Annotated in this window: 196 protein-coding genes, 23 tRNA genes, 3 rRNA genes and 14 pseudogenes (1 of these 236 running past the window's edge); 152 read left to right on the forward strand and 84 right to left on the reverse strand. The window is 39.1% G+C overall.

The window, feature by feature from the left end; all coding sequences use genetic code 11:
- The 7 genes from AAFX60_001945 to AAFX60_001975 form a co-directional block, all read right to left on the reverse strand.
- A protein-coding gene (locus tag AAFX60_001945; protein XDF77998.1) for an RNA polymerase factor sigma-54 crosses the window boundary here: on the reverse strand, positions 1-1,055 show its 5' portion. The gene continues 415 nt to the left of window position 1, outside the view; the window shows 1,055 of its 1,470 coding nt (coding positions 1-1,055); it begins with the start codon at positions 1,053-1,055; its stop codon lies off the left edge, out of view.
- Between the two features lie 23 nt (positions 1,056-1,078).
- On the reverse strand, positions 1,079-1,804 hold the full coding sequence (lptB, locus tag AAFX60_001950; protein ID XDF77999.1) for an LPS export ABC transporter ATP-binding protein: 726 nt from the start codon (positions 1,802-1,804) through the stop codon (positions 1,079-1,081).
- 2 nt (positions 1,805-1,806) lie between these two features.
- On the reverse strand, positions 1,807-2,304 hold the full coding sequence (gene lptA, locus AAFX60_001955; protein XDF78000.1) for a lipopolysaccharide transport periplasmic protein LptA: 498 nt from the start codon (positions 2,302-2,304) through the stop codon (positions 1,807-1,809).
- Entirely contained in the window at positions 2,285-2,848 is a 564-nt protein-coding gene (gene lptC / locus AAFX60_001960) for an LPS export ABC transporter periplasmic protein LptC (protein ID XDF78001.1), read from the reverse strand. The genes lptA and lptC overlap by 20 nt, the downstream gene beginning before the upstream one ends.
- On the reverse strand, positions 2,845-3,405 hold the full coding sequence (gene kdsC / locus AAFX60_001965) for a 3-deoxy-manno-octulosonate-8-phosphatase KdsC (protein XDF78002.1): 561 nt from the start codon (positions 3,403-3,405) through the stop codon (positions 2,845-2,847). The genes lptC and kdsC overlap by 4 nt, the downstream gene beginning before the upstream one ends.
- On the reverse strand, positions 3,405-4,379 hold the full coding sequence (gene kdsD / locus AAFX60_001970) for an arabinose-5-phosphate isomerase KdsD (protein XDF78003.1): 975 nt from the start codon (positions 4,377-4,379) through the stop codon (positions 3,405-3,407). The genes kdsC and kdsD overlap by 1 nt, the downstream gene beginning before the upstream one ends.
- A gap of 185 nt (positions 4,380-4,564) precedes the next feature.
- A complete protein-coding gene (locus AAFX60_001975; GenBank protein XDF78004.1) occupies positions 4,565-5,536 on the reverse strand; it encodes a calcium/sodium antiporter in 972 nt (323 codons plus the stop codon).
- Between the two features lie 201 nt (positions 5,537-5,737).
- Between AAFX60_001975 and mlaF the strand changes: the two are divergent.
- The 9 genes and pseudogenes from mlaF to idi all read left to right on the forward strand — a co-directional run bounded on the left by mlaF (position 5,738) and on the right by idi (position 11,819).
- A pseudogene (mlaF, locus tag AAFX60_001980) lies at positions 5,738-6,543 on the forward strand (phospholipid ABC transporter ATP-binding protein MlaF).
- A complete protein-coding gene (mlaE, locus tag AAFX60_001985; protein XDF78005.1) occupies positions 6,536-7,330 on the forward strand; it encodes a lipid asymmetry maintenance ABC transporter permease subunit MlaE in 795 nt (264 codons plus the stop codon). Before mlaF ends, mlaE begins: the two are co-directional and overlap by 8 nt.
- Before the next feature lie 3 nt (positions 7,331-7,333).
- Positions 7,334-7,828, forward strand: a complete 495-nt coding sequence (mlaD, locus tag AAFX60_001990) for an outer membrane lipid asymmetry maintenance protein MlaD (GenBank protein XDF78006.1) — start codon at positions 7,334-7,336, stop codon at positions 7,826-7,828.
- Positions 7,828-8,469 (forward strand): phospholipid-binding protein MlaC, encoded by a 642-nt coding sequence (gene mlaC, locus AAFX60_001995; GenBank protein XDF78007.1) that lies wholly within the window; start codon positions 7,828-7,830, stop codon positions 8,467-8,469. The genes mlaD and mlaC overlap by 1 nt, the downstream gene beginning before the upstream one ends.
- Complete coding sequence (locus tag AAFX60_002000; protein XDF78008.1) at positions 8,469-8,789, forward strand: STAS domain-containing protein; 321 nt, start codon at positions 8,469-8,471, stop codon at positions 8,787-8,789. Before mlaC ends, AAFX60_002000 begins: the two co-directional genes overlap by 1 nt.
- Entirely contained in the window at positions 8,789-9,046 is a 258-nt protein-coding gene (gene ibaG, locus AAFX60_002005; GenBank protein XDF78009.1) for a BolA family iron metabolism protein IbaG, read from the forward strand. The genes AAFX60_002000 and ibaG overlap by 1 nt, the downstream gene beginning before the upstream one ends.
- An 11-nt stretch (positions 9,047-9,057) precedes the next feature.
- Positions 9,058-10,326 carry a UDP-N-acetylglucosamine 1-carboxyvinyltransferase gene (gene murA / locus AAFX60_002010; GenBank protein ID XDF78010.1) on the forward strand — a complete coding sequence of 423 codons (1,269 nt, stop codon included), beginning with the start codon at positions 9,058-9,060 and terminating at the stop codon, positions 10,324-10,326.
- A gap of 147 nt (positions 10,327-10,473) precedes the next feature.
- Complete coding sequence (locus AAFX60_002015; protein ID XDF78011.1) at positions 10,474-11,202, forward strand: 1-acylglycerol-3-phosphate O-acyltransferase; 729 nt, start codon at positions 10,474-10,476, stop codon at positions 11,200-11,202.
- 71 nt (positions 11,203-11,273) lie between these two features.
- Entirely contained in the window at positions 11,274-11,819 is a 546-nt protein-coding gene (idi, locus tag AAFX60_002020; GenBank protein XDF78012.1) for an isopentenyl-diphosphate Delta-isomerase, read from the forward strand.
- A gap of 73 nt (positions 11,820-11,892) precedes the next feature.
- On the opposite strand, the gene AAFX60_002025 is transcribed toward idi, so the two are convergent.
- From AAFX60_002025 to arcA, 5 genes are all read right to left on the reverse strand, one after another.
- Positions 11,893-12,282, reverse strand: coding sequence for a RidA family protein (locus AAFX60_002025; GenBank protein ID XDF78013.1), 390 nt, complete (start codon positions 12,280-12,282; stop codon positions 11,893-11,895).
- A gap of 138 nt (positions 12,283-12,420) precedes the next feature.
- Complete coding sequence (pyrI, locus tag AAFX60_002030; protein XDF78014.1) at positions 12,421-12,885, reverse strand: aspartate carbamoyltransferase regulatory subunit; 465 nt, start codon at positions 12,883-12,885, stop codon at positions 12,421-12,423.
- Positions 12,886-12,898: 13 nt separating this feature from the next.
- Complete coding sequence (gene pyrB, locus AAFX60_002035; GenBank protein XDF78015.1) at positions 12,899-13,828, reverse strand: aspartate carbamoyltransferase; 930 nt, start codon at positions 13,826-13,828, stop codon at positions 12,899-12,901.
- A 245-nt stretch (positions 13,829-14,073) separates the two neighbouring features.
- A complete protein-coding gene (gene argF, locus AAFX60_002040) occupies positions 14,074-15,078 on the reverse strand; it encodes an ornithine carbamoyltransferase (GenBank protein XDF78873.1) in 1,005 nt (334 codons plus the stop codon).
- Between the two features lie 112 nt (positions 15,079-15,190).
- Positions 15,191-16,411 carry an arginine deiminase gene (gene arcA, locus AAFX60_002045; GenBank protein XDF78016.1) on the reverse strand — a complete coding sequence of 407 codons (1,221 nt, stop codon included), beginning with the start codon at positions 16,409-16,411 and terminating at the stop codon, positions 15,191-15,193.
- Between the two features lie 153 nt (positions 16,412-16,564).
- Between arcA and rraB the strand changes: the two genes are divergently transcribed.
- Both rraB and AAFX60_002055 read left to right on the forward strand, forming a co-directional pair.
- Complete coding sequence (rraB, locus tag AAFX60_002050; GenBank protein XDF78017.1) at positions 16,565-16,981, forward strand: ribonuclease E inhibitor RraB; 417 nt, start codon at positions 16,565-16,567, stop codon at positions 16,979-16,981.
- Between the two features lie 70 nt (positions 16,982-17,051).
- On the forward strand, positions 17,052-17,894 hold the full coding sequence (locus AAFX60_002055) for a sugar-binding domain-containing protein (protein XDF78018.1): 843 nt from the start codon (positions 17,052-17,054) through the stop codon (positions 17,892-17,894).
- A gap of 120 nt (positions 17,895-18,014) precedes the next feature.
- On the opposite strand, the gene AAFX60_002060 is transcribed toward AAFX60_002055, so the two are convergent.
- The 3 genes from AAFX60_002060 to pepA form a co-directional block, all read right to left on the reverse strand.
- Positions 18,015-20,888, reverse strand: coding sequence for a valine--tRNA ligase (locus AAFX60_002060; GenBank protein ID XDF78874.1), 2,874 nt, complete (start codon positions 20,886-20,888; stop codon positions 18,015-18,017).
- A 110-nt stretch (positions 20,889-20,998) separates the two neighbouring features.
- Positions 20,999-21,442, reverse strand: a complete 444-nt coding sequence (locus AAFX60_002065) for a DNA polymerase III subunit chi (GenBank protein XDF78019.1) — start codon at positions 21,440-21,442, stop codon at positions 20,999-21,001.
- Between the two features lie 79 nt (positions 21,443-21,521).
- The gene (pepA, locus tag AAFX60_002070) at positions 21,522-23,030 is read right to left on the reverse strand and encodes a leucyl aminopeptidase (protein ID XDF78020.1); all 1,509 of its coding nucleotides are present in this window, start codon (positions 23,028-23,030) and stop codon (positions 21,522-21,524) included.
- A 189-nt stretch (positions 23,031-23,219) separates the two neighbouring features.
- Between pepA and lptF the strand changes: the two are divergent.
- Both lptF and lptG read left to right on the forward strand, forming a co-directional pair.
- A pseudogene (lptF, locus tag AAFX60_002075) lies at positions 23,220-24,331 on the forward strand (LPS export ABC transporter permease LptF).
- Positions 24,324-25,400, forward strand: a complete 1,077-nt coding sequence (gene lptG, locus AAFX60_002080) for an LPS export ABC transporter permease LptG (protein ID XDF78021.1) — start codon at positions 24,324-24,326, stop codon at positions 25,398-25,400. The pseudogene lptF and the gene lptG overlap by 8 nt, the downstream one beginning before the upstream one ends.
- A 74-nt stretch (positions 25,401-25,474) precedes the next feature.
- Here the strand turns inward: lptG and AAFX60_002085 are convergent, their stop codons facing one another.
- Positions 25,475-25,939, reverse strand: coding sequence for an RDD family protein (locus AAFX60_002085; protein XDF78022.1), 465 nt, complete (start codon positions 25,937-25,939; stop codon positions 25,475-25,477).
- Between the two features lie 179 nt (positions 25,940-26,118).
- Here AAFX60_002085 and AAFX60_002090 point away from each other — a divergent pair.
- Positions 26,119-26,203: transfer RNA gene (locus AAFX60_002090), tRNA-Leu, on the forward strand.
- A 134-nt stretch (positions 26,204-26,337) separates the two neighbouring features.
- Here the strand turns inward: AAFX60_002090 and AAFX60_002095 are convergent.
- From AAFX60_002095 to mutY, 14 genes and pseudogenes are all read right to left on the reverse strand, one after another.
- Entirely contained in the window at positions 26,338-26,595 is a 258-nt protein-coding gene (locus AAFX60_002095; protein XDF78023.1) for a DUF2999 domain-containing protein, read from the reverse strand.
- Positions 26,596-26,628: 33 nt separating this feature from the next.
- Positions 26,629-27,015: a diacylglycerol kinase gene (locus AAFX60_002100; GenBank protein XDF78024.1), complete on the reverse strand. Its 387-nt coding sequence runs from the start codon at positions 27,013-27,015 to the stop codon at positions 26,629-26,631.
- Positions 27,016-27,125: 110 nt separating this feature from the next.
- Positions 27,126-27,201 (reverse strand) — tRNA-Asn (locus tag AAFX60_002105).
- 6 nt (positions 27,202-27,207) lie between these two features.
- A tRNA-Phe gene (locus tag AAFX60_002110) sits at positions 27,208-27,283 on the reverse strand.
- Between the two features lie 7 nt (positions 27,284-27,290).
- A tRNA-Thr gene (locus AAFX60_002115) sits at positions 27,291-27,366 on the reverse strand.
- Between the two features lie 73 nt (positions 27,367-27,439).
- Positions 27,440-27,515, reverse strand: a tRNA-Asn gene (locus tag AAFX60_002120).
- Positions 27,516-27,548: 33 nt separating this feature from the next.
- Positions 27,549-27,624 (reverse strand) — tRNA-Thr (locus AAFX60_002125).
- 41 nt (positions 27,625-27,665) lie between these two features.
- A tRNA-Asn gene (locus AAFX60_002130) sits at positions 27,666-27,741 on the reverse strand.
- A gap of 6 nt (positions 27,742-27,747) precedes the next feature.
- Positions 27,748-27,823: transfer RNA gene (locus AAFX60_002135), tRNA-Phe, on the reverse strand.
- A 7-nt stretch (positions 27,824-27,830) separates the two neighbouring features.
- Positions 27,831-27,906: transfer RNA gene (locus AAFX60_002140), tRNA-Thr, on the reverse strand.
- Positions 27,907-27,981: 75 nt separating this feature from the next.
- A tRNA-Phe gene (locus AAFX60_002145) sits at positions 27,982-28,056 on the reverse strand.
- Positions 28,057-28,164: 108 nt separating this feature from the next.
- Entirely contained in the window at positions 28,165-29,301 is a 1,137-nt protein-coding gene (gene mltC, locus AAFX60_002150; protein ID XDF78025.1) for a membrane-bound lytic murein transglycosylase MltC, read from the reverse strand.
- Positions 29,302-29,409: 108 nt separating this feature from the next.
- Positions 29,410-29,681: pseudogene (locus AAFX60_002155) on the reverse strand (oxidative damage protection protein).
- A gap of 2 nt (positions 29,682-29,683) precedes the next feature.
- Positions 29,684-30,735: pseudogene (gene mutY / locus AAFX60_002160) on the reverse strand (A/G-specific adenine glycosylase).
- A gap of 244 nt (positions 30,736-30,979) precedes the next feature.
- Here mutY and trmB point away from each other — a divergent pair.
- Together trmB and glsB are read left to right on the forward strand one after the other, a co-directional pair.
- A complete protein-coding gene (gene trmB / locus AAFX60_002165; GenBank protein XDF78026.1) occupies positions 30,980-31,696 on the forward strand; it encodes a tRNA (guanosine(46)-N7)-methyltransferase TrmB in 717 nt (238 codons plus the stop codon).
- Between the two features lie 83 nt (positions 31,697-31,779).
- Positions 31,780-32,700 carry a glutaminase B gene (glsB, locus tag AAFX60_002170; protein XDF78027.1) on the forward strand — a complete coding sequence of 307 codons (921 nt, stop codon included), beginning with the start codon at positions 31,780-31,782 and terminating at the stop codon, positions 32,698-32,700.
- Between the two features lie 103 nt (positions 32,701-32,803).
- On the opposite strand, the gene hemW is transcribed toward glsB, so the two are convergent.
- From hemW to AAFX60_002205, 7 genes are all read right to left on the reverse strand, one after another.
- Complete coding sequence (gene hemW, locus AAFX60_002175; GenBank protein ID XDF78028.1) at positions 32,804-33,964, reverse strand: radical SAM family heme chaperone HemW; 1,161 nt, start codon at positions 33,962-33,964, stop codon at positions 32,804-32,806.
- 3 nt (positions 33,965-33,967) lie between these two features.
- On the reverse strand, positions 33,968-34,564 hold the full coding sequence (locus AAFX60_002180) for an XTP/dITP diphosphatase (protein XDF78029.1): 597 nt from the start codon (positions 34,562-34,564) through the stop codon (positions 33,968-33,970).
- A 10-nt stretch (positions 34,565-34,574) separates the two neighbouring features.
- The gene (locus AAFX60_002185; GenBank protein ID XDF78030.1) at positions 34,575-35,006 is read right to left on the reverse strand and encodes a DUF4426 domain-containing protein; all 432 of its coding nucleotides are present in this window, start codon (positions 35,004-35,006) and stop codon (positions 34,575-34,577) included.
- 69 nt (positions 35,007-35,075) lie between these two features.
- On the reverse strand, positions 35,076-35,363 hold the full coding sequence (gene yggU / locus AAFX60_002190; GenBank protein ID XDF78031.1) for a DUF167 family protein YggU: 288 nt from the start codon (positions 35,361-35,363) through the stop codon (positions 35,076-35,078).
- 7 nt (positions 35,364-35,370) lie between these two features.
- Positions 35,371-35,925 (reverse strand): YggT family protein, encoded by a 555-nt coding sequence (locus AAFX60_002195; protein ID XDF78032.1) that lies wholly within the window; start codon positions 35,923-35,925, stop codon positions 35,371-35,373.
- A 48-nt stretch (positions 35,926-35,973) separates the two neighbouring features.
- On the reverse strand, positions 35,974-36,792 hold the full coding sequence (proC, locus tag AAFX60_002200; GenBank protein ID XDF78033.1) for a pyrroline-5-carboxylate reductase: 819 nt from the start codon (positions 36,790-36,792) through the stop codon (positions 35,974-35,976).
- 83 nt (positions 36,793-36,875) lie between these two features.
- Positions 36,876-37,586, reverse strand: a complete 711-nt coding sequence (locus AAFX60_002205) for a YggS family pyridoxal phosphate-dependent enzyme (protein XDF78034.1) — start codon at positions 37,584-37,586, stop codon at positions 36,876-36,878.
- Positions 37,587-37,609: 23 nt separating this feature from the next.
- On the opposite strand from AAFX60_002205, the gene AAFX60_002210 reads away from it, so the two are divergent.
- Positions 37,610-38,647 carry a type IV pilus twitching motility protein PilT gene (locus AAFX60_002210; protein XDF78035.1) on the forward strand — a complete coding sequence of 346 codons (1,038 nt, stop codon included), beginning with the start codon at positions 37,610-37,612 and terminating at the stop codon, positions 38,645-38,647.
- Between the two features lie 2 nt (positions 38,648-38,649).
- Positions 38,650-39,755 (forward strand): annotated as a pseudogene (locus tag AAFX60_002215) (PilT/PilU family type 4a pilus ATPase).
- Positions 39,756-39,883: 128 nt separating this feature from the next.
- Here the strand turns inward: AAFX60_002215 and ruvX are convergent.
- From ruvX to metK, 7 genes are all read right to left on the reverse strand, one after another.
- The gene (gene ruvX / locus AAFX60_002220; GenBank protein XDF78036.1) at positions 39,884-40,309 is read right to left on the reverse strand and encodes a Holliday junction resolvase RuvX; all 426 of its coding nucleotides are present in this window, start codon (positions 40,307-40,309) and stop codon (positions 39,884-39,886) included.
- On the reverse strand, positions 40,306-40,869 hold the full coding sequence (locus tag AAFX60_002225; protein XDF78037.1) for a YqgE/AlgH family protein: 564 nt from the start codon (positions 40,867-40,869) through the stop codon (positions 40,306-40,308). The genes ruvX and AAFX60_002225 overlap by 4 nt, the downstream gene beginning before the upstream one ends.
- Before the next feature lie 112 nt (positions 40,870-40,981).
- Positions 40,982-41,929 (reverse strand): glutathione synthase, encoded by a 948-nt coding sequence (gene gshB / locus AAFX60_002230; protein ID XDF78038.1) that lies wholly within the window; start codon positions 41,927-41,929, stop codon positions 40,982-40,984.
- A gap of 13 nt (positions 41,930-41,942) precedes the next feature.
- Positions 41,943-42,674, reverse strand: coding sequence for a 16S rRNA (uracil(1498)-N(3))-methyltransferase (gene rsmE, locus AAFX60_002235; GenBank protein ID XDF78039.1), 732 nt, complete (start codon positions 42,672-42,674; stop codon positions 41,943-41,945).
- Positions 42,675-42,747: 73 nt separating this feature from the next.
- Positions 42,748-43,452, reverse strand: a complete 705-nt coding sequence (locus AAFX60_002240; GenBank protein ID XDF78040.1) for an endonuclease — start codon at positions 43,450-43,452, stop codon at positions 42,748-42,750.
- 76 nt (positions 43,453-43,528) lie between these two features.
- Positions 43,529-44,044, reverse strand: coding sequence for a SprT family zinc-dependent metalloprotease (locus AAFX60_002245; GenBank protein XDF78041.1), 516 nt, complete (start codon positions 44,042-44,044; stop codon positions 43,529-43,531).
- 165 nt (positions 44,045-44,209) lie between these two features.
- On the reverse strand, positions 44,210-45,364 hold the full coding sequence (metK, locus tag AAFX60_002250; protein ID XDF78042.1) for a methionine adenosyltransferase: 1,155 nt from the start codon (positions 45,362-45,364) through the stop codon (positions 44,210-44,212).
- A gap of 364 nt (positions 45,365-45,728) precedes the next feature.
- Between metK and tkt the strand changes: the two genes are divergently transcribed.
- The 4 genes from tkt to fbaA all read left to right on the forward strand — a co-directional run bounded on the left by tkt (position 45,729) and on the right by fbaA (position 51,450).
- Complete coding sequence (gene tkt, locus AAFX60_002255; protein ID XDF78043.1) at positions 45,729-47,723, forward strand: transketolase; 1,995 nt, start codon at positions 45,729-45,731, stop codon at positions 47,721-47,723.
- A gap of 145 nt (positions 47,724-47,868) precedes the next feature.
- A complete protein-coding gene (epd, locus tag AAFX60_002260) occupies positions 47,869-48,888 on the forward strand; it encodes an erythrose-4-phosphate dehydrogenase (GenBank protein XDF78044.1) in 1,020 nt (339 codons plus the stop codon).
- A gap of 166 nt (positions 48,889-49,054) precedes the next feature.
- Positions 49,055-50,218 carry a phosphoglycerate kinase gene (locus tag AAFX60_002265; protein XDF78045.1) on the forward strand — a complete coding sequence of 388 codons (1,164 nt, stop codon included), beginning with the start codon at positions 49,055-49,057 and terminating at the stop codon, positions 50,216-50,218.
- A gap of 155 nt (positions 50,219-50,373) precedes the next feature.
- The gene (gene fbaA, locus AAFX60_002270; GenBank protein XDF78046.1) at positions 50,374-51,450 is read left to right on the forward strand and encodes a class II fructose-bisphosphate aldolase; all 1,077 of its coding nucleotides are present in this window, start codon (positions 50,374-50,376) and stop codon (positions 51,448-51,450) included.
- Positions 51,451-51,682: 232 nt separating this feature from the next.
- Here fbaA and srmB read toward each other — a convergent pair whose 3' ends face one another.
- Together srmB and AAFX60_002280 are read right to left on the reverse strand one after the other, a co-directional pair.
- Complete coding sequence (gene srmB / locus AAFX60_002275) at positions 51,683-52,924, reverse strand: ATP-dependent RNA helicase SrmB (protein XDF78047.1); 1,242 nt, start codon at positions 52,922-52,924, stop codon at positions 51,683-51,685.
- Between the two features lie 88 nt (positions 52,925-53,012).
- Positions 53,013-53,717 (reverse strand): methyltransferase, encoded by a 705-nt coding sequence (locus tag AAFX60_002280; GenBank protein ID XDF78048.1) that lies wholly within the window; start codon positions 53,715-53,717, stop codon positions 53,013-53,015.
- A 288-nt stretch (positions 53,718-54,005) separates the two neighbouring features.
- On the opposite strand from AAFX60_002280, the gene brnQ reads away from it, so the two are divergent.
- On the forward strand, positions 54,006-55,319 hold the full coding sequence (gene brnQ / locus AAFX60_002285) for a branched-chain amino acid transport system II carrier protein (protein XDF78049.1): 1,314 nt from the start codon (positions 54,006-54,008) through the stop codon (positions 55,317-55,319).
- 115 nt (positions 55,320-55,434) lie between these two features.
- On the opposite strand, the gene fldB is transcribed toward brnQ, so the two are convergent.
- Positions 55,435-55,953 (reverse strand): flavodoxin FldB, encoded by a 519-nt coding sequence (gene fldB / locus AAFX60_002290; protein XDF78050.1) that lies wholly within the window; start codon positions 55,951-55,953, stop codon positions 55,435-55,437.
- Positions 55,954-56,139: 186 nt separating this feature from the next.
- On the opposite strand from fldB, the gene xerD reads away from it, so the two are divergent.
- From xerD to AAFX60_002320, 6 genes are all read left to right on the forward strand, one after another.
- The gene (xerD, locus tag AAFX60_002295; GenBank protein XDF78051.1) at positions 56,140-56,994 is read left to right on the forward strand and encodes a site-specific tyrosine recombinase XerD; all 855 of its coding nucleotides are present in this window, start codon (positions 56,140-56,142) and stop codon (positions 56,992-56,994) included.
- 74 nt (positions 56,995-57,068) lie between these two features.
- Positions 57,069-57,845, forward strand: coding sequence for a bifunctional protein-disulfide isomerase/oxidoreductase DsbC (gene dsbC, locus AAFX60_002300; protein XDF78052.1), 777 nt, complete (start codon positions 57,069-57,071; stop codon positions 57,843-57,845).
- Positions 57,846-57,915: 70 nt separating this feature from the next.
- A complete protein-coding gene (recJ, locus tag AAFX60_002305) occupies positions 57,916-59,655 on the forward strand; it encodes a single-stranded-DNA-specific exonuclease RecJ (protein XDF78053.1) in 1,740 nt (579 codons plus the stop codon).
- Positions 59,656-59,924: 269 nt separating this feature from the next.
- Positions 59,925-61,022: a peptide chain release factor 2 gene (prfB, locus tag AAFX60_002310; protein ID XDF78054.1), complete on the forward strand. Its 1,098-nt coding sequence runs from the start codon at positions 59,925-59,927 to the stop codon at positions 61,020-61,022.
- A 13-nt stretch (positions 61,023-61,035) separates the two neighbouring features.
- On the forward strand, positions 61,036-62,541 hold the full coding sequence (gene lysS / locus AAFX60_002315; protein XDF78055.1) for a lysine--tRNA ligase: 1,506 nt from the start codon (positions 61,036-61,038) through the stop codon (positions 62,539-62,541).
- A 387-nt stretch (positions 62,542-62,928) separates the two neighbouring features.
- Positions 62,929-64,266, forward strand: a complete 1,338-nt coding sequence (locus tag AAFX60_002320) for a sigma-54 dependent transcriptional regulator (GenBank protein XDF78056.1) — start codon at positions 62,929-62,931, stop codon at positions 64,264-64,266.
- Between the two features lie 52 nt (positions 64,267-64,318).
- Here AAFX60_002320 and mutH read toward each other — a convergent pair whose 3' ends face one another.
- Positions 64,319-64,987 (reverse strand): DNA mismatch repair endonuclease MutH, encoded by a 669-nt coding sequence (gene mutH / locus AAFX60_002325; GenBank protein ID XDF78057.1) that lies wholly within the window; start codon positions 64,985-64,987, stop codon positions 64,319-64,321.
- A 597-nt stretch (positions 64,988-65,584) separates the two neighbouring features.
- On the opposite strand from mutH, the gene rppH reads away from it, so the two are divergent.
- From rppH to AAFX60_002350, 5 genes and pseudogenes are all read left to right on the forward strand, one after another.
- The gene (rppH, locus tag AAFX60_002330) at positions 65,585-66,097 is read left to right on the forward strand and encodes an RNA pyrophosphohydrolase (GenBank protein ID XDF78058.1); all 513 of its coding nucleotides are present in this window, start codon (positions 65,585-65,587) and stop codon (positions 66,095-66,097) included.
- 38 nt (positions 66,098-66,135) lie between these two features.
- Positions 66,136-68,396, forward strand: a pseudogene (gene ptsP, locus AAFX60_002335) (phosphoenolpyruvate--protein phosphotransferase).
- Complete coding sequence (locus tag AAFX60_002340) at positions 68,396-69,199, forward strand: sulfite exporter TauE/SafE family protein (protein ID XDF78059.1); 804 nt, start codon at positions 68,396-68,398, stop codon at positions 69,197-69,199. The pseudogene ptsP and the gene AAFX60_002340 overlap by 1 nt, the downstream one beginning before the upstream one ends.
- An 11-nt stretch (positions 69,200-69,210) precedes the next feature.
- Positions 69,211-70,043: pseudogene (lgt, locus tag AAFX60_002345) on the forward strand (prolipoprotein diacylglyceryl transferase).
- A 78-nt stretch (positions 70,044-70,121) separates the two neighbouring features.
- Positions 70,122-70,973 carry a thymidylate synthase gene (locus AAFX60_002350; protein XDF78060.1) on the forward strand — a complete coding sequence of 284 codons (852 nt, stop codon included), beginning with the start codon at positions 70,122-70,124 and terminating at the stop codon, positions 70,971-70,973.
- A gap of 73 nt (positions 70,974-71,046) precedes the next feature.
- On the opposite strand, the gene AAFX60_002355 is transcribed toward AAFX60_002350, so the two are convergent.
- On the reverse strand, positions 71,047-72,192 hold the full coding sequence (locus tag AAFX60_002355; GenBank protein ID XDF78061.1) for a Na/Pi symporter: 1,146 nt from the start codon (positions 72,190-72,192) through the stop codon (positions 71,047-71,049).
- A 415-nt stretch (positions 72,193-72,607) separates the two neighbouring features.
- Here AAFX60_002355 and nhaR point away from each other — a divergent pair, with 415 nt between their 5' ends.
- Positions 72,608-73,498, forward strand: coding sequence for a transcriptional activator NhaR (gene nhaR / locus AAFX60_002360; GenBank protein ID XDF78062.1), 891 nt, complete (start codon positions 72,608-72,610; stop codon positions 73,496-73,498).
- A 63-nt stretch (positions 73,499-73,561) separates the two neighbouring features.
- On the forward strand, positions 73,562-73,858 hold the full coding sequence (locus tag AAFX60_002365) for a metalloregulator ArsR/SmtB family transcription factor (protein ID XDF78063.1): 297 nt from the start codon (positions 73,562-73,564) through the stop codon (positions 73,856-73,858).
- Positions 73,859-73,979: 121 nt separating this feature from the next.
- Here the strand turns inward: AAFX60_002365 and rpsT are convergent, their stop codons facing one another.
- Positions 73,980-74,240 carry a 30S ribosomal protein S20 gene (gene rpsT / locus AAFX60_002370; protein ID XDF78064.1) on the reverse strand — a complete coding sequence of 87 codons (261 nt, stop codon included), beginning with the start codon at positions 74,238-74,240 and terminating at the stop codon, positions 73,980-73,982.
- A gap of 222 nt (positions 74,241-74,462) precedes the next feature.
- Between rpsT and murJ the strand changes: the two genes are divergently transcribed.
- The 9 genes from murJ to carB all read left to right on the forward strand — a co-directional run bounded on the left by murJ (position 74,463) and on the right by carB (position 87,805).
- Positions 74,463-76,022 carry a murein biosynthesis integral membrane protein MurJ gene (murJ, locus tag AAFX60_002375; GenBank protein ID XDF78065.1) on the forward strand — a complete coding sequence of 520 codons (1,560 nt, stop codon included), beginning with the start codon at positions 74,463-74,465 and terminating at the stop codon, positions 76,020-76,022.
- 90 nt (positions 76,023-76,112) lie between these two features.
- A complete protein-coding gene (ribF, locus tag AAFX60_002380; GenBank protein ID XDF78066.1) occupies positions 76,113-77,045 on the forward strand; it encodes a bifunctional riboflavin kinase/FAD synthetase in 933 nt (310 codons plus the stop codon).
- A gap of 36 nt (positions 77,046-77,081) precedes the next feature.
- Positions 77,082-79,940 carry an isoleucine--tRNA ligase gene (gene ileS, locus AAFX60_002385; GenBank protein XDF78067.1) on the forward strand — a complete coding sequence of 953 codons (2,859 nt, stop codon included), beginning with the start codon at positions 77,082-77,084 and terminating at the stop codon, positions 79,938-79,940.
- On the forward strand, positions 79,940-80,455 hold the full coding sequence (gene lspA / locus AAFX60_002390; GenBank protein XDF78068.1) for a signal peptidase II: 516 nt from the start codon (positions 79,940-79,942) through the stop codon (positions 80,453-80,455). The genes ileS and lspA overlap by 1 nt, the downstream gene beginning before the upstream one ends.
- A 71-nt stretch (positions 80,456-80,526) precedes the next feature.
- Positions 80,527-80,955, forward strand: a complete 429-nt coding sequence (fkpB, locus tag AAFX60_002395; GenBank protein XDF78069.1) for an FKBP-type peptidyl-prolyl cis-trans isomerase — start codon at positions 80,527-80,529, stop codon at positions 80,953-80,955.
- 24 nt (positions 80,956-80,979) lie between these two features.
- Positions 80,980-81,924, forward strand: coding sequence for a 4-hydroxy-3-methylbut-2-enyl diphosphate reductase (gene ispH, locus AAFX60_002400; GenBank protein ID XDF78070.1), 945 nt, complete (start codon positions 80,980-80,982; stop codon positions 81,922-81,924).
- Positions 81,925-81,996: 72 nt separating this feature from the next.
- Complete coding sequence (gene dapB, locus AAFX60_002405; GenBank protein XDF78071.1) at positions 81,997-82,806, forward strand: 4-hydroxy-tetrahydrodipicolinate reductase; 810 nt, start codon at positions 81,997-81,999, stop codon at positions 82,804-82,806.
- A gap of 593 nt (positions 82,807-83,399) precedes the next feature.
- Complete coding sequence (gene carA / locus AAFX60_002410; GenBank protein ID XDF78072.1) at positions 83,400-84,557, forward strand: glutamine-hydrolyzing carbamoyl-phosphate synthase small subunit; 1,158 nt, start codon at positions 83,400-83,402, stop codon at positions 84,555-84,557.
- A 17-nt stretch (positions 84,558-84,574) separates the two neighbouring features.
- Positions 84,575-87,805 carry a carbamoyl-phosphate synthase large subunit gene (gene carB, locus AAFX60_002415; protein ID XDF78073.1) on the forward strand — a complete coding sequence of 1,077 codons (3,231 nt, stop codon included), beginning with the start codon at positions 84,575-84,577 and terminating at the stop codon, positions 87,803-87,805.
- Positions 87,806-87,953: 148 nt separating this feature from the next.
- Here the strand turns inward: carB and dacB are convergent, their stop codons facing one another.
- Together dacB and ompU are read right to left on the reverse strand one after the other, a co-directional pair.
- Positions 87,954-89,360, reverse strand: a complete 1,407-nt coding sequence (gene dacB / locus AAFX60_002420) for a serine-type D-Ala-D-Ala carboxypeptidase (protein ID XDF78074.1) — start codon at positions 89,358-89,360, stop codon at positions 87,954-87,956.
- Positions 89,361-89,502: 142 nt separating this feature from the next.
- Positions 89,503-90,468, reverse strand: a complete 966-nt coding sequence (ompU, locus tag AAFX60_002425; GenBank protein XDF78875.1) for a porin OmpU — start codon at positions 90,466-90,468, stop codon at positions 89,503-89,505.
- 590 nt (positions 90,469-91,058) lie between these two features.
- Here ompU and greA point away from each other — a divergent pair.
- Positions 91,059-91,532: a transcription elongation factor GreA gene (gene greA, locus AAFX60_002430; protein ID XDF78075.1), complete on the forward strand. Its 474-nt coding sequence runs from the start codon at positions 91,059-91,061 to the stop codon at positions 91,530-91,532.
- A 99-nt stretch (positions 91,533-91,631) separates the two neighbouring features.
- Here greA and yhbY read toward each other — a convergent pair whose 3' ends face one another.
- Positions 91,632-91,928 carry a ribosome assembly RNA-binding protein YhbY gene (gene yhbY / locus AAFX60_002435; GenBank protein ID XDF78076.1) on the reverse strand — a complete coding sequence of 99 codons (297 nt, stop codon included), beginning with the start codon at positions 91,926-91,928 and terminating at the stop codon, positions 91,632-91,634.
- Positions 91,929-92,046: 118 nt separating this feature from the next.
- Between yhbY and rlmE the strand changes: the two genes are divergently transcribed.
- From rlmE to nlpI, 15 genes are all read left to right on the forward strand, one after another.
- The gene (gene rlmE / locus AAFX60_002440; GenBank protein XDF78077.1) at positions 92,047-92,676 is read left to right on the forward strand and encodes a 23S rRNA (uridine(2552)-2'-O)-methyltransferase RlmE; all 630 of its coding nucleotides are present in this window, start codon (positions 92,047-92,049) and stop codon (positions 92,674-92,676) included.
- An 85-nt stretch (positions 92,677-92,761) separates the two neighbouring features.
- Entirely contained in the window at positions 92,762-94,735 is a 1,974-nt protein-coding gene (gene ftsH / locus AAFX60_002445) for an ATP-dependent zinc metalloprotease FtsH (GenBank protein XDF78078.1), read from the forward strand.
- A gap of 68 nt (positions 94,736-94,803) precedes the next feature.
- Positions 94,804-95,640: a dihydropteroate synthase gene (folP, locus tag AAFX60_002450; GenBank protein ID XDF78079.1), complete on the forward strand. Its 837-nt coding sequence runs from the start codon at positions 94,804-94,806 to the stop codon at positions 95,638-95,640.
- 47 nt (positions 95,641-95,687) lie between these two features.
- On the forward strand, positions 95,688-97,025 hold the full coding sequence (glmM, locus tag AAFX60_002455; GenBank protein ID XDF78080.1) for a phosphoglucosamine mutase: 1,338 nt from the start codon (positions 95,688-95,690) through the stop codon (positions 97,023-97,025).
- A gap of 151 nt (positions 97,026-97,176) precedes the next feature.
- Positions 97,177-97,509, forward strand: a complete 333-nt coding sequence (gene secG / locus AAFX60_002460) for a preprotein translocase subunit SecG (protein ID XDF78081.1) — start codon at positions 97,177-97,179, stop codon at positions 97,507-97,509.
- 9 nt (positions 97,510-97,518) lie between these two features.
- Positions 97,519-97,603 (forward strand) — tRNA-Leu (locus tag AAFX60_002465).
- Between the two features lie 69 nt (positions 97,604-97,672).
- A tRNA-Met gene (locus AAFX60_002470) sits at positions 97,673-97,749 on the forward strand.
- A gap of 162 nt (positions 97,750-97,911) precedes the next feature.
- Positions 97,912-98,367 carry a ribosome maturation factor RimP gene (gene rimP / locus AAFX60_002475; GenBank protein XDF78082.1) on the forward strand — a complete coding sequence of 152 codons (456 nt, stop codon included), beginning with the start codon at positions 97,912-97,914 and terminating at the stop codon, positions 98,365-98,367.
- A gap of 17 nt (positions 98,368-98,384) precedes the next feature.
- Entirely contained in the window at positions 98,385-99,872 is a 1,488-nt protein-coding gene (nusA, locus tag AAFX60_002480) for a transcription termination factor NusA (protein XDF78083.1), read from the forward strand.
- Between the two features lie 24 nt (positions 99,873-99,896).
- A complete protein-coding gene (infB, locus tag AAFX60_002485) occupies positions 99,897-102,575 on the forward strand; it encodes a translation initiation factor IF-2 (GenBank protein ID XDF78084.1) in 2,679 nt (892 codons plus the stop codon).
- A gap of 111 nt (positions 102,576-102,686) precedes the next feature.
- A complete protein-coding gene (rbfA, locus tag AAFX60_002490; GenBank protein XDF78085.1) occupies positions 102,687-103,094 on the forward strand; it encodes a 30S ribosome-binding factor RbfA in 408 nt (135 codons plus the stop codon).
- A complete protein-coding gene (gene truB, locus AAFX60_002495; protein XDF78086.1) occupies positions 103,094-104,044 on the forward strand; it encodes a tRNA pseudouridine(55) synthase TruB in 951 nt (316 codons plus the stop codon). Before rbfA ends, truB begins: the two co-directional genes overlap by 1 nt.
- Before the next feature lie 162 nt (positions 104,045-104,206).
- A complete protein-coding gene (gene rpsO, locus AAFX60_002500; GenBank protein ID XDF78087.1) occupies positions 104,207-104,476 on the forward strand; it encodes a 30S ribosomal protein S15 in 270 nt (89 codons plus the stop codon).
- 338 nt (positions 104,477-104,814) lie between these two features.
- On the forward strand, positions 104,815-106,944 hold the full coding sequence (gene pnp, locus AAFX60_002505; GenBank protein ID XDF78088.1) for a polyribonucleotide nucleotidyltransferase: 2,130 nt from the start codon (positions 104,815-104,817) through the stop codon (positions 106,942-106,944).
- 120 nt (positions 106,945-107,064) lie between these two features.
- Entirely contained in the window at positions 107,065-108,048 is a 984-nt protein-coding gene (gene nlpI, locus AAFX60_002510) for a lipoprotein NlpI (protein XDF78089.1), read from the forward strand.
- 75 nt (positions 108,049-108,123) lie between these two features.
- Here nlpI and AAFX60_002515 read toward each other — a convergent pair whose 3' ends face one another.
- The 3 genes from AAFX60_002515 to AAFX60_002525 form a co-directional block, all read right to left on the reverse strand.
- Complete coding sequence (locus tag AAFX60_002515; GenBank protein ID XDF78090.1) at positions 108,124-109,002, reverse strand: U32 family peptidase; 879 nt, start codon at positions 109,000-109,002, stop codon at positions 108,124-108,126.
- A 9-nt stretch (positions 109,003-109,011) separates the two neighbouring features.
- A complete protein-coding gene (locus AAFX60_002520) occupies positions 109,012-110,013 on the reverse strand; it encodes a peptidase U32 family protein (protein XDF78091.1) in 1,002 nt (333 codons plus the stop codon).
- Positions 110,014-110,230: 217 nt separating this feature from the next.
- Positions 110,231-112,258, reverse strand: coding sequence for an EAL domain-containing protein (locus tag AAFX60_002525; protein XDF78092.1), 2,028 nt, complete (start codon positions 112,256-112,258; stop codon positions 110,231-110,233).
- A 207-nt stretch (positions 112,259-112,465) separates the two neighbouring features.
- Here AAFX60_002525 and AAFX60_002530 point away from each other — a divergent pair, with 207 nt between their 5' ends.
- Together AAFX60_002530 and AAFX60_002535 are read left to right on the forward strand one after the other, a co-directional pair.
- A complete protein-coding gene (locus tag AAFX60_002530) occupies positions 112,466-112,984 on the forward strand; it encodes an SCP2 domain-containing protein (GenBank protein ID XDF78093.1) in 519 nt (172 codons plus the stop codon).
- Positions 112,974-113,477, forward strand: a complete 504-nt coding sequence (locus AAFX60_002535) for an N-acetyltransferase (GenBank protein XDF78094.1) — start codon at positions 112,974-112,976, stop codon at positions 113,475-113,477. The genes AAFX60_002530 and AAFX60_002535 overlap by 11 nt, the downstream gene beginning before the upstream one ends.
- A gap of 55 nt (positions 113,478-113,532) precedes the next feature.
- Here the strand turns inward: AAFX60_002535 and AAFX60_002540 are convergent, their stop codons facing one another.
- Complete coding sequence (locus AAFX60_002540) at positions 113,533-114,000, reverse strand: hypothetical protein (GenBank protein XDF78095.1); 468 nt, start codon at positions 113,998-114,000, stop codon at positions 113,533-113,535.
- A 209-nt stretch (positions 114,001-114,209) separates the two neighbouring features.
- Here AAFX60_002540 and AAFX60_002545 point away from each other — a divergent pair, with 209 nt between their 5' ends.
- The 16 genes and pseudogenes from AAFX60_002545 (at position 114,210) to AAFX60_002620 (ending at position 131,024) form a co-directional block, all read left to right on the forward strand.
- The gene (locus AAFX60_002545) at positions 114,210-114,611 is read left to right on the forward strand and encodes a DNA polymerase III subunit psi (GenBank protein ID XDF78096.1); all 402 of its coding nucleotides are present in this window, start codon (positions 114,210-114,212) and stop codon (positions 114,609-114,611) included.
- Positions 114,601-115,047 (forward strand): ribosomal protein S18-alanine N-acetyltransferase, encoded by a 447-nt coding sequence (rimI, locus tag AAFX60_002550; GenBank protein ID XDF78097.1) that lies wholly within the window; start codon positions 114,601-114,603, stop codon positions 115,045-115,047. The genes AAFX60_002545 and rimI overlap by 11 nt, the downstream gene beginning before the upstream one ends.
- Before the next feature lie 376 nt (positions 115,048-115,423).
- A complete protein-coding gene (locus AAFX60_002555) occupies positions 115,424-116,632 on the forward strand; it encodes a site-specific integrase (protein ID XDF78098.1) in 1,209 nt (402 codons plus the stop codon).
- A gap of 53 nt (positions 116,633-116,685) precedes the next feature.
- The gene (locus AAFX60_002560) at positions 116,686-117,498 is read left to right on the forward strand and encodes a hypothetical protein (GenBank protein XDF78099.1); all 813 of its coding nucleotides are present in this window, start codon (positions 116,686-116,688) and stop codon (positions 117,496-117,498) included.
- Between the two features lie 75 nt (positions 117,499-117,573).
- The gene (locus AAFX60_002565; GenBank protein XDF78100.1) at positions 117,574-117,768 is read left to right on the forward strand and encodes an AlpA family phage regulatory protein; all 195 of its coding nucleotides are present in this window, start codon (positions 117,574-117,576) and stop codon (positions 117,766-117,768) included.
- Between the two features lie 9 nt (positions 117,769-117,777).
- Positions 117,778-118,011, forward strand: coding sequence for a hypothetical protein (locus tag AAFX60_002570; protein ID XDF78101.1), 234 nt, complete (start codon positions 117,778-117,780; stop codon positions 118,009-118,011).
- A gap of 211 nt (positions 118,012-118,222) precedes the next feature.
- Complete coding sequence (locus AAFX60_002575; GenBank protein XDF78102.1) at positions 118,223-118,843, forward strand: inovirus-type Gp2 protein; 621 nt, start codon at positions 118,223-118,225, stop codon at positions 118,841-118,843.
- Positions 118,844-119,194: 351 nt separating this feature from the next.
- The gene (locus AAFX60_002580) at positions 119,195-119,752 is read left to right on the forward strand and encodes a hypothetical protein (GenBank protein ID XDF78103.1); all 558 of its coding nucleotides are present in this window, start codon (positions 119,195-119,197) and stop codon (positions 119,750-119,752) included.
- A gap of 204 nt (positions 119,753-119,956) precedes the next feature.
- A complete protein-coding gene (locus AAFX60_002585; GenBank protein XDF78104.1) occupies positions 119,957-122,323 on the forward strand; it encodes a class I SAM-dependent DNA methyltransferase in 2,367 nt (788 codons plus the stop codon).
- Positions 122,323-123,675: a restriction endonuclease subunit S gene (locus AAFX60_002590; protein ID XDF78105.1), complete on the forward strand. Its 1,353-nt coding sequence runs from the start codon at positions 122,323-122,325 to the stop codon at positions 123,673-123,675. Before AAFX60_002585 ends, AAFX60_002590 begins: the two co-directional genes overlap by 1 nt.
- Positions 123,672-126,915: pseudogene (locus tag AAFX60_002595) on the forward strand (DEAD/DEAH box helicase family protein). Before AAFX60_002590 ends, AAFX60_002595 begins: the two are co-directional and overlap by 4 nt.
- A gap of 366 nt (positions 126,916-127,281) precedes the next feature.
- Complete coding sequence (locus tag AAFX60_002600; protein ID XDF78106.1) at positions 127,282-128,982, forward strand: LysM peptidoglycan-binding domain-containing protein; 1,701 nt, start codon at positions 127,282-127,284, stop codon at positions 128,980-128,982.
- Positions 128,983-128,984: 2 nt separating this feature from the next.
- A complete protein-coding gene (locus AAFX60_002605; protein ID XDF78107.1) occupies positions 128,985-129,497 on the forward strand; it encodes a M23 family metallopeptidase in 513 nt (170 codons plus the stop codon).
- Between the two features lie 9 nt (positions 129,498-129,506).
- The gene (locus AAFX60_002610; protein ID XDF78108.1) at positions 129,507-130,145 is read left to right on the forward strand and encodes a hypothetical protein; all 639 of its coding nucleotides are present in this window, start codon (positions 129,507-129,509) and stop codon (positions 130,143-130,145) included.
- A 271-nt stretch (positions 130,146-130,416) separates the two neighbouring features.
- On the forward strand, positions 130,417-130,755 hold the full coding sequence (locus AAFX60_002615; protein XDF78109.1) for a hypothetical protein: 339 nt from the start codon (positions 130,417-130,419) through the stop codon (positions 130,753-130,755).
- Between the two features lie 17 nt (positions 130,756-130,772).
- Positions 130,773-131,024 (forward strand): hypothetical protein, encoded by a 252-nt coding sequence (locus AAFX60_002620; GenBank protein ID XDF78110.1) that lies wholly within the window; start codon positions 130,773-130,775, stop codon positions 131,022-131,024.
- 62 nt (positions 131,025-131,086) lie between these two features.
- On the opposite strand, the gene AAFX60_002625 is transcribed toward AAFX60_002620, so the two are convergent.
- On the reverse strand, positions 131,087-131,380 hold the full coding sequence (locus AAFX60_002625; GenBank protein ID XDF78111.1) for a DUF2442 domain-containing protein: 294 nt from the start codon (positions 131,378-131,380) through the stop codon (positions 131,087-131,089).
- Between the two features lie 341 nt (positions 131,381-131,721).
- On the opposite strand from AAFX60_002625, the gene prfC reads away from it, so the two are divergent.
- The 8 genes from prfC (at position 131,722) to deoD (ending at position 140,770) form a co-directional block, all read left to right on the forward strand.
- On the forward strand, positions 131,722-133,305 hold the full coding sequence (gene prfC, locus AAFX60_002630; GenBank protein ID XDF78112.1) for a peptide chain release factor 3: 1,584 nt from the start codon (positions 131,722-131,724) through the stop codon (positions 133,303-133,305).
- A 258-nt stretch (positions 133,306-133,563) separates the two neighbouring features.
- Entirely contained in the window at positions 133,564-134,340 is a 777-nt protein-coding gene (locus AAFX60_002635; protein ID XDF78113.1) for a TatD family hydrolase, read from the forward strand.
- Positions 134,341-134,538: 198 nt separating this feature from the next.
- A complete protein-coding gene (locus tag AAFX60_002640; GenBank protein ID XDF78114.1) occupies positions 134,539-135,795 on the forward strand; it encodes a NupC/NupG family nucleoside CNT transporter in 1,257 nt (418 codons plus the stop codon).
- 285 nt (positions 135,796-136,080) lie between these two features.
- Complete coding sequence (locus tag AAFX60_002645; GenBank protein XDF78115.1) at positions 136,081-136,251, forward strand: DUF1427 family protein; 171 nt, start codon at positions 136,081-136,083, stop codon at positions 136,249-136,251.
- Between the two features lie 276 nt (positions 136,252-136,527).
- A complete protein-coding gene (gene deoC / locus AAFX60_002650; GenBank protein ID XDF78116.1) occupies positions 136,528-137,304 on the forward strand; it encodes a deoxyribose-phosphate aldolase in 777 nt (258 codons plus the stop codon).
- 115 nt (positions 137,305-137,419) lie between these two features.
- Positions 137,420-138,751, forward strand: coding sequence for a thymidine phosphorylase (gene deoA, locus AAFX60_002655; GenBank protein XDF78117.1), 1,332 nt, complete (start codon positions 137,420-137,422; stop codon positions 138,749-138,751).
- A 10-nt stretch (positions 138,752-138,761) separates the two neighbouring features.
- Positions 138,762-139,982, forward strand: coding sequence for a phosphopentomutase (locus tag AAFX60_002660; protein XDF78118.1), 1,221 nt, complete (start codon positions 138,762-138,764; stop codon positions 139,980-139,982).
- Positions 139,983-140,053: 71 nt separating this feature from the next.
- Positions 140,054-140,770 (forward strand): purine-nucleoside phosphorylase, encoded by a 717-nt coding sequence (deoD, locus tag AAFX60_002665; GenBank protein XDF78119.1) that lies wholly within the window; start codon positions 140,054-140,056, stop codon positions 140,768-140,770.
- 63 nt (positions 140,771-140,833) lie between these two features.
- Here the strand turns inward: deoD and AAFX60_002670 are convergent, their stop codons facing one another.
- A complete protein-coding gene (locus tag AAFX60_002670) occupies positions 140,834-141,430 on the reverse strand; it encodes an AhpA/YtjB family protein (GenBank protein ID XDF78120.1) in 597 nt (198 codons plus the stop codon).
- 134 nt (positions 141,431-141,564) lie between these two features.
- On the opposite strand from AAFX60_002670, the gene serB reads away from it, so the two are divergent.
- From serB to AAFX60_002745, 15 genes are all read left to right on the forward strand, one after another.
- Positions 141,565-142,533, forward strand: a complete 969-nt coding sequence (gene serB, locus AAFX60_002675; protein XDF78121.1) for a phosphoserine phosphatase — start codon at positions 141,565-141,567, stop codon at positions 142,531-142,533.
- A 260-nt stretch (positions 142,534-142,793) separates the two neighbouring features.
- Positions 142,794-143,009 (forward strand): Flp family type IVb pilin, encoded by a 216-nt coding sequence (locus tag AAFX60_002680; GenBank protein XDF78122.1) that lies wholly within the window; start codon positions 142,794-142,796, stop codon positions 143,007-143,009.
- Between the two features lie 118 nt (positions 143,010-143,127).
- The gene (locus tag AAFX60_002685) at positions 143,128-143,457 is read left to right on the forward strand and encodes a type IV leader peptidase (GenBank protein ID XDF78123.1); all 330 of its coding nucleotides are present in this window, start codon (positions 143,128-143,130) and stop codon (positions 143,455-143,457) included.
- 7 nt (positions 143,458-143,464) lie between these two features.
- Entirely contained in the window at positions 143,465-144,277 is an 813-nt protein-coding gene (gene cpaB / locus AAFX60_002690) for a Flp pilus assembly protein CpaB (protein ID XDF78124.1), read from the forward strand.
- A gap of 3 nt (positions 144,278-144,280) precedes the next feature.
- Positions 144,281-145,591: a pilus assembly protein N-terminal domain-containing protein gene (locus AAFX60_002695; protein XDF78125.1), complete on the forward strand. Its 1,311-nt coding sequence runs from the start codon at positions 144,281-144,283 to the stop codon at positions 145,589-145,591.
- Positions 145,588-146,058 carry a hypothetical protein gene (locus AAFX60_002700; protein XDF78126.1) on the forward strand — a complete coding sequence of 157 codons (471 nt, stop codon included), beginning with the start codon at positions 145,588-145,590 and terminating at the stop codon, positions 146,056-146,058. Before AAFX60_002695 ends, AAFX60_002700 begins: the two co-directional genes overlap by 4 nt.
- A gap of 49 nt (positions 146,059-146,107) precedes the next feature.
- Positions 146,108-147,346, forward strand: coding sequence for a chromosome partitioning protein ParA (locus AAFX60_002705; GenBank protein ID XDF78127.1), 1,239 nt, complete (start codon positions 146,108-146,110; stop codon positions 147,344-147,346).
- Positions 147,347-147,352: 6 nt separating this feature from the next.
- Positions 147,353-148,642, forward strand: a complete 1,290-nt coding sequence (locus tag AAFX60_002710) for a CpaF family protein (GenBank protein ID XDF78128.1) — start codon at positions 147,353-147,355, stop codon at positions 148,640-148,642.
- A complete protein-coding gene (locus tag AAFX60_002715) occupies positions 148,642-149,559 on the forward strand; it encodes a type II secretion system F family protein (GenBank protein XDF78129.1) in 918 nt (305 codons plus the stop codon). Before AAFX60_002710 ends, AAFX60_002715 begins: the two co-directional genes overlap by 1 nt.
- Positions 149,559-150,431 (forward strand): type II secretion system F family protein, encoded by an 873-nt coding sequence (locus AAFX60_002720; protein ID XDF78130.1) that lies wholly within the window; start codon positions 149,559-149,561, stop codon positions 150,429-150,431. The genes AAFX60_002715 and AAFX60_002720 overlap by 1 nt, the downstream gene beginning before the upstream one ends.
- On the forward strand, positions 150,424-151,164 hold the full coding sequence (locus AAFX60_002725) for a hypothetical protein (protein XDF78131.1): 741 nt from the start codon (positions 150,424-150,426) through the stop codon (positions 151,162-151,164). Before AAFX60_002720 ends, AAFX60_002725 begins: the two co-directional genes overlap by 8 nt.
- A gap of 8 nt (positions 151,165-151,172) precedes the next feature.
- A complete protein-coding gene (locus tag AAFX60_002730; protein XDF78132.1) occupies positions 151,173-151,658 on the forward strand; it encodes a TadE family protein in 486 nt (161 codons plus the stop codon).
- A complete protein-coding gene (tadF, locus tag AAFX60_002735) occupies positions 151,633-152,181 on the forward strand; it encodes a tight adherence pilus pseudopilin TadF (protein ID XDF78133.1) in 549 nt (182 codons plus the stop codon). The genes AAFX60_002730 and tadF overlap by 26 nt, the downstream gene beginning before the upstream one ends.
- A gap of 2 nt (positions 152,182-152,183) precedes the next feature.
- Complete coding sequence (locus AAFX60_002740; GenBank protein XDF78134.1) at positions 152,184-153,575, forward strand: pilus assembly protein TadG-related protein; 1,392 nt, start codon at positions 152,184-152,186, stop codon at positions 153,573-153,575.
- 15 nt (positions 153,576-153,590) lie between these two features.
- Complete coding sequence (locus AAFX60_002745; protein ID XDF78135.1) at positions 153,591-154,250, forward strand: OmpA family protein; 660 nt, start codon at positions 153,591-153,593, stop codon at positions 154,248-154,250.
- A 54-nt stretch (positions 154,251-154,304) separates the two neighbouring features.
- Here AAFX60_002745 and AAFX60_002750 read toward each other — a convergent pair whose 3' ends face one another.
- The 5 genes from AAFX60_002750 to AAFX60_002770 all read right to left on the reverse strand — a co-directional run bounded on the left by AAFX60_002750 (position 154,305) and on the right by AAFX60_002770 (position 159,758).
- Positions 154,305-154,610, reverse strand: coding sequence for an ATP-binding protein (locus tag AAFX60_002750; GenBank protein XDF78876.1), 306 nt, complete (start codon positions 154,608-154,610; stop codon positions 154,305-154,307).
- A 14-nt stretch (positions 154,611-154,624) separates the two neighbouring features.
- On the reverse strand, positions 154,625-155,125 hold the full coding sequence (locus AAFX60_002755; GenBank protein XDF78136.1) for a hypothetical protein: 501 nt from the start codon (positions 155,123-155,125) through the stop codon (positions 154,625-154,627).
- Positions 155,126-155,272: 147 nt separating this feature from the next.
- Positions 155,273-156,616, reverse strand: a complete 1,344-nt coding sequence (locus AAFX60_002760) for a sensor histidine kinase (protein ID XDF78137.1) — start codon at positions 156,614-156,616, stop codon at positions 155,273-155,275.
- 2 nt (positions 156,617-156,618) lie between these two features.
- Complete coding sequence (locus tag AAFX60_002765; GenBank protein XDF78138.1) at positions 156,619-157,299, reverse strand: response regulator; 681 nt, start codon at positions 157,297-157,299, stop codon at positions 156,619-156,621.
- Positions 157,300-157,412: 113 nt separating this feature from the next.
- The gene (locus AAFX60_002770; protein XDF78139.1) at positions 157,413-159,758 is read right to left on the reverse strand and encodes a PilZ domain-containing protein; all 2,346 of its coding nucleotides are present in this window, start codon (positions 159,756-159,758) and stop codon (positions 157,413-157,415) included.
- 121 nt (positions 159,759-159,879) lie between these two features.
- Between AAFX60_002770 and radA the strand changes: the two are divergent.
- Positions 159,880-161,261, forward strand: a pseudogene (gene radA / locus AAFX60_002775) (DNA repair protein RadA).
- Between the two features lie 195 nt (positions 161,262-161,456).
- Positions 161,457-163,544, forward strand: a complete 2,088-nt coding sequence (gene fusA / locus AAFX60_002780; protein ID XDF78140.1) for an elongation factor G — start codon at positions 161,457-161,459, stop codon at positions 163,542-163,544.
- Positions 163,545-163,609: 65 nt separating this feature from the next.
- On the opposite strand, the pseudogene AAFX60_002785 reads toward fusA, so the two are convergent.
- The 5 genes and pseudogenes from AAFX60_002785 to mutS form a co-directional block, all read right to left on the reverse strand.
- Positions 163,610-163,839, reverse strand: a pseudogene (locus tag AAFX60_002785) (VF530 family protein).
- Between the two features lie 104 nt (positions 163,840-163,943).
- Positions 163,944-165,221: a cytosine deaminase gene (locus AAFX60_002790; protein ID XDF78141.1), complete on the reverse strand. Its 1,278-nt coding sequence runs from the start codon at positions 165,219-165,221 to the stop codon at positions 163,944-163,946.
- A gap of 11 nt (positions 165,222-165,232) precedes the next feature.
- A pseudogene (gene codB / locus AAFX60_002795) lies at positions 165,233-166,473 on the reverse strand (cytosine permease).
- 452 nt (positions 166,474-166,925) lie between these two features.
- On the reverse strand, positions 166,926-168,590 hold the full coding sequence (locus AAFX60_002800; protein XDF78142.1) for an AMP-binding protein: 1,665 nt from the start codon (positions 168,588-168,590) through the stop codon (positions 166,926-166,928).
- Positions 168,591-168,797: 207 nt separating this feature from the next.
- Positions 168,798-171,355: pseudogene (mutS, locus tag AAFX60_002805) on the reverse strand (DNA mismatch repair protein MutS).
- Between the two features lie 113 nt (positions 171,356-171,468).
- Here mutS and AAFX60_002810 point away from each other — a divergent pair.
- The 22 genes from AAFX60_002810 (at position 171,469) to luxS (ending at position 188,699) form a co-directional block, all read left to right on the forward strand.
- Positions 171,469-171,966 carry a nicotinamide-nucleotide amidohydrolase family protein gene (locus tag AAFX60_002810; protein ID XDF78143.1) on the forward strand — a complete coding sequence of 166 codons (498 nt, stop codon included), beginning with the start codon at positions 171,469-171,471 and terminating at the stop codon, positions 171,964-171,966.
- A 140-nt stretch (positions 171,967-172,106) separates the two neighbouring features.
- Entirely contained in the window at positions 172,107-173,153 is a 1,047-nt protein-coding gene (gene recA, locus AAFX60_002815) for a recombinase RecA (GenBank protein ID XDF78144.1), read from the forward strand.
- 242 nt (positions 173,154-173,395) lie between these two features.
- Positions 173,396-175,975 (forward strand): alanine--tRNA ligase, encoded by a 2,580-nt coding sequence (gene alaS / locus AAFX60_002820; GenBank protein ID XDF78145.1) that lies wholly within the window; start codon positions 173,396-173,398, stop codon positions 175,973-175,975.
- 12 nt (positions 175,976-175,987) lie between these two features.
- Complete coding sequence (locus AAFX60_002825) at positions 175,988-177,157, forward strand: aspartate kinase (GenBank protein XDF78146.1); 1,170 nt, start codon at positions 175,988-175,990, stop codon at positions 177,155-177,157.
- Positions 177,158-177,238: 81 nt separating this feature from the next.
- Complete coding sequence (gene csrA / locus AAFX60_002830) at positions 177,239-177,436, forward strand: carbon storage regulator CsrA (protein XDF78147.1); 198 nt, start codon at positions 177,239-177,241, stop codon at positions 177,434-177,436.
- A gap of 215 nt (positions 177,437-177,651) precedes the next feature.
- Positions 177,652-177,742, forward strand: a tRNA-OTHER gene (locus AAFX60_002835).
- A 53-nt stretch (positions 177,743-177,795) separates the two neighbouring features.
- Positions 177,796-177,872: transfer RNA gene (locus AAFX60_002840), tRNA-Arg, on the forward strand.
- A 39-nt stretch (positions 177,873-177,911) separates the two neighbouring features.
- Positions 177,912-178,003: transfer RNA gene (locus AAFX60_002845), tRNA-Ser, on the forward strand.
- A gap of 53 nt (positions 178,004-178,056) precedes the next feature.
- Positions 178,057-178,133: transfer RNA gene (locus tag AAFX60_002850), tRNA-Arg, on the forward strand.
- A 67-nt stretch (positions 178,134-178,200) separates the two neighbouring features.
- A tRNA-Arg gene (locus tag AAFX60_002855) sits at positions 178,201-178,277 on the forward strand.
- Positions 178,278-178,344: 67 nt separating this feature from the next.
- A tRNA-Arg gene (locus AAFX60_002860) sits at positions 178,345-178,421 on the forward strand.
- A 67-nt stretch (positions 178,422-178,488) separates the two neighbouring features.
- Positions 178,489-178,565, forward strand: a tRNA-Arg gene (locus tag AAFX60_002865).
- Positions 178,566-178,632: 67 nt separating this feature from the next.
- Positions 178,633-178,709 (forward strand) — tRNA-Arg (locus AAFX60_002870).
- Between the two features lie 64 nt (positions 178,710-178,773).
- A tRNA-Arg gene (locus AAFX60_002875) sits at positions 178,774-178,850 on the forward strand.
- A gap of 324 nt (positions 178,851-179,174) precedes the next feature.
- Positions 179,175-179,426 carry an oxaloacetate decarboxylase subunit gamma gene (locus AAFX60_002880; GenBank protein XDF78148.1) on the forward strand — a complete coding sequence of 84 codons (252 nt, stop codon included), beginning with the start codon at positions 179,175-179,177 and terminating at the stop codon, positions 179,424-179,426.
- 36 nt (positions 179,427-179,462) lie between these two features.
- On the forward strand, positions 179,463-181,250 hold the full coding sequence (gene oadA / locus AAFX60_002885) for a sodium-extruding oxaloacetate decarboxylase subunit alpha (protein XDF78149.1): 1,788 nt from the start codon (positions 179,463-179,465) through the stop codon (positions 181,248-181,250).
- Between the two features lie 15 nt (positions 181,251-181,265).
- Positions 181,266-182,396, forward strand: a complete 1,131-nt coding sequence (locus AAFX60_002890) for a sodium ion-translocating decarboxylase subunit beta (GenBank protein ID XDF78150.1) — start codon at positions 181,266-181,268, stop codon at positions 182,394-182,396.
- Between the two features lie 96 nt (positions 182,397-182,492).
- Positions 182,493-182,924 carry a YqaA family protein gene (locus tag AAFX60_002895; GenBank protein ID XDF78151.1) on the forward strand — a complete coding sequence of 144 codons (432 nt, stop codon included), beginning with the start codon at positions 182,493-182,495 and terminating at the stop codon, positions 182,922-182,924.
- A gap of 9 nt (positions 182,925-182,933) precedes the next feature.
- Complete coding sequence (locus AAFX60_002900) at positions 182,934-185,786, forward strand: pitrilysin family protein (protein ID XDF78152.1); 2,853 nt, start codon at positions 182,934-182,936, stop codon at positions 185,784-185,786.
- Positions 185,787-185,917: 131 nt separating this feature from the next.
- A complete protein-coding gene (gene gshA, locus AAFX60_002905; protein ID XDF78153.1) occupies positions 185,918-187,483 on the forward strand; it encodes a glutamate--cysteine ligase in 1,566 nt (521 codons plus the stop codon).
- A 66-nt stretch (positions 187,484-187,549) separates the two neighbouring features.
- Complete coding sequence (locus AAFX60_002910; protein XDF78154.1) at positions 187,550-188,149, forward strand: hypothetical protein; 600 nt, start codon at positions 187,550-187,552, stop codon at positions 188,147-188,149.
- A 31-nt stretch (positions 188,150-188,180) separates the two neighbouring features.
- Positions 188,181-188,699, forward strand: a complete 519-nt coding sequence (gene luxS, locus AAFX60_002915; GenBank protein XDF78155.1) for an S-ribosylhomocysteine lyase — start codon at positions 188,181-188,183, stop codon at positions 188,697-188,699.
- A 92-nt stretch (positions 188,700-188,791) separates the two neighbouring features.
- Here luxS and AAFX60_002920 read toward each other — a convergent pair whose 3' ends face one another.
- Entirely contained in the window at positions 188,792-190,066 is a 1,275-nt protein-coding gene (locus AAFX60_002920) for a CNNM domain-containing protein (protein XDF78156.1), read from the reverse strand.
- Between the two features lie 133 nt (positions 190,067-190,199).
- Positions 190,200-190,994 (reverse strand): inner membrane protein YpjD, encoded by a 795-nt coding sequence (locus AAFX60_002925; GenBank protein XDF78157.1) that lies wholly within the window; start codon positions 190,992-190,994, stop codon positions 190,200-190,202.
- Positions 190,995-191,145: 151 nt separating this feature from the next.
- On the opposite strand from AAFX60_002925, the gene ffh reads away from it, so the two are divergent.
- The 7 genes from ffh (at position 191,146) to tyrA (ending at position 197,176) form a co-directional block, all read left to right on the forward strand.
- Complete coding sequence (ffh, locus tag AAFX60_002930) at positions 191,146-192,519, forward strand: signal recognition particle protein (GenBank protein XDF78158.1); 1,374 nt, start codon at positions 191,146-191,148, stop codon at positions 192,517-192,519.
- A 257-nt stretch (positions 192,520-192,776) separates the two neighbouring features.
- Entirely contained in the window at positions 192,777-193,025 is a 249-nt protein-coding gene (gene rpsP, locus AAFX60_002935; protein XDF78159.1) for a 30S ribosomal protein S16, read from the forward strand.
- 27 nt (positions 193,026-193,052) lie between these two features.
- The gene (gene rimM, locus AAFX60_002940) at positions 193,053-193,580 is read left to right on the forward strand and encodes a ribosome maturation factor RimM (protein XDF78160.1); all 528 of its coding nucleotides are present in this window, start codon (positions 193,053-193,055) and stop codon (positions 193,578-193,580) included.
- A gap of 22 nt (positions 193,581-193,602) precedes the next feature.
- On the forward strand, positions 193,603-194,352 hold the full coding sequence (trmD, locus tag AAFX60_002945; GenBank protein XDF78161.1) for a tRNA (guanosine(37)-N1)-methyltransferase TrmD: 750 nt from the start codon (positions 193,603-193,605) through the stop codon (positions 194,350-194,352).
- A gap of 41 nt (positions 194,353-194,393) precedes the next feature.
- Positions 194,394-194,747: a 50S ribosomal protein L19 gene (gene rplS / locus AAFX60_002950; protein ID XDF78162.1), complete on the forward strand. Its 354-nt coding sequence runs from the start codon at positions 194,394-194,396 to the stop codon at positions 194,745-194,747.
- A 215-nt stretch (positions 194,748-194,962) separates the two neighbouring features.
- The gene (locus AAFX60_002955; GenBank protein XDF78163.1) at positions 194,963-196,036 is read left to right on the forward strand and encodes a 3-deoxy-7-phosphoheptulonate synthase; all 1,074 of its coding nucleotides are present in this window, start codon (positions 194,963-194,965) and stop codon (positions 196,034-196,036) included.
- A 6-nt stretch (positions 196,037-196,042) separates the two neighbouring features.
- Positions 196,043-197,176, forward strand: a complete 1,134-nt coding sequence (tyrA, locus tag AAFX60_002960) for a bifunctional chorismate mutase/prephenate dehydrogenase (GenBank protein ID XDF78164.1) — start codon at positions 196,043-196,045, stop codon at positions 197,174-197,176.
- Positions 197,177-197,250: 74 nt separating this feature from the next.
- Here the strand turns inward: tyrA and AAFX60_002965 are convergent, their stop codons facing one another.
- The 3 genes from AAFX60_002965 to ettA all read right to left on the reverse strand — a co-directional run bounded on the left by AAFX60_002965 (position 197,251) and on the right by ettA (position 200,433).
- A complete protein-coding gene (locus AAFX60_002965) occupies positions 197,251-198,264 on the reverse strand; it encodes a peptidoglycan DD-metalloendopeptidase family protein (protein XDF78165.1) in 1,014 nt (337 codons plus the stop codon).
- 24 nt (positions 198,265-198,288) lie between these two features.
- Complete coding sequence (locus AAFX60_002970) at positions 198,289-198,651, reverse strand: PilZ domain-containing protein (protein XDF78166.1); 363 nt, start codon at positions 198,649-198,651, stop codon at positions 198,289-198,291.
- Positions 198,652-198,765: 114 nt separating this feature from the next.
- Positions 198,766-200,433: an energy-dependent translational throttle protein EttA gene (gene ettA, locus AAFX60_002975; GenBank protein XDF78167.1), complete on the reverse strand. Its 1,668-nt coding sequence runs from the start codon at positions 200,431-200,433 to the stop codon at positions 198,766-198,768.
- Between the two features lie 187 nt (positions 200,434-200,620).
- Between ettA and AAFX60_002980 the strand changes: the two genes are divergently transcribed.
- Positions 200,621-202,555, forward strand: a complete 1,935-nt coding sequence (locus AAFX60_002980) for a transglycosylase SLT domain-containing protein (GenBank protein ID XDF78168.1) — start codon at positions 200,621-200,623, stop codon at positions 202,553-202,555.
- A gap of 95 nt (positions 202,556-202,650) precedes the next feature.
- The gene (gene trpR / locus AAFX60_002985; protein XDF78169.1) at positions 202,651-202,977 is read left to right on the forward strand and encodes a trp operon repressor; all 327 of its coding nucleotides are present in this window, start codon (positions 202,651-202,653) and stop codon (positions 202,975-202,977) included.
- On the opposite strand, the gene yjjX is transcribed toward trpR, so the two are convergent.
- The 4 genes from yjjX to bamD all read right to left on the reverse strand — a co-directional run bounded on the left by yjjX (position 202,946) and on the right by bamD (position 206,293).
- Positions 202,946-203,458: an inosine/xanthosine triphosphatase gene (gene yjjX, locus AAFX60_002990; GenBank protein ID XDF78170.1), complete on the reverse strand. Its 513-nt coding sequence runs from the start codon at positions 203,456-203,458 to the stop codon at positions 202,946-202,948. The two genes, trpR and yjjX, sit on opposite strands and share 32 nt — an antisense overlap.
- A 22-nt stretch (positions 203,459-203,480) precedes the next feature.
- Entirely contained in the window at positions 203,481-204,659 is a 1,179-nt protein-coding gene (gene pheA / locus AAFX60_002995; GenBank protein ID XDF78171.1) for a prephenate dehydratase, read from the reverse strand.
- 115 nt (positions 204,660-204,774) lie between these two features.
- On the reverse strand, positions 204,775-205,128 hold the full coding sequence (gene raiA, locus AAFX60_003000) for a ribosome-associated translation inhibitor RaiA (GenBank protein ID XDF78172.1): 354 nt from the start codon (positions 205,126-205,128) through the stop codon (positions 204,775-204,777).
- A 439-nt stretch (positions 205,129-205,567) separates the two neighbouring features.
- Positions 205,568-206,293, reverse strand: a complete 726-nt coding sequence (gene bamD / locus AAFX60_003005; GenBank protein ID XDF78173.1) for an outer membrane protein assembly factor BamD — start codon at positions 206,291-206,293, stop codon at positions 205,568-205,570.
- Between the two features lie 161 nt (positions 206,294-206,454).
- Between bamD and rluD the strand changes: the two genes are divergently transcribed.
- The 8 genes and pseudogenes from rluD (at position 206,455) to AAFX60_003045 (ending at position 216,616) form a co-directional block, all read left to right on the forward strand.
- Positions 206,455-207,429 (forward strand): 23S rRNA pseudouridine(1911/1915/1917) synthase RluD, encoded by a 975-nt coding sequence (rluD, locus tag AAFX60_003010; GenBank protein XDF78174.1) that lies wholly within the window; start codon positions 206,455-206,457, stop codon positions 207,427-207,429.
- A 2-nt stretch (positions 207,430-207,431) separates the two neighbouring features.
- A pseudogene (gene pgeF / locus AAFX60_003015) lies at positions 207,432-208,165 on the forward strand (peptidoglycan editing factor PgeF).
- 105 nt (positions 208,166-208,270) lie between these two features.
- Positions 208,271-210,856, forward strand: coding sequence for an ATP-dependent chaperone ClpB (clpB, locus tag AAFX60_003020; protein XDF78175.1), 2,586 nt, complete (start codon positions 208,271-208,273; stop codon positions 210,854-210,856).
- A gap of 486 nt (positions 210,857-211,342) precedes the next feature.
- A 16S ribosomal RNA gene (locus tag AAFX60_003025) occupies positions 211,343-212,893 on the forward strand.
- A gap of 359 nt (positions 212,894-213,252) precedes the next feature.
- A 23S ribosomal RNA gene (locus AAFX60_003030) occupies positions 213,253-216,140 on the forward strand.
- Positions 216,141-216,232: 92 nt separating this feature from the next.
- Positions 216,233-216,348, forward strand: a 5S ribosomal RNA gene (gene rrf, locus AAFX60_003035).
- The 16S, 23S and 5S rRNA genes sit together here with 2 tRNA genes alongside, the layout of an rRNA operon.
- An 80-nt stretch (positions 216,349-216,428) precedes the next feature.
- Positions 216,429-216,503, forward strand: a tRNA-Asp gene (locus AAFX60_003040).
- A gap of 36 nt (positions 216,504-216,539) precedes the next feature.
- Positions 216,540-216,616: transfer RNA gene (locus tag AAFX60_003045), tRNA-Trp, on the forward strand.
- 191 nt (positions 216,617-216,807) lie between these two features.
- Here the strand turns inward: AAFX60_003045 and AAFX60_003050 are convergent.
- Positions 216,808-217,281, reverse strand: coding sequence for a type IV pilin protein (locus AAFX60_003050; GenBank protein ID XDF78176.1), 474 nt, complete (start codon positions 217,279-217,281; stop codon positions 216,808-216,810).
- A gap of 103 nt (positions 217,282-217,384) precedes the next feature.
- Between AAFX60_003050 and AAFX60_003055 the strand changes: the two genes are divergently transcribed.
- Genes AAFX60_003055 through AAFX60_003075 form a run of 5 tightly spaced genes read left to right on the forward strand, consistent with a single transcriptional unit; the run spans position 217,385 to position 220,144 of the window.
- Positions 217,385-217,885 carry a prepilin-type N-terminal cleavage/methylation domain-containing protein gene (locus tag AAFX60_003055; GenBank protein ID XDF78177.1) on the forward strand — a complete coding sequence of 167 codons (501 nt, stop codon included), beginning with the start codon at positions 217,385-217,387 and terminating at the stop codon, positions 217,883-217,885.
- Complete coding sequence (locus AAFX60_003060; protein XDF78178.1) at positions 217,866-218,465, forward strand: hypothetical protein; 600 nt, start codon at positions 217,866-217,868, stop codon at positions 218,463-218,465. The genes AAFX60_003055 and AAFX60_003060 overlap by 20 nt, the downstream gene beginning before the upstream one ends.
- A complete protein-coding gene (locus AAFX60_003065) occupies positions 218,462-219,406 on the forward strand; it encodes a hypothetical protein (GenBank protein XDF78179.1) in 945 nt (314 codons plus the stop codon). Before AAFX60_003060 ends, AAFX60_003065 begins: the two co-directional genes overlap by 4 nt.
- A complete protein-coding gene (locus tag AAFX60_003070) occupies positions 219,403-219,726 on the forward strand; it encodes a hypothetical protein (GenBank protein XDF78180.1) in 324 nt (107 codons plus the stop codon). Before AAFX60_003065 ends, AAFX60_003070 begins: the two co-directional genes overlap by 4 nt.
- Positions 219,716-220,144 carry a prepilin-type N-terminal cleavage/methylation domain-containing protein gene (locus AAFX60_003075; GenBank protein ID XDF78181.1) on the forward strand — a complete coding sequence of 143 codons (429 nt, stop codon included), beginning with the start codon at positions 219,716-219,718 and terminating at the stop codon, positions 220,142-220,144. Before AAFX60_003070 ends, AAFX60_003075 begins: the two co-directional genes overlap by 11 nt.
- A 36-nt stretch (positions 220,145-220,180) precedes the next feature.
- Here AAFX60_003075 and chrA read toward each other — a convergent pair whose 3' ends face one another.
- A complete protein-coding gene (chrA, locus tag AAFX60_003080; GenBank protein ID XDF78182.1) occupies positions 220,181-221,332 on the reverse strand; it encodes a chromate efflux transporter in 1,152 nt (383 codons plus the stop codon).
- Between the two features lie 49 nt (positions 221,333-221,381).
- On the opposite strand from chrA, the gene AAFX60_003085 reads away from it, so the two are divergent.
- Positions 221,382-222,374, forward strand: coding sequence for a LysR substrate-binding domain-containing protein (locus AAFX60_003085; protein XDF78183.1), 993 nt, complete (start codon positions 221,382-221,384; stop codon positions 222,372-222,374).
- Positions 222,375-222,392: 18 nt separating this feature from the next.
- On the opposite strand, the gene AAFX60_003090 is transcribed toward AAFX60_003085, so the two are convergent.
- The 3 genes from AAFX60_003090 to AAFX60_003100 form a co-directional block, all read right to left on the reverse strand.
- The gene (locus AAFX60_003090; protein ID XDF78184.1) at positions 222,393-222,581 is read right to left on the reverse strand and encodes a YqaE/Pmp3 family membrane protein; all 189 of its coding nucleotides are present in this window, start codon (positions 222,579-222,581) and stop codon (positions 222,393-222,395) included.
- 115 nt (positions 222,582-222,696) lie between these two features.
- Positions 222,697-223,728: a 2,3,4,5-tetrahydropyridine-2,6-dicarboxylate N-succinyltransferase gene (dapD, locus tag AAFX60_003095; GenBank protein XDF78185.1), complete on the reverse strand. Its 1,032-nt coding sequence runs from the start codon at positions 223,726-223,728 to the stop codon at positions 222,697-222,699.
- A 217-nt stretch (positions 223,729-223,945) separates the two neighbouring features.
- Complete coding sequence (locus tag AAFX60_003100; GenBank protein XDF78186.1) at positions 223,946-224,236, reverse strand: YebG family protein; 291 nt, start codon at positions 224,234-224,236, stop codon at positions 223,946-223,948.
- Between the two features lie 191 nt (positions 224,237-224,427).
- Here AAFX60_003100 and AAFX60_003105 point away from each other — a divergent pair, with 191 nt between their 5' ends.
- Positions 224,428-225,063: an alternative oxidase gene (locus tag AAFX60_003105; GenBank protein ID XDF78187.1), complete on the forward strand. Its 636-nt coding sequence runs from the start codon at positions 224,428-224,430 to the stop codon at positions 225,061-225,063.
- A gap of 28 nt (positions 225,064-225,091) precedes the next feature.
- Here AAFX60_003105 and AAFX60_003110 read toward each other — a convergent pair whose 3' ends face one another.
- Complete coding sequence (locus AAFX60_003110; GenBank protein XDF78188.1) at positions 225,092-225,970, reverse strand: LysR substrate-binding domain-containing protein; 879 nt, start codon at positions 225,968-225,970, stop codon at positions 225,092-225,094.
- Between the two features lie 135 nt (positions 225,971-226,105).
- Here AAFX60_003110 and AAFX60_003115 point away from each other — a divergent pair, with 135 nt between their 5' ends.
- On the forward strand, positions 226,106-227,095 hold the full coding sequence (locus AAFX60_003115; protein ID XDF78189.1) for a TDT family transporter: 990 nt from the start codon (positions 226,106-226,108) through the stop codon (positions 227,093-227,095).
- An 81-nt stretch (positions 227,096-227,176) separates the two neighbouring features.
- Positions 227,177-230,595: pseudogene (gene recC, locus AAFX60_003120) on the forward strand (exodeoxyribonuclease V subunit gamma).
- Positions 230,596-230,686: the final 91 nt, after the last annotated feature.

A 230,686-nucleotide genomic window follows, 5' to 3' on the forward strand; every position in this document is an offset into this window, starting at 1 on the left:
AGCGTCTCGTTTCTGCTCTCTAAGCTCTTAATTAACCACTTTGCCTCTTGCAAATTGGTCCGAATGAATTGCCCATCTGGAGTGTTGCCCATTGTCTTACCAAGAGCCGCATATTCCGCATTTACTTTTAAGCGAGGAACACTATCAGGATTAATGGTTACAACCCATTTTCCATTATGTTTGAATACAGAAACATCAGGAATAACGTACTCAGTTTCAGTATCGATAACACGGTTACCTGGACGAGGATCTAACTCGTGAATAAGCATCATGACTTGTTTTAAATCACTTTCTTTAAGCTTAGTCTCTTTTGCTAGTTGTCGGTAGTCTCGATTTCCTAATAAATTAATATGATCTTTTAAAATCAGCTTAGTTTCAGGTAACCAAGGGGTATCAGCAGGGTAAGTTGCAAGTTGAAGTAATAGACACTCAGCTAAATCACGAGAAGCAACACCTAATGGATCAAATTGTTGAATGCGTTTTAAAACCGCTTCAACTTCATCCATTTCAACCTCTTCATCTCCAATACTTTCTAAAATATCGTCGAGAGAACTAGTCAGGTAACCGTATTCATCTAATGACTCGATAATCGTGGTTGCGATTGTTCGATCAAGATCGGTAAATGGGGTTAAGTCAGCTTGCCACATCAGATAATCTTGCAAGCTTTCTGTGGTTTCACCTTGATAAATAGGTGTGTCATCATCAATGGCTAATCCAGTGCTTCCACTGTTTGCGCTATAAACATCATCCCAACTTGCATCCATCTCAAGTTCTTCTGAAATGTTATTGCTTTCGATGACATCGCTGCTATCAGTTACTGGTGTTTCTTGCTCTGCTGATGCGGTTTCTTTTTCTGATTTAGGCTCAGGAGAGGTAAGAGTTTCAGGTGTGCTTAATGCTTCCTCTTCTACATCTAGAAGTGGATTTGAGTCGAGCGCTTCTTGAATCTCTTGCTGTAGGTCAAGGGTCGATAATTGCAATAATCGAATAGCTTGCTGCAACTGAGGCGTCATAGCAAGTTGTTGTCCCATTTTTAGCTGAAGAGATGCTTTCATTATTTAGCGATACCTTTTGTACATTACAACTTAAATTGATCACCAAGATAAACGCGTTTTACGTGTTCATCATTTAATACGTGTTCAGGTGTGCCATTTGCAATCATGTGACCTTGACTTACGATGTAAGCGTGCTCACATACATCAAGCGTTTCGCGAACATTGTGGTCAGTGATTAATACGCCTAAACCACGATCTCTTAGATGTTGGATGATCTTTTTGATATCAATAACAGAGATAGGGTCAACACCCGCAAATGGTTCATCCAATAAAATGAATTTAGGATTTGCTGCGAGTGCGCGTGCGATTTCAACACGACGACGTTCACCACCAGATAGCGCCATACCATTACTATTACGGATGTGCTGGATATTGAACTCATCTAATAGTTCTTCAAGTTTATCAAGACGTTCAGCTTTATTTAGATCTTTACGCGTTTGTAAAACGGCCATGATATTGTCAAATACCGACAATTTTCTAAAAATAGAAGCTTCTTGAGGTAGATAGCCTATCCCCATTTTTGAGCGGTTATGCATTGGTTGCAATGAAATGTCGACACCATCAATAGTAATCGAACCTTCATCACGAGCGACTAAGCCTACTATCATATAGAAAGAGGTCGTTTTACCTGCACCATTAGGCCCTAATAAACCAACAATCTTTCCTGATTCAACTGTAAGGCTTACATCGGAAACTACTTTGCGGCTTCCGTATGTTTTTGCTAAATTCTTTGCTTCTAATATGGCCATAATTATTTATTATTCAATTGGCTAGGCTGAAGGATGGTTGTTACGCGATCGTCTTTACCACCATCAGCAATCAGTTTTTGAGTCTTCATATTATAGGTAATTACTTTACCTTTTATGATGCTGTCATCTTGGGTTAACTCTGCGCTATCTGTCATTTTTAGAAATTCGTTTTCTAGCTCATAACGCAATTTGTTTGCTTTACCCTTTAGTGTTTTGCCATCATCCGTTAATTGGCTAAAGCGAGTTGGTTTTCCATATGCTTCTAACACTTCTCGTCCTTCTTTACCTTGAGGACGAATTACCACAATTTTATCTGCAAAAATTTCGATGCTGCCTTGTTTTAGTGTCACGTTACCTGTGAAGGTTACTTGATTACTTTGCATATCAAAATTCTGTGAATTTGAATTAATGTGGATCGGTTGTTCTGTATCGCTACTCAATGCCCAGCTTGAAGCGCTAAAAAGTAGACTTGCAAGTAGACTAACGTGTGAAAGCTTCATAGATACCTTGTACATTTTCTAATAGGGTTGCTTCTTGGCTTGTGAAGTTACCTTTCATTCCTACTCCTGTTGTTTCAAAAGTAGGGCCAATGAGATTAACAACATCCTCTGTCATAAAGTCTTTTGTCGTTAGCTCGATCTTCATACTGTCTGTTGTCATTGTTTCAAATGCAGCGTCAGGCAGCAGGTTTTTAACAATGACGTTACCGCTTAAGTAAAGTTCGTGCTTTTTATTTAAAACGCCGAGATCGGAGATGATCTCCCATTCTTTTAATTCACCATCTTTGAATACAAAAAGGTGAGGTGTTGTGAAGTTCGTTTCACCAGTCTTACCAAATCGAGCTAATGCTTTTGCATTTATTTGATAGTTACGAATACCACTTACATCGTAGTTATTATTCGTGATCCCTTTACCTGTAAAAACAGGGACTTGTTGATCTGGTGTTGTCTGTTGTTCACCTTTCACGTAGTCATAATATAAGTTGTAGCCTGACCAGCTACAAATCATCAATAGAACGGCCATGAAAAGATGTTTTAAGCTCATATGCTCAAACCTTTATGTTGCTCTAATTCACCTTTTGCTTCTAGGATCAGGTCGCTTACTTCACGAACAGCACCATGACCACCTTTTATGGTTGTTACATAGTTTGCTCGTTGAACTAATAAAGGGTGTCCATCAGCAACACATACCTTTAATGCAACTTTTTCCATAACAGGCCAATCAATAAGGTCATCACCAATATAGCCAGTATGCTCTGGAGCTACATTGAGTTTAGTTAAAATATCTTGGTATGCTTGTAATTTGTTGTCTTGTCCTTGGTAGATCAATTTAATACCAAGGGCCGTCATTCGGTTTTCAACAATTTTTGAGTTGCGACCCGTAATAATCGCAATTTCAACCCCTGCTGACATGAGTGATTTCACACCATAGCCATCACGAGTATGGAACGTTTTTAGTTCTTCTCCATCATTACCCATGTAAACAAGGCCATCAGAGAAGACGCCATCAACATCACAAATTAGAAGCTTGATGTCTTTTGCTATGTTAAAGATAGACTCTTCAACTTGGCCATACAGAGTTGAAACTAATTTTGTTGTCATTACATCACTCCCGCTTTTAATAAGTCATGCATATTCAATGCACCAACTAAACGATGAGTTTCATCACAAAGTAATAATCCATTTATTTTCTTATCTTGCATTAGGTTTAGACCTTCAACAGCAAGTAAGTTTGGATTAGCAACCGCTGGAGAGTGTGTCATTACTTCTCCAATAGTTTGAGTATGGATATCGATCTTATTATCTAAAAGGCGACGTAAATCACCATCAGTGAAGATACCAATTACTTTTTGCTCGTTATCAACGATAGCTGTCATTCCTAACCCTTTTTCAGACACTTCTAAAAGTGCTGTTTTAATAAGAGCATCAGCCGTAACCATTGGTAATTCATCACCTGTATGCATGATGTCTGATAATAAGAGTAGTAATTTACGACCTAAAGCGCCACCTGGATGTGATAAAGCAAAGTCATCAGCAGTAAAGCCTCTTGCTTGAAGAAGCGCAACAGCAAAAGCGTCTCCCATAGCAAGGGTTGCTGTTGTACTTGATGTTGGCGCTAAACCAAGAGGGCAAGCTTCTTGAGGAACCGTAATTTGAAGGTTCACATCAGCTACTTTTGCCATGCTAGATTCCGGTTTACCTGTCATTGTAATTAACGTGATACCTAGACGTTTAATTACTGGCAGTAAAGCAAGGATTTCAGACGCTTCACCTGAGTTAGAAATAGCAATAACAATATCGCCTTTTTCAATCATGCCTAAATCACCATGGCTTGCTTCGCCAGGGTGTACAAAGAAAGAGGGAGTGCCTGTACTTGCTAAGGTAGCTGCAATCTTATTACCAATGTGACCTGATTTACCCATTCCCATAACAACGACTTTTTGCTTGCATTCAAGCATTAATTGACACGCTTTAGTGAAGTCATCGTTAATGTAATTGCTGAGTTGGGTAAGAGCATCGATTTCAATTTGAAGAACATTTTTTCCTGCTTTGCAGAAATCAAACTGAGTTGCCATCGGTTACCACCTTGCTGTATTTGAGCGGAATTTATGATTTAGAGGAATAGCCTATACAAATATTATGCCATTTGCCAGAGCTAGTTCAATATTGAGTAGGTAAAAGAAGGTAAATTATCGGGATAAATACCCCATAAGTTCATGATTTTTATTGTTCATCAAACTTATGGGGTCCAAAAGAATGGTTAACCCATATTTAGAAATAAATAGCCTTGGTAGACACAGAAACACGTCACTAAAATACCGCCTTCTATGCGATTAATGCTGCGGCTTTTTCCTAATGCCATGATGAGTAATAAGATAGATACACCTAGCATTACATAGAAATCACGGCCCATAAGATCAGGACTAATTTCTGATGGATTAATTAATGCTGGAATCCCCATTACTGCAAGAATATTAAATACGTTTGAGCCAATGATATTACCTGCTGCCATATCATCTTCACCTTTAAGTACACCGGCAACAGAAGCCGCTAACTCAGGAAGACTCGTACCTAATGCAATGATCGTTAAGCCGATAACTAAATCACTCATACCAAAGTATTTAGCGATAACAACGGCATTATCAATCAACATGTTTGCACCCACAGGAAGTAAGATAAGACCTACAACGACCCAGAAAAGTGCTTTACCGTTTGCTACACCTTCTGGGATTTCAGATTCTTGTTCTTCAAGAAGAATATCCCCGTTTTGTTGTTCGTTTTTACTGATGTATAGCATTGCAATGATGAAGCAAGCAAAAAGGCCAATTAACAATAAACCTTCATAAAAGCCAAGGTAGTTATTAAACATAATACCACCAGCTAATAATGTAACCATCAGCATTAATGGTAGTTCACGACGAATGATTGCTGAGCTGATTGCTAATGGTTTAATTAAGGCGGTAATACCTAAAATTAACGCGATGTTCGCAATGTTTGAACCAATAACGTTACCAACCGCAGTATCTGTTTTTCCATCTAAAGCAGCAGCAGCTGACACCATCATCTCGGGTGCAGATGAGCCCATGGCTAAGATAGTCATACCAATTACAAGAGGGGAAATACCATAGTTTCTCGCTAAGGCAGCAGAACCAAATACCAGTTTATCGGCGCCCCAAACCAATAGAGATAGACCGACGATAAGAAGTAGAGTTGGCATGAGCAGCTCTGTCATTGTGTTAATTTCCTTTTGTAGAAAGATGTTTTTTAATTTGAATCGCTAATTTTGACGTTTCTCTAACAAAAAAGAAAGAAAAAAGGAGCGCTTTACGTGGAACAGTCTCTAAAGATTATTAAAAAATATAAGTTAGATAGATAAGTTCACGTATACTTATGATTATATTGTTAATGCATGATTTAAATGAGCTGTGAAGATATGGATACGCAGAACACACTGATTAAAATAGAGAATCTAACCTTTAAACGTGGTGAGCGTATTATTTTTGATGATATTAGTTTGTCTGTTCCAAAAGGGAAGATAACGGCGATCATGGGGCCATCAGGAATTGGTAAAACCACATTATTACGGTTAATTGGTGGGCAAATACTTCCTGAATCAGGAAATATCCATTTTGAAGAGTGGAATATCCCAAGCTAGGGCGTAAAGCTTTGTATTTAGCCCGTAAGAAAATGGGGATGTTATTTCAATCTGGCGCATTATTTACGGATATGAACGTATTCGATAATGTGGCTTTTCCTTTAAGAGAACACACTCAATTGCCTGAAACACTGATCCGTACACTGGTTCTCTTAAAACTTGAAGCAGTGGGGCTACGTGGTGCAGCTCAGTTGATGCCAAGTGAACTCTCAGGTGGGATGGCAAGACGTGCTGCATTAGCTCGCGCAATCGCATTAGATCCTGACTTAATCATGTATGACGAACCTTTTGTCGGCCAAGACCCTATAACGATGGGAGTACTGGTTGATTTAATTCGTAATCTAAATGATGCGTTAGGATTAACCTCTGTTGTTGTTTCACATGATGTTCCTGAAGTGATGAGTATTGCAGATCATGTTTATTTACTCGCTAATGGTAAAATTATTGCGCAAGGTTCACCACAAGAATTGGAGCAAAATCCCGATCCTCAAGTTCGACAATTTTTGGATGGTGAATCAGATGGACCAGTACCATTTCGTTTTCCGGCTAACACATTAAATGAGGATCTTTTCTCTTATGAGTAATTTTTCACTTGTCTCCTCAATAGAACAGATAGGACGACGAGCTTTATCGGTTTGTGAGGCCTTTGGTCGTGCAACCTTTATGTTGCTTGGCGCAATATTTGCGAAACCTCAACCAATAAAAATGTTTCCTTTGTTGCTAAAGCAACTCTATTCCGTAGGTGTTTTATCTTTAGTGATTATTGTGGTGTCAGGGCTCTTTATTGGCATGGTAATCAGCTTGCAAGGTTATATTATTTTAGTTGATTACGGGGCAGAGACCAGTTTAGGGCAGCTTGTTTCCTTATCATTACTTAGAGAGTTAGGGCCTGTGGTAACAGCGCTATTGTTTGCGGGACGCGCAGGCTCCGCATTAACCGCTGAAATTGGATTAATGAAAACCACCGAACAAATTTCAAGTATGGAGATGATGGCAGTAGACCCGCTGCGTCAAATTATTGCACCTCGTCTATGGGCAGGGATCATTTCGATGCCAATTCTCGCTGTCATCTTTATGGCAGTGGGTATTTGGGGAGGACAAATTGTCGGAGTTGAATGGAAAGGGATTGATTACGGCAGTTTTTGGTCGGTAATGCAATCATCGGTTGATGTGCGATATGACATTATAAATAGCTTAATTAAATGTGTGGTGTTTGCGTTTATTGTTACATGGATTGCTCTGTTTAATGGTTATGATGCAACGCCGACTTCTGAAGGTATTTCATTGGCAACGACACGTACAGTAGTGCACTCTTCGTTGGCGGTATTAGGTATTGATTTTGTGCTTACGGCACTGATGTTTGGGAACTAAATTATGCAACAGACACGTAAAGTAGAATTTTTTGTTGGCCTTTTTGTATTAGCAGGAATGGCCGCTCTACTGATGTTATTACTTAAAGTTGCGGATGTTCGCAGTGGTGGTAGTGGCGAGTATTACACCCTAAATGCTCAATTTGATAACATCGGAAGTTTAAAATCACGCTCACCAGTAAAAGTAGGTGGTGTTGTTATTGGTCGTGTAGATAACATTACTCTTGATAAAGAGAGTTATTTACCTATCGTCAGTATGCAAATAGATAAGCAATTTGGTTCGTTTCCTGAAACCTCTGCGGCTCAGATTTTAACGTCGGGTTTAATTGGCGAGCAATACATTGGGATTGTTCCAGGTTTTATTGATGAAGATATTGATATGTTAGGTAATGGTGATTTTATTGAAGATACCAAATCAGCATTAGTATTAGAGGATATGATCGGGCAAGTGCTATACAGCATTGGTGGTGATTCGTCAGAAGCAAGTGAGGAAGAGTAATGAAACAGTGGATAAGTGCAGTTATAGTCGTAATTTGTTTTTTTTCATCAGCGATTAATGCTCAAGAGATAGATAAAACAAAACCTTATGAAATGATGGCACAAGTATCTGAAATTACTTTTGCTCGATTAAAATCAGAGCAGAGTGCAATAAAAACGGATCCAAATATTTTAAAAACGGTCGTTGATGAAGAGTTAATGCCGTATGTAAATGTAAAATATGCAGCTTACAAATTATTAGGGACACACTTAAAGAAAACTACACCAGAAGAGCGAGAAGAGTTCGTGACTGCTTTTCGTGATTATTTAGTTTCTTCTTATGCTCAAGTTTTAACACTATATACTGATCAAAAAATCGTATTGGAAAAAGCGAAAAAAATACCGGAAGGAAAAAGAATCATCAGTGTTCGTGTTGATATCTTAGATTCAGCTCGTCCGACCGTAAAAGTCGATTTCAAACTTCGTAAGAACAAAAAGACAGGGGAATGGCAGGCCTTCGATATGGTCGCTGAAGGAGTAAGCCTTTTATCGACTAAGCAGTCTGAGTGGAATGGTAAAATTCGCAAAGAAGGTATCAGCTTGGTAAGTGCTGAGTTACGCTCTTTAGCTAAGCTACCGATTCGATTAGAAGGCAATAAATAATGCCTGTTATCGATTTATGTGTAACCAAAGTTGATGAAATAAGCTTCAAAGGTGCTCTTGATCGTGAGACTGTGCCTAATATTTGGAATAAATTGACAAAGTGGCAACCTAATTTGAGTCAAGTAAAGGTAGACTTAGCTCACGTTAATCGCATTGACTCTGCAGGGCTTGTATTACTTTTACACCTAATAGAGCATGCAAAAAATCAAAACTGTCATATAATGTTTACTTTCGTCCCAGATCAGCTCATTACTTTAATTCAATTAAGTAATGTGGAATCATTGTTTGCTGATCATATAAATAACGCAAAGGTAGAGTAATGGATAGCGCCGAGATTAAAGAGTTACTAGACGCAGCACTTCAACTAGAAGAGATACACGTAAAAGGCGAAGGAAGCCATTTCGAAGTCATTGCTGTTGATGCATCATTCGCAGGTATGAGCCGAGTGAAAAAACAACAAACCATCTATGGACCTTTGATGGAGCATATCTCAACGAACACAATTCATGCTCTATCAATAAAAGCGTTTACTCCTGAAGAGTGGGCACGTGATAAAAAATTAAATAGCTTATTCTAAGAGGCCCTTTGATGTATAAGTTTCGAATTCAAGGAAGTGATAAACCACTTTCTGGCGAAGTTACAATTTCTGGTGCAAAAAATGCTGCACTACCAATTCTATTTGCTTCGTTACTTGCAGAAGAACCTGTTGAAGTAGCAAACGTACCGAAACTTCGTGATGTTGACACCACGATGGAACTGTTAAAGCGTTTAGGTGCTGAAGTATCTCGTAACGGTTCTGTTCATATTGATGCAAGTGGCGTAAATGACTTCTGTGCACCTTATGATTTAGTTAAAACAATGCGAGCATCAATTTGGGCATTAGGTCCACTAGTTGCTCGTTTTGGTAAAGGTCAGGTTTCATTACCTGGTGGTTGTGCTATCGGTGCTCGTCCTGTTGATCTTCATATTCACGGATTAGAGCAATTAGGCGCAACAATCAAACTTGAAGAAGGTTATGTAAAAGCGGAAGTTGATGGTCGCCTTAAAGGTGCTCATATCGTAATGGACAAAGTAAGTGTTGGTGCAACAATTACTGTTATGTGTGCAGCAACATTGGCTGAAGGCACGACGGTATTAGAAAACGCAGCACGTGAACCTGAAATTGTTGATACTGCTAACTTCCTTAATGCTATCGGCGCTAAAGTGTCTGGTATGGGTACCGATACTATTACTATCGAAGGTGTTGAACGCCTAGGTGGTGGTTATCACGAAGTGGTTGCTGACCGTATTGAGACCGGTACGTTCCTTGTTGCTGCTGCAGTATCTGGCGGTAAGATTGTTTGTAAGAATACTAAAGCACATCTGCTTGAAGCGGTACTTGCTAAGCTTGAAGAAGCGGGTGCAGACGTTCAAACTGGTGATGATTGGATTAGCTTAGATATGACTGGCCGTGAGTTAAAGGCGGTAAATATCCGTACTGCACCACACCCAGCATTCCCTACAGATATGCAAGCTCAATTCACACTTTTAAATATGATGGCTAAAGGTTCAGGTATCATTACTGAAACGATTTTCGAAAACCGTTTCATGCACATTCCTGAACTGCAACGTATGGGTGCTCACGCTGAAATCGAAGGTAATACTGCGATTTGTGGTGACACTGATGGTTTAAGTGGTGCTCAGGTTATGGCGACAGATTTACGTGCATCAGCAAGCCTTGTGATCGCAGGTTGTATAGCAAAAGGTGAAACAATTGTTGATCGAATTTATCATATCGACCGTGGATATGATAAGATTGAAGACAAGTTAACCGCTTTAGGTGCAAATATTGAGCGAGTTCATAGCGACGACTTATAAGTGTTGCGATATATACGCTTAATGTAAACGTATTAAAGTGGAAGCCGGGTATATTACTACCCGGTTTTTTATTGGTTGGAAATAAAGCTAATTTGTTTATTAAAAACGATAATAATGAACAGGTTTGTGAGTTTAGGAGATACATTTATGATCGCATTGTTACGCCTGATTGCGTTGGCTATCTTTGCTGTCTTTACTTTTGTTTTTGGTTGCGGTTATTGCTTATTAAGCCCTCGTAATCCAAAGCACGTTTATACTTTTGGTCGCTTATTTGCTCGAATGTCACGTGTTTTTGGTATCAAACTAGAAATCCGTGTACCAGAGAGTGCAAAAAGTTCAGAGCCAAGTTTATACATTGCGAATCACCAAAATAACTGGGATCTTTTTACTGTTTCTGGTGCTATTCAGCCAAGAACCGTAACGGTTGGTAAGAAAAGCTTAGCTTGGATGCCATTATTTGGTCAGCTTTACTGGATTACAGGGAATATTTTGATCGACCGTAACAATCGCAGTAAAGCGGTAGGTACGATTGCTCAAGTGGCAGAGAATATTAAAAAGCGCAATGTTTCTGTTTGGATGTTTCCTGAGGGAACACGTTCACGTGGACGTGGATTGCTACCATTTAAAACGGGCGCTTTTCATGCCGCTATCGCAGCGGATGTGCCTGTAACTCCGATTGTGTGTAGTAATACTCAAGGCAACATCAAGTTAAATCGTTGGAATAATGGACATGTAATTGTTGAAATTTTGCCACCGATTAGCAGTGAAGGGTACGAAAAAGACAATGTGCGTGAATTAGCTAATTTGTGCCGTGAGCAGATGATTACTAAATTAGAAGAATTAAATAAAGAAGTTGCAGAACGCAACCAAGCGTAATTAATCATCCTTAAATTTTATCTAAGGCATACGGTCTTCTGTGTGCCTTTTTCTTTTTTAGATGTGTAGACATGACAGAATATGTAGTTCTTGTGAATGAGCAAGGTGATGCCATTGGTACAATGGAAAAATTAGAAGCGCATGAAAAAGGCTTGTTACATCTCGCTTTTTCAGTTTTGCTCTATCGTGAAACGGATTTAGGAAAAGAGTTTTTATTACAAAAGCGTGCCGAATGTAAATACCACAGTAAGAACAAATGGAGCAATACCTGTTGTTCTCACCCTCGAGTGAATGAAAACGTAGAGGTGGCGGGTACGCGACGTTTAAATGAAGAGATTGGTATTACTGGTGTTTTACCAGAGCAGTTCGTAAATCTTGGTTGGTTTATTTATCAAGCTGAATTAGAAAATGGATTGAGTGAGCATGAGCAAGATTTTATTTTGATTGCTAATACTCCAGATGTGAGTTTTATATTGAACCCTGAAGAAGTCAGTGACATTCAGTGGTGGAGTGAAGCTGATATTGAAAAAGAAATGAAAGCAAACCCAGATGCTTTTTCTGTTTGGTTTCCTACTGTTTATAAGAAAGTACTTACTCACCTACAGCAAGCGAACTAAGTCGATATTCTTTTATTAGATAAAAATAAGGCAGAAAAGAATCTGCCTTATTTCGTTTTAATTTAGTGTTCGATTATTTACGAACTGCAATAGCTTCGATTTCGATACCAACATCTTTTGGTAGACGAGCTACTTCAACACAAGAGCGAGCAGGGTAGTTTGCAACTTTGTGTTCGTCGAAGAAGTTACCATATACTTCGTTTACTGTGCCAAAGTCATTAAGATCTTTTACGAAAACTGTCATTTTTACAATGTCAGATACAGTTAGGCCAGAAGCTTCAACAACGGCTTTTACGTTCTCTAGTGATTGGCGTGCTTGCTCAGCGATATCGTCAGATACTTCACCTGTTGCAGGGTTTACAGGGATTTGGCCTGAAGTTAGTACCATATTACCAAGGTCAACACCTTGAATGTATGGGCCAATAGCTGCTGGTGCATTATCTGTATGAAGAACTTTAGTCATTGTTATGATTCCTTTTTGAAATAAAGTAAGTCTAAGGAGCAATAGACCTTAGAAGCATTACGATTGTTCAATATAAAACAAATAACCGTAAGAAAACAGCCCCGAGAATATCGAGGCTGAGAAGAGAATCAAATTTAATTAATTTAAGTCAGTGACTACTTCACGTGAGTATACTTTCTCACAGTATTTACACTTCAGATGAATATCTTCTTTCTTTGTTAGGACTTTGAAGCTGCTGTCTACAGGTTCACCGTGAGTAATACAGTTACTGTTTGGACACTCAAAAACACCCGTGATTTGCTCTGGTAGCACTAATGGTATTTTCTTTACTACTTCATAGTTTTCAATTTGGTTAACTGTTGCGTGCGGTGCATATAATGCGAGTTTGCTTGCTTGCTCTGGAGTGATAAATGTATTTTCAATTTTTAATAAATCTTTTGCTCCAAGCGCTGATGAAGGTAAATTCAAACCAACAGTTACACGCTCTGCACTTTTATCCATTTGGAATAATTTAAGCACTTTAATCCCAATGTTAGCGGGAATATGATCGATTACCGTACCGTTGTTGATAGCTTCAACACGTAATTGAGTTTTGTTAGCCATGGTATTCTCTCCCTTAAAGTGTTTCATTTAAAACTAAAGCCAATAGAGCTTGGCGAGCATAAACACCATTTTCAGCTTGTTGGAAATAGTAAGCGTGTGGCGTTGCGTCTACATCGGTATCAATTTCATCAACACGTGGTAGTGGATGCAGTACTTTTAAGTTTTCGCGTGCTGGTTGTAGGTTTTCAGCTGAAAGAATATATGCTGATTTGATGTGTGCGTATTCAGACTCATCAAAACGTTCTTTCTGTACTCGAGTCATGTATAGAATATCAAGCTCAGGAATTGCATCATCCATGCTTTCAACCAGTTGGTATTCAATACCTAGTTCATCAAGTTCTTCGCAAATGTAGTCAGGCATCGCTAATACTTCTGGTGCAATGAAGAAGAATTTAATGCCTTCAAATTTTGCTAACGCTTGGGTCAGAGAGTGGACAGTACGACCGTATTTCAAATCACCAACGAAAGCGACGTTTAGATTATCTAAGCGACCTTGAGTTTCATAAATGGTGTAAAGATCTAAGAGCGTTTGAGTTGGGTGTTGGTTTGCACCGTCACCAGCATTAATTACTGGTGTGCCGTTTGAGAATTCAGACGCTAAGCGTGCAGCCCCTTCTTGTGGATGACGCATAACGTAAGCATCTGCATATGAGGTAATGATTTGAACTGAATCCGCTAGTGTTTCCCCTTTTTGTGCAAGAGAGGTATTGCCAGCGGTATCGAAACCAATTACTGAACCACCTAAACGCTGGATGGCAGTTTCAAATGAAAGACGGGTACGAGTTGATGCTTCGAAGAAACAACTCGCCACGATTTTATTTTTCAATAAATCAGGTTGAGGTTCTTTTTTTATCTTCCCTGCCGTTTCAACGATCAGCTCTAACTCTTGACGAGAAAGCTCTGGAATAGAAATGATATGCTTTTGATATAGCGAGTTAGCCATGTCTCTCTTCCCTTATGTATTATATTGAAATCAAAAAAAAGCCCCCTAATAAATAGGAGGCTTTAAAAATTGGGTTGATTAGGAAAATCAAAAAATAGGGGACCACCACATTTTTTCAATGTAGCTACTCGGTCGACCGCTGTATGAAGATAAGTTAATAACATCATAATTCCCTAATAAATTGGGCGGAATTATACTCGTATCAAATTCCTAAGCAAGCGTTTGCATCAAAAATTTGTATTCAATTAACTACCAAGTGTTGCAACCATAACAGCTTTAATTGTGTGCATACGGTTTTCAGCTTCATCAAAAACAATGGAATATTCAGATTCAAAGACATCCTCTGTGACTTCTAAGCCATTCATACCGTACTTCTCGGCAATCTCCTTACCAAGCGTCGTTTCATCATTATGAAAAGCAGGTAAGCAGTGCATGAATTTCACATTAGGATTTTCAGTTGCTTTGATAACATCCATATTGATCTGATAAGGAGTCATTAAAGCAACGCGCTCATCCCATGCTTCGGGTGCTTCACCCATCGAAACCCATACATCAGTATAAAGAAAGTCACAACCTTTAACGCCTTCTGTAACCTCTTCAGTTAACACAATTTTTGCACCAGTTTGTAATGCAATCTCTTGGCATTGAGCGACCAACTCTTCTTCAGGCCAGAACTGTTTTGGTGCAACGAGTCGGATTTCCATTCCCATTTTTGCTGCTCCAACCATTAGAGAATTCCCCATATTGTTTCGAGCATCACCAAGGTAGGCAAACGTAATTTGGTTAAGTTGCTTTCCATTTGCATATTCTTGCATTGTTAGAAAATCAGCTAATATTTGAGTTGGATGAAATTCATCCGTTAATCCGTTCCATACAGGTACTCCTGCATATTGACCTAATTCTTCAACTATCGTTTGACCAAAACCACGATATTCAATGCCATCATACATGCGACCTAATACACGGGCGGTATCCTTCATGGATTCTTTATGGCCAATTTGGGAGCCAGAAGGTCCAAGGTAAGTGACTTTAGCTCCTTGATCAAAGGCTGCAACTTCAAAGGCACAGCGAGTACGTGTTGATGACTTTTCAAAAATTAACGCAATGTTTTTTCCAACTAAACGAGGTTGTTCATAACCTGAGTATTTTGCTTTTTTCAGTTCAGCAGATAACTCAAGTAGGTGTGCGATCTCTTTAGGGGTGAAATCTAATAGTTTTAAAAAGTTTCTATTGCGTAAATTAAAAGCCATCATGTGCTCCTTGCTGAGTATCAATCCAATAAGTTCTATTTATATATAAAAATTCATTAAATGTGAATATTTATTTTAATTTATTTAATGTGTATATGTTTTTTGTTGAGAGTTAAATACCGTCTCTTTCTATTGGACAACTCATGCACCTAGCGCCTCCACGACCTCGCCCTAACTCATCACCGGTAATCGGAAGGACATGAATACCTGCTTTGTCGTATTTCTCATTGGTATAGGTGTTTCGTTCATAAGCAACCACAACACCGGGTTTAATGGTTAAAACATTATTTGCATCGTGCCATTGTTCACGCTCAGCTTCATAGCTATCCCCGCCGGTGGTAATAATATTTAAGTTATCCAATTCTAATGCTGACATTAATACATTTTGGAAATTAGGCATTTCTTTAATATCTAAATGCTGCTCTCCACAAGGCGTGATTGACCAGCACCCCATATTTTTATCAATGACTCTTGGGTAAACAGAAAAGACGTTGTGATCCATATGCGTCATTACTGTATCTAGATGCATGCATGAACGGTCTTCGGGTAATTTAATGGCAATGACTTGTTTTGCTTGATGGGTTCTAAACAGTTGCTTGGCCAAGTTTTCAATGCCTTGAGGAGTCGTGCGTTCAGAGATACCGACTAATACATTGCCTTTACCAATAACTAAAACATCTCCACCTTCAATGGTCGCATTGTCGTAATAACGGTTTTCATCTTCAAAATAACGTGCAAAATTTTGATTAGAAAAAAGTGGATGCCAACGATAGATGGCTCTTAAATGGTTTGATTCTCTTTTACGAGCAGCCTTCGCCATAGGGTTAATTGATACACCACCATAAATCCAACATGAGGTGTCGCGAGTAAACAAATGATTTGGTAATGGGTCGATGACAAAATCAAATGGATCACTTAATTGTTGAAGCATAGACGGTGCTTTAAACGGAAGTTCAATGAAAGCTAAACCTCCCAATAAAATAGAAGCTAATTCTTTATTACTGTGCTCAAGTAAGAAAACTCGGATTTGATTGGCGAAAGTAGGGCCGAATCGATAGTGTGAAATTTGATGTTTAAGAAGCCACTCTTTTGCTTCTGGGTTTTCTAATGTTTGCTCTAATAAATCTTGAAGTAAGAGTACATCGACGTCTTGGTTTTCCAAGGTTTTAACAAATTGATCGTGTTCTAAAAGGGCTTTTTCTACTGATAGCACATCATCAAAAAGTAAGTTGTGACAATTAGTTGGAGTTAAATGACTGAGTGCTCGTTCAGGACGATGAAGAATAACACGGCGTAGTTGACCAATTTCAGAGCCAACAAATAATTTATTCATAAGATTCCTTTCTTTAATATTTTTGTTGCACAGCTATCATACCGTATAGATGTTAATTTTTCTTTACTTATTGAAGTGCTAGGGGATTTGCTTAGTACAGGCTATAATGACTGAGTCTTATTTTTTTATTACATACAGTGTGGAGCATTAACTATGTCTCAAGAAGATGAATATCTATCGGTTGAACAATTTCTTGAATTACAAAAAGCAGAAACTCGTGAAATTATCGAGTCGCTAAAAGCCGATGGTAGTGAGCCTGATGCACTGTATGCGATTGAGCACCATTTAATGGCTGAAGATTTTAAAGCACTTGAAAATGCAGTTGTTGAAGCATTTAAAATGGGCTTTGAAGTATTAGAAGCTGAAGAACTAGAAGATGAAGATGGTGCTAAAATCTTATGTTGTGATGCCGTGATGGATTCAGCATTAGACGCAGAAGTAATCGATGCTCAAGTTGAAAAATTAGTAAATCTTGCTGAAAAGTACGACATCATTTATGACGGTTGGGGTACTTACTACGAAGGCGAAGATGCTGAGTACGATGTGATTGAAGATGGTGATGAAGATTAATTCATAGCCACTAAAGAACATAGATGCCCTAGATGTGAATCATGTCTGGGGCATTTTTTTAAGGATGAATATGACGATAAACTCAAGAATTATATTAAATAATAAACAAGCCTTATGGCAGTTGTCGCCATTAACTGATACTTCATTACTAATTAAAGATATTCCTATTCAGCAAGGGATAAGTTCTGCTTTTGATGAGCTCTCTTTATTACAAGTTGAAGCGCAAGAGTGGCATTTAATGCGTTATTTCGATGTTGATGACTCGCTTTTAAATTACCCTGCTATTGAACTTGTTATGAGCGGAGTCTCTCGTTATGCCGAAGTCCGTATTAATGGTGTTGCGGTATTTGATTGTACGGAAAAAATGACTCGCTACCGTAAAGACATTAAAGAGTATCTTCAAGTAGGTGGGAACCGATTTGAAGTGTTGTTTTTACAAGAAGATGAAGATGACTGGCTTATTGATGATGAGAATGAGACTAAGCTTTGTGATATTAATCAGGCTTATCATCGTCGATTTGGTGCTGTTCAGGATATCGATATTAAAGAAGATATTGGTGTCTTTGGGGTTTGCTTTCTTCAACCTATTTCTCACCTTGCGTTAAACCACATTAGCATTGAACAAATTTGGCACCATGGCTGCGAGTTAAAAGTGAATGTATTTTTTCAAACGTATAAAGCCAATTTGATATCAGCAAGTATTAAGTTTGATGGCATGACTTTAACGATTCCTGTTGATGTTCGTAGTGATCAGGTATCGGCACTTTTTCAAGTTGAGGCGCCTAAATATTGGAGTGATGAAAAAAACAATTTGGACGATTTATATCGTGTAGAAATTACTCTTGATGGGCAGTTGCACGAGTTGGAGTTTGGTTTGTGTGAAACGGAAAACGTGATTCATTTTCCCTTGTAGTAATACTAATCCCATTAATTATTTGAACATGATTACCTGTTAAATCATTCAATAGTTATATTGGTATAAATAAAAAAGGTCGATGCGTTAACATCGACCTTTTATTTTGCTTGCTCTAAATTATAGTGCAGCGATAGTTTCTTGTTGAGCTTCTAGTTTTACTAGAGTCTCTTGGTAACCTTCCAGTTTTTCACGCTCTTTAGCAATAACTGCTTCAGGTGCTTTTGCAACAAAGCCTTCGTTGCTTAGTTTACCTTCGATACGTTTGATTTCACCTTGAGTTTTCTTCACTTCACCAGCAAGACGAGCAAGTTCAGCATCTTTATCGATAAGACCTGCCATTGGGATCATAAGCTCTGATTTACCAACAAGAGAAGTCGCACATGCTGGTGTTTCTTCACCGTTTGCAAGTACTTTGATTTCATCTAGTTTAGCAAGAGAAGAAAGCACAACTTTGTTTGCTTCAATACGAGCAGCGTCTTTCTCATCAGCTACTTTAATCATTACTTCTAAGCCTTTGCTTGGTGCAATGTCGTATTCAGCACGTAAGTTACGAATGCTTGTAATGAATGCTTTAACCCACTCAAGATCAGCAACTACATCAGCATTGAAGTTTTCTTCGTTGAACTGAGGAAGTGCTTGAGTCATGATTGTGTCGCCTTCAACACCATCTACTAGCGGCTTCACGCTCTGCCAGATAGATTCTGTGATGTAAGGAAGAACAGGGTGAGCAAGACGCAGAGTCTTCTCTAGTACGGTGATCAGCATGTAGCGAGTTGCTTGCTGCTGAGCTTCTGTACCTTTCCATAGAACTGGTTTAGTTAGCTCTAGGTACCAGTCACAGAATTGGTTCCAGATGAATTCGTAAAGCGTGTTTGCTGCCATATCTAGACGGTAGTTGTCTAGGTGAGCATTAAACTCTTTTGCTGCAAGTTCAAACTGAGATTCAATCCACTTATCAGCTAGAGAGAATTCCATGTTTGCACGTTCTTCAACAGACAGTGACATGCCACAATCGTGCTCTTCTGTATTCATTAGTACGTAACGGCTTGCGTTCCATAGTTTGTTACAGAAATTACGGTAACCTTCAAGACGTTTCATATCCCAGTTGATGTCACGGCCAGTTGAAGCCATAGCTGCAAGAGTGAAACGTAGTGCATCTGTACCGTATGGTTCGATACCGTTTTCAAAAGTCTTACGAGTGTTCTTTTCGATCTTCTTAGCTAGTTGAGGTTGCATCATGTTACCACAACGTTTTTCAACTAGAGATTCAAGGTCGATACCATCGATCATGTCGATAGGGTCAAGTACGTTACCTTTAGACTTAGACATCTTGTCGCCGTTTTCATCACGGATAAGGCCCGTTACGTAAACTGTCTTGAATGGTACTTGTGCTTTACCATTTTCATCTTTGTTGAAGTGCATGGTCATCATGATCATACGTGCAACCCAGAAGAAGATGATGTCGAAACCAGTTACCAGAACGTCTGAAGGGTGGAATGTTTTCAGATCTTCAGTTTGCTCAGGCCAGCCTTGAGTACCAAATGTCCATAATGCAGAAGAGAACCATGTATCAAGTACGTCGTCGTCTTGGCGTAGAACGATTACAGGTGCAAGGTTGTTGTTAGCTCGTACTTCTTCTTCAGTACGACCAACATATACATTACCGTCGTTATCGTACCAAGCTGGGATACGGTGGCCCCACCAAAGTTGACGAGAGATACACCAATCTTGAATGTCACGCATCCAAGAGAAGTACATGTTTTCGTATTGCTTAGGAACGAACTGGATCTCACCATCTTCAACCGCTTTAACTGCAGGTTCAGCAAGAGGAGCTGCACGTACATACCATTGGTCAGTTAGCATTGGTTCGATAACTACGCCACCACGGTCGCCGTAAGGAACGGTTAGATCATGATCCTTGATTTCTTCAAGAAGGCCTAGTTCTTCAAATTCAGCAACGATAGCTTTACGAGCTTCGAAACGCTCCATACCTTGGTATTTAGCTGGAATTTCTGTTGAGTAAACATCACTTGCTTCACCGTTGGTTGTGAATACTTCTGCAGATTCACGGATATCAGCGTTGAAGGTTAGGATGTTGATCATTGGCAGTTGGTTGCGTTTACCAACTTCGTAGTCATTGAAATCGTGCGCAGGAGTGATCTTCACACAACCTGTTCCTTTTTCCATGTCCGCGTGCTCATCACCAACGATAGGGATCAGACGGTTAACGATAGGAAGTAGGATTTCTTTACCGATAAGATCTTTGTAACGAGGATCTTCTGGGTTTACAGCAACACCTGTATCACCAAGCATGGTTTCTGGACGAGTTGTTGCTACAACGATGTAGTCTTTGCCTTCAGCTGTCTTAACGCCATTTGCTAGCGGATAGCGGAAGTGCCACATGTGGCCTTTTTTGTCTTTGTTTTCAACTTCAAGATCAGAAATTGCAGTGTGCAGTTTTGGATCCCAGTTTACTAGACGCTTACCACGGTAGATTAGGTCTTCTTCGTATAGACGAACAAACACTTCTTGAACAGCGTTAGATAGGCCATCATCCATAGTGAAACGCTCACGATCCCAGTCTACAGATGCACCTAGACGACGAAGCTGCTTAGTGATTGTGCCACCAGATTCGTTTTTCCATTCCCAGATTTTGTCGATGAAAGCATCACGGCCGTAGTCGTGTTTTGTTTTGCCTTCTTCAGCAGCAATCTTACGCTCAACAACCATTTGAGTTGCGATACCTGCGTGGTCTGTACCAACCTGCCAAAGCGTATTTTTACCTTTCATACGCTCAGCACGGATTAGAGTATCCATGATTGTATCTTGGAAAGCGTGACCCATGTGTAAGCTACCTGTGACGTTCGGTGGCGGGATCATGATGCTGTAAGCTTCTTTTGAAGTGTCACCGTGTGGCTTAAAGTAGCCTTTTTCTTCCCAAGTCTGGTACAGAGCTTGTTCTATCGATTGCGGGTTATATGTCTTTTCCATAGTGTTCGTCACGAATATCTCTATTAAAAAGTGGAATGCCAAATATCATAATTAATGGCTCATTATTAAAAAGAATAAATATATGAGTCATTTAGCTATGATGATTGGCATCATTTCAGTATCTCGGTTTGCATGGCTCGGCCTGCATTTCGGTATATTTTATACCTTTCTCGAGCTTGTTGTTTGCTTTTTTCTTCGCAAGGTACGAAGTCTACCACTTGAGCAAAGGAAACAGCAAAACTTGCGACCTCTTGAGCTAAATTAATTAACACATGACGGCGTCCTGATGAGCGTAATGTTCCCCAACCAATTTCGATAGGGGAGCCTGATTTTGGCCCTTCTCCAACTAAATTGTGTGGCGTAAATTCTGATACATCATATTGCCAAAGTGCTTCATCAATCAGCAAGGCTTGTTCTTTATCTTGGGCTAATACATACACTCGTGCATTTTGAGAGTAATAATAGTGAGCAAGCTGACACACAAATTTTAGCTGACCATCAGTGGTTGCTGCTGGAGATGTGGGTTCTAAAACATAAAACAGGGCTTGGCTCATAAACTCTCTTAAGTGGATAAATAGTACGTATTAAAAAAGGGCCTCAATATAGGCCCTTTATATCATAAAACGAATTGGTTTATTCTTCGTTTTCTTGGCCTGAACGATTCAGTAGGAATTGGACAAGCAATGAGACTGGTCGGCCTGTTGACCCTTTGTTTGCACCAGATACCCAAGCAGTACCTGCACTGTCAATATGAGCCCAGTGGTATTTCTTAGCAAAACGAGAAAGGAAACAGCCTGCAGTAATGGTACCAGCAGCTTTGCCGCCGATATTGCCCATATCTGCAAATGGGCTGCTTAGTTGCTCGTTGTACTCTTCAGCCATTGGTAGGCGCCAAGCACGGTCACCCGATTGTTCAGACGCATTAATTAGCTCATGAGCAAGTGGGTTGTGATTCGAAATCAAACCGCTGATGTGGTGACCAAGTGCAACAACACATGCACCGGTTAATGTTGCGACATCAACCACACATTCTGGTTCATAACGCTCAACATAAGTCAGTGCATCACAAAGCACTAGTCGACCTTCAGCATCGGTATTTAATACTTCAACCGTTTGGCCTGACATCGTAGTTAGAATATCACCTGGACGGTATGAGTTACTGCTTGGCATATTTTCACAGCCAGCAAGTACACCAACAACGTTTAGTGGTAAGTTCAGTTTAGCTAGTGCTTTCATTGCACCAAATACTGAAGCTGCGCCACACATGTCGTATTTCATTTCATCCATGCCTTCGCTTGGCTTAATTGAAATACCGCCTGAATCAAACGTTAAACCTTTACCAATTAGAACGATTGGTTTTGCAGCAGGGTCAGGGTGACCTTTGTATTCCATGATAGACATCATAGATTCGTTGTGAGAGCCCTGGCCAACCGCTAAGTAAGAGGTCATGCCTAGCTTTTTCATTTCCTCTTCGCCAATGATCTTGGTGGTTACGGTTTCGTAATCATCAGCAAGACGACGAGCTTGAGAAGCAAGATAAGCTGGGTTTGCTACGTTTGGTGGCATGTTGCCTAAATCTTTCGATGCTTTAACACCAGAAGCAATAGATAAACCATGAGCAATCGCTTTTTCACCTAAGTTAAGTTCACGGCGAGTCGGAACATTGAAGACTAACTTACGTAATGGGCGACGAGTCTCAGGCTTATTGCTCTTAAATTGATTAAAGGTGTATAAGCTGTCTTTAGTCGACTCAACGGCTTGGCGAACTTTCCAATACGTATCGCGACCTTTAACGTGAAGCTCTGTAAGAAAACATACCGCTTCCATAGAGCCTGTTTCATTTAGTGTGCTGATAGTTTTCTTGATGATATCTTTATATTGACGCTCACCCAGTTCACGCTCTTTACCACAACCAACTAATAAAACACGCTCAGAAAGAATGTTTGGCACTTGGTGCAATAGCAACATTTGGCCTGGCTTTCCTTCAAGATCACCACGACGAAGTAGTGAACTTATGTAGCCGCCACTGATTTTATCAAGCTGCTCAGCTATTGGAGATAAACGACGTGGCTCAAAGACACCTACAACGATACAAGCGCTGCGTTGTTTCTCTGGACTACCACTTTTTACACTGAACTCCATGCGTACTCCTACATCCTAAAGACAAATAGAACTAAATGTTAGATAATGAGTAAAATCTAGCAAGATACTGTAATATTCGTATACTAATTTCACAGGCTAACATTCAGCCAAAGATTAAAAAATAAATGGTTAACACGGAAATTATAGTGATTCTGGCAAAAATACAAGTTTTCTATAGGTAGATTCGACGTGATTATTATTAGATATTTGATCAAGGAGACATTAAAGAGTCAATTTGCGATCTTTTTTGTACTTTTTTTGATCTTCATGAGTCAAAAATTTATTAGTGTGTTAGCTGACGCATCAGACGGGGATATTCCTGGTGGTTTAATTCTTTCTCTTGTGGGATTGAATATGCCAGCTATGGGACTATTGATGCTGCCGCTTAGTATATTTATTGGTATTTTGCTGACATTTGGCCGCCTTTATGCGGAGAGTGAAATCACCGTAATGAATGCAACGGGGATGGGAAACTCCATTCTAATTCGAGCGGCATTATATCTTGCGTTAATTACAGGTGCTGCTGCTACTTTTAACTCACTTTGGTTATCTCCTTGGAGCCAAGAAAAAACGACACAGCTAATGGAAACTGTCGAATCTGATGCTGGTGTCGACTTGTTGCAAAAAGGACAGTTTCAACGCTCTCCAGATGGAAAAGCCGTCGTATTTATTGATGATATTAGCAATAAAAATGGCAAAGAACTGCACCACATATTTTTAGCACAACCTGTACCCATGATTCTTTACGCCCAAGTGTATTGGTTGCAGATAAAGGGGTAGTGAAAGAGCTTAAAGATGGTCGTCAGGTGTTAGAGCTTCAGGATGGAACTCGTTATGAGGGGATCCCAACTCGTCTAGATTACTTAGAGAGTAATTTTAAGTCTTATGAAGTTCTGATTGGACAAAAAGAAGTTAAAGAAAAACGTCGTGATTGGGATGCTATTCCAACGCTTGATTTAATGAAGCGTCCAGAATTAGAAGCGAAAGCAGAATTGCAATGGCGTATCTCTCTCATTATTTGTATTCCATTACTGACAATGGTGGTTGTACCTCTGTCTGCCGTAAACCCTCGTCAGGGACGTTTTGCTAAGCTTGGGCCAGCAGTATTGCTTTACTTAGCTTACTTCTTATCATTAAGTGCGGGTAAATCAGCGATAGAAGATGGTGGCCTTGCTCCTTCGATTGGTCTATGGGCAATTAATGCAACATTGTTGTTAGTTGGTATTGTTCTTAATTCCATGGACAGTGTTTTTGTTAGACAAATAAAAGATAAAATGCGGAGAAAACCAAAGAATGTTTAAGATTTTAGATTGGTATATTGGCCGTACGATTATTGCCACCTCAGCTCTATGTTTGGTGACGTTAGTTGGTTTATCTTCGATCATTAAATACGTAGAACAATTACGAAAAGTAGGGCGAGGAACTTACGATTTACTTGATGCATTGTATTTTGTAATTTTAAGTATGCCTCGTGATATTGAGATGTTTTTCCCAATGGCTGCATTACTTGGGGCTTTAATCGGTTTGGGTATGCTTGCGGCTAGTTCTGAATTAGTCGTTATGCAAGCGGCGGGTTATTCAAAGTTAAGCATCGGTGTTTCAGTGTTAAAAACGGCAATCCCATTAATGCTAATGGTAATGGCATTAGGACAATGGGGCGCACCTCAAGCACAGAAAATGGCTCGTGATTTACGTACTTTTGAAGTTTCAGGCGGTAATATTGCAGCGGTAAGAGCTGGCGTATGGGCAAAAGATGCTGATGATTTCATTTATTTAGCTCGAGTAGAGAATAAAGAAAAGCTGTATGGCGTAACGGTTTGGCAATTTAATGATAATCAAGAGCTAAATAACGTTATTTTTGCACGTACAGCAACCTATCAGGCCGCTCAAGATGACTGGAAAATGAATGATGTATCGATTACTCAAATGAAAGATAAGGCTGTGATCAGTGAAAAGAAAATCGATTCTTTAGATTGGTCAACAACCTTAACGCCAGACAAATTAGCAGTCGTAACCGTGAAACCAGAAGAGCAGTCATTAACTGGGCTTTATGATTACGTTAATTACTTAAAAGATTCAGAGTTGGATGCGTCACGTTATGAATTGGCTTTCTGGCGTAAAGCACTGCAGCCAATTTCGGTAGCGGTAATGATGCTACTTGCTCTGTCATTCGTATTTGGTCCATTGCGAAGTGTGACCATGGGCGCTCGTATTTTATCTGGTGTGATTGCAGGCTTTACGTTTTATATTTCTAATGAAGTATTTGGACCAATGACCTTGGTGTATAACATACACCCCATATTCGGGGCACTAGGGCCAAGTTTGGTCTTTTTAGCCGTGACTGTCGGTTTGTTAAATAGAAAATTATAATATTTAATTAAATAAAAAGGAGATGCACTAAAAGTGTATCTCCTTTTTTTTGTATTTAATTTTGGTACTTAGTACTAAATCGCTTTATCTAAAACAACAACGCGTGTTTTTGCCCATGTATCTTGGAAGGCGGAGTTATCGTGAGAGATAAATACTAATAAGTTGCCTAAACCAAATGCCGATGTGGACATACGGATAATAGCTTGGGTTAGTGTGATAGGGGATCCATCAAGTTGTTGTACTTGTAGTTTCCATGCTCGCATTCCAAGAGTTTGGCCTTTACACCAAAAGTAAGCAAAAAAGCCAACGAAAACAGAAACAAGAGTAACAGGGTAAAGGTTACGCCATAGTGGGTCGTGATTGAGATAAGAACTCACATCTGGAAATTCACCGTAACTAATAATGCCTGCGCCATAAAGCATTTCAAGCGTCGCCACGATAGCGCCACCAGTTAACATCATCACAGCACTAATGATTAAGGTATCGTAAAACCATGCTCCCATGCGGCGCATAAAGCCAGCTTGTTTTTGAGTGTTCATTTTTTCTTCCATAAATTAAAAAACTGACAGCAGTATAACGACTGTGAGGGAAAAAATGAAAATCAGATTGTAAATAAGTGCTGCTTATTTCAGCAAACAAAAAACTAAGAGTAATAAAGAGCTTGCGCCAAGATCATCTCTGAGTATAATCAATCACATCAAGCAGCAATGCTGATAAAGCCGGTATGGTGAAATTGGTATACACGACGGATTCAAAATCCGTTGCCTTCGGGCGTGGCGGTTCAAGTCCGCCTACCGGTACCATATTTAAACGATAAAGCCTCGATGAAAATCGGGGCTTTGTTGTATCTGGAGAATGGAAATTTAATTATCCACTTCTTATTAAAAAGCCCCAACCTAAGTCAGGGCTCTAGTACTAGTATTACTAGCCAAAAGCGTTACTGGTTTTCGTTAAGCTTTGCTTTTGCTTCTTCAACTTTAGAAAAATCTAAACCTAGCTCTTCAACAGCTTCTTTAATTAAAGCAGGGTTACTCATTACTAACATCATCAATGGCTGTAGTTTCTCTTGTGGAATACTAAGAGACTGAATGGTTGCCATTGCTGCGAATGGGTTCTGTGTTAGTGTTTGGAACACTTCTGCGATTTGTTCATCGCTTACATTATGTTCTTTTAGTGTTTGAATAATTGGATTCATTTAAATATGCCTTAATAATTATTGGAATTGGTATTAAAGATAATGACTTCCTAAAATCATTAACCAAGTAAAGCCTGCAAAGCACAGAGCGACGAATACAGCCGCAGAACCAATATCTTTGGCTCTTCCACTTAATTCGTGGTGTTCTGGCCCTATACGGTCAACTACCGCTTCAATAGCTGAGTTTAAAAGCTCAATCATAAAGATCAGAACAAACACACCGACTAATAAGATTTTTTCAACGACAGTGACATCCAGCAGTAAAGCGATAGGCGTGGCAATCACTAACATAGCAAATTCTTGGCGAACGGCTGCTTCATGTTTGAATGCGGCTTTTAATCCTTGGATTGAGAATCCAGTAGCTTTAATAATGCGTTTGATCCCAGTGTTCCCTGGTTTACCTGATGGTACGTCTGTCATGATGTAGCCTTAACGATATACATAATACAAAGGAGTGGGGTATGGTAGTGCTGAGATTAAGAAATGACAAGCATAAAAAAAGCCTCATCAGATGATGAGGCTTTTTAATGTGGCTCCCTTTGCTGGACTTGAACCAGCGACATACGGATTAACAGTCCGCCGTTCTACCGACTGAACTAAAAGGGAATTGTATGGTGCCTCGAGGCGGAATCGAACCACCGACACGAGGATTTTCAATCCTCTGCTCTACCGACTGAGCTATCGAGGCAAAAGAATGGTGCCGACTACCGGAGTCGAACTGGTGACCTACTGATTACAAGTCAGTTGCTCTACCTACTGAGCTAAGTCGGCACACTATATTCTTATGCTGTTACTGATGTTTCTTCAGTAACTAAAACCTTGTTATAAACAAAGCTTTAAAATGTGGCTCCCTTTGCTGGACTTGAACCAGCGACATACGGATTAACAGTCCGCCGTTCTACCGACTGAACTAAAAGGGAACAGGTTTTGTTTTCTTCTTTTAAGGGAAGAAATGGTGCCGACTACCGGAGTCGAACTGGTGACCTACTGATTACAAGTCAGTTGCTCTACCTACTGAGCTAAGTCGGCACGTATTTTTTATTAATCTTTAGGTGAAAGATTAAATTGTTTGGCTCCCTTTGCTGGACTTGAACCAGCGACATACGGATTAACAGTCCGCCGTTCTACCGACTGAACTAAAAGGGAATTGTATGGTGCCTCGAGGCGGAATCGAACCACCGACACGAGGATTTTCAATCCTCTGCTCTACCGACTGAGCTATCGAGGCAAAAGAATGGTGCCGACTACCGGAGTCGAACTGGTGACCTACTGATTACAAGTCAGTTGCTCTACCTACTGAGCTAAGTCGGCACACTATATTCTTTTGACTATTCGTGATTTAGAGTTTAATTATAAACTTAAAACAACACCAACAATCTTATTGTATGGTGCCCGGAGGCGGAATCGAACCACCGACACGAGGATTTTCAATCCTCTGCTCTACCGACTGAGCTATCGGGCAACGAGCGCTATTAAACGGATTTTTACCCTCAGCGTCAACTTTTTTTTCAAAATAGTCCGTTTTTTTGATTGTTTGATTGAATATTCAGCGAATGGCCTGTTTTATGGTTAAAACTTTCCCGAATTAAACTCTTTTTTAAAGGCGGTAACTTTTTCTAAGTAGCGTCTGGCCTCTGCATTTTTGTGCTTTTTGGTTAATGCCCAGTACACTTGATTGGGTTGTAGACTGTTTATGTTATTGATTGCACGACTTCTGCTGCTACTAAATGTATTAAATACGCCTCCAGCGCCACCATTGTAGGCGGAGATCATGCTGTATTGTTTTGATGTTGGGTGACGAATGTCTTTTAAATAACGCGTTTTTAAAATATGAAAGTAAGCCGTTCCCGTATCAATATTATTGTAAGGATTAAATAAATACTCAGGAGTTGGATCTCCTGATTTGTTTTTAACTAACTTAAATACATCACGACCAGCTGTTTTTGGTACAACCTGCATTAAACCATAAGCATTAGCCCAACTTACCGCATACGGGTTAAAACTACTTTCAGTTCGAATGATTGAATAAATGAGATCTTCAGGAATATCATATTTTAATGATGCTTTACGTACGATATCAGCATACTTGTATTCTCGGAGTTGAGTATGGTTTTTTACCATTGGAATATCGACGTAGTATGCTTTTTTATAATCGACATTTTTTTGTTTTAAATGATGTGCAATTAAATAATCTGCGTAACGACTGGCACGCCATGACCATTCAATTGGTTTTTTATCTTGATCTAAGACTTGTTGATATAAGAAGGGTTTGCCACCTAAGGTAACATCAGCATCAGAATAAAGGTCAACACTGGCAGGGTCTTCCGGTGTCAAAAGGGTGGTAATGATGGCTTGACGTAAATGCGCTTTAGGGTCAGTACCAGCAACCGTTTCGACGGTAACTCGACCATTAGTAAAATCCACTTGAGAGCGGCTTAAATACCCATCAGTGTATTTTACATAGGAGCGCTTACCAGCAGTAACAAGGTTTTTCTTACCCCAACGTTTTTCGATATTGCCATTGAAACTACTTATTAAACTATCTAATGCTTTAATATCTTTGGTGAATTGTCCAGGGAGTGGAGCTAGATTTTTAGCAAAGCGGTTGGTTGTATCGTAATTTACACCAAAAGTAGATTCTATTGATTCTCGACTACAACTGGTAAGCAGAAGACAGGTCGAGGCGATCAGTATAATTTTTTTCATAAAGGCAATATAGATTGAGAACTCGATAATAAGGTTAACGGCAGGTTTAACTTTGACTTAATAGCATAAAATTAAAGCAGCCAAATGACTGCTTTAATGTAAAAGTGATTATTCACTTGGAGGAGTGTAACCATCGATAACAACATCTTTGCCATCAAATAGGAAACCTTCCATTTCTGTTTCTAGAAGCTTACGGTGCTCAGGATCCATCATGTTCAACTTCTTTTCATTGATCAGCATGGTTTGTTTGTGTTGCCATTGCCCCAAGCTTCTTTGGAGATGTTGTCAAAAATACGCTTACCTAGTTCACCAGGGTAAAGTTGAAAATCTAGGCCATCGGCTTCTTTATTTAAACGAACGCAAAACACAGTGCGGCTCATGGTTATTCTCCATTAGAAATTTCGTACGGTAGGGCATCCAATAATTTTTGAACTGGTGCAGCTAACCCGACCGTCATCGGTTGAGATAAGTTATACCAAACTCCACGCGTTCCTTCCATTATCATGTTCGGTTTCTTCGCAAGAGTGATAAGTACAGGGGTAATATCAAGATGGTAGTGGCTAAAAGTATGGCGAAAAGCGATTAACTGTTGTTTTGATGCTACTTTAAAACCATAGTCTTCTGATAACTCATCAAGTGTATTTGTTGGTTGTTCGGGAAAACAAAATAATCCTCCCAAATGCCACTTTGTGGTCTCTGCTCTAACCAAACTTCGCCATCATGATAGTAGATAGCAAACCACGCTTCTTTAACTGGTTTCTCTTTCTTTGGCTTTTTGGTCGGAAAGTCTAATTGTCTATCTTGGACTTTTGCTTGGCAAAGATCGTTTACTGGGCACAACTCACATTTAGGTTTGGAGCGTGTACATACCATTGCTCCCATATCCATCATTGCTTGGTTATAGCGCTCAACACCTTGCTTTGGAGTATGAGTTTCAGCCACCGCCCACATTTCATTCTCAACGCTTTTTTTACCTGGCCAGCCTTCAATTGCGAAACAGCGAGATAATGTTCTTTTAACGTTACCATCAAGAATTGGATGATGCTGTTGCAAAGAAAGCGATAAAACAGCGCCGGCTGTTGAGCGACCAATACCAGGAAGTGCAATCACATCATCAATATTTGTAGGGAAAACACCATTATATTGTTCAGCAATGATTTGTGCCGTTTTATGTAAATTACGAGCACGAGCGTAATAGCCTAGCCCTGTCCATAAGTGAAGAACTTCATCTTGCTCGGCATGTGCTAAATCAACGATTGTTGGAAATCGTGTCATGAAGCGTTCGAAGTAAGGGATAACGGTAGTGACTTGGGTTTGTTGTAGCATTATCTCCGATAACCATACTTTATAAGGCGTTTTTTCTAACTGCCAAGGCAGCGTTTTTCGACCGTAATTATCGTACCATTCTAAAATAGCTTGAGAGAAAGACGTCATGACATGCTCATTCATTTTTATAATTCTAGAGATTGCACCACACTGTGATGAGTTTGTACACCCGATAGAAAGTAAGGATATATATTTGCTTTGAAGGTAAACCAATCGTAATTGTGTGTTAGATAAATTAAGTCTAAAGCGATTTATAATGGGAAAACGAAAGATAATACTTGAACACTGGGCTAAACTTTGGATAATGCCGGATCCACAATCCTTGTTCAGAGAATAACCAGGCAATCCAATCATGACTGAAGTGACTAAAAATGATTTTACCGAAGAAGGTAAAATTGTTCGTAAAATCCGTAGCTTTGTTCGCCGTGAAGGGCGTTTAACTAAAGGCCAAGAAGGTGCTATCCAAGAATGTTGGCCTAGCATGGGTATTGATTTTGTAGAGCAAATGCTTGATTGGAATGAAGTGTTTGGTAACAACAATCCAGTTGTTCTTGAAATCGGTTTTGGTATGGGCGCATCTCTTGTTGAGATGGCTAAAAATGCTCCAGAGAAAAACTTCTTAGGTATCGAAGTTCACCGTCCAGGTGTTGGCGCATGTCTTGCGGCAGCAAAAGAAGCTGGCGTAACTAACTTACGTGTTATGTGTCATGATGCAGTTGAAGTATTTGAATCAATGATCCCTGATTCATCTGTAAATACTCTACAACTTTTCTTCCCTGACCCATGGCATAAAGCGCGTCACCATAAGCGTCGTATCGTTAAAGCTGAGTTTGCTGAGATGATCCGTCCTAAGTTAATCCAAGGTGGTATCTTCCACATGGCAACTGACTGGGAAAATTACTCAGAGCATATGATTGAAGTTATGAATGCTGCACCGGGTTATGAAAACATTGCCACTGATGGTGATTTCATTCCTCGCCCAGATGAGCGTCCATTAACTAAGTTTGAAGCTCGTGGCCACCGTTTAGGTCATGGTGTTTGGGATATTAAATTCCGTCGTAACGCATAGTTAGTATTGTCGTAATACAACATAATTAAAGCCAACCTGAGTGTTGGCTTTTTTGTCCTTGCTGTCAAAAGGAAGTAGAAATAATGAAGCCAACAAAACAAATACTCGAAGATATTTTGGATGAAGTTCGTCCTCTTATTGGTCAAGGTAAAGTTGCTGATTACATTCCTGCTCTTGCTTGCGTTCCTAATGATAAGTTGGGTATTGCAGTATTTACCAATGATGGTGAAATGCTCACAGCAGGTGATGCGACAGAGTGTTTTTCTATTCAATCTATTTCAAAAGCGCTCAGTTTGACGTTGGCGATGGAACTGTATCAACCAGAAGAGTTATGGCAACGAGTTGGTAAAGAGCCTTCTGGACAAGCATTTAATTCTCTTATTCAGCTTGAGATGGAACAAGGTGTGCCCCGCAACCCCTTCATAAATGCTGGAGCGATTGTTATTTCAGATATGCTGTACAGTCGCTTTTCTGCTCCAAAGCACCGATTATTAGAGTTTGTTCGTAAGCTCTCAGGTAATGACCATATTATTTATGATCGCGTGGTGGCTAATTCAGAAATGGATCATAGTGATCGAAATGCTTCTATTGCTTATTTAATGCGTTCATTTGGTAACTTCGATAATGAAGTGATGTCTGTCTTAAAGAACTATTTTCATGCATGTGCATTGAGTATGAACTGCGTGGATTTGGCTCGTACTTTTGGTTATTTAGCCAATAAAGGTATTCAACCAGGGATCAGTGAGCCTATTGTTACTCCAATGCAATGTAAGCAAATTAATGCATTAATGGCGACTTGTGGTTTATATGATGGTGCAGGTGAGTTTGCTTATCGTGTTGGTATGCCAGGAAAGTCAGGTGTTGGTGGTGGCATTATTGCTATCGTTCCTGGCGAAATGACTATTGCAGTATGGTCTCCAGAGCTTGATCCATCAGGGAATTCGCTTGCAGGTACTAAAGCATTAGAGCTGCTTTCAGAACGTATCGGACGTTCGATATTTTAAGATAAGAGCTAGGTTAAGGACGGTCGCAAGCTCCCTAAAGGTTTCAGGAAAAGATTCTTTGCTCTTACTGAAACCTTTAAGCGAAGCGAACTGAAGCTGGCTCTTAATCCTCATCCCCCATGAACGCTTCCAACAAATCATTCAAAAACAACTTACCATGCTCTGTGATTTGCCAGTGCGTTTCGGTTTCATCGAGATACTTTTTCTCTTTCGCCCAATCGATGGTTTCTTGAATGGTGTCAAAACCTAAGCCTGTTGTATCTAAGAACTCTTGCTTTGGACACGCTTCTAATAGACGAAAACGGTTCATAAAGAATTCGAAAGGTCTATCGTGATCCATTACCTCTTGCTCATCGATTAAATAAGGTTTTGTTAGATCTAGAAATCCGCGAGGATGCTTAATTTTCGTGGTTCTAACAATACGGCCGTCAGCGAAACTCAATTTACCATGGGCACCACAACCGATACCAAGGTAGTCACCAAAGCGCCAATAATTTAAGTTATGGCGACACTGATAACCTACTTTACTGTAGCCAGATATTTCATACTGAACATAACCTGCTTTGGCAAGCATCTGATGACCTTGCTCGAAAATATCCCATAGGTCGTCGTCGTCAGGCAATGTTGGTGGCTTATAGTAAAACACGGTATTTGGTTCAATGGTTAATTGATACCAAGACAAATGAGGAGGATTAAGATCAATAGCTTGTTGTAAATCAGACAGTGCATCCTCAATACTTTGGTTTGGTAAACCGTGCATAAGATCGAGGTTGAAGCTGTTTAGTTGTGCTTCATGAGCAAGATGCGCAGCTCGAATCGCTTCATCTTTACCGTGAATTCGACCAAGCTTTTCTAGTTTTTCTTGCTGAAAGCTTTGTACACCAATAGAAATACGGTTAACGCCCGCTTGTCGATATTCAACAAAGCGACCCGCTTCAACGGTTCCCGGATTGGCTTCCATTGTGATCTCAATATCATCAGCAAATGGAAGGCGCTTTTCAACTTCACTTAGTAGTCGTTTTATCTCAGGAGCAGTGATTAGGCTTGGTGTACCACCACCAATAAAAATAGAATGCAGCTTACGTGGTTCACTTTGCATATCATAACGAGCAAGATCCGTATCAAGATCATCAATCAAGGCTGAAATGTATTGAGCTTCTGGGATCTCAGTTTTTAAAGCATGAGAGTTAAAGTCACAATATGGACATTTCTGAATGCACCAAGGAATATGAATATATAGGCTTAGAGGTGGTGGAATAAGCATTACTTACTGACCTTCTTTTAATGCTGCAAAGAGCTTTTTCAGAGCTTGGCCACGGTGAGATAGTTGTTTTTTACGTGCAGGTTCAAGTTCAGCAGATGAACAGTTATCTTCACTTACCCAGAAAATAGGATCATAACCGAAGCCGTTTTCACCTTTTTGCTTTGTCGTGATATGACCTTCCCATGTTCCATGACAAATCAATGGTGTTGGATCGTTTTCATGTTTCATCAGAACTAAAACACAATGGAAGCGAGCTGTACGTTTTTCAGCAGGAATGCCTTCCATCGCGGCGAGCATTTTATCAATGTTCTTTTGATCCGTCGCTCCTTCGCCAGAATAACGAGCAGAATAAACACCCGGTGCGCCATTTAGCGCATCAACTTCTAAACCTGAATCATCAGCAATAGCAGGTAAGCCCGTTTCTTTTGCTGCATGACGCGCTTTGATGATGGCATTTTCAATGAATGTTGTGCCTGTTTCAGCTACATCAGAGACGTTATATTCACTTTGTGCTACTACATCAAAACCAAAATCCGCTAGGATGTCGGCCATTTCACGAACTTTACCTTGGTTGCCCGTTGCTAATACGATTTTACTCATAATGGTTCTCTTACTCTTCTACGTAAAACTTTTGGTTGAACTTTAACTTGCCTGCGCCTTTAGTGCCAGCAGAGACATCAATATCAAAGCGAAAGGTTTCTTCATTAGTTATAGGCAATTCAGCAATATAGTAAATGGCATTTTGTTCTTTGATTTCTTTAAAGGTCAGTTGTTTGGTTTGACCTAATAGATTCTTTGCACTACCTGATATGTTTGCTGAAATTGCTGGCTTTCCTGCTTGAGATGTATCTAAGACGCTGATATTTAATAACGCATTGTAACCAGAGCGTTTCAGTTGATAAGCCCGAGCTACTTTTGGTGTTAAGAATGTGGAGTTGAATGCCGAGTAGTGTACTTCGACATTTTTTATTTGTACAAATTGTCCTGCAAAACTGGGTAAACTAAAAATAAACAGTGACAACAGTAATAGCGTTTTTTTCATATTACTTTCCTTATAAAAATGACTTCCATATAAAAAAGCCGAGGGTTAACTCGGCATTAATCGTTATTTTTATACTAACAGCTGTTGGATTTCATTCGGTATGAGCTCAGGGGAGTGAATTCGAACTTGTTTGTGTCGATTTAGTTCGCCTTTTTCTACCGTAATTTTTCCTTTAGCGACTTTGAATAATTTGGAGAAGTACTTAATTAAATGCGCATTCGCTTTCCCATCAACAGGAGGAGCAGTAATGGCAATTTTTAATTCTTCACCGTGTATTCCAACTATCTGATCGCGACTGGCTTTAGGTTGTAAATACAGTCGTAAGATCAGATCGTCTTTATCATATTTAACTGGCATAGCGAGATTACAAGCTGTACCAGATTGGGCCAATTAAATCGCCCATTAAGAAGTTAGTAAATTGAAGAACGATAAATAACACTAATACACTTAAATCCAGTCCACCCATTTGAGGCAAGATCTTACGGATTGGAGAAAGCATAGGTTCTGTTAATTGGTGCATTACGTATTCAATTGGGCTACGACCTTGGCTAACCCAGCTTAAAATTGCACGAACTAATAAGATCCAGAACAGTAAACCACCAGCCGCTTTAGCAAGTGCGATTAAACCGATAAATAGAAATTCAGGGCCAAATGCGATGCCACCAGAAACTACAAGTTGTAGCGCAACAAATTTAACTACACACAATACATAAGCAAATAGTACTGTTGCTAGATCTAAGCTACCGATGGATGGGATCACTCGACGTAGAGGAGATACGATCGGTTGAGTTGCTTTAACAATAAATTGTGAGAATGGGTTATAGAAATCCGCTCGTGCCATTTGTAACCAGATACGTAAAATCACGACCATGATGTATAGATCAAAAACGGTTGAGATTAAAAAGCTCATTGCATTCATAGTATGTTTAACCTTAGAAATATCAGAATTTAGTTGGCTTTATGAATCTTAAAATAAAGATTCCATTTCTTCTGCACGAGAAACGGCAGCTTGCATTGCTTTTGCTACGATCTCTTGCAGTTGATGTTCATTAAACGTGCGCAGTGCTTCTGCGGTCGTTCCACCCTTTGAAGTGACTTGCTCACGCAGTGTTGATAATTGTGTTTCTGGATTAGCGACAACCATTTCAGCAGCACCAAGAGCCGCTTGTTGTACAAGTTGACGAGCAGTTGCTTCATCAAAACCCTGATTAATGGCTTCTGCTTGCATTGCTTCCATAAATAAAAAGAAATACGCAGGCGCACTTCCTGCCGCTGCAATTACCGAGTTTATTCCGGATTCTTGCGCCACCCAACACACTTCACCGACAGCGGAAAGTAAATCGCTTGCGAAGCACTTGTCTTGTTCATTTATGTGCTCAACAGCAAATAAGCCACTCATGCCTTTGCCTACTAATGCAGGAGTGTTTGGCATTACTCGAACTAGATTGAGTTCACTAGCAAACATTTCATTTAAACGTTTTGCTGAAATACCAGCAGCAATGGAAATCACTAACTTATTTGAAAAATCAATTTGCTGTAGAGGCTCTGCAGCCATTGCCATCATTTGTGGTTTTACAGCGAGAACAATCACATCAGCTTGCTGTGCAGCTTGTAAGTTATCTGTGCTGGTGTGGATACCGTAACATTGAGATAAATGGTCTAGTTTTTCAGTACTAGGGTTAGTTGCCGTGATTTTATCTTTTGGATAACCACTGCTAATTAGACCCGCAATAATTGAGCGAGTCATGTTACCTGCACCAATAAAAGCAATATTGCGATGTTCCATTTCTATTCCTTTTAGGGTCAATAGACCTTAGTTGTTGTGAGCATATGATATCAATTTGTTTTACTTGAAATTGATAGCAGATATTATTCTTTGTTTTTATAATCTCTAGCGCCAAAAATGGCAGTACCAATACGCACCATGGTTGAACCTGCTTCGATTGCAGCGTCCATGTCACCACTCATACCCATAGATAGGGTATCGACTTGAGGGTATTGTGCTCGTAATTGGTTTTGAATGGAAGTAAGTTGTTTAAATGCCGCTAATTGCTCAGCATAATTAGAGACATTTGCCGGGATAGACATTAATCCACGCAAGGTTAGATTTGGCATTTTATTAATGGTCGCGGCAAGCTCCATTACTTCTTCCGCTGTCGTACCAGATTTACTCTCTTCTGAACTAGTATTGACCTGAATAAGTACATTTAGTTCGCCTAGTTCGGAAGGACGTTGGTCATTTAAACGTTGGGCGATTTTAAGGCGTTCTACTGAGTGAACCCAATCAAAGTGTTCTGCAATTGGGCGTGTTTTATTCGATTGAATTGGACCAATGAAATGCCACTCAAGAGAAGTGCTAGGGTGTTGTTTTTGAAAGTATTGAACCTTCTCTATACCTTCTTGGACATAGTTTTCACCAAAAATACGTTGGCCAGCTTCTATCGCTTGTTCGAGTAACTCGATAGGTTTCGTTTTACTTACTGCCAGCAATTGCACTGAATCGGGGTTTCGACCACATTTTTGAATGCTATTCTCTATTTGATGAGTGATTTGATTGATATTTTGCTTAATACTAGTCATAGAAACGATTACCGAGGAAAATTATGGACATCACAGAACTACTGGACTTTAGTGTAAAACAAAACGCATCAGATCTACACCTATCTGCAGGAGTTCCTCCTATGGTACGTGTAGATGGTGAAGTGCGTAAACTGACATTACCTGATTTTACACATGCCGATGTTCATCGTTTAGTGACTGACATTATGAATGATGCTCAGCGTAGTGAATTTGAAGATAAACTAGAAGTCGATTTTTCATTTGAGTTACCTAATATTGGACGCTTTCGTGTTAATGCATTTAACCAGTCTCGTGGCTGTGCTGCTGTGTTTCGAACTATCCCTGTTGATATTCCATCATTAGAGCAATTAGCGGCACCTCAAGTGTTCACCGATATTGCAAAATATCAAAAAGGATTAGTGTTAATCACAGGGCCTACTGGTTCAGGTAAGTCGACAACCTTAGCTGCTATGGTTGATTACATTAACGAGAACTACAACAAGCACGTACTTACGATTGAAGATCCGATTGAATTTGTTCATAAGAATAAGAAGTGTTTGATTAACCAACGTGAAGTTAATCGTGATACACATAGTTTTAAAGCAGCTCTTCGTTCAGCTCTGCGTGAAGACCCAGATGTTATTTTAGTCGGTGAACTACGTGATCAAGAGACAATCAGTCTTGCATTGACTGCTGCTGAAACTGGGCATTTAGTATTTGGTACCTTGCACACGAGTTCAGCGGCAAAAACCATTGACCGTATTATTGATGTTTTCCCAGGCAGTGATAAATCTATGGTTCGCTCGATGTTGTCTGAATCATTAAGAGCGGTAGTAGCACAAACATTGCTTAAACGTATTGGTGGTGGTCGTATTGCGTGTCATGAAATCATGATAGCGACACCAGCTATCCGTAACTTAATCCGTGAAGATAAAGTCGCTCAAATGTATTCAATCATTCAAACTGGTTCTTCTTTTGGTATGAATACCATGGAGCAGAATGCGAAGAAAATTATTGCTCAAGGTTTGGTTGATCCGGATGAAGTCGTTAAGAAAGTTGAAATGAGCAGCATAGGGTTTTAGTCATGACATTGGATCAAATACTGAAACAAATGATCGCTTTAAAAGCATCGGATATTTACTTAACGGTTGATGCTCCTTGTTTACTGAGAGTGAATGGTGAACTTCAAGCTTTAGGCCACAAACAGAGTATTGAATCAGTCACTGCTTTGCTTGCTGAAATGATGGATGAAGAGCGCCAAGAAGAGTTTAACGAAAGCTTAGAAGCGAACTTTGCCATTGTGAAAGAATTTGGTCGCTTTCGTGTGAGTGCTTTTTGGCAGCGAGAGCAACCTGGTGCAGTGATACGTCGTATTGAAACCAAAATCCCGTCCATGGAGTCACTAAATCTTCCCGAAGTAATGAAAGAATTAGCCGTTACTAAGCGTGGATTAGTATTAGTGGTGGGGGCTACGGGTTCAGGTAAATCAACGTCAATGGCGGCGATGACGGGTTATCGAAATGACAACCGAAGTGGTCATATCTTAACGGTAGAAGACCCTATTGAGTTTGTGCATCCTCATAATAAATGCATTGTGACTCAGCGTGAAGTTGGTCTTGATACTGAAAGTTATGAAGTGGCATTAAAAAACTCGTTACGCCAAGCTCCAGATATGATTTTAATTGGTGAGATCCGTAATCGAGAGACGATGGAATATGCCATGAGCTTTGCTGAGACGGGGCATCTATGCATGGCAACATTACACGCAAATAACGCAAACCAAGCATTAGAGCGAATTTTGCACCTTGTTCCTAAAGAGAGTAAAGAGCAGTTTTTGTTTGATTTATCCATGAACTTAAAAGGGTCATTGCACAGCAGTTAGTTCCGGATATGAATGGTAATGGTCGTCATGGCGTTTATGAAGTGTTACTAAACACGCCACGCGTTGCAGACTTGATCCGTCGTGGTGATTTGCATGAACTTAAATCGACTATGGCAAAATCACGTGAGTCGGGTATGCAGACGTTTGATCAGAGTTTATTTGAACTGGTAATGGATAAGAAAATATCAGAAATGGAAGCGTTGCACAGTGCGGATTCGGCTAATGATTTACGCCTGATGTTGAAAACAAAAAGAGGGGATGCGTTCTCTTCATCTACATTGGATAATGTGTCGATATCGTTAGACTAAAAAAGCAGGGTTCAGGACGCTTCGCGCTTAGGATTCAGAGACGTTTGTTGTAAGTATTGTACTTACAATGAGTACCTCTGAACCCTTTAAGGGAGCTTGCGACCGATCTGAAACCTGCTCTTATGCTTTTAGCTCCACTGATTCTCAAACCAACTTTCTAAAATAACCACAGCTGACTGACAGTCAATATTGCCTTTTGATAGGGCTTTATATCCACCAAATTCGAATAAATCAGCACGAGCCTCAGCCGTTGATAAGCGTTCGTCATGCAATTCAACTTGTTTACCAAAACGACCATGTAGGCGATTAGCAAATTTCTTTGCTCGTGGCGTAATAGTGTCGAGCTCTTTACCGTGAAGATCGGTTGGCAAACCAACAACGATTAAATCAGGATTCCACTCTTTAATTTGTTTTTCAATATCATCCCAATTAGGGGTGCCATCTTGAGCTTTAAATGCTTTTAGTGGACTTGCTGTTCCTGTGATTTCTTGTCCAATCGCAGAACCAATACTCTTGGTTCCGAAATCAAAGGCCATAATGGTGCGTGAACTCATGCGTGTCCAATCTCACTTGATAAATTTGCAGGGTTAATTCCCAGTAGTTGTAATGCTTTACGCCAACGATCAGGAATAGGAGTATCGAAAATAACGCTTGGATCTGCTTCTAAAGTCAGCCATGTATTCTCTGATAATTCTTTTTCAAGCTGTCCACCTTCCCATCCAGAGTATCCTAGTGCAACAAGATATTTATATGGCTGGTATTCTGTACCTAATGTAGCAAGAATATCTTTTGAGGTTGTTACTGATAACTCATCAGTCACTTGAATGCTTGATAAATAGTTATCTTTATTTGAATGAAGAACAAAACCACGATCATCCGACACCGGCCCACCATTTAATACTGGTTGGCTTAATGTTTGAGGGAAAATGATAGGTGATGGGTTATCTAGCTCTATTTGGTCTAGCATTCCTTTTAATGAAATCTGTACAGGCTCATTGATACGTAAGCCCATGGTTCCATCTGAATCATGTTCACAAATATAAATAACGCTTCGTTGAAAGAACGGATCTTTCATACTAGGCATAGCAACTAAAAAATGATTTTTTAAATTCACAGAGCCTCCCGGAAAGCGAGATTAATACCAATGTAAATACCGCTAAAGATAACGCATAAACCAATTGGTATTAATATTGAGGAGTTGCCCCCTCAATACAGTTAGAATGTGATTAAGCGTTAATTCGGCGCTCAATTGCATCCATTAATTTGCCTGTAATCGAAATATCAAAAGCAGCTTCAATTTCTTTAATACAGGTTGGGCTTGTTACATTAATCTCAGTTAGCTTGTCGCCAATCACGTCGAGTCCTACAAAGATTAGACCCTTTTCTTTCAATGTTGGAGCTACTGCATTAGCAATTGCCCAATCTGTCTCACTTAATGGACGTGCTTCACCTGTACCACCTGCTGCTAAGTTGCCGCGAGTTTCACCTTTTGCTGGAATTCGAGCTAAACAGTAAGGCATTGGCTCACCATCAACCACAAGAATACGCTTATCACCGTTACTAATATCAGGGACAAAGGTTTGTGCCATGCAGTAGTTTTGTCCGTGATTGGTTAATGTTTCGATGATCACTGATACATTTGGATCGCCTGCTTTTACTCGGAAAATAGAAGCGCCACCCATACCATCTAGTGGTTTAAGAATCACATCTCCATGCTCTTCACGGAAAGCTTTAATTTTTTCAGCCTTACGAGTCACTAATGTTGTTGGCGTTAGCTCTGGGAACCAAGCCGTGAATAGTTTCTCGTTACAATCACGTAGACTCTGAGGTTTATTAACAATTAGTGCACCTTGGATTTCAGCTCTTTCTAGAATATATGTCGCATAGATGTATTCTGTATCGAAAGGTGGGTCTTTACGCATTAATACCGCATCAAGATCAGCAAGGTCGATGGTTTGCTCTGATTGGAATTCATACCAACCTGTTGGATCATCTTTTAGCGTAACGATTTTGGTATCAGCGACCGCTTTGCCTTGATCTAAATGTAGGTCACTCATTTCCATGTAATGAATTTCCCAACCACGTTTTTGAGCTTCAAGCATCATGGCAAAGCTAGAGTCTTTTTTAATGTTAATGGATGAAATTGGATCCATTACGATACCGAGTTTGATCATTGTGTTTCTCCAGTTAGCCAAGATCGCCAAAACGAACTTGTAGGGCTGTAATTGCGGTAAGCGCTGCGGTTTCTGTTCGTAGAACACGAGGACCAAGCAGCGTTTCTTCAAATTGATATTGTTCTGTCATGCTAATTTCATCAGACGATAAACCGCCTTCAGGACCAATTAACAAGCGTACATTTGTTACCGGTTCAGGAAGTGTATTGATTGAGTATTTTGCTCGTGGATGAAGGTTGAGCTTTAACCCATCGTACTCTTCTGCGCACCATTCTTCTAATGACATAATAGGACGAATTTCAGGAACAGTATTACGTCCACATTGCTCACATGCAGCAATTGCAATTTTTTGCCATTGATCTAATTTCTTTTCAAATCGCTCTTTATTTAATTTAACGCCACAGCGCTCAGAGATCAGTGGTGTAATGATATTCACACCCAATTCGACCGATTTTTGAATGGTAAATTCCATTTTATCGCCACGAGAAACAACCTGACCTAAATGTAAGTTAAGTGGCGATTCGCTGCTACGCTCAATACGCTCAGTGATTTCCACTTCAACACTCTTTTTTGACGCTGAAGTGATCACGGCTGGAAATTCAGATCCGCTTCCATCAAACAGAAGCACAGATTCACCTTCTTTCATTCGCATTACACGACCAACGTGATTTGCTGCATCATCACTTAAATTTACTTTTCCTTGTGAAGGAAGAAGCTCTGGGTGGTGGATTCTTGGTATTCTCATGGTCTACTTTTCTTTAACTATCTTGTATTTAAGGATGGAGGTTAAAGTATGCTTTTTCAACCTCTAATTATGTCTATTTGCGACATGCTTTGTAGACAAACTGGTTATGGTTGCCTTGAATTTTAGCAATGCGCTTATCGCGTTCACACTCCCATTCAGATACTGGGTATTGCTTGTTCCATGCATTCATTAGCTGACGTTGTGACTTCGATAAATTGAAACGATACTCTTGGTTCATGTATAAATAAGTACGAGCAATAGCACCTCTTGATTGTGCTGGTGGCTCAGCGACACGTCCTTTGAAATCCACTTTGAAGGCACACTGACCGTAATATGCGCCTTTATTGCCATTCCATTGTGAGAAACGGAAATTAGATCGGTCACCATTTACTTCGCCAATTGCTGGAACAAGGTTATGCAAATCAGCTTCCATTAACTTAAATTGCTTATCTTTTCGGGTGCAGTTTTTACGGCCCCCATCTTGCCAACATTGACGTTGGTGGCCAAATTGCCATGCTGGAACGACGTGCTCCCATTCGATTCGGCTTGCTCGCTTTTCTTGTTTACGCACGTTATAACCACAACTTTGTAAATCAGGAATGCCTTTCTTTTTATCTTTCCAAGTTATGTCACAGCCACAATAAAATGAGGTTGGATGATCTAAATAGATTTTGACAGCTTCTTTTTTGGCTTTTGAAAATGAAGAAGGAGGAGCGGCTAATACATTAAATGCAGAGCCAATAGCGATAATGCTAATAAGTAAGCGGATTAATTTCATAATAACTACTACTGATGATTGTATTAATTCAGTAAGAGTAGCTTATTGTTAAACCGCTTTATAGATAAATTAATTATTAGAAGTCGTTAATTTCACTACAGTTGATTTTGGCTCGAGACAGTTTTAATGGCGATTGACAGTTTTTACATACATATTGAGTCTGTTTTTTTTGCACTCGATTATGGCGACGTACCGTTAATTCGTGTGTCGAGCATTTGCAACGATAAGGAAAGGTTTTTCCTTTAACTGAATCGACACTGAAACTGTGTGTTGTACGAGCGGGGAGATTGAATACCTGATTCATTACTCCTTGCCATTCTTTTCCATGAGGGCGCACACGGCCATACAATTTGAATGTGATTAGGTGAGCGATTTCATGAGGGATCACTTCATTAATAAACGTGTGTTGATTTTCTTCTAATAAAATAGGGTTAATGCGTATTTCCCAACCTTGAAGACGTGCTGTCCCTGCGATTTTGCCACGCTGAGTAAATTTGATTTCTGGCAGAGAAAAAGGACGATTAAAAAAGGTAGAAGCTTGTTGAATACATTGTTGTGCTTTTGCTATTGATGCTTGTTGAAGTGGGGTCATTACGTCTCTTTATTATCGGTTTTCAAACTTCCGGAAAAGGAAGAACGATTAAATAGACCATTTCAAAGAGGATTAATCAATAGATAGGAAAATATTATTCATGCTGTAAACATAAAAAAGGAAGCCGAAGCTTCCTTTTTAAATTCAGAAATAAGCAAATAAAACTTATTTAATACCAGCAAAATCACGAAGGATTGCGGCTTTATCTGTCGCTTCCCAAGGGAACTCTTCACGACCGAAGTGACCGTAAGCTGCTGTCTTCTTGTAGATAGGCTGAAGAAGGTTAAGCATTTCTTGTAGGCCGTATGGGCGTAGGTCGAAGTTTTGACGAACTGCTTCAATGATGATGTCGTGAGATACCTTCTCAGTACCGAACGTTTCAACCATGATAGATGTTGGATCAGCAACACCGATTGCGTATGAAAGTTGGATTTCACAACGGTCAGCCATGCCAGCTGCTACGATGTTTTTCGCTACATAACGTGCAGCGTATGCTGCTGAACGGTCAACTTTTGATGGATCTTTACCAGAGAATGCACCGCCACCGTGACGAGCTGCACCGCCGTATGTATCAACGATAATTTTACGACCAGTAAGACCACAGTCACCCATTGGACCACCGATAACAAAACGACCTGTTGGGTTAATAAAGAAGTTAGTGTCTTTATTTAACCATTCAGCAGGCAGTACTGGCTTGATGATTTCTTCCATTACTGCTTCACGAAGATCTGGTGTTGTCACAGAATCACAGTGTTGTGTTGAAAGAACAACAGCATCAATACCAACAATTTTACCTTGGTCGTATTGGAACGTTACTTGAGATTTTGCATCTGGACGTAGGAAGTCTAGCTTGCCACTCTTACGTACTTCAGCTTGTTTTTGAACAAGTAGGTGAGAGTAGGTAATTGGAGCTGGCATTAAAATTGGCGTTTCGTTAGTTGCGTAACCAAACATGATACCTTGGTCACCAGCACCTTGTTCTTTAGGATCGGCTTTATCAACACCTTGGTTGATGTCTGGAGATTGCTTACCAATTGTGTTTAATACGGCACAAGAGTTTGCATCAAAGCCCATGTCTGAATGAACGTAGCCGATTTCACGAACGGTTTCACGAGTGATTTCTTCGATATCAACCCATGCAGAAGTGGTTACTTCACCACCAACCATCACCATGCCAGTTTTTACGTATGTTTCACACGCAACACGCGCTTTTGGATCTTGTTCTAAGATCGCATCAAGTACTGCATCTGAAATCTGATCTGCAATTTTATCTGGATGACCTTCTGATACTGACTCAGAGGTAAATAGGTGCTTAGCCATAAGAGAGCTCCACTTCTATAAATAATAAGTTCTAAAAATACCCACAATCTATATAAGTCTATACGTTTAACAGTGTAGGTGTTTTTCCATCTAGACGTCTATAATAAAGTAAAATTGATTAATTACAACTCATTTAGTTTAAGAAAATAAATATAAGACATAACCAATCGTTTGCGTTTTGCTGTGAGATTTATCGGTATAAATCAGGTTTTCTGTCAAAATCGTGAAAAAAAGCGCCTTATTTACTAAGTAATCGTTTGCAGTGCCGATGAGGCTTTGCGACAATACGCACCTGCAAATTTAGGTTAATCAATAGTGGTTAACTTGCTCAACAATATAGTCCTTCGAATTTTCAGGAGCAGGCATGTCTTCACGTAAACATCTAGCAAATGCAATCCGCGCTTTAAGCATGGATGGTGTTCAACAAGCAAATTCTGGTCACCCAGGCGCACCTATGGGTATGGCAGATATCGCTGAAGTATTATGGCGTAGCCACCTAAATCACAACCCACAAAATCCAGAGTGGGCTGACCGCGACCGTTTCATTCTTTCAAACGGTCATGGCTCTATGCTGATTTATTCTCTGCTTCATCTTTCAGGTTATGACCTGTCTATCGAAGACTTAAAGAATTTCCGTCAACTGCATTCTAAAACTCCAGGTCACCCTGAGTACGGTTATGCACCAGGCGTAGAAACAACTACGGGTCCATTAGGTCAAGGCATCACTAACGGTGTTGGTATGGCGATGGCTGAAAAAGCATTAGCGGCACAATTTAACCGTGAAGGCCACGATATCGTTGATCACAACACATACGTGTTCATGGGTGACGGTTGTCTAATGGAAGGTATCTCTCACGAAGCGTGTTCACTTGCTGGTACATTAGGTCTAGGCAAATTAATCGCATTTTGGGATGACAACGGTATCTCTATCGATGGTGAAGTTGAAGGTTGGTTCTCTGATGACACGCCTAAACGCTTTGAAGCTTACGGCTGGCACGTAATTCCTGCTGTTGATGGTCACGATTCAGACGCTATCAATGCAGCAATTGAAGCGGCTAAAGCTGACCCTCGTCCTTCTTTAATTTGTACTAAAACAGTAATTGGTTTTGGCTCTCCAAATAAACAAGGTACACACGACTGTCACGGCGCTCCATTAGGTGCTGAAGAAATTGCAGCAACTAAAGCTCAATTAGGTTGGGAATACGGTGCATTTGATATCCCTGCTGACGTATATGCAGGCTGGGATGCAAAAGAAGCTGGTGCTGAAAAAGAAGCAGCTTGGAATGCGAAATTTGACGCATACGCAGCAGCTCACCCTGAATTAGCAGCTGAATATAAACGCCGCGTAAATGGTGATTTACCTGCGGAGTGGGAAGAAAAAGCAAATGCAATCATTGCTGATCTTCAAGCAAATCCTGCAAATATCGCTTCTCGTAAAGCGTCTCAAAACGCATTAGAAGCGTTTGGTGCTATGTTACCTGAATTCATGGGCGGCTCTGCTGACCTTGCACCATCTAACTTAACGATGTGGTCGGGTTCTAAATCTTTAGAAGCAAATGACTTCTCTGGTAACTACATTCACTACGGTGTGCGTGAATTTGGTATGACAGCAATCATGAATGGTATTGCTCTGCACGGTGGTTTCGTACCATACGGCGCAACGTTCCTAATGTTCATGGAATACGCTCGTAACGCAATGCGTATGGCTGCACTAATGAAAGTGCAAAACATTCAAGTTTACACGCACGACTCTATCGGTCTTGGCGAAGATGGTCCAACTCACCAACCAGTTGAGCAAATCGCTTCTCTACGTCTAACTCCTAACATGAGCACATGGCGTCCATGTGACCAAGTTGAGTCTGCTGTAGCATGGAAATTGGCTATCGAGCGTAAAGATGGTCCTTCTTCTTTAATCTTCTCTCGTCAAAACCTTGCACAGCAAGAGCGTACACAAGAGCAAGTTGCTGATATCGCTAAAGGCGCATACATCCTTAAGGATTGTGAAGGCCAACCTGAGTTGATCCTTATTGCAACAGGTTCAGAAGTTGAGCTAGCAGTTGAAGCTGCAGCACAACTGACAGCAGAAGGTAAAGCGGTACGTGTTGTTTCAATGCCATCAACAGATGCATTTGATAAGCAAGACGAAGCATACCGTGAAGCAGTACTTCCATCAGCGGTAACTAAACGTATCGCAATTGAAGCGGGTATTGCTGATTTCTGGTACAAGTATGTCGGTTTCGGTGGTAAGATCATCGGCATGACAACATTTGGTGAGTCAGCGCCTGCTGATGAGCTATTCAAAATGTTTGGTTTCACTACTGAAAATGTAGTAAACACGGCGAAAGAACTTTTAGCTTAATTAAAAAAGCATTAGCTTAATTTAGCGATAAGTAAAAATAAGATGAAGAGCGAAGTTATTGAAAGGTAACTTCGCTTTTTTGATCCTTTAAGAAAAAAGCGAAAAGAGTACAATAACCGCAAATGGAAAAAGAGAGTTATGTATTATGTTGAGAGTGGCAATAAATGGATTTGGCAGAATTGGTCGTAGTGTACTTCGAGCGTTATACGAGAGTGATAAGCGCGATAAAATAGAAGTGGTGGCTGTTAATGAATTATCACAGCCTGAAGCGATGGCGCACTTATTTCAATATGATTCAACTCACGGACGCTTTCAACACAAAGTCACCCACGATCAAGAATACCTTTATATTGATTTACCTGACGGCTCTCAAGATAAGGTTCGCATATTACATCAAGCGGATCTTTCTCTTTTACCATGGCAATCGTTAGAGGTTGATTTAGTTTTGGATTGTACGGGAGTGTACGGTTCTAAATCTGATGGTGAAAAACACATTACTGCTGGAGCTAAGAAGGTTCTATTTTCTCACCCTGGTGGCTCTGATTTAGATAACACTATTATTTATGGTGTGAATCACGATACGTTATTACCAGAACATCGAATTGTTTCTAATGGATCATGTACTACCAATTGCATTATTCCTGTTATTAAAGCGATTGATGATGCGTTTGGTATCGATTCTGGCACCATTACCACCATCCATTCTTCAATGAATGACCAACAAGTTATTGATGCTTACCATTCAGATTTACGTCGTACTAGAGCCGCTAGCCAATCTATTATTCCTGTTGATACTAAGTTGCATAAAGGTATTGAAAGAATATTTCCGAAATTTTCTAACAAGTTTGAAGCGATTTCTGTGCGAGTACCAACGGTAAACGTAACTGCGATGGATTTAAGTGTAACAATTAATACAAATGTGAAAGTTAATGACATAAATCAAACCATTGTTAACGCATCTCGGTGTACATTACATAACATTGTTGACTATACTGAAGCGCCGCTTGTTTCTATCGACTTTAATCATGATCCCCACAGCGCCATTGTCGATGGATCACAAACAAGGGTAAGTAATGGGCATTTAGTTAAAATGCTAGTTTGGTGCGATAACGAGTGGGGTTTTGCTAATCGGATGCTAGATACCGCATTAGCAATGAGTAAATAAACTCAGTAATCAGTAAATTTGTGATGAAAAGATAAAAAAGATGAATTTTTATCTTGAAAAAAGTGAACTGCATCCCTATTTACTGAATAATGCAGTAAGAATTTAATCGGTTTGGCAATGACGCCGAGCTTGAAAACTTTTTATTATTTAATTGAGAGGACAAAACATGTCTGTAATCAAGATGACTGACCTGGAACTTGCAGGTAAACGCGTATTTATCCGTGCTGACCTAAACGTACCAGTTAAAGATGGTAAAGTAACTTCTGATGCACGTATCCTTGCATCTCTACCAACTATCAAGCTTTGCTTGGAAGCTGGCGCTAAAGTAATGGTTACTTCTCACCTAGGTCGTCCAACGGAAGGCGAGTACAACGAAGAGTTCTCTCTAGCTCCTGTAGTTAACTACTTGAATGACGCACTAGATTGTGACGTTAAGCTAGCAAAAGATTACCTAGACGGTCTTGAACTGAACGCTGGTGAATTAGTTGTTCTTGAAAACGTTCGCTTCAACAAAGGCGAGAAGAAGAACGAAGAAGAGCTTTCTAAGAAATACGCTGCACTATGTGACATCTTCGTAATGGATGCATTTGGTACTGCTCACCGTGCACAAGCATCTACTCACGGTGTTGGCATGAACGCTCCTGTAGCGTGTGCTGGTCCACTACTAGCAGCAGAACTTGAAGCACTTGGTAAAGCAATGTCTAACCCTGAGCGTCCACTAGTTGCTATCGTTGGTGGTTCAAAAGTATCTACTAAGCTAACAGTTCTTGAGTCACTATCTAAAATCGCTGACCAACTTGTTGTTGGTGGTGGTATCGCGAATACATTCATCGCTGCTGAAGGTCACAACGTAGGTAAATCACTATACGAAGCAGACCTAGTTGAAACAGCTCAAAAATTAATGAAAGAGTGTGCAATTCCAGTTGCTACTGATGTTGCATGTGCGAAAGCATTTGACGAAAACGCTGAAGCTGAAATCAAACACGTTTCTGAAGTTCAAGATGACGACATGATTTTCGACCTTGGTCCAGATTCAACAGCTGCACTTGCTGAAATCATCGGCAATGCGAAAACAATTCTTTGGAATGGTCCAGTTGGCGTATTCGAATTCAAAAACTTCGAAGCGGGTACAGCGGGTATCTCTAAAGCAATCGCTGAATCTGCAGGTTTCTCTGTAGCAGGTGGTGGTGATACACTAGCAGCTATCGACAAGTTCGGTATTAAAGCTGACGTATCTTACATCTCTACAGGTGGTGGTGCATTCCTTGAATTCGTTGAAGGTAAAGTACTTCCTGCAGTAGCAATGCTTGAAGAGCGTGCTAAAGCATAATTATTTAAGAGCGGGAATCTAATCATTCCCGCTTTTTACGTTTGTTGATGGCAAGGTTTATTGATACAATACCGACAGTTGTGAGCAAACGTTTGCAAAAGTTTAAACGTAAGTTTTTTAATTTTTAAAACGATAGAATAAATAGGACTATTTCCATGTCTAAGATCTTCGATTTTGTAAAACCTGGTGTTATTTCTGGCGACGACGTACAGAAAGTATTTGAAGTAGCAAAAGAAAACAAATTTGCTCTTCCTGCAGTAAACGTAGTTAACACTGATTCAATCAACGGTGTTCTAGAAGCTGCTGCTAAAGTTAAAGCTCCAGTTGTTGTTCAATTCTCTAACGGCGGTGCTGGTTTCTTCGCTGGTAAAGGCGTTAAACTTGAAGGTCAAGGTGCTCAAATCCTTGGTGCTGTAGCTGGTGCTAAATACGTTCACGCTGTAGCTGAAGCTTACGGTGTTCCAGTTATTCTTCACACTGACCACGCTGCTAAGAAACTTCTTCCATGGATCGACGGTCTACTAGACGCTGGTGAAGCATTCTTCGCTGAAACTGGTAAACCTCTATTCTCTTCTCACATGATCGACCTTTCTGAAGAGTCTCTAGAAGAAAACATCGAAATCTCTGGCAAATACCTTGAGCGTATGGCTAAGATGGGCATGACTCTAGAAATCGAACTAGGTTGTACTGGTGGTGAAGAAGACGGCGTTGATAACTCTCACATGGACGCATCTGAGCTTTACACTTCTCCTGAAGATGTTGCATACGCATACGAGAAACTAAACGCTATCAGCCCACGTTTCACTATCGCTGCATCTTTCGGTAACGTACACGGTGTTTACCAAGCTGGTAACGTTGTACTTACTCCAACTATCCTACGTGACTCTCAAGCATACTGTGCAGAGAAGTTCGGTATTGCACCTAACGCTCTAAACTTCGTATTCCACGGTGGTTCAGGTTCTTCTGAAGCTGAAATCCAAGAGTCTATCGGTTACGGTGTTATCAAAATGAACATCGATACTGATACACAATGGGCTACTTGGGACGGTATCCGTACTTACGAAGCTGAAAACCGTGATTTCCTACAAGGTCAAATCGGTAACCCAACTGGCGAATCTGCGCCAAACAAGAAGTACTACGATCCACGCGTATGGCTACGTGCTGGTCAAGCTTCTATGGTTACTCGTCTTGAGAAAGCATTTGCTGACCTTAACGCAATCGACGTACTATAATTTTTTATTATAGACAGCTCGAATTGAGTTAATAAAAAACCGCTAATTAGCGGTTTTTTTATGTTTGTAAAAAGAGATTAGAGGCGAGAGTATAGGGACGAGTCTTTTTACTCGAAGCTAAGCGTTCTTGTCCCTAGTACCTAAGTGACTTCTAATAAAAAAGCAGCCTGTAATACAGACTGCTTTTATCGTTTCTTGAGCTAAGCATTCTAGTTAGCTAAGCGTATAGATATTATTTCTTCTTTTTCTTCGGTGCTTTTTTCTTCGCTAAAGCAGCTTTCTTCTTCGCATTTTTCTTCTGTTTATTTTTGAAAACAGGTTTTTTATGCTTAGGTTTTAGCCCTTCGATGAAGCGTTCTTTAATGATGTCATCTTCTTTGATGTAACGACCTACACGCTCCATCATTGGTTGATCATGCGCTTCAATTAAAGATACCGCATTACCTTTTTTACCAGCACGAGCGGTACGACCAATACGGTGTAAGTACACATCAGCAGTACGTGGCATGTCAAAGTTGATAACGTGTGAAACGTCAGGTAAATCAATACCACGAGCAGCAACATCTGTCGCAATTAACACGTTTACTGTTCCGTCACGGAAGCGAGCAATTGCGTTATTACGGCTTTCTTGAGCCATTTCACCTTGAATCCAAGCACAAGGGATCTTAGCTGTTTCTAAGTGACCACGAAGTTCCGCTAAACGTTCACGTGTTTTTACGAATACAATTGAGCGTTCAGCTTGCTCTGTTAAGATATTTTTTAACAGATCAATTTTATGAGCCATGTTGTCAGCACGGTGGTACCACTGAGTGATCTTTTTACGCTCACGGCGTGATGGCTCTGCATTAATCTCTGCTGGTTCATTCAGTAGGTCTGCAGTAAAGCCTTCTACGCCACGACCTTCTAATGTCGCTGAGAATAAGAAGGTTTGCTTACGCCAGCGGCATTCTTTAGATAGACGGTCAACAACAGGGCCAAAACCCATATCTAACATGCGGTCTGCTTCATCAAGAATAAGGGTTTCAATAGCTCGGCAATCAAAGCGCTCAGCTTCAATGTACTCCATTAAACGACCAGGAGTTGCTACAACGATATCTTGAGTAGTTGCTAAAATATCAGCGTGATCTTGGTAGCTAATACCACCTGTAATCGTAAATACTTTATGACGAGTATATTTTGCTAATTGACGAGCTTCATCAGCGACTTGAATTGCTAATTCACGTGTAGGCGTCAGGATAAGAATACGAGCAGGTCCTGGTTCGCGACGAGGGAAGTCATCTAAGTGCTGAAGAGCAGGTAATAAGAATGCAGCAGATTTACCTGTCCCTGTTGGTGCAGAAGCAAGGATATCTTTACCTTCTAATGCTTCAGGGATAGTCATAGCCTGAACTTGAGTTGGACGTTGATAATCTATCTCCTCAAGAGCACGCAATAGGTTAGGTGATAGATCGAGGTCAGCAAACGTTTTGATCACTGTTGATTCTCCGTTCAGGTATGAAATTTTAAAAATATAGTGTCAGCCGGACATTATAGTGATCCATCTCTAATAAATCACCGATCTTTTAATCCATATTGAGATAAAACGTTCTAGTTAACTTAATAAAGTCGTCGCTATACCCATTTCCGTCGTGAATTGTGAGTGTACTCTCTTGATAAATATGAGGAAAAAGAGATAGCTCGATAAGAAGGCGAGTAGGAAATTTTTTTTCAGTAGTTTTTACTTTTGTTATTTTGGTTAAATGAAAATCATCGTTTTTAGCCACTTTAATAAAAAGTTCACCTTCAAATACTGGAAGAATAAAGCTAGCACGACCCGTTGGGGAAATCAGTGTTTTACAGTGTTGTAATAGTTTGTCAAAAGGAAGGCTATCTGTATGTCGAGCGGTAGAACGTTCACCTTTTTGTGATTGTTCTCCATTATTAAAATAAGGAGGATTACAAATAATAGCGTCATATTTATGAGGTGCTTGGTAAGTAAGAAAGTCATGATGAATAAGAGTGAGTCGCTCTTTCCATGGGCTTTGACAAAAATTTAAACGAGCAACGTCAGCGGCGATTGGCATTAATTCTATGGCATCAATGTGTGCATCTGAATTTCTTTGTGCACTCATTAGGCTTAATAACCCCGTTCCAGCACCTATATCTAATATTTGGCTACACGCACTAATATCTGCCCAAGCACCTAATAGCACCCCATCAGTACTAACTGGCATTCCACATGAACCAATATCGATATGAAATTGTTTGAAAGTAAAGCTTTTGCTCATAATAGGCCTATTGGGAGATGGTTGTTAATTTTGTAATTAAGTTGTTAACTGGTTTATTGTTCTATTTGGGATCTATTGTTAAATGTTTTTATACTTACCAGATATTCTGTTTGCGATTGCTTAAATAGATTAATAATCTAGTTTTTAACTAATATTTAACTAGATTATGGTGTTTTACGCTAAGGTATTGCGAACTTGTGATAATTTGTTCATTATTCTGGAAGATATATCATATATAGATATAAAACATAAAATTAAATACACACAACATTATACAAGGGTTTTATTGTGAAACAGTCATTAAAACTAGCCGATATCATTGCCGTTGGCTTTATGCTTTTTGCCTTTTTCTTAGGCGCAGGCAATATTATTTTCCCACCAATTGCTGGCCAAATGGCTGGTGAGCACGTTTTTGGTGCAATGAGTGGATTTTTAATCACAGCTGTTGGTTTACCATTATTAACTATCATTGCTATTGGTGTCTCTGGTGGCTCTTGGCAGCACCTAACACGTGACCTACCTCCTAAAGTAGCAATGATAATGGCAATTTTAATGTTTGTTATTATTGGTCCTGCTTTTGCTGCTCCTCGAACAGGTTTGGTGGCATATGAAATGGCAGCGAAACCATTTATCGGAGCGGATGCAGGTCAATTTTCACTGACTCTATTTTCAATTGTATTCTTCTCTATCGCAATGTTTTTTGCATGGTCTCAAGGTAAATTGATTGACACTATTGGTAAGTTTTTAACGCCAGCATTGTTCATTGGGTTAATTGTGCTTGCTATTGCTGTATTCGTTAATCCTCAAGGTGATATTGTTGCTGCTACAGGTAAGTATGTTGATAGCCCTCTAACAACAGGATTTTTTGAAGGTTACAATACAATGGATACGTTTGGTGCCTTAATGTTTGGTATTTTGATCATCGATGCATTGAAGAGCAAAGGTATTACAGAGCATAAAGCGACAACTAAATATTTAACGATTGCTGGTTTAATTGCGGCATCGGGCTTAGCTTTTGTGTACGTATCATTATTCTACTTAGGTGCAACGTCTAGTACGGTTGCAGCAGGGGCTGATAATGGTGGGGCAATACTAACAGCTTATACTCATGCATTGTTTGGTACTTCTGGGCAGACGGTATTATCTGTTATTGTATTAATTGCTTGTTTAACAACGGCTATTGGTCTGATTTCAGCTTGCGCAGATTACTTTAGCTCAATCTGTAAAGTGACATATAAGTCTTGGGTTATTATTGTTGGTGTAGCATGTGCAGTAGTTGCTAATGTTGGATTAACTCAGCTAATTACGCTTTCGGTTCCTGTATTATTCTTACTTTACCCGGTAGCAATTGCATTAGTTGTGTTGGCTTTTATTCGTAAAATGATGCCAAATCCACAATTAGCTTATCGTGTCGTTATTTCTGTTGCGACGTGTTTTGCGATATTAGATGCTGCGAAAGTTGCTGGTGCGGATATGTCTGCTTTCTCAATGTTACCAATGTTTGACCATGGTATGGCTTGGGTGATTCCAACATTTGCTTCGATGATCATTGTTCGTTTTGTCGGTAAGAAAGAAGACGAATTAGTGACTGAAAATGCATAATTTTAGGGACTAGAGACTAGAGACTATAAGAGCGAGTATAACTGTTTAAGTTCACTCGCTCTTTTCTTTTATAGTAATGCAGTGCTCTAGCTAGCAAAGCGTATCGTTTCTAGTTCTAAAGTGACTCGTGATATTCTACTAAAACCTGCTCACACCACTGCTCAATACGCTCATCACTTTTATCATACTGACTGTCTTCATCTAGAGCTAAACCAACAAAGTGAGATTCATCTTCAGTTAATGCTTTTGATGCGTCGAATTGGTAACCTTCATTTTTCCAATAGCCAATGAATTTAGCATTCGTTGCTTTTAATTCATCATGTAATAAGCCCATGGCATCTAAGAACCATTCACCGTAGCCTTCTTGATCGCCAAGACCAAATAATGCAATTGTTTTTCCATCTAGAGATAGGCCATCTAACTCTTCCCAGACGGCTAACCAATCTTCTTGGATTTCACCAAAATCCCATGTAGAGATCCCAAGTAATAAAAGATCGTAATCATTCATTGTGGTCACTGGTGTCTCTTTAATATTAAAGACATCAACAAGATCCTCTCCAATAAAAGCTCTGATTTTTTCAGATGCCATTTCGGTATAACAAGTTGAAGAACCATAAAACAGACCGATTTTCATTTTCATTACCTTAACGATGAATAAATATAGAGTTAGTTTACCGTAAATGATTATTAAAATTAAACTTGCATTTAAAGTGGGTAAAATTGTTTAATACTGTAATTCTAACCAGTGTTTTCTGGAATGTACGTTAAGTGGTAAGTAGATGAATAATGATATGGCATTAATGGAGCGTTTTTAGATACCATGTGGATGGAGCGTGGCCTGTCTGAAAATACGTTGGCTTCATATCGAAACGATTTAGTGAAGTTGTTGCAGTGGTTAGAAGATAATCACTATAAATGTGCTTCTATTTCAGCGATGGGACTTAATGAGTTTCAAGCTTATTTAGTTGATAAAGAATATAAACAAACTTCTCGAGCTCGAATGCTGTCTGCATTACGTCGTTTTTTTCAGTATTTACATCGTGAAAAAATCCGCGGAGATGATCCCACAGCATTACTTGCTAGCCCTAAATTACCTCAACGCTTACCAAAAGATTTAAGTGAAGAGCAAGTTGATGCGTTGCTTAATGCTCCGAATGTCGAAGATCCTCTAGAGCTTCGAGATCGAGCAATGTTAGAACTACTTTATGCAACAGGTTTACGTGTTACTGAGCTAGTTAGCTTAACCATGGAAAATGTAAGTTTACGCCAAGGTGTTGTACGAGTTACTGGTAAAGGTGATAAAGAACGTTTAGTCCCAATGGGAGAGAATGCCGTAGATTGGATTGAGCAGTTTTTAACTCATGGTCGTCCAATGCTGCTTGGTGAAAAAAGTTCGGATGTCGTGTTTCCTAGTAAACGAGCAAAACAAATGACTCGTCAGACATTTTGGCACCGAATTAAGCATTATGCTGTTATTGCTGGTATTGATTCTGATAAATTATCGCCACACGTATTGCGACATGCTTTTGCTACACATCTTTTAAACTATGGCGCAGATCTCCGTGTTGTACAAATGTTGTTAGGACATAGTGATCTTTCAACAACACAAATATATACTCATGTAGCAACGGAACGTTTGAAGCAAATTCATCAAGAGCATCACCCTCGCTCATAATTGAGGGAACTTCTGGTGGTTTAAAAACTCTAAACTTCAAATCTTCTACAATTACATTTTTTATAGGTACCCTTATGTCATTTATTCGCCGAACTAGTGCGATGATCATTGCTTTAATGAGCGTAGTTTCTTTTACTGCATGTTCAGATGAACAAGCAAAAAACCAGGATGCGTCACCTTCTGCTGTTGAGGCTGCTCAACCTGATGCAGAACAAGCTATTACTCAGCGACTAACGACTTTAGGTTTGCCTGTAGAAGCTATCCATGATTCTGAAGTAGATGGTTTTAAACAAGTTGAAACACCGTTTGGGATTTTTTACGTATCTTCAGATGGTAAGCATTTTATTCAAGGTCGAATTTTTGAGTTTGATGAAAATGGCGACATGAAAGATTTATTAGCTGCTCGTTTTGCTAAATTGGTGGATAGCCAAAGCGAAAATATGATTGTATTCCCAGCTAAAAACGAAAAACACGTTATTACTGTATTTACAGATATTACTTGTGGTTACTGTACAAAACTGCATAAAGAGATGAAAGACTATAATGATGCGGGTATTACCGTTCGTTATTTAGCATACCCTCGCCAAGGCTACCAAGGATCAGTTGCTGATAAAATGGCTCAAATTTGGTGTGCTGATGATAAACAGCAAGCAATGGAAGATGCAAAATCAAATCGTCCAATTAATGGTTCAAAACCTGCAACTGCAGAGTGTAAAAACATCATTAAAGAACAGTATTTATTAGGTAGAAAGATGGGTGTAAATGGAACACCAGCAATCGTTCTTCCAAGTGGTGATCTTGTTCCTGGATACAAACCAGCACGAGAGCTTCTATCTGATTTAGAAAAATAATTCAGTAAAGCCATTCATTTTAATCCCCGTATATGCGGGGATTTTTTTATTGAAAAACTAGGTGAAATTCATGATTGAAGTGAAACGTCGAACAGTACCATCCTCAACTCAACTTCCTGATTCGATACCTCCGATTTTGCAGCGAATTTATGCAGCGAGAGGGATTACATCAAGCTCGCAGCTTGAGCGTGGTGCAAAATTTTTACTATCATTTCAATCAATGCACGGTATTTCTAAAGCTGTAGATATCCTAGTTGAAGCAATTCAAAAGCAAACTCGTATTATCGTTGTTGGGGATTTTGATGCCGATGGTGCAACCAGTTCAGCATTATCTGTAATGGCATTTCGTATGATGGGAAGTCAAAATGTCGATTACTTGGTGCCTAACCGATTTGAAGACGGCTATGGCTTGAGTCCTGATGTTGTGGATCAAGCAAAAGAGATGGGTGCTGAGATCATCATGACCGTTGATAATGGTGTTTCATCCATTGATGGTGTTTTGAAAGCAAAAGAATATGGTATGCAAGTTGTGGTAACGGATCATCACTTACCTGGTGCTCATTTGCCTCTTGCTGATGCGATTGTAAACCCTAATTTAGAGGCGTGCGCATTCCCATCTAAATCTTTAGCAGGTGTAGGTGTTGCCTTTTATTTAATGCTTGCTATTCGTGCTCGTCTTCGTGAAATAAATTGGTTTGAAAAACAAAATATAGCGATACCGAATTTAGCTGATTTACTTGATTTAGTTGCGCTTGGGACTGTGGCTGACTTAGTTGCTTTGGATGAAAATAATCGAATTCTTGTTCATCAAGGTATTCAACGCATTCGCGCTGGTAAGTGTCGACCAGGGATCCAAGCGCTGATTGAAGTGGCTAACCGAGTTCCATCACGTATTGTTGCTTCTGACTTTGGGTTTGCGTTAGGCCCAAGAATAAATGCAGCGGGTCGTTTGGATGATATGTCATTTGGCGTTGAGCTTTTAATGTCAAATAACATTCATGCCGCTCGTCGTATGGCGGCAGAATTAGATTCATTAAATCAAACTCGAAAAGAAATTGAGCAGGGCATGAAAGAAGAAGCCATGGCTATTTGTGAGCGATTAGAGTTTGGTGCTCAAAGTGAATTGCCTTTTGGATTGGTGTTGTTTCAGCGTGATTGGCACCAAGGTGTTATTGGTATTTTGGCTTCACGTATAAAAGAAAAATATCATCGTCCTGTCATTGCTTTTGCTGACGGTGGTGATGGTTTTATTAAAGGATCATGCCGCTCTATTGCAGGCTTTCATATGCGTGATGCATTAGATTTGATTGATACTAGAAATCCAGGCCTTATTTTGAAATTTGGTGGACATGCTATGGCTGCTGGATTAACCATTAAAGAGGCGGATTACAAAAAATTCAGTCAAGCTTTTGATGATGTCGTCCGTGAGTCGGTAGAAGAAGAAGCTCTTAAAGGGATTATTTTATCTGATGGTGCACTAACACCAGAAGAATTTACATTAGGTACGGCTGAAATTATCCGTGCGGGTGGACCATGGGGACAAGCTTTTCCTGAGCCTATTTTTGATGGTGAATTTAAAGTATTAAACCAACGTCTAGTGGGCGAAAAACATCTTAAATTAATGTTAGAGCCGATTCACCGTGATTTTCCAACCAATAAAATGGTTGATGCTATCGCATTTAATATTGATGTTCGCCGTTGGCCAGATGCTTCAGTTCAAAAAGTAAAGTTAGCTTATCGACTCGATATTAATGAATTTCGTGGAAATCAGACCTTACAGCTTATGGTTGAGAACATTGAACCACTTTAATTCATGAATAATCCGTAAAACACGTTAATTTTCACTGAACAACTCATTAAAAAAGACTTAATGAGTTGTTATGTTTATGGTCTAGTTGCAAACAGATAGGCCTTATTTTTCTTTGGGAAGTTAAATAAAAAACGTTTTGGTGTGATGTTTTTTACACCATTTTCTCAATCTTTATTGTTCTTGCTTTCAGAGGGTGAAATACCTCGATTTCTATCACACTTTTGGTTAAAATCTCTCGGTTATTTTTTATTCGGCGATGATAAAACACCATGTTCGAAATTAATCCTATTAAAAACCGTCTCCAGGATGTGTCTGAACGCACAAATATCCTGAGGGGTACCTTTGACTATGACGCTAAAAAAGAGCGTCTAGAAGAAGTAAATGCAGAGCTAGAACAACCGGATGTATGGAATGAACCTGAACGTGCACAAGCACTAGGTAAAGAACGTGCATCACTAGAAGCTGTTGTTGAAACCATTGATCTTTTAGATCAAGGTGTTGAAGACGTAGATGGCTTACTAGAACTTGCGGTTGAAGAAGAAGATCAAGAAACCTTTGATGAAATTGAACCGGAACTGGCTGAGTTAGAAGCTAAGCTAGCGAAACTTGAGTTTCGTCGTATGTTCTCTGGTGATCACGATGCTTCTGACTGTTATATCGATCTTCAATCAGGCTCTGGTGGTACAGAGGCTCAAGATTGGACTTCTATGATGCTGCGTATGTATTTACGTTGGGCTGAAGCAAAAGGCTTCAAAGTAGAAGTTATCGAAGTATCAGAAGGTGAAGTTGCTGGTCTTAAAGGCGCAACAGTTCGTATCGCTGGTGAATACGCTTATGGTTGGTTACGTACAGAAACTGGTGTTCACCGTTTAGTTCGTAAATCGCCATTTGATTCTAGTGGTCGTCGCCATACTTCATTTGCATCTGCATTTATTTATCCAGAGATTGATGACAACATTCAGATTGATATCAACCCTTCTGATTTACGTATTGATGTTTACCGTGCTTCTGGTGCGGGTGGTCAACACGTAAACACCACCGAATCTGCGGTACGTATTACTCACGTACCAACAAATATCGTTGTTCAGTGTCAGAATGACCGTTCTCAGCATAAGAACAAAGATCAAGCAATGAAGCAGTTACGTGCGAAATTGTTTGAGTATGAGTTGCAAAAACAAAATGCTGAAAAACAGGCCAATGAAGACGCTAAATCTGATATCGGATGGGGCAGTCAAATTCGCTCATACGTATTAGATGATTCACGCATTAAAGATTTGCGTACCGGTGTAGAAAACCGTAATACGCAAGCCGTTTTAGACGGTGATTTAGATAAATTTATCGAAGCCAGCTTAAAATCTGGATTATAAGAAAGGGTTCATTATGACTGAACAAGTACAACTAGATGAAAACAAACTGATTGCTGAACGTCGTGGTAAATTAGACCATATTCGTCAAGCATGTAAAGCTAATGGCCACCCAAATGACTTCCGTCGTGATAGCCTAGCGGGTGATCTTCAAGCTGAATTTGGTGAAAAGACCAAAGAAGAGCTAGAAGAACTGAACCACGTTGTTGCAATTGCTGGCCGTGTTATGGCTAAGCGTGGTCCTTTCTTATTGATTCAAGAAGTATCTGGTAAGATCCAAGCTTACGCAGCAAAAGAAGTTCAAAAAGAACTAAAAGACAAATACCAAGGTTTGGATATCGGTGACATCATCGGTGTTAAAGGTGCACTTCATAAGTCAGGTAAAGGTGATCTTTACGTGAACATGGAAGAGTATGTACTGCTAACAAAAGCATTACGTCCATTACCAGAAAAATTCCATGGTTTAACAGACCAAGAGATGCGTTACCGTCAACGTTACGTAGATCTAATCGTAAATGATGACTCACGTCATGCATTTATCGTTCGTTCTAAAGTGGTTGCTGCCATCCGTAACTTCATGGTTGATAAAGGCTTCATGGAAGTTGAAACTCCTATGATGCACGTTATCCCTGGCGGTGCTTCTGCGCGTCCATTCGTAACGCACCATAATGCTCTTGATGTTGATATGTACCTACGTATTGCTCCTGAGCTTTACTTAAAACGTCTAGTTGTTGGTGGTTTTGAACGTGTATTCGAAATTAACCGTAACTTCCGTAACGAAGGTCTATCTCCACGTCATAACCCAGAATTCACAATGATGGAATTCTACATGGCGTATGCAGATTACAACGATCTAATGGACCTTACAGAAGAAATGCTATCTACAGTAGCAACATCTGTTTTAGGTAGCGACAAAATGCCTTATGGTGAGCACACGGTTGATTTTGGTGGCAAATACGCTCGTATGAGCATGTTAGATGCTATCAAACAATACAACCCTGATCACGCAGAGATCCAAGCGCTAACGTATGAAGGCGTTAAAGATCGCGATCTAATGGTATCTATTGCTAAATCTGTACATGTTGACGTTGAAAGCTTCTGGACATGTGGTCAGCTTCTTGAAGAGATCTTCGGTGAAACGGCTGAACCTAAGCTAATGCAACCTACATTCATTACTGAATACCCAGCAGATATTTCTCCATTAGCACGTCGTAACGATGACAATGATTTCATTACTGATCGTTTTGAATTCTTCATTGGTGGTCGTGAAGTAGCAAATGGTTTCTCTGAGCTGAATGATGCACAAGATCAAGACGAGCGTTTTAAAGCGCAAGTTAATGCTAAAGAATCTGGTGATGATGAAGCTATGTACTACGATGCAGACTACATCACAGCTCTTGAGCATGGTTTACCACCAACAGCTGGTCAAGGTATCGGTATTGACCGTTTAGTTATGCTATTAACTAACACGCACACAATTCGTGACGTTATTTTATTCCCATCAATGCGTCCACAAGCGTAATAAAGAATAAATAAACATGATGAAAGAGCGGCTAATTAGCCGCTCTTTTTTTATTTATCTTACTTAAAGCACTAAAAATGAGAAAATAACTACACTTTTTTATCAATTGACTTAATTTTTACAATTCAAATTAATAGTCATGTAACGGTTAAAAAGTAATAAAAACCCTTTTTTTTATGCAATAAATCTTCTCTAATCTCATATTTGATTCAACTATTTCTTTAATATGTTAACTGTCATTTATTTATTATGCTTAAGATGTATTTTTTTTGTTAAAAGGATGACGCGCATCTCATTTGTGAGACGAGATAAGGTCTTAAAACCTGTATAGTTGCAACTAAGAAACATTTTAAGTTGGTTTAGAAATAAGAATTTAGAGGTAGTGTTATGGGTACTCAATTTCGTATGGATTCGGTTCCAGGCTCTTTAGTTGTTGTAGGTGGCAGCTATGAACCTTGGTTAGCCGTTTTAGAACAAGTAGGTTGGCGTTGTCATCGTTGCTATGATCTTCGAGCAGCTCAAGCTCTGTTTGACGAGATTGGGCCATGTATTGGTATTGTTGATTTAAGCCAAGATGATTTTAGTCTTAATGGCATTGCAACGTTAGTTAATAACAATAAGCAAGTTCGCTGGATGGCTTTCATCCGTGAATCTCAGCTAAGTTCAGATACTATTTGCCAGTTTATTGTTAACTTCTGTATTGATTTCTTCACTGCACCAATTCCTGATGCTCAATTATTAAGCACGATTGGTCACCAATTGGGTATGCTTAAGTTAGAACGCAAAGTATGGCCAAATATGGGGAATAAATCGGATCTTGGTATCTTGGGTGAAGCTCCAGCTGTTAAGCGCCTGCGAGATCAAATCCGCCGTGTTGCTCCAACAGATGTTTCTATTCTTATTTCTGGTGAAAGTGGTGTAGGTAAAGATGCAGTAGCAAAAGCGGTTCATGAATCTTCTGGTCGTAATAAAGGCCCATTTGTTTCATTAAACTGTGGTTCACTATCTGAAAATAAAATTGAACAAGAATTGTTTGGTTCTCACTCTTCGTCACCAGAAGAATCTAAATTATTCCAAGCCAATGGTGGTACATTATTTTTAAATGATATTAATGATTTGCCAGCTAGTCAGCAGCAACATCTATTACGATTCTTACAAGAAGGTAATATCGAGACTGAAAAAGGTTTTGTTGATTTAGATGTTCGAGTGATTGTTGCAAGCCACATCGATTTAGAAAAAGCGATTGAAGAAGGCAGCTTTAAAGAAGAGTTGTATTATCGCTTAAATGTATTGCGTATTCATGTACCATCTCTAAAAGAGAGAAGTTCAGATATCTCGGTTTTAGCAGAGCATTTCTTACAGCGTTATGCAAAAGAGTACAATACACAAGCAAGAACGTTCTCAGAAGAAGCATTACAAACGATGTTGCATTATCAATGGCCTGGTAATGTACGTGAGTTAGTAAACCAAGTGAAACGTGCTGTATTACTTGCAGATAGCATGACGATTGATCTTGAACACTTAGACTTACCGCAACGCAGTGAAACAAAACGCAGTTTGCGTGTTATCCGTGAAAACTCGGAGAGAGATGCGTTATTAATGGTATTAGAATCTCATGATGGCCAAGTTTCTTCAGCTGCAAAAGAATTAGGTGTTTCACGAGCAACTATGTATCGTTTATTAAATAAACATAATTTGATTTCTGAGCCGAGAAGCTATAGCTAATCGAACCCTTATTGAAGAATAGGCTTACCTTGAATTAGGTAGGCCTATTTTTTTAGCTGAAGAATGAAGTCAGTATCGAATGAGTAAATTGAGTTTTTAAATAAAAACCGCGGGGTAGCGTTTTTATAGGTTGTCCATTTTCACCATATGCCTCAGTCAGCGCTTGGCTGTTTGCTGCTTTAGGTCTTAATTGAAGAACTTCGCCATGTTTTGCTGTAATTGACTCAACCTTACCGAGCACAATTAAATCCATCAATTCTTCCCAATCTTGTTTTAACTGTCGTTCTTCTTCCACAGAAGGTTGCCATAAAACTGGATATCCGACATGACGATCCCCGACAGGGATCTCTCGCTCGCCTTCTACAGGGATCCATAATACGTGAGCCAGTTTATGACGAACATGAGACTCTTCCCATTGTAAGCTGTGTACGCCTGTTAATGGAGCGACACAAACAAAAGTCGTTTCTAATGGTTTACCTGTATAGCTGATTGGAATGGTTTTTAGTTCTACACTAAGATCGATGAAATCAGGTAAAGGTTTACTGCCAGCTGAAGCTCCTAAATGCCATTCTAATAATTGACCAACCCAGCCTTTATCTCGCTTTAAATTTTCAGGCACAGGGATGCCGGCCTGCTCTGCCAATTCAGATAGCGTATAGCCTGCAATACTTTCTGCTCGTTGTAATAATTCATCAATAGTATTTGGTGGTGGTAAGCTCATAAAGACTCTTCAACATGATTGAATGAATAGATTATCATATTATCAACATTATTTTTTGACCTAATTTGGATCTTAGTAAGTTATCCACAATAGTGTATATATTTTATCCGTTACTTATTTTTCTGGATCCATATACAGTGCTTTAATTTTGAATAACTCATTGACTTTTAGTTCTTATACTTAATCAGATAGCCTTAATTGTGGGTAATTAGGTTGTTGGTGGATCTTTAATCAATCTGTGTTTATATTATCCAATCACTTTTTAGTGGAAAAGATCAAGGTAAAGATCTTTGCTTTAACTTGTTGGTTTTATTGTTTTTTGTTTGTTTGGTGCTTTTGTTTTTATTTTGTATTTAAAGAGCTAACTTTTACCGTTTATGATTTATTTTTAGCTTCTACACAAAGTTATACACAGAAAAGGTGAATAAATGTGGCTTATATCTCATTGTTGTGTTGATAAGTTAAGCAGTGATTAAAAGTTATTCAGAAAATTAGGTTATTTTGGTAAAACGTGACAAGAAAGCGTGATCCTGTTTGCTCAAAGAGCCGATCTGTGAAAAAATCAGAGTCAATATAAGTTTATGATGAGGTCATCCAGTGATAGATGGCGATGGTTTCCGCCCGAACGTCGGGATAGTGATATGTAATAGCCATGGTCAAGTATTCTGGGCGAAGCGATACGGACAGCATTCGTGGCAATTTCCGCAAGGTGGTATTGATGATGGTGAGACTCCAGAACAAGCCATGTACCGTGAATTATACGAAGAGGTAGGTCTGACAAAAAATGATGTTCGTATTTTAGCAAGCAGCCGTCATTGGCTACGATATAAATTACCGAAACGTCTAGTTAGATGGGACTCTAAACCTGTTTGTATCGGACAAAAACAAAAATGGTTTTTGTTACGCTTAGAATGTGATGAATCCAAGGTTAATATGCAAAGAGATCGCTCGCCTGAATTTGATGGTTGGCGATGGGTAAGCTACTGGTACCCTGTAAGACAAGTGGTTTCATTTAAGCGTGATGTTTATCGTCGAGCACTAAAAGAGTTCGCGGTGATCGCTATGCCGTTTAAGGAACGAAAATTTAAAAGGAAAGGTAAAAAAGGTTAAGCGGTCGATACCTTATATAACCTTAAGGATTGGCAAGCATGCTTACTCAACTCAGGGATATAGTTGATCACGTAGCTAAAGCGGAGTCTCTTGATGATGCTTTAGCGTTGCTCGTGAAAAATACTCGTCACTCTATGCATACAGAGTGCTGCTCAGTCTATTTGATGAGTAATGATAACCTGCGCTTAGAATTAATGGCGACAGAAGGACTAAAAGCGAAACCAAAAACCGTTTCATTGGGGATTGATGAAGGTTTAGTTGGATTGGTTGCGCGTAGTTGTGAACCGCTAAACTTAGCGAATGCTTCTGTACACCCTTCATATAAATACATTCCTAGTATTGCTGAATATAAGTTTAACTCCTTCCTAGCAACCCGATTATTTACCGACGCCAAAACCTTGGTGTGCTTGTTGTACAACAAAAGGAAAAACGTCAGTTTACTGAAGTCGAAGAATCCTTTTTAGTCACCTTATCCGCGCAACTTGCAGTTGTACTTGCTCATGCTAAAGCTCATGAAAGTTGGTCAACTCAATTACAACCCCAATCGATTGAACAAAAGCAATTCAAAGGTATCTCTGCATCAAATGGTGTGGCTATTGCTCCATTATGGTTTGACGATGCTCAACCAAGAATAGAATCCATTCTACCAAGTTCATGTCTTGATACAGAGCAAGAACAAGATCGTTTAGGTACTGCGGTTGAGTTAGCTTTAAAAGATTTCCGCCGAGCTAAAAAACGCTTTGAGCAAGAATTAAATACCGAAACGTTGGCTATTTTTGATCTTTTCACCCACTTATTAAATGATCCTATGTTGAAGGGAGATCTGAAAAAACAGATCAACCAAGGTGATTCTGCCGAGTGGGCATTGCGTCAAGTTATTGAGTCATACGCCGGGCGTTTTGAAAAAATGAGTGATTCATACCTCAGTGAGCGAGCGAATGATGTTCGTGAGTTAGGACAGAGATTACTTTATTTTTTAAATTATGAAGGTAAGTTAGAGCTGGATTTAGCTCATCCCGTGATTTTAGTGACGACTCAGTTAACGGCTTCTATGTTAGCGAGTGTTCCTCAAGATAAATTAAAAGCCGTTATTTCGCTTGAAGGTGCGGCAAACTCTCACGCAGCCATTTTATCAAGAGCGCTTGGTATTCCTGCAATTATGGGGGTGGAGTTTAATCCAACTCATTACCATCAAAACCTAGCTATTGTAGATGGCTATAGTGGTGCTCTATACATCAAGCCAACAGAAGCGCTAATTCAAGAATATACAGAGCTACAAAATGAAGAGTTAGCCCTTTCTGAATTAATCACTCAAGATCTTGATAAACCTACATTTACACGTGATGAGCATCAAATGAAAATTTATTTGAATGCAGGGTTAAGTGCAGATACGAGTATTGCTGTTAATCAGGGGGTTGATGGTGTGGGTCTATATCGAACTGAAATTCCTTTTTTATTACAACAGAGATTTCCATCAGAAGAAGAGCAGTACCTACAATACAAAACTATTTTAGAAACGTATCCTAAAAAGCCAGTCATTATGAGGACGTTAGATATTGGTGGTGATAAACCATTACCGTATTTACCAATTGAAGAAGAGAATCCATTTTTAGGTTGGCGTGGTATTCGTTTTACTTTAGATCATCCTGATATCTTTCTTCTGCAACTAAAAGCGATGGTTAGAGCAAATATAGGTAATGGTAATTTGTCCATTATGTTACCTATGATTTCAGGCTTACCTGAATTAAAGCAAGCAAGAAAGCTTATTAACCAAGCCTATGAAGAAGTGCTTGGTGAATCGGAAGGAGACTTTTCACAACCTCGTATAGGTATGATGATAGAAGTGCCTTCTATGCTGTATTTGTTACCAAGAGTTGTTGGATTAGTGGATTTTATTTCTGTAGGTACTAATGACTTAACTCAATACCTTTTAGCGGTGGATCGAAATAACGCACGAGTTTCACATGTTTATGAATCTTATCATCCCGCTGTGTTACTCGCATTAAAGCAAATTATTGATACGGCAAATCAATATAAATTGCCTGTTAGTGTTTGTGGAGAACTTGCAGGGGACCCAATTGGTTGTTTATTACTGCTTGGTTTGGGTTATCAAAGCTTAAGTATGAACACCTCTAACGTAGCCAAAGTAAAATATATTATTAGGCAAGTATCGCAGCAAGAAGTTGAACAATTAGTTGCGACTCTTTTACATCACGATGATGCAGAGCAAATTTTAACTGATATGATTGGCTTCTTTGAAGAGAAAGATCTCTCTGGGTTTATTCGAGCAGGCAGGTAATGACAGTGGATTTTGGTTCGCTTTTTGTTTTATATCTTTTGCTAGGTAGTATCGTTGGCGTAATGGCTGGATTACTTGGAATCGGTGGTGGTTTGTTAGTTGTACCGGCTTTATTGTGGTTATTACCTCAAGCGGGAATCGATAGTTCAATTGTAATGCAAATGGCATTAGGTACTTCACTTGCAACGATTATTTTAACTTCAACGTCATCTGCGTTGAACCATTTACGTTTAGGTAATGTCGAAGTAGCGCTTATTCGTAGTTTAGCTCCTGGGGTGATAGCTGGTGGTTTTCTTGGTAGCTACGTTGCAGAATTAATTCCAAGCCAATATTTACCAAAAGTATTCGGCGTTATTGTGCTTCTGCTTGCTTTGCAAATGCTATTAGCGCTTAAGTTGACTGCTACCAGAACTTTACCATCTCCACTTAAAATTGCCGCTTCAGGAAGTGTTATTGGTATTGTTTCAAGCTTAGCTGGAATTGGTGGTGGCTCATTAACGGTACCGTATTTAAGCTTTCATGGCATAGAGATGAGAAAAGCCATTGGCAGTTCTTCTTTGTGCGGTACATTGATAGCACTTGCCGGCATGATAGGTTTTATTCTTCATGGGGTACAAGTGACTAATTTACCTCCCATGAGTTTAGGATATGTTTATTTACCGGCATTATGCGGTATTGGTGTAACTTCTATTTTGACGACCAGAATAGGGGCAAAGTTAACATCGCATTTACCAACATCAACGTTAAAAAAAATCTTTGCCATATTTCTTGTATTTATTGGCAGTAAAATGTTTTTAGGATAAAGAGAGTAGTCATGAGTCAGGGGTATTTGAACTTCCCACATATTGATCCTGTATTAATTGAGATCGGTCCATTAGCGGTTCGTTGGTATGGATTAATGTATTTATTTGGTTTTATGTTTGCATTATGGCTTGCTAATAAGCGTGCAGATAAGCCAAATAGCGGTTGGACACGAGATCAAGTTAGCGACCTATTGTTTGCTGGATTTTTAGGTGTAGTGATCGGCGGTCGTGTTGGTTATGTGCTGTTTTATAATTTCGGCTACTTCTTAGATAACCCACTGTACTTATTTGAAGTATGGACTGGTGGTATGTCTTTCCATGGTGGTTTACTGGGGTGATCTCAGCAATGCTTTGGTATGGTTATAAGAATAATCGTAGTTTCTTTACGATTGCAGATTTCGTTGCACCATTAGTACCATTTGGTCTGGGAGCGGGTCGTTTAGGTAACTTTATGAATGGTGAGTTATGGGGACGTGTTACCGATGTGCCTTGGGCAATGGTGTTCCCAACTGGCGGTCCTTTCCCTCGACATCCTTCTCAGCTATATGAATTTGCCCTTGAAGGTGTTGTATTATTCCTTATTCTAAATTGGTTTATTCGTAAACCTCGTCCATTAGGTACTGTTTCAGGTTTATTCCTATTTGGATATGGTACATTCCGATTCTTGGTCGAGTATGTACGTCAACCAGATGCACAGTTAGGATTATTTGGTGATTGGATTTCAATGGGACAAATTTTGTCACTACCAATGGTTATTGGTGGCTTATTAATGATGCTTTGGGCATTTAAACGCAATTTGTACCCATCAATTGAGCAACCACAAAGTACGACAAAGAAAAAATAAGTTAGAATAGTTTTATAATATAGTGGCCTCTGAACTCATGAGGCCATTTTTTTAAGTTAAATTTTGAGAGAAATGACCGTGAAGCAGTATTTAGATTTATGCCAACGCATTGTAGATGAAGGAACTTGGATCGAAAACGAGCGCACAGGAAAGCGTTGTTTAACGGTGATTAATGCGGATTTAACTTATGATGTAGAAAATGGTGTTTTTCCTCTTGTGACAACACGTAAGAGCTTTTGGAAAGCGGCAGTAGCTGAAATGATTGGTTATATTCGTGGTTACGATAGCGCAGAAGACTTCCGTAAAATTGGAACAAAAACATGGGATGCGAATGCTAACCTTAACGATGCATGGCTAAACAACCCTCATCGTAAAGGTGATGATGACATGGGCCGAGTATATGGTGTGCAAGGTCGTTCATGGGCAAAACCAAATGGTGAGTTTGTCGATCAACTGAAAAAAATCATTGATGATTTAAGTCAGGGAATTGATGATCGTGGTGAGATTTTAAATTTTTATAACCCAGGTGAGTTTGATATGGGTTGCTTGCGTCCATGTATGTACTCACACCATTTTTCATTATTAGGTGATACGTTATACCTAAATAGCACTCAACGCTCTTGTGATGTGCCTCTAGGTCTAAACTTCAATATGGTTCAAGTGTATTTCTTATTAGCGATAGTGGCACAAATTACAGGGCATAAAGCAGGTAAGGCGTACCATAAGATTGTAAATGCACATATTTATGAAGACCAACTTGAACTAATGCAAACTGTGCAGCTAAAGCGTGAACCGTTACAAGCCCCAATCTTTAAAATAAACCCTGAGATTAAGTCACTAGAAGATTTAGAAACATGGGTAACTATGGATGACTTTGAAGTGATTGGCTATGAAAGCCACGAAGCAATTAAGTATCCTTTTTCTGTTTAATATTATTTATTAGATATAATAAAAAAGCCCCGAAGCATAACTTCGGGGCTTTTTTTATTCGTGTTTTTTAGTTTTAAACGGTTAGTGCTAATACACTACCAGGTAGGATGATAAATACAAAACCTAAATATCCAGCTACCACACTTCTGTTACGGTTAGCCATTTCAGCAATCCACTCAGCACCTTTAATTGGTAACTCACGTAAGAATGGCGTACCGAAGATTACTAGCGTTGCTATAACGTTAAAGCATAAGTGAACTAGTGCAATTTGTAGAGCGAATACTGCATACTCACCAGACACCGCTGTAGCTGCTAGTAGAGCTGTTACACAAGTACCAATGTTAGCACCTAGAGTAAATGGATATACATCGCGAACTTTAAGAACACCAGTACCAACTAGCGGAACCATTAAACTTGTCGTTGTTGATGATGATTGAACAAGAACCGTAACCGCAGTACCTGATGCAATACCGTGTATAGGACCACGACCGATTGCACTTTTAAGTAGTTCTTTTGCACGACCAACCATTAGGCTCTTCATTAACTTACCCATTAAGGTAATAGCGATGAACAAAATCGTAATACCAAGAGCAATCATTAGTAGACCACCAGTCATACTACCAAAGCTTGATAGTGGCTCTTGAATAGCACTGATTACCGGCTTTGTAATAGGCTTAATAAAATCAAAGCCTTTCATGCTCATATCACCAGCATTTAGTAGCGGAGATACTAACCATGCTGATAGTTTTTGGAAAATACCAAACATCATCTCTAATGGTAAGAAAATAGTTACCGCTAGTAGGTTGAAGAAGTCATGAACTGTCGCACAAGCAAAAGCACGTCTAAATTCGTTCTTACAACGAGCATGACCAAGACTTACTAGTGTATTTGTAACGGTTGTACCAATGTTTGCACCCATAACCATAGGGATAGCTGTTTCAACAGGTAAACCACCAGCTACTAATCCAACAATAATTGAAGTTACTGTTGAAGATGATTGAATTAACGCTGTTGCCACTAAGCCGATCATTAAGCCCGCAATTGGGTGAGCAGCAAATTCAAAAAGAACTTTCGCTTCTTGACCTACAGACCATTTAAAGCCTGTACCAACCATAGAAACGGCTAAAAGAAGAAGGTAAAGCATAAATGCTAAGTTTGCCCAACGCAGCATGCGCGAGGTATTGCTCATTGTTGCTGCAGAAATTGATTGGGTATTCATAGTAAAGCTCCGTACCGAGAAATTATGTTGTCGGTTTATTTAATCTGAAGCGATAGTAGATAACGAATATTTCAGAAATATTACAGTGAAAGAGAAAACTGTAATAAATGCGTCATATTCGATTGTTTGAATGAATGGGTGATTTTTACTATTTTTAAGTTATTGATATTAATGGTTTTGTGTGCGTTATTAGAAAATGGAATATAAATTATTTTTTGGGATTATTTTGTTCTATGTTTCGTTAGTATGACATTTTGAAGAATCTGGATGCGGAAAAAACGAATAATTTTGATATTTATATTATTTTTTACGAAGTGTTTGCTATTACTGTAATAAATGACGTATCTTGCTTAGAGCAAAATAATATTAACGATTATTGCAGTAATTCAGAACATGAGTGATAAAAGGATTCATAATGTCTCATTTAAACTATAACCATCTTTATTATTTTTGGATGGTATGCAAACAAGGTTCAGTAACTAAAGCGGCTGAGGCATTATTTCTTACTCCTCAAACCGTAACAGGTCAAATTAAAGCCCTAGAAGATAGACTTGATGGAAAGTTAACTAAACGTAATGGTCGTAATATTGAGCCTACAGAGCTAGGCCAACTTATTTATAAATACGCCGATCGTATGTTTGGTTTAAGTTATGAAATGCTAGATATCGTTAATTATAGTCAGCAAGCAAACGTACTGTTTGATGTTGGTGTTGCTGATGCGCTTTCTAAAAGGTTAGTTAGTAAGGTGCTTTCAACAACCGTTCCTGAAGATGCATCTATTCACTTACGTTGTTTTGAATCAACACACGAACTATTACTAGAACAATTATCTCAACATAAATTGGATATGATCCTTTCAGACTGTCCTGTAGATTCAAGCCAAAATTCAGGGTTATTCAGTAAAAAGTTGGGTGAATGTGAGATGAGCTTCTTTTGTTCAAAGGAACTTAAAGGAGTGACATTTCCTGAGGTATTAGAAAAACATAAGGTACTAATCCCAGGTAGTCGTACTTCAATGGGAAGAAAAGTGGTTCAATGGTGCGATCAACAAGGCGTGACTCCAAATATTTTAGGTGAGTTTGATGATGTTGCATTAATGAAAGCATTTGCTCGTGAAAATAATGCGGTTTTTTTAGCGCCTTCCGTATATATGAATGAAGCGGATTCTGATTTATCTTTACATAAGATTGCAGATGTAAGAGATCTAAAAGAAGAGTATTACGTCATTTTTGCAGAGAGAATGATACAGCACCCAGCGGTGAAAAGTATTTGTGAAGCAGACTTCTCGCATTTATTTGATTTTTAATTTGCAATTACAGTAAGTAACAAGCTAAATTAGCCAGAGCTAAATTAGAAGGTGGGCGTCTATATGGACTTACAAATGATGGAAGATAATGCACCACAAGCGGTGACATTATTAAAAGCAATGGCTAACGAACGTAGATTGTTCATTTTGTGCTTACTATTAGATGGTGAATTGTCGGTAGGTCAAATTGCAGAAAAATTAGAATTAAGTCAATCAGCACTGTCACAACACTTAGGCTGGCTACGTCGTGATGAGTTAGTCTCAACAAGAAAAGAATCTCAAACGGTTTTTTACTCATTAAATAGTCAAGAAGTAAGATCCGTTATTCAATTACTCCACGATTTATATTGTCAAAAGTAAGTTATAGAGAAAAGGAGAGGAAGGGGTTGTAAAAGCTTTTTCTTTTTTCTTCAAATTGCAGATATAAAAAAACCGACCTAAGTCGGTTTTTTCTTATTTCTAACTGAGAATCAAATTTCTATTAAAGAGCTTTGATTGCAGCAGTGAAACGCGCTTTATGACGTGCAGCTTTATTCTTATGAATAAGGCCTTTAGTCGCCATGCGGTCTAGAAGTGGAGTTGCAGTTGCTAGTGCAGCAGTTGCAGCTTCTTTATCGCCAGCTTCGATAGCTGCGATAGTTTTTTTCATGTAAGTGCGCATCATTGAACGACGGCTAGCGTTGTGCTGGCGACGTCTTTCAGCTTGAGTTGCGCGCTTCTTAGCAGATTTACTATTTGCCAAGGGTCTAACTCCCAAAAACGTAGTTCGGTGACAATTTAAGGTCGGGAAATATGCACCCTTTGAACCCAAATGTCAAATGATTTGTGTAAAAACCAAGCTGTCTCAAACAAAAGTTTGATGAAACTGGCAAAACACGGTTAAGATGACGTGCATTCTAACAGCATTTTTTCCAGTTAGTAAGCTCTTTATGGTCATCATTACCATCTTTATGAGGTTTTTTTTGTGAGTAAACGACTTTTACGTTCTGGCTTAATAGTCAGCATCATGACTTTAGTGTCTCGAGTTCTCGGTTTAGTCCGTGATGTCGTGGTTGCAAATCTTATGGGCGCAGGAGCATCGGCTGATGTTTTCTTCTTTGCAAATAAGATCCCCAACTTTTTACGTCGTCTATTTGCAGAGGGCGCTTTTTCTCAAGCATTTGTCCCTGTTTTAACTGAATACCATGCCAGTGGGGATGACAACAAAACGCGTGAATTAATTGCAAAAGCCTCGGGAACGCTTGGGGTTCTTGTTACCATCGTCACCTTCTTTGGTATTATTGGCTCAGGTGTCGTCACTGCATTGTTTGGTGCAGGTTGGTTTATGGATTGGCTTAATGATGGTCCAGCAGCACCTAAATTTGAGTTGGCCAGCTTTCTTTTAAAAATTACCTTTCCTTATTTATGGTTTATCACATTTGTAGCCTTGTCGGGCGCCATTTTAAATACCCTTGGGAAGTTTGCTGTTTCTTCTTTTACGCCTGTTTTCCTTAATATAGCCATTATTGCGTGTGCATATTTCGTCTCTCCTAATTTAGAGCAGCCAGAAATCGGCTTAGCAATAGGGGTATTTTTAGGCGGTTTAATCCAATTCTTATTCCAACTTCCATTTCTTTATAAAGCAAAGATGTTAGTTCGCCCACAATGGGGGTGGAATGATCCTGGTGTAGTAAAAATCAGAACGTTAATGATCCCTGCATTATTTGGTGTGTCTGTTAGTCAAATCAACTTATTATTTGATACCTTTATTGCCAGCTTTTTAGCGACGGGCTCGATCAGTTGGCTATATTATTCTGATCGTCTGTTAGAGTTTCCTTTAGGGCTATTTGGTATTGCTATTGCAACCGTAATATTACCAGCATTATCACGTAAACATGTCGATGCAGAAGGCGATGGATTTTCGCAAACTATGGATTGGGGCGTTCGTATGGTGATTTTACTTGGTATTCCAGCCATGCTGGGTTTAATGGTACTAGCCAAGCCGATGTTGATGGTCTTGTTTATGCGTGGTGAGTTTTCTCCAAATGATGTAAACCAAGCTTCTTTGTCTTTATTGGCTTACGCATCTGGTTTGTTGAACTTTATGTTAATTAAAGTATTAGCGCCTGGTTATTACGCTCGTCAAGATACTAAAACACCAGTTCGTTACGGTATCATTGCCATGGTAACCAACATGTTCTTTAATGCTATTTTTGCTTATTTTTATGGCTATGTTGGTCTTGCTATGGCGACAGCATTATCTGCATTAGTTAATATGGTTCTCTTATATAGAGGACTGCATTTAGCAAATGTATATAAATTATCAAAAGAGACGGTATTTTTTGTATTGAAGCTAATTGTGTCAGGCGGTGTTATGGTATCTATTTTACTGTGGCTGATGCCGAGCATGAGCATCTGGTTAGAGTGGGATTTGGCTAAGCGAGTGATGATGCTATTTGCCTTTATTGGTTTAGGTGCCACTTCTTACTTAATGACAGCTATTGTATTTGGATTGCGCCTGCGTCATTTAAGAGCATCAGTCTAAATTAAGAATTGCTTTTGTTCAGTGGTCTGAATGAGTACATTAGTATATAATTCGTCAGTTTTTTTAAGCGAATAAATTGATATTGAGATAATGGAATTAATCCGAGGTATTCACAATATTACGCCAGACCATAAAGGCTGCGTAATGACGATAGGTAATTTTGATGGTGTTCATTTAGGACATCAGCAAGTATTACAACAAGTTAAGTCTAAAGCTAAAGAGCTAGGCTTACCGTCTGTCGTAATGACTTTTGAGCCTCAACCGATGGAGTTTTTTGCAAAAGAAAAGGCTCCGGCACGATTAACGCGTTTACGAGATAAATTTGTTCAGCTTAAAAAACTAGAAATAGAACGTTTATTATGTATTAATTTTAACCAGAAATTTGCAGAACAAAGCGCCGATGAGTTTGTCGAAGACTTGTTGGTGAGATTGTTGGATGTTAAGTTTTTGGTTGTGGGTGATGATTTCTGTTTTGGTAAACATCGCAAAGGAAATTTTGCCATGTTGCAAGAAGCAGGTAAAAAACATGGCTTTGAAGTGGTGAACACACAAAGTTTTTGCCTACAGCAACAACGAGTAAGTAGCACAGCAATACGTTCTGCACTTTTACATAATAAATTAGATGATGTCGCAACCATGCTAGGGCGACATTATAGTATTACAGGTCGTGTATCCCACGGTCGAAAATTAGGACGAACCATAGGTTTTCCTACAGCGAATATCCCATTAAAACGTTGTGTTTCTCCTGTCTCTGGCGTGTATGTTGTGCAAGCTAAAGATAGCGAAGGGAAACAATTAGGTGGTGTTGCCAATATCGGTCATCGCCCAACGGTAAATGGCGCTCGTCAGCAACTTGAAGTTCATTTCTTTGACTATAAAGGAAACCTTTATGGCCAACAGTTGGATGTTGAATTGCTTTATAAATTAAGAGACGAGCATAAATTTGAGTCTTTTGACGCTCTAAAACAACAAATAGAATTAGATTCTCAGGCAGCGCGGGTGTGGCTGTCTGAAAATAGATAACATTTCATTTCGCCCAAGTAACGGAATTAAGAATCAATGAGTGACTATAAAGATACCTTGAACCTGCCAGAAACAGGATTCCCAATGCGTGGTAACTTGGCTAATCGTGAGCCAGAAATGCTTAAGCGTTGGTACGATGAAGACCTTTACGGTGAAATCCGTAAAGCGAAAAAAGGTAAGAAATCGTTCGTATTACACGACGGCCCTCCTTATGCAAATGGTGACATTCATATTGGTCACGCACTAAACAAGATTCTTAAAGACATTATTATTAAGTCGAAAACACTTTCTGGTTTCGATGCGCCGTATGTTCCTGGTTGGGACTGCCACGGCCTACCAATTGAATTAATGGTAGAAAAGAAAAAAGGTAAGCCGGGTCAAAAGATCTCTGCTGCTGAATTCCGTGAAGAATGTCGTAAATATGCGGCAGGCCAAGTTGAAGGTCAAAAAGAGAGCTTCAAGCGTCTAGGCGTTATGGGCGAGTGGGATAAACCTTACCGCACAATGGATTTTGGTACTGAAGCAAACATTATTCGTTCTTTAGGTAAAATTGCTGACCAAGGCCACTTATTGAAAGGTTTCAAACCTGTTCACTGGTGTACGGATTGTGGTTCTGCACTAGCTGAAGCGGAAGTTGAATACCAAGATAAAGTATCTCCATCAATTGATGTACGTTTTGTTGCCGCTGACGAAGCTGCTACATTAGCGAAATTCAGTACGCCTGAAGGTCATCAAGGTGAAGGTGAATTATCAGTTGTTATCTGGACAACAACACCTTGGACTCTTCCTGCAAACCGTGCAGTGGCATTACACGCAGATCTTGAATACGTATTAGTACAAGTAGAAGCACACGGTGAGCAAAAAGCGCAACGTCTGATCCTTGCTTCTGAACTGGCTAAGTCAGTATTAGAACGTGCAAACATCGAACATTACCATAACTTAGGTTTTGCTAAAGGTTCTGACTTAGAGCTTCTTCAATTTAACCACCCATTCTACAACTTTACGGTTCCTGCAATTTTAGGTGAACACGTAACGACTGATTCAGGTACAGGTATTGTTCATACAGCACCAGGCCATGGTCAAGAAGACTTCGTGGTTGGTAAAAAATACGATTTAGAAATCGCAAACCCAGTAGGTTCAAATGGTGTATATCTTCCTGATACTGAACTGTTTGCTGGCCAGCATGTATTCAAAGCAAACGACTCAGTACTTGAAGTATTGAAAGAAAAAGGTGCGCTACTGCATCATCATGCGTATGAGCATAGCTATCCACATTGTTGGAGACACAAAACACCAATCATCTTCCGTGCAACGCCACAATGGTTCATCTCAATGGATCAAGCGGGTCTTCGTGCTAAAGCGCTAGAAGAAGTGAAGAGTGTTGAGTGGATGCCTGAATGGGGTCAAAACCGCATTGAAGGTATGATCGAAGGTCGTCCTGAATGGTGTATCTCTCGTCAACGTACTTGGGGCGTGCCAATTGCTCTGTTTGTACATAAAGAAACGGCTGAATTACACCCTGATTCACTAGAGCTAATTGAGAAAGTAGCGAAACTAGTTGAAGAAAAAGGTATTCAAGCATGGTGGGATGTTGATGCTGCTGAGCTTATGGGCGAAGAAGATGCTGCAAACTACGAAAAAGTTTTAGATACTTTAGACGTATGGTTTGATTCTGGCGTAACTCACTTCTCTGTTGTTGACTCTCGCGAAGAATACAACTTCCCAGAAGAAGAAAGAACGCACAGTGCAGATCTTTACCTAGAAGGCTCAGATCAACACCGTGGTTGGTTCCAATCGTCGCTGATCTCATCAGTAGCAATGAAAGGTAAAGCACCTTACCGTCAAGTACTAACACACGGTTTCGTGGTGGATGGTAACGGTCGTAAGATGTCTAAATCTATCGGTAACGTTGTTGCACCTAAAGATGTAACAAACAAACTAGGTGCAGATATTCTTCGTCTATGGGTAGCATCTACTGATTATACTAACGAAGTTGCAGTTTCGGATGAAATTCTAAAACGTTCAGCTGACGCATACCGTCGTATTCGTAATACAGCTCGTTTCTTCCTAGCTAACTTAAGTGGCTTTAACCCAGCAACAGATATCGTTCCTGCAGAAGAAATGGTAGCGTTAGATCGTTGGGCTGTAGGTCGTGCATTTGCAGCACAGCAAGAGATCATTAAATCTTACGATGAATACAACTTACACGAAGTAACTCAGCGTTTGATGCATTTCTGTTCAATCGAAATGGGTTCTTTCTACTTAGATGTAATTAAAGACCGTCAATACACAGCTAAGAAGGGCGGTCACGCTCAACGCAGTTGTCAAACGGCGCTTTACTACATCGTAGAAGCATTAGTTCGTTGGATGGCTCCTATTATGTCATTCACTGCTGATGAAATCTGGAATGAAATGCCAGGTGAGCGTGAGAAATTTGTATTTACAGGCGAATGGTACCAAGGTCTATTTGATCTTGCTGAAGGTGAAGAGTTCAATAATGAATTCTGGACTGAAATCCAAGCGGTTCGTGCTTCTGTAAATAAATTACTTGAAGCTGCACGTGGTGAGAAAGTGATCGGTGGCGCACTTCAAGCAGAAGTAACGCTGTACGCTGATGACGCATTAATTGCTAAAATCAACAAATTAGAAGATGAACTGCGTTTTGTTCTTCTAACTTCAGCAGCAACTGTTAAACCACTTAGTGAGAAAACAGAATCAGCGAAAGCAACAGAATTAGATGGTCTGTTTGTTGATGTTGCTGCATCTGAAGCGGCGAAGTGTGAGCGTTGTTGGCACCATGTTGCTGATGTAGGTACTATCGAAGGTCACGAAGAAGTATGTGGTCGTTGTGTATCTAACGTTGATGGTGAAGGCGAAGAGCGTAAATTTGCATAATGACTAGCGATAAGAAAACATTACCGCTGCTTAAAGAATCAGGACTCCGCTGGCTATGGCTAGCGGGGATCATCTTTATGGCAGACATCAGCATCAAATTATTTGTGATGAAAGAAATGGGTTATGGTTGGGCAAACCGTATTGAAGTATTGCCTTTCTTTAACTTTCTTTATGTTCATAACTATGGTGCAGCATTTAGCTTTTTAAGTGATCAAGCTGGTTGGCAACGTTGGTTTTTTACTGGCATTGCTATTAGCGTATGTGGTTTGTTAGTTTATTGGATGCGTAAAGCTCCGCAGAAAGATAAATTGAATAATATTGCTTATGCACTGATCATTGGTGGTGCTATTGGTAATGTTTTTGATCGCTTAGTTCATGGTTTCGTTGTCGATTATCTCGATTTTTATTGGGGTAATTATCATTGGCCTGCATTCAATTTAGCGGATGCTGCCATATGTATCGGTGCGGGCTTGATCATTTTGGATGGTCTCCGCTCTGGTAAAAAAGAGCAATAAAACGCATAGAGCATAATCAATGAACGCTACCCGAGCAGTCGAGTGGCGTTTTTTTTCAAGGAAAGATTGAAATGAAAATAGAAAATAACAGTGAAGTTACCCTACATTTCACCATAAAATTAAAAGATGGATCTGTTGCGGATAGTACACATAGTTCAGGTAAGCCAGCAAAATTTACTATGGGTGATGGCAGCTTAAGTGAAAATTTTGAGAAATGTTTACTTGGTTTAGAAGCCGAGCAAGCTAAGAGTATTGAATTATGTGCTGAAGATGCATTTGGCCTTCCAAACCCTGATAATATTCATCATATGGATAGAAATCGCTTTGTAGGTGATGCCGCAGCTGAAGTCGGAACTATTATGGCCTTTAGTGGCCCTGATGGAATGGATATTCCAGGCATCATAACAGAAATTGCTGGTGACTCAGTGACAGTTGATTTTAATCACCCATTAGCGGGTCAAGATGTTATCTTTGATGTAGAGATTGTAGCGGTTGGTTAATCCAACACAATAAAGAGAAAGAAAATGAAAATAGTATTAGCTAATCCTCGTGGTTTTTGTGCCGGTGTTGATCGTGCCATTAGCATTGTTGAGCGTGCTTTAGAGTTATATGAAGCACCTATTTATGTTCGTCATGAGGTAGTACATAATCGATTTGTTGTTGAAGGATTAAAGCAACGTGGTGCTATTTTTGTTGAAGAATTGCACGAAGTGCCTGACGATAATATTGTTATTTTCTCTGCTCATGGTGTTTCACAGGCAGTACGTAAAGAAGCGAAAGAACGAGCATTAACTGTGTTTGATGCAACTTGCCCACTAGTGACAAAAGTTCATATGGAAGTGGCTCGTGCAAGTAAGAAGAATATTGAAGTTGTATTAATTGGCCATGCCGGACACCCAGAAGTTGAAGGTACAATGGGGCAGTATGCGAGTGATTCAGCTGGTATGTATTTAGTTGAAACTCCTAATGACGTCATTAAATTAAATGTAAAAGATCCATCGAATCTTCATTATGTAAGTCAAACAACATTATCTGTTGATGAAACCGCTGATGTGATTGATGAATTACGTCGAGTATTTCCTGAAATTCAAGGACCACGTAAAGATGATATTTGTTATGCAACACAAAATCGTCAAGATGCAGTGCGTGATATGGCAAGCCAAGTGGATGTGATGATCGTTGTTGGTTCTAAAAACTCTTCAAATTCAAATCGTTTACGCGAATTATCTGAAAAACTAGGGACAACGAGTTATTTAATTGATTGTCCTGAAGATCTTAAAGAAGAATGGTTAACAGAACAGACTAAAGTTGGTGTAACTGCTGGAGCTTCAGCCCCTGAAGAATTGGTTAACCAAATTATTGAACAAGTAAAAGCATTTGGCGGAACGACTGTTGAAGAATTAACTGGTCGTGAAGAAAATATGTTTTTTGAAGTGCCAAAAGAATTGCAAATCAAAACGGTATCTTAATACTTCACATAGTAGTGAATAAAAATTTAAGATAGAGTGCAAGGATGCGTATTTAAAGAAGCGGAGATCAAAATGGTAAGAGTAGCAATTGCTGGCGCAGCAGGAAGAATGGGTCGCAACTTAATAAAAGCAGTTAATGGTTCTCAGTTTGCTGTACTTGCAGCAGCGAGTGAACGCCCAGAGTCGAGTCTTATTGGCGTTGATGTTGGTGAAATGGCTGGGTTAGGTAAATCAGGCATTCTTATTGTTGATGATTTAGCTAAAGTGACAGATGACTTTGATGTCATTATTGATTTTACCCTTCCTATTTCAACATTAAAAAATATAGAACTTTGCCAAGAACATAATAAAGCGATTGTTATTGGTACAACAGGTTTTAGCGAGCCTGGAAAAGAAATTATTGATCAAGCATCGAAAGAAATTCCAGTAGTTATGGCTCCAAATTACAGTGTTGGCGTAAACCTTGTATTTAAACTGCTAGAAAAAGCAGCAAAGGTCATGGGGGATTATTGCGATATTGAAATCGTTGAAGCTCATCACCGCTATAAAGTCGATGCACCTTCAGGTACAGCGATTGGAATGGGAGAGGCGATTGCTGGTGCCATGGGTAACAAATTAGAAGATGTGGCTGTATATGCTAGAGAAGGCATTACAGGTGAAAGAAGCAAAGATGAAATTGGTTTTGCTACCATTCGAGCTGGTGATATTGTCGGTGAGCATACTGCTATGTTTGCAGATATTGGCGAGAGAGTTGAGATAACGCATAAAGCGACAGATCGTATGACTTTTGCTAATGGTGCCGTGAGAGCTTCTCATTGGCTTCATAAGAAAGAACCCGGTTTTTATACCATGCACGATGTATTAAATTTAGATCAGATTTAATTATTACTAAGCCCGAATCAATGTGACTCGGGCTTTTTTTAACTAAAACCCTGTAATGGTAATGACTTGAAGGGGAGATACTAACTATTTATCTTTAATTTATTATAATCACTTATTATTCACGAATAATGCACGGTATATCTTAGTTTTCTCTATTCTTATAAATCTAACTTCTTCTTGTTTTAAATTAAATTACATAGGTAGTGCTTGTGTTTTTTTGTGGTTTTGTTTGTGTTTTTAATTGAGATGGTTGTTTTTGTAACTTTTCTTTGTTGTTTATCGTTTGCTTTGATCTGATGCTTAAATTAATCATTCTAAAAAGTGATTTTTTGATGAAAAAAATCATTAAGAGCAAAAAAACATCAATTTTAGCTTTAAAAGTTCCATTTTTGACCTTATATATTGATTTTTAGTTTGAGTTGGCTGAAAAAGTTATTTAATAATGTGTTTTTGGTTGACAGTTAATCTATACATCTCTAAAATTTCGCCAATTTGTCAAAAATCGAGCTTGTAGTTTGTTTTTTGGGTTTTAAAAAAATAGTTTTGCATATATATTGATGTGAAATGAATGATTATTATGTTTGGAGGTTGTCTTGAGTAAATCAGCGCTGTTAGTCCTAGAAGATGGGACAGTGTTCCACGGTCAATCGATTGGAGCAGATGGCTCGGCCGTTGGTGAAGTCGTTTTTAATACCTCGATGACGGGGTATCAAGAAATTCTCACTGATCCTTCCTATTCTCAACAAATCGTTACTCTCACTTATCCCCACATTGGCAATACCGGAATCAATTCCGAAGACGAAGAATCTTCTTCAATCCACGCTCAAGGCCTTGTAATTCGCGATCTCCCTCTCTTAGCTTCAAACTTCCGCAGTGAACAAACTCTTTCTGAATATCTTAAATCTCAAAATATTGTCGGCATCGCTGATATCGATACGCGTAAGCTGACTCGAATTTTGCGTGAAAAAGGTGCTCAAAACGGTTGTATCGTAGCGGGCACTAATTTAGATGAAGCATTTGCGCTTGCTCAAGCAAAAGAGTTCCCAGGTCTTAAAGGCATGGATTTAGCAAAAGAAGTAACGACTTCTGAAGCTTATCAATGGAAGCAAGGTTCTTGGACTTTGACTGGCGGTTTGCCAGAAGAAAAAGCAGACAGTGAATTACCATTCCACGTAGTGGCTTATGACTTTGGTGCTAAACGTAACATCTTACGTATGTTAGTTGACCGTGGTTGTCGTTTAACGGTTGTTCCTGCCCAAACTTCTGCAGAAGAAGTATTAGCAATGAATCCTGATGGCGTATTCCTATCAAATGGCCCTGGTGACCCAGCACCATGTACTTACGCTATTGAAGCAACAAAAGTGTTCCTAGAAAAAGGTTTACCAATCTTTGGTATCTGTCTTGGCCATCAAATTCTTGCTTTAGCATCTGGCGCTCAAACAGTAAAAATGAAGTTTGGTCATCATGGTGCAAACCACCCAGTTAAAGACTTGGATCGTGATGTAGTAATGATCACTGCACAGAACCACGGTTTTGCAGCAGATGAAGAAACATTACCTGAGAATCTACGTGCGACGCACAAATCACTATTTGATGGCACTCTGCAAGGTATCCACCGTACAGATAAACCAGCATTCAGCTTCCAAGGTCACCCTGAAGCAAGCCCAGGTCCACACGATGCAGCGCCATTGTTTGACCATTTCATTGAATTAATTCAGCAGTCTATTGCTGACAAGACAAACAAAGCTTAATTCGGAGTAGTAATAAGATGCCAAAACGTACTGATATTAAAAGCGTTCTAATTCTAGGTGCCGGTCCAATTGTAATCGGCCAAGCATGTGAATTTGACTACTCTGGTGCACAAGCGTGTAAAGCACTTCGTGAAGAAGGCTACCGTGTTATTCTTGTGAACTCTAACCCAGCAACAATCATGACTGACCCAGACATGGCTGATGCAACGTACATTGAACCAATTCATTGGGAAGTGGTTCGTAACATCATCGAAAAAGAGCGTCCAGATGCGGTATTACCAACAATGGGTGGTCAAACAGCATTAAACTGTGCGCTTGATTTAGAAAAGCACGGTGTTCTTGCTGAATTCGGTGTTGAGATGATTGGTGCAACAGCTGATGCAATTGATAAGGCGGAAGACCGTTCTCGCTTCGATAAAGCAATGAAATCAATTGGTCTTGAATGTCCTCGCGCTGATACTGCAAAAACAATGGATGAAGCATATCAAGTTTTAGATATGGTTGGCTTCCCATGTATCATTCGTCCATCATTTACGATGGGTGGTACGGGCGGTGGTATCGCATACAACAAAGAAGAGTTCGAAGAGATTTGTCGTCGCGGTTTAGACCTTTCGCCAACTAACGAGCTTCTAATCGATGAATCATTAATCGGTTGGAAAGAGTACGAGATGGAAGTGGTTCGTGATAAGAACGACAACTGTATCATCGTATGTGCGATTGAAAACTTTGATGCGATGGGTATTCACACTGGTGACTCAATCACGGTTGCGCCAGCACAAACGCTAACGGATAAAGAATACCAATTAATGCGTAATGCATCTCTAGCTGTACTGCGTGAGATTGGTGTTGAAACGGGTGGCTCAAACGTACAGTTTGGTATTAACCCGAAAGATGGTCGTATGGTTATCATCGAAATGAACCCACGAGTATCTCGTTCATCTGCACTTGCTTCTAAAGCAACAGGTTTCCCTATTGCAAAAATTGCAGCGAAATTGGCTATTGGCTTTACGCTTGACGAGCTAATGAATGACATTACAGGTGGGGCAACGCCTGCGTCATTTGAACCAACAATCGATTACGTTGTTACTAAGATCCCTCGTTTTAACTTTGAAAAATTCGCAGGGGCTAACGATCGCCTAACAACACAGATGAAATCAGTTGGTGAAGTGATGGCTATTGGCCGTAACCAACAAGAATCTCTACAAAAAGCACTTCGTGGCCTAGAGGTAGGTGCGACTGGTTTTGATGAGATGGTTGATTTAGATGCTCCTGATGCATTAACAAAAATTCGTCATGAACTGAAAGATGCTGGTGCTGAGCGTATTTGGTACATCGCTGATGCGTTCCGTGCGGGTATGTCTGTTGATGGTGTGTTTAATCTAACGAATGTTGATCGTTGGTTCCTAGTTCAAATTGAAGATTTAGTAAAAGAAGAAGAAGCGGTTAAAGCGGGTGGTTTTGCTAACTTAACCGCAGATGCACTTCGTAAACTTAAGCGTAAAGGTTTTGCTGATGCGCGTCTTTCTAAACTATTGGGCGTTGGTGAGAGTGAAATTCGTCGCCTGCGTGACCAGCATGATATCCACCCAGTATACAAGCGTGTAGATACGTGTGCTGCTGAGTTCTCATCAGATACGGCTTACATGTACTCATCTTATGATGAAGAGTGTGAAGCAAATCCAACAGACAAAGATAAGATCATGATCTTAGGTGGCGGTCCAAACCGTATCGGTCAAGGTATTGAGTTTGATTACTGTTGTGTACACGCATCATTAGCACTACGAGAAGATGGCTACGAAACTATCATGGTTAACTGTAATCCTGAGACGGTTTCTACGGATTACGATACGTCTGACCGTCTATACTTCGAACCAGTTACGTTGGAAGATGTATTAGCTATCGCTCGTGTTGAGAAACCAAAAGGCGTTATCGTTCAGTACGGTGGTCAAACGCCACTTAAACTGGCTCGTGCTCTTGAAGCGGCGGGTGTTCCAATCATAGGTACAAGCCCTGATGCTATCGACCGTGCAGAAGACCGTGAGCGTTTCCAAGTTGCAGTAGACCGTTTGGAGCTTCTTCAACCAGAAAATGCAACGGTTACTACAATGGAGCAGGCGATTGATAAATCAAAAGAAATCGGCTTCCCACTCGTAGTACGTCCTTCATATGTTCTTGGTGGTCGTGCGATGGAAATCGTATATGACGAGCAAGACTTACGTCGTTACTTCAATGAAGCAGTAAGCGTATCAAATGAATCTCCAGTTCTTCTTGATAGCTTCCTTGATGATGCTGTAGAAGTGGATGTTGATGCGATTTGTGACGGTGAGCAAGTGGTTATCGGCGGTATCATGGAGCACATTGAGCAAGCGGGTGTTCACTCTGGTGACTCAGCATGTTCTCTTCCTGCTTATACATTAAGCGAAGAAATCCAAGATGTAATGCGTGATCAAGTACGTAAGCTGGCATTCGAGCTAGGTGTTCGTGGTTTAATGAATACACAGTTTGCTGTTAAAGATAACAAAGTATATCTAATCGAAGTTAACCCACGTGCTGCTCGTACGGTTCCATTCGTATCGAAAGCAACAGGTGCACCATTAGCTAAGATTGCAGCGCGTGTAATGGCGGGTCAATCTCTAGAGTCTCAAGGCTTTACTAAAGAGATCATCCCACCATACTACTCAGTTAAAGAAGTGGTATTACCGTTCAACAAATTCCCTGGTGTTGACCCACTGTTAGGCCCAGAAATGCGCTCAACGGGTGAAGTTATGGGTGTTGGTGCAACGTTTGCTGAAGCATTTGCTAAAGCTGAACTTGGCTGTAGCAAAGAATACCCAGAAGGTGGTCGTGCATTACTTTCTGTTCGTGAAGGTGATAAGAAACGTGTTGTAGATTTAGCAAAACATCTTGTTAAATTGGGTTACCAACTGGATGCAACTCACGGTACAGCAGTTATTCTTGGCGAAGCGGGTATTAACCCACGTCTAGTAAACAAGGTACATGAAGGCCGTCCTCATATTCTTGACCGTATCAAGAATGGTGAGTACACCTACATCGTTAATACTGCAGCAGGTCGTCAAGCGATTGAAGATTCAAAAGTATTACGTCGCGGTGCACTAGCTGAGAAAGTAAACTACACAACAACGCTAAATGCAGCATTTGCTAGTTGTTTAGCTCATGAAGCGGATGACCGTAAAACGGTTAACTCTGTTCAAGAGCTACACGCTAAAGTGGCAGCTAAATACGCTTAATCGCGAAACAGACTAAGTAACAATATTAGTTAAGTAATAATAAAAATCCCGAAGAATAAGAGTTCTTCGGGATTTTTTTGGTTTATACCAAGATAACTAAACAGATTAGATTATTAATGGAATTGGTATTACTAATTGCTAGAAAACGTTACTCTTGTGATAATTTAATTAATTCTTGATAAAAGCTTTTCTCAAAGGAATCTATTGGTCGTTCAACCGGAGTGGCTCCTTCTTTTGCTACAACAGGGTGATAATCTGCAACAAATTGAACGAACAGCTGAGGCTCTTTATTTTCTAAACCAACAAATCCTGCCATATTATAGCTACCAAATAGTGAACCACTCTTGGATTTCATGCTGCCTTTAATTGGCTCTTTACGCATGCTATTACGATACTTTAGGGTGCCATCAATACCAGAGGTTGGTAATAGTTCAATTAAACCTAGCTCTTTATCGTATTTATGAATGAATTGAAGAATGCTTTTCATTTGATTAGCTGTCATGCGGTTATTACGTGATAAACCAGAACCATCAACTAATACGGCATTACTTAAATCAATATCCGCTTGCTTTAATAAGATGTCTTTAATTGCAGCTGTGCCATTGGTGAAGCTACCTGGCTGCTGGTAATTTAAATGGCCTAACATCTTAGTTAAGTTATCAGCATAATGGTTATCAGACTTTTTGAGCATGTGGTCCAATAATTCCATTAATGGTTTAGAGTTATGTTTAGCCAATACGTTTAAGTTGGTTAATTCAGACTTTGGTGCACCAAAATGAATTTCACCATTAAGTTTAATATTATGCTCAGATAGGATTTTAGATACGGTTCTTTTTGTGAAATCTCTTGTATCTTGCACAGCAAATTTTAATGGCAGAGGTTTATTACGCCTAACTAAACAACCGTTTAGCTCATAATGGTTACCTTGAGTGGTTAACTCTAGGTCGCAGAACGTCGATTTTTGTTCTTCTCTGCTCACACTTTTAGCATAGCTAGAAAAAGAAATAGGTTGATGAATAGGCACAAAGACCTTGGTACTTCCATCCTCATGAGTGGTGATTGAAGCTTGAACGCAGTTTTCATCAATACTTAATGCACTTGATGGTGCGCTATAACAGACGCCTAAAATATCCCAAGGCCAACCCACTGCTCGCTCATATCCAGTAAAGATACTTCCATCGATCCATAAATCACCTTGGATGGTTTTTAGTTCACTATCATTAAATAATTCAGAAAGTTGTTTTCGTGATAGAGAAGGATCGCCAGAGAAAGTCAAAACAACATCTTTATCCGCTTTATATAGTGTTGTTGTAAACGTGAATTCGGTCCCTAAAGCTAAACGAGCCGCTAATGCAGTGGAAATTTTTAAGGTACTTGCTGGTGGCAATAGTTCATCTTGTTTTTGTTGAAATTCTATCTTATTTGATTGTAGATTTTCGACAGTAATAGCGGCTCTGCTACCAGATGGGAGAGAAGAAAGTGTCTCTTTAATATCAGCAATACTTGAAAAAGAAATAAGACTGAGTGCGATAAGGGAGTAACGAGAAAAAAACATGATGAGCTCAATTTGAAAATAATGAGATATCTTAACGTCTGTTGATAATGATGTGTAATGAATTAGAAAAATTTCAGAAGGCGTCACAAATAAAAAACGCCCACCGAGGTGAGCGCTTTATTTAAGTAAGAGTTAAGACTGATTAGAAGTCGTAACGCATACCTAGAGCAACTTCGTCTTCTGTCATCGCTTTAGTGATACCTTTTGATGCATCGTCATCAAGAAGGTTCAGGTTGTAAGAGATGTAAGTACGGAAGTTTGCGTTGAAGAAGTAAGTAGCATCAACAGCAAAGTTGTCAGCGTTTTCGTTGTTAGCAACAGTTAGAGCATTTGTATCGTGGTCAGCGTTGTTGTATGTCGCTGTGAATACAGTTTTACCCATTGTGTAAGCACCAGCTACTTCGAAACCTGTGTAGTCTAGGTCAACAACTTCACCTGTAGTGAATGTACCAGCGAAGTAGAAGTCGCCCATAGTCATCGAACCAGCAACCATTGCTTCGTTGTCTGTACCTTGATCAGCGTAACCAGCACCTAGTTTGAAACCAGAGTCGCCGAATGCGTAGATACCAGAAGTAGAGAAACCGTCGTTGCTTTCTTGGTTAGCTGCTGCATCATCAAAACGGTAGTTTGCTTTGAATGCGAAATCGCCAAATTGACCTTTGTAAGCAATTGCGTTGTCTTCACGGTCAGCTACTGCTAGTTTGTATGCCGCAGAGTTACCGTGGTAAGCCATGATATCAGTGAAGTCAGTGATAACACCTAGAGCACCGTCGTTTTTACCGTAAGTTACTTCACCGAAGTTACCACCGATACCAGCGTATGTGTAACGGTTTTCAAGGTTGCCGTTTGGATTTACTGCATCGTTAGTTGTAAATTCACCTTCCCAGAAACCAACACCGTATAGGCCGTCAGAAATTTGAGTTGTACCTTTAAAGTTTAGACGGATACGAGTGTTATCAGCTGCGTCACCATCTTTCATAGCTAGACGAGCTTCAGCACGGCCGCCCATTTCGATAGATTGTGCTTCGTCTTTATAAAGTTCTGCTGCGTTTACTGCACCAGCTGAAGTAATTGCTGCTACTGCTAGAGCTAATACTTTTTTGTTCATCATTATTCTAATTCCTATAAGGGTGGAGGAGATTAATTTCCATTTTTAATGAAACGAACTGTTTATTACTTCTTATGTCTAAGAGATTTCTAATCAGTTACCTTCACTGTTTCAATAAGACTATTTTCATGGGTAAAGGCACAAAAAGGTTAGTAAAACAATCTAAAAAGTACAATTGAACAGCGTTTTTTATTGTTTTTATGTGATATTGATCTTTATTTTTCAGTTGGTTACGCAAATGAGGGAAAGTTTGTCTGATTTTTGCGGTAAATGTAAATTTATGTTTTTTTGATTTTTGTTTTGGAACTTTATGTGAGCTTGTTCTCATTTTAGTTAATTTTATATGGTTTAAATTGTTGATATTTAAGAATTGAGACGAGGTTCTTAATTTGCGTACTCGTCATTTTTGAAAACAATTCGTAGAAACAAACAATAGATAGGTGATAAAAAAACTTTCTTTGTTTAAACTAGAGAGAATTAATATTTAACAGAAACACTTAAGGTTTACGCTCAATGGTCTGTTTATTGAGAGCCTTTGGTGGGATTTTTATTTGCTGAATTTCTGATTTCAGCTCTAGAGGTATATAAATATGGATAAGGTACCAATGACGGTACGTGGCGAAAAGCTACTGCGTGATGAATTAGAAGTATTATTAAAGCGTCGTCCTTTGATTTCAAAAGCGATCGGTGAAGCTCGTGAGCTAGGCGATTTAAAAGAAAATGCTGAATATCACGCAGCACGTGAAGAGCAAGGTATTTGTGAGGCACAGATCCGTGATATTGAATATAAACTATCTGTAGCTCAGGTTATTGATGTAACTAAAATGACCAACACTGGTAAAGTTATTTTTGGTACAACAGTGACTTTAATTGATGTGAATACAGACGAAGAAGTGAAATACCAAATCGTTGCTGATGATGAAGCGAACATTAAAGAAGGTCGAATCTCTGTGAATTCACCGATTGCTCGTGGCTTAATTGGCAAAATGGAAGGGGATGAAGTAAACATTCAAACTCCTGGCGGTACGAAAGAGTTCGAGATTGACGCTGTAGATTACATTTAATATTTATTACTTGTATGAAACACAAAGGCCGCATAGTTAACTCTACTTTAAAGATAACTACTACGGCCTTTTTAATTTCTTTAGATTAAATGGAAGAAATTATTTTCTAGGAATTTCGATTTTACGATCTTCGCTAGGACGGTATAAAACAAGTGTTTTACCGATAACTTGAACTTTTTCAGCTTCTGTTTCACGGATAATTGCTTCAACAATCAGTTGTTTAGTATCACGGTCTTCAGAAGCGACTTTAACTTTAATTAACTCGTGATGATTAAGTGCAATTTCAATTTCAGCTACTACAGCTTCTGTTAGACCATTTGCACCCATCAATACAACGGGTTTTAGGTTGTGAGCAAGACCTTTAAGGTATTGCTTCTGTTTTGTGCTTAGGTTCATATATACCCGATTTTTTCTATATTAAGGGTTGAAAACAGCCTATTCTAACGCCATCTAAGCAGGAAGACTATTTTTTGTTGCAGTCTTCTAATTTTAATTAAGTATTTTTAGGTAATGCATGAGTAAGAATAAAGTTTCAGCGAGCTCTGGTCGCTGGTTAAAAGAACATTTTGATGATAAATACGTTCTTGAGGCTCAAAAAAGAGGTTATCGCTCTCGTGCTATTTTTAAAATTGAAGAAATTCAAAATAAAGACAAGCTTTTAAAACCAGGAATGACAGTCGTTGACCTTGGTGCTGCACCTGGTGGCTGGTCACAATATGCGGTTGAGCAAGTTGGTGATGAAGGACAAGTTATTGCTTGTGATATCTTGCCAATGGACTCTATTGCTGGTGTAAGTTTTTTACAGGGGGACTTTAGGGAAGAAGCAGTATTGGATGCACTATTAGAGAGAATTCAACCTGATATGGTTGATGTCGTAATGTCTGATATGGCGCCAAATATGAGTGGTAACTTAGCGGTAGATCAGCCTCGTGCGATGTACTTAGTTGAGTTAGCTTTGGATATGTGTCGTCAAGTTCTTGCGCCAAATGGCAGCTTTACTGTGAAAGTATTCCAAGGTGAAGGCTTTGATCAGTACTTGCAAGAAGTGCGTAATATGTTCAAAGTAGTAAAAATCAGAAAGCCTGATTCATCACGTGCTCGTTCACGTGAAGTATATATTGTAGCGACTGGTTACAAAGGATAAGTTTTACGTAGTAGATACAGAATATAAACTGTAGTACTCTGTCTTTCATCTATTTAGTTAACGCGGGGTTAACACCTTGAGTGACATGGCAAAAAATCTAATATTATGGCTGGTTATCGCTGTTGTTTTAATGTCGGTATTCCAGAGTTTTGGACCAGGTGATAGCTCTGGTCGTTCAATTGACTATACGACTTTTGTTAAAGAAGTAGGTAATAGTCAAGTACAAGAAGCAACCTTTAATAATCGTGAGATTAAGGTAATGAAACGTGACGGCACTCGTTACGTAACATATATGCCAGTATTCCAAGATCCTAAGTTGCTTGATGACCTAATTAACCAAAATGTAATCGTTAAAGGTACACCACCAGAAGAGCAGAGCTTACTTGAGTCTATCTTCATCTCGTGGTTCCCAATGATTCTTCTTATTGGTGTTTGGATCTTCTTCATGCGTCAGATGCAAGGTGGCGGTGGCAAAGGAGCTATGTCCTTTGGCAAGAGTAAAGCCAAGATGATGACTGAAGAGCAAATCAAAACAACATTTGATGATGTTGCTGGCTGTGATGAAGCAAAAGAAGATGTAAAAGAGTTAGTTGATTACTTGCGCGAACCAAGCCGTTTCCAAAAACTGGGTGGTAAAATTCCAACTGGTGTTTTATTGGTTGGTCCTCCAGGTACAGGTAAAACGTTGATTGCAAAAGCGATTGCCGGTGAAGCAAAAGTACCTTTCTTCTCAATTTCTGGTTCTGATTTTGTTGAGATGTTTGTGGGTGTTGGTGCGTCACGTGTTCGTGATATGTTTGAACAAGCGAAAAAATCATCACCTTGTATTATCTTCATTGATGAAATCGATGCTGTAGGTCGCCAACGTGGTGCTGGTGTTGGTGGTGGTAATGATGAGCGTGAGCAAACATTGAACCAAATGCTAGTTGAAATGGATGGCTTTGAAGGTAACGAAGGCATCATTGTTATTGCTGCGACTAACCGTCCAGACGTACTTGATGCAGCATTACTACGTCCAGGTCGTTTCGACCGTCAAGTTGTTGTTGGTCTACCTGATATCCGTGGTCGTGAGCAGATCCTTCAAGTTCATATGCGTAAAGTACCATTAGGTGCTGGCGTAGAACCATCGTTGATTGCTCGTGGTACTCCTGGCTTCTCTGGTGCAGATCTAGCTAACTTAGTAAACGAAGCTGCTTTGTTTGCGGCGCGCGGCAATAAGCGTGTTGTTTCAATGGTTGAGTTTGAATTAGCGAAAGATAAAATCATGATGGGCGCAGAGCGTAAATCAATGGTTATGTCTGAAGAAACTAAAGAATCAACAGCATATCATGAAGCAGGCCATGCGATTGTTGGTCGTTTAGTTCCTGAACATGATCCAGTATACAAAGTATCTATCATTCCACGTGGTCGAGCGTTGGGTGTAACTATGTATCTACCAGAACAAGATCGTATCAGCATGAACCGTCAACATTTAGAATCGATGATTTCGAGTCTATATGGTGGTCGTTTAGCTGAGGAATTGATTTACGGTGTTGATAAGGTATCAACTGGTGCATCGAACGATATTGAACGCGCAACAGATATTGCTCGTAAAATGGTAACGCAATGGGGCTTCTCTGATGCTCTAGGTCCTCTACTTTATGCAGAAGATCAAGGCGACCCGTTCTCTGGTCACGGTGGTTCTCATCAACCTAAGCATGTTTCTCCAGAAACACTGCAATTAATTGATGCTGAGATCCGTACTATCATTGATCGTAACTATGCTCGTGCAAGACAGATCCTTGAAGATAATATGGATATCATGCATGCGATGAAAGATGCGTTGATGAAGTTTGAAACCATTGATGCCGGTCAGATTGATGATCTCATGGATCGTAAAGCTGATATTCGCGAACCACAAGGGTGGGGTGATAATAACCCACAGCCTCAAGCGAAGACTGAAGCACCAGTAGAAAAAGAAGAAACAGAATCAAAAGCAGAAGAGAAGGTTGAAGAAACAAAAGAACAACCAACTCCAACTGATGAAACAAAAAATGATTCTGAATCATCTGAAAAGTAAGATGAAATAAGATAAATGAAACCCCGAGTTATGCTCGGGGTTTTTGTATTTATTAAAGGTGTAGAGTAATGAAACTAATAAGTAAAAATAAATCCCTTTTATTAGATCGCTCTCATGTCATGGGAATACTTAACGTAACACCTGACTCTTTTTCTGACGGTGGCCAGTTTACCCATTTAGATGCTGCGCTTAAGCAAGCCGAAAAAATGGTTAATGCTGGGGTGAGTTTTATTGATATTGGTGGAGAGTCAACGCGACCTGGAGCCCCTGAAGTATCATTACAAGAAGAGCTAGATAGAGTATTACCAATCATCGAAGCCGTTCATCAACGTTTTGATACTTGGATATCTATTGATACAAGTAAAGCTGTCGTCATGGAAGAGGCAGTAAAAGCCGGTGCTGATTTAATTAATGATGTGAGGGCACTACAAGAGCCGAATGCCTTGGAAGTCGCAGCAAAAGCGAATGTTCCTGTTTGTTTGATGCATATGCAAGGGCAACCTCGAACTATGCAAACTAATCCTTCTTATCAAGACTTATTTACCGACATATCGAGCTTTTTAAGTGAAAGAATAGATGCATGCCAATCGGTTGGTATCGCAAAAGATAAGTTAATTCTCGATCCTGGATTTGGTTTTGGTAAAACCTTGGCGCATAATTACCAGCTTCTTGCTGAGCTAGAGCGTTTTCATCAATTCGGTTTGCCGCTTCTTGCTGGGATGTCGAGAAAATCGATGGTTTTTAAGTTACTAGATGTAGAGCCGAAAATGGCAGTATCTGGCAGCTTGGCTTGTGCAACGATTGCAGCCATGAAAGGGGCGCAAATTATTCGTGTTCATGATTTTGAACAAACGATGGATATCGTAAAGGTTTGCCAAGCAACTTTAGAACAATCTCCTCATTAAAGAGTTGTTCAATTTAAATAAATTATTAAAAAAACATGGAGTACAACATGGCTGAACGTAAATATTTCGGAACTGATGGCGTTCGAGGATTAGTAGGGCAAGCACCTATCACACCTGATTTTGTTATGAAGCTTGGCTGGGCGGCAGGACAAGTTTTAGCTAAGCAAGGTACAAAAAAAGTCATTATTGGTAAAGATACGCGTATTTCTGGTTATATGCTTGAATCAGCATTAGAAGCAGGTTTAGCCGCTGCTGGATTACAAGCTAAATTTACGGGTCCGATGCCAACTCCAGCTGTGGCTTACCTTACTCAAACATTTCGTGCAGAAGCAGGTATTGTGATTTCAGCTTCTCATAATCCATACTACGATAATGGCATTAAATTCTTCTCATCAGAAGGGACAAAACTTCCGGATGACGTTGAAATGGCGATTGAAGCAGAGCTTGATAAGCCAATGACATGTGTTGAATCAGCCTTACTTGGTAAAGCTTCTCGTCTTAATGATGCTGCAGGTCGTTACATTGAATTTTGTAAAAGTACATTCCCTAAAGAATTGAGTCTTGCTGGTCTAAAAATTGTTATCGATTGTGCTAATGGTGCAACGTATCATATTGCTCCTAATGTGTTTAAAGAGCTAGGTGCAGAGATCATCACAATCGGTTGTGAACCAAATGGTACCAATATTAACCATGAAGTTGGTGCGACGGATGTTCGAGCTCTTCAAGCAAAAGTTGTTGAAGAAAAAGCCGATTTTGGTGTTGCATTTGATGGTGACGGTGACCGTATCATTATGGTGGATGAATTCGGCGAGAAAGTAGATGGCGACCAGATTGCGTACATCATTGCTCGTGACGCACTGCGTCGTGGTGAGTTAAAAGGTGGTGTGGTTGGTACATTGATGACGAATATGGGGATGGAGGTTGCTTTACGTAATCTTGGAATTCCATTTGTTCGTTCAGATGTTGGTGACCGCTATGTGATGGAAAAACTTCTAGAAAACAAATGGTTAATTGGTGCGGAGAATTCAGGTCACGTTATTCTTTTAGATAAAGTAACGACGGGCGATGCTATTGTTGCAGCGCTTCAAGTTATTGCGTCGATTGTAGGCAGTAAAATGTCATTAAAAGAATTATGTGATGGCATGACAATGTTCCCACAAATCTTAGTTAACGTTCGATTTTCTGGTGAGAATGATCCTCTTGAATCAGATGCAGTAAAAGCAGCTCAAGCTGATGTGGAAGCTAAATTAGGTGATAATGGTCGTGTATTATTGCGTAAGTCAGGTACAGAGCCTTTAATTCGCGTTATGGTTGAAGGTGAAGATGCGGAATTAGTGACACAATATGCGCAACAAATTGCGGATGCGGTGAAAGAAAGCTGCTAATTTGAGCAATTAAATGAAATTGAACGTTTTTTGTTAATTTTAACTTGTCATAGTAGCCTAGTTTGGTTAATATCCTTCGGCCTCTTAATTGAGAGGGCGCTGGTGTTGCCAATAGGCTACCGGTACATTAATTAGATACATGGGTGACGGAATGCATACGATTCTACTTGTGATTTATCTGATTGCCGCAGTCGGTGTAATTGGCCTAGTATTGGTACAACACGGTAAAGGCGCAGATATGGGAGCTTCATTTGGGGCTGGAGCATCAAATACTGTATTTGGCTCTAGTGGCTCTGGAAACTTTTTAACCCGAATGACTGCAATTTGTGCAACAGTATTTTTTGTTATCAGTTTGGCGCTAGGCAATATGTCTACGCATAAATCTGAAGGTTTTGATCTTAAATTAGATCAACAAGCGACAGAGCAAGTAACTGACAACGCGAGCGATGTTCCTGCTACTGAAGACAGCGACGTTCCTCTTTAAAAGAATTTAGCCGAGATGGTGAAATTGGTAGACACGCTAGCATGAGGTGCTAGTGCCTTATGGTGTGAGGGTTCAAGTCCCTCTCTCGGCACCATATTCAGACGAGAATCTGATTCTTGTAATAAAAGCATAAAGAAACTATAATTTCTTTGTTCTTTTCGGACGCGGGATGGAGCAGCTTGGTAGCTCGTCGGGCTCATAACCCGAAGGTCGTCGGTTCAAATCCGGCTCCCGCAACCAATTACTTAAATAAGAGTTATTGCTATTATTTAAGTAAGTCACGCAAGTGGCATTCAGGGTCCAGCAGTATTAAACCCCGCAATTACGGGGTTTTTTGCTATCTGAAACAGACTGTTTTTTAAGAATTGGGCCTTGAGCCCTTTTTTTTTTCAGGGGATATCAATGACAGGATTAGAAAGACAACTAACAGAAATGCTTGAGGCTCCTGTTGGTGCTTTAGGTTATGAATTGGTTGGTTTAGAATTCGTACGTGCGGGTGAACACTCAACACTACGTGTATTCATCGACCATGAAAATGGCATCTTTGTGGAAGACTGTGCAGAAGCCAGTCGTCAAATTAGTGCAGTAATGGATGTAGAAGATCCAATTACAGTAGCATATAACCTAGAGGTTTCGTCTCCAGGTCTTGAACGTCCACTGTTTAAAGCAGCACATTATCAACAATTTGTTGGTCACGAGGTCAGCCTTGTATTAAAGATGCCGATGAATAACCGTCGTAAATGGAAAGGTGACATCCTTGAAATTAACGGTGAGATTGTTACGGTTACAGTTGATGGTAACAATGAAGAATTTGCGTTAAGCAACATTTCAAAGGCGAACTTGGTTCCTAAATTTTAAGGCTTGAAGAGGCTAAAATGAACAAAGAAATCTTAGCTGTTGTAGAAGCAGTATCAAATGAAAAAGCTGTTCCTCGTGAGCGAATTTTTGAAGCATTAGAAATCGCGCTTGCAACAGCAACAAAGAAAAAATCTGAAATGGAAATTGAAGTACGTGTAGCGATCGATCGCAAAACAGGTGACTTCGAAACATTCCGTCGTTGGGTTGCAGTAGAAAACGTTGAAAATCCAACGCTTGAAATTTCTATTGAAGCAGCACAGTTTGAAGATGAAACTATCGAAATCGGTGGTTACGTTGAAGATGATATCGAGTCAGTAACATTTGACCGTATTACAACTCAAACAGCGAAACAAGTTATCGTACAAAAAGTACGTGAAGCTGAACGTGCAATGATCGTTGAACAGTTTATTGATAATGAAGGTGAGCTAATCACTGGTATCGTTAAGAAAGTAAACCGTGATGCAATCATCGTAGATCTTGGTAACAACGCTGAAGCGGTAATTTTACGTGAAGATCAACTTCCACGTGAAAACTTCCGTCCAGGTGACCGTGTTCGTGGTCTGCTATATGCAGTTAAACCTGAAGCACGTGGTTTCCAATTATTCATGACACGTTCAAAAGGCGTAATGCTAACTGAACTATTCCGCGTAGAAGTACCTGAAATTGGCGAAGAGCTAATTGAATTAAAAGGTGCGGCTCGTGATCCAGGTTCTCGTGCTAAGATCGCAGTTAAAACAAACGATAAGCGTATTGACCCTGTTGGTGCGTGTGTTGGTATGCGTGGCGCACGTGTACAAGCTGTATCTGGTGAGCTTGGTGGTGAGCGTATTGATATCGTGCTTTGGGATGATAACCCTGCGCAATTTGTTATCAATGCAATGGCTCCGGCAGAAGTTGCTTCAATCATTGTTGATGAAGACAACAACACAATGGATATCGCTGTTGAAGCTGATAATCTAGCACAAGCAATTGGCCGTAGTGGTCAAAACGTACGTTTAGCATCTCAACTTACTGGTTGGGAATTAAACGTAATGACAGTTGCTGATCTTAACAAGAAGCACCAAGAAGAAGCTCAAGGTTCTATTGATGCATTCGTTAAGCATTTAGATATTGATGCAGACTTTGCTCAGCTATTAGTTGAAGAAGGTTTCACTACTCTAGAAGAAGTTGCATATGTACCTGTAAATGAACTTCTAGAAATTGAAGAGTTAGATGAAGATACTGTTGATGCTCTACGTACTCGTGCGAAAGAAGCATTAACAACATTAGCGCTAGCTCAAGAAGAATCATTAGATGGCGTTGAGCCAGCTGAAGACCTACTTGCTCTTGAAGGCTTAGAGCGTGAGCTTGCTTTCAAACTTGCAGCTAAAGGTGTTATTACACTTGAAGACCTTGCAGACCAAGGTGTTGATGAACTGTCTGATATTGAAAATCTAACAGAAGAGCGTGCTGGTGAGTTAATCATGGCTGCTCGTAACATCTGTTGGTTTAGTGACGAAGAATAATAATAGCAAGCAAGGAGAAGCGGTATGACAAAGCTTACGGTAAAAGCACTTAGTGAAGAAATTGGAACTCCAGTTGACCGCTTACTTCAGCAATTTTCGGATGCTGGTATTAATAAAAAAGACGGAGACTCTGTAACTGAAAGTGAAAAGCAATCTTTGCTGGTTCACTTGAAGAAAGAGCATGGTAGTGTTGATGATAGTGCATCACCTACACGTCTAACTCTTCAACGCAAAACTCGCAGCACGTTAAGTGTTGCGGGTAGCGGTGGTAAAAGTAAAGATGTGCAAGTAGAAGTTCGTAAAAAACGTACTTATGTAAAAGCAAGCGCACTTGAAGAAGAGAAAAAAGCTGAGCAACTGAAAGCAGAAGCTGAAGAACAAGCCAAACGCGATGCAGAGGAAGCTGCAGCTCGCGAACTTGAACAAAAAGCACAACGTGAAGCGGAAGAGCAGGCAAAACGTGAAGCTGAGGCAGAAGCCAAAGCGAAACGTGAAGCTGAAGAAAAAGCGAAACGTGCTGAAGCTGATAAGGCTAAAAAAGAAATGACTAAGAAAAACGAACAAGCGAAAAAAGAAGCTGAGGAGCTTAAAGCTCGTCAGGAACTAGAAGCGACTCGTAAGGCAGAAGCTGAAGCGGCAAAATTAGTAGAAGAAGCTCGTAAACTTGCTGAAGAAAATGAAGCTCGTTGGAAAGAAGAAGAGCAAAAGAAATCAGCAGCTGAAAAAGATGCAGATTACCATGTAACAACTTCTTCTCATGCTCGTGAAGCAGAAGATGCGGCTGATCGTAAAGAAGAGCAACAACCTCGCCGTCGTAAGAAAAAAGCAAAACCTGCAGAAGCAGCTCCTCGCGGTGGTCGTAACCAACGTGGCGGTCGCAATAAAAAAGCACAAGTTAACAAACCTACTTCAATGCAACATGGCTTTGATAAGTCAGCGACAGTTGCTAAGCAAGACGTTGCTATCGGTGAAACAATTGTTGTTTCTGAACTAGCAAGTAAAATGTCTGTTAAAGCAACAGAAGTAATCAAAGTTATGATGAAGATGGGCGCTATGGCGACTATCAACCAAGTGATCGACCAAGAAACTGCACAACTTGTTGCAGAAGAAATGGGTCACAAAGTAATTCTTCGTAAAGAAAATGAATTAGAAGAAGCGGTACTATCTGATCGTGACAACAGCGCTGAAGCTGAAGGTCGTGCTCCAGTAGTTACAATCATGGGTCACGTTGACCATGGTAAAACTTCTACACTTGACTACATTCGTCGTGCACACGTTGCTGACGCTGAAGCGGGTGGTATTACACAACACATCGGTGCATACCACGTTGAAACTGACAACGGTATGATCACTTTCCTTGATACTCCTGGACACGCAGCGTTTACCGCTATGCGTGCTCGTGGTGCTCAAGCGACAGATATCGTTGTTCTTGTTGTTGCAGCAGATGATGGTGTTATGCCACAAACAATCGAAGCTATCCAACACGCAAAAGCGGCAGGTGTACCTCTGATTGTTGCTGTGAACAAGATCGATAAAGAAGATGCAAACCCAGATAACGTTAAGAATGAGCTTGCTCAATACGACGTAATTCCTGAAGAGTGGGGCGGTGAGAACATGTTTGTTCACATCTCTGCTAAACAAGGTACAAATATCGATGGTCTTCTAGAAGCGATTCTTCTTCAGTCTGAAGTTTTAGAGCTTACAGCGGTAAGAGAAGGCATGGCATCAGGTGTTGTTGTTGAATCTCGTCTTGATAAAGGTCGTGGTCCTGTTGCAACAGTTCTTGTTCAATCTGGTACTCTTAACAAGGGCGATATCGTTCTTTGTGGTCAAGAATACGGCCGTGTTCGTGCAATGCGCGATGAAAATGGTAAAGAGATTGAATCAGCTGGTCCATCTATCCCTGTTGAGATCCTTGGTCTTTCTGGCGTTCCTGCATCTGGTGATGAAGCTACAGTTGTTCGTGATGAGCGTAAAGCACGTGAAGTTGCAAACTACCGTCAAGGTAAATTCCGTGATGTTAAACTAGCTCGTCAGCAAAAAGCGAAATTAGAGAACATGTTCTCTAATATGACTGCTGGTGAAGTTGCTGAACTAAATGTAGTTCTAAAAGCTGACGTTCAAGGTTCTGTTGAAGCGATTGCTGATTCATTACGTAAACTGTCAACTGACGAAGTTAAAGTTAACATCGTAGGTTCTGGTGTTGGTGGTATTACTGAAACTGATGCAGTACTTGCAGCAGCATCTAACGCTATTATTCTTGGCTTCAACGTTCGTGCTGATGCAACTGCTCGCCGTACAATTGAAAACGAGAACCTAGATCTTCGTTACTACTCAATCATCTACCAACTGATCGATGAAGTTAAAGCTGCAATGGGCGGTATGCTTGCTCCTGAGTTTAAACAAGAAATCATTGGTCTTGCTCAAGTTCGTGACGTATTTAAGTCGCCTAAACTTGGTGCAATCGCTGGTTGTATGGTTACAGAAGGTACGATTAAGCGTAGCAACCCAATCCGTGTACTACGTGATAACGTAGTAATTTACGAAGGTGAGCTAGAATCACTACGTCGCTTTAAAGATGACGTGGCTGAAGTTAAAAATGGTTACGAGTGTGGTATCGGCGTTAAGAACTACAACGACGTACGCGTTGGTGACCAAATCGAAGTATTCGAAATCGTTGAGATCAAACGTACTCTTGACTAATTGACTATAATTACTAACGTTATCTTTAAAGGTAAGTAGTAATCGGTTGTTGAATACACCATGGGGGGCTGGTAATTACCAAGCCCCCCATCTTTCTAAGAGAGAAAAGATATGTCAAAAGAATTTAGCCGCACACAGCGTGTGTCGCAACAATTACAAAAAGAACTAGCAGTTATGCTACAACGTGAAGTTCGTGATTCACGTATCGGTATGGTGACGATTTCTGATGTAGAAGTATCACGTGACTTAGCTTATGCAAAAGTATTCGTGACTTTCTTCTGTGTTGGTGATCAAACTCCAGAATCAAGCTTAGCCGCTCTAAAAGAGCACGAGCCATCATTACGTATGATGCTTGGCAAGCGCATTCGTTTACGTCTAACTCCTGAAATTCGTTTTACTTACGACAACACGCTTGTTGAAGGTATGCGTATGTCTAACTTAGTAACTGACGTTGTTAATACAGATAAACGCAAAATGGCTGAATCAGGCCGTACAGAATCAGATGAAGGTGAAGAGTAATGGCTCGCCGTCGTAAGGGTCGTCCGGTTAATGGTGTTATCTTAATTGATAAACCAACAGGTATTACTTCAAACGATACTCTGCAAAAAGTTAAACGCATTTACTTTGCTGAAAAAGCAGGTCATACAGGTGCTCTTGATCCTCTAGCAACTGGTATGCTTCCTATTTGTTTAGGTGAAGCAACGAAGTTTTCTCAGTTTCTTTTAGATTCTGATAAGCGCTACCGTGTTATAGCTAAACTTGGTGAGCGTACGAATACATCAGACTCTGATGGTGAAGTGGTTCAAACTCGTGAAGTAAAAGTGGATCGCGGTCAATTAGAGCGTTGTATTGCGAAATTCCGTGGTACAACGGATCAAATTCCATCAATGTTTTCAGCATTAAAATACCAAGGTCGTCCTTTGTATGAATATGCTCGTGAAGGCATTGAAGTACCTCGTGAGTCACGTAAGATCACTGTTTACTCTATTGAATTACTTCGCTTTGAAGGTCATGAAGTAGAAATGGAAGTGCATTGTTCAAAAGGCACTTACATTCGTACGATTACCGACGATTTAGGAGAAATGCTGGGTTGTGGTGCGCACGTAACTTATTTACGTCGTACTGGTGTATCGAATTATCCATATGAGAATATGGTAACGATTGAAGACTTAGAAGCATTACTTGAACAAGCTCATCGCGAAGAGCGTGCTCCTCGTGAATTACTTGATCCATTACTAATGCCAATGGATTCAGCGGTACAAGACCTACCTGAAGTGAATATGATCCCTGAATTGGCAGATCATGTTTTACACGGTCAACCTGTACAAGTGTTTGGTGCTCCACAGGATGGCATTGTACGTATGACATCGGGTGATGAACGTTTATTCATCGGTGTTGGTCACATTGATGATGATGGTCGTGTTGCGCCTAAACGTTTAGTTGTTTTTCGAGATGAAGAAGAAAAATAATTAATCCTGAGTTTCAAAAGAATAGAAAGAGCAAAAGCTGTTGGTTTTTGCTCTTTTTTTATTGCTTTATTATTGTTCATCCGTATAATTCGCCCTTCGCGTAGTGGCTGAATCAGAGATTGGCTACTACAAATATTAAACTACTCTTATCAGGAGAGAATTATGTCTCTGAATGCAGAAACTAAAGCAGCAATCGTTGCTGAATACGCACAATCTGAAGGCGATACAGGTTCACCAGAAGTACAAGTAGCACTACTAACTGCTTCTATCAACCACCTTCAAGGTCACTTTGCTAATCACAAGCACGATCACCACAGCCGTCGTGGTCTACTACGTATGGTTTCTAGCCGTCGTAAGCTTCTTGATTACCTAAAAGGCAAAAACCTTGCTCGTTACCAAGATCTAATCAAACGTCTAGGCCTACGTCGCTAATTTGCGATGTCTGTAAAGACAGTTTGACGAAAAGGAGCGTTTATCGCTCCTTTTTTTATGAGCTAAAATCTCCTTTTTCATTCCTGAAACTCGCATCTTCCCCCAATTGAGGTATACTGTGCCTCGTTGAAATTACTCAGTAGTAATTTTGATAAAACTATCCAATTCATCATATTACAGTCACCGAAGTCGGCCACTAGGTCGCGGCTATTACAAATTGTCTTTAATGAAGTCAATTTGTACTAGTCGCGATTAGTAGTATGTTGAATTATCAACTACAAATTTCTTATTTTTGATAGCACAACGTGCCATGTAAAAATAAGAATAAAGGAAAAAAAATGTTCGCGAATCCAGTCGTAAAATCATTTCAGTACGGTAACCATACCGTTACTCTAGAAACGGGTGTAATTGCTCGTCAAGCTACAGCTGCTGTAATGGCAAGCATGGACGATACATCTGTATTCGTTTCTGTTGTTGCTAAGAAAGAAGCGGTTCCAGGCCAAGATTTCTTCCCATTAACAGTTAACTACCAAGAGCGTACATACGCTGCAGGTAAAATCCCTGGTGGTTTCTTTAAGCGTGAAGGTCGTCCTTCTGAAGCTGAAACACTAACAGCTCGTCTAATTGACCGTCCAATCCGTCCTCTTTTCCCTGATGCATTCAAAAACGAAGTACAGGTAATTGCAACGGTTGTTTCTATCAATCCTGAAGTTAACCCAGACATGATCACTATGATCGGTACGTCTGCGGCATTAGCTATCGCTGGTATTCCATTTAATGGTCCTATCGGTGCTGCACGTGTTGGTCATATCAACGGTGAGCTTGTTCTTAACCCATCAAATACTGAACTTGAAAACTCTAAACTAGACCTAGTTGTGTCTGGTACAGAAGGTGCAGTATTAATGGTTGAATCAGAAGCTGATAACCTAACTGAAGAAGAAATGCTTTCTGCTGTTGTATTCGGCCACGAACAACAACAAGTAGTTATCAACGCTATCAACGAATTCGCTGCTGAAGTTGCAACTCCAGCATGGGATTGGGTTGCTCCAGAAGAGAACACAGTTCTTAACGCGCGTATTGCAGAGTTAGCAGAAGCTAAATTAGTTGAAGCTTACCAAATTACTGAAAAAATGACTCGTTACGATCGCATTCATGAAATCGCGGCTGAAGTTAACGAAGTTCTAGTATCTGAAAACGAAGACGTGAACCTAAAAGAAGTTCACACTATCTTCCACGATCTAGAGAAAACAGTTGTACGTCGCAGCATCATCGCTGGTAACCCACGTATCGATGGTCGTGAAAAAGACATGGTTCGTGCGCTAGACGTACGTACTGGTGTTCTTCCACGTACTCACGGTTCTTCTCTATTCACTCGTGGTGAAACTCAAGCTCTTGTTACTGCAACGCTTGGTACACAACGTGATGCTCAAATCATCGATAGCCTAATGGGTGAGAAGAAAGATCACTTCCTTCTACACTACAACTTCCCTCCATACTGTGTAGGTGAAACTGGTTTTGTTGGTTCTCCTAAGCGTCGTGAAATCGGTCACGGTAAACTGGCTAAACGTGGTATCCAAGCGGTTATGCCTTCTATTGAAGAATTCCCATACACAGTACGTGTAGTATCGGAAATCACTGAATCTAACGGTTCATCTTCAATGGCTTCTGTATGTGGTACATCTTTAGCTCTTATGGATGCTGGTGTTCCAATTAAAGCATCTGTTGCTGGTATCGCAATGGGTCTTGTGAAAGAAGGCGACGATTTCGTTGTTCTTTCTGACATTCTAGGTGACGAAGACCACCTTGGTGATATGGACTTTAAAGTAGCGGGTACTAACGAAGGTATCACTGCACTTCAAATGGATATCAAAATCGAAGGTATCACTAAAGAGATCATGCAGATCGCTCTAAACCAAGCTCAAGGTGCGCGTAAGCACATCCTTAAAGTTATGGATGAAGCTATCTCTGGTGCTCGTGAAGAGATCTCTGAATTTGCTCCACGTATCCACACAATGAAGATCAGCTCTGATAAGATCAAAGATGTTATCGGTAAAGGTGGTGCAGTTATCCGTGCTCTTTGTGAAGAGACTGGTACAACTATCGAAATCGAAGATGACGGTACGATCAAAATCGCTGCAACTGAAGGCGCTGCTGCTAAAGAAGCGATTCGTCGCATCGAAGAGATCACTGCTGAAGTTGAAGTTGGTAAGATCTACACAGGTAAAGTTATGCGTATCGTAGATTTCGGTGCGTTCGTAACGGTTCTTGGCCCTAAAGAAGGTCTAGTTCATATTTCTCAAATCGCAGAAGAGCGTATCGAGAAAGTAGCTGATCACCTACAAGTTGGTCAAGAAGTGAAAACTAAAGTACTTGAAATCGACCGTCAAGGCCGTATCCGTCTAAGTATTAAAGAAGCAAATGCTGAACTAAACCCAGCACCTGCTGCTGAAGCAAAAGACGCAGAATAATCTTATTGATTACAGTCTTTTGATTTAAAGCATGTTATAAAGGGAGCAGAAATGCTCCCTTTTCTTTTAATATAGAGTCGCTTTTATTAAAAGAATTAGGTTTATCATAGGAGAAAATGAGTGAATTGGATTCGAGTAGCCTTAGTTGGCGCAGTATTAGTGTTGTCTGGGTGTGCATCTAAAGGGGATACTTCAGGATGGGGATACCCTCCAATGGCGGTTCCTTTACAACCAAGTATCCAACAAGAGATCCAATTATCTCGTTTGGACCAATTGCTACAACGCCCCGATGTGGATGATGTAACTCGTGCAAAAATGTACTATGAAAGAGGGTTAATTAAAGACAGTTTAGGTTTACGTGACTTGGCTCGTGTCGACTTTACTCAATCTTTAACGTTAAAGCCTGATCAGAGTGATGTGTTTAATATTCTTGGTGTTTACTACACGCAAAATACGGATTTTGATGGAGCGTATGAAGCGTTAGATTCAGCTTTAGAATTAGACCCAAATAATCAATTTGCTGAACGTAATTTAGCTATCGCTTTGTATTATGGTGAACGTTACGATCAAGCATATGAAATAGCTCAGAAACATTACAATGATGCTCCTCGTGACCCATACCGTGCAATTTGGTTGTATTGGATTGGATTAGAAGTGGATGCGAAAGTGGCAACAGAGACCTTCCAAAAACAATATCAACAAAGAACAGATGAAGATTTTGGATGGGATCTTGCTGGGTTAATTTTAAAAGAAACTTCTGAAGATGAGTTTTTGAAAAAAATCTTAACTACAACTCGTAATAATGTGGCATTGGCAGAAAAACTAACAGAAGGTTATTTTTACTTAGCTAAACGTTATCAATACGAAGGTGATTATCCAAACGCAATTGCTTTGTATAAGTTAAGTATGTCGAACAACGTTTATGAGTATGTAGAACATCGATATTCATTTGTGGAACTAGGTAATATCTACAAAGCTTTACGTGATTTGCAAGAGCAAAAAATAAAAGAGCAGCAAGCACAAGAAGCGAAAGAAGAACCGGTTGCACCACAAGAAAAAAGCACTGAAAAAGAGATGCTAAAAGAAGAAGCAACAGCAGAATAATTAGCAATATTAGTATAATAAAAAAGCCTTATTCATATGGATAAGGCTTTTTTGTATTCAAAAGAAAACTCAAAATTACATTTGAATGTCTAACCCAGCAATATTGTGCCAGTAGCCATTACAATGGCGAGCATCTTTTAAAGCAAATTTTTCAGAGCCAGTTTCATTAGCTTTGAATTTTCTTACTTCATCAAAGGTATCAACACTTAATGGGCTCAGTCGTACTACATCAACTAGGTTACTCATGCTTGGTAAGTCATTTATCAAGTTGTAACAGTAGCCAGATTGAGTCTGAATACCATTTAACGTGAACACTTCCTGACCTTCTTGGCTATTAACCGTAATACCAGTTGGGTATTTAATACAGCAGGTTTCACATTCATCTTTTGGTTTATTCTCTGCTCGAGCAGTAAAGCAACGAGCAGAATACGCAAGAGGAAGATAGCCGTAACTGAATACTTCGGTTTCAAACTTATTGCGAATACCAAGTTCGTCACATTGAGTTAATACGTTCTGTAGCCATTCACGAGAAAGCTCTACAGGCATACACCAACGTGTCATCCCTTGTTTTAAAAAGAGGTTTAGGGTTTGAGCGTTATAGCAGTTAACCGCTGGACCAACAACAAATGGAACTTTGCTCTCTGATGCTAGTTGAATTGCCGATACATCATTGGCTTCGATAATAAAATCACCATTATCAATGTACTTTTTCATTACATTGACTTCACTCGGTGCTTCTAATAAAGCCATGGTAGATAACACGACTTGTTTACCAGAATCTGAAATATCCTTAGCAATAGCAAACCAGTCTTTAGGTTTCATTTCTCGGCGTTTTGAACAAACACTTTCACCTAAATAAATAATATCAGCTTCACTATTGGTTGCTTGTTGATAAAACGACTCAACGTTTTCTTTAGACCAAAAGTATAGGAGTGGACCTAATGCGTATTTCATGATGTTCTCCTATTGCCACTTCTTATGATAAGCACCAAGAGTGGTTTGTGTCCCCTCTGATACATTCGCTAATGTTGCATCCCATTTAGGTTCTACCGCATAGCCTTCAGGATTTGCTTTGTAGCTATCGATAGCTGCACGCCATGTACGAGTTACTTGCTCAACATAAGCAGGACTGCGTTGACGTCCTTCTATTTTCACTGATGCAACATTGGCTGCAAATAATTCAGGAACTAAAGATAAGGTATTTAAACTGGTTGGTTCCTCAAGAGCATGGAAGGTTTTACCTTCTACATCAAAGCGTCCTTTACACAGGGTTGGATAGCCGGCATTTTCACCTTCACCATAACGATCGATTAAAATATTATTTAAACGAGATTCCAGCCCATTATCGGTTTCTTGCCAACGAACGTATTTTGCTGGTGAGCAAGCGCCTACGGTGTTTGGTGATTCACCTGTCATGTATGATGATAAGTAACAACGACCTTCAGACATGATACATAGACTACCAAAGGCGAAGACTTCTAAATCAACATCAGAGGTTAAATTTCGAGAAAGTTGTTTAACTTGATGGATAGATAACACTCGAGGCAAAACAACACGTTTAATATTGAAGTTCTTTTTATAGAAATCAATAGCGGCAACATTGGTTGCAGAAGCTTGTACCGAGAGGTGTAACTCTAAATCAGGATAGGTTGTTGCAGCGTATTCTAGTACAGCAATATCAGAAATAATAAGCGCATCAATTCCCATGGCTGCTGCGTTATCTACAGCCTTTGTCCAACGGCTAAATCCATCTGGGTGAGCAAATGTATTTAAGGCAACATGAATATGTTTATTTTTATCGTGAACATATTGCACGGCTTTCTCAAGCTTTTTACCTGTAAAGTTTAAGCCTGCAAAATGGCGAGCATTTGTGTCGTCTTTAAAACCGATATAAACAGCATCGGCGCCGCAATCAATAGCGGTTTTTAGTGCGGGCAAATTACCGGCTGGGCAGAGGAGTTCCATAAGAATACCTAATTACAAAAATCTGATGCACTATGATAATAGTAACAAAATTTTGAAACTTGATATAAGGCAGGTTTTTAGTTGTTTTGTGTTTTAAATAAAGACTTGGGATGGATTGATGTTCAACCTGAGTTTTTGCTCTTTTTAAATTTATAATCGACTGTAATACCTAGAAAGTGGTGGGTTTTATCTAGGTATTAAGTTCGATTATTTCTATTTATCTAGCGCGTTTGTTTTGTACTAATAACGCTTCAATCTCATGTTTTGGTTGAGGTTTGTAGAAATGGAACCCTTGAATGGAATCACAATTTAGGCTTGATAATAGCATTGCTTGTTGTCTTGTTTCGACACCTTCAGCAACGATATCCATGTTTAAATTTTTACCTAAATTAATTACGTTTTCTATGATCGTAATTTGCTTAGGTAATGTGTCGATTTCATTAATAAACCCACGATCGATTTTTAACTCATCTAATGGGAAACGAGCAAGATAAGCTAAAGAAGAGTAACCCGTACCAAAGTCATCAATTGATAAGGTAAAGCCAAGCTTCTTTATTGCATCTAACATTTGGATAGCGTGCTCGCCATCACTCATTACCGCACTTTCAGTTAATTCTAACGTGATACAGTTAGGATCAACTTGTGTCGTTTTAAGAAGTCGTTCCATGTACTCAATTAATTGAGGATTACCAAATTGCTCTGGGGATAAGTTAATGGCAATACGACCAGGTAAAATCCCTTGATTCTTCCACTCTTTAACGGTTTGGAAAACTTCACGCATTACAACTTTGCCTAGTGTTTCAATTAGACCTGAACGTTCAGCAACAGGGATGAAGCGAGCAGGACTGATGTAACCTTCAACAGGATGCTTCCATCGAACCAGAGCTTCTGCGCCATTAATTCTAAAATCACGAGCACTTACTTTTGGTTGGTACCATACTTCAAGCCCATTATTTTGAAGTGCTTTTTGTAATTCGATCTCTAACCAAAGACGCATGCGTGCTTCTTTGTTCATTTGGTCATGAAATTTAATTAAACGGTTTCTGCCTCGATCCTTTGCTTCATACATGGCGGTATCAGCATTTTGTAGCAAACTACGAGCGTCGCTGCCGTCAGCTGGATATTGGACACTACCAATGGAGCAAGCAAGACGTTTTGAAAAGTGAACAAGATCGAATGGTTGATTGATTAAACTGATGATCTTTTCAGATAATTGCTCAAGAACTTGGTTGTGTTCTGGTTTTGGAAATAGTATTCCAAATTCATCGCCACCTAAATGGCCAACAACAGCGTGTTTTGGTAGTAATTTCTGTAAGCGATTGGAGATCTCTTTTAAAACACGATCTCCAATATGATGGCCAAGTGAATCATTAATATTCTTGAAGTTATCAATATCTAAATAAAGCATGAAAAAAGGAATGTCTTCTTTAATCATCTTTTCTATAACATGGGTAAAACCGTGGCGATTGTAAATTCCAGTTAATAGATCCACTTGAGAAGCGGCAATATGGTTGCTCATTGCAATTTGCTTCTTGTTTTCTTTTAAAATAACAAGATGAGCAGGGCTTCCTAATATGTGAGTTTCTTCAACCGTTAATATTAATTCGGCACGAAGAGAGCAATTCGCCGTTGTTCTAACGGTTAACTGTTGTTCAGAAGGTAAGCTTGAAATTAATTCTGATAAGCATTGAGTGCGAGAAGGGGAATGTAAAAGTTGCTCAATACTTTCGCCAATAAATTCTGTTGGGTTGTTGAACCCAAGCATTTTAGCTGACGCTCCGTTTGCAGAGACAATAATATCTCCTTCAATTAAAAAGACGGAGTCACTTAATAGCTCTGTGAGTTTGTGGTACTTAGATTCACTTTCTTTTAGAGAATTGAGAAGTTGTTGGCGTTCTGAGGTGTCGACAGCGTGAAATACAATATAAGTCGTATCTTCTTCATGAATAGGGAAGAGACTAAAATGTAGACTGGTATCAAATCGATGATCATCTAGCGTAATTTCAGCTTCAATTTTTTCACCGTTTAGAGCTCTGTCATAATAGGCTTTTAATGATGAGTAAAAATGTTTACCTAAAATTTCAGAATCGCTTCGGCCACAAAGAGATTCACGGTTTAATCCACTAAGTTCACAGTAACGGTTGTTTACTGTTATGTATTTATGGTCTTTGTCCAAAATAGCAAACAGAAATGGACTGTTATCTGTAAGCAAAGGAAGCCAATGTTGTATTTGAGAAAGAGACATAGTGTTACCGCTTTAGTAAAGAAGACCAATAACTTCCAGAGATATAATGTTTATTTATAAGACGAACAGTAAAATATACATTGAAAGAATCCCTATTTTCTACCTTTAATCGTAATAAGTGCTTTTTTTGATAATAAACAGGTTAGATATCACTCTATCAATTTATACTTGCCTCTAGTTATCGACCAAATGTTATGGAAATTAAGTGTGATTAATCAAATTCGTTCGAAATTAGTAGAAAATGCGGCCTCTGTTTTAAAAACTCCTGCAAAGTTAGTTCCTGTTTCAATCCAACAGAAGATGTTACTCGAAGGATTAAAACAAGTTTTTCATGAAGCGCTAGAAGATGGTGATTTTGAGTTTTTAGAAGATAAATGGCTAAAAGTTTCGATTCTTGATCTCGAATTAGAATGGTTTATCAGCTATCAAGATGAAAAACTGGTAGTCTCGAATAAAACAGAAAATGATGATGTGAGTTTCAGTGGGCAATTAAATGATTTAATTTTAATTGCAGGCCGAAAAGAAGATCCTGATACTCTGTTTTTTCAACGTCGCCTAAAAATTGAAGGCGATACAGAGCTTGGTTTGGAAGTGAAAAACTTAATGGATAGCGTAGACCTTGACTCGTTACCAAAACCTTTAAATCAAGCATTAATGACGTTGGCAAACTTTGTACAGCAAGGTTTGCAGAAACCTGAAGTTAAAGAGACCATGAATGCTTATTAGAACTGAAGCTCCAGCTGATATTCTGACGGTTGACCGTTTAGTTCGCTCTGCATTTGATACTGAAGCAGAAGCGAAATTAGTGATGTCTTTGCGTGAAAACAGCCATTTAACACTTGCTTTAGTCGCATGTAGTGACGATGGTGAAGTGATTGGTCACTGTTTATTTAGTCCTGTTACATTGAATGGCGACGATTTAAACTGGCAAGGATTAGCTCCTTTATGTGTAAAAAAAGAGCACCAAAAACAGGGTATAGCTGAAGCATTAGTAAAAGAAGGTTTAGAGATGCTGACTGAACTGGGCTATCCAGTTGTTGTCGTATTAGGAGATTCAAATTATTACCAACGTTTTGGTTTTGAATCAGCAACGAATTACGATATGCACTCTAAATGGGAAGTCCCTGAAGGGGCTTTTATGATTAAAGCCTGCTCTTCTGAATTTATTGATGGAAAATCAGGGTTAATCGAATATTGTCCTGAATTTGATTTATTGTAACAGACGAAAAGAATGCTCATCTTGCTATGAGCATTCTATTTTTATTGGCAGTTAGTTAGCGCTTTAATCCCCATACTTCCACTTTTGCTTTTTTCACTACACCTGCGGCATTCAGTGTCAAATTTCCCCAGCTTTTATATTGTAATTCTAGGTAATCAAATTTGGATTTATCCGTTCCTGGTAATTTATAGGTCCGAGTGCTCATCCCTTTTGTCAGTGTGCCCATTGTTTTTAATTGCTTTGTTGAGCCATCGGTCATGGTTACTTTCATGCTTTTTATACTGACAGTACCTTGCACACATTTTATTTTTATCTTTGAAAATTTACGTTCACTCAGAAAAGGCAATGGTTCTACTTTATCTTCTTCTTGTTCAAAATTAACGGTTTTATCGCTAATAAGTACCCAATCATCATTATCTTTCGCATAAGTCGTATTGGTTGAGGCGATATTAATAAGTAAAACGAGAGCCATTGTTGAAAAAATAGAGGAGATAGTTGCAGTTGTAATTAATCGCTTTTTCATTAGTCACAGTCTTAATACAAAAATAGGGGCTAAAGTATTGAATGGTAATATTGATGAAGTCAGTATTAAGTTAAAATATCGGTTTGTATAATATTTGAGACGAGAGGCTTTGTTATATTGTTAGGGATTATGTGCTCTCAGTGTGTATCAGTAGCATCAAATCTAGAATATTGATAAGATTCTCCACCTTAGATAAGTAGGTGAATGATATGCCCCAGCAAGCGTTACAGTTTTTAAATGAGATGGATATTTCGGTTTGGCAAGTTCGTCAAACAAGCTATTTCCCGGCATTAGAAAACACAACATTATCGTTACCTGAAACTTGTCAGTTATTATTTGTAGCTCCTGCTATACCGACAGAGCGTGATGCTTTTCTATTTGGAAAAGTGCTTGCTAGCATGAAGCTGTCACCTGAGCAGGCGTTATTTCTTTCCTCTGAGTCATTAGAATATATTGGGGAGCATCATTTAGATTGGTGCTGGTTCTCTGGAGTATCTACCACAGAGCTAGAAGGCGTTAAAATATTAACCTCTCCTTTATTGTCAGAGATGCATTCTAATACTCAATCACGACGTGATTTATGGCGACAAATTTGTTCTTATGACAATTAAAATTCAAACAACTTCTGAATCTCATTTAGATGATATTTGGCGAATAGAAAGAGCTGCTCATTCACATCCTTGGGCAGAATCTATGATCAGAGAGCTTGATAGTCGCTGTGCTCAGCATCGAGTCATGTTAGTTGATGAGCAAGTCGTGGGTTACTTTTATGCTCAAAATGTTGTTGGCGAAGTAACTTTATTGAATATTGCGATAGATCCTGCTCATCAAGGTAAAGGATTCGGCCGTAAGTTAACTGAATTTTTTATTGATATGTGTATGGAACAAAAAGCTGAATCAGCATGGCTCGAAGTTCGAGAAAGTAATACTAAAGCTATCTCATTATATGAGTCAGAAGGGTTTAATGAAGTGACTCGCCGTCATGATTATTACCCAACAAATAATGGCAAAGAAGACGCTATTATTATGAGCTTTATATTTTTCTAAATTCCTTACTTTAGATAAGAGGCGAGTTTGCGTATAATCTCGCCTAATTATTACATGTTCTATCCTTTCTGAAATCTTACAGGATTATCAACGCTTATGTCTTTTTTACAAGAAGTGGGTAAACGCAGAACGTTTGCCATCATTTCTCACCCAAATGACTGAGTGTGTTTCACCTGATATAATCCTGTTTCATTCTCTTTCTTTTTCTTCTTCAACTTACTGAAAATAATCTAATTCCTTATTTGTCTTCTATTGTTCTATTTCCTCATCTTGCATCCTGTTTCATTTCGTATCATCTATTTTGTGTACATGGCTGTGTACATAAATTAATATCAGCTGATTGTTTATTGATCTTTGTGTACACAGTGGTGGATTTATGGCGTTATCAGATAGTTGGTTAAAAGCTCATGTTGGAAAGACAATGGATAAGCGAATAGAGAAATCAGATAGTCATGGATTATCTGTTCGAGTAACAACGAAAGGTAAGGTTATCTTTCAGTTACGGTATCGCTTTGATGGAAAACCAGTCCGGTTAGATTTAGGTTCATATCCAACGATAAGTTTGAAGCAAGCAAGACAAGAAGCATTTCGACTTAAAGGTTTTCTAGAAGAAGGGCGAGATCCTAAAATTGCTAAACAGCTTGAAAAGCAAGAATTGAGTTCAGCTATTACGGTACAAGAACTGTTTCATTCTTGGTACGAATCATATTGTTTAGTTAATAAAACAATGCATAAAGAAATAAAGCGTTCATTTGAATTGTATGTGTTTCCTGAGCTTGGAGCTTTACCTGCTAATGATGTAAGCATTCATATATGGTTAAAACTGTTAGAAGACAAAGTGAAATCAAGTCCAAGTATTGCAGACCGAATTTTAGTTAATGCAAAGCAAATGCTAAGTTGGGGTGTAAGGCGTGAATTGATAAATAAAAATCCAATAGCACAACTTACGGCAAAAAAAGATTTGCAAATAAAAACCGTAACGAATGATAGATCTTTTTCTGATGATGAGATTCGCTTATTTCTAGAAGCTATCCACCACTCAAGAATGGCGAGAAAAAATAAAATCTTTTTAAAATTATGTTTGATTTATGGGTGTCGTAATGGAGAGTTAAGACGTTGTAAAAAGGAACATTTTAACTTTACAGATGGTATTTGGACTGTGCCTCCTGAAAATCATAAGGTAGGGAAGATAACTAAAAAACCATTGTTAAGACCAATAACGCCAGAAATTAAAGCATTATTGGAAGAAGTTTTTAGTTTCAATAAAAACAGCGAATATGTTTTTTTAAATGCAAATGGAGATACGATGATGGGAAGGAGTGCTACGTTATCTTTGCCATATAATATCTCTCAATGGATAAGAAAAAATAAAAAAATTGAATTAGAACATTGGTCTGTTCATGATTTAAGAAAAACAGCACGCACAAATTTTTCTCAATTAACTGAGCCTCATGTAGCAGAAATTATGCTTGGACATAAATTGGCTGGGCAATGGCAAGTTTATGATTTATACGATTATATAAAAGAACAAAAAGAAGCACTGCTTAAATGGTGCGAAAAATTATCTTCTTTAGATAAAATCTAGCAATGATAAGTTTCTCTTTTCGTTGTGTTAGTTAGTTCATATGGAGTTATATTATGAGCATTAGACTTGATATTAAAGATTGGCAAGAAAATGCAAGCCTTTCTAAGCGATTGAAGAATAATCAGGATCGATTGAATGAAATTCAGGGATGCATTGAAGATGCTTTATCAAGTTATTATGAAAAGGTTTTAGTTCCTTTAAATATAGCGAAGAAAATGGCTATCACAGAAGAAGAGGCATTAATGCGATCTAGAGGACTGCTTAATGATCTCCTTCTATACCTAAATGATTATTTTTTTAATATAACAGTGAGAAAGGGTAATCACAGATCTTCTCAATATAATGAATTGAAAAAGAAGTCGTTAGGTAATAACAATAAATACTTTCAAAGAGTAACTGAAACATATCGACGTAAATTGAGTTATTTGATGTTTGCTAAAACTCAAGAGGATGAAGAGAAAAGGTTAACTCATTTCAAAGCAGAGAAAGGGATAATCGATGAAAAAGAACAGGATTCATTATTTGAAGAGACAATGAGGTTGAGTCTTGATGAGCAATTTAACAATTCATATGAAGGAAGAGAAATCAACAAACATCTCAATCAAATTGAATTGATTTTAGGAACACTCATAGACACGAATGCAATCCCCCACGCTAGCCTTACTCTAGAAGTCGAGTTATTAGATAATTGGTTGATACGTTATAACGAGTTTTCAGGAGAAGAGTTGGTATTTATTCCTGATTCTTGGTTTTGCTCTTTGAGTTTTTTAGGTTTTGAAGAACGGTATTTATCTCATTACAACCAGAAGTCAATCGGAAGAGTGAGTAAGAGAATAATCAGAAATTCCAAATACAGGAATATTTAGTTTAAAGCGTAATTACAACGTTCAAAACCTTTCATACTATAGCCATGTGTTTAATTATGACTTAAAGAGATTCACATGGCTACTTCTACCTTACCTCTTAAACAGGTTATTTCACCTTCTCAATTATCTGAGATTTTACAGCGTTCCCGTGTCACGATTTGGCGCTGGATTAAAGAAGAGCAATTACCACCACCAATAAAAATTAATGGTGCAGTCCTTGGTTGGAAAGCGGAAGTAATTAATCAATGGCTTGATGCTAACGTTGGGTAGGGGGTAAGCATGTTTAGAAATACGATACAGCGTGATGCGGCTAAACAGATTGTACAGTCGACATTATTAACCCCATTGATCCGAAAAAATGAATTAGCTGTTTTGCTTAATGTTAGTACCAAAACAATTGAACGTTGGACAAAAAATGAATTTTTACCACCACCATTTAGAACTAAAGCAGGGAGAACAATTGGTTGGCCTGAGCATCAACTCGAAGAATGGTCGGTTATAATGCGTAGATAATAAGATCTATTTTACGAAAGAATTAGAGGTGTTAATGACACCTCATTTTTTTGTCTTTAGATGTCTCAATTTGTCATTGTTTGGGGGGAATGTCTGCGTAAATAACCTTTTCCGATAATGTGTTTTTATCTAAAACTGCTCGTTAGCTGCTTTAAATAAAGGGTGTAGGTATTTAGATAACGGTCAAGGTTAGTAGGTATATTTTATTATTATGGCAAATCACATACCAAAACTAATACCTAATCCTAATAATAAAAATCTAGCGTATTACTGGGATAAGGATACATATATACCTGTTTATTATCGTAGTGGCTTAATTATTAATATTATGGATGCAATAGCAAAGCAGTTATCGGTGGTTCAAATTCAGCATTCAAGGGTGTTAGTTGGGTTGCTGCAATTTAACTTACCAGTAGGAAGGGGAACGCTTTGTAATACGGTAATGAGTCAGTTTATTGATAGATACATACCGAAAGTGAAACAACATTATAAAGCGCTTGGTTATTCAACCAACGTAGGTTATGTGTGGGTTCGAGAGCAATCCACGTCTACCGTTCAGCATTATCACGCTGCTTTTTTTGTAAATCAGCAAGCGGTTGCAGGCATATATAAATTAAGAGAATTGGCTTCCGAATTGTGGGGGAAGTTATGTGGTGGTCATGTTACGTTTCCAGCTAACCCAACTTATACCGTAAAGCGAAAAGATAATGAAAGTAGGTTCATTGCGTTAATGCGATTAAGTTATTACGCTAAAGAAGAAACAAAAAATGCGAGTAGCTATATTAAAAATTATTCAACAAGCCGATTAAAAATGCAGAGAAAAAGCGAATAAGATCACGGGTATCAAAAGCAGTTGCTGTTCCTTTAGTCCTCTCTTTTTTTACTTGGATATTTTTGAATAGATATAATATGCGGTTCGCATTGGTAGCATTTAGAAATAATGAGATTGGCTATCAAAAAGCTTACTCCTTCTTAATTGGGCTGAAAATGTGGTTGTTTTGTCTGCAATTATAGACAGGTAATGTAATTTGTCTATAATTGCAGACAGTTACCCATTTGATAAGGTTCGTTCTTTGGGATGGTGAGACCTAACGAAAAGTAATATTGCCTATAGCTAGTAAATAGCATTCTGATAAAGAACACTTAAGTAACACGACAAGGTATAAATATAAAAGGTTACACCATGAAAACGTATGTATTCTCGTTAACTATAAGTAACAACATAGCCGCAGAGTCACAATCAGAAGATGATCTATCTGATGCGCTTTACGGTGGTGGTTGTGATGATTCGGTAATTGCGACTTATAACAACACTTTTTACTTAACATTTGATAGGGAGGCAGATAATTACGAGCAAGCGGTTATGTCAGCAATTGCAGATGTAGAAGCGGCTATCAATCTACCGGTATTATCTGTTGATGCAGGTGATATGGTTGGCTTAACTGATGCAGAAAAGCTATCAGGAATGACAAAAACTTTATTATCTAAATACAACAAAGGCACTAGAGGAGCTGGCGACTTTCCATCACCTATCCAGCGCGTTAATACTAAAAACGCGATATGGAGCTGGTATGATATTGCTGATTGGCTAGAAGCTAACGGTTTCGTCGAAAAAGAGATTGTTGATAATGCGCGTGTTACCGCCGCTATCAATATGAGCTTACAAGCGCGTAAGCATCACCTACTTGCTGATGTGAATAGATACACTGATATGCTAAAAGGCTGCGCAGTAGCGGGTTAAGCACATCAATACAAAATCGTAAAAGTCACTTCCAAGTCTCACCTTGACCGCTCTATAATGGGCGGTCTTTTTATTTATTCTGCATTTTAAATTCTCACCGTTTTAATTTTGTAATTATTGTGTTTTATCATAGTAAATCTAGGCATTACACGGTATTTTACCTCGCTAAATAGACGCAACATATATCTTTTAAGCTAGGTAAATATGACAAATAATAACTTCACCCAAACTGCTGCCTTCATTTGGTCTGTTGCTGACCTACTGCGCGGTGATTTCAAACAGTCCCAATACGGTCGTGTCATTCTGCCATTTACCCTGCTACGTCGCCTTGAGTGTGTGCTAGAAGAAAGTAAAGATGACGTAGTTGCTCAAGCTGAAAAAGTGAAAGCAATGAACCTACCAGAAGAAGCACAGGAGAAAATGATCCTACGTGCGACCCTTTCTTCTAAAACAAATAAGAGCTTGTCATTCTTCAATACCTCACCGATGAACCTAGGCAAAATGGGTCAAAGTGACATTAAAGATAACCTAGAAAACTACATTCAGTGTTTCTCTACCGATGCTCGTGAAATCTTTGAACACTTCAAGTTTGATGAATTTGTCGGCTTATTGGATGACGCAAACCTACTCTTCAAAGTGGTAAAGAAATTCGCCACCACTGACCTTAGCCCAAGTAAAGTATCAAACCATGAAATGGGCTTAGTGTTTGAAGAATTAATCCGTCGCTTTGCAGAGAGCTCAAATGAAACCGCAGGTGAGCACTTTACCCCTCGTGATATTGTTCGCTTAACCACATCATTAGTATTCATGGAAGATGATGAAGCCTTAACGCAAGATGGCATCATTCGTACTATCTACGACCCAACAGCAGGTACAGGCGGTTTCTTATCATCAGGCATGGAATACGTGCACGAATTGAACCCTAAAGCGGTGATGCGTGCCTTTGGTCAGGAGTTAAACCCAGAGTCTTACGCTATCTGTAAAGCCGATATGCTCATCAAAGGGCAAGACGTTAGCCGTATCAAGCTAGGTAACACTCTATCTAACGACCAACTGCCAGCCGACCAATTCGATTACATGCTATCTAACCCACCATTTGGTGTCGATTGGAAGAAAATCGAAGGTGAAATCAAAGACGAACATACTCTAAAAGGTTTTGATGGTCGCTTTGGTGCAGGTTTACCCCGTGTCTCTGATGGCTCATTATTGTTCTTGATGCACCTTATCAGCAAGATGCGTGACACTCATAACGTTGATGGCAGCATCAATGATGGTGGTCGTATCGGTATTATCTTAAATGGCTCACCACTGTTTACAGGCGGTGCAGGTAGCGGTGAAAGTGAAATTCGTCGTTACATCCTTGAAGCCGATTTATTAGAAGGCATCATCGCCCTACCGACCGATATGTTTTACAACACGGGCATTGCGACCTATGTGTGGGTACTGTCCAACAAGAAAACGTCTGAGCGTAAAGGCAAAGTTCAACTGATTGATGGCTCTAACCTGTGTGGCAAGATGCGTAAATCGTTAGGCTCTAAGCGTAACCTAATGAGCGAAGACGACATCAAACTCATCACCCGTACTTTTGGTCACTTTGAAGTGGTTGATGCCCGTGAGCTTGATAAGCCTGCTGAACAAAAATCCAATCGTGGTCGTCAATCGTCCACCAGCAAAACAGAAGCACCAAAGACGTTCGCCAGCAAGATCTTCAACAGCACCGACTTTGGCTACCGCCGCTTAACCATTGAGCGTCCATTGCGTCTATCAGCACAAATCACCGATACAGCAATTGAAAACCTACGCTTTGCACCAAAACCACTTAATGCCCCAATGGAGCGTTTATATAACGAGTTTGGTACAACATGGAATGAGGATAGCTACGGCTACCTTGCGGAAGTTGAAACCGAAGTGCGTGCGCTCATCAAAGCTGAGTTTAGCGAGCTGAAAGAAAAACAAATCAAAGATCTGTTAGACAGCAAGCTGTGGTTATTCCAACGCTCGCTAATGGATAAAGCTCAACAACTACAAACCGCAGTTGCAAGCAATGCTGGTGGTCGAGATATGGTAAGCAACGATTTCAACCAATTCGACATCACTATGAAAGGCGCATTCAAAGCAACGGGTATTAAGTTCGATGCCAAAGAGAAGAAGCAATTCTTTGATGTGGTAACGTTTAAAAATCCAGACGCCGAGCCTGTGGTGAAGAAAGTGTTAAAAGAAACCGCACAGCCGCTGTACGGCTCATTTAACTACAACGGTAAGGTAGTTGAATTCCAACAAGATGGCGACCTACGTGATAACGAAAACGTACCGCTAGACGCCAACATTACCACCACAGAGCTGATTGAAAACTACGTGAAGCGTGAAGTATTGCCACACGTTAGCGATGCATGGGTCAACGCCGATAAGCGTGATGAGAAAGACAATGAGATTGGCATTGTGGGTTATGAAATCCCATTTAACCGCCACTTCTACGTGTATCAACCACCTCGTGCGCTCGAAGCCATTGATGAAGATTTGGCACTGGTCAGTGATGAAATTATGAGCCTACTGCAAGAGGTGCGTTCGTAATGAGCAAGTATCAAGCGTATCCTGAATATAAAGACTCGGGAGTGAAATGGTTGGAAAATATCCCTGCACATTGGGTGATATACCCATCTAAACGACTATTTCCTGAATCAAAAAAAAGAGCAGATCTAAAAGATCAACAACTTTCAGCAACTCAAGATTATGGTGTGATCTCCCAAGAACGTTTTATGCAATTAGCTGGTCGCCGTGTTGTTCAGCTAAACAGTAATCAAGAGCTAAGAAAACGTGTAGATGTCGACGATTTCGTAATCAGTATGCGTAGCTTTCAAGGTGGACTAGAACGTGCTTGGGAAGCAGGAGGAATTCGTTCTTCCTATGTAGTTTTGAAGCCTACTGTTCAAATTAAACATGGGTATTTTCAGTACCTATTTAAATCGTCTAGATATATTCAAGCTATTCAATCGACGGCTAATTTCATTCGTGATGGTCAAGATATGAACTATCAAAACTTTGTATTGATAGATCTACCATACCCACAACGAGAAGAGCAAACTCAAATCGCAGCCTTTCTCGATTACGAAATGGCTAAAATTGACACGCTCATCGAAAAGCAGCAGCGACTTATCGAACTGCTAAAAGAAAAACGCCAAGCGGTGATTAGCCATGCGGTCACAAAAGGGCTAAACCCTGACGCACCAATGAAAGATTCAGGTGTTGAGTGGTTGGGTGAAGTGCCTGAGCATTGGGATGTTCTATATATAAAACATTTATCAGAAGTCAAAAGGGGCGCAAGCCCTAGACCTATAGATGATCCTAAATATTTTGATGAACATGGCGAATATGCTTGGACTCGTATCGCCGATGTTTCCAAAGCAGGAATGTATCTGACAAATACAACTCAAAGACTATCTAAATTAGGTTCATCATTAAGTGTCAAACTAGAACCAAATGAATTATTTTTGAGTATTGCAGGAACTGTGGGAAAACCGTGCTTAACAATCTCGAAGGCATGTATACACGATGGTTTCGTTTATTTCCCGAGCTTAAAAATAAATAATAAATTTTTGTATTATATTTTTGAAGCGGGACAAGCTTATCTTGGCTTAGGAAAAATGGGGACTCAATTAAATCTAAATACTGATACTGTTGGTGGAATTAAAATTGGCTTACCGAGCAAACAAGAAATCGAGCAAATAATCATCTTTATAGAAAAACAAAAAGATGAATATGACACTCTAATAAAAAAAGCATCAGATTCTATCAATCTAATGCAAGAACGACGCACAGCCCTAATCTCAGCAGCCGTAACAGGCAAAATTGACGTTCGCAATTGGGTAGCACCAACCACCAGCAATACTGCTGTTAATGAGGCACAGCAGGAGGCGACGGTATGAGTAAGGACACCACTGCCGAGCGTATATTTCAGGATGAGATGATCGCTCAACTGGTCGCTAACGGTTGGAAACGAGGTAAACCAGACCGTTATGATCGTAAACGTGCTTTGTATTGCGAAGATGCACTGCACTTTGTGCAAACTACCCAACCTAAAGAGTGGGAAAAGTTTACCAAAGTGTACCCGAATGACACCGAGCGTCACTTTCTTGATGCGCTGGTGACACAACTGAAAAAAGCCGACAGCAACGCTACAGATGCCGTTTCTCGCACTTACGGTACATTGGGCGTGCTTCGTCATGGCTTAAAGATTCGTAATGCCCGTTTCTCGCTGTGCCAGTTTAAGCCAGAGCACAGCCTCAACCCTGAAACACTGGCACGCTATGAGCAGAACATCTGCCGTGTCGTTCCAGAGTTGGTTTATAGTCCTTACGCTACTGCCGAGCACTTAGCCTTAACAGGCAAGAAAGCCAAAGCATGGCGTATTGATTTGGTACTGTTTGTAAACGGCTTGCCTATATCAACCCTTGAACTGAAATCTGAGTTCAAACAATCGGTGCAGAATGCCATTAAGCAATACAAAGATACTCGTTTACCGATTGATAAAGAAACCAAAAAGCCTGAGCCATTATTAACCTTCAAACGTGGTGCATTGGTTCACTTTGCTGTCAGCCAATATGAAGTCTTCATGGCAACCAAGCTAGCGGGTGATGACACCTTCTTCCTACCGTTTAACAAAGGTACAAAAGAAGGCGGTAAGGGTAACGATGTTCCTGACGATCAAAACTGTTACGCTACTGATTATTTGTGGAATGAAGTATTACTGCCTGAGAACCTATTAAAAATCTTAGGTAGCTTCATTCACCTGCAAATTGAAGAAAAAGAAGATTGGGAAGGACGCAAGTATAAGAAAGAAACCCTGATTTTCCCTCGTTACCATCAGTGGGATGTGGTGCATAAACTTATCGGTGCTGCCGTTGCTGAAGGTACAGGTAATAAATACCTAATTCAGCACAGTGCAGGCTCAGGTAAATCAAACTCCATTGCATGGACAGCCACCAGCTATCTACCCTTTACGATGAGCAAGGTGAAAAGCAGTTCCATTCGGTCATTGTGGTAACAGACCGCACCGTGTTAGATGATCAGCTTCAAGATACCATCTATCAGTTTGAACATGCTGATGGTGTGGTGGGTCGTATCAACAACAAAGAAGGTGACGGCTCTAAATCTGAAAAGCTGGCGGCTGCGCTTGAGAACTCACAGCCTATCATCATTGTGACGATTCAAACTTTCCCGTATGTACTGCGTGCGATTGAAAACAGCGTGAGCTTAAAGCTGCGTAAGTATGCGGTAATTGCTGATGAAGCCCACTCATCACAAAGTGGCTCTACCGCTCGCAAGCTTAAAGAAGTATTGATGATCGAAGAAGCCGATGATGATGTGATGCTATCGTCAGAAGATATTCTTGATGCAACCATGGCGGCACGTAAGAACAGTAATAATCTTAATTACTATGCGTTCACTGCAACACCTAAAGCAAAAACCTTAGAGTTGTTTGGTCGCTTGCCAAATCCTGATGAGCCAGCGTCTAAAACCAACAAGCCACAAGCTTACCATGTGTATTCTATGCGTCAGGCAATCGAAGAAGGCTTTATCTTAGACGTACTCAAGAACTACACCAGCTATCAAGTGGCATACAAGCTGGTTCAAAAGATGGAAGCCGCTGATAAAGAAGTAGACAGCAAGAAAGCCAAAACCAAGCTTAATCAGTGGGTACGCTTGCACGATTACAACATTTCACAAAAAGTAAAAGTGATTGTTGAGCACTACAAAAACCATGTAATGCACTTACTAGGTGGTCAGGCAAAAGCCATGGTGGTGACGAGCTCTCGTAAAGAAGCGGTACGTTATAAGCTGGCGTTTGATAAATACATTACCGAACATGGTTATCAACGTATTGCAGCAATGGTAGCGTTCTCTGGTGAAGTGGAATTTAACGAAAACGATCCAGACAGCGTTGCATTACTTGATCAGAAATTCACTGAGAACAACATGAACCCGAACTTAAAGGGTCGTGATATGCGTAAAGCGTTTGATAGTGATGATTACCAAGTGATGCTGGTGGCGAACAAGTTCCAAACGGGTTTTGACCAACCTAAGCTTTGTGCCATGTACGTCGATAAACCATTAGGTGGTGTGGAATGTGTTCAGACCTTATCTCGTTTGAACCGTACCTATGCTGGTAAAGCCGAATGCGGCACGTTCGTTTTAGATTTCTTCAATGAGCCTGACGACATCTTAAATGCGTTCCAGCCTTACTATCAAACCGCTGAGCTGGTGGATGTCACCAACCCTAACCTTGTGTTTGATCTGTTTGAGAAGCTACGCTCAAGCGGTATTTTCTTATGGAATGAAGTCGAGCAATTCTGTGTTGCCTTCCTCACTAAGAAAAAATCTAATGCAGCAGTTAGTAACATCTGTAAACCCGCCGTTGAACGTTGGCAGCATCGTTATAAATCAGCGATTGAGGCTTATATTCAATCTAAAGAGATGTTCGAGCGCACCAAGAAAACCAAAGATGCGGTTCTAATTGCCAATGCTGAAAATGCTTTTAAAGAGTGTAAACAGGAAAAAGACCGCCTAGAGATCTTCAAGAAAGACTTGGGTAGCTTTGTACGCTTCTTCGAGTTCATGTCACAGATTGTTGATTATGAAGATAAAGAACTTGAGAAATTAAGCCTGTTCGCCCGTTATCTGCGCCCCCTATTGCATGAGCAAAACGTGCAAGAAGATGAGATTGATTTAAGCAACGTGGAAATGAGCCACTACCGTTTATCTAAGATCCGAGAACAGGACATCAAACTCAAAGAAGATGCAGCAGATTACAAGCTAGAGCCGAGTAATGATGTTGGTACGGCTAAGCCTAAAGATAAGAAAGAAGACTTTTTATCTCGAATTTTAGAGCGTTTAAATGAACTGTTTATCACAGATAACCTCACCGATAAGGACATGATCAATTATGCCTTTACGGTACGTGATAAGTTATCTGAAAACGAAGCGGTAATGACGCAGATTGCTAATAATACCCGTGAACAAGCCATGCTAGGTGACTTCCCTCAAGCAATTGATGATGCGGTAATGGATAGCAATGAAGCACAACAAGAAATGATGATGCAGTACCTATCAAACCAGAACTGGCGAAAGGCTTTGCCCGTGTGGTGTTTGATATGTTAAAGGGATAAATCAATACGATTTTATATATTTAGAAGCTCATAGGATTATTCTTATGAGCTTTTTATTTATCAATTTGATCATTCGGCTGTGTGTTTTTTTATTGGTTTAAATGTTTTATGTATTCTTAATGTATTGTTATTTAATGATTTTGTTTGTATCAGTGAATGCTTGTGGTGGGTGTTGATACGCCCAAAATTATGATTTTAAGCAAACGGAGGATCATATTAGCTATCGAGTGAAATGTATTCATAAAAAATAGTGATATGTAATACATGTAAGTAATTTTGGTTATTTTGCCTATTTATTCAGGTAAAACGCCTTTTGATTTTAGATTAAGATTCGCATGTAATTCGATATGTGAGAATAATCAGTAAATGAAAGAGTGGGATAAAAATATTAAGCAGTGTGATGTTTCAATAGAAAGTAAGAAACCTAAATTTATTAGAGCGTTTTATCCTTGGAATGAAGAACTGGCACAGCAATGTAAGGTTGAAAAAACACATTATGAGCCAGTAAAAGAAAAACAAGAAAAAGCGCCTGCCTTTGAGTATTCAATTGAAATTGCATGTGCATTAGATGAATTTAACACTTATCAAATAGGTGTGTTCTCTTTGGGTAAAACTAAAGAAGAAGCCAATATATCAACGTGGAGTAAGATACAAACAGAAAAGGGAAATACGTTATTAACTGCTAGTGTGAATGTTGATGAGCCTAAAATACTATACCGTGAGTTTTTTATCTCAAGTGGTAGTGCAATGACATTTAATAACGTAAAACCTGTAAAGAAAGGCACTGCTAATGCCATAGACTCTTTTGTTCCGATAAAACCATCGGTTCAAATATATGATCTCTTGTCTTGGCCTAAAATTGGTTTTTTTTACCATTTTATTGATGATGTGTTGGTTAACGAATATCAACTTGCAGGTGGTGATAAGTGGTCATTTAAGATTACTCATTCTAAAGGTAAAGAGTTATCTAATGAATTACTATCAGAGCATGAATATAGTTTTATTTTATTACCTTGGAAAATAAATAACACTCTTGTTGCTCGTCAGCATTTGCTCTATACAAAAGAGAAAATAACTCAAGAGCAATTGAGTGAGATTAGTGCTAAATGGCTTGATGATAATGCTCGAATTTTAAATCCTGATCAAATTGTTGAAGCCCGTACAGAAAAGCAAGTAGAACGAAAGAAAGATAGCGTTTATATCGTTCAACCGGGTGATATATTTAGTAACATTGCTCGTAAGCAAGGAATAAAATATCAAACCTTAATTGACTTAAACCCTCAAATAAAGGACATCCACTTAATTAATCCGGGTGATGTAATTTTTATAAAAGAAGGTGAGCGAATTCCTTCTACTGCTACTGTTGCACTAAGTCATCATTCTTCTGGTGACCCAAAGTATGACGAAAGTTCTACTAGTTTTGATATAAGTACGACGTGTCCTGTTGAGCTGAACCAAAGTAAAACTGTTTTCCCTTTTTATAATGTTTGGGTTTCTAGCAATCGACATTTTACTGAGCTTGCCTATATGTTAGCTCAAGAAGAAAAGACGATAAAAGGTACTACTGCAATTGTTAATGTAAAGTCTATAGCGCTACAGTCTAAACTCTTGGCTATTTCTGAAAAGCTAGAATCGATTGCTCAGGGAAAGAAAGAAATCATCAAAAAAGGCGCGAAAGGGAATGAAGTTAAACTTCTTCAAGAAGCGTTGTTAAAAATGAAATTTAATTTGGGTAGTGCAGGGGCTGATGGTGATTTTGGTAAAGGGACACATGATGCCATTATTGATTTTCAAACAAAATTTGTACCGACGCATGAGATCCATCCTGAATACCAAATAAAAGAAGTGGATGGTATTGTTGGGAAAAGCACATTACTAGGGTTAGATGAAGCTATCGCTATTGGGTGGGAAAGAAAAATACCGCCTTTTAAATGGCATGAGCCACTCTTAAATCCGATTAGTACTAACTATTACCAAGGGGGGAGACAGGTTCTAATCAAGCTTATGCATGGGGGTTATTCGGTAAAGAAATTAGAAAGGCAGTTGGTAATAGGCATGATGGTTTAGATTTGTTTGCTGAAGTTGGAACTGATGTTTATGCCAGTGTTGATGGTGAGGTAACTTATGCATCTTTAGCTCCTGGCTATGGTAAGGTTATCATTGTTTCGGTTGAGGAATCAGAAATAATGTGGGCAAATCGGCAAGAATATAAACCGAGAACTAACTTAACTAAGGTGGAACTTAAACAATATGATGATTTTGAAGTAGAATATAATAAAAATAAACAGCTTTATTTAATGTATGGTCATTTGGATAGTATTAATAATAATATAAAAGTAGGGGTGAAAGTTAAATCAGGTGACATTATAGGAAAAACTGGGGTTTCAGGTATAACTCATGGAACTCATGCTCCTCATTTACACTTCGAGGTGAAAACAAAAAAAACAATAAAAAAAGGAGACCTTGGACGTTGCAATCCATCATTATTTGTTAACTTTAAAGATTATTCTCAACAATCAGAGGATGATAGAAAACGACAAAAAGATGCGCGTGATAAAGAAGCCAAAAAACGTAAAAAATAAAGGAATGTAATGAAAAATATATTTTTATCTGCTCTAGTAGCATTGGGTGTAATTCAAAATGCAAATGCAAATCAATTAATAGGATATCGCTGTTTAATAGATTATACGCAAGATATAATTGTTGAACAAACGAACTATATGAAATATGAAAACTATGAGACAAACTTAGATTTTAATGAGTTAGGTATTCGTATTGCTTCAAATCTTCCAAGTCACCCATGGGGACCAGAACCGATCTTTATTTTGGATGAATCTTTAATTCGTGATTATAACATTACTATTAATGGTTCATTATTAACATTGCAAAGCAATAATAAAACATTGGTAAGTACTGATTTAGGTAATATAGATAAAAATATTAAGATTAATACTACGTTAAAATCATACTCACCCTCAAATTTATCCTTAGATTTTGAGTTTTATAATTTAAATGTAATGAAAGAAGCTCTATTTTTTAGCGTGAGCTTTTCACGAGGCGAACAACTTGATGAGCTAAAGTCTGTTTCAAGAACACTAGAGCTTACTGTTGATGGGCATTATTTAAATTGTCAAAATGAAATTGAAAAAATGACATTTAAGGAGTATCAACAACATTGGATATCTCTTTATGAAGCGATAAGTAAAAAGAAAGCTGAATATACAAATTAACAGTGAAAAATTCAAAGCTCGTATCTTTTGATACTGAGCTTTTTAAGGGATGGTTACAGTGTTAGTGGTAAACGTAGGGTTGATTTTGATTCAGTAAATCCACACTTACATTTTGCTATAGGTAATTTGGATTACTCTCCGCTTATTCAAGCATATAACCATATGTTATGGATTACACCAAAGTATGAAAATTCTTTATCTGTAGATGATAAAGCGTTACAAGAAGAGTATTTGAAAAAGTATTTAGATAAACATAAGGCGAAAAGTTAACATGAAAAAGTATATAGTTGTTTTTTTTGTTACGTGCTTTTTATCTTTATTTGGAAGGGCTATAGCGTCTACAAATTTGGAACTTAAAAGCAATAAAGAGAATAATCTAATACTCCTTCAAAATAAAAAAATGACACCTGATTATGGTGATTATTATGGTTATGCTGATTTTTTTTATATACCAACGGGGGAATCTGTTTATTCATCATCAACATATAAGATTGAAATGAATATAAATGGAAATTTAGTTCAGTTAAATGAAGGAAGTTTAGATGATAGTGGGGGATTTCTGTATTTCGATACCCTCGGCATGGTAAGAAAAATGAAGAAATTGTTTTAATTAGTTTGATTGATTTAATGCTTGAAATACCAAGAGAAAAACATACTGTATATCTTTATAAAAAAGGTAAGTTATTGTATTTAGGTGGTTTTGGTGGAGCTGTAACTAGCATTGATGATTATAATTTATTAGCGAAAGATAACATGCTTCCCAAAGAACCTGTTGACTATTTTTCCAACCTAACTGTTATTGATAAAACTAATAAAATTACTATTTATAGTCAATCTAAATACGGGGAATCCTGTAGTGTAAACTCTTTTGATTTATAAAAAACTCGAAAGCTCGTATCAAAAGGTATGAGCTTTATTAGTTTATCAGATTAAATATTAAATCAGTAAAGATCATATCTTCCACGTAACTTTATTTCACGATACATATTATCTGGTGATAAATCTAAGCCGTTAGGCCAAGTAACCGCACCGTTCTCAATAAAAGCTTGTTTAAATAACTCTTCATCTTTTAAAGATTCAAATATACCAGTTAACCAAGTCGGTGAAATAGTAACATTTCCAACGGTATTATCTTCAAAAGTGACTTTAAGAGAAAAGGGTGCGATAACCTCGACACTTATTACATCGACTAAATCCAATGTTTTTATTTTTTTAGGTAATGAGGGATTATGCATTTTCTGAATCCTAGGGCGTATAATTTGGTTTATCAGCAAATCAAATACCTATATTACACGATTAAGAAGTTTTGATGGTGGTAGATGATTGAATTTATATTAGAAAACACCTCTTACTCAGGCTGCTTGAGGTATGTACGAATAGATTATGTAGTGATTCTGCTTTTTATTTAACACTATAGGTAACTAAAGTATGACAGGTTTATTCCTGTATCACTGGCTAGAACTGCGTAATTACTTTAAAATCTCAATATATTTGCTTCTTTTCGTGAAGCCCGATTCATAAGTATGATTCAGATTGAGTACATATTTGTGTACATAAAACCAATTAAGAGCACAGAATGAGTAATTTTCTTCAAGAAATTCAAAAGCGTAGGACTTTTGCCATCATTTCTCACCCGGATGCGGGTAAAACAACCATTACTGAAAAAGTATTATTATTCGGAAACGCGATTCAAAAAGCGGGTACCGTAAAAGGTCGTGGTTCAAACCAGCACGCAAAATCAGACTGGATGGAAATGGAAAAAGAACGTGGTATCTCTGTTACTACGTCAGTAATGCAATTCCCATTCAACGATTGCTTAGTTAACTTACTTGATACTCCTGGACACGAAGATTTCTCGGAAGATACTTATCGTACATTAACTGCTGTTGACTCATGCCTAATGGTAATTGATGCAGCAAAAGGTGTCGAAGACCGTACTCGTAAATTAATGGAAGTTACGCGTCTACGTGATACGCCAATCGTAACCTTCATGAACAAATTAGACCGTGAAGTTCGTGACCCAATGGAAGTGCTTGATGAAGTAGAAAGCGAGTTAGGTATGGCTTGTGCACCTATTTCATGGCCTATTGGTTGTGGTAAAGAATTTAAAGGTGTTTACCATATTCACCGTGACGAAACGATTTTATATGAATCTGGTCATGGTCATGAAATCCAAGAAGTTCGTACGATCAAAGGTCTTGATAACCCTGAACTGGATGCAACAGTTGGTGCTGATTTGGCTGAAAGTGTTCGTGAAGAGTTAGAACTTGTTATGGGCGCATGTCCTGAGTTTGATCATGAGCTTTTCCTAGCTGGTGAGCTAACGCCAGTGTACTTTGGTACTGCTCTTGGTAACTTTGGTGTTGACCATATGCTAGAAGGCTTAACGGATTGGGCTCCTGCGCCACAAACTCGTCAAGCAAATGAGCGTGATGTTGTTGCAACAGAAGATAAGTTCTCAGGCTTTGTCTTTAAGATCCAAGCAAACATGGATCCTAAACACCGCGACCGTATTGCCTTTATGCGTATTGTATCTGGTACATACACTCAAGGCATGAAGATGAGCCATGTTCGTACAGGCAAAAATGTCAGTATTTCTGATGCGGTAACCTTTATGGCGGGTGACCGTTCACGTGCTGAAACGGCTTATGCTGGTGACATTATCGGCCTACATAACCATGGTACTATTCAAATTGGTGATACGTTTACTCAAGGTGAAAGCTTGAAGTTCTCAGGTATTCCTAACTTTGCACCAGAATTGTTCCGTCGTATCCGTTTAAAAGATCCTCTAAAGCAAAAACAATTGCTTAAAGGTCTAGTTCAATTATCTGAAGAAGGTGCGGTACAAGTATTCCGTCCACTGCAAAACAACGATCTTATTGTTGGTGCGGTTGGTGTTCTTCAGTTCGACGTAGTTGTTGCTCGTCTTAAAGCAGAATACAACGTTGAAGCCATCTATGAAGGTGTAAGTGTTGCAACGGCTCGTTGGGTTGATTGTGCAGATGGTAAGAAGATGGATGAGTTCCAACGTAAGAACCAAGCTAACTTGGCGCTTGATGGTGGTGACAACCTAACTTACATCGCACCGACAATGGTTAATCTAAACCTTGCTTCTGAACGTTTCCCTGATGTTCAATTTAGAGCGACGCGTGAGCACTAATTAATCAGTTGCTTATCAAATAAATAAAAACGGAGTCTTAACGGACTCCGTTTTTGTATCTATAGTAATAGCAATGCACTTACACCCATCAACTCATTCAGGTTCGTATTAGTCATTGATACGTTAAGTAAGAAAGGGAGCATAAATGTTAACGTTAATTAAATTATGGATACGAAAGTATGATGCATGGTGTGAGTCATTAGGCTTAACACCAGAAAACAAGCGCAGTTGTGTTCCTTATAGAAAAGAAGAAGAGTAATGGTCTTTACGTTCATTGATTCACATTGTCATTTTGATTTTGACCCTTTTAAAAATAATGAAGTGTCCTACTTACAAATGGCAAAAGATAAAGGCGTTACAACGCTTGTTGTACCCAGTGTGAATCAATCAAACTGGGATCAAGTGAGTAGATTGGCACACCAATTTGATGAGATTTACTACGCATTAGGCATTCATCCACTATTTATTACTCCAAGCTATGAAAGAGAGTTAGAGAATTTAGGTGAGTTACTTGATGGAAAAAATAAAAAATGTGTAGCGATTGGTGAATGTGGATTGGATTTCTGGCATCCAGAAAGTGATATGGAAACACAGATCTCTGTTTTTCGTCAGCATTGTTTGTTAGCTAAACAGCATCAACTTCCTCTAATTGTTCACAGTCGTAAAAGTCACGATATAGTATTAAAGCTATTGAGGGAAGTTAGGCCTGAAAAAGGAGGGGTAATTCACGGTTTTAGTGGTAGCTTGCAGCAGGCCAATCAGTTCATTGAATTAGGGTTTTATATTGGTGTTGGTGGCGTGATCAGTTACGAAAGAGCAAAGAAGACTAAAATGGTTATTTCACAGCTGCCTTTAGATAAAATTATATTAGAAACTGACGCACCAGACATGCCATTATTTGGCTTTCAAGGTGAAAAAAATAGCCCTGATAAAGTACGAAATGTATTCGAATATCTCTCTTTGATTAGAAAAGAATCAATGCAAACGATTTCGGAAACTGTTTATAAAAATACCACCTCTTTGTTTGGGATTTGAGTTATCAGTCATTTCTTTAGTTGTAATTGATGATTATTTAGAAACACCTTAGTGATAATGATCACAATTATGGATGAATAAAGCATGTATCAGCCACGATTATGTGACAACAGCATTACTTTCTTTGTGGTTCAGTGAGTATAATCGCCCCCGCTAATTTGAAACACGCCAACAATAAATTTAGGGAAAACTTTAACTATGAGCCTGCTAATGAGTTTGGTTGGGATCGTGGTACTGCTGGGTATAGCTGTACTTCTTTCTGATAACCGTAAAGCAATCAATCTACGCACAGTCGGTGGCGCTTTTGCTATCCAATTTCTTTTAGGCGCATTTGTACTTTATGTACCTGTGGGTCGTGATGTACTTTATGGTGCATCAGAAGCTGTAGCTAATGTAATTAACTACGGTAACAAAGGTATCGAATTCTTATTCGGTGGTTTAGTTTCTGGTAAAATGTTCGAAGTATTTGGTGGCGGCGGTTTCGTATTCGCACTACGTGTACTTCCTGTAATCGTATTCTTTGCTTCTTTAACTGCTGTTCTTTACTACCTAGGTATCATGCAAGTTGTGATTAACTTCCTAGGCGGTGCGCTGCAGAAAGCACTTGGCACATCTCGTGCGGAATCACTATCTGCTACAGCTAACATCTTTGTTGGTCAAACAGAAGCGCCGCTAGTTGTGCGTCCGTTTGTTCCAAAAATGACTCAATCTGAGCTATTTGCAGTAATGTGTGGTGGTCTAGCATCTGTTGCTGGTGGTGTACTAGCTGGTTATGCATCTATGGGCGTACCTCTAGAGTACCTAATCGCAGCATCATTCATGGCTGCACCAGGTGGTCTTCTATTCGCTAAAATTATTAAACCAGAAACAGAGCAACCAATTGAGCAACTAGATGCTCTAAATAACGAAGGTGATGATAAACCAGCTAACGTTATTGATGCTGCTGCTGCTGGTGCTGCAACAGGTATGCAACTTGCGTTAAACGTAGGTGCGATGCTTCTTGCATTCATCGGTTTAATCGCTCTAATCAATGGTATCTTAGGTGGTATCGGTGGTTGGTTCGATATGCCTCATATCACTTTAGAACTGATTCTGGGTTACATCTTTGCTCCTTTAGCATTCTTAATAGGTGTTCCATGGGAAGAAGCAACAATTGCTGGTTCATTCCTTGGTCAAAAACTGGTAGTTAACGAATTCGTTGCATACCTAAACTTTGCACCTTACCTAGCTGATGGCGCAGAAGTGGTTCTTTCTGAGAAAACAGAAGCAATCATCTCATTCGCACTATGTGGTTTCGCAAACCTTTCTTCTGTAGCGATTCTACTTGGTGGTCTAGGTAGCCTTGCACCAGCACGTCGTCATGACATCGCTCGCATGGGTATGAAAGCGGTTGCTGCTGGTACATTATCAAACCTAATGTCTGCAACAATTGCAGGTCTATTCCTATCTCTATAATCGTATAGAGCAGGACAGATAATGATTATAAAACCCGCATTATGTGCGGGTTTTTTTATGTCTGTTACTCATGAAAAAGTGTGATGAATAAATGCGCTAAAATCACATTTTTTATGCAAAAAGTTTGAGATGCAAACCGATTGCGTTACCACACAAAAACAATCAAGCAAAATTATATTGATATAATGAATCCATAATAAAAGAGAGAAGAACTGCTAGGTTAAAAAAACGAGCTATGGTCTACACTGTAGTTAAAGCACACATAACCTAAAATGAGAGTCAATTATGAATGAAGTTTTACTATCTATGTTCGCAGGTTTGATTGTTGGAGTTGTTTTCTCTGCAATTAAACTGCCTATTCCTGCGCCTCCAGTTCTTTCTGGTGTGATGGGGATTGTCGGCGTTTACGCTGGTGCAGTCGGTTATCAATGGATTGTTGAACGTTTCTTTTCATAATCTCAGTGTCTTTCTCTGGAAACGTTGTTTCTCTAGTGCCTCAAAAGAAGTATTGATAAGATGAAGCAATGTTTCAACGGTGTCTCATGATGAGACGTTAACAAAATCAGTATTTTATTTATTAGAAAATGGAATAAATACTGGCGGCAAAATGGATATTGATTGGGCTTAATATATTGCCCAATTCTTCAAGGAATCAAGTCCGCTCATTTGCTGTTGAACGTACTTAACCTGAACAGCAAAACTATCAAAGAATTCTATCTATCGGAGATAACAATGAGCGATTTAAAAGCAGCTGCACTACGTGCATTAAAGTTGATGGATTTAACAACACTAAACGATAACGATACAGACGAAGCGGTAATTGCACTTTGTAAAAATGCAAAAACAGCAGTAGGTAATACAGCAGCTGTATGTATCTACCCTCGTTTTATCCCTATCGCTAAGAAAACGCTGCGCAAACAAGGCACACCAGAAGTACGCATTGCAACAGTAACTAACTTCCCTCACGGTAATGATGATATTGAGATTGCTGTTGCTGAAACAAAAGCAGCGGTTGCTTATGGTGCAGATGAAGTTGATGTGGTTTTCCCATACCGTGCTCTTATTGCTGGTGATGAAACAACAGGTTTTGAACTGGTTAAGCAATGTAAAGAAGCATGTGGTGATGTTCTTCTTAAAGTAATCATCGAAACTGGTGAATTAAAAGAAGAAGCATTAATCAAAAAAGCATCTCAAATCTGTATTGAAGCTGGTGCTAACTTTATTAAAACCTCAACAGGTAAAGTGCCAGTAAATGCTACACCTGAATATGCTCGTATGATGCTTGAAGTTATCCGTGATATGGATGTAGCTAAAACAGTTGGTTTTAAACCTGCTGGCGGCGTTCGTACTGCTGAAGATGCACAAGCATACCTAGCGATGGCTGATGATATTCTTGGTGGTGATTGGGCTGATAACATGCACTACCGTTTTGGTGCATCAAGCTTACTGACTAACCTATTAAATACATTAGAAGTAACAGAAGAAACGGCTGATCCATCAGCTTACTAGTTTCTCGTTACTTGATTTATAGCTAAGAAATAAATCGACTTAGGTGAGACATACTCGTCTCACCTACCTCAACCCTACCTATTTTAATTACCCAACCAAGATTGGGGAGGCACTAATGTATCTACCACAAGAGATTATTCGCAAAAAACGTGACAATAAAGAGCTAACAGCAGAAGAAATTAACTTCTTTATTCAAGGCGTAGCAAAAGAAACCGTTTCAGAAGGCCAAATTGCAGCGTTTGCAATGGCGGTATATTTTAATGAAATGACGATGCCTGAACGTATCGCATTGACTTGTGCTATGCGTGATTCTGGTATGGTTATCGATTGGAGCCACATGAACTTTGATGGCCCAATTGTTGATAAACACTCAACAGGTGGTGTTGGTGATGTAACGTCATTAATGCTTGGCCCTATGGTTGCAGCATGTGGCGGTTATGTACCAATGATCTCTGGTCGTGGTTTAGGTCACACTGGTGGTACGCTTGATAAATTAGAATCTATTGCGGGTTACAACATTACTCCGAGTAACGATGTATTTGGAAAAGTAACTAAGGAAGCAGGTGTTGCTATTATTGGTCAGACTGGAGACCTAGCACCTGCGGATAAGCGTGTTTATGCGACTCGTGATGTAACGGCTACAGTGGATAATATTTCATTAATCACGGCGTCTATTTTATCTAAGAAATTAGCGGCTGGTTTAGATTCTCTTGTTATGGACGTAAAAGTAGGTTCTGGCGCATTTATGCCAACTTACGAAGCATCAGAAGAGTTAGCTAAATCAATCGTAGCTGTAGCAAATGGTGCTGGTACTAAGACGACAGCATTGCTTACTGATATGAACCAAGTACTCGCTTCAACTGCAGGTAACGCATTAGAAGTTCGTGAAGCAATTCGTTTCTTAACTGGTGAATACCGCAACCCTCGTTTATATGAAGTAACAATGGCACTTTGTGCCGAAATGCTAGTGATTGCTAACTTAGCAAAAGATGAGCAAGATGCTCGTGCTAAATTACAAACAGTATTAGATAACGGTAAAGCGGCAGAGTGTTTTGGTAAAATGGTCTTTGGTCTTGGTGGCCCTAGCGATATTATCGAAAACTACGATAATCATTTAGAAAGCGCGCAAATCATTAAACCTGTTTTTGCTGATACAACGGGTTTTGTTCATGCAATGGATACACGTGATTTAGGCATGGCTGTTGTAGGAATGGGTGGTGGTCGCCGTGTTGCTAGCGATACGATCGATTATGCTGTAGGGTTAAGCGATATGATTCGTTTAGGTCAAACTGCGGATAATCAACAACCACTTGCAATGATTCATGCTCGTAATGAAGAGCAATGGCAACAAGCTGCCAATGCAGTAAAAGCAGCGATTGTGATTAGTGAGAAACAACCAGAAGCGACTCCTGAAGTTTACCGTAAAATTCGCCCTGAAGATGTGTAAGGAATAAAACATGAAACGTGCAATAATTTTAGTTCTCGATTCATTTGGAATTGGTGCAGCAGGCGATGCTGATAAATTTGGTGATGTAGGTTCAGATACGATGGGCCACATTGCAGAGCAGTGTGATAAAGGATTAGCTGATAATGGAAACCGTAAAGGGCCACTAACGCTGCCTAATTTATCTAAACTTGGCTTAGCAATGGCGGGTAAAGAGTCTACTGGCAAATTCTCTGCTGGTTTAGATGCTAACGCTGAAATTATCGGTGCTTATGGTCATGCTGCTGAGTTATCTTCAGGTAAAGATACACCATCTGGCCACTGGGAAATTGCAGGTGTACCTGTTTTATTTGACTGGGGTTATTTCACAGATAAAGAAAACAGCTTCCCTAAAGAGTTAACAGATCGCATTTTAAAGCGTGCTAATCTTCCGGGTTATTTAGGAAATTGCCATGCATCGGGCACACAAGTGTTAGATGATTTAGGTGAAGAGCACATGAAAACGGGCATGCCTATTTTCTATACTTCTGCTGACTCTGTATTCCAAATTGCATGTCACGAAGAAACGTTTGGTTTAGATAACCTATTAACGCTTTGCCAAATCGCACGTGAAGAGCTTGAAGATTACAATATTGGTCGAGTGATCGCCCGTCCGTTTATTGGTCCGGGTAAAGGTCAATTTGAACGTACAGGTAACCGTCGCGATCTTTCTGTTGAGCCGCCAGCGGCAACGATTTTACAAAAATTAGTGGATGAAAAGGGTGGTCAAGTTCATTCGATTGGTAAAATCTCTGATATCTATGCGGGTTGCGGTATTACGAAGAAAACCAAAGCAACGGGTATCCCTGCATTATTTGATGCAACTAAAGAAGCAATTGAACAAGCGGGTGACAACACTATCGTATTCACTAACTTCGTAGATTTTGATTCAGCATACGGTCACCGTCGTGATGTAGCAGGTTATGCTGCAGCATTAGAATACTTTGATGGGCGTCTTCCTGAAATCATGGATATGCTACAAGAAGATGATATTTTGATCCTGACTGCCGATCATGGTTGTGATCCTACATGGCCAGGTACAGATCATACACGTGAGCACATTCCTGTTCTTGTTTACGGTCATAAGGTACCAGCAGGCTCATTAGGTCGTCGTGATACATTTGCCGATATCGGTCAAACCTTAGCAGAGTATTTTGAAACCTCTGATATGGAATATGGAAAATCTTTCCTATAAAAATAAATAAGCAGTAGAGCCTTTCTCTACTGCTTTTTTTCTATTTTAAGTAAACACAAAGGATATAAATTATGGCAACTCCACATATTAATGCTGAAATGGGTGATTTTGCAGACGTAGTTCTTATGCCGGGTGACCCGATTCGAGCTAAATACATCGCTGAGACATTTCTTGATGATGTAGTTCAAGTATGTGATGTTCGTAATATGTACGGTTTCACTGGTACGTATAAAGGTCGTAAGATTTCTGTTATGGGTCACGGTATGGGTATTCCATCTTGCTCAATTTACATGACAGAACTGATTAAAGACTTTGGCGTTAAAAAAGTTATCCGTGTAGGTAGTTGTGGTGCGGTAAACGAAGGCATTAAAGTTCGTGACGTAGTTATTGGTATGGGCGCATGTACAGATTCAAAAGTGAATCGCATTCGTTTTAAAGATCATGATTTTGCGGCTATTGCCGATTATGAAATGGTTCGTAATGCAGAGTTAGCAGCACAAGCTCGCGGTATCGATGTAAAAGTGGGTAATCTTTTCTCTGCTGAACTTTTCTATACGCCAGATCCAAGCATGTTTGATTTAATGGATAAATACGGCATTGTTGGTGTTGAGATGGAAGCCGCGGGTATGTACGGTGTTGCTGCCGAATACGGTGCAAAAGCATTAGCAATCTGTACTGTATCTGATCACATTAAAACAGGTGAGCAAACCACATCTGATGAGCGTGCAACGACATTTGATGAAATGATGCTGATTGCATTAGATTCAGTATTACTTGGCGATAAATAACACGCATAACGAAAACCGTTAGAAATAAAAAAGGCGATGAGGTTAATTTCATCGCCTTTCTTTTTATGCTTTACCACCAAACAATGTGGTGATTGGTTTGGAAGCATCTTTTCTTTTTCTTAGTAATCCCATAATCAGCATCCCTGAAACCAAACTGATTGCGAGCATACCAAACATTAAACGGTCACTTTTACGATAGTGGTGATTTGCAAAGCCGGTCAATGTTGATTTTTCAAATGTCACACGTAAAAAGCCAAGTAGATGGTCATCTTTAATGATAGGTTCAATCAACTGCTGACGACCAATACCATCAATAGACAATGGCGTATTTAATCCAGTAATTTGAGAAGCCGTTAGTGCGTTATCACTTTTTCCTAAGATTCTACCTTCAGCGTCATATATTGTGGCATCAAAAACTAAACGCTCTTTAGCAAGGTTATTCGTTAACTGGAATAATGCTTCATGGTTATCTTCTTTAATGCTATCAACGGCAAATAAAGCCGCTTGTCGAGTCATTGTTCGGCTAAGATCTTGTAATTGTTTGTTTTGAATAACTTGGTTACTGTCACTGATGATCGTACTGTTGATCAAAATAAAGTAACTGAATGCCATTAGAGAAAGCAGCATCAATCCTTTAATGACAAAGTTTTGAGAAAGCATCACAACCACCTAATAAGATATGAATGCAGTAATTATACTGAATTTATCGAAAAAAAGCAGTTTATGTCATTTGCCTCTTGCTCAACTCCTCTTCAATCGGTATTTTTTAGACAGGACAAGAAAGGATGCAAATCATGGATAGGATAATCCCATTTTCAATTAAGAAACACATACCACTATTAAATCGTTTTAGCTCAACTTTAACAACGACGCAATTCGACGTTAAAAAAACAGGTTGGATTATTTACGGTCCTCAATTATCACCTCGTCATTTTGATGATATCGATTTTTTTGTCGGTTATAAAACGCAACTAATTAAAACTTGGAAAGTTGGTTATTACGAAGTTGCTGCTATAGCTGGTGCGCTTACAGAAGAGCATAAAATTATTGTTGATGCGCTCGGTTTAGATTACGCAGAGATGAAAGATATTCCTGATCTATCAAAACCAGGGATCATTTTATTTGATATGGATTCAACGGCGATCGAAATCGAATGTATTGATGAAATAGCGAAATTAGCGGGTGTTGGTGAGCAAGTTGCAGAAGTAACAGAAAGAGCAATGCAAGGTGAACTGGATTTTAAAGAGAGTTTAATTCAGCGTGTAGGAACTCTGGCAGGATCTGATGAAGCTATTCTTGCTGAAGTAAAAGCAAACTTACCTTTTATGCCTGAAATCAGAGAGCTAGTTGCTACCATGCATAAATACGGTTGGAAACCGGCTATTGCCTCGGGTGGCTTCACTTATTTTTCTGATTATTTAAAACAAGAACTCAATCTTGTACATGCACAATCGAATCAGCTAGAGATTGTTGATGGCAAACTTACCGGTAAGGTTCTTGGTGAAATTGTCAGTGCAGAGACGAAGGCACATATTTTAGTTGAGCTTGCTGATAAATATGACATAGAGATCAGCAATACGGTTGCCGTTGGTGATGGTGCTAATGATCTGGTTATGATGGAAGCGGCAGGCCTTGGTATTGCCTATCACGCAAAACCTAAAGTACAAGAGCAAGCACAAACCGCAATTAAACATGCAGATTTAGGTGGTGTTGCTTGTATTTTATCTGCTTCGTTATTGTTTGGTAATAAACTGAGTTGGTAGAAGCTTAATCTTACATAAGTTTAATATAAATAATGAGCTTTATTATAAAGCTCATTTTTTTTGCGTGAAATTCAGCAATAATGGTTGCATGTTGCATAAATAGTGTGATTTAGCTCTCAACCTTAACGGAATCTGAATGAAATGCCGGAATTCATACAGGAAGTCGTTTTATTGTCGTCATTAAATTGACGCTAATTGATTGTATGAATAATATTCGCTTTGTTCACTTCGAACACATATTAATCAATAGCGGAGTTATTATGCTAACTAAATTATTCGTAAAGTCTCAACTTGCTCTTCAATCTTTTAAAAACGATGAGCGCGGTGTAACAGCAATTGAATATGCAATCATTGGTGTTTGTATGTCTGCTATTGTACTTGCTGTATTTAACGGTACATTACAAGAGGCATTACAAGGTGCAATGGACACTATTTCAACTAATATTACAGCTGCCAACACACCACCTGCTGAGTAATATTAATTTATATGGAAATAAAGCTATTAATTATTAGCGTAGTAACTATAGCTAATATTTATGCTGTTTTTCATGATATAAAAATAGAAAAATATCTAATAACGTTGTTTTAATAATTATGTTTGTTGGATTTTTTTCTATCTTTGTTAAAGGTGATATTAGTTATTTATTATCACCTTTAATAATTCTCTTCGTTGGATTTATCTTATTTAAATTTAACATTATTGCTGCCGGTGATATTAAATATTATGCAGTAATGTCCTTAATGATTGAACAGCAATATTTATTACTGGTGACCTGCATTATTTTATGTCTAGGTGGCCTTCAAGCTTATTGTCAATACAGTATATATAAGCTAACAGGGAACGAACGTTGGATAGAGAGAGGGGTTCCTTATGGCGTCGCTATTTCTATAGGAAGTTTATTCGGTATTCTTGCATCAATATAGGTGAAAAATGAAATCCAAAATAATATTGGTTTTAGCTGTAATTGCTATTTCGATAGGCTTATACGGCATGTCACAGACATCAACGACACAATCACCTATTACAGAGAAAGTACAAGAATTCGATAAACGACCAGAAGCAACCGTTATGGTTTGGATAGCCAAAAAAGACTTAATGTTTGGTTCGCCAGTACAACGAACGGATCTTGAAGTGCAGCGAATCAGTCAAACACAAGCGGATCGTTTCGGTATCGCTCATGATGTTAAATTTAATTTCAATAAAAAACTATTGATTAAAAAAGACATTTTACAAGGGGATATTATTACTTCCGATATGGTGTTAAGCCCAGGGCAAGAAGGGTATCTCAATCTAGTAATAAGTGAAGGTAAAGTACCTTTTAATCTAGAGGTGAGTAATGACGCTATTCTTGGTGGTGCCATTTCTGTTGGTGATGTTGTTGATATTGCTTCTATTTCATCATCAGAGCAAAACTTGTCAAATGATGCTTCTATCTCAAATGTACAAAGTTTAAAAATGGCTCCGTTACTTACACAGATAATGGTTCTCGACATCATTCAACAAGAAAAGCCCGTTCGCTTAAACAGTAAATCAACCAAAACAGTGACCACCTTGGTGCTAGAAGTTTCAAATCGAGAGTTAGCAAAGTTAGTTATTGCGCAACGCATCGCTGAGCTAGAAGTTCATAAGTCCATTGGTGCTGAGTTTTCTCACGAACTTCATGCAGATTCAAGTGATGTTATTACTATCCCTGGATTTAAAAAAGTAAAACCAGTCAATTCTATTCAAGAGTTTAGAGGCTAAAAAATGCGATATCGAATTCTTATTATATTAACGGTTTTACTCAGTATTGTTTCTTTGAACGTGAGAGCAAAAGAGATTGAAAACCTATCCGCGGGTGATGCCAAAAGCATAACAACCACGACGGAAATAGGGTCTGTATTTATCTCAAATCCAAAAGTAGCAGACTACAAAATTATAGATAAATACAAAGTAGTTTTATTTGGCCGAGAAGTGGGTGACTCCGTTTTTATTGCTTTTGATGTTCAAGGACATGAGCTACTAAATAAAAAAATAATTGTGAGTAAAAATTACTCAGGCATTGAACAACAAGTTAAGTTGCGATTTCCTACTTCTGATATCGATATCTTTGCCATTGGTACTAATGCAGTAGTTAGCGGTACCGTATTAAATGAAGAAGATCGTGATCAAATTTATGAAATGGTAGCGACTCTATTATTTGATGATAACGCTGATAACAACGCACAAGATGACCGCACTGAATTAACTTACATGAATAAGTTGAATTTTGAAGGTGTGGTTAATCAAATTGAAGTGGCGAGAACCAAACAGGTTAATGTGAAGCTCACTATCGCAGAAGTCTCTCACTCTTTTATGCAGGATTTTGGCATTAAGGTAGGAAGTAATGGTCAAGCAGGGATCTTTGTCGATCAACTTGTTCATTTTAGTGCAAGTGACATTGTTTCTGTGATTACTGCTGTAGGGACAGACTCTGTAGGACAAGTATTAGCGGAGCCGAACTTATCTGTGATTTCCGGTGAGGATGCCAGCTTTCTTGTTGGTGGGGAGCTACCTGTTGTTACTGTGATTGATGGAGCAACCAACGTTCAATATAAAGAATTTGGTGTAAAGCTAGATCTAACGGCTAAGGTTGAACGAGACGATAAAATTAAACTGGCATTAGCACCAAGTGTAAGCTCTCTTGATACGCAATACGCTAATGATAATTACAACTTACCATCATTAAAAACGCGCAGTGCAAGAACAACAGTGGAACTCGGAGACGGACAAAGTTTTGTGCTAGGTGGTTTGCTTAATAGTGAAGAGAAAGAGTCGTTAACTCGTATTCCTTTTGTTGGTGATATCCCTATTTTAGGAGCTTTGTTTCGTCATACAGGTACGGAGCGAAATAAAACTGAGCTGATTATTGTTGCAACGGTAAACCTTGTTCAACCGGTTAAAGCAAATCAAATCCAGCTTCCAACCATGCAGAAAACCAGTACGTTAAGACGTTTTCTCGGTATGGGAAGTGACTATGAAAGAGCTGAAGACCAATGGGCAAGTGAAGTTCTGAATGCGGGTGGATTTAGAAAATGAAAAAACTATATGTAATGGCTGTGCTTTTATTTTTATCGGGTTGTGCTGACCATATTAATGAAAAGCAGGGGACTCATATTAATGTTATTCCTATGACGTATTCTTTTTCAATTAATAGTCAGAGTGATGACATTATAAAAAATAAACTAAATGTATTTATTAAACATCATGGACTTAAAAATAAAAAAGGCCATTGGGAAATATCCATATATAAAGACGATATAAAAGAACAAGAAATTAAGTATCAACAATTTTTAGGTGAATTTGGTTATACCCTTAATCAAATAAAAACAATTGAACTACAAGATAAACCTTATTTTATAGTTACGGTTTCATTTATTACTCAACAAATTGAATATCAAATTTGTGGTTATGAGCAAATCGATTATTACGGCTCTAATAATATCGGTTGTTATACCGAAAGTAATCGCTGGCATTCGATGGTTAATCCTGAAAATGCAATGTAACTACCTCGCAAAGAGCTAGTGTAATGAACATCATATTATTGGAGCTATTATGTTTGATTTGGCAGAGCGTTTAAGTTCGAACAAAAGTAATGAAAGTAAATTAAGCCATAAGTTAAAAACAATGCTGTTTTACCAGACAGAAGAGTGCCGTTCATTGGTTAATGAATCTTTTCGATTTGATGGTAAAGATGAACCTAAATGCGTTAAAAATCGTGATGAAGAGTTTCGCCAGATTGATTTATTAAATCCACCTGAAGTGGTGATTATTGAACTAAATGCCAGTCAAGATGTAGTTCAAGATGCACAGCGATTAGCTCATTTATTACCAAGCCAAGTATCTGTAGTTATTGTTGGCTCTGAAGACGCAATTTCAACGATTCGTTTACTTAAAGAGATGGGTTTTTATTACCTGTTTTGGCCCGTAAGTAAGCAAGAGTGTTCAGATTTTATGAAGCACGTTCTTGATAACCACGAGCAACATCGAGGTTTGATGGCCAATCGAAAATCTAAGCGAGTTGCTATGGTTGGTGTGAAAGGCGGTGTTGGCACTTCTCTTATTAGTAGTGAAGTATCTCGAATGCTTTCATTTGATAAAGGCGTTTCAACTCTCCTTGTTGATCATAATTATCACGGCGGAAATCTTGATATTTTTATGGGGTTAAAGCAGCACCAAAAAAGAATCGTTCAAAAAGGAACATTAATTTCAAATATTGATGGTACTTATGCTCTTGGTTTAATTCGTAAAATTACGCCAATGTTGTCGATGTTAGCTATCGATTCTGATGAATTGAACGCGCAAGAATTGAAAGAATATACGCTGGCAGTACAAGAGCAGGCGCTTAAAAATTCAAGTGTGATGATTGAAGATCATGCTCATTTAATTCGTAATGAAGATGACATTATTAAGCTCTTGCAACAGGTTGATGTTTTAGTACTTGTTTTTGATGCAACGGTTTCGTCATTACGTGATTACAACCGATTAAATCAGTTAGTTAAGAAGAATAATCTAGATAATCAAACTCGTGTTATTTCGGTACTGAATTCATCACGTCCGAATAATAGCGGTTCGGTTTCGGCTGAAGAAATTGAAAAGTACAGCGGGCAAAGAGCAACCATCAGTATTCCATATGATGATAAAGCACCGCAATACGTACTTGAAGGGTTACAAATCGTAAAAACTAAATCAGGTATGGCACTGCCTCTTATGAATTTAGTTGCTTTGATTTTAGGTGAAGAACCAAAGCAAGAAAGCCGTTCATTTTTGAGTTTCTTTAAAAAGAAAGGGTAGTAAAAAATGAACAATAATAAAGCGCTGTATATTCAATTAAGAACTCAAATATTTAATGCATTAGAACCTGAAGCGTTAAATAAGTTAACCAAACAAGAGCTGACTCAACAACTATCGAATGCGGTAGATCTACTTATCGATAGAGAGCAATTACCCGTCTCTCTTATTATGAAAAATGAGTACGTAGAAAGCCTAGTCAATGAACTTGTTGGTTTAGGTCCATTACAAAACTTAATGGATGATGAAACTATTACAGACATCATGATTAATGGTCATGAAAATGTATTTATTGAACGAGATGGTTTAGTCGAGAAAGTCAGTGTTAATTTTATTGATGAGCAACAACTGATTGATATTGCTAAACGTATTGCGAGTCGTGTCGGTCGTAGAGTAGATGAATCAACCCCTACCTGTGATGCCCGTTTAGAGGATGGTAGTCGTGTCAATATCGTGATCCCTCCGATTGCCATTGATGGAACTGCTATTTCTATTCGTAAGTTTAAAAAGCAGAGTATTGGTTTTTCTGATTTAGTTGAATTTGGTGCCATGAGCAAAGAAATGGCGCAAATCCTGATGGTTGCTTCACGTTGTCGTTTGAATATTTTAATTTCAGGCGGTACTGGCTCGGGTAAAACAACCATGCTAAATGCGTTATCTCAGTTCATTTCTGAAGGCGAACGTATTGTCACAATTGAAGATGCGGCAGAATTAAAACTACAGCAGCCTCACGTTGTTCGTTTAGAAACCCGAACATCAGGCATTGAAGGAACAGGTGTCGTCTCTCAACGTGATTTAGTGATTAACTCATTACGTATGCGTCCTGATCGAATTATTGTGGGTGAATGTCGTGGTGGAGAGGCGTTTGAAATGCTTCAAGCGATGAATACGGGCCATGATGGATCAATGTCTACATTGCATGCCAATTCACCTAGAGATGCATTATCACGAGTTGAAGCCATGGTGATGATGGCAACGAATAACTTGCCATTAGAAGCGGTGAGAAGAACCATTGTTAGTGCTGTCGATATCGTTATCCAAATCAGCCGTCTACATGACGGTACTCGTAAAGTAATGAGTATTTCTGAGGTTGTAGGTTTGGAAGGAAATAACGTTGTTCTTGAAGAAATATTCGCTTTTAAACCAAATAAAGAACAAAACGAAGATGGAAAAGTAAAAGGTAACTATTTTACTTCCGGCTTAATGCAACGCTCTGTGTTGATGGAAAAAGCACGATTCTTTGGTATGGAAGACAAAATACAATCAGCATTTAGAGCCCCTTACGCAGAGGTACAGTAATGTCTTGGATTGCAATCGGTATTGGCTTGATTTTATTGGGCTTTGCTCTTGGTGATAAGCCGGTAAAAAAGAGTCAATATTTAGAAAAACTAAATGTGACCCAGTTTGTTGATGATCTTAATAGCACAGAGCAAGCGATCAATTTAGCCTCCTTAACAGAGCGAACGTTTCGACAAAAACTTGAGTTTATTTGGAAAAACATAGCGAGACAATTAGGTAATGGTGCTGCGTTAAAACTGGTTTTTTCCGTATGTGTTTTTGCCTTAATAGGCCTATTGATTAACCGTTCTATGATTCATGCCTCGCCTTATATTGTGGTCTTTATTGCTATCGTAGTAGGACTGATTTGGGGATATGTTTGGCTTCAAGAAAGAGAGAAAAAACAATTTAATGAGCGCTTTCCGGATGCACTTAATATGCTATCGAGTGCGGTATCGGCAGGTGAAAGTATCACTCATGCAATTGCTTTTGTGGGCAAGAAACTTGAGGGTGATGTGGGCAAAGAATTTAAAATAATGGGAGAGCGTTTGCAGCTTGGTGAGAGTCCAGATGAAGTATTTAAGAAATCATGTGTTCGTTTCCCTTATCCTGCTTTTCGTTTTTTTGTTATTACATTACGAGCAAACATGAATCGAGGTGGTCAATTAAGAGATGTTATTTCACGGTTGAACCGTTTGATGTTTGATGCGAGAGCTGTAGAGAGAAAGAAATACGCTCTAACTTCAGAAGCGAGAATATCGGCAAAAATAGTCTGTGCGACACCTTTTTTCTTTTTGTTTATTTTGCAGTTCCTCAGCCCTGAAAATTATGAATTCGTCATGTTTCATGCTGAAGGTAGACCTATTTTATATTATGTACTCATTAGTGAAGCCATAGGGATGCTTATTATTTGGGGCTTATTAAAAGGAACCAAGTAATGTCAGATTGGTATTTATTTATATCTATTACGCTTATTTCATTTGGCTTGATGCTTATTGTCTATTTAAGTATTACAAAGTTTTTAAGAGAAAAGCAGTTACATGTATTAAGTGGCAATAATCAAAAAATAAAAGAGAACGAACTTGGAGGATGGTTAAAAAATAAAGCTTCCGAACTTAATCCTGACGAAGAAGAAATTAAACAAAAATTACGTCAAGCTGGTTGGGAGAATATTCAATATGTACACCTGTTTATGCCAATTAAATACAGTGTACTACTGATTGGTGAAATTATTTTTGGTATCGCTTATTACCAATCGTTTCTATCAAGTACAGCTTGGGTTATTGCCGCATCGTTGTGGATGGTTTTTGTGATTATTGCTCCCGATATGTATTTACAAGCAAAGATAAAAGCCAGAGTTCACCGAGTTTCAACCCAAATGCCTTATCTATTGGATTTAATGGCGGTATGTGTTCAAACGGGGATGACGGTTGAAGCCTCTCTTAGTTATTTAGCGAAAGAGATGAAAGGCTTTAATAAGGACTTAACTCAAGTATTAACCAAAATGAATGAACGCTCTCGTATGGTGGGGTTAGAAAAGTCATTAGAAGAGATGTACGTAGAAATACCCTCTAATGAAATGCGTAGTTTTGTGATGACATTAACGCAGAGCATGCATTACGGTTCATCTATTTATAGCGTTTTAACCACGTTGGCATCAGATATTAGAGAAGTACAGATGCTGGAATTAGAAGAGCGAATAGGGAAGTTAGCAGCAAAGATGTCAGTTCCACTGATCGTATTCATTATGATCCCTATTGTTATTTTAATTGCAGCACCAGGTGTAATGAGGTTGATGTTAAATGCTTAAAAAATTACTTCTAGTCTCTACAGTTCTTTTATTGTCGGCATGCAGTTCTCGTCAATACAGTGACAGTTCATTAACTCAGTCAAAAATTGATATTTATGAGCAAACACAAAATTACGTCGCTTTATCTGATTTATATAAAGCGGAATTGAAAAAAGAGGATTCTGAAGAAATACGAGAAGCCCTTGCTGCCGCATTATTGCATTTAGAAGATCCTGAAAGTGCGTTGTTCTATTTAAAACCAAACATTGAAAATGGAGCAAGCTTTCAAAGTTATTACCTTCAAGCTTCTGCTTTAGGAGACTTAGGAAAATATCCTCAAGCGATAAAAGCAGCCTTACTTTCATTGGAAGAAAATCCTGATAACCCTGAAACGGAAAACTTATTAGGGATTTTATATGGTCATGAATATCAATATGAAAAGTCACGCAGATACTTTCAAAAAGCACAGTTGCATTTTTATGATAGCAATACGATAGCCAATAATTTAGCGGTTTTGGATATTGCCGAAGGTAATTACAAACGAGCTGCACAACGATTATTGCCAGTTTATCGTAGCGGACAAGCTAATGAACAAGTGATGGCCAATTTAATACTAAGCATGGCTAAAGAGCAGAATCTTGAATTTATTCAGGCTGTGCTAGGTGATAAACACACAAAAAAAGAAATTGAACGTATTTATCAATCATTACAACGATTTAATTCTTTAGATATTGATACAAAGAAAAGCGTTTAGGGTGATATATGAGAAATAAACAAAACGGTTCAGCTTCTATTGAATTTGTAATGGGTTTTATGGCGTTTTGGTTTATGTGTATGGCATGGGTTGAAATGAGTTACATGTCTTATATTTCAGCCATAAATGACCTCGCGATTTCAGAAGTATCTCGAAGTGCTAAGAAAGGTGAAGAGCGTTATTTAGATATTGTTGATGAGGTTTTATATCGTGATAACAGCATTTGGAACACGGTGATCTCTGCGGATAATTTTAGAGTATCAATCCAGTATCTACCGACTATTGAAGCTTTAGAATCAGAGAAGAAAGGATGCCCAATCCCTGAAGGGCAACGAACTCGAGAGTGTGGAGAAGAGGGTAATAATGCACTAGCAATTTATCGAATTGACTATGATTTTCATCCTATTTTCTCTTATGTATTTAGTCGCTCAGCTAATTTGAGCCGTGAAATGATAGTGGTGCAAGAGTATGAACGATCGCAATTTGAAATCTAAACAACGTGGGATTTTTAGTATTGAATTCGCGATTGTTGGTATCTGCTTTAGTTTACTTCTCGCTTTTAGCGGGGATGTGATTATTAAGTTATCCATAAAAGGTAAATTGGATCGTCTTTCTTATTCTTTGGTTAATGTACTAAAAGAGCGAACTCAGCTTTATGGTATGGACTATCAATTAACATCTGAAGAAGTAGACAGCTTAAATAAGATAGCAAAAAACTCACTTTCAAGAACGTTTGGTAATTTTGATGCTAATAAATACGGCATGTTAGTAGAGGAACTGAGTTTTTCTGAAGTGGCTGTGCCTAATCCAGTAATTAGTGAACATCGTGGTGCAGAAACATGTCATGTAAATAAATCTATCGGTCAGTTAAAAGAACTTACCGTGCTTAGTGTAAGAGGGCGAACTATGCCTCTGTATCGTGTAGCGCTTTGCTATGAAAGTGATAACTGGTTTGGTGATTTGGTAGATAAAAGCTATACCACGGTGATGTCTGATTCTATTGTTATTGGTCGATGATAATGAAATTAAAAAAACAACAATCAGGCCACGCCGCTATTTTATTTGTTATGTGCATTCCTGTTTTATTTGGCGTTTTTACATTAGCGTCGGATGGTGCAAGAGCCTTGCAATCAAAAGCTCGATTAGAAGACGCTGCGGAGGCTGCCGTATTAGCCGTTTCTGCATATGGTGAAGAGGATGAAGTTTCAACGCAAACCGGCAAAGACTATGTCGCCCACTACATGCACGATATGTCGAATTTAGTAGATATTAAGGTGGAGAAGCTTGAATGTTCAGAACTACCTGAATGCACTGCTGATGATAATGATAGACCCTTTGTTGAGTATCAAGTCTCTGGAAGAACAAAACATACATCATGGTTTCCTGGTAATGATGTAACCGTTGGATTTGGTGAATCATTTGATGTTACAGGCATGTCTAAAGCGCGTAAGTTTCAAAGCAGTCAGCCTATGGATATCACTTTTATTCTCGATTTTTCCGGGTCTATGAATTACGACTGGGAAGGGCATGCTCCGTCTTATATGGAAGAAGAGGTTCCAAAAGTTCCGGGGCGTTATTCACCTCCATCACGATTGAGTGATTTAAAAGATGTGGTTCAAATGGTGACAGATGAACTGCAAGTTTATAACAACTCAACGACAGGCCCAAAGCATCGTGTCGCAATGACAGGTTATAACCGTCGAACGGTTAACGAATCGAGTAATGGTAAGTTTGTTATAAGAGATCAGCGGATCACTAAATATAACTCTGATGGCTATGACGCAGGTGATACGTTTTATCCTAAGAAAACCATTAATAAGCAATTTATGGTTAAAGGGGCTGCTGCTAGGGTTCCTAATGGCGATGAGAAAGCTGAGTTTACCGATATTATGTACACCTCTGATTTTGCTTCGTTTAATCATAAAATTAAATCATTTGAAGCCTTTGGTGGCACAGCATCACTACAAGGAATTATTCGAGCAAGCCAGATTGTCTCTTACCATATAACTAATGATGGTGAAGAAGCCAACCCTAAGCAGTTAATTATTATTTTATCTGATGGTGAGGATTTTAATCACTATTTAGGACAAACAGAAACCTTAGTAGATTATGGTATGTGTGACAATTTACGTAATGCCATTGAAGGTGGTCCTGTATCTTCTGAAGATAATAAAGCAGATAAAATTGTTTTCTCTAGTGGTAGTAGCTCAGGGTTACCGACGAATACAGGTGAAGCTCCTAGTGTAAGAATTGCAATGATTGGCTTTGGTGATGGCTATGATATTCATGCTAATACTGGGCTGCTAAATTGTGTGGGAGAAGAGAACGCATTTAGTGCAAATAATAAAGATGAAATTTTAAATTTAATTATGTCATTGGTATCAGAAGAAGTCGGGCATTTAGCTCAATAAAGTCGAGAGTAAATTATGAAAAAAATATGTGTGTTATTGGCTTTATTTTCTGCCAATGTTTTATCTGCCGAGAAAAATCATAACCAAGATTTTAATCAGTTACTTGATTATTATTGTGGAACTGAGAGTGTTGAGTTTCAGGAACAAATAACCATTGGTGAAGGAAAGCAAATCTTGTTTCATCAAGGACCATTTATGCAAGTAAATACTGAATTACCGCCTGATGTTATTAAGCGAACATTCAGTAATGCAATGCAACAAGCAAATCTGAGTAATCAGTGCAGTGAGTACTTATTAAGCTATGCTGAAGTCGTTGAGGATAATGTAGAACAAAAATTATTTGCTCGAGTACTATTTAATTTTGATCAATACTCTTTAACGGAACGTTCAAAGTATATTCTTCAAAGCGTAACGGAAAAACTAGAGACACAAAAAGATACGGTGTTACTTAATGGTCACACTGATAATAAAGGCAGAGAGAACTACAATATTAATTTAGGGTTAGCTCGTTCAAATAGCGTAAAAGCATTTTTATTGGCTCAAGGTGCTAGCAAAGAGCAGTTAGAATCTTATTCATTTGGAGAGCAACAGCCGATTGATGACAATACTACATTGGAAGGTCAGCACCATAATCGTCGAGTTGATATTGAGAAAAAAGTAGATGAAACTCATTGATAGTTAAAGATAGGCGGTGTTACTAACGAAACGTTGGAATACCGCCTTTGTTTGCTAAATAGGTAGCTTTATTTTTAGTAGTGCACCTAAACGTTTATTTTCTGGAGTGTCAAACCAAATACTTCCATTATATTTCTCAATAATATCAGCGCATAAAGCAAGTCCTAATCCGGTTCCTGCATTCAGTTTATCAGCTCTAACGCCTCGTAAAAATAACGATTCTTTTTGTTCTTCAGGAATTGATGGGCCATCATTTTCAATGCTTAATATATAATCGTTACTATATTGTTTAATGGTAATAACGATCTTTGTCGATGCGAATCGAAAACTATTCTCTAGTGTGTTACCTAGTATTTCCATCAAATCATTTTTTTCTATTGGTAGCTTTTGCTCTTCATTAATAAAACAACAAACCTCAATTGCTTTTCATGGTAGATCTTACTAAACATGGAGAGTAACCCTTGTAATGGTTCACTTACCACAGTTGTTGTTGGTTTTAATTCTTTAATATTTAATGTGGCTCTTTGTAACTGACTTTGGATAACATCATCCATTAAAGTTAATTGTTGAGAGAGCTTTTCTGTTGATTCGGCTTGCAGATCCTGTAGCAATAGTTTTGATGCGATAACGTGATTTTTTAAACTATGAGCTAAATCATCGAGTGTTTTTTTGTATTGTTCTTCTTTTTCTTTTGCTTGAAAGAGGGCACGGTTAGTTGAGTGGTAAATTGATGTTAATTCTGATTCAGTGTCACTTGGTTGAGTAAAGAAACCTTCTTTCATGCTTTGAATGCGTTTTAACTCTCGTTTTCTCTTCTTTATCGGTTTAATTGCCCATTGGTAACTAAAGTAAATAAAGACGATGAAACTTAGCAATGTTCCCACCGTAATTAATATTATTGGTTGTTCCATTTGCTTATATATTAGAAGCAAGATTGGAATACTAAAGAGTAGAGTTCCTAGGATTAAAGAAAAAAAGATCCGATAAAATCCATAATTATTATTTAGATTTGTCATTATTACTTATATTTGATGTGGTAAAAATATTTCTAATCTTGAGCCAGTATCTTGTGTATGGAACCAGATTTGTCCGTTATAACTGGATATGATCTCTTCACATACCGCAAGTCCAATCCCCGTGCCAGGGTTCTTTTCATCTGCGCGAATTCCTCGTTGAAATACCGATTCAATTTTATCTTGAGGTAAAGGCTCGCCATCATTTTCAATATGAATATTGAAGCCTTCACTACGCTCTACAATAGATAAAATAATATAGGTATCAGCAAAGCGATAACTGTTCTCTAAGATATTTCCGAGAACTTCCATTAAGTCATTGTAATTAATGGGTAAGGTTTGCGCGTCATTATAGTTAGAAATGAATTCGATATGACGCTCTTTATGAACCTTAGTAAACATTTTAGTGAGTTTATCTACAATAGGAGAGAGTAAAGTATGATGCTTACTTATGCCCCTAGAGCCCATCAACGCACGTTTCAATTGGTGTTGTATCACAGAGTCCATATCATTGAGTTGTTCCATGATATCTGCAATAGGCGGTTCTTTTTGATATAACAATGCATCACAAGTCGCTATTCGAGTCTTAAGACTATGTGCTAAATCATCCATTGCTTTTTTGTATTTACTTGATTGTTCATCTTGTTGTTCAAGTAATCGGTTAATCGTTTTGGCAATAGGCTCTAGCTCTTCAGGATAGCTATAAATAAGTTTCTCTTGCTCACTATCCTTTATATTTTTTAATTCAATATGAAGCTTATTTAAAGGGAAGAATGAGCGGTTGTATCCCCATAATACCCCAAAAATGGCAATTAAAATAAGAGTTGTATAAGCAATAGCTAATTGGAGCTTTAGTGTATGTAGGCGAGATATCTTATCTTCCATACGACTGAGTAATATTACTCGCCTAGGCGGAAGGCCATTATTACTTTCAATACTCATTGAATGAGAGATAAAGGCTGCACCACTTGGTTTTTCAATGAGAATAGGCTTATTTTCATCTTTAGGTAAATCAGTACAGATGTTCTCTACATGGGAAGGTGGACCTTTTTGCATGCTATCCCATAACAAATTGTCATTATTGTCACAGATAACAATTGTTATATCATCAGACGATGAACTGTAATACTGAGATTTATTCCCTTCTTGTAATGGCATAATATAATTTGATGATACCATTTCATTGAAAATAGATGGGAATTGATAAGTGATATCAAGGGTGTATTCAGTGATTAAGTCAGAGCGTGCTGTCTGATAGCGAAGGTACCCGTTTAGTATTAAAAAACCAATAACGACAGCTAAAAAACTGAATAATATGCGTCGTCGAAATTGGTTTTGAACTAAACGTTTCATGATTACTTCGCCTTTATTTGAAACTGATAGCCCTGACCTCGTACCGTTGTAATCAGTTCATTATGACCAACGGCTGCAAATTTTTTTCTTAAACGTGAAATGATAACTTCAATATTATTGAGTTGAACTTCAGAATCTTCTTGATATAAAGCATCAACAAATTGTTGCTTTGATATGATTTTTAAGCTGTTTTTTATTAAATATGCTGCGATATCATATTCAAATGAAGTTAATTGTAGAAATTGACCGTCTACATGGATGGTTTTTGCTTTTATATCTAATTCAATATTTTCAGCGGTTACTTTTGATTGTGTAAATCCGGCCGCTCGTCTTGCTAGAGCATAAAGCCTTGCTATTAATTCTTCAGATTGGAAAGGTTTTACTAGGTAATCGTCAGCTCCAGCCTCAAGTCCTTCAACTTTATCTTGCCAGTTTCCACGAGCGGTAAGTATGAGAATAGGGCTATGAATTTCTTTGCGTCGAATTTGCTTGATGAGGGTGATGCCGTCGAAATCAGGTAGACCTAAATCAACAATCATGACATCAATGTGTTCTTTTTTTTGTACGGTTTGTAAAAATGCAGAGGCTGTTTTATCAGAATAAACAACGTGTCCCTGATCTTTTAATTGACTAGACAGGTGGTGGTTTAAGATTTCATTATCTTCAACAAGAGCTATTTGCATAATATACCGACTGATTCCTTAGGTTTATATCGTCATTAATAACACTTATCATTTTGTTTTTAAATAATAAAGCCCATGAATTGATGGGCTTTATTAAATTTAATTCACCTCAGTTACCCTAACTCAAGTCGAATTAAGACTTCATCCGTTATGTCAGCGATTTCACCACAACCTACAATACTTGATAATTCATCTTCTAATGCTCTTGCATAATGGATTGCGTATTGAGCTAGTTGACTTAATTCCACCTCAGAGGTGGTAGAAAGTGCATTTTTTACTGCTGTTGTGGTTACGCGTATTGCTAAGAATTCACCATGCTCTTTGGCTTTTTTAATGAAGGTTAAACGATCATTGTATGATGAAAACTCTTGTAGCATACGCGTGAATACTGATTTTATTTTTCCATCTTTAATAACAACCGCAATATAGATTTCATGGTGGTGAGATCGTTGATTAGCCGGTGTTTTCAATGGGTTTACTAATAATTGTTGTACTCTCGATTTAAAAATAGGCTCTAAATTTAAATGTTGTTCATTACCTAATTGTAGCCAGATTTTATTTAATCGATTTAAAGGGAAGTTAACCCCAATACAACGCGTTTTAATTTTATGGTTATCCTTTTCAATAAAGAAAGGCGTTGTTGTTAGTTTATTCAGTAATAATTGATGCATTATTTTCAGCATATCAATCGATGGAAGCTGTTCATAATCAACAGGAAGTCTTTCTATGTTGTGCTGTATTAATCGACTTAAGAAAGCCTTGCTTTTTTGAGTTTGTAAACTGTCTTCAATTTGTAGCTGAAGATTCAATCCATTTGAATTTACTTTTAGGACTCGATAAGTAATACGGCTTAATGGTGTGTTTTTATCAAGGCTTTGCAGTTCATTAAACGTTATTTTTACATCAGATTTTTTGGTTAGCAAAGCGGGTTTATCGAGTAATATCGATAAGCCATTGGTTGAAATATCTTGAGTTCTTCCTTTGATTTCACCAATTGTAGGGTGAGTCAGAGTAATTAAGGTTTCGTAATTAAATCTTGGTTCAGTTCTACGAGGCGTTGAATCGTAATATAACGCAGGATCTTGAGCCATTGGCGTCAAAGAATGGCGGTATGGATTTAATACCTTTGCTTCAAGGTTTGGTTTTTCTGTTAATAAGTAATCTTTCTGAGTATCAGGTAAACTGAGTTCAGTTAAGATCCCCATGTGCGTTAAAGTAGCCAGTACTTTTTCCATTTCAGGAGCGACGGTTAATAAGCGTTCTTTGTCTCCTTTTTCTAATTCGAAAAGAGAAAGACGAATGACTTTCCAACTCTTTCTTTTAGCTCCCACATGCCAAAAGAGTTGGCGTTCTTGTTGCGTGGCTTCTGATGACATCATGGAGTAGAAGAGTTCTTTATCTTCATGATCGTGTTTAAAACTGTAAAAATGAGTACGACTGGCTCTTAACCCTGGCTTGGTTAAAAACTGCATACGTTCTGATTTAAATAAATGATGGATTACAGGCTGATTTTTTTCATCGTGCCAGTGCTTCCAAAGTGATTCATTGTGATCAGTAATAACGGCATACTTCAAGGTATCCCCAGAAAAGAAAAGAGGGATATTAGTGGTATGTTTTAAAAAACAGTGCTCATAGCCTTGTGTACGAGCTCGAACTATTTGATCTTTTTGATCATGTACGGTTCGTCGTTTATTTTTATTTAGTTTCTCTTCAATGGCTTGAGCAATAACATCGTGGTTTGATTCCATTTTTAATCGTAACCATCGATAACTATCACTTTCTTCACTGTCGTGAATACCAAGAATACGGTAAGGGAAGTCGCCATTGAGTTCTTTTATGCCGGTGTCTTTTGCAAGGTTTGGGAAGCTAACTTGTATGATTTGTCCCAAACCATACTCAAAAGCAGTAGGCACTTTGATTCGAGCACCAGAAGAAGAAAGATCGCTGCTAGTTCCATGGATTAAATTTCCATTAGGTAACAGTACCGTAACTTGTGTTGACATGCGCAGACGGTTTTCACTACGGGTTAGGTAGTGTCCAAATCGAATTAATTTGGCTTTGAATAGATTGTTTTCGTCTTTATCATCAGTCGCAGCTAATTGTTCTTTATTTTTATGAAGAACACGAAAGTTATTACGTGTATTGGTTAAGGCTTCCCATACACCAACGGTATAGCTACCGAAGCGCTCAATACTTTTGTGATAGGTATTAATTGCAACATCATCAAGCCAGTGAGTGTATCCATCCAACTCATATTGGTGACACTGGCCTTTTACTCGACCTCGTAAATCAATATGTTTGGTGCAAGGTGCCATGATGCGTTTTAATTCAATTTTTACAATTAAATGCACTGATGGATGTTCATGAGACATAACTTGTTCGCAAACCAGATTAAAATCAGGTTCACCAAATACGGGAATAAGTTGTTCTACGTAGCTTTGATATTCTTCTTGCTGCATGATTTCTGGTACAGTAATAACAATCTAGTGGGTTTATCGGCAGAATTGCTCGTTTATTTAACAATGATACGTTAAATAGTTATAACCCATCACTTTTATTTGATTTATATGTCGGTGATATATGGCAAAAGCAAAACGCGCCTACGTTTGTAATGATTGTGGGGCAGACTTCCCTCGTTGGCAAGGACAGTGTAATGCTTGTGGGGCATGGAACACGATTACAGAGGTTCGTTTGGCTGCTTCTCCACACGTTGCTCGTAATGAACGTTTATCTGGTGGTTATGCGGGATCCACTACAGACTCAGAAGTTCAAACTTTATCGAGTATTGATTTACAAGAAGTTCCTCGGTTCAGTAGTTCGTTTAAAGAGTTTGACCGAGTTCTCGGTGGTGGCATTGTTCCTGGTGCAGCAATTTTGATTGGTGGTAATCCAGGTGCTGGTAAATCTACTTTACTTTTGCAAACCATGTGTCGTTTGGCTGCTGAAATGCCAACATTGTATGTTACTGGTGAAGAATCGTTACAACAGGTAGCAATGCGAGCTTCTCGTCTTGGGTTGCCAAAAGATAATCTGAAAATGTTATCTGAAACCAACATAGATAAGATTTGTCAGGTTGCTGAGAAAGAACAGCCAAAAATAATGGTTATTGACTCTATTCAAGTAATGCATGTTGCTGATGTTCAATCATCTCCAGGCAGCGTCGCTCAGGTTCGAGAGTCTGCAACTGCTTTAACTCGATATGCTAAACAAAATAATGTAGCTATTTTCTTAGTTGGTCACGTAACCAAAGATGGTACTTTAGCTGGCCCTAAAGTGTTGGAGCATATTATTGACTGTTCTGTGTTACTTGACGGTAGTGCAGATAGTCGCTTTAGAACACTTCGTAGTCATAAAAACCGTTTTGGAGCTGTTAATGAGCTTGGGGTTTTTGCTATGACAGGCCAAGGCTTAAAAGAAGTAAATAACCCATCAGCCATTTTCTTATCTCGTGGGGAAGAGGAAACGTCTGGTAGTTCAGTGATGGTTGTGTGGGAAGGAACACGCCCGTTACTTGTAGAGATACAAGCTTTAGTAGATTACTCTCAGCTTTCAAATCCTCGTCGAGTCTCTGTTGGCTTAGATCAAAACCGTTTATCTATGCTACTCGCGTTCTACATAAGCATGGTGGTTTGCAAATGGCTGACCAAGATGTGTTTGTTAACGTGGTTGGCGGCGTTAAGGTAGCTGAAACCAGTGCGGATTTGGCACTTATTATGGCGTTACTATCTAGTTTTAAAGACCGTCCATTAGCTAAGGATGTAGTGGTCTTTGGTGAAGTTGGTCTTGCTGGTGAGATTCGTCCAGTTCCAAGTGGGCAAGAACGTTTAATGGAAGCATATAAACATGGCTTCAAAAAAGCGATTGTACCTGCTGCAAACATGCCAAAAGGTGGCATTGAAGGAATGCAAATTCACGGTGTTAAGAAGCTATCTGAAGCAATTGATGCTTTTGATGAACTTTAACTGAGGCTTTGAATTCGGATTTCTGCATTATTTTATTTGAAAATACAGAAATTCATCTATAATTTTCAGGGGCAGAGGCCACATTAGAACCATTTTGGTAGAAAATTCTATGCAAAAATAGAACAAAGCATATACCAATTGACAGTTTGTGTTATACTCTGCGCGCATTTTATATCCTATTAATAGAGTAAAACGATGACTGATTTATCTAAATACAGAAACATTGGTATTTTCGCGCACGTTGATGCGGGTAAAACCACAACTACTGAACGTATCCTTAAGCTTACTGGTAAAATCCATAAGATTGGTGACACTCACGATGGTTCAACTACTACTGACTTCATGGAGCAAGAAGCTGAACGTGGTATCACAATCCAGTCAGCAGCAGTAAGCTGTTTCTGGAATGATCACCGTCTAAACGTTATCGATACTCCTGGACACGTTGACTTCACAGTTGAAGTGTACCGTTCTCTAAAAGTACTTGATGGTGGTATCGGTGTATTCTGTGGTTCTGGTGGTGTTGAACCTCAATCAGAAACTAACTGGCGTTACGCGAACGAATCAGAAGTATCTCGTCTAATCTTCGTTAACAAACTAGACCGTATGGGTGCTGATTTCTTCAGCGTTGTTGACCAAGTTAAGAAAGTACTAGGCGCAACTCCTCTAGTTATGACTCTACCAATCGGCCGCGAAGAAGATTTCGTTGGTGTTGTAGATGTTTTAAACCGTCAAGCATTTGTATGGGATGACACAGGTCTTCCTGAAAACTACGAAATCCAAGATATCCCAGCTGATATGGTTGATGACGTAGAAGCTTACCGTGAAGAGCTTGTTGAAACAGCTGTTGAACAAGACGACGACCTAATGGAAGCGTACATGGAAGGTCAAGAACCTTCTATCGAAGAGCTTAAGCGTTGTATCCGTAAAGGTACTCGTGACCTAGCGTTCTTCCCTACTTTCTGTGGTTCTGCGTACAAAAACAAAGGTATCCAACTAATCCTAGATGCTGTTGTTGATTACCTACCAGCTCCAAACGAAGTTGAGCCTCAACCTCTAACTGATAAAGATACTGGTGAAGAGACTGGCGAAGTTGCTATCGTTTCTGCAGACGAACCATTCCGTGCTCTAGCATTTAAGATCATGGATGACCGTTTCGGTGCTCTAACTTTCGTACGTATCTACTCTGGTAAACTGAATAAGGGCGATACAGTTCTTAACTCAGCAACTGGTAAAACTGAGCGTATCGGCCGTATGGTTGAGATGCAAGCTGATGAGCGTAACGAATTAACTTCAGCTCAAGCTGGTGACATCATCGCTATCGTTGGTATGAAAAACGTACAAACTGGTCACACTCTATGTGATGTTAAACACGAATGTACTCTTGAACCAATGATCTTCCCTGTTCCAGTAATCTCTATCGCTGTTGCTCCAAAAGACAAAGGCGGTTCTGAGAAAATGGGTATCGCGATCGGTAAAATGGTTGCAGAAGATCCATCTTTCCAAGTTGAGACTGATGAAGAAACAGGTGAAACAATTCTTAAAGGTATGGGTGAACTTCACCTAGACATTAAGGTTGATATCCTTAAGCGTACTTACGGTGTAGACCTAGTTGTTGGTCAACCACAAGTTGCTTACCGTGAAACTATCACTCAAGCAATTGAAGATAGCTACACGCATAAGAAACAATCTGGTGGTTCTGGTCAATTCGGTAAGATCGATTACCGTATCAAACCAGGTGAAGCAGGTACTGGCTTTACGTTCTCATCTTCAGTTGTTGGTGGTAACGTACCTAAAGAATTCTGGCCTGCAGTTGAGAAAGGTTTCGCATCTATGATGGAAACTGGTCCTCTAGCTGGCTTCCCAGTACTAGACGTTGAAGTTGAACTATTCGACGGTGGCTTCCACGCAGTGGATTCATCTGCAATCGCATTTGAAATCGCAGCTAAAGGCGCATTCCGTCAATCTATGCCTAAAGCAGGTGCTCAACTTCTAGAACCAATCATGAAAGTTGACGTATTCACTCCTGAAGATCACGTTGGTGATGTTATCGGTGACCTTAACCGTCGTCGTGGTATGATCAAAGATCAACAAGCTGGTCTAACTGGCGTACGTATCAAGGGTGATGTACCTCTTTCTGAAATGTTCGGTTACATCGGTACTCTACGTACAATGACTTCTGGTCGTGGTCAGTTCTCTATGGAGTTCTCTCACTACGCACCATGTCCAAACAGCGTTGCTGAAGAAGTAATCGCTAAAGCTAAAGAAGAGAAAGCGGCTAAGTAATTAGCACTTAAATCTTTATAGTTATTAAAAAGCCCCGTAAGTGCAAACTTACGGGGCTTTTTTTGTTATTGGTTTCTTTCTTTATGACGCTGTAGTTTCAGATAAATATTTTCAACACGTTCACGAGCCCAATCAGTTTTACGTAAAATTTAAGACTTGATTTAATGCTTGGGTCTTTTTTAAAACAGTTAATATTTACCATATAACTTAGCTCTTCCCAGCCATAGTGTTCTACTAATTCAGTAAGTAACTTCTGTAATGTAATACCGTGTAGCGGGTTATTTTGTTGAGTCATAATTAATGCCATTGAATAAGAATATAAAGTAAGTATATCACTATGAAGGTAGTAACAATAAAAAAGGGAGCGATAGCTCCCTTATTACTTAAGATGGTAATGACTTAGCGTTTAAATGAAACCGTCTCAGCTTTATCTAACGTAATCGTAGTCGTTGCTGGTTGAGTTTCTGATATTACTTTACCGTGGCGAATAGAGAAACGAACCGGAACTTGGCGACGTAGAGCATCAAATCCATTTTCAGCAGGTAAGATAATTAAGTTACCCGGTTTGCCTTCTTCGATGCCGTAGTTATCTTGAATATTTAGAGTTCGAGCCGATTTATAGCTGATTAGATCAAGACCTTGGTTAATTTGGTCGTATCCCATGATTTGACAGACATGCAGTCCCATATGAAGAACTTGTAGCATGTTAGCTGTGCCTAACGGATACCATGGGTCAAATACATCGTCATGGCCAAAACAAACGTTAATATTGTTTGCTAGCATCTCTTTCACGCGTGTAATACCACGACGCTTAGGGTAATCGTCAAAACGACCTTGTAGGTGGATATTAACAAGTGGATTCGCAACAAAGTTAATACCAGACATTCTAAGTAAGCGGAATAAGCGAGAAGCATAAGCGCCATTATATGAATGCATTGCTGTCGTATGGCTTGCTGTTACCTTTTCACCCATATTGAATTTATGAGCAAGAGCGGCAACAGTTTCAACAAAGCGTGATTGCTCATCATCGATTTCATCACAGTGAACATCAATTAGACGGTCATATTTTTTTGCTAATTCAAAAATATAGTGAAGAGATTCGACACCGTATTCACGAGTAAACTCAAAATGAGGAATAGCGCCAATAACATCTGCGCCTAGTTGTACTGCTTCTTCAAGTAACTCTTTACCATTAGGGTAAGAAAGAATGCCTTCTTGAGGAAAAGCAACGATTTGGATATCAACCCATTCTTTCATTTCTTCTTTTACTTCAAGCATTGCTTTTAATGCAATCAGTGTCGGATCTGAAACATCGACGTGAGTACGAACGTGCTGAATACCGTTAGCAATTTGCCATTTTAATGTTTGTTTAGCGCGTGTTTTTACATCTTCAATAGATAATAGCTCTTTACGCTCAGCCCAACGTTCAATTCCCTCAAATAAGGTACCTGAAATATTCCAGCTTGGTTCACCAGCCGTTTGAGTCGTATCTAAATGAATATGAGGTTCGCAAAATGGAGCGTTGGCTAAGCCACCTTCAGCATCAAGAATGTCACCAGAATAGGAGAGTGCTTGCTCATTGTTAGTAATGGTTTTGAATTGACCATCTTCAATCAAGATCTGAAATAAACCTTCTTGATCTCGTAGAGCTACGTTTTTTATTAATAAATTAGTCATTGCTGTATCTTCTATACTGTTTCTGTTTCAGAGATCGATTTTTTGTTAATCATTGGGTTTAGTAATAGGTAGCTAATCGCTCCGCCTAATACAGCGTTTACAGGAACAACGCCCGGTAAGAATTTACCAGCGGCAACACCAATAGCTACTGCGATAATACCTGCCCAGTTAATGGTTTGGAATGCTGCGTTATCAAAATTCATGTAGCGTTTACGGTTACGAAAGAAGTCTGCAATGATAACACCACCAATAGGTGGAATCGCTAAAGATAAGAACGTTAACCAACCTACAAAGTTATTGTATAGCCAAAGTGCACAAACAGTACCAATTAGACCATTTAGCATAGAAACATATTTACTCGGTAAGCCAGTAATATTTGAAAAACCAAGCCCAGATGCGTATAGCGCATTGTCGTTTGTCGTCCAAATATTTAGGCCTAATACGATAATTGCAGGTATTAATAGCCCTTGTGCAATCATCACTTCTGAAATATCAGACTGACCAGTAACAGAAGCGCCTGCGGCACCAAAGATGAACATTAAAGAGTTACCGATAAAGAAAGCAATCATTGTGATAGCAACTGCACCCATTGGTTTTTTGCCAAAGCGGACGAAGTCAGCTGTTAATGTTCCGGCACTTACAAAAGAACCAACAACCATGGCAAGAGCAACCGAAAAGTCCATAGGTTCTGCAGGTTGAATCTTTTGAAGTTCAGCAATACCACCAATACTATCAACAGCACTAAATACTGAGAATCCACCTAAAATGGCAATCGCAGGCACTGCAACCATAGATAAAATCATTAAAGCAGATATACCGAAGTAAACAGTGACGGTCATTAATAGACCAGAGATAACAATAAGAGCGTTGGTATCTATGCCTGTGGCTTTTTGTACTGGATAGCAAACATTGCAACACCAACACCAAACCAACCAACTTGAGTACCACCGAGAAGTAGAGAGGGAAGCCAAGAGCCTTTAGAGCCAAAAGAAAAACGAGCGAGGAGGTGAGTAGAGAGACCAGTTGAAGCGCCGATGTAACCAAGAAAAGAAGTGTAAATGCCGAGGATTAAATTACCAATAAGAACAGCGAGGAAGAAATCATTAAAAGAAAGTCCGGTCCCAAGTGAACCGCCTGTCCACATACTTGCCGAGAAAAATGTGAGTCCTAACATAACTAAAGTTAAGGAAACGACGCCTTTTCTGGCTGTCTTAGGTACTGGCCCTAAGCTGTAATCATTGTCGTGAGACATATGCAATCCTCGTCTGTATTGAATGTATTTTGGTCAAGTTTTTGACAAACGGACGAGAGTCTAAAGAAAATTATATTATTGTCAATAATGTAATCTTTGTTTTTGTTTTGTTTTAGATGGTTTTTTATTTATCTGTCTGTATTTTAAGTGTTTATTTGCTTTGTTTTTTTAGTTATGTTTTTTTGTTAAACGGTTGCTTTGTTTCTTATTTTGCAGAAAATAGATTGTTGGATCTATTTTCTGGTTTTTATAAATAAAAGGTGGTGTGATATTTTTAATCTTGGTTATATTTGAGTTCTGAGAGTGGGAAAATCAATAGTAATCATAAAAATTATATCTTTTAGATAAAATAAAAGCCTCAAAGTATTACTTTTGAGGCTTTTGTCATTTTTATTTCATTAATATCTATTTTTTGATTGTTAAGTGTGGGTTTTTATCCGATTACTCCCAGATTATTTTTTATCTTGAGGCCAGTTAGATGCAAAATCATGATACTTTTTCTCTAGTACGTGGCGTTTTATCTTTAAAGTTGGCGTTAAAATGCCATTTTCAATGCTCCAAGGCTCTTTTATCATTAAGATACCTTTTAGCTTTTCATGTGACTCTAAACCATCATTAATTGTCTCAAGGTTTTTAAGAGCTGTTCTTTCATAACGAGCTTGATCAAAATTAGGGTAAGCATGAGGTACTGCTAATAAAATAGGTCCTGGTAGACCTGAGCCTATTAAACACATCATTTCAAGATTGCTTAAATCAAAGATGTGTTTTTCGATCGGGACAGGAGCTACGAATTTTCCTTTGGCAGTTTTGAACGTGTCTTTTTTCCTGCCTTGAATAGTTAAAAATCCCTCTGAATCAATAGATCCAATATCACCTGTGTGGAGCCATCCATCTTTATTAAAAGTTTCCGCAGTTGCTTCATCATTTTTATAATAACCAGCAAAGAGACTGTCTCCTCTAACTAAAATTTCTTCATCGTCTGCAATTTTTAATTCAATACCAGGCCCAGCAGCGCCGACACTGCCGACTTTATCTGAACGGTATGGATGATTCAGTGTGCTATAGGCAAACGTCTCTGTCATTCCCCATGCTTCGGTAATGTTTAGACCTATACTTTCATACCATTTTAATAAACTTGCAGAAACAGGAGCCGAACCACAGCCTAGTACACGTGCTTTATCAAGTCCTAAGCCATCAGCTAACTTACGTTTTATTAATCCACTAACGAATGGAATTTTTAATAAAATAGATAATTTCTTTTGTGGCAGTTTATCTTGAATTCGTTGTTGGAAAACCGTCCATAATCGTGGGACCGAAATAAATAAAGTTGGGCGATGCATTTTCACATCTTCAATAAAAGTATCTAAAGATTCAGGGAAGGCGGTTTGGATCCCTCCAAAGAAAGCTGAACCTAAAATATAAACTCGCTCAGTGATGTGAGCTAAAGGAAGGTAAGAAAAGAGTCTGTCATCTTGTTGCATACCAATGTGATTAATTAAATGCTTAGATGCGTGACTAAATCCTCCAAAAGTGAGCATTGCCCCTTTTGGTAAACCAGAAGTTCCTGAGGTATACACTATAGACATTAATGTGTTGTCATTATGTTCGGCTTTAAAACTTGAAGGGTTATGAGTTGTCAATAACACTTCAAATTGATATTGGCACTTGGCTGCAGAGTCATAGTCAAAAGCGATAGTTAATATATCGGGTAAGTTAGTGATTGCCTGTTGTGTTGCTTCACTATTATCAAGTTTACCTACAATAAGTACCTTACTTTCACTGTGTGTTAAACAATGCTCTATAGTGTCGAGCCCTGCTGTTGGAAAAATAGGAACACTCACAAAATCCCCTAACATTAAGGCCAGATCAGTGATAAACCATTCGGCACAGTTTTTAGATATTAGTGCGACTCTGTCTTTTGGTTTAATGCCCATCTCTTGCAGTGCGCTCACAAGGCGCAATGCTTTATCAACAACATCAGCAAAAGAATAGTCTGTAAATTCTCTGTTTTTTATTTGACGAAGAAATAGGTCATGTGGCTTTTTCTCTGCCCATTCGAGCATCGCCTCATGAGGGAGTTGAGGGTTGGTTTTGTGGTCAAAAAATGGCTGATTCATGGCTGCATCCTGCGATTATTATTATTTGTTGTTAATATAATGTTAAGTAAATATCGTTTTATTAGATCAGTCAAATTTTAATCAAAATAATGAGAACTTTATAAGTGAGTATTTACCCTAAAGTTCGATGATTGATAGGTATAAAAAAGCCTGCACATAAAAGCAGGCTTATTTGGATAGAATGTTTGTCCTTGAGTTGGACTAAGTTTATAAAAGCGCTTTTAAACGATATAACTCTTCAAGTGCTTGGCGAGGTGTTAAGTCATCCGGATTAACATGCGCTAATGCTTCTTCAACTTCACTGATTTCAGGAATAAGAGAGAGTTGATGCTCTTCTTTTACCGTTGCGCTTGTTGCAGGAACAGGTACTTGTCCACTTTCTAAATGTTGTAATTTTTGTTTCGCTTTCTTAATGACACTTTTAGGTACACCAGCTAAAGAAGCAACAGCAAGGCCATAAGATTTATTTGCTGCACCTTCTTGAACCGCGTGCATAAAGGCAATTTCATCACCATGCTCAACAGCATCAAGATGCACATTAGCTAAACCGGTAAATAGGTTCGGCAGTTCGGTTAATTCGAAGTAATGAGTTGCAAATAATGTCATAGCATTAATTTTTGTTGCTAGCCATTCGGCACTTGCCCAAGCTAGAGATAAGCCATCATAAGTACTTGTACCTCGGCCAATTTCATCCATTAAGACAAGACTGTGTTTGGTTGCATTATGAAGAATATTTGCTGTTTCAGTCATCTCAACCATGAAAGTTGAACGACCTGATGCCAAATCATCTGAGGCACCAATACGAGTAAATATACGGTCTAAGGTTCCAATTTCTGCTGAGTCAGCAGGAACATAACAACCAACATGTGCCATTAATGCAATGAGGGCCGTTTGACGCATATAAGTTGACTTACCACCCATGTTTGGACCTGTAATGATCAACATCTTACGGTCTGGATTCAGTTTTATTGGGTTAGCGATGAATGGGTCACTCATTACTTGTTCAACTACTGGTGACGCCCCCCTTTAATATTAATGCCGGTTTCTTTGGTTAGTACTGGGCGGCAGTAATTTAAGGTATCCGCTCGTTCTGCAAGATTACTTAATACATCAAGCTCTGAAATTGCATTCGCCATTGATTGTAACTGTTCTAGGTGAGGAAGTAGTTGATCAAACAATTCTTCCCATAATCTCTTTTCAATGGCGAGTGCTTTTGACTTGGAGTTGAGTACTTTATCTTCGTGCTCTTTAAGCTCAGGGATAATATAACGTTCAGCATTTTTAAGTGTTTGGCGGCGTACATAGTGGGCTGGTGCTTTGTGACTTTGGCCTTTGCTTATTTGGATATAGAAACCATGTACGTTGTTATAACCAACTTTTAAGGTATCAATATCATGGCGCTCACGTTCTTCTTGTTCTAGTTTCTCTAAGTATTGCGTTGCACCATTAGCAAGATCGCGCCATTGATCTAACTCTTCGTTGTAACCATCAGCTAAAACCCCACCATCACGAATAACAACCGGTGGGTTTTCTTTTATTGCTCGTTCTAATAGCTCGCAAATTGAGTCAATAGGTTGAGCTGATGCTGCAAGTGTTAATAGGTGATCTTGTTGAAATTCTTGAGTGGTTTGCGATAGTTCTGGTAATTGTTGTAGTGCATTACGCAAACGAGCGAGATCACGTGGTCTTGCTGAACGTAACGCTAGACGAGCAAGAATACGTTCTACATCACCAATATTTTTAAGTTGAGGAGCCATATCTGCAAATAGGCCACTTTCTTTTAGTTCACCAATCGCATCAAGACGCTGGTTCAGCACGTCGTGAGTTCTTACTGGTTGATGTAGCCAACGTTTTAGTAAACGGCTACCCATAGCTGTTGAGGTGTGATCTAAGATTTCTGCTAGGGTATGATTAAAACCTCCAGCAAGGTTTTGAGTGATTTCTAGATTCCGACGAGTTGCTGCATCTAAAATTACAGAGTCATCTTGATGATCCATAATAATAGAACGAATGTGCGGAAGGGTGGTTCTTTGAGTATCTTTTACGTATTGAATCAAGCAGCCAGCAGCGCAAAGACCAAACTCAGCTTTTTCTACGCCAAAGCCAACTAAATCACGAGTACCAAATTGATTATTCAGTTGTTGTTTTGCGGTATCAAGTTCAAATTCCCATACTGGGCGGCGACGATTGCCATTGCGTTTTTCAAGCAGATGAACAGGTTCAAAGTCTTCACTAAATAGCAGCTCTGTTGGTGCCGTGCGTTGTAATTCAGCAAGCATAGCTTCTTCAGTATTCGGTTCAGATACCTTGAATCGGCCTGATGTGATATCTAGCGTAGCGTAACCAAATTGCCCTTTATGATGATAAATAGCGGCGATAAGGTTATCGAATCTTTCTGGTAATAGAGCTTCATCTGTTACGGTGCCTGGTGTGACAATACGTACGACTTTACGTTCAACAGGCCCTTTACTTGTTGCAGGATCGCCAACTTGTTCACAAATAGCGACGGATTCACCTTGTTGAACAAGTTTGGCTAAATAGCCTTCAACTGCATGATAAGGAATACCTGCCATTGGAATTGGTTCGCCAGCAGATGAACCACGCTTGGTTAAGGATATTTCAAGAAGCTGTGAAGCACGTTTGGCATCATCATAGAAAAGTTCATAGAAATCGCCCATACGATAAAACAGTAAGATATCAGGGTTTTCAGATTTTAAACGCAAATACTGTTGCATCATTGGGGTATGTTTTTCAGTTGATTTTATTGCCACAACGAGACCTAATAAGTGAAGAATACATTTGGTGCTAAGAATACGTGAATCGAGACGGCAATCAAAGATAGAATGGATAAATTTCGAATTAAGATGGGAAGAATCTAATGGATATGACGCAAAACATACAGTTAGCACAAAAAGTGGGTGAATTATTAGTACATCAAGGAAAAATGATGTCATGTTCAGAATCATGTACCGGTGGTGGCGTTGCGTTTTGTGCAACTGAAAATGCTGGAAGTTCAGCTTGGTTTGATCGTGGTTTTGTTACTTATAGCAATGAGGCAAAACAAGATTCATTAGGGGTAAAGCTAGATACCTTAATACGTTATGGCGCGGTTAGTGAAGAAGTTGTAAGAGAGATGGCTGACGGTGCATTATTAAACAGTAAATCTGATATTACGGTTTCAATCAGCGGTATTGCAGGGCCTGGTGGGGCTACGGAAGATAAGCCTGTTGGAACGGTATGTTTTGGTTTTGCAGATAAGAATGAGTGGAGCAATGAAACTACTGTATATTTTACTGGTGATCGCAGTGAAGTTAGAATGAAAGCGATAGAATATGCATTTCTTACAATCAAGAATCGCTTAGAAGAGCTTAATTAATTCAATTAGTTAGTTTGTTGTGTCGTGATATTGCTCAGAAAAAATTAGAAAAAAAATAGCAAAGCTATAGACACTGTACAAATAGACAGTATACTACTGGTCATTAACTGATTTAGTGATCTAGAAATCTGGAGAATCAAATGGACGATAACAAGAAAAAAGCACTGGCCGCCGCATTAGGTCAAATTGAAAAACAATTTGGTAAAGGTTCAATCATGAAGTTGGGCGATAACCGCACAATGGATGTTGAAACTGTGTCTACTGGTTCTTTATCTCTTGATATTGCTCTAGGTGCTGGTGGTTTACCAATGGGGCGTATCGTTGAGATTTTTGGCCCTGAGAGTTCAGGTAAAACAACACTGACTCTAGAATTAATTGCAGCTGCGCAACGTGAAGGTAAAACATGTGCCTTTATTGATGCTGAACATGCTCTAGATCCTGTATACGCTAAAAAACTTGGCGTTAATATTGATGAATTATTAGTTTCTCAGCCAGATACGGGTGAGCAAGCTTTAGAAATCTGTGATGCGTTAGCACGTTCTGGTGCTGTTGATGTAATGGTAATTGACTCCGTTGCAGCATTAACACCAAAAGCTGAAATTGAAGGTGAAATGGGCGATAGCCACATGGGTCTTCAAGCTCGTATGCTTTCTCAAGCAATGCGTAAATTAACGGGTAATCTAAAGCAATCAAACTGTATGGCTATCTTCATTAACCAAATTCGTATGAAGATTGGTGTAATGTTTGGTAACCCTGAAACAACAACTGGTGGTAATGCACTTAAGTTCTATGCATCTGTTCGTCTTGATATTCGTCGTACTGGCGCAGTAAAAGATGGCGATGAAGTTGTTGGTAACGAAACTCGTATCAAAGTTGTTAAGAATAAAATTGCAGCACCATTTAAACAAGCTGAAACTCAAATCATGTACGGTCAAGGTTTTAACCGTGAAGGTGAGTTAATTGACTTAGGTGTTAAACATAAGTTGGTTGATAAAGCGGGCGCATGGTACAGCTACAATGGTGATAAGATTGGTCAAGGTAAAGCGAACGCATCGAAATTCATGCGTGAAAATACTGAAGTAGCAGCAGAACTAGATAAGAAGCTACGTGAGATGCTATTGACTCCAGCTGAAGAAAAACCAGAGACTGATGCAGCTCCAGAAATTGAAGAAAACGAAGAGTTTTAAGCTTTAGTTTCTCTATAATATTTTTTAAAAGCCAAACCTTAGTGTTTGGCTTTTTTATATCTAGCTATTTGTATTCTTAAGACGTTTCTTCAAATCCCTCTTTATTCCTCATTTGATCGTTGTACTTATCTATATTTCACTCTCATTTGCGTATACAATGTGCGAAATTCTGTCTAAAAAACACTGCTTGTCCTAATGAGTACAAGAGTGAGTTAAACTACGATTCAATCAGGAATATCCACATGTATATGAGCACTGACGAGATCCGCCGTGCGTTCCTTGCTTTTTTTGAAAGCAAAGGACACCAAATTGTTGAGAGTTCTTCTCTAGTTCCAGCAAACGATCCAACTCTTCTATTTACTAACGCCGGTATGAACCAATTTAAAGATTGTTTCTTAGGTTCAGAGAAGCGTAACTATACTCGTGCAACAACAGCTCAACGCTGTGTTCGTGCTGGTGGTAAGCACAACGATTTAGAAAATGTTGGTTTCACTGCTCGTCACCATACATTTTTTGAAATGTTGGGTAACTTCAGCTTTGGTGATTACTTTAAGCAAGATGCTATTAAATACGCATGGGAATTCTTAACAGAACGTCTAGAGCTACCTGCTGAACGCTTATTAGTTACTGTTTATGAAACAGATGATGAAGCATTTGAAATCTGGAATAAAGAAATGGGTATTCCAGCTGATCGCATCGTACGTATTGGTGATAACAAAGGCGCACCATATGCTTCAGATAACTTCTGGCAAATGGGTGACACAGGTCCTTGTGGTCCTTGTACAGAAATCTTTTACGATCACGGTGAGCACATTTGGGGTGGTCGTCCTGGTACACCTGAAGAAGATGGTGACCGTTTTATCGAGATCTGGAACAACGTATTTATGCAGTTTAACCGTCATGCTGATGGCACGATGGAACCTTTACCAAAACCTTCTGTTGATACAGGTATGGGTATTGAGCGTATTGCTGCAATTATGCAAGGTGTTCACTCAAACTACGAAATCGATATTTTCCAAACACTAATTAAAGAAGCGGCAAAAGTAATTGGTTACGATGATTTATCAAACCAATCTTTACGTGTAGTAGCTGACCATATTCGTTCTTGTTCATACCTAATCGTTGATGGTGTTATGCCATCTAATGAAGGTCGTGGCTATGTGTTACGTCGTATTATTCGTCGTGCAGTACGTCATGGTAACAAGTTAGGTGCTAAAGGTTCTTACTTCTACAAATTGGTTGGCCCATTAGCTGAAATCATGGGTACAGCTGGTGAAGAACTGAAAAAACAGCAAGCACTTGTTGAAAAAGTACTTAAGATTGAAGAAGAAAACTTTGGTCGTACACTTGAGCGTGGTATGGCAATTCTAAATGAAGCGCTAGATAACCTTGAAGGTACAGTTCTTGATGGTGAAACTGTATTTAAATTGTATGACACATACGGGTTCCCAGCTGATTTAACGAACGATGTTGCTCGTGAGCGTGAATTAACTATCGATGAAGATGGTTTTGAAAAAGCGATGGAAGAACAACGTCAACGTGCACGTGAAGCGGGCCAATTTGGTACTGATTACAATGCAGTAATCAAAGTAGAATCTGAAACTGTATTCCATGGTTATGATTCGACTGAAGCAAAAGCATCAGTAGTTGCATTATTCCGTGAAGGTGAAGAAGTTGATGCTTTATCAGCAGGTGATGATGCGATTCTAATTTTGGATCAAACACCTTTCTACGCTGAGTCTGGCGGTCAATGTGGTGATGCAGGTATTATCACAGTTGAAACGGGTAAGTTTGTTGTTACCGATACACATAAAATCGGTAATGCGATTGGTCACCATGGTAAATTAGTAGAAGGTGTTCTATCTAAAGCTGACCATGCGATGGCTCAAGTTGATGAGACTCGTCGCGCAGCGATTATCTTAAACCACTCAGCAACGCACTTATTACACGCAGCACTTCGTCAAGTGTTAGGTGAACACGTAACGCAAAAAGGTTCATTAGTTAAAGCTGAGAACCTACGTTTTGACTTCTCACACCTTGAAGCGGTTAAAGCTGAAGAATTGCGTCAGGTTGAACGTATTGTTAACCAACAAATTCGTTTAAACCACACAATTGAAACTGACTTAATGGATATCGATGCGGCGAAAGAAAAAGGCGCAATGGCTCTATTTGGTGAAAAATACGATGATGAAGTTCGAGTTCTTTCTATGGGAGAGTTCTCAACTGAATTATGTGGTGGTATTCACGCATCAAGCACTGGTGATATTGGTCTATTTAAGATCACATCAGAAGGTGGTATTGCTGCAGGTATCCGTCGTATTGAAGCAGTTACAGGTGAAGCAGCATTAGATGCAATCGAAGCTCAACAAAAAGCGGCAGATAAAAAGCTAAATGAAGCAGCATCAAAAGCAAAACAACTTGAAAAAGAAATTCAACAACTTAAAGATAAGTTAGCGTCTCAAGAAAGTGCTAGCCTTATCAATAAAGTACAAGAAATTGCAGGAACAAAAGTACTTGTTGCTCAATTAGATGGTGCAGAAAATAAAGCACTTCGAGGTATGGTTGATGAACTTAAGAACCAAATCGGTAGCGGCATTATTATGTTAGGTAATGTTAGTGAAGGTAAAGTTGGTTTAATTGCTGGCGTAACAAAAGATCTTATTGGCCAAGTTAAAGCGGGTGAATTAGTGAATATGGTTGCACAGCAAGTTGGTGGTAAAGGCGGCGGTCGTCCAGATATGGCTCAAGCTGGCGGTACTGATGCTGAAGCATTACCAAATGCACTTGCTTCTGTTGAAGCTTGGCTAACTGAGCGTCTGTAATAGGTCGTATCAGTGGCATTAATCGTACAAAAGTATGGTGGTACATCAGTTGGATCCGTTGAACGGATCCAATCTGTTTCCGAACGTATCATATCAACACTGCAGCAAGGGCATGATGTCGTTGTTGCGGTTTCTGCCATGGCAGGAGAAACAAACCGACTATTGCATTTAGCAAATCAAATAAGTGAGGTACCTGAACCTCGTGAATTAGATATGTTACTTTCAGCTGGTGAACAAGTTTCTATTGCACTATTGGCGATGTCTTTAAATCAAAAGGGCATAAAAGCAATATCATTAACCGCTGACCAAGCGGGCATTCATACGAATAACTCATTCAATGATGCGACAATTAAGCATATTGAAACGGATCTTATCACTCAGTGGGTTGATAAAGGGTATGTCGTTATTGTAGCTGGGTTCCAAGGTCGAGATGACCAAGGTAATATTACTACATTAGGTCGAGGTGGTTCCGATACCACAGCAGTAGCGCTTGCCGCAGCACTAGATGCTGATGAGTGCCAGATTTTTACTGATGTTGATGGGGTATATACCTCTGATCCTCGTTTTGTATCTAATACCCGCCGTTTAGAAGAAGTTTCTTTTTCTGATATGCATGCACTAGCAAAATCTGGAGCCAAAGTTCTTCAAGAGCATTCTGTCGCTCATGCTTGGAATTCATCGGTAGCATTGAGGGTACTATCCTCATTTGAAGATGGCGAAGGAACGTTAATTTGTGAGAATCCTAAACAACCTTTAGCGGTTACTGGATTAGCACTCAAACAAGATTTATCTTTGGTTGAATGTGAGAATATTTCAAGCGAAGAGCAAGCAGAACTCTATAAACAGTATAGAGTGTTAAATGAAAGATGTGATTGTTTTCAAATTGTTGTACCTAAAGCGACTTTTTTACAATTGAAGCTGGCATTTAATACTAAAATACGCAATATTAGTAGCTTATCAATTCTGACGTTAGTCGGAGATAATGTTGAAGGGATGGCAGAGTCTGCTTGCAATCAACTATTGGCAAATGATATTGATGTTCATCAATATGATATTGAGCCAAAAAGTGTGTCGGTTATCGTAAATCAAGCTGATTTACACCGAGCGGCCGAAATTTTACATAAAACGTTTGTTATTACAGAGCAATCGCAAGATAATGATCTTTTGGTCGCTGTTTCTTGAGCAAAGACGTTTATGAAAATAAGCGATAACGGACGATACATACATTTATTATAATACTGAGATAACTCAAGGAGCATTCGAATGCTAATTTTGACTCGCCGTGTAGGTGAAACTCTGATGATTGGTGACGAAGTAACAGTTACTGTACTAGGCGTTAAAGGCAACCAAGTACGTATTGGTGTAAATGCACCTAAAGAAGTATCTGTTCACCGTGAAGAGATTTATATGCGCATTCAAGCGGAAAAAGGTACACCTGCGGCTTCGCAAGGCAACTTTTAATTTCGTATGAATATAGGCTGGCATTGTCAGCCTTGTTTGTTTTTGTCTTTTACTCATTGATAAAAATGAACAAAATAAGAGACACAAATTCGGTATAACGTTTTATTTTTATCCATTTTGGTCGTTTCATAGACGGTTAAACGAAAAAGCGTTATTTTTTACTAAGAAGTGATTGACATATTTTTGGTAAACCGTAATATGTGCCTCCTCAAGACGGTGAGGTGGCCGAGAGGCTGAAGGCGCTCCCTGCTAAGGGAGTATACGGTTTATCCCGTATCGAGGGTTCGAATCCCTCCTTCACCGCCATTATTTGTTTATGTTGATATTTACTATCAGCAAAAACACAAAAGAATTATTGTGCGCTAGTAGCTCAGCTGGATAGAGTACCTGGCTACGAACCAGGCGGTCAGAGGTTCGAATCCTCTCTGGCGCACCATTAATTTAATTGATAGAATTTCTATCAGAAAAACAAGACGGTGAGGTGGCCGAGAGGCTGAAGGCGCTCCCCTGCTAAGGGAGTATACGGTTTATCCCGTATCGAGGGTTCGAATCCCTCCTTCACCGCCATTATTTGTTTATGTTGATATTTACTATCAGCAAAAACACAAAAGAATTATTGTGCGCTAGTAGCTCAGCTGGATAGAGTACCTGGCTACGAACCAGGCGGTCAGAGGTTCGAATCCTCTCTGGCGCACCATTATTTCTTTTTGTAGTCATTTATTAGTGACAATAAAAGATTACAAAGACAATCAGAATTAAAGTGTGCGCTAGTAGCTCAGCTGGATAGAGTACCTGGCTACGAACCAGGCGGTCAGAGGTTCGAATCCTCTCTGGCGCACCATTATTTCTTTTTGTAGTCATTTATTGGCGACAATAGAAGATTACAAAGACAATTAGAATTAAAGTGTGCGCTAGTAGCTCAGCTGGATAGAGTACCTGGCTACGAACCAGGCGGTCAGAGGTTCGAATCCTCTCTGGCGCACCATTATTTCTTTTTGTAGTCATTTATTGGTGACAATAAAAGATTACAAAGACAATCAGAATTAAAGTGTGCGCTAGTAGCTCAGCTGGATAGAGTACCTGGCTACGAACCAGGCGGTCAGAGGTTCGAATCCTCTCTGGCGCACCATTATTTCTTTTTGTAGTCATTTATTGGTGACAATAAAAGATTACAAAGACAATCAGAATTAAAGTGTGCGCTAGTAGCTCAGCTGGATAGAGTACCTGGCTACGAACCAGGCGGTCAGAGGTTCGAATCCTCTCTGGCGCACCATTATTTCTTTTTGTAGTCATTTGTTGGCGACAATAAAAGATTACAAAGACAATCAGAATTCTGTGCGCTAGTAGCTCAGCTGGATAGAGTACCTGGCTACGAACCAGGCGGTCAGAGGTTCGAATCCTCTCTGGCGCACCATTCTTTAAAAGAACCCGATCATTTGATCGGGTTTTTTTATGTCTGAAAGATAAGTAGTTAATCAAATTGGTTGTTTTTAAATCGATTGATTTATTCGTTATTGTTAGGTAACTTGATTGTAATCAGGTTATTTTAAAGAGAAAAGTGGCAGTGTATGGATATAACTCGCCATGATCTTCTTTTTTAAAAAGATTTCGTTGATTCATATTTGACAAATATATTCATGACGAGATAATTGATCCTTCTTTTTAGAATAAAAGAACCATTTTTGTATAAATTTCATACTAAATTTTACATTGTCACTATCATCAAAAGGGAAGCAAGATGACAGACATTGGAAGTCTATTATGGGAAGCAGCTACGCTCATGCTTACAGGTATGTGCGTTGTGTTTGCATTCCTAACCATCCTAGTTTATCTAGTTCAACTCATGTCAAAACTATTGCCTGTGGAGCTACCTCCAAAGCAAGCATTAGCTGTTCAAAAAGTTCAGAATCCCGATCAAACAACAGTGCAGCCTCAGATAATTGCTGCAATTTCTGCTGCGGTTAAATTACACCGCGAAAAGAATAAATAACTGTTTTAGGAAAATTATTACAAGGAGTTTGTAAGCATGTCTAAACCACTTTCTATCACTGATGTGGTACTTCGTGACGCCCATCAATCACTATTTGCAACACGTATGCGTGTTGAAGATATGTTACCGATTGCAGAACAGTTGGATAAAATTGGTTATTGGTCTCTAGAAACTTGGGGAGGCGCAACATTCGATTCTTGTATTCGTTATCTAGGAGAAGATCCGTGGGAGCGTTTACGATTATTAAAAAAAGCCATGCCTAATACACCAATGCAAATGCTTCTACGTGGTCAAAACTTATTAGGTTATCGTCACTATGCCGATGATGTAGTTGAGAAGTTTGTTGAACGAGCACATGCAAATGGAATGGATGTATTCCGTATTTTTGATGCAATGAACGATGTAAGAAACTTTCAAAAAGCGGTAAAAGCAACAATCGACGTGGGCGCTCATGCACAAGGTACGCTTTCATACACAACAAGTCCTGTTCATAATACCGATACTTGGGTCGATTTAGCCAAACGTCTAGAAGATTTAGGTTGTCACTCACTATGTATAAAAGACATGTCAGGTTTGCTTAAGCCTTATGAAGCTGAAGAGTTAATCACTCGAATTAAGACGTCTTGTGATGTGCCTTTAGCTCTGCATAGTCATGCAACAACTGGGCTTTCTACCGCAACAGCAATTAAAGCAGTAGAAGCTGGTATTGATATTCTTGATACGGCCATTTCTTCAATGAGTCAAACTTATGGTCATACACCAACAGAAACCGTTGTTGCTATGTTAGAAGAAACCGGACGTGATACTAATCTGAAATTAGATCAATTAGCACCTATTGCTAGTTATTTCCGAGAAGTTCGTAAGAAATATGCAAAATTTGAAGGTCAACTAAAAGGGGTTGATTCACGAATTCTTATTGCTCAAGTTCCGGGTGGTATGCTGACTAATATGGAAAGCCAACTTAAAGAGCAAGGTGCTGCTGATAAGATGGATGAAGTTTTAGCAGAAATCCCTAAAGTGCGTAAAGATCTTGGTTATATTCCACTAGTAACGCCAACTTCTCAAATTGTGGGAACACAAGCGGTGATTAATGTTCTTACTGGAGAGCGTTATAAGAGCATAACAAAAGAAACTGCTGGTGTACTGAAAGGGGAATACGGTGCAGCCCCTGCTGAGGTTAATGCTGAGCTACAAGCTCGAGTTCTTGATGGTAAAGAAGCGGTAACTTGTCGTCCTGCTGATCTTTTAAAAGCGGAACTTTATACATTAACTGATGAGTTACTGGAAAAAGCGAAAGAAGAGAATATTGAACTTGCTGAGCAACAGGTTGATGATGTTTTAACTTATGCATTATTCCCTCAAGTTGGTTTGAAATTCCTTAAAAACCGTAATAATCCAGAAGCATTTGAACCCGCTCCAGGTACTGAAAAAGAAGCTGAGCAGGAAGAGGTCAAAGTCTCTGCGGCTAAAGGCAGTGTTGAAGCCTATAGCGTAAAAGTGGATGGGCAAGTATATAACGTTGAAGTTGGTCCTCAGGGCGTTATCTCTTCTGTTGAACAAATTTCAGCGCAAGCTGCTCCAGTTCAATCACCGCAACTTTCTGCAATGGATGCTGAATCTGTTGATGCTCCATTGGCAGGCAATATCTTTAAGGTATTAGTGCAAGCAGGTGCAGAAGTTGTTGAAGGTGATGTATTACTTATTCTTGAAGCAATGAAAATGGAAACAGAAATCAAAGCTTCACGTAGTGGTACAGTGCAAGATATTTTAACTAAAGAAGGTGATGCGGTTACTGTTGGTACACCGTTACTTTCTCTAGCGTAGATGTAGGTATAAAACATGGATGGTTTATTAACATTATGGAATGAAACAGCCATTGCCAATTTTAAGTTTGAGCAACTTATTATGATGGCTGTGGGTTGTGGTTTGCTCTTCTTAGCAATAAAAAAAGGGTTTGAGCCGCTATTATTATTACCTATTGGATTTGGTGCAATTTTAGCAAACATTCCTAATGCAGGTTTTACAGATCCTGGCGGACTGCTTTACTACGTTTATTACGTAGGGATTGAAACAGGAATATTCCCGTTACTTATCTTTATGGGCGTAGGAGCGATGACGGACTTTGGTGCCTTAATTGCTAACCCTAAAACATTATGGTTAGGCGCAGCTGCTCAAGTCGGTATTTTTGCCACGTTGTTTGGTGCAATTTTACTTAACTATGTACCAGGAATGGAGTTTACACTAGCTGACGCTTCTTCCATTGCGATTATTGGTGGAGCCGATGGTCCAACGGCAATCTTTTTGTCTAGCCAGTTATCACCAGACCTATTAGGTGCAATAGCGGTTGCTGCCTATAGCTATATGGCATTAGTGCCTATTATCCAGCCACCAATTATGAAAGCACTGACGACACCTGAAGAGCGCCAAATTAAAATGGCTCAATTGCGTCATGTTGGTAAAGCTGAGAAGATACTATTTCCATTAGCGGTATTATTAATGACTATTTTATTCTTACCATCTGCGACGCCACTTGTTGGTATGTTTTGCTTAGGTAATTTAATGAAAGAGTCTGGTGTGGTTGATCGTTTATCAAGTACTGCTCAAAATGAATTAATTAATATTGTTACGATCTTCTTAGGGCTAGGTGTTGGATCTAAGCTAAAAGCGGATACCTTCTTAAATGTAGAGACATTAGGTATTTTGGCTCTTGGTGCTGTTGCTTTTAGTATTGGTACAGCAGGTGGTGTCATTATGGCTAAGGTTCTTAATAAGTTCTCGAAAGAAGATATTAACCCATTAATCGGTGCAGCAGGTGTATCTGCCGTTCCAATGGCGGCTCGTGTGGTTAATAAAGTTGGTCTTGAGGCTAATCCTCAAAACTTCTTGTTAATGCATGCTATGGGGCCAAACGTAGCGGGTGTGCTTGGTTCTGCTGTTGCTGCAGGTATACTTCTTGCGCTAGTTGGTTAATTTTGAACAAAACCTAACAATAAAAGGGTGCTGATGCGCCCTTTTTTATTTTATGCTTACTGTTATCTTAGTATTTATAATGGAATAAATTCAATCATGTTTGATTGGTTTAATGCAGATTCTGCATTATGGGTATTATTTAGCTCTGGCTTTTTAAGTGCGACTTTATTACCAGGCGCTTCTGAAGCGAGTCTAATCGCAACATTGCAATTAAATAGCTTTTCTACATGGCTTGTTGTTTTTGTTGCAACGCTAGGCAATACATTAGGTGGAATAACAAACTATTGGCTTGGTTTATTACTTCCTGATAAAACTTCTTCGCAGAAACACGGTCATAAAGCCATTCAATGGATTAAAAAATATGGCTATTGGACATTATTATTTAGTTGGTTACCAATCATTGGCGATCCCCTTTGTTTAGCTGCCGGGTGGTTAAGGATGCGATTTTGGCCATGTATTTTTTTAATTGGGGTTGGTAAAGCGGCGCGATATGCCTTGCTATCGCTTGCAGTAAACGGGATTTTATAGGACATAAGAATGAAAAAAATATTAAGCCTTTCAATTGTTTTGGCGCTTGCAGGTTGCAGTAAATCTGAATTTGAAGCTCCGAAAGCGACTGATTTACCAAAAGGGGTGACCCTTGTTGAGCAAGTTTTACCTAAAGAAGGCTCAACGGTTATCCCTTATCAAAAATACACGCTAGATAATGGTTTGACTGTCATTCTTAGTCCAGACCACTCTGATCCGCTTGTTCATGTTGATGTGACTTATCATGTTGGTTCTGCTCGAGAAGAAATCGGTAAATCAGGTTTTGCTCACTTCTTTGAACATATGATGTTCCAAGGTTCAGAGAATGTGGGTGATCAACAACACTTTAAAATTATTACTGAAGCGGGTGGTACATTAAACGGTACAACCAATCGTGATCGCACTAATTACTTTGAAACCGTGCCTGCAAATCAACTTGAAAAGATGTTATGGCTAGAATCTGATCGTATGGGATTCTTGATTGATGCTGTATCTCAAAAGAAATTTGAAATTCAGCGCAGTACGGTGAAAAACGAACGTGGACAAAATTACGATAATCGTCCATATGGCTTAATTTATGAAAAAATGGGCGAAGCATTATTCCCACAAGGTCATCCGTATTCATGGCAAACCATAGGTTATGTAGAGGACTTAGATCGCGTTGATGTTAATGATCTAAAAGCTTTTTTCTTACGTTGGTATGGTCCTAATAATGCCGTCATTACCATTGGTGGTGATTTAGATAGTAAGCAAACACTTGAATGGGTGAATAAATACTTTGGTTCGATCCCACGAGGACCAGAAGTTGAGAATGCACCTAAGCAACCTGTGACATTAAAAGAAAACCGTTACATCACATTAGAAGATCGTATTCAGCAACCAATGGTAATGATTGGTTGGCCAACAACGTATCGTGGTGAAGAAACCGAAGCTAGCCTTGATATGCTGGCAACATTACTAGGTGATGGTAAAACGAGTCTCTTATACCAAGAGTTAGTAAAAACTGGCAAAGTAGTAGATGCAGGCGCTTTCCATGACTGTGCTGAGTTATCTTGTACCATGTATGTGTACGCCATGACCGATTCTGGTAAAAATAATGACCTATCTACCGCATATAAAGAGGTCATGGATGTACTTGAAAAATTTGATAAAGAAGGGGTATCCAAGGCAGACCTAGAAGAAGTTCAAGGTAGTGCTGAAGCTGGAGCCATCTTTGGTTTACAATCGGTTTCAGGAAAAGTATCTCAACTTGCTTCTAATGAAACCTTTTATGGCAACCCAAATCAGTTAGAAAAACAATTAGCTGAGTTAAAAGCGGTTACACCAGAGAAAGTATCCCAAGCATTTGACACTTATATGGCTAACAAATATAAGGTTACTTTAAGTGTTGTACCTAAAGGAAAAACACAGTTAGAAGTTCAAAAGCCAAATTTTGTAACGCCAAAGCGAGATCTTCCTGAATACAAAAAAATTGATGAAAATAGTTTAGATGTTCGTAGAGCTGTTGATGATTTTGATCGCTCAATTATGCCTCAACCATCAAAAGGCGTAACCGCTAAAGCACCTGATATTTACCGTGCTAATTTAAATAATGGTATTGAAGTTCTGGGAACTGAAGCGATTGAAACACCTACAATTCAATTACAAATAGCAATTCCAGCAGGTAATCGCTACGTACCGAAAGGGAAAGAAGGGTTAGCGTCGTTAACTGCTGCAATGATGGAAGAAGGTACAACGACATCTTCCTCTGAAGAGTTACAAAAGAAATTGGATAAATTAGGTAGTTCTGTATCGTTTAATTCGGGTAGCTACACAACGACGATATCGGTGGCGTCGTTAACAAAAAATATCGATCAGACCTTAGCTATCGTAGATGAAATGTTGTTTGAACCCGCGTTTGAGCAAGCTGATTTTGACCGTTTACAAAAGCAAGCTGTTGAAGGGCTTGTATATGAACATCAAAGACCATCTTGGTTAGCATCACAAGCAACTCGTGAAATTTTGTTCAAAGGGACGATTTTTGATCGCTCGCCAGATGGTTCATTAGCATCAGTTCAAGCTCTGACGTTAGATGATGTTAAAGCTTTCTATAAGCAAACCTACACGCCGATTGGTACTCAAATTGTGTCAGTTGGTGATATTAATAAATCAGATTTGATAAACAAATTAGCGTTTTTATCTGATTGGAAGGGAGAAACACCTGAAATTTTAGCACCGCAACGCTTACCAACTTTAAACGAGCAAAAAATTTATTTGGTTAATAAACCAAATGCACCTCAAAGCGTGGTTCGTTTTGTTCGACAAGGTATGCCGTTTGATGCAACAGGTGAACTGTATCAAACACAGCTAGCTAATTTTAATTTAGGTGGAAACTTTAATAGCCGAATTAATCAGAACCTACGTGAAGATAAAGGCTACACTTATGGAGCTGGTGGCTACTTAATGGGTAATAAAGAGATCGGAATGTCGATTTTTTATGCGCAAGTAAGAGCCGATGTGACTGTTGAATCAATTAAAGAATTTATTTCTGAAATGGATAAATTCAAAAAAGATGGAATGACAGTTGATGAACTGAATTTTATGCGCTTAGCCGTAGGGCAACAAGATGCATTAAAGTATGAAACTCCGGGCCAAAAAGCACGCTTACTTGGCAAAATACTGACGTATTCATTGGATGATGATTTCATTGATGAACAAAATGAACTTATTGAGACGCTAGGTCGAGATAAGTTGAACTCATTAGCGGCTAAATGGTTCGATCCTGCACAGTATCAAATTGTTGTGGTTGGTGATGAAAAAGAACTATTACCTAAATTGAAATCACTAGGTATTCCTGTTGAAGTGATGACAGTGAAAAAGTAATAACACTTAGAAAGACGGCAATAAGTAGTATTTATTGCCGTTTTTTCGTATCCAACTATCGATAAAATTTGTTAGTATCCATGACATAAATCAACATAATAATGTTGTTACCTCAATAGCGAGATTGTATTTTGACCGAATTTATCAACCGATTACAGAAAGTCGCTTCCAATCCTAACGCCTTTAAAAAAACAGGCCGAGGAATTGAAAGAGAAACGCTTCGATTCACTTCAGGAGCGTCACTTTCAACTAAGCCACACCCAGAAGGCGTAGGTTCAGCATTAACACATAAATACATCACAACAGATTTTGCAGAATCATTATTAGAGTTTATTACTCCAGTATCAAATGATGTTGATACCGTATTAAAGCAACTAGAAGATGTACACCACTATACGGTTTCTCACATGGGAGACGAAAAACTATGGCCACTTTCAATGCCATGTTTTGTTACTCATGATGACGATATTACGTTAGCTCAATACGGTGAATCGAACGTAGGTAAACTGAAAACAACTTATCGTGAAGGCCTAAAGCGTCGTTACGGTAGCGTGATGCAAGTGATTTCTGGCGTACATTTTAATTTTTCATTTTCAACAGAGTTTTGGGATGAATTATTTGGTGAACAATCAGAAGACCAAAGAAAAGAATCGGTATCAGATGCTTATTTTGCATTAATTCGAAACTACTACCGTTTTGGTTGGTTAATTCCTTATTTCTTTGGTGCTTCACCGGCATTATGTAGCTCATTTATTCAAGGTCGTGAAACCTCTATGGACTTTGAATCCTTAGGTAAGACTTATTACTTACCTTATGCTACATCATTACGTCTGAGTGATTTGGGCTATACCAATGATGCTCAAAGTAATCTAAAAATTAGCCTGAACAGCGTTAATGAATATGTTGATGGTTTAAATAAAGCCATTCGAACACCATCAGAAGAGTTCGCTAAAATAGGTTTAAAAGAAGGTGATAAACATATTCAGTTGAACTCAAATGTTCTTCAAATTGAAAATGAACTTTATGCTCCAATTCGCCCAAAACGAGTGACAAAAAGTGGCGAAAGACCTTCTGAAGCACTAGAAAGAGACGGGGTTGAGTACATTGAAGTTCGTTCTTTAGATGTAAACCCGTACAGTCCAATTGGTGTTAATGAAGATCAAGTTCGCTTCTTAGATATGTTCTTAACTTGGACTGTTCTGAGTGACTCTGCACCAATGAATGACAGTGAAATGGCTTGTTGGAAAGACAACTGGAATAAGATCATTGAAAAAGGTCGTAAACCGGGGTTAGAACTAAAAATTGGTTGCCAAGGTGAACGATTAACTCAAAAAGCATGGGCTGAAAGAGTATTTGAAGATTTGCTGGTTATCGCAAAAGAAATGGATCGCGTTAACGGCGATGACGCTTATCAACAGACTCATAAACGCCTAAGTGCAATGATTGATGATCCTGAGTTAACGATTTCAGGTCGTCTATTGGCTGAAACAAAAGCCGCTGGCGGTATCGGTGTGATTGGTTGTAAATTGGCGGTAGAGCATCGTGAAACACACTTAGCTCATCAATATCGTTTTTATACTAAGCAAGAGTTAGATGCTGAAGTTGAACGTTCAGTTCAGGCACAAAAAGAAATTGAAGCGAATGATAAGCTTTCTTTTTCTGAATATTTAGAAGAATACTTCAGTTATTTGAAGTGATACTTACGAAGAAATATCTAGCACTGTTATTCTATGGGTAGCAGTGCTTTTTTTTGAGAAAAATTGATGAAATATAAACTTCCACTTACCGCTATAGCATTATTAGGATTATCAGGGTGTGCGACGGCACCACCAACCAAACAGGATAATCTATGTGATATTTTCCGTGAAAAAAGCGGATGGTATGACGATGCTAAAGATATGACTGAAGAGTATGGTACGCCGATAAATGTAGCTATGGCTATTATGAAACAAGAGAGTAGCTTTAGAGCAACGGTGCGTCCACCTCGAACCAAATTACTTGGTTTTATACCATGGAGTCGTCCAAGTTCAGCTTATGGTTACGCACAAGCTCAGGACCCTGTATGGGGAGAATATGAAGATGAAACGGGCGGTGGTTCTCGTAGTAGCTTTGATGATGCAATCATGTTCATCGGTTGGTACACTGACGGTTCCCAAAAGCAGTTAGGGATTTCTAAGTGGGATCCATATAACCAATATTTGGCGTACCATGAAGGTCGCGGTGGTTTTAAACGCAAAAGCTACAAAAATAAACCACAATTGATTAAGATAGCTCGTAAGGTTGAATCTCAAGCCAAAACTTATGGTTGGCAACTAAAGCAATGTAAGGCTGAGCTAGAGAGACAAAGCAGTTGGTGGTGGTAAGCCATCATTTATAACTTTAAAGGATTAAAATATGCCATTGTTAGATAGTTTTACTGTAGATCATACTCGTATGGAAGCACCGGCGGTTCGTGTTGCGAAAACAATGCAAACACCTAAAGGCGATACAATTACTGTATTTGATTTACGCTTTACTGCACCAAATAAAGATATTCTGTCAGAGAAAGGCATTCATACACTAGAGCATTTATACGCAGGTTTTATGCGTAACCACCTTAATGGCAGCGGTGTTGAAATTATTGATATCTCGCCAATGGGGTGTCGTACTGGCTTCTATATGAGTTTGATCGGTACACCAGCTGAGCAAGCAGTTGCAGATGCATGGGTGTCATCAATGGAAGATGTGCTGAAAGTAGAAGCTCAAAATAAAATTCCTGAACTGAATGAGTATCAATGTGGTACTTATGAAATGCATTCACTTGATGAAGCAAAAGCAATCGCAAGCACAGTGCTTGCATCAGGTATCAGCGTAAATAAAAATGATGAACTTGCACTATCTGATTCAATGCTAAAAGAATTATCTAATCATTAATTGACGTTTTAATTTGAAAAAAAAAGCCCGCATTTAGCGGGCTTTTTTTAGCTGAATATCAGTTTTAACCATTGATAGTATTGGTATACAAATTATTTATCATCTTCAGTACTTGGGAATACTTTTACAAGGTTAATTTTGTTTTCTTCTACAGCGACAATTTCCATATTATGCTGTTCAATTTCGAGGCTAATTTCCGTTTCAGGGATCTCTTCTAAATGCTCAAGGATTAAGCCATTAAGTGTTCTTGGTCCATCTGTTGGTAAGTCCCATTTTAAGCCTTTATTAATGTCTCGAATATTGGCACTACCTTCAATCATAAAGCTGCCATCAGGCTGAGGTGTAATTTCTTCAGCTAAACTTGGAGCCATTGAGGTAGTGAATTCACCAACAATTTCTTCCAAAATATCTTCTAATGTTATTAAACCCTGGATATCACCGTATTCATCAACAACTAAACCAATGCGTTCTTTATTACGCTGAAACTTTAATAGCTGTGAATTAAGTGGGGTCGCTTCAGGTATGAAATAAATTTCATCCGCGGCTCTTAATAGTGTTTCTTTGGTAAATTCATTTTTTTCAAGCATCAAGCGATAAGATTCACGTAAGCGAAGCATCCCAACCACTTCATCGATTTGATCTCGATATAAAACAATACGTCCGTGAGGGGAGTGAGTTAATTGACGTGAAATCGATTTCCAATCATCGTTAATATCAATCCCTGTAATTTCACTACGAGGCACCATAATATCGTTAACGGTAACGTGCTCTAAATCCAGTATTGAAATCAGCATATCTTGGTGACGACGAGGAATTAATCCTCCCGCCTCATGAACAACGGTTCTTAATTCTTCAGAACTTAATTTATCTTTATCGTCATGTCCTGAACCAAGGCCGAGTATTTTTAAGAAACCATTAGTGATTAGATTTACTAAAATAACCAGTGGAGAAAGCAGTTTCATTAACACATTAAGGACGATACTACTGCTATAAGAAACGCGTTCTGGGTACATTGCTGCAAGGGTTTTAGGGGTTACTTCTGCAAAGACAAGAATCACAAGAGTTAATACACCGGTAGCGATGGCTACGCCTAGGTCACCATAAAGTCGCATACCAAGAATGGTTGCTATTGCAGAGGCTAGAATGTTAACAAGGTTATTGCCGATAAGGATAAGGCCAATGAGGCGATCTGGACGACTGAGTAGTTTTTCAACACGTTTTGCACCTTTATGCCCCTGATTTGACAGGTGCTTTAGGCGGTAGCGGTTTAACGACATCATGCCCGTTTCTGAGCTTGAGAAGTAACCTGAGATAACAATGAGTATAGCTAATAACGTAAATAGGGCACCGGTTGATATATCGTCCAAGTGTCTTGTTCCTCGTTTTAAAGGGAGCATATCAACCTAAGCACTTACTTAGATTGATATAATTAAAAGGTATTTATCTAATCTGATAATCCGTCTGTCAAGTTTGAATACAAAAAGTGAGCGATTGTCGCAATTAAGTTAACACAATCTCTTGAACAAAACGGCTACCAAAGTAAGCAAGGGTCAGTAAGAAAGCACCAGATAAACTGAACCATAATGCTTTTTGACCACGCCACCCACGCTGATAGTGGCCCCAAGTTAATGTTGCGTAGATAATCCAAGCAATAAAGGAAAGTATTGCTTTGTGAGCTTTACCTTGAGCAAACATATCTTGAATAAATGTGAATCCAGTCATTAATGTAAGAGTGAGTAGTAATAAACCCACAAGAATGATCTTGAAAAGTTGGCGTTCAACCATCATTAATGGAGGAAGGTTTGGATTTAACATTAATGATTTTTTGCTTTTGAGTTTATGATCAAGCCAAGCTAATTGAAGCGCATAGAGTGTAGCAATCATCAATGTTGAATAAGCAAATAAAGCCAAAGATATGTGGATGAGTAAACTTGGGTGAGTTTCAAGGTGAGTAATAAATGCACCTGGCAAGAAAGTCGCTGCTAATAGGTTAATGGCAGAAAAGCTATAAACCACAGGTAAAATGAACCATACTCGGAACTTGAGCATAGAGACACTCATTACTAGCGATATAATAAAGCTAATAAGAGAAGCGACATTTAAAATACTTAGGTTTTGTCCGGCAGTATTTAAAATGAGCTCTTTGAGTTGCCAGGCATGCAAAAGCAGCGCAAGGAATGCACAAACGAACACAACTTTGGTCTGAATTTTATTTTTACTTGCTAAGCCTGGGATAACAAAGCCTAATGCAAGAAAGTAAGATAGAGCAGCACCGATTGCTGTAATGGTATCCATAATTTACTGATCACCTAGTTTATCAACATCTTGATTATACCCTCTACAGGACAATCTCGGTAGGTGTGATTCAGTTAGGTTAAAAAATTTTCATTATTACGCCCAAGATTTAGGTATAATCGTTTAATGGTCGCAAAGTAGGCGCAGGAATATGTTTGATAATTTAACGGATAGACTATCCAGAACACTGAAAAATATCAGTGGTAAAGGTCGATTAACAGAAGACAACATTAAAGAAACGCTACGTGAAGTACGTATGGCGTTACTGGAAGCTGATGTAGCTTTACCAGTGGTTCGTGATTTTGTAAAACGCGTAAAAGAAGGTGCTGTAGGTGTTGAAGTATCAAAAAGCTTAACACCTGGCCAAGAATTCATAAAAATTGTTCAAGCTGAACTAGAAGCAGTTATGGGGGATTCTAACGAAGCCCTTAACCTAGCTTGTCAGCCGCCAGCGGTTATTTTAATGGCAGGTTTACAAGGTGCAGGTAAAACAACAAGTACCGGTAAATTAGCTAAACTATTAAAAGAGCGCGACAAGAAAAAGGTATTAGTAGTTTCTGCCGATGTTTATCGTCCTGCGGCGATCAAACAGTTAGAAACATTAGCAGCAGATGTGGATGTTGATTTCTTCCCATCTAGTGCAGATCAAAAGCCTATTGATATTGTTGATGCGGCGATTAGCCACGCAAAACTGAAGTTCTTTGATGTTGTTATTGTCGATACAGCAGGTCGTTTGGCCGTTGATACCGAAATGATGGATGAAATCAAACAGCTTCATGCTCATGTAAATCCGATTGAGACTCTGTTTGTTGTTGATGCAATGACAGGTCAAGATGCGGCAAATACAGCAAAAGCGTTTGGTGATGCTTTACCTCTAACTGGTGTTATTTTAACAAAGGTTGATGGTGATGCTCGTGGTGGTGCTGCATTATCAGTTCGTCATATTACAGGTAAACCAGTTAAATTCTTAGGTGTTGGTGAAAAAACTGACGCACTAGAACCGTTCCACCCAGAACGTATTGCTTCTCGAATTTTAGGTATGGGTGATGTTCTTTCTTTAATTGAAGATCTTGAAAAGAACGTAGATAAAGAAAAAGCAGAGAAACTGGCTAAAAAATTCAAAGAGAAAAAAGGCTTTGATTTAGAAGATTTCCGTGAGCAGCTTGGTCAGATGAAAAACATGGGCGGCATGATGGGCATGATGGATAAGCTTCCAGGAATGTCTCAGCTACCAAGTGATGTGAAAGATAAAGTTGATGATAAAATGTTCAATCAAATGGAAGCTATTATTAATTCCATGACGATGAAAGAGCGTCAACGTCCTGAAATCATCAAAGGTTCACGCAAAAAACGTATCGCTGCGGGTTCTGGTGTACAAGTTCAAGATGTAAACCGTATGCTAAAACAATTCACCCAAATGCAGAAGATGATGAAGAAAATGCAGAAGGGTGGCATGAAAGGCATGATGCGTAATATGCAAGGTATGATGGGTGGTATGGGCGGAATGGGTGGCTTCGGTCGCTAAAAATCCAATACAATCAGTAGTATCTAAAAAGATATATAATTAAGGGCGGCAAGTTAATTTGTTGAAAAACTTAACCTGGCGCACTTTTTTAAACCAATTTTTTCATCAATTACAAAAATAATTGGTGAAAAAGTAACTAAATCCCTTGCATTGAAACTCTATAAGAGTAAAATTCCGGGGCTTTATTTTGGCACGAGGGCTCAAAAATTGATTTTTTTGGGCCAATTTAATTTTTATACAAAGCAAAAGAGGACGATATGGTTACCATTCGTTTGGCACGTCACGGCGCTAAGAAGCGTCCATTCTATCAAATCGTTGTAGCGGACAGCCGTTTCAAAGCAACTGGTCGTTACATTGAGAAAGTAGGTTTCTTTAACCCTACAGCACAAGGTCAAGAAGAAGGTCTACGTTTAGATCTAGACCGTGTTGGCCACTGGGTTGAGCAAGGCGCTGGTCTTTCTGATCGTGTAGCTAAGCTAGTTAAAGACGCTAAAAAAGCGGCTTAATATTAGTTGGTTAAAGGTAAAGAATTTATGAGTAAGCAAGACGAAGTTATTGTTGTAGGTAAGTTTGGTGCTTCCTATGGTATTCGTGGATGGTTGAAAGTAGTTTCTTTTACAGATCAACCTGAAAGTATTTTCGACTACAAACCTTGGCTTATCCAAGTTAAAGGTGAATGGGTCGAGTTTTCAGTTGAAAGCTGGAAACGTCATAAAGGTTTGGTGTGCAAACTGAAAGGGTTAGATGTTCGAGAAGAAGCTCAAACATATACTAACCTAGAAATTGCAGTTAAAGCAGACGCACTACCTGAGCTGTCAGAAGATGAATTCTACTGGCGTGAATTGTTTGGTATGGAAGTGGTTACAACTAAAGGCTATGCGCTTGGCGTTGTTGACGACATTTTTGAAACCGGATCAAACGATGTTCTTGTAGTCAAAGCCAACCTGAAAGATGCTTTTGGTAAAAAGGAACGATTGATTCCTTTTATTGATGAGCAAGTGATCAAATTAATTGATCGTGAAGCTCAACGGATCGAAGTTGACTGGGATCCTGGGTTTTAACCCCTAGGTAAAGCGAGGGCACATGTGGGTTGGCGTTATTAGCCTATTTCCTGAAATGTTCCGTTCGGTTACCGATTTTGGGGTAACTAGCCAAGCAATAAAAAAAGGTCTTTTATCTATTGAGACATGGAATCCTAGAGATTTCACTCATGATAAACATCGCACTGTTGATGACCGACCTTATGGTGGTGGTCCTGGAATGTTAATGATGGTACAGCCTTTGCGCGATGCCATTACTGCAGCCAGAGAAGCGTCACCCGGCAAAACGAAAGTGATTTACCTTTCACCTCAAGGCAGAACGCTGAATCAAGCTGGTGTTGAGGAGTTAGCGACAAACGAGAATTTAATTCTAATTTGTGGCCGATATGAAGGTGTAGATGAGCGCATAATACAATCTGAAGTTGACGAAGAATGGTCAATCGGGGATTTTGTGCTTACAGGTGGGGAACTCCCTGCTATGACGTTGATTGATTCTGTATCTCGGTTTGTTCCGGGTGTATTAGGTGATTTCGCGTCCGCTGAAGAAGATTCTTTTGCAGACGGTTTGTTAGATTGTCCGCACTATACAAGACCTGAGGTTTTGGATGGTAAGGAAGTACCTAGTGTACTTAAATCTGGAAATCATAAAGATATCGCTCGTTGGCGAATGAAACAATCGTTAGGCCGTACTTGGCTAAGAAGACCAGAGCTCCTGGGAAATCTAGCTCTGACTGACGAACAGGAATTATTACTGGCTGAGTTTGTTCGTGAAGAACGCCAGAACAGTAAGTAATTAAGTAAATTTAGTATCAGTTTATTCTAGGATATACAAAAATGAGCAACATCATTAAAGCTCTTGAAGATGAGCAACTAAAACAAGACCTACCTAAATTCGCTCCAGGTGACACTGTAGTAGTTCAGGTTAAAGTTAAAGAAGGTGACCGTGAGCGTCTACAGGCATTCGAAGGCGTTGTAATCGCTATTCGTAACCGTGGTCTACACTCTGCGTTCACTGTACGTAAGATTTCTAACGGTGAAGGTGTTGAGCGTACGTTCCAAACACACTCTCCAGTTGTAAACAGCATCGAAGTTAAACGTCGCGGTGCAGTACGTCGTGCCAAGTTGTACTACCTACGTGAGCGTTCTGGTAAATCAGCTCGTATCAAAGAGAAGCTGGCTAAAAAGTAACGCACACGAGAACGTTCTCAATGTGCTATGAAGGTGCGCTGTTATCAGCGCACCTTTTTTTATATCTAAATTAAAACTGTAAACTTAAATTTACGATATAAAATAAAATTGTATTATATTAATTACAATGGTTGATTTATGTGCTGTACCTGTTAAATTATTTGTATTCGTCTTAATTGACAGTTAATGGAAATAAAAGTTTACAGGTGTAGGGTATGAGAAAAAGTGAATTAAGTAATATCAATATTATCGATGAGCAGGTGCTGATCACTCCACAAGAGCTTAAAAATAAGATCCCTTTAAGCGAAAATGCTCGCCAGTTTATCCAACAATCCCGTCAAACTATTTCTAATATCATTCATAAAAAAGATCACCGTCTATTAATTGTTTGTGGTCCATGTTCAATTCATGATATCGATGCAGCAAAAGAATATGCAAAACGTTTAAAGGTGATCGCAGAAGATCTAAAAGATCAACTGTACATTGTTATGCGTGTCTACTTTGAAAAACCACGAACTACAGTAGGCTGGAAAGGCTTGATTAATGATCCTCACCTTGATGGTTCATTTGATATTGAACAAGGTCTACATTCTGCACGACAATTATTAGTTGATTTAGCTGAGATGGAAATCCCTCTGGCAACAGAAGCACTAGATCCAATTAGTCCGCAATACATTGGTGATACATTTAGTTGGGCTGCAATTGGGGCTCGAACCACTGAATCTCAAACTCACCGTGAAATGGCAAGTGGTTTATCTGTTCCTGTAGGCTTTAAAAATGGTACTGATGGCAGCTTATCGACATCGATTAATGCAATGCAAGCTGCGGCTTCTGGACACCGTTTCATGGGTATTAATAGCGAAGGTCAGGTTGCTTTACTTACAACCCAAGGTAACCCTAATGGTCATGTTATTTTACGTGGTGGTAAACAAACTAATTATGATTCGGTTTCAGTAACAGAGTGCGAAGAAGAATTAGCAAATTCAAATTTAGATGCGGCTTTAATGATTGATTGTAGTCACGCAAATTCACGTAAAGATTACCGTCGTCAGCCTTTAGTTGCTGAAGATGTTATTCATCAAATTCGTGAAGGTAATAAATCGATTATTGGATTGATGATTGAGAGTCATTTAAATGAAGGGAATCAACCATCAGATATACCATTGTCTGAGATGAAATATGGCGTATCTATTACAGATGCCTGTATCAATTGGGAATCAACTGAGGCACTATTACGTCATACTCACAAAGAATTAACTCCGATATTGGAAGAGCGTTTAAAAGGATAGATTGAGATGGCGGTAGAACTAAGTCATTTACGCGATCAAATTGATGCGGTAGATAAACAGATGTTGGATCTTTTAGCTCAACGTTTACATTTAGTTGAGCAGGTTGGTGAAGTAAAAAGTGCACATGGATTGCCTATTTATGATCCAAGCCGAGAAGCGGCAATGTTAGCATCAAGACGCTCAGAGGCTGAAAAAAAAGGCGTACCGCCCTCATTAATTGAAGATATTCTTCGCAGAACAATGCGTGAGTCTTATAGCAGTGAAAATGATTCTGGTTTTAAGTGTTTAAAACCAGAGTTAAGGCCGATCGTTGTTGTTGGTGGTAATGGGCAACTTGGTGGATTATTCGCCAAAATGTTTAAATTATCTGGTTATCAAGTTCGAATTCTTGGTAGTCAAGATTGGGATAATTCTGATGAGATCCTAGATAATGCAGGTATGGTTGTTGTTACGGTTCCTATCAACTTAACCATTGATGTAATTAATAAATTATCAAGGTTACCTGAGGATTGCATCCTTTGTGATTTAACCTCAATTAAGCAGAAACCTCTTGCTGCAATGATGGAAGTTCATAAAGGCCCTGTTGTTGGATTGCACCCAATGTTTGGCCCTGATGTTCCAAGCCTTGCAAAACAAGTTATTGTTATGTGTGATGGTCGAGGTAAAGAGCACTATAGTTGGTTGAAGAACCAATTTGAGATTTGGGGGGCAATCGTACGTGATATTTCTGCGAATGAGCATGATCATGGTATGACTCTAATTCAAGCATTACGCCACTTTACTTCGTTTGCCTATGGACAGCATTTAGCAAAAGAGAATCCTGATATTGAACAGTTGCTTAACTTAAGCTCTCCAATTTATCGTTTAGAGCTATTGATGGTTGGTCGATTATTTGCTCAAGATCCAAATTTATACGCAGATATCATTCTTTCTTCTGATGAAAATATTGAAATGATAAAGCGATTCCATCAACGTTTTGGTGATGCAATCTCATTGCTAGAAGAACATAATCGTTCAGGATTCATTAAAAACTTTGAAGAAGTAGAAGCTTGGTTTGGTGATTATGCTGAACAGTTTTTAATTGAAAGCAAAAGTTTACTCAGACAAGCGAATGATTCGATTCACCGTGAACGTAATTAGTGCAGGTAAGAAGGCATAGTATGTAAAAAGGGTGAGCTATGAACTCACCCTTTTTTGTATTTGTTAAACGGTGTTTATTGTGTCAATTGCTGACTACTTTCGTCTTCAGCTTTCGCTGTGTTAATTGCTTCAACTTGTTCAACCGTTGGTTTTTGTGTCAACTTTAATTGCAGTTTTACTACATTATTAATAACGTCAACCAAAGGTGTCCACTTTACACTTCGTTCTTTTTCAAAGAGGCTATCAAACTTTTCTGGCGTCCAATCCATAAACGATCTTGGATTTAAAACTCGACCTAAGAAACGCACTTCATAATGTAAGTGTGGTCCTGTTGAATTACCAGAGTTACCACAAGTAGCAATCAGTTCACCTTTTTTAACGAACTGTCCTGAGCGAACTTTAAATTTTTGTAGGTGTGCATACATGGTCATAAAACCGAATGAATGCTGAACTTTTAATAGGTTACCGTAACCTTTATTACTGGCTCTTGCTAGTTCAACAACACCATCAGCTGGAGCATAAATTTCGGTTCCACGCTTACAGGTTAAATCAACACCTAAGTGGCGTTGGCGTTTACCTGAAATAGGGTTGGTTCGGCGTCCAAAACTGGATGACTCTCTCGTGTAATGTAGGGGAGTATCATTCGGGATTAGGCGAAACATGGTCGCTCTAACTGCCGAGTCAATGGCTGCAACATCAAGTCGTTGCTCTAGTGTTTTTTCAGCTAATGATGAATCTTCTTCTGATATTTCTTGTAAGCCAAGTACAGATTCAACATCATCTACACGTTGGCTAATAACAAGTAATTCATTTTCTTTTGCTTCTAGTTGTTGAGTAAGCTCATGATTACTATTGTTATTATCAACAATTAACTGGTTTAGCTCATTATTTTTGTTTTGCAGTTCAGCGATAGCAACTTTTGCTGACTCTTGTTGTTGATAGAAATAATGTAGACCAAAGCCACTTAATGCAAATGAGCTAACCCCAAGTACTAAAGATAAAATGACCAGCTTTTTTCGTCTTTGGGAGATCGCGAAAAGACGCGTTCCTTTGTTGTGGGAGACGGAAATTCGAATTTTATCAGGCATAAGGGTAACAACTATTTATAAAGGTTAATGTGTTTCGGTGAGTTCTGATAACTGACGTAATAATAGTTCGCTATTACCAACGTTAAGTTCAACTAAGCGTTTAAGGTGGCTAATACTATCAATATCTATATGGCGAATACAGAGCCTCAGCAGATTATTTGTATTATTCACAATTTCACATTCAGCAATAATATTGATATCACTGTCGTTTAGAGCAAAATGTACAATTAATTTACCCGCTGAGTTAAGAGCATTATCATCATTAAGTTTTATTAATAAGCCATGTAAAGACAAATCAATCAATGAGCCGCTGTATTGCTGAGCGCCTTGGATTAGTGCTACATCTGCTTGATAAATTACACGAGAAAACTTGCGTCTTTCAATCATAAGGCTACTCCTTCTTCTTAAGAGGAATTGAGTATGGTGTTTTGTTTGTTCTATGTCCAATAAAAAGGCCGCTTGAGTGCGGCCCTTATGATAAACATCAAATAAAGTAAATTATTACTTAGTCATACGCTTGTACTTGATGCGATGAGGTTCAGCAGCTTGCGCACCTAGGGTCTTCTTCAACCATTCACTGTATTCAGTGTAGTTACCTTCAAAGAAGTTTACTTGGCCTTCATCACGGTAGTCTAGAATGTGTGTAGCGATACGGTCTAGGAACCAACGGTCGTGCGAGATAACCATTGCACAACCAGGGAACTCAAGTAATGCTTCTTCTAGTGCACGTAATGTTTCAACATCAAGGTCATTGGTAGGTTCATCGAGTAACAGTACGTTACCGCCAGTTTTTAGCAGTTTAGCTAAGTGAACACGGTTACGCTCACCACCAGATAACTCACCAATAATTTTTTGTTGGTCGTTGCCTTTGAAGTTAAAGCGAGAACAGTAAGCACGAGCTGGGATTTCGAAATTGTTGATCTTAATGATATCAGCGCCTTCAGAGATCTCTTGGAAAACTGTTTTTGTGTCATCCATTGAATCACGGAATTGATCAACAGAAGCAAGTTTTACAGTTTCACCTAATTCAATCGTACCTGAATCCGGTGTTTCAGCACCACTTAGCATCTTAAATAGTGTTGATTTACCTGCACCATTGGCACCGATGATACCCACGATAGCACCTTTTGGCATGCTGAATGATAGGTCATCAATCAGCACACGATCACCAAACGATTTAGTTAGGTTGTTCACTTCAAGAACTTTGTCACCTAGACGTTCACCTGGCGGAATGAACAGTTCGTTTGTTTCATTACGTTTTTGGTGATCAGAGCTTTGTAGTTCTTCAAAACGAGCCATACGAGCTTTAGATTTAGCTTGGCGGCCTTTAGGGTTTTGACGAACCCACTCAAGTTCTTTTTCAATCGTTTTCTGACGAGCATTTTCTTTTGCCGCTTCTTGTTTTAAACGGTCATCTTTTTGCTCAAGCCAAGAGGTATAGTTACCTTCCCATGGAATACCTTCACCACGGTCAAGCTCTAGGATCCAACCCGCAGCATTATCAAGGAAATAACGGTCATGGGTAATTGCCACAACAGTACCTGAATAATCAACAAGGAAGTGCTCAAGCCATGCAACTGATTCAGCATCAAGGTGGTTGGTTGGTTCATCAAGTAGCAGCATATCTGGTTTTTCTAGAAGAAGACGACAGATAGCAACACGGCGACGTTCACCACCAGATAAGTGTTCAATTTTAGCATCCCACTCTGGTAGACGTAGTGCGTCAGCTGCACGCTCTAAAGCGTTATCCAGATTATGACCATCTTTTGCTTGAATTAATGCTTCAAGTTCACCTTGCTCTTTAGCTAGAGCATCGAAATCAGCACCTTCTTCAGCGTAAGCTGCATAAACCGCATCAAGGCGAGCTAGTGCACCTGCTACATCAGAAACAGCCTCTTCAACAATTTCACGAACTGTTTTTGATTCATCAAGTACAGGTTCTTGTGGAAGATAGCCAACATTTAATCCCGCTTGTGGACGAGCTTCACCATCAATATCAGTATCAAGACCTGCCATAATGCGAAGTAGTGTTGATTTACCTGAGCCATTTAGACCCAAAACACCAATTTTTGCACCAGGGAAGAAGCTAAGAGAAATGTCTTTCAGGATTTGTCTTTTAGGAGGAACAATTTTGCTCACTCGTGACATTGTATATACGTATTCAGCCATAATCACTTATTAGAGTTGGTTAACGAAAATATTAATTTACTATTTATGATACATAGTTTAACACTCATTTTTGTAGTTACTAGGGTAATATAAGTAAACTAAGGTAAGAATTCGGTAGATGTATAAGTGAGTCTCAGATCACTACGCCGCAGTCAAAGGTTGGAAAGTTTAGGTGTTAAAGAAATCAATGAAATATACACAATATAAGTTAGGGATGATGACGGCATTGTGCATAGGTATGAATGTACAAGTTGTTGATGCGTCACCTGTTGATACATGGCGAGCACAATACCAAGAAGCAAAAACGCTACTTAATGAAAAAAAATACGATGAATATAAAAAAGTAAGGGCTGAACTTGATGGTTATTCATTAGCACCTTATTTGGATTACCGTGAATTAAGAATGGATTTAAGCTCTAAAACGCCTGATGATATTCGGTTGTTCAAACATAATCATCAGTCATTACCTATTGGTAACTCTCTTTCATACCAATACTTAGTCATTCTTGGTTTAAACGAGCGTTGGGCTGAGTTTATTGATTATTTCCCCAACGAACCAAGCAGCAAAAACCTACAGTGTTATTACTATCAAGCAAAAAATAAACTGGGTGATAAGACGACAGCTTGGAAAGGTGCGGAGCAATTATGGCTAACAGGTAGCTCTGTTACTTATGAATGTGATGATTTATTTCAAGATTGGGCTGAAGCTGGGAAACTCAGTGATGATTTAATTATTGAACGTATGCTTTTAGTTTATAAAGCTCGTAATAATAATTTGTTTTCTTATTTAGAAAAAATGTTGAAAACAGATGCCGCAAAAGAAAAAGCACAGCATATTGTCACTTTGTTTAATGATCCTGATTTGTTAGAAAGTTTTTCAAAGAGTAATAAAAAAACAGAGTTTTCTAAGCAATTAACGCTTATTTCTATGGAAAGAGAAGCTCGTAAAAACCCTAAAAAAGCGATAGAAATATTGCCTGAAATTGCTAAAAAGCAGCAGTTTACTCAAGACGAGTTGGTTCAGGTTAAACGACGCATTGTTAGTAGCATTATGTCAACTGAGTCAGCAGAACTTGCACAATGGAGAGATAAAGAGCTAGCTGCTAACCCTGAAGATTCATTTATTGAGCGCCGAATTCGTGTTGCTATTCGTGCAGCTGATTGGGATGACGTAAGCAACTGGATTGGGTATTTAACACCAACAGCTAAAAATTCATTACGTTGGCAGTTCTGGACGGCACAGATTGAAAGTAAAGAAGGTGAGCAAGATAAAGCTGATGCTCGTTTAAAAAAATTACTTGGTCAGCGTAATTTTTATAGTGTTGCTGCGGCAAATATTTTAGGTGAACCTATTCAATATCCAATGAATACCGCTCCTAGAAATATTAAGCCGATTAAAGATAAATACAGTGTAGAGCTTGCACGTATTAAAGAATTAATTGCGATTGATGAGATCCCTACAGCCAAAAGTGAGTGGGAATATTTGCTAAACCGAGCATCAAAAACTGAAGTGAAAGAATTAGCAAGTTATGCTGCTCAGCATCGTTGGCATCACTTTACTGTTCTGGCGACCATCAAAGGAAGAATGTGGGGATATTTGAGCTTACGTTTCCCTATAGCACATCAGTGGTGGTTTAATCATTACAGTAAGGAACTTGGTTTAGATAAAGTGACGTTAATGTCGTTATCTCGACAAGAAAGTGCACTGTATGCAGAAGCTCAATCACCGGTAGGTGCTCGTGGTTTGATGCAAATTATGCCAGCAACAGCGAAATATACCGCGAAGAAGATTGATTACGATAAATATGAAGGTGTTGATAGTTTGAATGATGTTGATGTGAATATTCACATTGGTTCAAATTACCTTAAGGGTTTATTAGATGATTATGATGGAAACCGTATTTTTGCTCTTGCAGGTTATAATGCCGGCCCTCATCGTGTTAAGCGTTGGAGAGCGGTTTCTGATGAAAAGCTAGATGCTTATGCTTTTATTGAAGCTATTCCATTCAAGGAAACTAGAGGGTATGTACAAAACATTTTAATGTTTGAAACTTACTATCGTAGTTTATTGGGTGAAAAAGGTGCTTTTTTATCCGAGAAAGAGCTGAATTTAAAGTATTGATAAGTTTGAATTCTAATAGCAATTGGTATTAAGCTTAAATAAATATAAAGTAGGGGACTTAATTGTCCCCTTTTTTACAATTGTATGAGGATACTATGTCAGGTTCAGCAAAATATTCCGACTGGTCTCAAGTGATGACATTAATTGCAAATGCAGCAGAACAAGGAAATCATCAACCATTATTAACGATGTTGATGACGCCTGATGAACGTGAAGCACTGGTTGCTCGCGTAAATATTTTTCATGAGCTGTTACAGGGTGAATTGAGCCAGAGACAAATTAGTCAGCTATTAGGGGTGGGCGTTGCCACAATCACTCGAGGTTCAAATGAATTAAAAAGCCATACTGATGAAGAGAAAGTATGGCTTATGGATTTATTAGAAAAGAGTACTAAAAGCGAGTTGGATGTAGAAAAGGAATAAGAGCAAGAATAAGCGCTTGTTGATATACCGATGTTCTTGTTAGTAGGTTATTGGTTAGTAAGCCAATAGCCCCTCCTTTCTGTTTAATGTTGTCGGTGTTAAATTGTTCATCCATGACATCGCCTAGCTCTTTACCTTTTTTCACCTCATCAATAACTTGTGGTGGGAGAGGTAAACTCGAAGAGCGTGACTCTCCTACTGTTAAACCATTATCAATAATCATCCAAGCAAAAGTAGAATTACCTTCAATTCCAGCTTCTAACCCAACATAATAATCACAGTTAGGTAGCTTGATCTTTGCGTTATTAACACGGTTCATTGCTCCTTGTTTTGTTTCTTCACAACTCATTGGTTGATCTGGAACACCGCTCTTTACTGATACCCCTTCAAATGAAAAAGTATCATTAGGAAACGCAAGATTAAATGCTGATTCAACAGCGGCAATCTTCGCTGGGTTTTGAGAAGCAATGATAACTTTCATGTTTACCTTTTATTCGATGTAATCAATTTGATAATGGAATAGCTGTTGGTTCTACATTTTCAATTGGATAGCAACCAAGCACTTTTAGATAGCGAGTTATAGCTGTTAATTCTTCGATAGCAGAAGTCATAGCATCTGATTTTAGATGCGCTTCTAGATCAACATAGAACATTTCTTCCCAAGGATTTCCCATAATAGGACGAGATTCTAGCTTGCTCATATTGATGCCGTATTTTTGTAATACCAATAGAGATTCAACCAATGAACCAGCATCTTGAGCTGTGGACATTATTAATGTTGTTTTAGCTGGAATTTGCTCTGATACATCCACAGGCTTTCTTGCAACAACGATAAAACGTGTTTGGTTTTCTGTTTGATTCGAAATATTAGTGATTAGGGATTGCAGTCCATATAGCTTTCCACTATCAGAGTTACCAATTGCTGCCACTTCAGGTGAGTTTAATTCTTTTACAGTGATCATCGCATCAGCAGTGCTTGCACAAGAAATTAGCTCAACATTATTGAGTCGATTTAAAAATTCGCTACATTGTTCATGTGGCTGTGGGTGTGAATACAAGGTTTTAATTGATTCAAGAGAGGTTTCAGTCGTTGTTAATAAACAATGATCAATTTTTTGAGTTAATTCCCCAACAATGTATAGGCTAGTGTGTTGGAGTAAATCATAAACTTGGTTAATCGAACCTGAGCTTGTATTTTCAATTGGCAATACGCCGTAATCAGCATGACCTGACTCAACGGTTTTAATGACTTCTTTAAAGTTTTCACAGCCTAACTCAGCTAATTCAATATTCTTTTTGCTGAAATAACGACGGCTTGCTAGATTTGAATATGAGCCTTTTGAGCCAAGGTAAGCCACTCTTGCTACGGGTTTTCTACTTAAGTCAGGGTTTGCTAGATTTTGGAAGTATTCTTGCTGAAGTAAAACTGAATCTTCAATAATGGTATGAAATAACTGTGTAATGTAATAAGCATCAAGATCGAAGTCTTTACCGTTCTCAATGAGTTTAACAAGTAATTGTTGCTCTCGTTTAGGATCTCGAACAGGTTTCGCAGTTTTTACTTTACTTTTAGCAACATCAAGACTGAGTTTACGACGTTCTGAAAAGAGCTTTAATAATTCATTATCAAGTTCATTAAGGCGTAAACGAATATCATCAAGGGAGTAGTGAGTGTCAGTCATGAAATGCAAACCTAGTAAATTAAGAGTTAATTCACAATAAGGAATTGGTTAGTTTGCGTCAAGAAAAAACAGCGCTCAAATGAGCGCTGTTCTTAAGAATCTTTAGAGTTGAATATTATTCCTCTTCAAGTTCAACTTCTGGTTCTTCAACTCCAGGAGCTTGAGCATGAGTCGCTCGACGTGCTTCTCCTTTATGTTGTAGTTTGTCTAGTTGGCGTTCTAGTTTTTGATACATCTCTCTAATTGCACCAAATAGATCTTCTTGCTCTGCAGAGGCTACGACTTTGCCACCTGCGATAGTTGCGTACGCTTCTACCTTGTGTTTACCATTTGCGCGTTTTGTAACGCTAGCGTGACGTCCAATAATGTCTAGGTTTCTTTTTGCTTCTAGTTTTTTAAACTTCCCTTCAATACGTTCACGGATGCCTGGAGTGATGTCGATGTTGTTGCCAGTGATTTCTACTTTCATATGATTTTCCTCTCGCTTGCCCCGTTTGGCATGTACTCAGATTACGTATCCAGAGTTAAAAATAAAGTGATCAAGATCACTTTTTTGATGTGTTGTAGCGAGAAGGTGAATGAATGTGATCTTAGGCAAGGCCTTAAGTATTTTATTTAAAAAATACTTGATGAATTGTACAAAGTAGGTAGATTGAAAGGGTTGGTTACTAGAAATTATTGTTTTTAGGGATGTCGTTCAACCTGTTGTTTTGGTTGATTAAATTTTAAACTTATCAATAGTGTGACCTATATACGAATTATAACTAACATTTCCAGACATAAAAAAGCAGTGCTCGATTCTCGGCACTGCTTTTTTGTTTTTATAATGAATATTATATCAATTGTAGTAAATAACGGCTTATCCTAGCTTGTTTAAATGCTTGCTCACTTATTTACTGCGATTGATATTATTGTGGATTCAATGCAATAAGTTCTTCGGTTCGCTTAATTGCATCTTCCAGTTTTAATTCTTTGTAAGCTGAAAGCATAATCGTTAATGATTTTCTTGCGGCTTCCGTATCTGGATAAGTACGTTGTAACTCTTGGCAACGATTAATGGCAGAAATCCAAGCTTCTCGTCGTAAATAAAAGTCAGCTGTTGCTAATTCATAATCCGCTAAGCGATTTTTAAGTGCGTACATACGAGTTTGTGCATCTTCAGCATAAAGACTATTAGGGTATCTTTCTAATAATCGTTTAAAATCTTTAAAAGCTGAGCGAGCAGGCTCTGGATCTCGATCTGAACGATCTACTCTAAATAAATCATGCATGAAACTTCTATCTTGAGCCATATGCGTTAATCCACGCATGTAAAGCACCCAGTCAGCTTTCGGATGGGTTGGATTTAAACGAGTAAATCTCTCGATAGTTGCAAGACCTAACGCAAGATCATCATTTTTATAATAAACATAAATAAGGTCTAGCTGAACTTGTTCAGAATAAGCGCCAAAAGGGTATCGAGAATCTAAAGCTTCAAGACGCTCAATTGCGCTCGTCCAATTACCTGCTTGTAAAGATACTTGAGCTTGAGCGTATAATTCTGATGGTGGAATATCTGGAATTACATCATCACTACTTGAGCAACCAACCAGTAAAGATACAGCTAATAATGAAGAAATGGTTAAGCGTTTCATGCTTGAAAATGATCCTTGACTAAAAAAACTGAAGTTATCCATTACGAAATGCGCCGTTAACAGATACAATGGTACATAGTTTATTTCACTTACAGTGTTGATGATACCAAATATGACCTATTAGTTTGGTATTAGTACCACTATTTTAAAAAAAGTTCGATATGGCACAACAAATAGAGTTAACAAGTACAGTAAAAGAAAGTCAACTAGGGCAGCGTTTAGATCAAGCTGCTGCTGAGTTGTTTTCTGATTTTTCTCGTTCACGCATCAAAGAGTGGTTGCTTGCTGGCAACATGACAGTCAATGGTGAAGTGGTTACAAAAGCACGCCTTAAAGTTATGGGTGGTGAAGAGATCACGGTTAAAGCTGAATTAGAAGATGAAGAGCGTTGGTTAGCTCAAGATATTCCTCTTGATATTGTTTATGAAGATGATGATCTACTCGTTATCAATAAACCACGTGACTTCGTTGTTCACCCAGGAGCGGGTACACCTGATGGTACAGTGTTAAATGCATTGTTATTCCATTATCCAAATATTGCAGAAGTACCTCGTGCAGGTATCGTTCACCGTTTGGATAAAGACACTACTGGATTAATGGTTGTTGCGAAAACTGTACCGGCTCAAACACGTTTAGTTCGTGCGCTTCAAAAGCGTAAGATTACTCGTGAGTATGAAGCCGTTGTTGTCGGTCGTATGACTGCGGGTGGTATGATTGAGAAACCAATTGGCCGCCACCCAAACAAACGTACTCTAATGGCAGTTCATGAATTAGGTAAAGATGCTGTGACACATTACCGTGTTGCTGAACATTTCCGTATTCATACTCGTATCCGTTTACGTCTTGAAACCGGTCGTACTCACCAAATTCGTGTACATATGTCATATTTGCAGCATCCACTTGTTGGTGATACTGCTTATGGTGGCCGTGCTCGCATTCCAAAAGGTGCGTCTCAAGAGTTAATTGACATGATTCGTGGTTTTGATCGTCAAGCTCTGCATGCTGCTATGCTGCGTTTTGAACATCCAATCACAGGGGAAACAATGGAGTTCCATGCTCCAATTCCTGATGACATGATTGCTTTATCTCAAGCGTTACGTGATGATGAACGTTTAATGCATGAGGAAGAGTATTAATAATGTCATTGATTTCACCAAAATGGTCAGCGCCTAAATCAGTTAAAGTATTCAGTACAACTCGTATTGGAGGAGTATCAAGTTCCCCATTTGATAGCTTTAACCTTGGAGACCATGTTGGTGATGATCATAAAGATGTTGTGCTCAATCGTGAAAAACTGATTACGTTGGGGCAGTTACCTACTGCACCAACGTGGTTAAATCAGATTCACTCAACAAGAGTTGTTCATTTACCGAATCAAGATTTTTTTGAAACCCACCGTCTGCTGACGCTGTATATACAAACCAAGCAAAACAAGTTTGTTGTGTTATGACTGCAGATTGCCTTCCGGTTGTAATATGCAATAAAGAAGGTACAGAGGTTGCTGCCGCACATGCAGGTTGGAGAGGTCTACTTGATGGAGTATTAGAAAATACTGTTGAGCAATTTGCCTCCCATGATCTTATTGCCTGGTGTGGACCTGCTATTGGTGAAAAAGCGTTTGAAGTAGGTAATGAAGTAAAAGAACTATTTTGCGAAAAAGATCCGCAAGCGATTAATGCATTTATTCCAAGTTCTAATGAAGGAAAATGGTTAGCTAATTTAGCTATGTTAGCCACACAACGTTTAAATAGTGTTGGTATAAATGACGTGCATTATTCAAACCTTTGTACTTATCAAAATACAGATACGTTTTTCTCATATAGAAAAGAAGGAATTACAGGAAGACAAGCCACTCTTATTTGGTTTGAATAACTCATATTTCTACCCCTTTATCCTTTCCTTAAGTATTGAACTTTCTGACCTTAGCCCCCATTTAGAAACTATATAGTTACTAGCTTTCTTCTTTTGGAGGGTGTTATGCGTTTAGATCGATTCACTAGTAAATTTCAAATGGCCATCTCTGATGCTCAATCATTAGCATTAGGTCAAGATCATCAATATATCGAACCAACCCACTTAATGGTTGCACTGTTAAATCAGGATGGAAGTACGATAAGGCCTTTACTTACTCTTCTAAATGTAGACGTAACACAATTACGTTCAAAACTAACTGAAATATTAGATAAGACACCAAAGGTAACGGGTATCGGTGGTGATGTTCAACTTTCATCTAATATGGGTGTTATTTTTAATCTTTGCGATAAAGTCGCTCAGAAACGCAAAGACGCTTATATCTCTTCTGAAATATTCATGCTTGCCGCAATCGAAGATAAAGGGCCTTTGGGTAATTTACTTCGAGAATTAGGATTAACTGAACCTAAAATATCTAAGTCAATCGATGAGATCCGTGGTGGCGAAAAAGTAAATGATCAAAATGCTGAAGAAAAGCGTCAAGCATTAGAAAAGTTTACTGTTGATTTAACTGAGCGAGCAGAGCAAGGAAAATTAGATCCTGTAATTGGTCGTGATGATGAAATACGAAGAACAATTCAGGTATTGCAACGTCGAACTAAAAATAATCCAGTTATCATAGGTCAACCTGGTGTCGGCAAGACAGCTATTGTTGAAGGGTTGGCGCAACGTATCATAAATGGTGAAGTACCTGAAGGTTTAAAAAATAAACGAGTACTTTCTTTAGATATTGGTGCATTGGTCGCTGGTGCTAAATTCCGAGGCGAATTTGAAGAGCGCTTAAAAGCGGTTTTAAATGAGCTAGCGAAAGAAGAAGGTAGTGTCATCCTCTTTATTGATGAAGTACATACAATGGTAGGTGCTGGCAAAGGTGAAGGCTCTATGGATGCTGGCAACATGCTTAAACCTGCACTCGCACGTGGTGAACTGCATTGTGTCGGAGCAACAACTCTTGATGAATATCGTCAGTATATTGAAAAAGATCCTGCATTAGAGCGTCGTTTTCAAAAAGTACTTGTTGACGAACCAACAGTTGAAGATACCGTTGCAATTTTGCGTGGTTTAAAAGAACGCTATGAAATTCATCATCATGTTGAAATTACCGATCCTGCGATCGTAGCTGCAGCAAGCTTGTCACATCGTTATATATCGGATCGTCAATTACCGGATAAAGCGATAGATTTAATTGACGAAGCAGCATCAAGCATTCGTATGGAAATTGATTCAAAACCAGAATCATTAGATAAGCTTGACCGTAAGATAATTCAATTAAAGATAGAACAACAAGCATTAGTAAAAGAAAGCGATGATGCGAGTTTAAAGCGTCTTGACTCTTTAAATCTTGAGTTAATGCAAAAAGAACGTGAATACGCAGAGCTTGAAGAAGTTTGGAAAGCTGAAAAAGCGGCTTTATCTGGCACTCAGCATATAAAAACAGAATTAGAAACCGCTCGAAGTAATATGGAAATTGCACGTCGTGCAGGTGATCTAAATAGAATGTCAGAGCTGCAATATGGACGTATCCCTGAATTAGAGAAACAACTGGACCTTGCAGCTCAAGCTGAAATGCAAGAAATGAGCTTATTAAAAAATAAAGTGACGGATGCTGAGATAGCGGAAGTGCTTTCACGTCAGACGGGCATTCCTGTAAATAAAATGCTTGAAGGTGAAAGAGATAAGCTATTAAAGATGGAAGAGGTATTACATCACCGAGTAATAGGCCAGGCTGAAGCTGTCGAAGCTGTCTCAAATGCAATTCGTCGTAGTCGTGCCGGTCTATCAGATCCAAATAGACCAATTGGTTCATTCTTGTTTTTAGGCCCAACAGGGGTTGGTAAAACGGAATTATGTAAATCACTCGCTAACTTTATGTTTGATAGTGAAGATGCGATGGTACGTATCGACATGTCTGAGTTTATGGAGAAACATTCCGTTGCTCGTTTAGTAGGTGCACCTCCTGGCTATGTTGGTTATGAAGAGGGTGGATACTTAACAGAAGCAGTAAGACGCAAACCTTATTCAGTTTTATTATTAGATGAAGTAGAGAAAGCACATCCAGATGTATTTAATATTCTACTTCAAGTTCTTGATGATGGGCGCTTAACTGATGGTCAGGGAAGAACGGTTGATTTTAAAAATACCGTTATCATTATGACATCGAACTTAGGTTCAGAAAAAATTCAGCAACATTTTGGTGAGTTGAATTATGCTGGCATAAAAGAAGTCGTAATGGATGTTGTGAGTCAACATTTTAGACCAGAGTTTTTAAACCGTGTTGATGAAACCGTAGTATTCCATCCATTGGCACAAGAACACATTAAGAATATCGCTTCTATTCAATTACAACGCTTAGAAAAACGTTTGAATGAAAAAGATTACCAATTGCAAGTAACAGACGAAGCGTTAAACTTAATTGCTGAGGCAGGTTTTGATCCTGTTTATGGAGCAAGACCATTAAAACGAGCAATTCAGACATATATAGAGAACCCACTTGCTCAGGATATATTGAGTGGAAAGCTAAGGGTTGGAGAAGTAATTAAGTTGAAAGTTAAAAATGAACAGCTAATTGCGACTCAAAATGACGACTTTTGATGTAAAAATAAACGCTTTGAATTAAAAGTAAGCAAACAAACTCATTTTTCATATTTTTCTAGAAAAAGAGTTGCATAGATTCAAAGACTCTCTATAATGCCGCCTCACTGACACGGAGAACGAAGTTTATTAAAACTTAGCATCCAGTTGGTTTGGCGGTTAGAAATTTAGTTTCAAATAAGTGCTTGACACTGAAACTTAAATCGATAGAATAGCCGTCCTCTTCACTGAAAAGCAAAGCTTTGAAAGTAGAAGAAAAGCTCTTTAACAATTAGAAACCTATTAATCTGTGTGGGCACTTGTGAATTGATAATCACTATTTGCGAAAGCAAACTGTTTGTTTTCATTTTTTAAAATGAAAGTAAATGGAATCAATGAGCTGAGTGACTACACAAAATTACTTTTATGTAACAATCAGTATTAATCATTGAGTCGGTTTTGTTTCTGCTTCTCTTTATAGAAAAGACAGAGCAACCAAAAAAACTTTAATTGAAGAGTTTGATCATGGCTCAGATTGAACGCTGGCGGCAGGCCTAACACATGCAAGTCGAGCGGAAACGACTTAACTGAACCTTAGGGGAACGTTAAGGGCGTCGAGCGGCGGACGGGTGAGTAATGCCTGGGAATATGCCTTAGTGTGGGGGATAACTATTGGAAACGATAGCTAATACCGCATAATGTCTTCGGACCAAAGAGGGGGACCTTCGGGCCTCTCGCGCTAAGATTAGCCCAGGTGAGATTAGCTAGTTGGTGAGGTAAGAGCTCACCAAGGCGACGATCTCTAGCTGGTCTGAGAGGATGATCAGCCACACTGGAACTGAGACACGGTCCAGACTCCTACGGGAGGCAGCAGTGGGGAATATTGCACAATGGGCGAAAGCCTGATGCAGCCATGCCGCGTGTATGAAGAAGGCCTTCGGGTTGTAAAGTACTTTCAGTAGGGAGGAAGGTTCATGCGTTAATAGCGTATGGATTTGACGTTACCTACAGAAGAAGCACCGGCTAACTCCGTGCCAGCAGCCGCGGTAATACGGAGGGTGCGAGCGTTAATCGGAATTACTGGGCGTAAAGCGCATGCAGGTGGTTCATTAAGTCAGATGTGAAAGCCCGGGGCTCAACCTCGGAACCGCATTTGAAACTGGTGAACTAGAGTGCTGTAGAGGGGGTAGAATTTCAGGTGTAGCGGTGAAATGCGTAGAGATCTGAAGGAATACCAGTGGCGAAGGCGGCCCCCTGGACAGACACTGACACTCAGATGCGAAAGCGTGGGGAGCAAACAGGATTAGATACCCTGGTAGTCCACGCCGTAAACGATGTCTACTTGGAGGTTGTGGCCTTGAGCCGTGGCTTTCGGAGCTAACGCGTTAAGTAGACCGCCTGGGGAGTACGGTCGCAAGATTAAAACTCAAATGAATTGACGGGGGCCCGCACAAGCGGTGGAGCATGTGGTTTAATTCGATGCAACGCGAAGAACCTTACCTACTCTTGACATCCAGAGAATTCGCTAGAGATAGCTTAGTGCCTTCGGGAGCTCTGAGACAGGTGCTGCATGGCTGTCGTCAGCTCGTGTTGTGAAATGTTGGGTTAAGTCCCGCAACGAGCGCAACCCTTATCCTTGTTTGCCAGCACGTAATGGTGGGAACTCCAGGGAGACTGCCGGTGATAAACCGGAGGAAGGTGGGGACGACGTCAAGTCATCATGGCCCTTACGAGTAGGGCTACACACGTGCTACAATGGCGCATACAGAGGGCTGCAAGCTAGCGATAGTGAGCGAATCCCAAAAAGTGCGTCGTAGTCCGGATTGGAGTCTGCAACTCGACTCCATGAAGTCGGAATCGCTAGTAATCGTAGATCAGAATGCTACGGTGAATACGTTCCCGGCCTTGTACACACCGCCCGTCACACCATGGGAGTGGGCTGCAAAAGAAGTGGGTAGTTTAACCTTCGGGAGGACGCTCACCACTTTGTGGTTCATGACTGGGGTGAAGTCGTAACAAGGTAGCCCTAGGGGAACCTGGGGCTGGATCACCTCCTTAAACGATAGATTGCGATTTATGAGTGTTCACACAGATTAATTAGGTTTTGAAAGTTGAAGTTGTAGAGCTTTAATTAATAATTCCGATTATTGATTAAAGCTTTTTGCTTTAAGCTCTTTAACAATTTGGAAAGCTGACTGATTTAAATAACTTACGAGTTATCTAAATCAAAATTTAAAAGTTCTTAATATCCTTTGTTTTACTTTGTAAAACGAAGAACAACACATTCAAGTGTTCTTGTATTTTGAATCCGGCGAAAAACCAGAACTCGCAATGACGAGTTCAACCTTGGTTGCTGTTTTGTCTTCACTTTTAAAAGTGAAAGCAAATGGTCCATACGAAACCTCTTGGGGTTGTATGGTTAAGTGACTAAGCGTACACGGTGGATGCCTTGGCAGTCAGAGGCGATGAAAGACGTATTAACTTGCGATAAGCCCAGATTAGGTAGTAAAAACCATTTGAGTCTGGGATTTCTGAATGGGGAAACCCACGTGCATAAGCACGTATCGCTACGTGAATACATAGCGTAGCGAGGCGAACCGGGAGAACTGAAACATCTAAGTACCCCGAGGAAGAGAAATCAACCGAGATCCCGAAAGTAGCGGCGAGCGAAATTGGGTTAGCCCTTAAGCTTTTAATGAGACAGGTGAAGGCTCTGGAAAGTGCCGCGATACAGGGTGATAGCCCCGTAACCGACATCTCATCATCAGTGAAAACGAGTAAGGCGGGACACGTGATATCCTGTCTGAATATGGGGGGACCATCCTCCAAGGCTAAATACTACTGACTGACCGATAGTGAACCAGTACCGTGAGGGAAAGGCGAAAAGAACCCCTGTGAGGGGAGTGAAATAGAACCTGAAACCGTGTACGTACAAGCAGTAGGAGCACCTTCGTGGTGTGACTGCGTACCTTTTGTATAATGGGTCAGCGACTTATATTCAGTGGCAAGGTTAACCGTTTAGGGGAGCCGTAGGGAAACCGAGTCTTAACTGGGCGTTCAGTCTCTGGATATAGACCCGAAACCAGGTGATCTAGCCATGGGCAGGTTGAAGATTGAGTAACATCAATTGGAGGACCGAACCGACTAATGTTGAAAAATTAGCGGATGACTTGTGGCTAGGGGTGAAAGGCCAATCAAACCTGGAGATAGCTGGTTCTCCCCGAAATCTATTTAGGTAGAGCCTCGGACGAATACTACTGGGGTAGAGCACTGTTAAGGCTAGGGGTCATCCCGACTTACCAACCCTTTGCAAACTCCGAATACCAGTAAGTACTATCCGGGAGACACACGGCGGGTGCTAACGTCCGTCGTGGAGAGGGAAACAACCCAGACCGCCAGCTAAGGTCCCAAAGTTATAGTTAAGTGGGAAACGATGTGGGAAGGCTCAGACAGCCAGGATGTTGGCTTAGAAGCAGCCATCATTTAAAGAAAGCGTAATAGCTCACTGGTCGAGTCGGCCTGCGCGGAAGATGTAACGGGGCTAAACTATACACCGAAGCTGCGGCAATACAGTTTACTGTATTGGGTAGGGGAGCGTTCTGTAAGCGGTTGAAGGTGCGTTGTAAAGCGTGCTGGACGTATCAGAAGTGCGAATGCTGACATGAGTAACGATAAAGCGGGTGAAAAACCCGCTCGCCGGAAGACCAAGGGTTCCTGTCCAACGTTAATCGGGGCAGGGTAAGTCGACCCCTAAGGCGAGGCCGAAAGGCGTAGTCGATGGGAAACGGGTTAATATTCCCGTACTTCTTACAATTGCGATGGGGGACGGAGAAGGCTAGGTGGGCTTGGCGACGGTCGTCCAAGTTCAAGTATGTAGGCTGTATTCTTAGGCAAATCCGGGAATACACTAGGCTGAGATACGATGTCGAGCTACTACGGTAGTGAAGCCATTGATGCCATGCTTCCAGGAAAAGCCTCTAAGCTTCAGATTGTAAGGAATCGTACCCCAAACCGACACAGGTGGTCGAGTAGAGAATACTAAGGCGCTTGAGAGAACTCGGGTGAAGGAACTAGGCAAAATGGTACCGTAACTTCGGGAGAAGGTACGCTCCTAGCGGTGATGAGACTTGCTCTCTAAGCTGCCGGGAGTCGCAGATACCAGGTGGCTGCAACTGTTTATTAAAAACATAGCACTGTGCTAAATCGTAAGATGACGTATACGGTGTGACGCCTGCCCGGTGCTTGAAGGTTAATTGATGGGGTTAGACTTCGGTCGAAGCTCTTGATCGAAGCCCAAGTAAACGGCGGCCGTAACTATAACGGTCCTAAGGTAGCGAAATTCCTTGTCGGGTAAGTTCCGACCTGCACGAATGGCGTAATGATGGCCACGCTGTCTCCACCCGAGACTCAGTGAAATTGAAATCGCTGTGAAGATGCAGTGTACCCGCGGCTAGACGGAAAGACCCCGTGAACCTTTACTACAGCTTGGCACTGAACATTGACCCTACATGTGTAGGATAGGTGGGAGCCTTTGAAGCACGTACGCCAGTATGTGTGGAGGCAATCTTGAAATACCACCCTTGTATGCTTGATGTTCTAACGTTGGTCCCTTATCGGGATTGCGGACAGTGCCTGGTGGGTAGTTTGACTGGGGCGGTCTCCTCCCAAAGAGTAACGGAGGAGCACGAAGGTGGGCTAATCACGGTTGGACATCGTGAGGTTAGTGCAATGGCATAAGCCCGCTTGACTGCGAGAATGACAATTCGAGCAGGTGCGAAAGCAGGTCATAGTGATCCGGTGGTTCTGAATGGAAGGGCCATCGCTCAACGGATAAAAGGTACTCCGGGGATAACAGGCTGATACCGCCCAAGAGTTCATATCGACGGCGGTGTTTGGCACCTCGATGTCGGCTCATCACATCCTGGGGCTGAAGTCGGTCCCAAGGGTATGGCTGTTCGCCATTTAAAGTGGTACGCGAGCTGGGTTTAGAACGTCGTGAGACAGTTCGGTCCCTATCTGCCGTGGGCGTTGGATGATTGAAGGGGGCTGCTCCTAGTACGAGAGGACCGGAGTGGACGAACCTCTGGTGTTCGGGTTGTCACGCCAGTGGCATTGCCCGGTAGCTAAGTTCGGAATCGATAAACGCTGAAAGCATCTAAGCGTGAAGCGAGCCCTGAGATGAGTCATCCCTGATACTTTAAGTATCCTAAAGGGTTGTTGGAGACTACGACGTAGATAGGTCAGGTGTGTAAGTGCTGTGAGGCATTGAGCTAACTGATACTAATTGCCCGTGAGGCTTAACCATACAACACCCAAGGGGTTTTGAACGGATTTGAAGTTGCAAGAAACGAATTTGAATGTACGTTAAGAATTAAGCTTTCCGAATTAAAGAATTTGCTTGGCGACCATAGCGTTATGGACCCACCTGATCCCATGCCGAACTCAGAAGTGAAACGTAATAGCGCCGATGGTAGTGTGGGGCTTCCCCATGTGAGAGTAGGACATCGCCAGGCTTCCAATTTATTTTCACTTTTTAAAAAGTGAAGACAAAAGTGTTATGAACACTTGTCAGCGACGACAAGTAGTCCACTGCGGAGTGGTAGTTCAGTTGGTTAGAATACCGGCCTGTCACGCCGGGGGTCGCGTTCGAGTCCCGTCCACTCCGCCACTTATTTAGACAGAGTTAAGTCTTTAAAATAACTACAGGGGTGTAGCTCCAATTGGCAGAGCAGCGGATTCCAAATCCGCGTGTTGGGAGTTCGAATCTCTCCACCCCTGCCATACTTAAGAAGGCTCATATCGAAAGGTATGAGCCTTTTTGCTATTTGTAGTTTAGGAAAGAGCTGCGGATTCTCCCACCATAAGAACACGTGTGTTGGGAGTTTAAATCTCTCCACTCTGCCATATTTAATAAGGCTCATATCGAAAGGTATGAGCCTTTTTGCTATTTGCGGTTAGGAAAGAGTTATGGATTACCAACAGGTTGGAAGTGCCCCTGTACCGACACCTCCTGCATTTAAAGTTAAAGTACCGCAACTATCGTTATCTTGGCCTAAATCGGTTTGTGGAATTGCTGAAAGCTTATAAATATTCATTCCTGAGTTAGTTAAGCTGTAAGATATTGAATATCGTTTATCATTAATTTTGCACACACTATCATCTAAACAAGCTCCAGTATTTTTATCAATTGTAAGCTCCAAGAGTGCTTGGTATTTTTCTTTTGCCGTGCTTTCCGTTCTTCCTGGATACTCACTCTCTATATGAAGTTGTATTTTTGTTAGTACTTCTAAGGCTTCAGCTCTGTGACTTTTTAAAACATATGATGTATAGCTTGGATAACTTATTGCACTTAGAATTGCAATGATTGCAATAACGATTAGCAATTCGACTAATGTCACGCCTTTTTGAAATACACATGTATTCTTACTATTAATTATTCGAATCATTTCGATAACTCATTGAAATTGAATATACCTACTTTTAATCGGTGTTACTCTCTCAAGCAAGATGAAATATCCATAATAGAAATGTTGCAAAGGAAATTGCGAAATGCCTCGCGGGTTTACTCTGTTCGAACTAGTTATCAGTATTGCTGTACTGTCTATTTTATTAATGGCGGCGGGGCCTAGCTTTACTCGTTTATTGGAAGAGCAAAGTGTGAAACGATTTGCGGGAGAGATTGAAGGTTTTTTTATTCAAGCTAAATCTGAATCTGTTTTACAAAATAAAAAGTTAAATTTATTTTATATAGATGACTCAGTAAATTGGATTATCTCTTTAAACCCTGAAGGTTCTTCTGCTGCAACTATTGCTGAAGCAAAAAATACATCATTAGCATTTATTGAATCACTTAATTATCCAAATATAACAATGTCATCTAGTATCTCGGTTCTAACTTTTGACCCTATTAGAGCGACGCCTAATTTATCTAGAAGTTTTTATTTTTATAAAGATAACAATAAAAAGTTAAAATTATCTGTTCATAATATTACAGGTCGAATTAAGTTATGTGGACTTGAGGGGGCTTTTTATGGTTATAAAAAATGTTAATCGTAAACAATATGGAGCGTCATTGATAGAACTTCTAATTGCCTCTTCTATTGGTTTGGTAGCTTTAATGTTAGTTGGGAATATTTACATTAAAGGACAGAAGATCTATGCAGAAAGAAGTCAAAATCTATTATTAGTTCAAGAGTTAAATGATGCTTTACGGTTTATAAAAGAAGAAAGTCAACGAGCAGGGTATCAAGGTGGTAGTTCTGACCTCGCAATATTATCGGGCGCAAATGATATTATTCATGTTTCAGGAGCTCAATTAAGTTTTATTTATCAGTTGGAGCCTGCAGCATCATCTGCGTGGCGTTTTGCTTCTTTTAAGTATGATTCAAATACAATAAAAATCTGCTCTAGAAAAAATATGAATCATATTCCTGATATTAACTATTTACCACAATGCTTATCATTAATTGATAATAACATCATAAATGTATCGAGTTTCTCTCTTAATTATACACACCTAGGTAATTCTGTGAGCTCGGGCTATTTAACTATTTCAACAACAGCCGAACTAAAAAATACAAATCATCAGTACTCTTCTGAAATCAAAATACAACAAAGGAACTGGAAATGAATAAAAAGCAAAGGGGGGCAATAACCTTACTCGTTTCTAGCTGTATTTTAATGGCTTCTTTAATTTTATCTTTAGGAAGCTATAAACATATTTTTTATCAAGTAAAACGAGCTCAAAATGAGGTCGAGGCAAGAAAAGGGTACTGGGCTGCTGAAGGTGGTGTTGAGTGCGTATTTTCAAAAGTATTTATATCAGGAACAGTTCCTAGTGGAGTGATCAGTGAGTGTGCTCCTTTAAATTTAGATTCTTTATCAATAGCATCGACTGATCATTATCTTATTAATGCTCAAAAATCCTCTCAGATTGTAAAAAAAGAATTCATGCTAGGTGGAGATGGTGGTGATGGTGCAATTAAATCTGCTTCTAATTTATATTTTTATACAAGTGTGACTTTTACATCTCCTGATCCTGTAAAGCTAGGAGCGGATGGATGGGAATGTGTAGCGGTAAGATATAAGGATAAGATTGGTGCTTTTGGTGCAGTTAAAAATGCAGGAGTAAATCATAGCGTTAAACCTAGTAGTGATTTTGATAACCAAGGTAAAGATTGCAGTCCTGACCATAAAACAGATTCAGCTGCTGGTAGTTCTAATTTCAAGTCGGATTTTCTAAGAGATGGTAAGATTTCACCGTTTAAGGATTTATTTGGTATAGAACCAAGTGACCATAACGTGATTCGAGATAATGGAAAGTTTGATATTTTATATGGTTCAGGAAGTGGAAATGATAAACGTTTATCTGAATGTGGAACTAAATTAAAAGATAGGATTAATGCAGGTAAAGCATATATTTGGGTTGAGGGTAGTTGTGAGATTACTTCGGCTCAATATGAAAGTTTCTCAGAAGCTATGAATAAGAGTAAAAATGGTGCCTTTATTGTTATTCATGATGGCTCTTTGTCAATAATGGGGCACCTTCAGGTGCCACAGCCAAAGATATGAAAGGAGTTATTTTTCATTTTAATCATGATTATGCAGTTCCTACAGATGGAAGTAATTGGAATGGAACAGATGCATATAGTGAATTATATCCTCACGGAGGAAAGCCTAACTCATTATATCCATCAGAATTTTTATCTACGGCCTCTTTTTACCAGAATGGTACATTTACATTATTAGGCGGGCAATTTTTTGATACAAAAAAACAGTCGGCTATTTTTCATACGAGTTCAAATTTTAAATATAACAGTGATATCGTGAATGAATTAGTTTCTGGTCTCGTACAACCTCGATGGGTAAAAGGATCTTGGCATGATTTCTAAACAAAAAGGGTTTAGTTTACTTGAGGTTTTGATTTCGTTTGTTTTATTAATTGTTGGTGTTTTAGGCTTAATAAAACTACAAGTCTTCGTAGATAAAAAATCAGAATATGCAGCGAATAGTATACAAGCGTTATATGCGGCAGAGTCTAAACTTGAATACTTTAGAACTCGTTCTATGGACGGTAGTGCTGATGGGACCATTGCATTTGATACCATCGTAACTCAGGCGACACCAGAGTTAATTAATGGATATAAAGTAAGTTGGAAAGTAAAAGATAGCATGCCTACAGTGATTTCTGGTGCAAATGTAGCGACGTTAAAAGAAGTGAATATTAAAGCCGAGTGGCTTGACCGTTGGAATGAGACCAAAAATGTTACACTGCAAACCATGATATCCAGATATAGTGAATTCAATTAGGTTCAAACATTATGCTTGAACCTAATTTTTCATCAATCACCCAACAAAAGGCAACACACCACCTGTAATAATAAAGAAGCTAACTAATCCAACGATTGGAAGTTTAGCCACTTTTAATAGCGCAAAGCCGATAAGCACTAACGCCATATCTAAGCCAGAATTAACAGCGCTTGTGAATACTGGATCATACAACGCAGAAATTAGTAATCCCACTACTGCTGCATTAATACCAATAATCGCTCCTGAAAGTGCTGGCTTTTTAGCAAGTACTTGCCAGTGGTTAAATACACCAAGAACCAATAAGAAACCCGGTAAGAAAATAGCAACAGTGGCAATGATAGCGCCAAGTACTGGTTGTTCACTCCATAGTTCGTAGCCTAAGAAAGTAGCAAAGGTAAACATTGGACCAGGTACAGCCTGTGCAGCTGCGTAGCCAGTTAAGAAGCTATCCGTGCTAACTTGGTCGCCAACAATATTTTGTAATAACGGTAGAACAACGTGACCGCCACCGAACACCAAACTACCAGCTTGGAAAAAGTCTGAAAATAAACCAAGTAGTGGTGAGTAACTTACAACGGTAGGTAATACAAAAAAGCATAAAGCAAAGATAATTAAAGGGAGCCAATTGATGCCTTTTGAGTCTTGTTCAATTTGCTCTTTATCATCTGATTTTAGGTAAAAGCGTCCAATCAGTGCCGCAATAAATAATGCGAGCAATTGAGTTGTGATAGACGGCAAAATCAGTAATAACGTTGCTGTCATTATACAAAGGAAGACGGTGAGCTTATCTTTACAGAAACTTTTATACATTCCCATAATAGCATCAGCAACGACGACGACAGCGAGTAATTTTAAGCCGTGAATAATACCTTCAAAAACGTCATTACCAAAAAATGAGTGACTGATATTCGCAAGTAATACCATGATAAGAATAGACGGTAATGTAAAGCTAATTGAAGCTAATAAAGCTCCCAGAAGACCTTTGCGGTGATAACCTAATGCAAAACCAACTTGGCTTGAGCCAGGTCCTGGTAAAAATTGGCTTAATGCGATTAATTGAGCGTATTCTTCTTCACTAATCCATCCACGCTTTTGAACAAATTCATTTCTAAAGTAACCAATGTGGGCAGCTGGCCCACCAAAGCTTACCCAGCCTAACAAAAAAAATCGTTTAAATATTTCAAACATAATCTACTCAGCTTTTGATGTGTGATCCAATTTTGGATATTCAATTTTGATGAGTTCAAGATTACGAGTTACTATAAAATTATTCAAATCGATTGTATTGCTATTAACTATGAATGAAATTAATTGGAAGGCGGTAGACTTAAATTTATTAGTCGCTTTTAGTACTTTAATGGAAACCAAAAGTGTTTCACTCGCTGCAAATAAATTGTTTGTGGGTCAATCAGCGATGAGTCATAGTCTTTCTCGTCTACGTGAGTTACTACATGATCCTTTGTTTGAAAGACAAGGACATCAAATGATCCCCACAGCAAAAGCGATTCAATTATATCCTTTAGTTAATAAAGTATTACAAACGATCTCTGGTGATATTTTAAAGGTGGATACGTTTGAAGCGAGTGAGTTTACCGGTACTTTTAAAATAGGGATGACGGATTATGCAGAACTTCTTTTTGCTGCAGATATTTTTGATGCCATTCATCAATTAGCGCCAAATGCGCAACTTTGTTTTACTACGGTAGATAAAGCTAACTATCAAGATCGTTTTGATTCTGAACCATTAGATCTTGTTATTGGAAGCATGAAACCAGAATTAAAAGAATTTCAATATCAGACGTTATACACAGAAAAGCACGTATGTATGTGGGATGGACAGCGACATTCGTTTAGTTCGCCAATCACTCTTGATGATTATATTTCTTTGCCCCACGCATTAGTCAGCCCTGATGGTGCATTAAAAACAGGGGTAGATAAAGAGTTAAAAGCATTAGGAGTGGGTCGTTCTGTTAGTGTGGCCTCTAAGCATTTTTTAACCATAAGACATTTAATGAAAAAAAGAGATTTAATTTGTGTGGTTCCTGAGTTGATGGCTCAGTTAGATCTTTTTTCTGAAAAACTGGTGCATTCAGAGCCACCAATTAATGTTGGGGAATTTGATATTCAATTGATTTGGCAGACGAGAAATAAAGAAAATAAACGCTATCAATGGCTTAAAGAGTTACTTATTCAAACCATTGAGAAAAGCGTTGCAGTTTATAGGGCGTAGTATGAGTTTTTCTAATTTCTATCGCCCAAAAGCGTCTTTAATTTTTTCATCTGTTTTATATTGGCTTAGAGCATAAACAGACCAAATAGCAGCAGGGATCCAACCAATTAATGTGATTTGTAAGATAAGACAAATAATTCCGCTAAATGGACGTCCTATCGTAAAAAACTGTAACCAAGGCAGCAATAAAGCAAGTAGTAGTCTCATTTCGTTTCCTATATCAATAAAAATGGCCAGTAACAATTACGTTACTGGCCATAAGATTACCTTGATCTTTATGAATAGAGCGTGAATACCTTATTCATATAATCCAGTTAAAAAATTAGTTATTGCTGTGCAATTCGCTATTTAGTTCAACTGCAGATTTGTTCGTTAAACACTCGATTTGACCAGTGATAGAGTTACGACGGAATAGAAGATCGGTTTTACCAGCAAGATCACGAGCCTTCGCAATTTCAACTTCTTTGCCTTGATTGTCTAGCATGCTCACTTTTGTACCAGCAGTAACATATAGGCCTGATTCAATCGTACAACGATCGCCCATTGGGAAACCAAGACCTGCATTAGCACCAAGTAGACAGTTCTCACCAATAGAGATAACCATTTTACCGCCGCCAGAAAGTGTACCCATGATAGAAGCACCACCGCCGATATCTGAACCATTGCCAACAACAACACCAGCAGAAATACGGCCTTCAACCATACTAACACCCGTAGTACCAGCGTTAAAGTTGATGAAACCTTCGTGCATAACTGTTGTGCCTTCACCAACATGAGCACCTAGGCGAACACGTGAAGTATCAGCAATACGAACACCAGTAGGAACCACGTAATCCACCATTTTAGGGAATTTATCAACGCAATCTACAGTTAGTGTTTCGCCAGCTAAACGAGCTTCGATTTGACGATCAGCAAGTTCAGGTAAATCGATTGGACCTTGGTTAGTCCAAGCAATGTTATGTAGAAGACCAAAGATACCATCTAGAACAGTACCGTGTGGTTTAACTAAACGGTTAGAGATAAGTTGAAGCTTTAAGAAACCTTCAGCAACAGATTGAGGTTGCTCATCAGTAGCTAAAACAACAAGAACTAATGGCTGTTTAGATTGAACTGCTTTTTCTGCAAATGCTGCGTTAGCAACATCACCGCTTGCTGCAAATGCGTTAGCAAGTTCAGTACAAACTTCAGAAGAAATTTCGATCGCTTGGTTGCCTTCAGCGTAACCACTTGCTTGTGCAATAGCTGAAACTAGTGCATCAGAAGGGTTAAGTACTGGGTGAGGGAAGAAAGCTTCAATAATTTTATTGTCGCGGTTTTTTGTCGCTGTACCAAAGGCAAGAGCAAAATGAGCCATGTAATGATTCTCCATTTCCATATAAATATTAGTATTTAAAAATAAATCTTACTTCACATCATAAAGAGAGTTGCTGTGATATAGAAGAGCGAAACCATAAAACTTTGGTTAAAAATAGAAAAAGTTAAAAAAGCAGAAAGTGAAGAGCGAGTAGATACATAGAGTACAAATAAAAATAGCAGCGATTAGGCTGCTATTTTGAAAGTATTTTTAGCAATTAAGCTGCGTCAGATTCTTCATCTTGAACGGCTTTTATCTTTGCTTTTTTTGGTGCTGGTTTACGTTTAGCACCTAGAGCAATTAATAGATCTTCTTTATGCTTAGCTAGGTATAAAGACATCTCTTCTTGTTTAGCTTCATCTTCAATTAATTCACTTTCACCTAGAAAAGTAAAAAGCTCATCTGCGATATCAAGCATTTTGTCATAAGCATCGGCTTCCGATTTAGAGGTAAAAGTCATCTTCTCTTCTCCGTTGCGCTCAACTACATATTTGACGATAACAGCCATGGTCGTCTCTCCTATTTAATTAACTGGTGTTTTATACAGTAAGCGAGCTTACGTGTCCACTTGGAGAAACGAAAGTTAGATAAAGTTAACGTCTAACGGATAAGACAAATTTTTATTTGTAGAAAAAAAAGTTGAGCAAGATTAATTAAAGGTATATTTTAAATGCAACTTTAATTAAAAAGGTGAACAGCATGTCAGATTTTGAATTGAAACATAAAGCAACGAATAAAATTTCAGAGAAGATCGCATATAAAATTACTCAATGTTTGAAGTTTCTTTTGAATATTTTTTATGGTTCAAAGTATGCTAAACGAGCTGTAATTTTAGAAACGATTGCAGCAGTACCTGGAATGGTGGCTGGCATGTTCAATCATTTGAAAGCATTACGTAGAATGAAAGACGATCAGGGATGGATTCAAGAATTACTAAGCGAAGCTGAAAATGAAAGAATGCATTTAATGATATTTCTAGATATAGCTAAGCCTCGTTGGATTGAACGCCTTTTAGTTTTGTTAGGTCAAGCTGTCTTTATTGTTGTGTATAGTTTTATTTATTTACTCTCTTCGAAAATAGCTCATCGTGTGGTTGGTTATTTTGAAGAAGAGGCGTGTAAGAGTTATACGGAATATTTAGCTAAGATTGATGAAGGTGCTGTTGAAAATGAAGCCGCACCGCAAATAGCGATAGATTATTATCAATTGCCAAGTGATGCGATGTTACGTGATGTTATTCTTAAAATTCGAAACGATGAAGCAAAACATCGAGATCGTAACCATTCATTTGCAGATGCGTATGAAACTCACGATCTTCCTGCTCACCAGCGTTAGATATTTGTTGAAATGAGGCTAAACAGCCTCATTTTTGTTGAATAAAGTTCATAAAATATTGCAGTAATGGCGTTTGGTATTTTTCTTTATGTACTAATAACCAATACTGTCTTGCCAATGTTTTGTTATAAGCCAATTTAACTAAGCGACCATCATTTATTGCGTTTTGTGCTGCGAGTTGAGATAAACATGCTAACCCCATACTTTCAGCACAACAATTAATGATCGCCTCAGTGGTATGAAGTTGTAATGATTCATGCCAGTCATTTAAGTTAGCTGCGATATGATTAATAAAATATTCGCGACTGCCTGAACCTTCTTCGCGTAGTAGCCAAGTTGAATGCTCCAAATCATCTAATGTCACTTGAGCTTTAGTCGCTAAAGGATGGGAAGGCGAGCACACTAAATACATGTCGTCTCGTCGCCATTCAATCATATTTAATTTTGGGTGATGGGCTTTACCTTCAACTAATCCGATATCAAGCTGAAATTCTAATAATCTATTGATGATTTGTGCTGTGTTTGAAATAAATAGCTGCTGAATATCACATGGGTATTGTTGTTGGAATTTACTCAATAATACTGGCGCAATATGATTACCAATCGTATCACTAGCTCCAATGTTTAATGAGCCTGTCAGCTGACTATCCGCTGCAAATTGGTGCTCAATCACTTCAGCTCGCTCTAATAGCTCATCTGCTAGAGGAAGTAATTGACGACCTTCACTATTTAATACTAAGCGGTTATTTACACGATCAAAGACTTTATAACCGAGATTTTTTTCTAATTCAGAGAGAGATAAACTTACGGCTGGTTTAGTTATATACAGTCGCTCCGCCGCTTTTGTCATGGTTTTTTCTTGTGCTATTACAGTAAAAACATTAAGTTGCTTGAGTGAAATTCTCATGACAGGAAGTCCTAAATTAATTAAAAGCTAAGTCGTTAATTTTATTTTAACGCTAGTTTTAATTTATACAAATTTTATTAATGGATTGTTCCGATTAAAATAGCTCTATCGTTAAATAGTACAGAGATTATTGTCATGCTTAATTATACAAAACAAAAAATAGCAGGAGCTCCGACTCCAATGGCGGGATTAGCTCTTGGTATCGCAAGTTTAGGTTGGTGCTGGGAAAACGCATTACCATTAAATGGTTATGCACAGTGGATCTCAGCGGCAATTGCGTCTGTTTTATTATTGGTATTAGCAGTTAAATTTTTATTACACCCTGCTGTTTTATGGAATGAATTAGCGCACCCTGTTGTTGGTAGTGTCGCTCCAACATTTGCAATGGGTACTATGGTGGTATCAGCTTCTATTGGGCATTTTTACCGTGCAGCGGGAGATGCTTTATGGCTTGCTGCGGTAGCTATTCATGTTATTTTCTTAATCTCTTTTATTTATCATCGAGCAAAAGATTTTGAATTGCATCATATGGTGCCAAGTTGGTTTGTGCCACCGGTAGGCTTAATTGTTGCTGATGTTTCTTTCTCTGGTAGCGCATCATTAGCATCAGTAGCTCATTGGGTATTAATGTTTGGTTTAGTTAGCTACGCAATCATGCTACCAATCATGATTTACCGTTTGATTTTTAGTCATGAAGTACCAGATGCCGCAAAACCAACCATCGCAATCATGGCTGCGCCAGCAAGCTTATCATTAGCGGGTTATTTAACAGTGACATCTTCACCATCGCCTGTAATCATTGCGCTTCTATTTGGTATTGCAGTGTTAATGACGAGTGTTATCTACATGGCTTTCTTTAAATTAATGAGACTACCATTTAGTCCTGGTTATGCAGCGTTTACCTTCCCTATGGTTATTGGTGCTACTGCATTATTTAAAACAGCGAACTGGATGTTATCCCAAGGTGTAGCGGCAAATTATGTTTACCAAGTAAGAACGCTCGCTGTTGTTGAATTAGTGATAGCAACTTGTGTGGTGAGTTATGTTGCGATTCATTATTTAGCTCATTACCGTCCAATTACTCGAATGACAAATCGTTTGGCAAATATGAGTCATGCACATTAATTTATAAGCTTTTTTTCTCTTCAAACACATCCAGTTACGTTAAGCTATAGGAACTTTCATTTTCTTATAAGCGAGCTGGGTGTGTTTACTGTTTATCATTCAAATCAACTTGATGTTCTTAAATCACTTGTCGTTGAGTTAATTCGCCTTAACCCCCTTGATAACCCGTTCGAGCAAGAACAAATACTTGTTCAAAGTCCCGGTATGTCGCAATGGCTAAAAATCGAACTCGCAAAAGAGTTAGGTATTGCCGCCAATCTTACTTTTCCACTTCCTGCTACTTTTATTTGGGACTTGTTTACTCAGGTGCTTGATGATGTGCCAAAGCGTAGTGCTTTTCACAAAGAAGCGATGACATGGAAAATAGTGACATTATTACCTGAGCTGTTAAAACAAGAGGAGTTTGCACCTCTGCAGCGCTATTTAGAAAATGATGAAAACCAACTTAAGTGTTATCAACTGGCTGCAAAAATTGCCGATATCTTTGACCAATATTTGGTGTTCCGCCCTGAGTGGATTCAACAGTGGGAAGCCGGAGAAGAGGTGGTCGAATTAGAAGGAGAGCATCCTTGGCAACCTATTTTATGGCGAGCACTCTATGATCAAACACTTGCACTTGGTCATTCGCCTTATCATCGTGCCAATATGTTTGAGCACTTTATCGAAACGCTAGATAATTATTTGCAAACGGGCACTTTACCAAAAGGGATGCCTAAGCGTTTGTTTGTGGTGGGCATCACTTCACTGCCTCCTCGTTATTTAGATGCGCTTGCGGCGTTAGGTCAGCATATTGATGTGCACCTAATGTTTACCAATCCGTGTCGTTATTATTGGGGGAAATTCGAGACAGAAAATACCTTGCTCGTTTAGAAGCCCGTAATCGGCTGCAAGTTAAATGGCTAGATGATCATAGTGAGCATATTGGTGATACAGAACAGCTAAAAGGTTCTATTGAGGCTAATTTTGAAGATGAATTACATACTTCTGAAGTGGGGAATTCCTTACTTGCCTCATGGGGGAAATTAGGCCGAGATAATCTGTGCTTACTCTCTGAGATGGAAGCACAAGAGATTGATGCCTTTGTTGATGTTGGTAACGACAATCTTTTGCACTCTATTCAATCGGATATTTTAAATCTTGAAGAGCGCAGTCGTGATGATGTGCTTGATAACAGTCAGCATAAACAGCCAATCAGCTTTGATGATCGTTCCATTCTTTTACATTCGTGCCATAGTCCAATGCGAGAGGTAGAGGTTTTACACGATCAGTTATTGGATATGTTTGCTAATGACCCAGATTTAAAGCCACGCGATATTATCGTCATGGTGGCAGATATCAATATTTACAGTGCGGCGATTCAAGCCGTCTTTGGTAATGCGGCGTTTGATCGTTATATTCCTTTTGCGATTTCAGACCAAAGTGCTGAGCAAGAAAACCCAGTGTTATTGGCTTTCATGACCTTGATGGCGCTGCCTGAGAATCGCTGTGGTCTTTCTGAATTGCTCACTTTACTTGAAGTTCCTGCGGTAATGTCTCGTTTTAAATTCAATGCCGAGCAATTTGAAATTGTGAAACGCTGGGCTGAAGAAACAGGTATTCGTTGGGGGTTAGATAACAGCACATCTGCACAGTTTGATCTTCCTGAACACAACCAAAACTCTTGGCTATTTGGTATTCAACGCATGCTACTTGGTTATGCGATGGAGCAAGGTGCTGGGCTATTCGAAGGCATGGCGAGTTACGAGCAAGTGCAGGGCATGAATGCGGAAATTGCCGGTAACTTAGCGCAGTTTATTGATCAGCTTTTGACTTATCAGGTCATCCTAGGCCAACCGCATACAATTACGAAATGGCGAACCACCATCAACCAATTAATGGATGATTTTTTAGATGTTGAATTAGAAGGTGAATTGGTCGTTAAAAGCATTCGAGATCAACTGCAAAAGCTGGAAGAAAACCTAGAAGATGCGGGTTTTGATGCGCCAATCTCAGCGCCAATTATTAATAATTATCTGAAAAATAATTTATCTGGCGGTAAAGCTAGTCAACGATTCTTAGCGGGACAAGTTAACTTCTGTACCTTAATGCCAATGCGTTCCATTCCATTTGATGTGGTGTGTTTGCTTGGGATGACGGATGGATCTTATCCTAGAACCATGCCTGTTGAAGGCTTCGATTTAATGCAAAAACGCATGAAACCGGGTGACCGCTCACGTCGAGATGATGATAGATATCTGTTTTTAGAAGCGCTGCAATCGGCAAATAAAGCGTTTTATTTAAGTTATATTGGGCGTTCAATTCGCGATAACACAGAAAAAGCACCGTCAGTATTAGTCAGTGAGCTACTTGAATATTGCCAGCAAGGTTATTGCCTAGAGGGTGATAATGAGTTAAATCCTGAAGCATCCGCAAAACGCTTGGTTAAGCAATTAACCATAGAACATCCTCTGGTTCCTTACAGCCAACAAAGTTTCATTGGCGATAACACGAGTTATGCTAGTGAATGGTTACCAACGGCCAAATTAGAAGGGGCTGCAGCACCTGAGTTTCAGACTGCGCCATTAGTGTTCGCTCCAGAAACAAAAGAGCTAGAGTTGACTGAACTGCAACGTTTTTGGCGTTTACCTGTCGCTTATTTCTTTAATCGTGGTTTAAAAGTCTTTTTTGAATCGGTAGAAAGTCGAGTTGAAGATGATGAGCCGTTTACCATCGATGGTCGTACTGGCTATGGTATGAAATCGGATCTATTAGAGGACTTATTGGCCTATGATGATCCTAACCATGTATCTCAAATCTCTCGTGATTTTTATCAGCAGCAAAAAGCCCAAGGTAAATTACCGATTGGTAGTTTTGGTGAGATAGCTGCAGATAAAGAAGTGAACACGGTAAAAGATTTGGTTGCTCATATTCAACCATTAACGACGTTACCATTAGACGATCAAGAAGTACGTCTACGCTTTACTTTCTCACACGGTGAAATGGAACTGCAAGGTTGGTTAAAACAGCGTTATCAGGCAGGAATGCTGCGTTATCGTGGCGGTAAAATTCGTTCACATGAAATTCTAGCAACTTGGATTGATCACCTGTGTTTGTGTGCAATGGGCCAGCAGCAATTGACTCATCTATTTGGTACGGATGCGATTTATCACTTTGAAACCATCGAAAAAGAAAAAGCGTACCAAGAACTAGAGACTATATTAAGTCTTTATATTTCAGGTAATTGTGCACCGTTAGCTTATTTACCAAAAGCGGCATTAGCAGGGCTCGAAGCACACGTTGATAAAAAAGGTGTGTGGAATGATGACGAAGAAACACATCAAAAAGCCCTGAAAAAAATGGCAGATGAATACAATGGAACCCGCTTTGCTGGTGAAAATAGCAATGATTATGTAATGCGTATGTGGCCAGAATGGAATGATGATTTTGGTAAGGCTATTTTTGATAATGCTCAAAAGGTGTTACGCAATGCATTGTTGCATAGCGAGAAAGAAAAATTATAAAAGTGGTTATCATTAGGAAGTAGGGTGGCCGCCAGTAAATCATTTTTAGTGTAGGGCGTTCGCTGTACGGCCACAGGTCAGAGGTTGACCG

The sequence above is a fragment of the Aliivibrio fischeri genome, from assembly GCA_038993745.2.
Taxonomy (GTDB): Bacteria; Pseudomonadota; Gammaproteobacteria; order Enterobacterales; family Vibrionaceae; genus Aliivibrio; species Aliivibrio fischeri_B.

Bases quoted from the DNA above. Each gene is read 5' to 3' on its own strand.
- ribF (XDF78066.1), top strand. From the start codon at position 76,113: ATGGAATTAATCCGAGGTATTCACAATATTACGCCAGACCATAAAGGC.
- bamD (XDF78173.1), bottom strand. From the start codon at position 206,293: ATGAAACGCTTAACCATTTCTTCATTATTAGCTGTATCTTTACTGGTT.
- pnp (XDF78088.1), top strand. From the start codon at position 104,815: ATGTTCGCGAATCCAGTCGTAAAATCATTTCAGTACGGTAACCATACC.
- fkpB (XDF78069.1), top strand. From the start codon at position 80,527: ATGAAAATAGAAAATAACAGTGAAGTTACCCTACATTTCACCATAAAA.
- AAFX60_002205 (XDF78034.1), bottom strand. From the start codon at position 37,586: ATGACTAGTATTAAGCAAAATATCAATCAAATCACTCATCAAATAGAG.
- fusA (XDF78140.1), top strand. From the start codon at position 161,457: ATGACTGATTTATCTAAATACAGAAACATTGGTATTTTCGCGCACGTT.
- deoD (XDF78119.1), top strand. From the start codon at position 140,054: ATGGCAACTCCACATATTAATGCTGAAATGGGTGATTTTGCAGACGTA.
- gshB (XDF78038.1), bottom strand. From the start codon at position 41,929: ATGATCAAACTCGGTATCGTAATGGATCCAATTTCATCCATTAACATT.
- AAFX60_002525 (XDF78092.1), bottom strand. From the start codon at position 112,258: ATGTCTCTTTCTCAAATACAACATTGGCTTCCTTTGCTTACAGATAAC.
- AAFX60_001975 (XDF78004.1), bottom strand. From the start codon at position 5,536: ATGACAGAGCTGCTCATGCCAACTCTACTTCTTATCGTCGGTCTATCT.
- rlmE (XDF78077.1), top strand. From the start codon at position 92,047: ATGAGTAAGAATAAAGTTTCAGCGAGCTCTGGTCGCTGGTTAAAAGAA.
- AAFX60_002685 (XDF78123.1), top strand. From the start codon at position 143,128: ATGTTTGTTGGATTTTTTTCTATCTTTGTTAAAGGTGATATTAGTTAT.
- yggU (XDF78031.1), bottom strand. From the start codon at position 35,363: ATGCCAGTTAAATATGATAAAGACGATCTGATCTTACGACTGTATTTA.
- AAFX60_002575 (XDF78102.1), top strand. From the start codon at position 118,223: ATGGCAAATCACATACCAAAACTAATACCTAATCCTAATAATAAAAAT.
- AAFX60_002790 (XDF78141.1), bottom strand. From the start codon at position 165,221: ATGACTAATTTATTAATAAAAAACGTAGCTCTACGAGATCAAGAAGGT.
- AAFX60_003110 (XDF78188.1), bottom strand. From the start codon at position 225,970: ATGAGAATTTCACTCAAGCAACTTAATGTTTTTACTGTAATAGCACAA.
- AAFX60_002640 (XDF78114.1), top strand. From the start codon at position 134,539: ATGAGCCTGCTAATGAGTTTGGTTGGGATCGTGGTACTGCTGGGTATA.
- AAFX60_002210 (XDF78035.1), top strand. From the start codon at position 37,610: ATGGACATCACAGAACTACTGGACTTTAGTGTAAAACAAAACGCATCA.
- AAFX60_002570 (XDF78101.1), top strand. From the start codon at position 117,778: ATGTTTAGAAATACGATACAGCGTGATGCGGCTAAACAGATTGTACAG.
- AAFX60_002280 (XDF78048.1), bottom strand. From the start codon at position 53,717: ATGAGCAAAAGCTTTACTTTCAAACAATTTCATATCGATATTGGTTCA.
- tyrA (XDF78164.1), top strand. From the start codon at position 196,043: ATGGCGGTAGAACTAAGTCATTTACGCGATCAAATTGATGCGGTAGAT.
- mlaE (XDF78005.1), top strand. From the start codon at position 6,536: ATGAGTAATTTTTCACTTGTCTCCTCAATAGAACAGATAGGACGACGA.
- AAFX60_002025 (XDF78013.1), bottom strand. From the start codon at position 12,282: ATGACTAAAGTTCTTCATACAGATAATGCACCAGCAGCTATTGGCCCA.
- cpaB (XDF78124.1), top strand. From the start codon at position 143,465: ATGAAATCCAAAATAATATTGGTTTTAGCTGTAATTGCTATTTCGATA.
- prfC (XDF78112.1), top strand. From the start codon at position 131,722: ATGAGTAATTTTCTTCAAGAAATTCAAAAGCGTAGGACTTTTGCCATC.
- AAFX60_002560 (XDF78099.1), top strand. From the start codon at position 116,686: ATGAGCATTAGACTTGATATTAAAGATTGGCAAGAAAATGCAAGCCTT.
- epd (XDF78044.1), top strand. From the start codon at position 47,869: ATGTTGAGAGTGGCAATAAATGGATTTGGCAGAATTGGTCGTAGTGTA.
- proC (XDF78033.1), bottom strand. From the start codon at position 36,792: ATGGAACATCGCAATATTGCTTTTATTGGTGCAGGTAACATGACTCGC.
- secG (XDF78081.1), top strand. From the start codon at position 97,177: ATGCATACGATTCTACTTGTGATTTATCTGATTGCCGCAGTCGGTGTA.
- pyrB (XDF78015.1), bottom strand. From the start codon at position 13,828: ATGGCTAACTCGCTATATCAAAAGCATATCATTTCTATTCCAGAGCTT.
- AAFX60_002000 (XDF78008.1), top strand. From the start codon at position 8,469: ATGCCTGTTATCGATTTATGTGTAACCAAAGTTGATGAAATAAGCTTC.
- trmD (XDF78161.1), top strand. From the start codon at position 193,603: ATGTGGGTTGGCGTTATTAGCCTATTTCCTGAAATGTTCCGTTCGGTT.
- AAFX60_002800 (XDF78142.1), bottom strand. From the start codon at position 168,590: ATGAATCAGCCATTTTTTGACCACAAAACCAACCCTCAACTCCCTCAT.
- AAFX60_002925 (XDF78157.1), bottom strand. From the start codon at position 190,994: ATGGATACCATTACAGCAATCGGTGCTGCTCTATCTTACTTTCTTGCA.
- AAFX60_002970 (XDF78166.1), bottom strand. From the start codon at position 198,651: ATGATTGAAAGACGCAAGTTTTCTCGTGTAATTTATCAAGCAGATGTA.
- dsbC (XDF78052.1), top strand. From the start codon at position 57,069: ATGTCATTTATTCGCCGAACTAGTGCGATGATCATTGCTTTAATGAGC.
- nhaR (XDF78062.1), top strand. From the start codon at position 72,608: ATGTCTCATTTAAACTATAACCATCTTTATTATTTTTGGATGGTATGC.
- pyrI (XDF78014.1), bottom strand. From the start codon at position 12,885: ATGGCTAACAAAACTCAATTACGTGTTGAAGCTATCAACAACGGTACG.
- AAFX60_002910 (XDF78154.1), top strand. From the start codon at position 187,550: ATGAAATATAAACTTCCACTTACCGCTATAGCATTATTAGGATTATCA.
- AAFX60_002700 (XDF78126.1), top strand. From the start codon at position 145,588: ATGAAAAAACTATATGTAATGGCTGTGCTTTTATTTTTATCGGGTTGT.
- pepA (XDF78020.1), bottom strand. From the start codon at position 23,030: ATGGAGTTCAGTGTAAAAAGTGGTAGTCCAGAGAAACAACGCAGCGCT.
- AAFX60_002535 (XDF78094.1), top strand. From the start codon at position 112,974: ATGCTTATTAGAACTGAAGCTCCAGCTGATATTCTGACGGTTGACCGT.
- AAFX60_002060 (XDF78874.1), bottom strand. From the start codon at position 20,888: ATGGAAAAGACATATAACCCGCAATCGATAGAACAAGCTCTGTACCAG.
- AAFX60_002695 (XDF78125.1), top strand. From the start codon at position 144,281: ATGCGATATCGAATTCTTATTATATTAACGGTTTTACTCAGTATTGTT.
- rraB (XDF78017.1), top strand. From the start codon at position 16,565: ATGTCTCAAGAAGATGAATATCTATCGGTTGAACAATTTCTTGAATTA.
- AAFX60_003055 (XDF78177.1), top strand. From the start codon at position 217,385: ATGCCTCGCGGGTTTACTCTGTTCGAACTAGTTATCAGTATTGCTGTA.
- argF (XDF78873.1), bottom strand. From the start codon at position 15,078: ATGGCTTTTAATTTACGCAATAGAAACTTTTTAAAACTATTAGATTTC.
- AAFX60_002610 (XDF78108.1), top strand. From the start codon at position 129,507: ATGAAAAATATATTTTTATCTGCTCTAGTAGCATTGGGTGTAATTCAA.
- rpsP (XDF78159.1), top strand. From the start codon at position 192,777: ATGGTTACCATTCGTTTGGCACGTCACGGCGCTAAGAAGCGTCCATTC.
- glsB (XDF78027.1), top strand. From the start codon at position 31,780: ATGAAGCCAACAAAACAAATACTCGAAGATATTTTGGATGAAGTTCGT.
- ileS (XDF78067.1), top strand. From the start codon at position 77,082: ATGAGTGACTATAAAGATACCTTGAACCTGCCAGAAACAGGATTCCCA.
- rsmE (XDF78039.1), bottom strand. From the start codon at position 42,674: ATGAGAATACCAAGAATCCACCACCCAGAGCTTCTTCCTTCACAAGGA.
- AAFX60_002245 (XDF78041.1), bottom strand. From the start codon at position 44,044: ATGACCCCACTTCAACAAGCATCAATAGCAAAAGCACAACAATGTATT.
- AAFX60_003060 (XDF78178.1), top strand. From the start codon at position 217,866: ATGGTTATAAAAAATGTTAATCGTAAACAATATGGAGCGTCATTGATA.
- mltC (XDF78025.1), bottom strand. From the start codon at position 29,301: ATGAAAAAAATTATACTGATCGCCTCGACCTGTCTTCTGCTTACCAGT.
- deoA (XDF78117.1), top strand. From the start codon at position 137,420: ATGTATCTACCACAAGAGATTATTCGCAAAAAACGTGACAATAAAGAG.
- AAFX60_002600 (XDF78106.1), top strand. From the start codon at position 127,282: ATGAAAGAGTGGGATAAAAATATTAAGCAGTGTGATGTTTCAATAGAA.
- yhbY (XDF78076.1), bottom strand. From the start codon at position 91,928: ATGAACCTAAGCACAAAACAGAAGCAATACCTTAAAGGTCTTGCTCAC.
- AAFX60_002520 (XDF78091.1), bottom strand. From the start codon at position 110,013: ATGGAACTCCTCTGCCCAGCCGGTAATTTGCCCGCACTAAAAACCGCT.
- luxS (XDF78155.1), top strand. From the start codon at position 188,181: ATGCCATTGTTAGATAGTTTTACTGTAGATCATACTCGTATGGAAGCA.
- AAFX60_002555 (XDF78098.1), top strand. From the start codon at position 115,424: ATGGCGTTATCAGATAGTTGGTTAAAAGCTCATGTTGGAAAGACAATG.
- AAFX60_002715 (XDF78129.1), top strand. From the start codon at position 148,642: ATGTCTTGGATTGCAATCGGTATTGGCTTGATTTTATTGGGCTTTGCT.
- mlaD (XDF78006.1), top strand. From the start codon at position 7,334: ATGCAACAGACACGTAAAGTAGAATTTTTTGTTGGCCTTTTTGTATTA.
- rplS (XDF78162.1), top strand. From the start codon at position 194,394: ATGAGCAACATCATTAAAGCTCTTGAAGATGAGCAACTAAAACAAGAC.
- AAFX60_002880 (XDF78148.1), top strand. From the start codon at position 179,175: ATGACAGACATTGGAAGTCTATTATGGGAAGCAGCTACGCTCATGCTT.
- AAFX60_003115 (XDF78189.1), top strand. From the start codon at position 226,106: ATGCTTAATTATACAAAACAAAAAATAGCAGGAGCTCCGACTCCAATG.
- AAFX60_002565 (XDF78100.1), top strand. From the start codon at position 117,574: ATGGCTACTTCTACCTTACCTCTTAAACAGGTTATTTCACCTTCTCAA.
- AAFX60_002065 (XDF78019.1), bottom strand. From the start codon at position 21,442: ATGAGCCAAGCCCTGTTTTATGTTTTAGAACCCACATCTCCAGCAGCA.
- AAFX60_002645 (XDF78115.1), top strand. From the start codon at position 136,081: ATGAATGAAGTTTTACTATCTATGTTCGCAGGTTTGATTGTTGGAGTT.
- mutH (XDF78057.1), bottom strand. From the start codon at position 64,987: ATGAGCTTACCACCACCAAATACTATTGATGAATTATTACAACGAGCA.
- ettA (XDF78167.1), bottom strand. From the start codon at position 200,433: ATGGCTGAATACGTATATACAATGTCACGAGTGAGCAAAATTGTTCCT.
- folP (XDF78079.1), top strand. From the start codon at position 94,804: ATGAAACTAATAAGTAAAAATAAATCCCTTTTATTAGATCGCTCTCAT.
- rbfA (XDF78085.1), top strand. From the start codon at position 102,687: ATGTCAAAAGAATTTAGCCGCACACAGCGTGTGTCGCAACAATTACAA.
- AAFX60_003065 (XDF78179.1), top strand. From the start codon at position 218,462: ATGAATAAAAAGCAAAGGGGGGCAATAACCTTACTCGTTTCTAGCTGT.
- AAFX60_002095 (XDF78023.1), bottom strand. From the start codon at position 26,595: ATGAATCCAATTATTCAAACACTAAAAGAACATAATGTAAGCGATGAA.
- AAFX60_002085 (XDF78022.1), bottom strand. From the start codon at position 25,939: ATGAACACTCAAAAACAAGCTGGCTTTATGCGCCGCATGGGAGCATGG.
- AAFX60_002720 (XDF78130.1), top strand. From the start codon at position 149,559: ATGTCAGATTGGTATTTATTTATATCTATTACGCTTATTTCATTTGGC.
- ruvX (XDF78036.1), bottom strand. From the start codon at position 40,309: ATGAGTTCACGCACCATTATGGCCTTTGATTTCGGAACCAAGAGTATT.
- AAFX60_003105 (XDF78187.1), top strand. From the start codon at position 224,428: ATGTCAGATTTTGAATTGAAACATAAAGCAACGAATAAAATTTCAGAG.
- alaS (XDF78145.1), top strand. From the start codon at position 173,396: ATGTATATGAGCACTGACGAGATCCGCCGTGCGTTCCTTGCTTTTTTT.
- oadA (XDF78149.1), top strand. From the start codon at position 179,463: ATGTCTAAACCACTTTCTATCACTGATGTGGTACTTCGTGACGCCCAT.
- AAFX60_002810 (XDF78143.1), top strand. From the start codon at position 171,469: ATGGATATGACGCAAAACATACAGTTAGCACAAAAAGTGGGTGAATTA.
- chrA (XDF78182.1), bottom strand. From the start codon at position 221,332: ATGTTTGAAATATTTAAACGATTTTTTTTGTTAGGCTGGGTAAGCTTT.
- AAFX60_002750 (XDF78876.1), bottom strand. From the start codon at position 154,610: ATGGAAATACTAGGTAACACACTAGAGAATAGTTTTCGATTCGCATCG.
- infB (XDF78084.1), top strand. From the start codon at position 99,897: ATGACAAAGCTTACGGTAAAAGCACTTAGTGAAGAAATTGGAACTCCA.
- AAFX60_002265 (XDF78045.1), top strand. From the start codon at position 49,055: ATGTCTGTAATCAAGATGACTGACCTGGAACTTGCAGGTAAACGCGTA.
- mlaC (XDF78007.1), top strand. From the start codon at position 7,828: ATGAAACAGTGGATAAGTGCAGTTATAGTCGTAATTTGTTTTTTTTCA.
- lptA (XDF78000.1), bottom strand. From the start codon at position 2,304: ATGAAGCTTTCACACGTTAGTCTACTTGCAAGTCTACTTTTTAGCGCT.
- kdsD (XDF78003.1), bottom strand. From the start codon at position 4,379: ATGGCAACTCAGTTTGATTTCTGCAAAGCAGGAAAAAATGTTCTTCAA.
- AAFX60_002540 (XDF78095.1), bottom strand. From the start codon at position 114,000: ATGAAAAAGCGATTAATTACAACTGCAACTATCTCCTCTATTTTTTCA.
- csrA (XDF78147.1), top strand. From the start codon at position 177,239: ATGCTAATTTTGACTCGCCGTGTAGGTGAAACTCTGATGATTGGTGAC.
- AAFX60_002615 (XDF78109.1), top strand. From the start codon at position 130,417: ATGAAAAAGTATATAGTTGTTTTTTTTGTTACGTGCTTTTTATCTTTA.
- ompU (XDF78875.1), bottom strand. From the start codon at position 90,468: ATGAACAAAAAAGTATTAGCTCTAGCAGTAGCAGCAATTACTTCAGCT.
- AAFX60_002240 (XDF78040.1), bottom strand. From the start codon at position 43,452: ATGAAATTAATCCGCTTACTTATTAGCATTATCGCTATTGGCTCTGCA.
- AAFX60_002760 (XDF78137.1), bottom strand. From the start codon at position 156,616: ATGAAACGTTTAGTTCAAAACCAATTTCGACGACGCATATTATTCAGT.
- recA (XDF78144.1), top strand. From the start codon at position 172,107: ATGGACGATAACAAGAAAAAAGCACTGGCCGCCGCATTAGGTCAAATT.
- AAFX60_003100 (XDF78186.1), bottom strand. From the start codon at position 224,236: ATGGCTGTTATCGTCAAATATGTAGTTGAGCGCAACGGAGAAGAGAAG.
- lptG (XDF78021.1), top strand. From the start codon at position 24,324: ATGTTTAAGATTTTAGATTGGTATATTGGCCGTACGATTATTGCCACC.
- AAFX60_003085 (XDF78183.1), top strand. From the start codon at position 221,382: ATGAGTTCAAGATTACGAGTTACTATAAAATTATTCAAATCGATTGTA.
- ftsH (XDF78078.1), top strand. From the start codon at position 92,762: ATGGCAAAAAATCTAATATTATGGCTGGTTATCGCTGTTGTTTTAATG.
- tadF (XDF78133.1), top strand. From the start codon at position 151,633: ATGAACGATCGCAATTTGAAATCTAAACAACGTGGGATTTTTAGTATT.
- dacB (XDF78074.1), bottom strand. From the start codon at position 89,360: ATGTTTTTTTCTCGTTACTCCCTTATCGCACTCAGTCTTATTTCTTTT.
- AAFX60_002100 (XDF78024.1), bottom strand. From the start codon at position 27,015: ATGACAGACGTACCATCAGGTAAACCAGGGAACACTGGGATCAAACGC.
- lspA (XDF78068.1), top strand. From the start codon at position 79,940: ATGACTAGCGATAAGAAAACATTACCGCTGCTTAAAGAATCAGGACTC.
- AAFX60_002635 (XDF78113.1), top strand. From the start codon at position 133,564: ATGGTCTTTACGTTCATTGATTCACATTGTCATTTTGATTTTGACCCT.
- greA (XDF78075.1), top strand. From the start codon at position 91,059: ATGGATAAGGTACCAATGACGGTACGTGGCGAAAAGCTACTGCGTGAT.
- clpB (XDF78175.1), top strand. From the start codon at position 208,271: ATGCGTTTAGATCGATTCACTAGTAAATTTCAAATGGCCATCTCTGAT.
- ispH (XDF78070.1), top strand. From the start codon at position 80,980: ATGAAAATAGTATTAGCTAATCCTCGTGGTTTTTGTGCCGGTGTTGAT.
- AAFX60_002765 (XDF78138.1), bottom strand. From the start codon at position 157,299: ATGCAAATAGCTCTTGTTGAAGATAATGAAATCTTAAACCACCACCTG.
- lysS (XDF78055.1), top strand. From the start codon at position 61,036: ATGACTGAACAAGTACAACTAGATGAAAACAAACTGATTGCTGAACGT.
- AAFX60_002670 (XDF78120.1), bottom strand. From the start codon at position 141,430: ATGCTTTCTCAAAACTTTGTCATTAAAGGATTGATGCTGCTTTCTCTA.
- AAFX60_002890 (XDF78150.1), top strand. From the start codon at position 181,266: ATGGATGGTTTATTAACATTATGGAATGAAACAGCCATTGCCAATTTT.
- AAFX60_002980 (XDF78168.1), top strand. From the start codon at position 200,621: ATGAAATATACACAATATAAGTTAGGGATGATGACGGCATTGTGCATA.
- rimI (XDF78097.1), top strand. From the start codon at position 114,601: ATGACAATTAAAATTCAAACAACTTCTGAATCTCATTTAGATGATATT.
- AAFX60_002195 (XDF78032.1), bottom strand. From the start codon at position 35,925: ATGAATGCAATGAGCTTTTTAATCTCAACCGTTTTTGATCTATACATC.
- lptC (XDF78001.1), bottom strand. From the start codon at position 2,848: ATGAGCTTAAAACATCTTTTCATGGCCGTTCTATTGATGATTTGTAGC.
- AAFX60_002545 (XDF78096.1), top strand. From the start codon at position 114,210: ATGCCCCAGCAAGCGTTACAGTTTTTAAATGAGATGGATATTTCGGTT.
- AAFX60_003050 (XDF78176.1), bottom strand. From the start codon at position 217,281: ATGATTCGAATAATTAATAGTAAGAATACATGTGTATTTCAAAAAGGC.
- hemW (XDF78028.1), bottom strand. From the start codon at position 33,964: ATGCTTATTCCACCACCTCTAAGCCTATATATTCATATTCCTTGGTGC.
- rimP (XDF78082.1), top strand. From the start codon at position 97,912: ATGACAGGATTAGAAAGACAACTAACAGAAATGCTTGAGGCTCCTGTT.
- rluD (XDF78174.1), top strand. From the start codon at position 206,455: ATGGCACAACAAATAGAGTTAACAAGTACAGTAAAAGAAAGTCAACTA.
- AAFX60_002725 (XDF78131.1), top strand. From the start codon at position 150,424: ATGCTTAAAAAATTACTTCTAGTCTCTACAGTTCTTTTATTGTCGGCA.
- AAFX60_002895 (XDF78151.1), top strand. From the start codon at position 182,493: ATGTTTGATTGGTTTAATGCAGATTCTGCATTATGGGTATTATTTAGC.
- AAFX60_002015 (XDF78011.1), top strand. From the start codon at position 10,474: ATGATCGCATTGTTACGCCTGATTGCGTTGGCTATCTTTGCTGTCTTT.
- trmB (XDF78026.1), top strand. From the start codon at position 30,980: ATGACTGAAGTGACTAAAAATGATTTTACCGAAGAAGGTAAAATTGTT.
- pheA (XDF78171.1), bottom strand. From the start codon at position 204,659: ATGACTGACACTCACTACTCCCTTGATGATATTCGTTTACGCCTTAAT.
- AAFX60_003090 (XDF78184.1), bottom strand. From the start codon at position 222,581: ATGAGACTACTACTTGCTTTATTGCTGCCTTGGTTACAGTTTTTTACG.
- trpR (XDF78169.1), top strand. From the start codon at position 202,651: ATGTCAGGTTCAGCAAAATATTCCGACTGGTCTCAAGTGATGACATTA.
- dapD (XDF78185.1), bottom strand. From the start codon at position 223,728: ATGGCTCATTTTGCTCTTGCCTTTGGTACAGCGACAAAAAACCGCGAC.
- metK (XDF78042.1), bottom strand. From the start codon at position 45,364: ATGGCTAAGCACCTATTTACCTCTGAGTCAGTATCAGAAGGTCATCCA.
- AAFX60_002770 (XDF78139.1), bottom strand. From the start codon at position 159,758: ATGCAGCAAGAAGAATATCAAAGCTACGTAGAACAACTTATTCCCGTA.
- AAFX60_002365 (XDF78063.1), top strand. From the start codon at position 73,562: ATGGACTTACAAATGATGGAAGATAATGCACCACAAGCGGTGACATTA.
- AAFX60_002965 (XDF78165.1), bottom strand. From the start codon at position 198,264: ATGCCTGATAAAATTCGAATTTCCGTCTCCCACAACAAAGGAACGCGT.
- recJ (XDF78053.1), top strand. From the start codon at position 57,916: ATGATTGAAGTGAAACGTCGAACAGTACCATCCTCAACTCAACTTCCT.
- rpsO (XDF78087.1), top strand. From the start codon at position 104,207: ATGTCTCTGAATGCAGAAACTAAAGCAGCAATCGTTGCTGAATACGCA.
- AAFX60_002660 (XDF78118.1), top strand. From the start codon at position 138,762: ATGAAACGTGCAATAATTTTAGTTCTCGATTCATTTGGAATTGGTGCA.
- AAFX60_002185 (XDF78030.1), bottom strand. From the start codon at position 35,006: ATGAAAAAAACGCTATTACTGTTGTCACTGTTTATTTTTAGTTTACCC.
- xerD (XDF78051.1), top strand. From the start codon at position 56,140: ATGTGGATGGAGCGTGGCCTGTCTGAAAATACGTTGGCTTCATATCGA.
- AAFX60_002320 (XDF78056.1), top strand. From the start codon at position 62,929: ATGGGTACTCAATTTCGTATGGATTCGGTTCCAGGCTCTTTAGTTGTT.
- truB (XDF78086.1), top strand. From the start codon at position 103,094: ATGGCTCGCCGTCGTAAGGGTCGTCCGGTTAATGGTGTTATCTTAATT.
- yjjX (XDF78170.1), bottom strand. From the start codon at position 203,458: ATGAAAGTTATCATTGCTTCTCAAAACCCAGCGAAGATTGCCGCTGTT.
- AAFX60_002515 (XDF78090.1), bottom strand. From the start codon at position 109,002: ATGAAATACGCATTAGGTCCACTCCTATACTTTTGGTCTAAAGAAAAC.
- AAFX60_002730 (XDF78132.1), top strand. From the start codon at position 151,173: ATGAGAAATAAACAAAACGGTTCAGCTTCTATTGAATTTGTAATGGGT.
- arcA (XDF78016.1), bottom strand. From the start codon at position 16,411: ATGAATAAATTATTTGTTGGCTCTGAAATTGGTCAACTACGCCGTGTT.
- AAFX60_002580 (XDF78103.1), top strand. From the start codon at position 119,195: ATGAAAACGTATGTATTCTCGTTAACTATAAGTAACAACATAGCCGCA.
- AAFX60_002620 (XDF78110.1), top strand. From the start codon at position 130,773: ATGCTTGAAATACCAAGAGAAAAACATACTGTATATCTTTATAAAAAA.
- AAFX60_002585 (XDF78104.1), top strand. From the start codon at position 119,957: ATGACAAATAATAACTTCACCCAAACTGCTGCCTTCATTTGGTCTGTT.
- fldB (XDF78050.1), bottom strand. From the start codon at position 55,953: ATGAAAATCGGTCTGTTTTATGGTTCTTCAACTTGTTATACCGAAATG.
- AAFX60_002745 (XDF78135.1), top strand. From the start codon at position 153,591: ATGAAAAAAATATGTGTGTTATTGGCTTTATTTTCTGCCAATGTTTTA.
- dapB (XDF78071.1), top strand. From the start codon at position 81,997: ATGGTAAGAGTAGCAATTGCTGGCGCAGCAGGAAGAATGGGTCGCAAC.
- fbaA (XDF78046.1), top strand. From the start codon at position 50,374: ATGTCTAAGATCTTCGATTTTGTAAAACCTGGTGTTATTTCTGGCGAC.
- nusA (XDF78083.1), top strand. From the start codon at position 98,385: ATGAACAAAGAAATCTTAGCTGTTGTAGAAGCAGTATCAAATGAAAAA.
- AAFX60_002900 (XDF78152.1), top strand. From the start codon at position 182,934: ATGAAAAAAATATTAAGCCTTTCAATTGTTTTGGCGCTTGCAGGTTGC.
- AAFX60_002180 (XDF78029.1), bottom strand. From the start codon at position 34,564: ATGAGTAAAATCGTATTAGCAACGGGCAACCAAGGTAAAGTTCGTGAA.
- AAFX60_003070 (XDF78180.1), top strand. From the start codon at position 219,403: ATGAAAGGAGTTATTTTTCATTTTAATCATGATTATGCAGTTCCTACA.
- AAFX60_002055 (XDF78018.1), top strand. From the start codon at position 17,052: ATGACGATAAACTCAAGAATTATATTAAATAATAAACAAGCCTTATGG.
- raiA (XDF78172.1), bottom strand. From the start codon at position 205,128: ATGAAAGTAGAAATCACTGGCAACAACATCGACATCACTCCAGGCATC.
- AAFX60_002340 (XDF78059.1), top strand. From the start codon at position 68,396: ATGACAGTGGATTTTGGTTCGCTTTTTGTTTTATATCTTTTGCTAGGT.
- carB (XDF78073.1), top strand. From the start codon at position 84,575: ATGCCAAAACGTACTGATATTAAAAGCGTTCTAATTCTAGGTGCCGGT.
- idi (XDF78012.1), top strand. From the start codon at position 11,274: ATGACAGAATATGTAGTTCTTGTGAATGAGCAAGGTGATGCCATTGGT.
- kdsC (XDF78002.1), bottom strand. From the start codon at position 3,405: ATGACAACAAAATTAGTTTCAACTCTGTATGGCCAAGTTGAAGAGTCT.
- lptB (XDF77999.1), bottom strand. From the start codon at position 1,804: ATGGCCATATTAGAAGCAAAGAATTTAGCAAAAACATACGGAAGCCGC.
- AAFX60_003075 (XDF78181.1), top strand. From the start codon at position 219,716: ATGATTTCTAAACAAAAAGGGTTTAGTTTACTTGAGGTTTTGATTTCG.
- AAFX60_002705 (XDF78127.1), top strand. From the start codon at position 146,108: ATGTTTGATTTGGCAGAGCGTTTAAGTTCGAACAAAAGTAATGAAAGT.
- deoC (XDF78116.1), top strand. From the start codon at position 136,528: ATGAGCGATTTAAAAGCAGCTGCACTACGTGCATTAAAGTTGATGGAT.
- AAFX60_002590 (XDF78105.1), top strand. From the start codon at position 122,323: ATGAGCAAGTATCAAGCGTATCCTGAATATAAAGACTCGGGAGTGAAA.
- AAFX60_002710 (XDF78128.1), top strand. From the start codon at position 147,353: ATGAACAATAATAAAGCGCTGTATATTCAATTAAGAACTCAAATATTT.
- AAFX60_002355 (XDF78061.1), bottom strand. From the start codon at position 72,192: ATGAATACCCAATCAATTTCTGCAGCAACAATGAGCAATACCTCGCGC.
- murA (XDF78010.1), top strand. From the start codon at position 9,058: ATGTATAAGTTTCGAATTCAAGGAAGTGATAAACCACTTTCTGGCGAA.
- serB (XDF78121.1), top strand. From the start codon at position 141,565: ATGGATAGGATAATCCCATTTTCAATTAAGAAACACATACCACTATTA.
- AAFX60_002955 (XDF78163.1), top strand. From the start codon at position 194,963: ATGAGAAAAAGTGAATTAAGTAATATCAATATTATCGATGAGCAGGTG.
- glmM (XDF78080.1), top strand. From the start codon at position 95,688: ATGGCTGAACGTAAATATTTCGGAACTGATGGCGTTCGAGGATTAGTA.
- AAFX60_002625 (XDF78111.1), bottom strand. From the start codon at position 131,380: ATGCATAATCCCTCATTACCTAAAAAAATAAAAACATTGGATTTAGTC.
- ffh (XDF78158.1), top strand. From the start codon at position 191,146: ATGTTTGATAATTTAACGGATAGACTATCCAGAACACTGAAAAATATC.
- ibaG (XDF78009.1), top strand. From the start codon at position 8,789: ATGGATAGCGCCGAGATTAAAGAGTTACTAGACGCAGCACTTCAACTA.
- AAFX60_002680 (XDF78122.1), top strand. From the start codon at position 142,794: ATGCTAACTAAATTATTCGTAAAGTCTCAACTTGCTCTTCAATCTTTT.
- AAFX60_002740 (XDF78134.1), top strand. From the start codon at position 152,184: ATGAAATTAAAAAAACAACAATCAGGCCACGCCGCTATTTTATTTGTT.
- rimM (XDF78160.1), top strand. From the start codon at position 193,053: ATGAGTAAGCAAGACGAAGTTATTGTTGTAGGTAAGTTTGGTGCTTCC.
- prfB (XDF78054.1), top strand. From the start codon at position 59,925: ATGTTCGAAATTAATCCTATTAAAAACCGTCTCCAGGATGTGTCTGAA.
- tkt (XDF78043.1), top strand. From the start codon at position 45,729: ATGTCTTCACGTAAACATCTAGCAAATGCAATCCGCGCTTTAAGCATG.